The organism is Limosilactobacillus sp. WILCCON 0051 (genome assembly GCF_039955095.1).
GTDB lineage: Bacteria > Bacillota > Bacilli > Lactobacillales > Lactobacillaceae > Limosilactobacillus > Limosilactobacillus allomucosae.
This window is the reverse complement of sequence record NZ_CP154878.1, coordinates 2,129,163-2,356,337: the sequence shown is the minus strand read 5'-3', so window position 1 is coordinate 2,356,337 and position 227,175 is coordinate 2,129,163. Positions and strand designations below refer to the sequence as shown.

204 protein-coding genes and 3 riboswitches (1 of these 207 cut by a window edge) are annotated in these 227,175 nt (G+C 47.2%); of the genes, 119 read left to right on the top strand and 85 right to left on the bottom strand.

All coding sequences use genetic code 11. The features are described from left to right. Window positions 1-507: 507 nt before the first annotated feature. The 12 genes from rpmH to ABC765_RS10950 all read left to right on the top strand — a co-directional run bounded on the left by rpmH (window position 508) and on the right by ABC765_RS10950 (window position 14,952). Window positions 508-642 (top strand): 50S ribosomal protein L34, encoded by a 135-nt coding sequence (gene rpmH / locus ABC765_RS11005; protein ID WP_003665227.1) that lies wholly within the window; start codon window positions 508-510, stop codon window positions 640-642. A 116-nt stretch (window positions 643-758) separates the two neighbouring features. Then, window positions 759-1,103: a ribonuclease P protein component gene (rnpA, locus tag ABC765_RS11000; RefSeq protein WP_006500872.1), complete on the top strand. Its 345-nt coding sequence runs from the start codon at window positions 759-761 to the stop codon at window positions 1,101-1,103. A gap of 14 nt (window positions 1,104-1,117) precedes the next feature. Then, window positions 1,118-1,951 (top strand): YidC/Oxa1 family membrane protein insertase, encoded by an 834-nt coding sequence (locus tag ABC765_RS10995; protein ID WP_347980440.1) that lies wholly within the window; start codon window positions 1,118-1,120, stop codon window positions 1,949-1,951. A 57-nt stretch (window positions 1,952-2,008) separates the two neighbouring features. Further along, the gene (jag, locus tag ABC765_RS10990) at window positions 2,009-2,815 is read left to right on the top strand and encodes an RNA-binding cell elongation regulator Jag/EloR (RefSeq protein WP_347980439.1); all 807 of its coding nucleotides are present in this window, start codon (window positions 2,009-2,011) and stop codon (window positions 2,813-2,815) included. Window positions 2,816-2,968: 153 nt separating this feature from the next. Continuing rightward, complete coding sequence (gene mnmE / locus ABC765_RS10985) at window positions 2,969-4,360, top strand: tRNA uridine-5-carboxymethylaminomethyl(34) synthesis GTPase MnmE (RefSeq protein ID WP_347953958.1); 1,392 nt, start codon at window positions 2,969-2,971, stop codon at window positions 4,358-4,360. A gap of 11 nt (window positions 4,361-4,371) precedes the next feature. Then, complete coding sequence (gene mnmG, locus ABC765_RS10980; protein ID WP_347980438.1) at window positions 4,372-6,294, top strand: tRNA uridine-5-carboxymethylaminomethyl(34) synthesis enzyme MnmG; 1,923 nt, start codon at window positions 4,372-4,374, stop codon at window positions 6,292-6,294. Between the two features lie 109 nt (window positions 6,295-6,403). After that, window positions 6,404-7,630, top strand: coding sequence for a hypothetical protein (locus ABC765_RS10975; RefSeq protein ID WP_006500867.1), 1,227 nt, complete (start codon window positions 6,404-6,406; stop codon window positions 7,628-7,630). A 27-nt stretch (window positions 7,631-7,657) separates the two neighbouring features. Further along, on the top strand, window positions 7,658-9,574 hold the full coding sequence (gene asnB, locus ABC765_RS10970) for an asparagine synthase (glutamine-hydrolyzing) (protein ID WP_048345673.1): 1,917 nt from the start codon (window positions 7,658-7,660) through the stop codon (window positions 9,572-9,574). After that, entirely contained in the window at window positions 9,575-11,104 is a 1,530-nt protein-coding gene (gene murE, locus ABC765_RS10965) for a UDP-N-acetylmuramyl-tripeptide synthetase (RefSeq protein ID WP_347980437.1), read from the top strand. Between the two features lie 221 nt (window positions 11,105-11,325). Further along, window positions 11,326-12,855 (top strand): UDP-N-acetylmuramyl-tripeptide synthetase, encoded by a 1,530-nt coding sequence (gene murE / locus ABC765_RS10960; RefSeq protein ID WP_347980436.1) that lies wholly within the window; start codon window positions 11,326-11,328, stop codon window positions 12,853-12,855. A 64-nt stretch (window positions 12,856-12,919) separates the two neighbouring features. Continuing rightward, on the top strand, window positions 12,920-13,528 hold the full coding sequence (lepB, locus tag ABC765_RS10955; protein WP_006500863.1) for a signal peptidase I: 609 nt from the start codon (window positions 12,920-12,922) through the stop codon (window positions 13,526-13,528). 98 nt (window positions 13,529-13,626) lie between these two features. Further along, the gene (locus ABC765_RS10950; RefSeq protein WP_347980435.1) at window positions 13,627-14,952 is read left to right on the top strand and encodes a C1 family peptidase; all 1,326 of its coding nucleotides are present in this window, start codon (window positions 13,627-13,629) and stop codon (window positions 14,950-14,952) included. A gap of 51 nt (window positions 14,953-15,003) precedes the next feature. Here ABC765_RS10950 and ABC765_RS10945 read toward each other — a convergent pair whose 3' ends face one another. From ABC765_RS10945 to ABC765_RS10930, 4 genes are all read right to left on the bottom strand, one after another. Beyond that, window positions 15,004-16,443, bottom strand: coding sequence for a C69 family dipeptidase (locus ABC765_RS10945; RefSeq protein WP_347980434.1), 1,440 nt, complete (start codon window positions 16,441-16,443; stop codon window positions 15,004-15,006). Window positions 16,444-16,605: 162 nt separating this feature from the next. Then, on the bottom strand, window positions 16,606-18,411 hold the full coding sequence (gene thrS, locus ABC765_RS10940; protein WP_347953952.1) for a threonine--tRNA ligase: 1,806 nt from the start codon (window positions 18,409-18,411) through the stop codon (window positions 16,606-16,608). A gap of 338 nt (window positions 18,412-18,749) precedes the next feature. Further along, complete coding sequence (locus tag ABC765_RS10935) at window positions 18,750-19,613, bottom strand: hypothetical protein (RefSeq protein WP_347980433.1); 864 nt, start codon at window positions 19,611-19,613, stop codon at window positions 18,750-18,752. Window positions 19,614-19,762: 149 nt separating this feature from the next. After that, window positions 19,763-21,391, bottom strand: a complete 1,629-nt coding sequence (locus ABC765_RS10930) for an Nramp family divalent metal transporter (protein ID WP_347980432.1) — start codon at window positions 21,389-21,391, stop codon at window positions 19,763-19,765. Window positions 21,392-21,744: 353 nt separating this feature from the next. On the opposite strand from ABC765_RS10930, the gene ABC765_RS10925 reads away from it, so the two are divergent. The 6 genes from ABC765_RS10925 to ABC765_RS10900 all read left to right on the top strand — a co-directional run bounded on the left by ABC765_RS10925 (window position 21,745) and on the right by ABC765_RS10900 (window position 27,888). After that, window positions 21,745-22,755: a zinc-dependent alcohol dehydrogenase family protein gene (locus ABC765_RS10925; protein WP_006500856.1), complete on the top strand. Its 1,011-nt coding sequence runs from the start codon at window positions 21,745-21,747 to the stop codon at window positions 22,753-22,755. 138 nt (window positions 22,756-22,893) lie between these two features. Beyond that, the gene (locus tag ABC765_RS10920) at window positions 22,894-23,412 is read left to right on the top strand and encodes a TetR/AcrR family transcriptional regulator (RefSeq protein ID WP_347980431.1); all 519 of its coding nucleotides are present in this window, start codon (window positions 22,894-22,896) and stop codon (window positions 23,410-23,412) included. Between the two features lies 1 nt (window position 23,413). Then, window positions 23,414-24,472, top strand: coding sequence for an FtsX-like permease family protein (locus ABC765_RS10915; RefSeq protein WP_347980430.1), 1,059 nt, complete (start codon window positions 23,414-23,416; stop codon window positions 24,470-24,472). Window positions 24,473-24,483: 11 nt separating this feature from the next. Then, window positions 24,484-25,164 carry an ABC transporter ATP-binding protein gene (locus ABC765_RS10910; protein ID WP_006500853.1) on the top strand — a complete coding sequence of 227 codons (681 nt, stop codon included), beginning with the start codon at window positions 24,484-24,486 and terminating at the stop codon, window positions 25,162-25,164. Window positions 25,165-25,322: 158 nt separating this feature from the next. Beyond that, the gene (locus tag ABC765_RS10905) at window positions 25,323-27,305 is read left to right on the top strand and encodes an ATP-binding cassette domain-containing protein (protein ID WP_347964154.1); all 1,983 of its coding nucleotides are present in this window, start codon (window positions 25,323-25,325) and stop codon (window positions 27,303-27,305) included. 121 nt (window positions 27,306-27,426) lie between these two features. Beyond that, entirely contained in the window at window positions 27,427-27,888 is a 462-nt protein-coding gene (locus ABC765_RS10900) for an arginine repressor (RefSeq protein WP_006500851.1), read from the top strand. Between the two features lie 32 nt (window positions 27,889-27,920). On the opposite strand, the gene ABC765_RS10895 is transcribed toward ABC765_RS10900, so the two are convergent. Both ABC765_RS10895 and ABC765_RS10890 read right to left on the bottom strand, forming a co-directional pair. Then, window positions 27,921-28,217: a helix-turn-helix transcriptional regulator gene (locus tag ABC765_RS10895; RefSeq protein ID WP_045025473.1), complete on the bottom strand. Its 297-nt coding sequence runs from the start codon at window positions 28,215-28,217 to the stop codon at window positions 27,921-27,923. A 192-nt stretch (window positions 28,218-28,409) separates the two neighbouring features. Beyond that, a complete protein-coding gene (locus tag ABC765_RS10890) occupies window positions 28,410-30,410 on the bottom strand; it encodes a LysM peptidoglycan-binding domain-containing protein (RefSeq protein ID WP_347980429.1) in 2,001 nt (666 codons plus the stop codon). 412 nt (window positions 30,411-30,822) lie between these two features. Between ABC765_RS10890 and ABC765_RS10885 the strand changes: the two genes are divergently transcribed. The 3 genes from ABC765_RS10885 to ABC765_RS10875 all read left to right on the top strand — a co-directional run bounded on the left by ABC765_RS10885 (window position 30,823) and on the right by ABC765_RS10875 (window position 34,630). Continuing rightward, complete coding sequence (locus tag ABC765_RS10885) at window positions 30,823-32,052, top strand: MFS transporter (protein ID WP_347953945.1); 1,230 nt, start codon at window positions 30,823-30,825, stop codon at window positions 32,050-32,052. Window positions 32,053-32,075: 23 nt separating this feature from the next. After that, on the top strand, window positions 32,076-33,533 hold the full coding sequence (gene gtfA / locus ABC765_RS10880; protein WP_006500847.1) for a sucrose phosphorylase: 1,458 nt from the start codon (window positions 32,076-32,078) through the stop codon (window positions 33,531-33,533). A 146-nt stretch (window positions 33,534-33,679) separates the two neighbouring features. Next, window positions 33,680-34,630 (top strand): LacI family DNA-binding transcriptional regulator, encoded by a 951-nt coding sequence (locus tag ABC765_RS10875; protein WP_347964151.1) that lies wholly within the window; start codon window positions 33,680-33,682, stop codon window positions 34,628-34,630. Between the two features lie 113 nt (window positions 34,631-34,743). Here the strand turns inward: ABC765_RS10875 and ABC765_RS10870 are convergent, their stop codons facing one another. Then, on the bottom strand, window positions 34,744-34,935 hold the full coding sequence (locus tag ABC765_RS10870; protein ID WP_033934534.1) for an LBP_cg2779 family protein: 192 nt from the start codon (window positions 34,933-34,935) through the stop codon (window positions 34,744-34,746). A 96-nt stretch (window positions 34,936-35,031) separates the two neighbouring features. After that, window positions 35,032-35,565, bottom strand: a complete 534-nt coding sequence (locus tag ABC765_RS10865) for a DUF308 domain-containing protein (protein WP_347953943.1) — start codon at window positions 35,563-35,565, stop codon at window positions 35,032-35,034. Window positions 35,566-35,828: 263 nt separating this feature from the next. Between ABC765_RS10865 and ABC765_RS10860 the strand changes: the two genes are divergently transcribed. Beyond that, window positions 35,829-36,452 carry an LVIS_2131 family protein gene (locus tag ABC765_RS10860; RefSeq protein WP_347953942.1) on the top strand — a complete coding sequence of 208 codons (624 nt, stop codon included), beginning with the start codon at window positions 35,829-35,831 and terminating at the stop codon, window positions 36,450-36,452. 198 nt (window positions 36,453-36,650) lie between these two features. After that, a complete protein-coding gene (gene efp / locus ABC765_RS10855) occupies window positions 36,651-37,208 on the top strand; it encodes an elongation factor P (protein ID WP_006500841.1) in 558 nt (185 codons plus the stop codon). An 86-nt stretch (window positions 37,209-37,294) separates the two neighbouring features. On the opposite strand, the gene ABC765_RS10850 is transcribed toward efp, so the two are convergent. Next, window positions 37,295-37,960 carry an NAD(P)H-hydrate epimerase gene (locus ABC765_RS10850; RefSeq protein ID WP_347953941.1) on the bottom strand — a complete coding sequence of 222 codons (666 nt, stop codon included), beginning with the start codon at window positions 37,958-37,960 and terminating at the stop codon, window positions 37,295-37,297. A gap of 100 nt (window positions 37,961-38,060) precedes the next feature. Here ABC765_RS10850 and ABC765_RS10845 point away from each other — a divergent pair, with 100 nt between their 5' ends. Beyond that, window positions 38,061-38,465 (top strand): hypothetical protein, encoded by a 405-nt coding sequence (locus ABC765_RS10845; protein ID WP_347953940.1) that lies wholly within the window; start codon window positions 38,061-38,063, stop codon window positions 38,463-38,465. Window positions 38,466-38,475: 10 nt separating this feature from the next. Beyond that, the gene (locus ABC765_RS10840; protein ID WP_347953939.1) at window positions 38,476-38,802 is read left to right on the top strand and encodes a hypothetical protein; all 327 of its coding nucleotides are present in this window, start codon (window positions 38,476-38,478) and stop codon (window positions 38,800-38,802) included. A gap of 60 nt (window positions 38,803-38,862) precedes the next feature. Here ABC765_RS10840 and ABC765_RS10835 read toward each other — a convergent pair whose 3' ends face one another. Then, entirely contained in the window at window positions 38,863-39,228 is a 366-nt protein-coding gene (locus ABC765_RS10835; RefSeq protein ID WP_347980428.1) for a DUF488 family protein, read from the bottom strand. Between the two features lie 67 nt (window positions 39,229-39,295). Between ABC765_RS10835 and ABC765_RS10830 the strand changes: the two genes are divergently transcribed. The 6 genes from ABC765_RS10830 to ABC765_RS10805 all read left to right on the top strand — a co-directional run bounded on the left by ABC765_RS10830 (window position 39,296) and on the right by ABC765_RS10805 (window position 45,170). Beyond that, the gene (locus tag ABC765_RS10830) at window positions 39,296-39,928 is read left to right on the top strand and encodes a DNA-3-methyladenine glycosylase (RefSeq protein ID WP_347953937.1); all 633 of its coding nucleotides are present in this window, start codon (window positions 39,296-39,298) and stop codon (window positions 39,926-39,928) included. 5 nt (window positions 39,929-39,933) lie between these two features. Then, window positions 39,934-41,094 (top strand): AAA family ATPase, encoded by a 1,161-nt coding sequence (locus ABC765_RS10825; RefSeq protein ID WP_347953936.1) that lies wholly within the window; start codon window positions 39,934-39,936, stop codon window positions 41,092-41,094. Further along, a complete protein-coding gene (locus tag ABC765_RS10820) occupies window positions 41,095-42,357 on the top strand; it encodes a VWA-like domain-containing protein (RefSeq protein ID WP_347980427.1) in 1,263 nt (420 codons plus the stop codon). A 2-nt stretch (window positions 42,358-42,359) separates the two neighbouring features. Next, window positions 42,360-42,656 carry a hypothetical protein gene (locus tag ABC765_RS10815; RefSeq protein WP_347953934.1) on the top strand — a complete coding sequence of 99 codons (297 nt, stop codon included), beginning with the start codon at window positions 42,360-42,362 and terminating at the stop codon, window positions 42,654-42,656. An 87-nt stretch (window positions 42,657-42,743) separates the two neighbouring features. Then, window positions 42,744-44,645, top strand: coding sequence for a M13 family metallopeptidase (locus ABC765_RS10810; RefSeq protein WP_376751297.1), 1,902 nt, complete (start codon window positions 42,744-42,746; stop codon window positions 44,643-44,645). A 21-nt stretch (window positions 44,646-44,666) separates the two neighbouring features. Then, a complete protein-coding gene (locus ABC765_RS10805; RefSeq protein WP_347953932.1) occupies window positions 44,667-45,170 on the top strand; it encodes an O-acetyl-ADP-ribose deacetylase in 504 nt (167 codons plus the stop codon). 327 nt (window positions 45,171-45,497) lie between these two features. Here ABC765_RS10805 and greA read toward each other — a convergent pair whose 3' ends face one another. Beyond that, window positions 45,498-46,007: a transcription elongation factor GreA gene (gene greA / locus ABC765_RS10800; protein ID WP_347953931.1), complete on the bottom strand. Its 510-nt coding sequence runs from the start codon at window positions 46,005-46,007 to the stop codon at window positions 45,498-45,500. Window positions 46,008-46,112: 105 nt separating this feature from the next. Here greA and ABC765_RS10795 point away from each other — a divergent pair, with 105 nt between their 5' ends. Together ABC765_RS10795 and ABC765_RS10790 are read left to right on the top strand one after the other, a co-directional pair. Beyond that, entirely contained in the window at window positions 46,113-47,183 is a 1,071-nt protein-coding gene (locus tag ABC765_RS10795; RefSeq protein WP_347953930.1) for a hypothetical protein, read from the top strand. A gap of 17 nt (window positions 47,184-47,200) precedes the next feature. Beyond that, complete coding sequence (locus ABC765_RS10790) at window positions 47,201-47,527, top strand: hypothetical protein (RefSeq protein WP_347953929.1); 327 nt, start codon at window positions 47,201-47,203, stop codon at window positions 47,525-47,527. 142 nt (window positions 47,528-47,669) lie between these two features. Here the strand turns inward: ABC765_RS10790 and ABC765_RS10785 are convergent, their stop codons facing one another. From ABC765_RS10785 to ABC765_RS10775, 3 genes are read right to left on the bottom strand one after another with little or no spacing between them, the layout of a single operon-like run. Next, entirely contained in the window at window positions 47,670-47,894 is a 225-nt protein-coding gene (locus ABC765_RS10785; protein ID WP_006500827.1) for a hypothetical protein, read from the bottom strand. A 59-nt stretch (window positions 47,895-47,953) separates the two neighbouring features. Next, entirely contained in the window at window positions 47,954-48,745 is a 792-nt protein-coding gene (locus ABC765_RS10780; protein ID WP_347980425.1) for a tyrosine-protein phosphatase, read from the bottom strand. A gap of 52 nt (window positions 48,746-48,797) precedes the next feature. Further along, entirely contained in the window at window positions 48,798-49,766 is a 969-nt protein-coding gene (locus ABC765_RS10775; RefSeq protein ID WP_347980424.1) for an SGNH/GDSL hydrolase family protein, read from the bottom strand. Window positions 49,767-49,972: 206 nt separating this feature from the next. Here ABC765_RS10775 and ABC765_RS10770 point away from each other — a divergent pair, with 206 nt between their 5' ends. The 5 genes from ABC765_RS10770 (at window position 49,973) to msrB (ending at window position 54,998) form a co-directional block, all read left to right on the top strand. Further along, window positions 49,973-51,142: a galactokinase gene (locus ABC765_RS10770; protein WP_347980423.1), complete on the top strand. Its 1,170-nt coding sequence runs from the start codon at window positions 49,973-49,975 to the stop codon at window positions 51,140-51,142. Window positions 51,143-51,177: 35 nt separating this feature from the next. Then, on the top strand, window positions 51,178-52,632 hold the full coding sequence (locus ABC765_RS10765) for a UDP-glucose--hexose-1-phosphate uridylyltransferase (protein ID WP_347953925.1): 1,455 nt from the start codon (window positions 51,178-51,180) through the stop codon (window positions 52,630-52,632). A 31-nt stretch (window positions 52,633-52,663) separates the two neighbouring features. Then, complete coding sequence (locus tag ABC765_RS10760) at window positions 52,664-53,650, top strand: LacI family DNA-binding transcriptional regulator (protein ID WP_270635042.1); 987 nt, start codon at window positions 52,664-52,666, stop codon at window positions 53,648-53,650. Window positions 53,651-53,821: 171 nt separating this feature from the next. After that, the gene (locus tag ABC765_RS10755; RefSeq protein ID WP_347980422.1) at window positions 53,822-54,424 is read left to right on the top strand and encodes a nitroreductase family protein; all 603 of its coding nucleotides are present in this window, start codon (window positions 53,822-53,824) and stop codon (window positions 54,422-54,424) included. Between the two features lie 157 nt (window positions 54,425-54,581). Beyond that, window positions 54,582-54,998, top strand: coding sequence for a peptide-methionine (R)-S-oxide reductase MsrB (gene msrB, locus ABC765_RS10750; RefSeq protein ID WP_270631131.1), 417 nt, complete (start codon window positions 54,582-54,584; stop codon window positions 54,996-54,998). A gap of 70 nt (window positions 54,999-55,068) precedes the next feature. Here the strand turns inward: msrB and ABC765_RS10745 are convergent, their stop codons facing one another. Then, complete coding sequence (locus ABC765_RS10745) at window positions 55,069-57,282, bottom strand: alpha-galactosidase (protein WP_347980421.1); 2,214 nt, start codon at window positions 57,280-57,282, stop codon at window positions 55,069-55,071. Window positions 57,283-57,381: 99 nt separating this feature from the next. Beyond that, window positions 57,382-59,340, bottom strand: a complete 1,959-nt coding sequence (locus ABC765_RS10740; protein ID WP_347953920.1) for a glycoside-pentoside-hexuronide (GPH):cation symporter — start codon at window positions 59,338-59,340, stop codon at window positions 57,382-57,384. Window positions 59,341-59,929: 589 nt separating this feature from the next. Here ABC765_RS10740 and ABC765_RS10735 point away from each other — a divergent pair. After that, window positions 59,930-61,207 carry a cation:dicarboxylate symporter family transporter gene (locus ABC765_RS10735; protein WP_347953919.1) on the top strand — a complete coding sequence of 426 codons (1,278 nt, stop codon included), beginning with the start codon at window positions 59,930-59,932 and terminating at the stop codon, window positions 61,205-61,207. A 73-nt stretch (window positions 61,208-61,280) separates the two neighbouring features. Beyond that, entirely contained in the window at window positions 61,281-63,077 is a 1,797-nt protein-coding gene (gene pepF / locus ABC765_RS10730; RefSeq protein ID WP_347980420.1) for an oligoendopeptidase F, read from the top strand. Between the two features lie 56 nt (window positions 63,078-63,133). On the opposite strand, the gene ABC765_RS10725 is transcribed toward pepF, so the two are convergent. Next, on the bottom strand, window positions 63,134-63,592 hold the full coding sequence (locus ABC765_RS10725) for an Lrp/AsnC family transcriptional regulator (protein ID WP_006500815.1): 459 nt from the start codon (window positions 63,590-63,592) through the stop codon (window positions 63,134-63,136). 189 nt (window positions 63,593-63,781) lie between these two features. Between ABC765_RS10725 and ABC765_RS10720 the strand changes: the two genes are divergently transcribed. After that, window positions 63,782-64,276: a universal stress protein gene (locus ABC765_RS10720; RefSeq protein ID WP_347953917.1), complete on the top strand. Its 495-nt coding sequence runs from the start codon at window positions 63,782-63,784 to the stop codon at window positions 64,274-64,276. Between the two features lie 237 nt (window positions 64,277-64,513). After that, window positions 64,514-65,050 carry a GNAT family N-acetyltransferase gene (locus tag ABC765_RS10715; RefSeq protein ID WP_006500813.1) on the top strand — a complete coding sequence of 179 codons (537 nt, stop codon included), beginning with the start codon at window positions 64,514-64,516 and terminating at the stop codon, window positions 65,048-65,050. 117 nt (window positions 65,051-65,167) lie between these two features. On the opposite strand, the gene gndA is transcribed toward ABC765_RS10715, so the two are convergent. The 3 genes from gndA to ABC765_RS10700 form a co-directional block, all read right to left on the bottom strand. After that, the gene (gene gndA / locus ABC765_RS10710) at window positions 65,168-66,607 is read right to left on the bottom strand and encodes an NADP-dependent phosphogluconate dehydrogenase (protein ID WP_006500812.1); all 1,440 of its coding nucleotides are present in this window, start codon (window positions 66,605-66,607) and stop codon (window positions 65,168-65,170) included. Window positions 66,608-66,762: 155 nt separating this feature from the next. Then, window positions 66,763-67,440, bottom strand: coding sequence for a GntR family transcriptional regulator (locus ABC765_RS10705; RefSeq protein ID WP_347964138.1), 678 nt, complete (start codon window positions 67,438-67,440; stop codon window positions 66,763-66,765). Between the two features lie 237 nt (window positions 67,441-67,677). After that, window positions 67,678-67,821 (bottom strand): hypothetical protein, encoded by a 144-nt coding sequence (locus ABC765_RS10700; protein WP_347953914.1) that lies wholly within the window; start codon window positions 67,819-67,821, stop codon window positions 67,678-67,680. Between the two features lie 481 nt (window positions 67,822-68,302). On the opposite strand from ABC765_RS10700, the gene ABC765_RS10695 reads away from it, so the two are divergent. The 4 genes from ABC765_RS10695 (at window position 68,303) to ABC765_RS10680 (ending at window position 74,058) form a co-directional block, all read left to right on the top strand. Beyond that, window positions 68,303-69,760 (top strand): glycoside-pentoside-hexuronide (GPH):cation symporter, encoded by a 1,458-nt coding sequence (locus ABC765_RS10695; RefSeq protein WP_347953913.1) that lies wholly within the window; start codon window positions 68,303-68,305, stop codon window positions 69,758-69,760. 57 nt (window positions 69,761-69,817) lie between these two features. Next, complete coding sequence (locus ABC765_RS10690; protein WP_347953912.1) at window positions 69,818-71,416, top strand: tagaturonate epimerase family protein; 1,599 nt, start codon at window positions 69,818-69,820, stop codon at window positions 71,414-71,416. Between the two features lie 35 nt (window positions 71,417-71,451). After that, window positions 71,452-72,873 (top strand): glucuronate isomerase, encoded by a 1,422-nt coding sequence (uxaC, locus tag ABC765_RS10685; RefSeq protein ID WP_347953911.1) that lies wholly within the window; start codon window positions 71,452-71,454, stop codon window positions 72,871-72,873. Window positions 72,874-73,029: 156 nt separating this feature from the next. Next, window positions 73,030-74,058, top strand: a complete 1,029-nt coding sequence (locus ABC765_RS10680; RefSeq protein ID WP_347964135.1) for a LacI family DNA-binding transcriptional regulator — start codon at window positions 73,030-73,032, stop codon at window positions 74,056-74,058. Between the two features lie 55 nt (window positions 74,059-74,113). On the opposite strand, the gene ABC765_RS10675 is transcribed toward ABC765_RS10680, so the two are convergent. Continuing rightward, window positions 74,114-75,661 (bottom strand): gluconokinase, encoded by a 1,548-nt coding sequence (locus ABC765_RS10675; RefSeq protein ID WP_347980419.1) that lies wholly within the window; start codon window positions 75,659-75,661, stop codon window positions 74,114-74,116. Window positions 75,662-76,026: 365 nt separating this feature from the next. On the opposite strand from ABC765_RS10675, the gene ABC765_RS10670 reads away from it, so the two are divergent. The 3 genes from ABC765_RS10670 to ABC765_RS10660 are packed head-to-tail and all read left to right on the top strand — an operon-like array spanning window position 76,027 to window position 79,950. Beyond that, window positions 76,027-77,673 carry a mannitol dehydrogenase family protein gene (locus ABC765_RS10670; protein ID WP_347980418.1) on the top strand — a complete coding sequence of 549 codons (1,647 nt, stop codon included), beginning with the start codon at window positions 76,027-76,029 and terminating at the stop codon, window positions 77,671-77,673. Window positions 77,674-77,695: 22 nt separating this feature from the next. After that, window positions 77,696-78,697 carry a D-isomer specific 2-hydroxyacid dehydrogenase family protein gene (locus ABC765_RS10665; RefSeq protein ID WP_347980417.1) on the top strand — a complete coding sequence of 334 codons (1,002 nt, stop codon included), beginning with the start codon at window positions 77,696-77,698 and terminating at the stop codon, window positions 78,695-78,697. A gap of 53 nt (window positions 78,698-78,750) precedes the next feature. Further along, the gene (locus ABC765_RS10660; RefSeq protein ID WP_347980416.1) at window positions 78,751-79,950 is read left to right on the top strand and encodes a hypothetical protein; all 1,200 of its coding nucleotides are present in this window, start codon (window positions 78,751-78,753) and stop codon (window positions 79,948-79,950) included. 86 nt (window positions 79,951-80,036) lie between these two features. Here ABC765_RS10660 and zwf read toward each other — a convergent pair whose 3' ends face one another. Together zwf and ABC765_RS10650 are read right to left on the bottom strand one after the other, a co-directional pair. After that, window positions 80,037-81,515, bottom strand: coding sequence for a glucose-6-phosphate dehydrogenase (zwf, locus tag ABC765_RS10655; RefSeq protein ID WP_347953905.1), 1,479 nt, complete (start codon window positions 81,513-81,515; stop codon window positions 80,037-80,039). 302 nt (window positions 81,516-81,817) lie between these two features. Continuing rightward, the gene (locus ABC765_RS10650; protein WP_347980415.1) at window positions 81,818-82,984 is read right to left on the bottom strand and encodes an MFS transporter; all 1,167 of its coding nucleotides are present in this window, start codon (window positions 82,982-82,984) and stop codon (window positions 81,818-81,820) included. Between the two features lie 258 nt (window positions 82,985-83,242). On the opposite strand from ABC765_RS10650, the gene ABC765_RS10645 reads away from it, so the two are divergent. Further along, window positions 83,243-83,674, top strand: coding sequence for a VOC family protein (locus ABC765_RS10645; RefSeq protein WP_006500809.1), 432 nt, complete (start codon window positions 83,243-83,245; stop codon window positions 83,672-83,674). Window positions 83,675-83,727: 53 nt separating this feature from the next. On the opposite strand, the gene ABC765_RS10640 is transcribed toward ABC765_RS10645, so the two are convergent. Together ABC765_RS10640 and nrdI are read right to left on the bottom strand one after the other, a co-directional pair. After that, the gene (locus tag ABC765_RS10640) at window positions 83,728-84,630 is read right to left on the bottom strand and encodes an aldo/keto reductase (protein WP_347953903.1); all 903 of its coding nucleotides are present in this window, start codon (window positions 84,628-84,630) and stop codon (window positions 83,728-83,730) included. A gap of 119 nt (window positions 84,631-84,749) precedes the next feature. Beyond that, a complete protein-coding gene (nrdI, locus tag ABC765_RS10635; RefSeq protein ID WP_347953902.1) occupies window positions 84,750-85,208 on the bottom strand; it encodes a class Ib ribonucleoside-diphosphate reductase assembly flavoprotein NrdI in 459 nt (152 codons plus the stop codon). A 155-nt stretch (window positions 85,209-85,363) separates the two neighbouring features. Here nrdI and ABC765_RS10630 point away from each other — a divergent pair, with 155 nt between their 5' ends. From ABC765_RS10630 to ABC765_RS10620, 3 genes are all read left to right on the top strand, one after another. Further along, the gene (locus ABC765_RS10630) at window positions 85,364-86,227 is read left to right on the top strand and encodes an ATP-binding cassette domain-containing protein (protein ID WP_347953901.1); all 864 of its coding nucleotides are present in this window, start codon (window positions 85,364-85,366) and stop codon (window positions 86,225-86,227) included. A 17-nt stretch (window positions 86,228-86,244) separates the two neighbouring features. Beyond that, window positions 86,245-86,769: a saccharopine dehydrogenase related protein gene (locus ABC765_RS10625; RefSeq protein WP_347953900.1), complete on the top strand. Its 525-nt coding sequence runs from the start codon at window positions 86,245-86,247 to the stop codon at window positions 86,767-86,769. An 89-nt stretch (window positions 86,770-86,858) separates the two neighbouring features. After that, on the top strand, window positions 86,859-87,377 hold the full coding sequence (locus ABC765_RS10620; protein ID WP_006500804.1) for a DUF1836 domain-containing protein: 519 nt from the start codon (window positions 86,859-86,861) through the stop codon (window positions 87,375-87,377). On the opposite strand, the gene ABC765_RS10615 is transcribed toward ABC765_RS10620, so the two are convergent. Beyond that, window positions 87,374-88,195 carry a TIM barrel protein gene (locus tag ABC765_RS10615; protein ID WP_347953899.1) on the bottom strand — a complete coding sequence of 274 codons (822 nt, stop codon included), beginning with the start codon at window positions 88,193-88,195 and terminating at the stop codon, window positions 87,374-87,376. The two genes, ABC765_RS10620 and ABC765_RS10615, sit on opposite strands and share 4 nt — an antisense overlap. Before the next feature lie 401 nt (window positions 88,196-88,596). Here ABC765_RS10615 and ABC765_RS10610 point away from each other — a divergent pair, with 401 nt between their 5' ends. Continuing rightward, complete coding sequence (locus ABC765_RS10610) at window positions 88,597-89,970, top strand: Na+/H+ antiporter NhaC family protein (RefSeq protein ID WP_347953898.1); 1,374 nt, start codon at window positions 88,597-88,599, stop codon at window positions 89,968-89,970. Between the two features lie 59 nt (window positions 89,971-90,029). Here the strand turns inward: ABC765_RS10610 and ABC765_RS10605 are convergent, their stop codons facing one another. The 3 genes from ABC765_RS10605 to ybaK all read right to left on the bottom strand — a co-directional run bounded on the left by ABC765_RS10605 (window position 90,030) and on the right by ybaK (window position 92,791). Continuing rightward, window positions 90,030-91,463, bottom strand: coding sequence for a C69 family dipeptidase (locus tag ABC765_RS10605; RefSeq protein ID WP_347980414.1), 1,434 nt, complete (start codon window positions 91,461-91,463; stop codon window positions 90,030-90,032). 80 nt (window positions 91,464-91,543) lie between these two features. Beyond that, window positions 91,544-92,284: a hypothetical protein gene (locus ABC765_RS10600; protein ID WP_347980413.1), complete on the bottom strand. Its 741-nt coding sequence runs from the start codon at window positions 92,282-92,284 to the stop codon at window positions 91,544-91,546. A gap of 6 nt (window positions 92,285-92,290) precedes the next feature. Beyond that, a complete protein-coding gene (gene ybaK, locus ABC765_RS10595) occupies window positions 92,291-92,791 on the bottom strand; it encodes a Cys-tRNA(Pro) deacylase (protein WP_347953895.1) in 501 nt (166 codons plus the stop codon). A gap of 268 nt (window positions 92,792-93,059) precedes the next feature. On the opposite strand from ybaK, the gene ABC765_RS10590 reads away from it, so the two are divergent. From ABC765_RS10590 to ptsP, 5 genes are all read left to right on the top strand, one after another. Further along, window positions 93,060-93,788 carry a GntR family transcriptional regulator gene (locus tag ABC765_RS10590; RefSeq protein ID WP_033934983.1) on the top strand — a complete coding sequence of 243 codons (729 nt, stop codon included), beginning with the start codon at window positions 93,060-93,062 and terminating at the stop codon, window positions 93,786-93,788. A gap of 11 nt (window positions 93,789-93,799) precedes the next feature. Continuing rightward, window positions 93,800-94,603: a Cof-type HAD-IIB family hydrolase gene (locus ABC765_RS10585; protein WP_006500797.1), complete on the top strand. Its 804-nt coding sequence runs from the start codon at window positions 93,800-93,802 to the stop codon at window positions 94,601-94,603. 294 nt (window positions 94,604-94,897) lie between these two features. Continuing rightward, complete coding sequence (locus ABC765_RS10580; RefSeq protein ID WP_034541162.1) at window positions 94,898-97,297, top strand: phosphoketolase; 2,400 nt, start codon at window positions 94,898-94,900, stop codon at window positions 97,295-97,297. 180 nt (window positions 97,298-97,477) lie between these two features. Continuing rightward, window positions 97,478-98,140, top strand: a complete 663-nt coding sequence (locus tag ABC765_RS10575; RefSeq protein WP_347953893.1) for a Crp/Fnr family transcriptional regulator — start codon at window positions 97,478-97,480, stop codon at window positions 98,138-98,140. Window positions 98,141-98,274: 134 nt separating this feature from the next. After that, entirely contained in the window at window positions 98,275-100,002 is a 1,728-nt protein-coding gene (gene ptsP / locus ABC765_RS10570) for a phosphoenolpyruvate--protein phosphotransferase (protein ID WP_347980412.1), read from the top strand. Window positions 100,003-100,084: 82 nt separating this feature from the next. On the opposite strand, the gene ABC765_RS10565 is transcribed toward ptsP, so the two are convergent. Beyond that, window positions 100,085-100,543 carry a universal stress protein gene (locus ABC765_RS10565; RefSeq protein WP_347953891.1) on the bottom strand — a complete coding sequence of 153 codons (459 nt, stop codon included), beginning with the start codon at window positions 100,541-100,543 and terminating at the stop codon, window positions 100,085-100,087. 135 nt (window positions 100,544-100,678) lie between these two features. Here ABC765_RS10565 and ABC765_RS10560 point away from each other — a divergent pair, with 135 nt between their 5' ends. Further along, complete coding sequence (locus tag ABC765_RS10560) at window positions 100,679-101,086, top strand: hypothetical protein (RefSeq protein WP_278781547.1); 408 nt, start codon at window positions 100,679-100,681, stop codon at window positions 101,084-101,086. A 3-nt stretch (window positions 101,087-101,089) separates the two neighbouring features. Then, window positions 101,090-101,557: a hypothetical protein gene (locus ABC765_RS10555; RefSeq protein ID WP_347953890.1), complete on the top strand. Its 468-nt coding sequence runs from the start codon at window positions 101,090-101,092 to the stop codon at window positions 101,555-101,557. Window positions 101,558-101,793: 236 nt separating this feature from the next. Here the strand turns inward: ABC765_RS10555 and ABC765_RS10550 are convergent, their stop codons facing one another. Both ABC765_RS10550 and ABC765_RS10545 read right to left on the bottom strand, forming a co-directional pair. Further along, entirely contained in the window at window positions 101,794-102,651 is an 858-nt protein-coding gene (locus ABC765_RS10550; protein WP_006500790.1) for a hypothetical protein, read from the bottom strand. 3 nt (window positions 102,652-102,654) lie between these two features. Beyond that, the gene (locus ABC765_RS10545) at window positions 102,655-103,071 is read right to left on the bottom strand and encodes a helix-turn-helix domain-containing protein (protein WP_033934985.1); all 417 of its coding nucleotides are present in this window, start codon (window positions 103,069-103,071) and stop codon (window positions 102,655-102,657) included. Between the two features lie 139 nt (window positions 103,072-103,210). On the opposite strand from ABC765_RS10545, the gene ABC765_RS10540 reads away from it, so the two are divergent. Further along, window positions 103,211-104,170 carry an alpha/beta hydrolase gene (locus tag ABC765_RS10540; protein ID WP_347980411.1) on the top strand — a complete coding sequence of 320 codons (960 nt, stop codon included), beginning with the start codon at window positions 103,211-103,213 and terminating at the stop codon, window positions 104,168-104,170. Between the two features lie 170 nt (window positions 104,171-104,340). On the opposite strand, the gene ABC765_RS10535 is transcribed toward ABC765_RS10540, so the two are convergent. The 4 genes from ABC765_RS10535 to ABC765_RS10520 are packed head-to-tail and all read right to left on the bottom strand — an operon-like array spanning window position 104,341 to window position 107,362. Then, window positions 104,341-104,700 carry a hypothetical protein gene (locus tag ABC765_RS10535; RefSeq protein WP_347980410.1) on the bottom strand — a complete coding sequence of 120 codons (360 nt, stop codon included), beginning with the start codon at window positions 104,698-104,700 and terminating at the stop codon, window positions 104,341-104,343. Between the two features lie 44 nt (window positions 104,701-104,744). Then, a complete protein-coding gene (locus ABC765_RS10530; RefSeq protein WP_347980409.1) occupies window positions 104,745-105,398 on the bottom strand; it encodes an energy-coupling factor transporter transmembrane component T in 654 nt (217 codons plus the stop codon). Beyond that, a complete protein-coding gene (locus ABC765_RS10525; RefSeq protein WP_347980408.1) occupies window positions 105,399-106,784 on the bottom strand; it encodes an ABC transporter ATP-binding protein in 1,386 nt (461 codons plus the stop codon). Continuing rightward, entirely contained in the window at window positions 106,784-107,362 is a 579-nt protein-coding gene (locus tag ABC765_RS10520; protein ID WP_074503748.1) for an ECF transporter S component, read from the bottom strand. Before ABC765_RS10520 ends, ABC765_RS10525 begins: the two co-directional genes overlap by 1 nt. Before the next feature lie 89 nt (window positions 107,363-107,451). Then, window positions 107,452-107,541: riboswitch (TPP riboswitch) on the bottom strand. Window positions 107,542-107,801: 260 nt separating this feature from the next. Here ABC765_RS10520 and hemH point away from each other — a divergent pair. After that, window positions 107,802-108,818 carry a ferrochelatase gene (gene hemH, locus ABC765_RS10515; protein WP_347980407.1) on the top strand — a complete coding sequence of 339 codons (1,017 nt, stop codon included), beginning with the start codon at window positions 107,802-107,804 and terminating at the stop codon, window positions 108,816-108,818. Window positions 108,819-108,866: 48 nt separating this feature from the next. On the opposite strand, the gene ABC765_RS10510 is transcribed toward hemH, so the two are convergent. Further along, window positions 108,867-109,826, bottom strand: coding sequence for a nucleoside hydrolase (locus tag ABC765_RS10510; RefSeq protein ID WP_347964119.1), 960 nt, complete (start codon window positions 109,824-109,826; stop codon window positions 108,867-108,869). 180 nt (window positions 109,827-110,006) lie between these two features. Here ABC765_RS10510 and ABC765_RS10505 point away from each other — a divergent pair, with 180 nt between their 5' ends. Then, the gene (locus ABC765_RS10505; protein ID WP_347980406.1) at window positions 110,007-111,014 is read left to right on the top strand and encodes an NAD(P)/FAD-dependent oxidoreductase; all 1,008 of its coding nucleotides are present in this window, start codon (window positions 110,007-110,009) and stop codon (window positions 111,012-111,014) included. A gap of 41 nt (window positions 111,015-111,055) precedes the next feature. Here ABC765_RS10505 and ABC765_RS10500 read toward each other — a convergent pair whose 3' ends face one another. The 4 genes from ABC765_RS10500 to ABC765_RS10485 form a co-directional block, all read right to left on the bottom strand. After that, complete coding sequence (locus tag ABC765_RS10500) at window positions 111,056-111,382, bottom strand: heavy metal-binding domain-containing protein (RefSeq protein WP_347980405.1); 327 nt, start codon at window positions 111,380-111,382, stop codon at window positions 111,056-111,058. A 15-nt stretch (window positions 111,383-111,397) separates the two neighbouring features. Beyond that, the gene (locus tag ABC765_RS10495; protein ID WP_347953872.1) at window positions 111,398-112,066 is read right to left on the bottom strand and encodes an NAD(P)H-dependent oxidoreductase; all 669 of its coding nucleotides are present in this window, start codon (window positions 112,064-112,066) and stop codon (window positions 111,398-111,400) included. A 143-nt stretch (window positions 112,067-112,209) separates the two neighbouring features. Next, window positions 112,210-114,342 carry an LTA synthase family protein gene (locus ABC765_RS10490; RefSeq protein ID WP_347953871.1) on the bottom strand — a complete coding sequence of 711 codons (2,133 nt, stop codon included), beginning with the start codon at window positions 114,340-114,342 and terminating at the stop codon, window positions 112,210-112,212. 129 nt (window positions 114,343-114,471) lie between these two features. Continuing rightward, the gene (locus ABC765_RS10485; RefSeq protein WP_347980404.1) at window positions 114,472-114,732 is read right to left on the bottom strand and encodes a hypothetical protein; all 261 of its coding nucleotides are present in this window, start codon (window positions 114,730-114,732) and stop codon (window positions 114,472-114,474) included. A 129-nt stretch (window positions 114,733-114,861) separates the two neighbouring features. On the opposite strand from ABC765_RS10485, the gene ABC765_RS10480 reads away from it, so the two are divergent. Together ABC765_RS10480 and ABC765_RS10475 are read left to right on the top strand one after the other, a co-directional pair. Next, complete coding sequence (locus ABC765_RS10480; protein ID WP_347953869.1) at window positions 114,862-115,518, top strand: phosphoglycerate mutase family protein; 657 nt, start codon at window positions 114,862-114,864, stop codon at window positions 115,516-115,518. 119 nt (window positions 115,519-115,637) lie between these two features. Further along, window positions 115,638-116,429, top strand: a complete 792-nt coding sequence (locus ABC765_RS10475; RefSeq protein ID WP_347980403.1) for an SDR family oxidoreductase — start codon at window positions 115,638-115,640, stop codon at window positions 116,427-116,429. 111 nt (window positions 116,430-116,540) lie between these two features. On the opposite strand, the gene ABC765_RS10470 is transcribed toward ABC765_RS10475, so the two are convergent. From ABC765_RS10470 to ABC765_RS10460, 3 genes are all read right to left on the bottom strand, one after another. Continuing rightward, window positions 116,541-117,983 (bottom strand): C69 family dipeptidase, encoded by a 1,443-nt coding sequence (locus ABC765_RS10470; protein WP_347980402.1) that lies wholly within the window; start codon window positions 117,981-117,983, stop codon window positions 116,541-116,543. 85 nt (window positions 117,984-118,068) lie between these two features. After that, entirely contained in the window at window positions 118,069-119,424 is a 1,356-nt protein-coding gene (locus ABC765_RS10465; protein WP_347980401.1) for a nucleobase:cation symporter-2 family protein, read from the bottom strand. A gap of 61 nt (window positions 119,425-119,485) precedes the next feature. Further along, window positions 119,486-119,583, bottom strand: a riboswitch (purine riboswitch). A gap of 71 nt (window positions 119,584-119,654) precedes the next feature. Next, window positions 119,655-120,575 carry a magnesium transporter CorA family protein gene (locus tag ABC765_RS10460; protein ID WP_034541178.1) on the bottom strand — a complete coding sequence of 307 codons (921 nt, stop codon included), beginning with the start codon at window positions 120,573-120,575 and terminating at the stop codon, window positions 119,655-119,657. A gap of 124 nt (window positions 120,576-120,699) precedes the next feature. Here ABC765_RS10460 and ABC765_RS10455 point away from each other — a divergent pair, with 124 nt between their 5' ends. From ABC765_RS10455 to fucP, 6 genes are all read left to right on the top strand, one after another. After that, complete coding sequence (locus tag ABC765_RS10455) at window positions 120,700-121,602, top strand: RluA family pseudouridine synthase (RefSeq protein WP_347964115.1); 903 nt, start codon at window positions 120,700-120,702, stop codon at window positions 121,600-121,602. Window positions 121,603-121,632: 30 nt separating this feature from the next. Next, on the top strand, window positions 121,633-122,412 hold the full coding sequence (locus tag ABC765_RS10450; protein ID WP_347953864.1) for a TerC family protein: 780 nt from the start codon (window positions 121,633-121,635) through the stop codon (window positions 122,410-122,412). Between the two features lie 4 nt (window positions 122,413-122,416). Then, on the top strand, window positions 122,417-122,734 hold the full coding sequence (gene trxA / locus ABC765_RS10445; RefSeq protein WP_347953863.1) for a thioredoxin: 318 nt from the start codon (window positions 122,417-122,419) through the stop codon (window positions 122,732-122,734). A gap of 244 nt (window positions 122,735-122,978) precedes the next feature. Next, on the top strand, window positions 122,979-123,899 hold the full coding sequence (gene rbsK, locus ABC765_RS10440; protein ID WP_048345739.1) for a ribokinase: 921 nt from the start codon (window positions 122,979-122,981) through the stop codon (window positions 123,897-123,899). A 52-nt stretch (window positions 123,900-123,951) separates the two neighbouring features. Next, window positions 123,952-124,347, top strand: coding sequence for a D-ribose pyranase (gene rbsD / locus ABC765_RS10435; RefSeq protein ID WP_006500760.1), 396 nt, complete (start codon window positions 123,952-123,954; stop codon window positions 124,345-124,347). 13 nt (window positions 124,348-124,360) lie between these two features. Continuing rightward, entirely contained in the window at window positions 124,361-125,719 is a 1,359-nt protein-coding gene (fucP, locus tag ABC765_RS10430) for an L-fucose:H+ symporter permease (RefSeq protein WP_347980400.1), read from the top strand. Window positions 125,720-125,825: 106 nt separating this feature from the next. Here fucP and ABC765_RS10425 read toward each other — a convergent pair whose 3' ends face one another. After that, on the bottom strand, window positions 125,826-127,055 hold the full coding sequence (locus tag ABC765_RS10425; protein ID WP_347980399.1) for an ammonium transporter: 1,230 nt from the start codon (window positions 127,053-127,055) through the stop codon (window positions 125,826-125,828). Window positions 127,056-127,322: 267 nt separating this feature from the next. Here ABC765_RS10425 and ABC765_RS10420 point away from each other — a divergent pair, with 267 nt between their 5' ends. Then, entirely contained in the window at window positions 127,323-128,651 is a 1,329-nt protein-coding gene (locus tag ABC765_RS10420) for an MATE family efflux transporter (protein WP_347980398.1), read from the top strand. A gap of 59 nt (window positions 128,652-128,710) precedes the next feature. On the opposite strand, the gene ABC765_RS10415 is transcribed toward ABC765_RS10420, so the two are convergent. Beyond that, window positions 128,711-129,097, bottom strand: a complete 387-nt coding sequence (locus tag ABC765_RS10415) for a helix-turn-helix domain-containing protein (RefSeq protein ID WP_347953858.1) — start codon at window positions 129,095-129,097, stop codon at window positions 128,711-128,713. Window positions 129,098-129,206: 109 nt separating this feature from the next. Between ABC765_RS10415 and ABC765_RS10410 the strand changes: the two genes are divergently transcribed. Further along, window positions 129,207-130,076: an aldo/keto reductase gene (locus ABC765_RS10410; protein ID WP_347953857.1), complete on the top strand. Its 870-nt coding sequence runs from the start codon at window positions 129,207-129,209 to the stop codon at window positions 130,074-130,076. A 60-nt stretch (window positions 130,077-130,136) separates the two neighbouring features. On the opposite strand, the gene ABC765_RS10405 is transcribed toward ABC765_RS10410, so the two are convergent. From ABC765_RS10405 to trpX, 3 genes are read right to left on the bottom strand one after another with little or no spacing between them, the layout of a single operon-like run. Further along, a complete protein-coding gene (locus ABC765_RS10405; RefSeq protein WP_347954024.1) occupies window positions 130,137-130,901 on the bottom strand; it encodes an ATP-binding cassette domain-containing protein in 765 nt (254 codons plus the stop codon). Then, the gene (locus ABC765_RS10400; RefSeq protein WP_347953856.1) at window positions 130,894-131,793 is read right to left on the bottom strand and encodes an ABC transporter permease; all 900 of its coding nucleotides are present in this window, start codon (window positions 131,791-131,793) and stop codon (window positions 130,894-130,896) included. Before ABC765_RS10400 ends, ABC765_RS10405 begins: the two co-directional genes overlap by 8 nt. Continuing rightward, entirely contained in the window at window positions 131,790-132,782 is a 993-nt protein-coding gene (trpX, locus tag ABC765_RS10395) for a tryptophan ABC transporter substrate-binding protein (protein ID WP_347953855.1), read from the bottom strand. Before trpX ends, ABC765_RS10400 begins: the two co-directional genes overlap by 4 nt. 350 nt (window positions 132,783-133,132) lie before the next feature. Between trpX and ABC765_RS10390 the strand changes: the two genes are divergently transcribed. Continuing rightward, complete coding sequence (locus ABC765_RS10390) at window positions 133,133-134,362, top strand: cysteine desulfurase (RefSeq protein WP_347953854.1); 1,230 nt, start codon at window positions 133,133-133,135, stop codon at window positions 134,360-134,362. Next, window positions 134,343-134,780, top strand: coding sequence for a Fe-S cluster assembly sulfur transfer protein SufU (gene sufU / locus ABC765_RS10385; RefSeq protein WP_347953853.1), 438 nt, complete (start codon window positions 134,343-134,345; stop codon window positions 134,778-134,780). The genes ABC765_RS10390 and sufU overlap by 20 nt, the downstream gene beginning before the upstream one ends. A 94-nt stretch (window positions 134,781-134,874) precedes the next feature. Here the strand turns inward: sufU and ABC765_RS10380 are convergent, their stop codons facing one another. After that, on the bottom strand, window positions 134,875-135,963 hold the full coding sequence (locus tag ABC765_RS10380; protein WP_347953852.1) for an NlpC/P60 family protein: 1,089 nt from the start codon (window positions 135,961-135,963) through the stop codon (window positions 134,875-134,877). Window positions 135,964-136,157: 194 nt separating this feature from the next. After that, on the bottom strand, window positions 136,158-136,667 hold the full coding sequence (locus tag ABC765_RS10375; protein WP_347953851.1) for an NAD(P)H-dependent oxidoreductase: 510 nt from the start codon (window positions 136,665-136,667) through the stop codon (window positions 136,158-136,160). A gap of 168 nt (window positions 136,668-136,835) precedes the next feature. Between ABC765_RS10375 and ABC765_RS10370 the strand changes: the two genes are divergently transcribed. From ABC765_RS10370 to ABC765_RS10345, 6 genes are all read left to right on the top strand, one after another. Further along, on the top strand, window positions 136,836-138,383 hold the full coding sequence (locus tag ABC765_RS10370; protein ID WP_347953850.1) for an ABC-F family ATP-binding cassette domain-containing protein: 1,548 nt from the start codon (window positions 136,836-136,838) through the stop codon (window positions 138,381-138,383). Window positions 138,384-138,579: 196 nt separating this feature from the next. Then, window positions 138,580-139,524 carry an L-lactate dehydrogenase gene (locus ABC765_RS10365; RefSeq protein ID WP_347953849.1) on the top strand — a complete coding sequence of 315 codons (945 nt, stop codon included), beginning with the start codon at window positions 138,580-138,582 and terminating at the stop codon, window positions 139,522-139,524. A gap of 296 nt (window positions 139,525-139,820) precedes the next feature. Next, a complete protein-coding gene (locus ABC765_RS10360) occupies window positions 139,821-141,149 on the top strand; it encodes a DUF2325 domain-containing protein (protein WP_347980397.1) in 1,329 nt (442 codons plus the stop codon). Window positions 141,150-141,169: 20 nt separating this feature from the next. Beyond that, window positions 141,170-141,481, top strand: coding sequence for a helix-turn-helix transcriptional regulator (locus tag ABC765_RS10355; protein ID WP_143112830.1), 312 nt, complete (start codon window positions 141,170-141,172; stop codon window positions 141,479-141,481). A gap of 132 nt (window positions 141,482-141,613) precedes the next feature. Further along, entirely contained in the window at window positions 141,614-143,491 is a 1,878-nt protein-coding gene (locus ABC765_RS10350; protein ID WP_347980396.1) for a heavy metal translocating P-type ATPase, read from the top strand. Between the two features lie 103 nt (window positions 143,492-143,594). After that, window positions 143,595-144,680: a phosphoesterase gene (locus tag ABC765_RS10345; protein ID WP_347980395.1), complete on the top strand. Its 1,086-nt coding sequence runs from the start codon at window positions 143,595-143,597 to the stop codon at window positions 144,678-144,680. Window positions 144,681-144,712: 32 nt separating this feature from the next. On the opposite strand, the gene ABC765_RS10340 is transcribed toward ABC765_RS10345, so the two are convergent. The 3 genes from ABC765_RS10340 to ABC765_RS10330 all read right to left on the bottom strand — a co-directional run bounded on the left by ABC765_RS10340 (window position 144,713) and on the right by ABC765_RS10330 (window position 148,444). Then, on the bottom strand, window positions 144,713-145,705 hold the full coding sequence (locus ABC765_RS10340) for a LacI family DNA-binding transcriptional regulator (RefSeq protein ID WP_347980394.1): 993 nt from the start codon (window positions 145,703-145,705) through the stop codon (window positions 144,713-144,715). Window positions 145,706-145,884: 179 nt separating this feature from the next. Beyond that, complete coding sequence (locus tag ABC765_RS10335) at window positions 145,885-146,526, bottom strand: HAD family hydrolase (RefSeq protein ID WP_347964088.1); 642 nt, start codon at window positions 146,524-146,526, stop codon at window positions 145,885-145,887. 103 nt (window positions 146,527-146,629) lie between these two features. Next, window positions 146,630-148,444 (bottom strand): helix-turn-helix domain-containing protein, encoded by a 1,815-nt coding sequence (locus ABC765_RS10330; protein WP_347980393.1) that lies wholly within the window; start codon window positions 148,442-148,444, stop codon window positions 146,630-146,632. 130 nt (window positions 148,445-148,574) lie between these two features. On the opposite strand from ABC765_RS10330, the gene ABC765_RS10325 reads away from it, so the two are divergent. Continuing rightward, the gene (locus ABC765_RS10325; RefSeq protein WP_347980392.1) at window positions 148,575-149,966 is read left to right on the top strand and encodes a glycoside-pentoside-hexuronide (GPH):cation symporter; all 1,392 of its coding nucleotides are present in this window, start codon (window positions 148,575-148,577) and stop codon (window positions 149,964-149,966) included. 17 nt (window positions 149,967-149,983) lie between these two features. Then, entirely contained in the window at window positions 149,984-151,615 is a 1,632-nt protein-coding gene (locus ABC765_RS10320; RefSeq protein WP_347980391.1) for a glycoside hydrolase family 43 protein, read from the top strand. A gap of 138 nt (window positions 151,616-151,753) precedes the next feature. Here ABC765_RS10320 and ABC765_RS10315 read toward each other — a convergent pair whose 3' ends face one another. Beyond that, window positions 151,754-152,332, bottom strand: coding sequence for an NADPH-dependent F420 reductase (locus tag ABC765_RS10315; RefSeq protein WP_347980390.1), 579 nt, complete (start codon window positions 152,330-152,332; stop codon window positions 151,754-151,756). A 153-nt stretch (window positions 152,333-152,485) separates the two neighbouring features. Here ABC765_RS10315 and ABC765_RS10310 point away from each other — a divergent pair, with 153 nt between their 5' ends. After that, a complete protein-coding gene (locus tag ABC765_RS10310; protein ID WP_347980389.1) occupies window positions 152,486-152,872 on the top strand; it encodes a helix-turn-helix domain-containing protein in 387 nt (128 codons plus the stop codon). 139 nt (window positions 152,873-153,011) lie between these two features. Here ABC765_RS10310 and ABC765_RS10305 read toward each other — a convergent pair whose 3' ends face one another. Both ABC765_RS10305 and ABC765_RS10300 read right to left on the bottom strand, forming a co-directional pair. Further along, window positions 153,012-153,923, bottom strand: coding sequence for a proline-specific peptidase family protein (locus tag ABC765_RS10305; RefSeq protein ID WP_056967656.1), 912 nt, complete (start codon window positions 153,921-153,923; stop codon window positions 153,012-153,014). 231 nt (window positions 153,924-154,154) lie between these two features. Further along, window positions 154,155-155,411: a transposase gene (locus tag ABC765_RS10300; protein ID WP_347980388.1), complete on the bottom strand. Its 1,257-nt coding sequence runs from the start codon at window positions 155,409-155,411 to the stop codon at window positions 154,155-154,157. Window positions 155,412-155,485: 74 nt separating this feature from the next. Between ABC765_RS10300 and tnpA the strand changes: the two genes are divergently transcribed. After that, window positions 155,486-155,941 (top strand): IS200/IS605 family transposase, encoded by a 456-nt coding sequence (tnpA, locus tag ABC765_RS10295; protein ID WP_048345129.1) that lies wholly within the window; start codon window positions 155,486-155,488, stop codon window positions 155,939-155,941. A gap of 127 nt (window positions 155,942-156,068) precedes the next feature. Here the strand turns inward: tnpA and ABC765_RS10290 are convergent, their stop codons facing one another. Next, window positions 156,069-158,477, bottom strand: a complete 2,409-nt coding sequence (locus tag ABC765_RS10290) for a Xaa-Pro dipeptidyl-peptidase (RefSeq protein WP_347980387.1) — start codon at window positions 158,475-158,477, stop codon at window positions 156,069-156,071. Between the two features lie 274 nt (window positions 158,478-158,751). On the opposite strand from ABC765_RS10290, the gene ABC765_RS10285 reads away from it, so the two are divergent. Beyond that, window positions 158,752-159,546: an acetoin reductase gene (locus ABC765_RS10285; protein ID WP_347980386.1), complete on the top strand. Its 795-nt coding sequence runs from the start codon at window positions 158,752-158,754 to the stop codon at window positions 159,544-159,546. Between the two features lie 112 nt (window positions 159,547-159,658). Here the strand turns inward: ABC765_RS10285 and ABC765_RS10280 are convergent, their stop codons facing one another. After that, window positions 159,659-160,267 carry a hypothetical protein gene (locus tag ABC765_RS10280; protein ID WP_347980385.1) on the bottom strand — a complete coding sequence of 203 codons (609 nt, stop codon included), beginning with the start codon at window positions 160,265-160,267 and terminating at the stop codon, window positions 159,659-159,661. 390 nt (window positions 160,268-160,657) lie between these two features. Here ABC765_RS10280 and ABC765_RS10275 point away from each other — a divergent pair, with 390 nt between their 5' ends. The 4 genes from ABC765_RS10275 to ABC765_RS10260 are packed head-to-tail and all read left to right on the top strand — an operon-like array spanning window position 160,658 to window position 164,461. Further along, window positions 160,658-161,764 (top strand): ABC transporter ATP-binding protein, encoded by a 1,107-nt coding sequence (locus ABC765_RS10275; protein ID WP_006500558.1) that lies wholly within the window; start codon window positions 160,658-160,660, stop codon window positions 161,762-161,764. Further along, on the top strand, window positions 161,761-162,576 hold the full coding sequence (locus tag ABC765_RS10270) for an ABC transporter permease (RefSeq protein ID WP_006500557.1): 816 nt from the start codon (window positions 161,761-161,763) through the stop codon (window positions 162,574-162,576). The genes ABC765_RS10275 and ABC765_RS10270 overlap by 4 nt, the downstream gene beginning before the upstream one ends. Further along, window positions 162,573-163,391, top strand: coding sequence for an ABC transporter permease (locus tag ABC765_RS10265; RefSeq protein WP_347953834.1), 819 nt, complete (start codon window positions 162,573-162,575; stop codon window positions 163,389-163,391). The genes ABC765_RS10270 and ABC765_RS10265 overlap by 4 nt, the downstream gene beginning before the upstream one ends. After that, entirely contained in the window at window positions 163,388-164,461 is a 1,074-nt protein-coding gene (locus ABC765_RS10260) for an ABC transporter substrate-binding protein (protein ID WP_347980384.1), read from the top strand. The genes ABC765_RS10265 and ABC765_RS10260 overlap by 4 nt, the downstream gene beginning before the upstream one ends. 46 nt (window positions 164,462-164,507) lie before the next feature. Here ABC765_RS10260 and ABC765_RS10255 read toward each other — a convergent pair whose 3' ends face one another. After that, entirely contained in the window at window positions 164,508-165,899 is a 1,392-nt protein-coding gene (locus tag ABC765_RS10255; protein ID WP_347980383.1) for an amino acid permease, read from the bottom strand. 198 nt (window positions 165,900-166,097) lie between these two features. Between ABC765_RS10255 and ABC765_RS10250 the strand changes: the two genes are divergently transcribed. From ABC765_RS10250 to ABC765_RS10230, 5 genes are all read left to right on the top strand, one after another. After that, on the top strand, window positions 166,098-166,514 hold the full coding sequence (locus tag ABC765_RS10250) for an NUDIX domain-containing protein (RefSeq protein ID WP_347953832.1): 417 nt from the start codon (window positions 166,098-166,100) through the stop codon (window positions 166,512-166,514). Then, window positions 166,514-167,074, top strand: coding sequence for a guanylate kinase (locus ABC765_RS10245; protein WP_376751409.1), 561 nt, complete (start codon window positions 166,514-166,516; stop codon window positions 167,072-167,074). Before ABC765_RS10250 ends, ABC765_RS10245 begins: the two co-directional genes overlap by 1 nt. Window positions 167,075-167,120: 46 nt before the next feature. Further along, window positions 167,121-167,558 (top strand): Fur family transcriptional regulator, encoded by a 438-nt coding sequence (locus ABC765_RS10240; RefSeq protein WP_347964080.1) that lies wholly within the window; start codon window positions 167,121-167,123, stop codon window positions 167,556-167,558. A gap of 89 nt (window positions 167,559-167,647) precedes the next feature. Beyond that, window positions 167,648-168,091, top strand: a complete 444-nt coding sequence (locus ABC765_RS10235; RefSeq protein ID WP_347964079.1) for a hypothetical protein — start codon at window positions 167,648-167,650, stop codon at window positions 168,089-168,091. 15 nt (window positions 168,092-168,106) lie between these two features. Then, window positions 168,107-168,928, top strand: a complete 822-nt coding sequence (locus ABC765_RS10230; protein WP_347964078.1) for a DUF6681 family protein — start codon at window positions 168,107-168,109, stop codon at window positions 168,926-168,928. Window positions 168,929-169,006: 78 nt separating this feature from the next. Here ABC765_RS10230 and ABC765_RS10225 read toward each other — a convergent pair whose 3' ends face one another. Both ABC765_RS10225 and ABC765_RS10220 read right to left on the bottom strand, forming a co-directional pair. Next, entirely contained in the window at window positions 169,007-169,672 is a 666-nt protein-coding gene (locus tag ABC765_RS10225; RefSeq protein ID WP_347980382.1) for a type 1 glutamine amidotransferase, read from the bottom strand. 88 nt (window positions 169,673-169,760) lie between these two features. Then, entirely contained in the window at window positions 169,761-170,804 is a 1,044-nt protein-coding gene (locus tag ABC765_RS10220; RefSeq protein ID WP_347953826.1) for an aldose epimerase family protein, read from the bottom strand. 217 nt (window positions 170,805-171,021) lie between these two features. On the opposite strand from ABC765_RS10220, the gene ABC765_RS10215 reads away from it, so the two are divergent. Continuing rightward, the gene (locus tag ABC765_RS10215) at window positions 171,022-171,588 is read left to right on the top strand and encodes a TetR/AcrR family transcriptional regulator (RefSeq protein ID WP_347953825.1); all 567 of its coding nucleotides are present in this window, start codon (window positions 171,022-171,024) and stop codon (window positions 171,586-171,588) included. A 63-nt stretch (window positions 171,589-171,651) separates the two neighbouring features. Here the strand turns inward: ABC765_RS10215 and hflX are convergent, their stop codons facing one another. The 3 genes from hflX to ABC765_RS10200 all read right to left on the bottom strand — a co-directional run bounded on the left by hflX (window position 171,652) and on the right by ABC765_RS10200 (window position 174,337). After that, window positions 171,652-172,932, bottom strand: coding sequence for a GTPase HflX (hflX, locus tag ABC765_RS10210; RefSeq protein WP_033934724.1), 1,281 nt, complete (start codon window positions 172,930-172,932; stop codon window positions 171,652-171,654). Window positions 172,933-172,962: 30 nt separating this feature from the next. Then, window positions 172,963-173,610 (bottom strand): histidine phosphatase family protein, encoded by a 648-nt coding sequence (locus ABC765_RS10205; protein ID WP_347964077.1) that lies wholly within the window; start codon window positions 173,608-173,610, stop codon window positions 172,963-172,965. Window positions 173,611-173,689: 79 nt separating this feature from the next. After that, window positions 173,690-174,337: a VTT domain-containing protein gene (locus ABC765_RS10200; RefSeq protein WP_347980381.1), complete on the bottom strand. Its 648-nt coding sequence runs from the start codon at window positions 174,335-174,337 to the stop codon at window positions 173,690-173,692. Window positions 174,338-174,514: 177 nt separating this feature from the next. Between ABC765_RS10200 and helD the strand changes: the two genes are divergently transcribed. From helD to coaA, 3 genes are all read left to right on the top strand, one after another. Next, entirely contained in the window at window positions 174,515-176,818 is a 2,304-nt protein-coding gene (gene helD, locus ABC765_RS10195; protein WP_347980380.1) for an RNA polymerase recycling motor HelD, read from the top strand. A 186-nt stretch (window positions 176,819-177,004) separates the two neighbouring features. Further along, on the top strand, window positions 177,005-179,098 hold the full coding sequence (locus ABC765_RS10190; protein ID WP_347980379.1) for an LTA synthase family protein: 2,094 nt from the start codon (window positions 177,005-177,007) through the stop codon (window positions 179,096-179,098). Window positions 179,099-179,396: 298 nt separating this feature from the next. Next, a complete protein-coding gene (gene coaA / locus ABC765_RS10185; RefSeq protein ID WP_347953821.1) occupies window positions 179,397-180,320 on the top strand; it encodes a type I pantothenate kinase in 924 nt (307 codons plus the stop codon). A 768-nt stretch (window positions 180,321-181,088) separates the two neighbouring features. Here coaA and ABC765_RS10180 read toward each other — a convergent pair. The 3 genes from ABC765_RS10180 to ABC765_RS10170 are packed head-to-tail and all read right to left on the bottom strand — an operon-like array spanning window position 181,089 to window position 183,693. After that, on the bottom strand, window positions 181,089-182,384 hold the full coding sequence (locus ABC765_RS10180; protein WP_347964074.1) for a HAMP domain-containing sensor histidine kinase: 1,296 nt from the start codon (window positions 182,382-182,384) through the stop codon (window positions 181,089-181,091). A gap of 13 nt (window positions 182,385-182,397) precedes the next feature. Next, complete coding sequence (locus ABC765_RS10175; protein ID WP_347980378.1) at window positions 182,398-183,069, bottom strand: response regulator transcription factor; 672 nt, start codon at window positions 183,067-183,069, stop codon at window positions 182,398-182,400. 12 nt (window positions 183,070-183,081) lie between these two features. After that, on the bottom strand, window positions 183,082-183,693 hold the full coding sequence (locus ABC765_RS10170) for a GTP pyrophosphokinase family protein (RefSeq protein WP_347964072.1): 612 nt from the start codon (window positions 183,691-183,693) through the stop codon (window positions 183,082-183,084). 379 nt (window positions 183,694-184,072) lie between these two features. On the opposite strand from ABC765_RS10170, the gene guaA reads away from it, so the two are divergent. Then, the gene (guaA, locus tag ABC765_RS10165) at window positions 184,073-185,626 is read left to right on the top strand and encodes a glutamine-hydrolyzing GMP synthase (RefSeq protein ID WP_347980377.1); all 1,554 of its coding nucleotides are present in this window, start codon (window positions 184,073-184,075) and stop codon (window positions 185,624-185,626) included. Between the two features lie 158 nt (window positions 185,627-185,784). Here guaA and ABC765_RS10160 read toward each other — a convergent pair whose 3' ends face one another. Continuing rightward, complete coding sequence (locus ABC765_RS10160; RefSeq protein WP_347980376.1) at window positions 185,785-187,572, bottom strand: hypothetical protein; 1,788 nt, start codon at window positions 187,570-187,572, stop codon at window positions 185,785-185,787. 167 nt (window positions 187,573-187,739) lie between these two features. On the opposite strand from ABC765_RS10160, the gene ABC765_RS10155 reads away from it, so the two are divergent. Next, entirely contained in the window at window positions 187,740-188,606 is an 867-nt protein-coding gene (locus ABC765_RS10155; protein WP_347980375.1) for an RNA methyltransferase, read from the top strand. Window positions 188,607-188,659: 53 nt separating this feature from the next. Here the strand turns inward: ABC765_RS10155 and ABC765_RS10150 are convergent, their stop codons facing one another. Further along, window positions 188,660-189,163, bottom strand: coding sequence for a prolyl-tRNA synthetase associated domain-containing protein (locus ABC765_RS10150; protein WP_347980374.1), 504 nt, complete (start codon window positions 189,161-189,163; stop codon window positions 188,660-188,662). Between the two features lie 170 nt (window positions 189,164-189,333). Here ABC765_RS10150 and ABC765_RS10145 point away from each other — a divergent pair, with 170 nt between their 5' ends. Beyond that, a complete protein-coding gene (locus ABC765_RS10145; RefSeq protein WP_347980373.1) occupies window positions 189,334-190,119 on the top strand; it encodes a hypothetical protein in 786 nt (261 codons plus the stop codon). A gap of 86 nt (window positions 190,120-190,205) precedes the next feature. Here ABC765_RS10145 and ABC765_RS10140 read toward each other — a convergent pair whose 3' ends face one another. The 3 genes from ABC765_RS10140 to thiW form a co-directional block, all read right to left on the bottom strand. Beyond that, a complete protein-coding gene (locus ABC765_RS10140) occupies window positions 190,206-190,781 on the bottom strand; it encodes a TetR/AcrR family transcriptional regulator (RefSeq protein WP_347980372.1) in 576 nt (191 codons plus the stop codon). A gap of 135 nt (window positions 190,782-190,916) precedes the next feature. Then, on the bottom strand, window positions 190,917-191,150 hold the full coding sequence (locus ABC765_RS10135) for a cytochrome b5 domain-containing protein (protein WP_347980371.1): 234 nt from the start codon (window positions 191,148-191,150) through the stop codon (window positions 190,917-190,919). 98 nt (window positions 191,151-191,248) lie between these two features. Beyond that, the gene (gene thiW, locus ABC765_RS10130) at window positions 191,249-191,743 is read right to left on the bottom strand and encodes an energy coupling factor transporter S component ThiW (RefSeq protein WP_347964066.1); all 495 of its coding nucleotides are present in this window, start codon (window positions 191,741-191,743) and stop codon (window positions 191,249-191,251) included. 113 nt (window positions 191,744-191,856) lie between these two features. Continuing rightward, window positions 191,857-191,949: riboswitch (TPP riboswitch) on the bottom strand. A 236-nt stretch (window positions 191,950-192,185) separates the two neighbouring features. On the opposite strand from thiW, the gene ABC765_RS10125 reads away from it, so the two are divergent. Genes ABC765_RS10125 through ABC765_RS10115 form a run of 3 tightly spaced genes read left to right on the top strand, consistent with a single transcriptional unit; the run spans window position 192,186 to window position 195,131 of the window. Next, the gene (locus ABC765_RS10125; protein WP_347953812.1) at window positions 192,186-193,250 is read left to right on the top strand and encodes an efflux RND transporter periplasmic adaptor subunit; all 1,065 of its coding nucleotides are present in this window, start codon (window positions 192,186-192,188) and stop codon (window positions 193,248-193,250) included. Then, a complete protein-coding gene (locus tag ABC765_RS10120; RefSeq protein ID WP_347954023.1) occupies window positions 193,243-193,929 on the top strand; it encodes an ABC transporter ATP-binding protein in 687 nt (228 codons plus the stop codon). The genes ABC765_RS10125 and ABC765_RS10120 overlap by 8 nt, the downstream gene beginning before the upstream one ends. Continuing rightward, on the top strand, window positions 193,926-195,131 hold the full coding sequence (locus ABC765_RS10115) for an ABC transporter permease (protein WP_347964065.1): 1,206 nt from the start codon (window positions 193,926-193,928) through the stop codon (window positions 195,129-195,131). The genes ABC765_RS10120 and ABC765_RS10115 overlap by 4 nt, the downstream gene beginning before the upstream one ends. Before the next feature lie 99 nt (window positions 195,132-195,230). Here the strand turns inward: ABC765_RS10115 and ABC765_RS10110 are convergent, their stop codons facing one another. Then, window positions 195,231-196,070, bottom strand: a complete 840-nt coding sequence (locus ABC765_RS10110; protein ID WP_347980370.1) for a prephenate dehydratase — start codon at window positions 196,068-196,070, stop codon at window positions 195,231-195,233. 137 nt (window positions 196,071-196,207) lie between these two features. Here ABC765_RS10110 and yaaA point away from each other — a divergent pair, with 137 nt between their 5' ends. From yaaA to ABC765_RS10090, 4 genes are all read left to right on the top strand, one after another. Further along, entirely contained in the window at window positions 196,208-196,951 is a 744-nt protein-coding gene (gene yaaA / locus ABC765_RS10105) for a peroxide stress protein YaaA (RefSeq protein WP_347953809.1), read from the top strand. 69 nt (window positions 196,952-197,020) lie between these two features. Then, a complete protein-coding gene (locus tag ABC765_RS10100; protein ID WP_347954022.1) occupies window positions 197,021-198,223 on the top strand; it encodes a chloride channel protein in 1,203 nt (400 codons plus the stop codon). A gap of 19 nt (window positions 198,224-198,242) precedes the next feature. Then, complete coding sequence (locus ABC765_RS10095; RefSeq protein ID WP_347964063.1) at window positions 198,243-198,941, top strand: methyltransferase domain-containing protein; 699 nt, start codon at window positions 198,243-198,245, stop codon at window positions 198,939-198,941. A gap of 177 nt (window positions 198,942-199,118) precedes the next feature. Further along, window positions 199,119-200,030: an EamA family transporter gene (locus ABC765_RS10090; protein WP_347980369.1), complete on the top strand. Its 912-nt coding sequence runs from the start codon at window positions 199,119-199,121 to the stop codon at window positions 200,028-200,030. A 158-nt stretch (window positions 200,031-200,188) separates the two neighbouring features. On the opposite strand, the gene ABC765_RS10085 is transcribed toward ABC765_RS10090, so the two are convergent. The 3 genes from ABC765_RS10085 to ABC765_RS10075 form a co-directional block, all read right to left on the bottom strand. After that, entirely contained in the window at window positions 200,189-201,547 is a 1,359-nt protein-coding gene (locus ABC765_RS10085; RefSeq protein WP_347980368.1) for an MFS transporter, read from the bottom strand. A 384-nt stretch (window positions 201,548-201,931) separates the two neighbouring features. Further along, complete coding sequence (locus ABC765_RS10080; RefSeq protein WP_347964342.1) at window positions 201,932-203,299, bottom strand: IS3 family transposase; 1,368 nt, start codon at window positions 203,297-203,299, stop codon at window positions 201,932-201,934. A 64-nt stretch (window positions 203,300-203,363) separates the two neighbouring features. After that, the gene (locus ABC765_RS10075) at window positions 203,364-204,764 is read right to left on the bottom strand and encodes an amino acid permease (RefSeq protein ID WP_347980367.1); all 1,401 of its coding nucleotides are present in this window, start codon (window positions 204,762-204,764) and stop codon (window positions 203,364-203,366) included. Window positions 204,765-205,060: 296 nt separating this feature from the next. Here ABC765_RS10075 and ABC765_RS10070 point away from each other — a divergent pair, with 296 nt between their 5' ends. Further along, entirely contained in the window at window positions 205,061-207,598 is a 2,538-nt protein-coding gene (locus tag ABC765_RS10070) for a M1 family aminopeptidase (RefSeq protein WP_347980366.1), read from the top strand. A 382-nt stretch (window positions 207,599-207,980) separates the two neighbouring features. Here the strand turns inward: ABC765_RS10070 and ABC765_RS10065 are convergent, their stop codons facing one another. The 3 genes from ABC765_RS10065 to ABC765_RS10055 all read right to left on the bottom strand — a co-directional run bounded on the left by ABC765_RS10065 (window position 207,981) and on the right by ABC765_RS10055 (window position 210,176). Beyond that, on the bottom strand, window positions 207,981-208,877 hold the full coding sequence (locus ABC765_RS10065) for an IS3 family transposase (RefSeq protein WP_347953351.1): 897 nt from the start codon (window positions 208,875-208,877) through the stop codon (window positions 207,981-207,983). Further along, on the bottom strand, window positions 208,877-209,434 hold the full coding sequence (locus ABC765_RS10060) for a transposase (protein WP_347980000.1): 558 nt from the start codon (window positions 209,432-209,434) through the stop codon (window positions 208,877-208,879). Before ABC765_RS10060 ends, ABC765_RS10065 begins: the two co-directional genes overlap by 1 nt. Before the next feature lie 376 nt (window positions 209,435-209,810). After that, on the bottom strand, window positions 209,811-210,176 hold the full coding sequence (locus ABC765_RS10055; protein WP_347964060.1) for a Fe-S cluster assembly protein HesB: 366 nt from the start codon (window positions 210,174-210,176) through the stop codon (window positions 209,811-209,813). Window positions 210,177-210,585: 409 nt separating this feature from the next. On the opposite strand from ABC765_RS10055, the gene ABC765_RS10050 reads away from it, so the two are divergent. After that, window positions 210,586-211,704, top strand: a complete 1,119-nt coding sequence (locus tag ABC765_RS10050; protein WP_376752324.1) for a D-alanyl-D-alanine carboxypeptidase family protein — start codon at window positions 210,586-210,588, stop codon at window positions 211,702-211,704. Between the two features lie 90 nt (window positions 211,705-211,794). Here the strand turns inward: ABC765_RS10050 and ABC765_RS10045 are convergent, their stop codons facing one another. Beyond that, window positions 211,795-212,712, bottom strand: coding sequence for a serine hydrolase (locus ABC765_RS10045; protein WP_347964058.1), 918 nt, complete (start codon window positions 212,710-212,712; stop codon window positions 211,795-211,797). 197 nt (window positions 212,713-212,909) lie between these two features. Between ABC765_RS10045 and ABC765_RS10040 the strand changes: the two genes are divergently transcribed. Then, window positions 212,910-215,768: a DEAD/DEAH box helicase gene (locus ABC765_RS10040; protein ID WP_347980365.1), complete on the top strand. Its 2,859-nt coding sequence runs from the start codon at window positions 212,910-212,912 to the stop codon at window positions 215,766-215,768. Window positions 215,769-215,830: 62 nt separating this feature from the next. On the opposite strand, the gene ABC765_RS10035 is transcribed toward ABC765_RS10040, so the two are convergent. Beyond that, window positions 215,831-216,484, bottom strand: a complete 654-nt coding sequence (locus tag ABC765_RS10035) for a hypothetical protein (RefSeq protein WP_347980364.1) — start codon at window positions 216,482-216,484, stop codon at window positions 215,831-215,833. A 206-nt stretch (window positions 216,485-216,690) separates the two neighbouring features. On the opposite strand from ABC765_RS10035, the gene ABC765_RS10030 reads away from it, so the two are divergent. The 3 genes from ABC765_RS10030 (at window position 216,691) to ABC765_RS10020 (ending at window position 219,155) form a co-directional block, all read left to right on the top strand. Next, window positions 216,691-217,581 carry a PPK2 family polyphosphate kinase gene (locus ABC765_RS10030; protein WP_347953799.1) on the top strand — a complete coding sequence of 297 codons (891 nt, stop codon included), beginning with the start codon at window positions 216,691-216,693 and terminating at the stop codon, window positions 217,579-217,581. Window positions 217,582-217,596: 15 nt separating this feature from the next. Then, window positions 217,597-218,214 carry a hypothetical protein gene (locus ABC765_RS10025; RefSeq protein WP_347980363.1) on the top strand — a complete coding sequence of 206 codons (618 nt, stop codon included), beginning with the start codon at window positions 217,597-217,599 and terminating at the stop codon, window positions 218,212-218,214. Between the two features lie 266 nt (window positions 218,215-218,480). Further along, entirely contained in the window at window positions 218,481-219,155 is a 675-nt protein-coding gene (locus ABC765_RS10020; RefSeq protein WP_347980362.1) for a VTT domain-containing protein, read from the top strand. A 68-nt stretch (window positions 219,156-219,223) separates the two neighbouring features. Here ABC765_RS10020 and ABC765_RS10015 read toward each other — a convergent pair whose 3' ends face one another. From ABC765_RS10015 to ABC765_RS10005, 3 genes are all read right to left on the bottom strand, one after another. Beyond that, window positions 219,224-220,609 carry a DUF2252 domain-containing protein gene (locus tag ABC765_RS10015; RefSeq protein ID WP_347953796.1) on the bottom strand — a complete coding sequence of 462 codons (1,386 nt, stop codon included), beginning with the start codon at window positions 220,607-220,609 and terminating at the stop codon, window positions 219,224-219,226. A gap of 17 nt (window positions 220,610-220,626) precedes the next feature. Next, a complete protein-coding gene (locus tag ABC765_RS10010) occupies window positions 220,627-222,090 on the bottom strand; it encodes a sucrose-6-phosphate hydrolase (RefSeq protein WP_347980361.1) in 1,464 nt (487 codons plus the stop codon). An 81-nt stretch (window positions 222,091-222,171) separates the two neighbouring features. Then, entirely contained in the window at window positions 222,172-222,618 is a 447-nt protein-coding gene (locus tag ABC765_RS10005; RefSeq protein ID WP_347980360.1) for a GNAT family N-acetyltransferase, read from the bottom strand. Between the two features lie 87 nt (window positions 222,619-222,705). Here ABC765_RS10005 and ABC765_RS10000 point away from each other — a divergent pair, with 87 nt between their 5' ends. From ABC765_RS10000 to ABC765_RS09990, 3 genes are all read left to right on the top strand, one after another. Further along, window positions 222,706-223,752, top strand: coding sequence for a zinc-dependent alcohol dehydrogenase family protein (locus tag ABC765_RS10000; protein WP_347980359.1), 1,047 nt, complete (start codon window positions 222,706-222,708; stop codon window positions 223,750-223,752). A gap of 215 nt (window positions 223,753-223,967) precedes the next feature. Beyond that, window positions 223,968-225,902 (top strand): sucrose-specific PTS transporter subunit IIBC, encoded by a 1,935-nt coding sequence (locus tag ABC765_RS09995; RefSeq protein ID WP_347953792.1) that lies wholly within the window; start codon window positions 223,968-223,970, stop codon window positions 225,900-225,902. 983 nt (window positions 225,903-226,885) lie between these two features. Then, window positions 226,886-227,175, top strand: partial view of a peptidylprolyl isomerase gene (locus tag ABC765_RS09990; protein ID WP_034540716.1) — the 5' portion only. 301 nt of this gene lie beyond the right edge of the window; 290 of the gene's 591 nt are visible here — the first part of the coding sequence; the start codon lies at window positions 226,886-226,888; its stop codon lies off the right edge, out of view.

Sequence of the window (227,175 nt, the reverse complement as noted above, 5' to 3'; positions counted from 1 at the left end):
GTAAATTCCTCCTCAATAATAATTAAAAATCCAAGGAATATTTTAGCATTGTCTGATAGTTTTCCACAAGGCTGTGTAAAAACTATTAACAAAATCCACAGACATGTTGATAAGTTTTCCACAAGGCTGTGGATTTGTGGAAAAAAGAAAGACGAAATCAAGTTAATCACTGGCAATCTGTGGATAACTTTAGCGGACTAAAAGCTAAATAATCATGTTTTCATAATTATCCACAGAGCTGTTGATAACTTTTTCCACAACCTGTGGGGAACTCTTTTTGCTTTGGATAACTCTGTGGATAAATTAAAAAGTCCCCAGTTTTATTTAGGTACTTGTGGAAAAAACTGGGGATAACTAGCTGCTTTTGAACAGTAAAAAACGCTAAAATAACGCAAGATAATCATTTATTCTTGGCGTAGGATGTGTTATACTTCAAAAGTATGTTTGAAGAGATTGTCTTTTTGGACTGTAAATAAAATAATAAATACAAGCGAGGAGGTGCACTCAATGAAGCGCACATTTCAACCAAAGAAGCGTCACCGCGCACGCGTTCACGGCTTCCGCAAGCGTATGAGCACGAGCAACGGCCGTAAGGTATTGGCTCGTCGTCGTCAAAAGGGCCGCAAAGTATTATCTGCATAAAATCGGCCACTATTTAATTAGTGGCTTTTTTTCTAAAAGGGGCCGGGGCATTCATCCACTGCATTATGTGCGGTTGTGCCTCAGTCCTTTTTGTATTTTTAAAGGTTGGAGCGAACATGCGAAAGTCATACCGAGTAAAAAAGGAAAGTGAATTTCAGCGGGTCTTTGAAACTCATGATTCCGTAGCCAATCGAAAATTTATCATCTATCAAATGCAAAAACCGGGTCAGAAGCATTTTCGGGTCGGCATCTCAGTCGGCAAGAAAATCGGTAATGCCGTACACCGCAACTGGCTGAAGCGGCGGATCCGCCAAACGCTGCTGGAGGTTAAGCCGGCAATCAAGCCTGACGTTGACTTCCTGATTATTGCGCGACCAGCTGCTGATGGCTTGGAAATGGCAGAAGTTAAAAAGAATCTGGTTCATGCACTGAAATTGGCCCATCTGTTAAAAGAAGATTAAGAGAGGATCGCACTTTGAGAAAAGGACACAAGAAAATCCTAAGCCTGGCGGGGATTATGAGTCTGGCAGTCTTTTTGGCTGCTTGTTCCAATTCACCAATTACCAGCCACAGTACCGGCTTTTGGGATCATTACATCATCTATAACTGCTCACGGTTCATAATCTGGCTGTCCAACAATTTTGGCGGCTATGGAATGGGGATCATCATCTTTACGATTATCGTGCGGATTATCATTCTGCCATTGATGGTGTACCAGACCAAGATGTCGGTCAAGATGCAGGAATTAACGCCGCAGCTTAAGGAGATTCAAAAGAAGTATCCTGGACGCGATCGTGAATCACTGGAAAAGATGCAGGCAGCTCAACAAAAGCTGTATAGGGATGCTGGCGTGCACCCGTTTGCCTCGATGCTGCCGCTGCTGGTTCAACTGCCAGTTATGTGGGCATTGTATCAAGCCATCTGGCGGACGCACGTTTTGCGTAGTGGGAGCTTTCTATGGCTGCAGCTGGGCCACAATGACCCATATTACGTGCTGCCGATTTTGGCGGCCCTGTTTACGTTTATCAGTTCCTGGCTGTCAATGGCTTCAATGCCGGAACAAAATGCCATGACCAGATCAATGACCTGGTTTATGCCAATCATGGTCTTTTTCATGGCACTGGGCTTTAGTTCGGCAATTACGCTTTACTGGGTAGTATCCAACGCTTTCCAGGTTCTGCAGGTACTGATCTTCCAAAATCCGTTCAAGATTCGTCGCGAACGTGAAGAAAAACAGGCTGCTGAACGTCGTCACCGCAATAAGATTGCCAAGGCTAAGCGCAAGGCCTACCGCAGCAAGCGGAAATAATTGAGCAACGAGGGCGGCTTGACCGCTCTTTTTTGATAATGATTGAGGGGGAGCTTTATGGAAACTTTTGAGGCGCAGACAATTGATGAAGCAATCGCAGCCGCATCAGCTGCCTTTAAAGCCGATCGTGATCAATTAGACATTCAGGTTCTAGAGCAGCCGCGGCATGGCTTTCTTGGTTTTGGCCGACGGAATGCCAAAATTCAGGCTGAATTAAAACGGCCGGTGCAGCCGCAAAAGCCAATCGAAAAAAAGCCGGCCGCTAAGTCCCAGCCAGCTAAAAAAACGGTCGTGGTCAAAACTGCCAAGCCGACAGACAAAAAACAAAACGTCAAACCGGCAGCAAATGATTCAAATGAGCCAGATGCCTTAGAAATGGAGCGTCGTCATCAAGCCAACGTGCAGAAGATGAATCAAGCGGCCCAGGCACTTTGCGGCTATCTGAAAGACGTGCTGGCAGCGCTTGGAGTGATGGCCAAGCCTAAAATCGTCAAGCTGCGGACTCATGAATTGGTCGTTGATCTGCAGGCCGATAATTCAGGACGAGTCATCGGCTTTCATGGGCGACGAATCAATGCCTTGGAACAGTTGGGAACGGCCTTTTTAAGCTATCATGGCGTCGATGATCCGGGGCTGATCCTGGATACGTCGAATTACCGTCAGAAACGGCAGCAGTCATTGGAAAAACTGGCTGCTCGCTGCGTCACCGAGGTAATTGCTACCGGTCAGGCCGTCTTTTTGGACCCAATGCCGGCTCGCGAACGCAAATATCTGCACCACGTCTTGGAAGACAATCCGCGGGTCAAGACCTATTCGCATGGTCGCGATCCGTATCGCAGCGTTGTGGTAGCACCAAAGAATTAATTGATTGACAACCAAACGCTGAAAAACTAAAATAGCGATGTTAATTGAATTTACCGTTAGTTAGAGTAGTGAAAGTGCTTTGACCATGTTGATCCCAAAGCGGGGAGAGCGTGGACTCGGCACTTTTTTTATTGCGGCGGAAAGGAGCAGAAAATGGCAAATTCAGAATTTGATACAATTGCAGCCATCTCGACCCCAGTTGGCGAAGGGGGCATCTCAATCATTCGGATCAGCGGCGAGGAGGCCGTTGCCGTTGCCAAAAAGCTGTACCATGGCAGCAAGGATCTGGCAAAAGTGGCAACCAATACCATTAACTATGGGCATATCGTTGATCCTGACAATGGTGCGGAAGTTGATGAGGTCATGGTTTCAATCATGCGGGCACCTCATACCTACACCAGAGAAGACGTTGTCGAAATCAACTGTCATGGCGGACTGCTGGCCACCAATCGGATTCTGCAGCTGACGCTTAGTCATGGGGCGCGACTGGCTGAACCAGGCGAGTTTACCAAACGAGCCTTTTTAAACGGTCGGCTGGATCTTTCACAGTCAGAAGCCGTGATGGATCTGATTCGCGCCAAAACCGACAAATCAATGAAGGTGGCTCTAAATCAGCTGGACGGCGATCTGTCTCGCTTGATCAAGGCTTTGCGCAAGGATATTCTGGACGTCTTGGCGCAGGTTGAGGTCAACATTGACTACCCAGAATATGACGCGGTTGAAGAAATGACGACCAAGATGCTGAAAGAAAAAGCCCAAGAGGTTCAGCAGCGTATTCAGGCACTTTTAAAAACCGCCAAACAGGGCAAGGTATTAAGAGATGGTCTGGCAACGGCAATCATTGGGCGGCCAAACGTCGGCAAGTCCAGCCTGCTCAACACGCTTCTGCATGAGGACAAGGCAATCGTAACCAACGTGGCCGGAACCACGCGTGACGTGATTGAGGAATACGTCAACGTAGAAGGCGTGCCCTTAAAGCTGATTGACACGGCTGGGATTCGTCATACTGAGGATACGGTCGAGAAAATCGGCGTTGAGCGCAGTCGCCAGGCAATCGATACGGCTGACCTGGTGCTGCTCTTGATTGACAGCTCCAATGCATTGACTGATGAGGATCGAGAACTGATTAAGCTGACGGCTGGCAAGCCACGCATCGTCATCTTAAACAAAACCGACCTGCCGAACCGAATCGATCTAAACGAACTGCGTCAGCTGACGGCCGGCGATCGCGTCATCAAGACCTCGATCGTTGAGCATGAAGGAATGGAAGAATTAGGCCGTACAATCAGCCATATGTTCTTCGATGAAGGAATCGAAAGCTCGCAAAATACCGTTATGGTTACCAACGCCCGGCATATTGGACTGCTTCATCAAGCCAATGATGCCTTGAATGACGTTTTGAGCGGGATTGCAGCTGGAATGCCGGTCGACTTGGTCCAGATCGACATGACGCGGTGCTGGGAGCTGTTGGGCGAGATTACCGGCGACAGCTATCAAGATGAGCTGTTGGATCAATTGTTCAGCCAGTTCTGTCTAGGAAAGTAAAGGAGATAAAAATGCAGATTTCACAAGGTAAGCCGTTTGATGCCGGCAGCTTTGACGTAATCATCGTTGGAGCTGGTCATGCGGGATCAGAAGCGGCATTGGCGGCAGCACGCATGGGCAACAAGACACTGCTTTTGACGATCAGTCTGGAAATGGTTGCCTTTATGCCATGCAATCCATCAGTGGGGGGACCGGCTAAGGGAATCGTAGTTCGTGAGATTGATGCCTTAGGCGGTGAAATGGGCCGTAATATCGACAAGACCTATGTTCAGATGCGGATGCTCAACACGGGGAAAGGTCCAGCCGTCCGTGCGTTGCGGGCTCAGGCTGACAAGCACGCTTATCACCGAGCCATGAAGCAGACGATGGAAGAAACGCCTAATCTGACGCTGCGGCAGGCCACCGTTGATCAGCTGGTGGTCGAAGATGGCGTCTGCAAAGGAGTCATTACCAATACCGGGGCCCGCTATTTTGCCAAGGCCGTGGTATTGGCAACGGGAACCGCAGCCCGCGGCAAGATCATCATTGGCGAGCTGATGTATGAATCTGGTCCAAACAATACGCAGTCAGCCACTAAACTGTCTGAGAATCTGGAAGAGCTGGGCTTCGATCTGCAGCGGTTTAAAACCGGGACGCCGCCACGCATCAACGGCAATACGATCGACTATTCGGTTACCGAGGAGCAGCCGGGTGACGAAAAACCGCATCATTTCAGTTTTGATACGCCAGACAGTCAATACATCGCAGTCACTGATCAGATTTCCTGCTGGCTGACCTACACCAACCCAACCACGCATCAGATCATTCGTGACAACCTTGACCGAGCGCCAATGTTTACTGGGGTGATTGAAGGGGTTGGTCCGCGCTACTGTCCTTCAATTGAAGACAAGATCGTGCGGTTTGCCGATAAGGATCGCCACCAGGTCTTCTTGGAACCAGAAGGCCGCGATACTGACGAATGGTACGTGGACGGTATGTCGACTTCGATGCCTGAAGAAATTCAAGAAAAGATGCTGCATTCCGTAAAAGGACTGGAAAATGCCAAGCTGATGCGGCCAGGCTATGCAATCGAGTATGACGTGGTTGCGCCATATCAGCTGCATCCAACCCTGGAAACCAAGCTGGTCAAGAATCTGTTTACGGCTGGCCAGACCAACGGCACCTCGGGTTATGAAGAGGCAGCTGGTCAAGGGCTGATCGCGGGCATCAATGCCGGGCTGCGTGCTCAAGGCAAGGGGCCGTTCGTGTTGAAGCGCTCTGATGCTTACATTGGCGTAATGATCGATGACTTGGTAACTAAGGGAACCAAAGAACCATATCGGCTGTTGACCAGTCGTGCCGAATACCGGCTGATCCTGCGTCATGACAATGCCGACCTGCGCTTGATGGAAAAAGGCCACGCAATCGGTCTGGTTTCTGATGAGCGCCTGGCAAGAATGGAACATAAAAAGGCCCTGGTTGAAGCTGAGATTGCTCGACTCAAGAAGATTCGCATCAAGCCAACCAATGAGGCAGCCAACAACCTGATTGAGGCTCACGGCGACAATCCTTTGAAAGATGCCATCGCGGCCGCCGATTTCTTAAAACGGCCATATGTCGACTACCAGACGCTGATGAACCTGATTCCTGATCCAGATGAGCCGCTCAGTCGAGAAGTGATCGAACAGGTTGAGATTCAATTGAAGTACGAGGGCTACATTAAAAAAGAAGAGGTCAAGGTTGAACGGCTGAAGCGCATGGAAGCCAAGAAGATTCCGGCTGACCTGGACTATTCGGCAATTGATGGTCTGGCTACTGAAGGCCGTCAGAAGCTGGAGAAGATTCGGCCCGAAACTTTGGCGCAGGCATCGCGGATCAGTGGGGTCAATCCAGCCGACCTGGCAATTTTGAGCGTTTATCTGCGTCAAGGACGTTTAGCTAAGCTTAAGGATTAGAGAATATCTTGAAGGTGCCTTGGGTTTGGATTATCATTAAGGTTTCAGAGGGCGTTTTTTATAATCGCCGTTGACAGTATCACTAGAAAAATATGAGGATGATTTTAAAGTGAATGATCAAATTGATTTCCAGCCAATTCTGCTGGGAACGGACTTTAACTGCTATGGCATGGCGCGTTCTTTTTATGAAGCCTATGGAATCAAAAGCATTGCCTATGGGGTTACGCACATGGCGCCAACTCGCTACACCAAGCTGGCTGATGTGCATGTAATTGAAGGCTTTAACGAAGATCCAGGCTTTATCAAATCGATGCGTGAGATTGCCAAGAACTTAAAGCCGGATAAAAAATACCTGCTGCTGTCCTGTGGGGATGGCTACACGGAACTGATCGCCAAGCACTTAGACGAACTGAAGCAATGGTTTGTCTGCCCATATGTTGACTATGACATGTTCCAAAAACTGGGTACCAAAGAAACTTTTTACGCCGCTGCGGAAAAGTATGGCCTGCCTTATCCAAAGACCAAGCTGATCGAAGCGGCTGAATTTACGAAGCCAAAAGAAATTGAGCTGCCGTTTGATTTTCCGATTGCCTTGAAGCCTTCCGACAGTATCGCCTGGCTGGACATTCATTTTGCTGATCGTAAAAAGGCCTATGTCTTGGACACGCGGGCTCAGTTTGATAAGCTGCTGCCAGAGATTGCCCAAGCCGGCTATACCGGAAAGCTGATCGCCCAGGACTTCATTCCCGGCGATGATTCCAACATGCGCGTGGTAAATGCCTATGTTGGCCAGGATCACAAGGTACGCATGATCTGCCTTGGCCATCCCCTGCTGGAAGATCCATCGCCAGTGGCAGTCGGCAACTATATGGTGATCATTCCAGAAAAGAACATGGAAATCTACCAAACGATTCAAAAGTTCTTGGAAGAAATCAATTACGTCGGGTTTGCGGACTTTGACATGAAGTACGACCGGCGCGATGGCAAATTCAAGATTTTTGAGATCAATCTGCGTCAGGGCCGCAGCAGCTACTACTGCACTTTGAACGGCTACAATCTGGCTAAGTACGTGGTTGATGATGCCATCTATCATCGTCCATACGACCATACTGATTATGCAGACGGCAACAAGCTGTGGCTGAGCGTTCCTAAGAAAGTCTTCTACAAGTACGCTAAAGAAGGCCCAGACAAGGAGCGTGCCAAGCAGATGCTTGAATCAGGCAACTGGGGTACGACGGCCTTTGACAAGCATGATACGCTCAAGCAGCGGCTGCTGATGCACTACGCCTTTTCGTTAATGCCTAAGAAGTACAAGGAATACTTCGTGCAGCGCTAATTTAGTCAAGAACATAGGAGAGTCATTATGTGTGGAATTGTTGCATTTGTGGATAATGAAAAGCCACAAGTCAAAGAAAGCCTGATTCAAAAAATGATGGACCGGATCATCCACCGTGGTCCCGATGATGCCGGCCAATTCGTTGATGAACACGCGGCTTTGGGACATCGGCGCCTGAGTTTCGTTGACGTTAAGAGTGGTAAGCAGCCGATCTTTAATGAAAACGAAAACCTGGCTATTTTATTTAATGGTGAAATCTACAACTTCCAGCCGCTGCGCGAGGAATTGATTGCTGCCGGCCACCATTTCTCGACCAAGACGGACACGGAAGTCATTCTGCATGGCTATGAGCAATGGGGCGATGACGTCTGCAAGAAGCTGCGGGGGATGTTTGCCTTTGTCATCTGGAACCGGCAAACCCAAGAAATGTTTGGGGCCCGCGATCACTTCGGCATCAAGCCGCTGTATTACGCCAAGATGAATGGGACGTTCTTTGTCGGTTCGGAAATCAAGGCCTTCTTGGAACACCCTAACTTCGACAAGCAGCTGAACAAAGAGGCTCTCAAGCCATATCTGACGTTCCAGTATCCAATTACCCGGGAAACGTTCTTTAAGGGCGTCTACAAACTGCCAGAAGGTCATTCATTCCACTACACCAAGGATGGTCAGTTCTCGATGACCGAATACTGGGATGAAGACTTTGAACCAGCCGATGAAACCTTTGATCAAGCCGTTGATCGGATCGAGGCTGCCGTTACCGAATCAGTCAAGGCGCACTCTTTTGCTGACCAGGGTATTAAAGTCGGTTCGTTTCTTTCGGCTGGGGTTGACTCCAGCTACGTTACGGCCATGATGCGACCTGACAACACGTTCTCAATCGGCTTTGACAGTACCTATGATGAAACCAAGGAAGCACGGGAACTGGCGGCTAAGCTGAATCTTAAGAACACGGATGCCAAGCTGACCAACGAGGAAGCTTTCCATACCTTCCCATTGATCCAATACTACCTGGACGAGCCCGACTCCAACCCATCCGTCGTGCCATTGTACTTCTTGACCAAGCTGGCTAAGGACAATGGCTACAAGGCGATGCTTTCTGGTGAAGGTGCCGATGAGCTGTTTGCCGGCTACATTGATTATGGCTTCTACACCAAGTCCAAGCTGATTCGCTGGATTACCGATCAGCTGAAGAAAAAGCCGCGGCAAAAGCGCTATGAGATTGCCGAAAAGATCAAGAACAAGCATTTCCATGGTCAGGCGCACATGTATGCCAACCTGGCGCCAGCTCGCGATACCTTTATCGGTGAAGCCTACATCTTCAGTCCAGAACAGGCCCAAAGCATTCTGCAGCCTGAATTTGACTGTGGTCCAACGGTTAAGCAGATCGTTGACCCATACTACGACAAGGTTGAAGACAAAGATATTGATGAGGTTGCCAAAAAGCAGTACCTGGATCTGCACTGCTTTATGCCAGGTGATATTCTGCTGAAGGCCGATAAGATGAGTATGGCCAACTCGCTGGAACTGCGGGTGCCTTTGCTGGACCGTGAAATGATGAAGGTTGCTCAGACCACGCCAACCAAGTACCTGTTCAACGCTAAGGGTACCAAGTGGGCTTTCCGGATGGCGGCCAACCGTCATCTGCCAGAAGAATGGGCAACGCGGCCTAAGATGGGCTTCCCAACGCCAATTCGGGCCTGGCTGCGTGAAGACAAGTACTATCAAGAAGTTCGCGAATTATTCAGCCAGGATTTTGTCAAAGAATTCTTTGATCAAGACAAGATCTTGAAGATGGCCGAAGACAACTTCCAAGGCAAGACGGATGACCGGCGCAAGATCTGGACCGTCTACACGTTCTTGGTCTGGTACAAGCTGTACTTTATCGACAACTTCAAGCCGGATGAATCTGCAATTGATCAAACCAAGCAAAAGGCGGCGAACTAAATGCTGACGGTTAAACAGACGGTAGCCGCTCTCAAGGAACGGGGCCTGTTTAAGGAAATCATCGTTGACGGTCAGTGGCTGTATGACGTACCGGAAAAAATTGCCGATCTGGAGTTCAGACAGCTTTCGTATGACTCACGCGCAATTGAGCCGCAGACGCTTTTTATCTGCAAGGGTCAGCGCTTTAATCCGCAGTATCTGGTGGATGCAGTCAAAAAAGGCGCTACGGCTTGCCTGACTCAGCAGGTGTATGATGAGGAGCTGGCTGGTCAGGCCGTCTGGCAGCTTGTCGTTACTGATGTCCAAAAAGCCATGGCAACAGTCGCGCGGGCGTTTTATGGCGATCCGGAAAAAGAACTGACGCTGATCGGCTTTACTGGTACCAAGGGCAAGACGACCTCAGTCTACTTTACGCGGCATATTTTAGCGCATGTCTTTGACAATCAGGTAGCACAGCTGTCATCGATTGCCGAGTGCCTGGATGGTAAAAACTTTATCGAATCGCACCTGACTACGCCCGAGTCATTGGATCTGTACCGGATGATGCGTCAAGCCGTTGATAACGGTATGAAGTATCTGGTGATGGAAGTTTCCAGTCAGGCCTATAAGAAGTCGCGCGTTGATGGACTGCATTTTGACATCGGCGTCTTCTTGAATATTTCGCGTGATCATATCAGTCCCGTTGAGCATCCAAGCTTTGACGACTATCTTTGGTGCAAGAGCCAGCTGGTAAAAAATGCCGATAAAGTAATTATCAACCGCGAGATCCCTTACTTTGAGCTGCTGGCCCAAAAAACGCGCGCATTTGGCAACCAGCTGATTACCTATGGCAGCGATCAATCAGATGCCGATTATCGCTTTACCTTGGGCGAGCATGGTCATTTCCAGGTTGCTTCGTTTAATGACCAGCTGCCGGCAGTTACAGGCGATTTTCGGGTCATGCTGCCGGGATCATTTAACTGCAGCAATGCAACGGCCGCTTTGGCAGTTGCCGCGCAGCTAAGCGATAAAACCAGTGAGTTTGCGGCGGGACTTTTAGAAACCAAGGTACCGGGCCGCATGGAGATCTTGAAGAACGAAAAAGGCTATGTGGCCTGTGTTGACTACGCTCATAACTATCTGAGCATGAGTGAGAGCTTCAAGTTCTTAAAGCATGAGTATCCAGATGGTCGCTTAATCGTGGTTACCGGTTCGGTGGGCAGTAAGGCTGAGTCGCGGCGCCAGGATATCGGTCGTGCACTGTCAGAGTATGCCGATGTGGCAATTCTGACTGAAGATGACAACTACTTTGAGGATCCCAAAAAGATTATTCAGGCAATTCGCGATCATATCGTGGATCCCCACGTTGAGGTTCATGAGATTCTTAACCGTGAAGAGGCCATTAAAACTGCCTTTCAGATGGCGCGGCCTGGCGATGTCATGTTTATGGCTGCCAAGGGGCGGGAGCAGTTCCTGCGCGAAAATGGCCATGACAAGCCTTATGTCGGCGATTACCAGCTGACAGAGCAGTTGATGAAAGCGTATAATTAAATATGACTGTTAGGGAAGTCGATACTTTGACAGTTAATTGAAAATAAGGTCCAGTCTGTGGTGCGTTGGCAGACTGGACCTTATTGTCGTTTTTTTAAGACATCTTAAAAGCAAGTTCTTGATGCTTTCGTTGGGATTTCGCATTTTTTTCATAATCTTGTGTCAGAATACGAAACATGATCGGAAGACAATGAACGTTTAAATGAAAGGTGGGGGGAGAAATGCTGACGCTTAATCAAGCTGCCAACATTTTAAAACAGGATCAACTGCTGCGTGAAATCGTAATCGGTGATGATTGGCGCTTCGAGGTTCCAGCAAACCTCAAAGATCGCAGGCTCCAATTCTTATCTTATGATTCGCGTCACATTGCGCCTGATACGCTGTTTATGTGCAAAGGACTGCATTTTAACGAAAAATATCTGGAGGACGCAATTGATAAGGGAGCCGTTGCCTGTGTGACTGAAAACGTCTATATGGGTAAAGACCAGAATCGAGTCGTGCAGCTGGTGGTCAATGACGTTCAAAAGGCAATGGCTCTGTTGGCGCGCGAGTTCTACAACAACCCGCAGCGGGAACTGAAAGTGATTGGGTTTACTGGGACCAAGGGAAAAACAACTTCGGTATACTTTACCCGTCATTTGATGAATGAGGTTTTTGATCATAAGGTAGCCCAATTATCGTCAATTGCTGAATGTCTTGATGGCGAGCATTTTGAAGAGGCTCATTTAACGACGCCCGAGTCGCTGGACCTGTTCCGGATGATGCGTCAGGCTGCCAATAATGGCATGAAGTATCTGATTATGGAGGTTTCCAGTCAGGCCTATAAGAAATCAAGAGTCTATGGTCTGCATTTTGACATTGGCGTCTTTTTAAATATTGCTGCCGACCACATCAGCCCGGTAGAACACCCAAGCTTTGAAGACTATCTGTACTGTAAGAGTCAGCTGATGCTCAACTCATCCAAGGTGATCATCAACCGTGAGTGTCCTTATTATGATCTGCTGGCTCAAAAAGCGCTGGCTGCTGGCAATCAGGTAATTTCATTTGGCAGCAGTCAGTCCAATGCCGACTATCGCTATGTAGTTGATTCGCCGCATGAGTTTCATGTAGCTACGTTCAGCAGTCAGCAGCCGCAGTTGACTGGCCGCTTTAAAATCAATATTCCAGGTACGTTTAATGACAGCAATGCCTTGGCCGCGCTGGTCGTCGGGCGGCAGTTCAGTGATGATACGGCGGCTTTTGCCAAGGGACTGGAAAAAACCACCGTTCCCGGCCGCATGGAAATGCTGAGCAATCAGCGGGGACTATTGGCCTGCGTTGACTATGCTCATAACTATCTGAGCCTGAATGAAAGCTTCAAATACATGAAAAACACCTATCCCAATGGCCGTTTGATCGTAGTGATCGGCGCGGCTGGCGGCAAGGCTGAGTCGCGCCGTAAGGATATTGGCGAGGCACTGGCCAAATATGCTGACGTGGCGATTCTAACCAGCGAAGACAATTTCTTTGAGGATCCGCATAAGATCGATGAAGAAATCAAATCGCACATCGACAATCCTGACGTTGAGGTACATATCAACGTTGATCGCGCCAAAGCCATTCAAGACGCGTTTAACATGGCACGGCCTGGCGACGTCATGTTTATGGCTGCCAAGGGACGCGAGCAGTTTATGCATGAAAAAGGCCGCGATATTCCATATGTTGGTGATTATCAGCTGACCCAAAAATTGATGCGTGAATATGATGAATAAGTTGTTAGTTGCTGGTAAAGTGTATTAAAATTGCCGTTAGAAAACTAATCTGGGAGCAATTTTGATGAAAGCTTTTAAAGAATTAATGAGTTGGATCGTGCCGATTGCGATTGGTCTGCTGCTGGCATTGCTGATCAAGCAGTTTGCTTTTCAGTTTGTCCGAGTTGATGGTCCATCCATGCAGCCTAATCTGCAAAACAACGAGCGCGTGGTCTGCTTAAAGCAAGCCAAGATTCATCGAGGCAGCGTAGTGGTTTTTGATGCCAATGGCGTTGATCCGCAAGTTTCGGTAAAGACTGAGTACGTAAAGCGGGTTATTGGTCTGCCAGGCGATACGGTTGAGGCCAAAAACGGCAATCTTTACGTTAACGGCAAAAAGGTTGACCAAAGCTACATCAGCAAAAGCGAGCGTTCCAGCGGTACCGGAACCTGGACTTTGCACAGTATTTCCCAGGAAAACAGCTGGGTGCTGCATAATGGAGCCTACAAGGTGCCAAAAGGCGAGTACTTTGTCTTGGGTGATCACCGCAGCGTCTCTAACGACAGTCGCTACTGGGGATTCGTACCTAAGAGCAAGATCGTCGGCGTCGTCAAGGTGGGTTTCTGGAATCGTACGCAGCCGGCTAAAAACAATATCAATCAGCAATGGAAACATTTCTTTGCCGATAACTAATCATGAGCAGCGTTCTTTAGCGAGGGCGCTGCTTTTGAGTTGCCGATGATTTTGCTTTAGAATGATTGACAAAAGACTGTAAGTGAGGAAGATTCAACATGTCAGAGTTTGAAAAGTTAACGTTACAGCAGCTGCAGAGCTACGAAGCCGATTTTAAAGAACGGCCAGATGCTGCCGTAATCGCGCGGGCCGTGATGAAAAATGGCATCAAGGCAACCAGCGAGGACCAAAACGTCAGTCAGCGCAACCACCGCGTTTTTTCGTATGAAGTCAAGACGGGCAAGGTATCCAATCAGCGGCATAGCGGTCGCTGCTGGTCATTTGCCACGCTGAACACGCTGCGGCATCTTTTTGCCAGCCAGTACAACTTCAAGGATTTTGAATTATCGCAGAATTATTTATTTTTCTGGGATCGTGTTGAACGGGCCAATATGTTTTTGCAAAATATCATTGCTACGGCCGCACTGCCATTTCATGATCGGCTGGTCGATTTTTATGTGGCGTTTGCGGAAAATGATGGCGGGCAGTGGGCCAATGCTGCCTCAATCATTGAAAAATATGGCGTCGTACCGGAATATGTAATGCCTGACACCTACAATACCAAGAATACTGACGATATCGCCGGGGTAATGAAGGATCTGATGCATAAAGACGCGCTGGTACTGCGAAAGATGATCAATGAGCAGCATGCTGATCGGGCTGCGGTTCAGCAGGTCAAAGAAAAGATGGTCAGTGAGGTCTACCGGCTAGCCGTTTATGCTTTTGGGATGCCGCCTAAGCAGTTCGATCTGGAATATCAGGATGACGATCATCAGCTGCACCGGCAGGCCAACCTGTCGCCACTAGAGTTCTTCCATCAATATTGGAATCTGAATCTGCGTGACTATGTGGTTTTGACCAACGCGCCGGATCATAAGCTCAATCAGGTCTACTCAATGCCGCAGCAGGAAAATGTCGTTGGCGGAATCCCGCTGCAATTCGTCAACGTGCCGTTTGAAGAACTGCAAAACAGCGCGGTCAAGCAGCTGAAAGCAGGAGAAACCGTGTGGGTCGGCAATGACGTCTTACAGCAGATGGATCGCAAGCGAGGCATTATGGATGCTGAGCTGTACAAAGCAGAAGCGCTTTTGGGTATTGACTACGTTATGAACAAAAAAGAACGGCTGGAAACCAGACAGGCCTGCGTTTCTCATGCCATGACGCTGACTGGATTTAATGAGATTGACGGTCAGATCGATCGTTGGAAGATTGAGAATTCATGGGGTGAGGAAAATGGCGAAAAAGGCTATTTCGTCATGACGCAAAAATGGTTTGAAGACTATACCTATGAAGCCGTGATCAACAAGCGCTACCTTAGTTCCGAACTGCTGCAGCTGACTAAGCAGCAGCCGGTTCAACTGACGGCTTGGGATTCGCTGCAGTAAAAAACAGCCCTGATCAGAAGTTGATCAGGGCTGTTTGCTTTTAAAAAATGCCTAAAGATTAGGATCCATCTTGAAGGTCAGCTTAGACAGTTCAGCTCCCTTGGTCAGCAGGTCAAACAGGTGCTGCTGCGCGCGGGTGTTAAAATGCTTGGCGATATCATGATTCTGCGAGGTCAGATAGCTGGTCAGCCGTTGCCCGTCAAGCTGACTGATCTGGTCATCGACGGCTTTGATCTTGCGTCTTGCCCAGGCCTGCAGCTCATCTTGAAAGTCCAGATTGTCCTTGGCAAATTCAGCATAATGGCTTTCAACGACACTGGCCAGGGCCTCATTTAGCCAATAGGCATTATTCAGATCCATTTTTTCTGGAAACTCGCGGTATGAGGCATCGGTATCATCGGCGTTGGCGAAGAAGGGCACATAGGCGCAAAAAGTCGGGACACCGAATTCAACCCACTGAATGGCCTGTGCGGCACCATATGCATCATTGCGCACCTGCAGAATATGCGACTGTGCCGTGCGGGAAAGCGCGATGGAACGGTAGCGCCGCCGCTGCTCTAAAGTACCGCTGCCCAAGGGATCATAAGGTGTTTCATTGTAGTGTGATTTTAAAACGTATTGAATGTCTTCAACGCTGATTTTATGATCGGGCTTGCGAATAAAAGGCATATCAGCTGACTCGGGCGTTTGATCCTTGGTCAGACTGGGACTCAGATAGTGCTGGGCAAACCAGACGCGGGGCGTATTGTAGTGGTGGTCCTGTTTGGTATTGGTGCCGAAGATGTGCCGAAAGTTCCAGCGCTCATCATCGGGATTGAGATGGTTCTTTTCCACAAATGGTCGAATGCCATCTGCCCAGGCAAAGTTCCGGCTGTCGCCAAAGTCGATGTCTTCAATGGCAATTTGATTGGCCACCACGGCATAGCAGTCATCAGGAATACGCACGGCAACCCAGTAGTGGCCAGTAGCAATTTCCATGTACCAGACCTCATCTTGATCAATGAACTGAATGCCGTTGCCTTCTGCTGAACCGTATTTGGCAATCAATCGTCCCAAATAGTCAACTCCTTCGCGTGCCGAATGAATATAGGGCAAAACCAGGGTTGTCAGTGAATCTTCGGCCAGACCGTTTTTGACGTATGGATCATAGGCCAGCACCTTTGGATTGGCATAGACGGATTCCGTGGCACTCTGTCCAACGCCAGCCTCGTTAAAGCCATCTTCTTCGTTGGGCCCCTGCATCTGATCAACGCTTGGCGTGGCCGTATAGCGCATGCCGTCAGCTGGCAGCGGCACGGTCAATTGATTATAAGCTGAGACATAGGTTGCCTGGCGATTCTTGACGGCCGGCTGAACCAGGAAGCGTTTGGGCTCAATCGCCTTGACGCGGTCCTCATTGCGCGAGATAAAAGTAGAGCCATCGGTTGAAGCGTGCTTGCCGACCATCATTGACGTGCAGGCTGAATTTTTGAAACGATTCCATGGAGACATTTGATTCGCAACCTTTCTGATTTGAAATTTTCCCTATTATAACGCGTTTGATTTTAAAATGATGAAAGATCCATCTTATCATCTAAACAGCGAAAAAAAGCGCTTAATGAGGCTGAGAAGATAATAAAAAGCTGTCTGGCATCTGCCAAACAGCTTTTTTGATTAGTCTTCGCGTGAGTAGGTAGCAATATCGTGCAGAATTTCATCCATGAAGGCATCTACAGTCATGCCGTTTTGATCCTTTTCACCATACTTACGAACGGAAACTGAGTCGTTGGCCATTTCATCTTCACCGACAACCAGCGTGTATGGAACTTTTTGCGTTTGGGCTTCCCGAATCTTGTAGCCCATCTTTTCGTTGCGGTGATCAACCTTAGCCCGAATCTGAGCGGCCTTGAACTTCTTAGCCAGTTCGTCAGCGTAGGCACCGTGCTTTTCATCAGAAACTGGGATGATTACGACTTGTTCAGGTGACAGCCAGGTTGGGAAGGCACCCTTGTAGATTTCCGTCAGGTAGGCTACGAAACGTTCCATCGTACCAACAACCCCACGGTGAATCATAACTGGTCGGTGCTGCTTGCCATCTTCGCCAACGTAGTGCAGATCAAACTTTTCAGGCAGCATGAAGTCCAGTTGAATCGTGGACATCGTTTCTTCGTTGCCCAGGGCCGTCTTGGTTTGAATATCCAGCTTTGGACCGTAGAAGGCAGCCTCACCTTCAGCTTCGTAGTAGTCCAGACCCAGCGAGTCCATGGCAGCCTTCAGCATGGATTGCGAACGTTCCCACATTTCATCATTGGCAAAGTACTTTTCCGTGTTCTTAGGGTCACGGTATGACAGACGGAACGTGTAGTCGGTAATGTCAAAGTCTTTGTAGACGTCCATGATCAGTTTCAGAATCTTGGCAAATTCGTCTTGAATCTGTTCCAGAGCAACAAACGTGTGGCCATCATTCAGCGTCATTTCCCGTACCCGCTGCAGACCGGAAAGCGCGCCAGACTTTTCGTAACGGTGCATCATACCCAGTTCGGCAATCCGCAGTGGCAGTTCACGGTAGGAGCGAATGTGGTGCTTGTAGACTTGAATGTGGCTTGGGCAGTTCATTGGCCGCAGTTCAAGCATTTCACCATCACCCATATCCATTGGCGGGAACATGTCTTCGCGGTAGTGAGCCCAGTGACCAGAAGTTTTGTAGGCGTCCAGGTTCATCAAAACTGGCGTGTAGACGTGCTCATAGCCGTCAGCCAGTTCCTTGTCAATGATGTAGCGTTCAATCGTCCGGCGAATCGTTGCCCCTTTAGGCATCCAGTATGGCAGACCGGCACCAACCTTAGGATCAACGAAGAACAGATCAAGTTGGTTCCCAATGACACGGTGGTCGCGTTCCTTAGCTTCTTGACGAGCCTTCAGATCAGCTTCCAGATCGTCTTTTTTGTAGAAGGCCGTTCCGTAGATCCGCTGCAGCATTGGGTTGGATGACATACCCTTCCAGTAGGCGCCAGCCACGCTGAGCAGCTTGTAGTTCTTAACCAGGTTGGCATATACCAGAACCGGTGCATTGGCAATTGCCAACACGCCATCCAGATCGTACATGGCTACCTTGCCGTCCTTAGCGTTTTCATTGATCAGTTCGGTTGAGAATGGGTCGTCCTTGACGCTGGCCAGGGCTTCTTCAACGCTGAGCTCTTTAAACTCAACCTTGGCTTCGGACTTGGCAATTGCCTTGATGGCAGCTTCCAGCTGTGGCAGTTCGTCAGCGGAAACCTGCTGTTCGTCTTTGTCAGAGTCAACGTAAAAACCGTCTTCTTCAGCAACGTCGGCACCCAGACGAATGCCGGCAAATTCTTTTTGCAGAGCCGCTTTCAGCATCAGAGCGGACAGTTGACGCAGGGCGTCCAAACTTTCTTTTGAGTCGCGGTCAATCTTGTTGACTGAGCCATCGACGTTCATAACAGCAACTTGAGCCATGTAAAAATCTCTCCTTTGTGATAATAAAAAACGTCCCTTCGATTGCTAAAAAACAATCAAAGGGACGTTGGTTGATAACATAAACAGCGTGGTTCCACCCTAATTTACGGCGCACTAATGGCGTCGCCTCATAAGTGTGGTAACGGGCACGACCCGACTGACCTTATCTCGGCCAGTGACAATTCAAAAAGGTGGTACGCTGATGTGCTTGGTCAACGGTACTTCCAGCCAAGGTACCGACTCCCTGGATAACCAGCCGCATCAGGCATGTCCTTTGTCATTAGTTTGAATTATATGCACCTGACAAGAGCGTGTCAAGACCGTTTTATAAATCCTGGCTATTGTGCAGCTTGGGATTGAGTCGGGCCACCGGTATTACCGCTGACAGATTCTGAAGAATTATTGTTGTTGGCAGTAGTTGAACTGCTGCTGCCAGTATTGCCGGCGTTGCCAGAGTTGCCGCCTTGATAGCTGCTGTTGCCATTGCCAGCCGTCTGATTATTGTTGTTGGCAGTCGTCTGGCTGGATGAGCTGGCCGCCGGGGCAGATGATGAATTCGTCGTAGTGTTTGGCACGTAATAGGAATCCTGATCATTGGTGTCGTAGTTGGCTTCATAAGATGAGCTGGAAGAAGAATGCTTCTTTTTGTGACTGCTGGACTTCTTTGAGCTGCTGGATTTTTTCTTAGAAGACGTTGAGACGGTCGTATCACTGGAATTATCGGTCACGGGGTCCTGCTGCTTGACGGCAAAGACGATGACCATGACGACCAAGACTGCCAAAAGGATTCCTAAGGCAATTTTAAATGGGCGATGGCTGGGCTTTTTGTTTTTTGGCAGCTTGCTTTTGCCTGATTTAGCACCTAAGCCAGTTATTTTAGCGGTACTTGCCTGACCATTGCGAGCACTCAGTCGCTCCTGACTGCGGCTGGAACGTGTGTCATTGCTAATTGGCTGAGCGTTCATGCTGGAGCGCGTACCATTAGTGGTTGGCTGAGCTTTGATATTCAGATCGGCATTGCTCTGTGATGAGCGCTTGGCTTGCTTATCAAGCTTAAACGTTGGCGCAGCTTCTTTTTTAGCCGTGCGGTCAGTTTTTTTATCAAAGAAGAAATGCGTCTTTTTTTCTGGGCGCTTGTTTGGTTGATCGTATAGTTCAACTCGGGTTGGGCGCCGCTTTTCTTTATTATCGTGGTTGTCCAAAATATTCACCTCAAAATTATTTTGGCCGCGCAGTCAGCATAACGCGGCTGATGCCTAAACACAGGCTATTATACACCAAAAATATCAAAAACCGCTCGAACCAGGGCGTTCAAACGGTTTTTTATTGATAAATTAAAATATTTGTTTGATTAGTCTTGACTGGCAGGTTTTTGACCGTCCTTATGTTCCCAAGGATGATGGATGCCTTCTGCGACCAAGCGCTGATTGCCCTTGTACATGTCGTAGATTGTCCAGGCTAATAGCAGAACGATAACGATGATTACGATCCAGGCCAGCAGATCAGACGTGCTCTTTTGCCAGATGCCAAAGCCTTCAAAGGTATGAGGCAGGTTGTAGAGGTTTAAGAACGTCAGCGAAATAACTGACAGCCAACCACAGACCTTGACCCAGCCGGTATTTTTAAACTCGCCCATCTCGTCTTTGCTGTCAGTCATCAAAAGCAGCGGCAGCATTGAGAATGGCAAAGCGAAGGCCAAGAAGACCTGGGAGTTTTCCATCAGCATGTTTAGGGCTGCGTGTTGTTGAACGGCATTGTCCTTAGCAGTGAAGGCCACACACAGCAGCACGGGAACGACTGAGATCAAACGCGTAACCAGCCGCCGAGCCCACAATGGCATCTTCATGTGCACAAAGCCTTCCATGATAACTTGACCAGTCAAGGTACCGGTAATCGTAGAGTTTTGACCAGAAGCCAGCAGCGCAACCGCGAACAGCGTTGACAGCAGACCGGACTTGGCTACTGAGATCAGAATCGGGTTGCTCAGCATTGACGTGTTGCTCAATGCCTCGTAAAGGCCAAAGAAAGAAGTATCCTTAACCGTACCAGACTTAAATACGGCAACCCCCATGATCAAAAGCAGACAGTTGACCAAAAAGGCTGCTGACAGCTGAATGTTGGAGTCCCAAGCCGTAAAGCGAATCGTCTGCTTGATGTCTTCAGCGTTGGTGTGGTCGATCTTGCGCGTTTGTGAAATAGCCGAGTGCAGGTAGAGGTTGTGAGGCATTACAGTTGCCCCAATGATCCCCAAAGAACCTGATAAAGGAGTAATGCCCAAGCGTTCCGGACTGGTAGCAACGGCCTGAGATGAAGGAAGCAGGCCAGCAAAAGCAGCACCCCAGTTCGGATCAGACAAGGCAACCTCATAAACAAAGACGAACAGGATAACCAGAATCAAACAGACAACAATGGCCTCGATCTTGCGGAACCCGATCTTGGTTAAGAGCAGCAGCACCAGAACGTCCAGCACCGTGATGAAAACGGCAACGGTTAGTGAAATATGGAATAAAAGATTTAAGGCGATGGCCGCCCCAATAACTTCGGCAATATCGGTTGCCATAATTGCAAGCTCGGTCATAATCCATAAAACAATGCCGAGCGCCTTCCCTGTACGAGCTCGAATGGCTTGCGCCAAGTCCATTTCACTCACGATCCCAAGTTTGGCAGCCATGTATTGAAGCAGCATCGCAATCAAACTTGAAATCAGGATGGTCGTCATTAAAGTATAACCGAATGCCTGACCACCAGTGATCGAAGTAGACCAGTTGCCGGGATCCATATAGCCGACAGCCACTAATGCGCCAGGTCCAGAATAGGCTAAAAGAGTCTTCCAGAAACCTTTACCTTTTGGAACTTCAACGGTGCCGTTGATTTCTTCAAGTGATTTGCCGTTAGCATACTCAATCAGTTTGTGCTTGCGGCGTTGGTCATTCGTGTTGTTATCCACGGTAAACCCACCTTTCTTAATTAAACTTTGCATTACCCAATAAAAAACGTTTAATGCAATAAAACACCTTTGTTAGGCTAACATAAAAATTAAAGTCCCGCAATGTAAGAATGCCTATCTAACAGTATTTTACAGCATTTTTACATTGATAATCAAATGATAGCAGTCTTGATATGCTTAATATTGAAACGCTTACGATTATTTGTCGCGAAAACTTCAAAAAATTTTAACCACTGAAAATCAAGCGTTATCATACAGTTAAACGATTGCTTAATGTTAAGCGATTATCAAAAAAGATGATAACCGGTTGACATACGTTTGAGATCTGGATTATACTATTGGCAAAATTTAAATTAATGTTTTCACAAAGAAAGAGGTATAAATCGATGAAGGCACTTGTATTACAAGGTATTAAGGATCTTGCCGTTCAAGAATATGACGTTCCTGAAATCAAGCCAGATGAAGTTTTGATTCACACGGCCTACGCTGGTATCTGTGGTACTGACAAGGCACTGTACGCTGGTCTGCCAGGCTCTGCTTCAGCCGTTCCACCAATCGTACTGGGTCACGAAAACTCTGGTGTCGTAGCCAAGGTTGGGGATGCCGTTACCAATGTCAAGGTTGGCGACCGCGTGACCGTTGACCCTAACATCTACTGTGGTCAATGCAAGTACTGCCGCACCTCACGTCCAGAACTGTGTGAACACCTGGATGCCGTTGGGGTTACCCGTGACGGTGGTTTTGAGGAATACTTTACTGCTCCTGCCAAGGTTGTCTACCAAGTTCCTGACAACGTTTCTTTAAAGGCCGCTGCCGTTGTTGAACCAATTTCTTGTGCAATGCATGGTGTTGATCTGCTGACGACGCACCCATACCAAAAAGCACTGGTTCTGGGGGATGGCTTTGAAGGTCAGCTGTTTGCACAGATTCTGAAGGCGCGTGGTATTCATGAAGTAACGCTGGCTGGCCGCTCTGATGAAAAGCTGGCTAACAACCGTGAACACTTTGGCGTTAAGACGATCAACACGACTAAGGAAGAAATTCCAGCCGACGCGTTTGACATTGTCGTTGAAGCCGTTGGTCTGCCACAAACGCAGGAACAATGTCTGGCAGCTGCTGCTAAGGGTGCTCAAGTACTGATGTTTGGTGTTGGTAACCCTGACGCTAAGTTCTCTGTCAACACTTACGATGTCTTCAAGAAGCAACTGACGATTCAAGGTGCCTTCATCAACCCATACACGTTTGAAGATTCAATCGCACTGCTGGCTAGCGGCAAGGTTGATCCATTGCCACTGTTCTCTCACGAACTGGCATTTAATGAAGTTGAAGACTTTGTCAGCGGTAAGTTGGGCAAGGTTTCCAAAGCCGTTGTCAAGGTTGGCGGCGAAGAAGCCTAACTCCTTTAGATAAAATGTTCAAAACGGTCGTCAAAATGACGGCTGTTTTTTTATCTCCTAAAGTTGACACGGTGTCACTATCGCGGTATGATCACATGGTAGTTGACACGGTGTCACTTGACAGGGAGGGGAATTCAGATGCCAACCAGTACTTTTGAAAATCTAAATCATGAAAAACAGAAAAAAATCGAGCAGGCGCTGCTGCATGAGTTCAGCGAGCATTCACTGGCAACGGCACAGGTCGCACGGATCGTTAAAGAGGCTGAAATTGCCCGTGGCGCATTCTATAAGTATTTTGCCGACTTAAAAGATGCCTATCAGTATCTGTATGCCAAGGCAATGCGAGACATTCACCAAAACGTGGCAACTGCGCCACATCAGCTGATGAGTGCTCAGGACTATTTTGAACAGACGCGTGAATTCGTACAAAAAGTCCATGGCAGTCGCTATTATGATCTGATCAAGCTTCATCTGCGGTGCAATGAAGGAATGCTGCCGCTGCGCCCAGTCTCAAGGATTCCGGCCCTGCAGTGGACCATCATGACGATCAATCATGAGGCAATCAAGGAGTGTCTGAATTTTCCCGCTGAACAGGCAATGATTCTACAGCGCTTGTTGCAGGCTCTGCAGCGCTTATTAGAAAACGAAGGTGATTAAAATGTTTCTGGCCGTTAAGGAAATTCGTCATGAGAAGTTAAGATATGGTCTGATTATTGGCATGATCGTCTTGATCGGCTATTTAATGTTTATGCTGATGGGCATGATGCTGGGGCTGGCCAATGAAAATACGGCCGCAATCGATTCATGGGACGCCAAGAGCGTGGTTTTAAACAAGAATGCTAATATCAGCCTGAGCCAGTCGCTGATCGCCAAACAGGAGCTGCCTGAGCTGAACGATCACCAGGCATTAGTCGGCCAGACGCCGGCAGTGATTGAAAGAGCCAAGGGAGCGACTGACAAGCAGACGATTCAGTTTGTTGGTCTGGACAGCTCACAGTTTATCTACCAAAGGAAAATGAAGCTCAGCAGCGGTCACAAGCCGCATGGTAAAAATCAGGTCGTGCTCGATGAAGGGTTAAAGAGCAAAGGCTATCGGTTGGGCGATCAGATTACGCTTAACGGCAGCGCGCAAAAATATCGAGTCGTGGGTTTTGCCAAAGATGCCAAGCTGAATATCGCCTCAATCGTCTATGGCAGTCTGACAACCTGGCAAACGCTTAAAGGAACGGGTGATCAGTTCGCGGCCAGCGGAATTTTTTCTGATCAGAAGCAGACGGTCAAAAACAAAAATCTCAAGCAATACTCCATCCATACCTTTATTGACAAACTGCCCGGCTATGCAGCGCAGAATATGACCTTTGAGTTTATGATCGCCTTTTTGATGGTGATCTCGCTGATCGTTATCACCGTTTTCCTATATATTCTGACGATGCAAAAGATTCCCAACTATGCAGTCTTAAGAGCACAGGGAATTCCGGCAGCTTATCTGATCGGGGCAACGATTGGTCAGGCGGTGATCTTGATGGTCAGCGGTACGCTTGGCGCATTGCTGCTGATGATCGTCTCCAAGGCAGCAATGCCAAGCTCGGTGCCAATGCTGATCAATTGGCCGCTGACTGGGATCTTGAGCCTGGCATTGGTTGTTTTAGGCGTTGCCGGCTCATTGCTGCCGGTCCGCATGATCAGCCGAATTGACCCCTTAGATGCAATGAGATAGAGGTGAGCAGGATGACGGCAATTGAATTAAAAAACATTAACAAAGACTATGGGACGGGCATCAGCAAGGTTCAGGTGCTTTCAGACGTCAGCTTCAAGGCGCACAGTGGCGAACTAAGCTTGGTTTTAGGGCCCTCTGGATCAGGCAAGAGTACTTTTTTGACGATTGCCGGTGGTCTGCAGCGGCCAACCAGCGGGCAGGTGCTGATTGATGGTCAAGACATCAGTCGATTTTCCGAAAAGCAGCGAGACGAGATTCGCTTAAATCAAATCGGGTTTGTACTGCAGTCCTATAATCTGCTTTCCTATCTGAGCGTTGCGGATCAGTTTGCCCTGGTTGATCGTGTTCATAAAGGAAACCTTAGTCCAGATCGGCTTGAGAAACTGCTGCAGGAACTGGGGATCGATCAGCTGGTCAATAAATTTCCCGATGAGCTTTCAGGCGGACAAAATCAGCGGGTCGCCATTGCCCGTGCGCTGTATACCGATCCGGCAATTATCCTGGCTGATGAACCAACGGCTGCCTTGGACAGTGAACGGGTTAAAGTCGTAGGACGCTTGATGAAGGAAATGGCAAAGCAGTATGACAAGGCAGTGGTCGTTGTTACTCACGATTTGCGGTTAAAGGATTTTGCCGATCGCATCTATCAGATTATGGATGGCAAGATGACCGAGCAGCCGTTGAATGCTTAGATAACTGCTGATTTTATATTAAAGCGCATTATGCCGGTCAATGACTGGAGTAATGCGTTTTTGCTTTACAGGCCGACAAGAATAATTGCCCGAATAGACTGGATCTTTTACAATTTGAGAGACAGTTTTTGAAGACAGCAGAATGTAAGGAGTTTTTTATGGCATATTTGGAGCTTCATGATATCCATAAGTCATATTTCCTGGGAAAAGAAGAGTTTCCGGTTCTAAAAGGGATCAATCTTGAATTTGAACGGGGAGAATTTGTCTCAATCCTTGGAGAATCCGGGGGCGGCAAATCGACGCTGATGAACATCATTGGCGGACTGGATCGTGAATTTGATGGTGAAGTCATTGTTGATGGCCAAAAGCTGGATCATCGGCAGGAAAAACAGATGGATAACTACCGGCGGGCAACGATTGGCTATATCTACCAAGCCTATAACCTGATCGCGCATCTGACGGTTCTAGAAAACGTGCTGATTTCTTTGGATATGACGGATCTAACGGCAGAAGACCGCAAAAAGCGTGCAGTATCGCTGTTAGAAAAAGTTGGCCTGAAAGATCAGCTGCGTAAATACCCTCATCAGCTATCCGGCGGTCAAAAACAGCGCGTTGCCATTGCCCGAGCCTTGGCAAGCGATCCGCAAGTCATTATCGCTGATGAGCCGACTGGAGCCTTAGATCGGCAGAATACGCAGGAAGTATTGGAATTGCTGGACAGCATTGCTAAAGACGGCAAGCTCGTTATCGCGGTAACCCACTCTCAAGACGTTGCCAACCATGGGACACGGATCGTTCATTTGGCAGATGGCGTTATTGATGGCGATCAGCGCTTGCGGCCAGCCTATGATCTGCCGCAGGAACCCACGCAGCTTAATTCGCGTCCGTTACCGGCATTGGCCAGCTTTAAGACGGCTTTTAAGCATTTTAAATATAATTTTTGGCGCAACTCGCTGATTATGCTGGGAACGGCGATTGGTTTGTTTGCTGTGCTGCTGTTCAGTGGTCTGGGTAATGGCGTCAACGGCTACATTGAAAATCAGATCAATTCGCTGGCTAATCCACAGGTTATTACGGTTCTGCGCAATACCAACGGCAAAAAGATGAATCAGGATCAGCTGCAGGCTTCAATGCAGAACATGGCAGCCAATCCGCAGGCAATGTTTTTGAAAAATCAAGACTTGAACCGCTTGAAAAACATTGCCGACGTAGCAAAGGTTCAGCCGGGGTACTCAATTGCGGCCTATAAGATAAACTATCAAGACAAGGTGCAAAGCGGTACCAATCTTAACAGCTGGAGCAAGGCCTATACCACGAACTCAATCAAAAAAGGTCACATACCGCATGCCAATCAGATTGTTTTAAATAAGCAGCAGGCGATTCAGCTGGCAGGCGCAAAGCATTATCAGCGCTTGTTGAATCAAACCGTGACGATCACGTTTAACTGGGTCAATGCTGACGGCCAGCCAACGCAGTCAACGCGGAACGTGAAGGTAGTCGGCTTTACTTCGGGAGTTTCGGCAACCACGGCGATGAGCTATCAGACAATCAAGAGCATGCTCAATGAAAGCGGTGCGTCAACGCAGCCCAACTATGCTGCCGTCAGCGTAAAATCGCTGGACCAGGTTGATAAGACGGCGGCTAAGATCAATAATCTGCGAGATGCAAAGACCAACAAGCGAATTTTAGGCGCAATTACGGTTGGCTCGATGCTCAAGACGGTCAACACCTATGTTCAACTGGCAACAATCGTCTTGGCAGCAATTGCCGGGATCTCCTTATTGGTATCGGCTTTGATGATTATCGTAACCATGTACATGTCGGTTTCAGAACGAACCAAGGAGATCGGCGTGCTGCGGGCGTTAGGTGAACGCAAGGTGGACATCAGGCGTCTGTTTACCGCTGAATCATTGTTTATCGGCTTTTTCGCGGCAATTTTGGCTTTGGTCCTGGCGTATGGCGCGCAGCTGATCTTGAATCATGAACTGTATCATCTGATCAAGTACGATATCGTTCAGATTTCACTGGGCAACGTCTTGTTTGCTTTGGTTAGCGCCTTGCTGATTGCTTTTCTGGCGGCCTTATTGCCAGCCCGGCGCGCCGCTAGATTAAATCCGATCAAAGCTTTGGCGGCCGATTGATTGCATAATATTCAAGCACCAGCTGAAAAAAGCCGAATAAAAACGACAGACTGGCTTTTAAGTACTTTCATTTCATAGTATTATAAAACCAGTGAATTATTATGCATGTTGGAGGGGTACAATGGATCGTAAAGAAAGACGTCAATTGATTCAAGAACTGGTAACGCAGCAGCGGATCAACACGCAGCATGATTTGTTGGCAATGTTGGCTGAGCATGGCATTGATGCTACCCAAGCCACGATTTCTCGCGATATTCACGCTCTGAACATCGTCAAGGTTAGTGATCAGCATGGACATACCTACTATTCAATCCTGCATACTCATGCGGATGAATATCAGCGGCTGTTTGATGGCATCAGTCATAACGTTGAGAAGGTTACCAACGTTCAATTCATCAATGTTATTCAAACGACATTGAACTCCAATTATGCAACCGTGCTGGCTGGTCTGTTCGATAACGCGCAGCTTCCGGAAGTCGTTGGTACGCTTGCCGGCAATGATACGCTTTTGACCATCAGTAAAAATAATGAAGATGCTCAGGCAATCAATCGTTTGATTAAAGAACACATGACCGAAGACTAAAAAGCGCACTGGATTTTTTCCAGTGCGTTTTTTTATGATGATTTAACGATTTTTTCAGCATGACTGACGACATCGGCAATCAAAGTCATGACTTTAGGGTCCTGTAAATGATAAATGATGGTTTTGCCATGCCGAATCTGCTTAACCAGCCCATATTTGCGCAGCAGCTGCAGTTGATGAGAAACGGCTGACTGTTCCCAGTTTAAGGCTTTGCTGATTTCGGAAACGCTCATTGAATGCTGAATCAGCAGATACAGCAGCTGCAGTCGTTTGGGATGTCCTAAGAGCTTGAACAGACGGCTGATTTCATCCAGGTCTTCGATTTCCATTGAACGGTAATTGATCACAACACCACTTACTTTCTTGGTAACGATGTACTAAACGTTATGCTTTCAATAATAGGTCGCTGCCATTTAAATTTCAAGCAGCGCAAAACGGTGCGTCAAATGCTAAAAATGATTTTGGTAAAACAGCCAGACGGAAACTAATCCGACTGGCTGTTAAGCTTCAAATACGATGAATTACAGGCTCAGCTTCTGACCAACGAAAATGACGTTTGGATCGCTGATGCCGTTTTGCTTGGCCAGCGTCTGCCAGTTTAAGCCATTGGCCAAGGCGATGCCATAAAGCGTGTCGCCGGACTTGACCGTGTAGCTGCCGTTGCTGCTGGCTGAAGAAGCAGTCTGAGAACTGGTGGCAGTTGCCGTGGCGCTGACCTTGATTACCTGACCCACGTAAATGTCATTCGGGTTGCTGATGCTGTTGGCTGAAGCCAGTGCCTGATAGGTCGTCCCGTATTTGGCAGCGATGGCAGATAATGTGTCGCCAGCCTTGACCGTGTAGGAAGCGGCAGTCGTTACAGTACTGTTTGCTGAAGAACTGGTTGAGCTATTGGTCGAGGCATTTGAGCTGACTTTAAGAACTTGACCAACATAAATCAAGTTGGGATTGCTCAATGAATTCAGTGAAGCCAGCGTACTGCTGGAAGTACTGTAGCGAGATGCAATGGCAGACAGCGTATCGCCAGCCTTAACGGTATACGTACCGGCAGTCGTTGCAGCAGTCGACGATGATGATGATGACGAGTTGGTTGTCTGGCTGTTTTTAAGCTTCAAGACTTGACCAACATAGATCAGATTTGGATTGCTCAGCTGGTTAAGCGAAACGATCTGGTTAACCGTCGTATTATACTGGCTGGCAATGGTAGACAGCGTGTCGCCTGATTTAACGGTGTAGCTGGCAGCTGATGCTTCCGTGTTCGTCGTAGCAGAACTGGACTGGCTGGAGGAGCTGGAGTTTGAGCTGCTGCTCTGGTTGACCAGCAGGCGTTGGCCAACATAAATCAGGTTCGGATTAGAAATACTGTTCAATTGTGCCAGCGTACTGGAAGTCGTGGAGAACTTCAAGGCAATTCCAGACAGCGTGTCGCCGCTTTGAACGGTGTAGTAGCCGTTGGAGCTGTCGGCATTGCCACTGTTGGAGTAGTTGTAGTCATTCTTGTTGTTGATAACGGGCTGCTTGCCAGAAAAGGCGATGTTGTCAAGCTGAGTCAGATTGTACATCTCTACCAGCTTGATCAAAGATGAGGCATATGATGGATCGGTAGCATAGCCGTCTGCCTGCAGCTTGCGCGCTACGCTGGCATAGGACTGATCGCCCAGCAGGTTGGCGTAGCGGCTGTTGCTGTAAAGGAAGTTGCCGTGATCTTCAACGGATTCAGAGTTGTTGGCGTATTTACGGAAGTTGTCATAGATGTAGTAGCTTTGACCATTGTAGACCTCCCGCGTCTGCATCGTAACATACTGACCGTTGTAGCTGCCCTTGATCCCAAACAGGTTGTGAGCTTGCGTGGAAAGCGCTGATTGTCCCCAGCCGCTTTCCAAGATAGCCTGGGCAACGGTAACTGAAGGCAGAACGCCATACTTGGTCCAGCCATTGATGGCACCTTGCGCCACGCTTTCGATGAAGTTTTGCGACTTGGCATTGCTGCTGAAGTAAAGCGAGCTCAAGTCGACCTGATTGCTGGCAGTGTCGGTATTGGCAGCCGCTAAAGTCGTAGTTGCGGCGGCTGCTTGGCTGGAACTGGATGCAGCATCACTGGTCTGAGTGGCAGCCGCACTTTGAGCCGCATTGCTGGAACTGGCAGCGCTGACGCTGGATGCAGCAGCCGTAGCTGATTCAGCAGCGGAGCTGGCTTGAATGGCGGTGCTGGCAACGGCACTGGCAGCTGAAGCAGAACTTTCAGAAGTCGCTTGCGCACTAGTGGTACTTGCGGCACTGGCCTGGCTGGCGCTGGATGCGGCAGCGCTGGTCTGACTGGCAGAATCTTGACTGGCATCCGAGCCATTGGTACTGCCAGAGACCGTAATCTGATGAGTGGTTTGATCAGTCTGATCGGCGTGGGCAACTGAGCCGGCCGCCGTCAGCATGGTTAAAGCGGCGATGCTGGCAAAGACCCATTGCCGGCCGCTCTTGTACATCTTATAATGCTGATGCGTTTCGTCGATGATTGGATTTTTCATACGTGAGCATACTCCTTTAAAAAAACTAGCTGATCAGTGGTTAAGTCGGCTATATATTTAGAAATTATATTTTTTAATAATTCGTTAAGAATAGCAGCTAATTAAAAAGTAGCATTCACAACGGGTTACGTCAATTGATTTTTAAATGAAAACGACCAAAATCTACTATAAATTAATAGACTTTTATGCTTGAGAAATTTCTTCACTGATCGAACTATTAAACAAAGAATTACTTTTTGACTATTAAAAGTATGAAAATAAGATTTAAGAGCTGCGAAAGCGATTCAAATCTTTTTGATAAACGATTGACAAAAGAAACTAAAACAAGTTAAAATAATTCTCGATGAAATTGATAAACGTTTATCAAAATGTCTGTTGAGAACGTTAAATACAACTTTTAGGGGAAAACAACATGGACAACAAAAAGTCGATTGTGACGAAACTGGCTTTTCTGTCGGTTTCTTTCATGGTGACCAGTGCGTACGCGATTCAGGGATCGCTGCCACAGTTGAAGGCGGCTTTGCATATCACGCAAACGCAGTCTGAATACCTGGTTACCACACCATCTTTTGCCGTTATGATCTTTGTGGTACTTTCACCGCTGCTGCAGTCTTGGTTCCACATTTCTGACAAGAAGATCATCATGCTGGGGGTCTTCATCGTTGGCCTGGCTGGGCTGGTACCAATGTTTGTCAGCAACTATGGCATCGTCTTGGCATCGCGATTGGTCTTAGGGGCTGGTTATGGTCTCTATAACTCGCAGGCCATTTCAATGATCTCAGTTTGGTATGAAGGTAATGAAAGAGCTCAAATGCTGGGCTGGCGGGCAGCTGCCGAACAGATCGGTCAAGCCACGACCCTGTTTATTGCCGGCTTGCTGCTGAGCTCATTTGGCTGGCGGCAGTCATTTTTGGTCTACGCACTGGCCTTCTTGGTTCTACTTTTCTTTGCTGCCCGCGTTCCAGACGACAGCAAGGTAGAAGCAGCTGAGGAAAAGGAAGAAAAACAAGAAGCAGAATTGAAAGAAGCCGTTGAAGGCGAAGACAAGGGCAAGATCAGTCCAGTCGTCTATCTGCTCATCTTGTTTGCCTTCCTGCTGGTTGTTGACTATGTCGGCATGGAAAATCGTTTCTCTGGGGTAGCGGTCGCCATTAAGGGTGCCAGCTACACTGGATCTTCCAACTTCTTGTCGTTGATGCTGATTGGAGCAACGCTGGGTGGTTTGTTCTACGGCTCAATCAAGAAGGTCATGGGATTTGGGACGGTTTACTTTGGCCTGGTTCTGATGGCAATCTCGAACTTCCTGTTTGCCTATGGTGCCAGTCACCGCAGTTTCGTGATGCTGGTCATTGGTCTGCTTTTGATTGGGTTCCCATTACAGCTGGTCTCTCCTTTGATTTTTAACCTGCTGCCTGATCTTGCGCCTGCTAATCGGCAACCGCTGATTACCTCGATGATTCTGATCGGTTTTAACTTCGGGGCCTTCTTCTCACCAACGATTGCTGAATGGACCAACCACATTATGGGACAGCCGCAAGCTGGTTTGAGTCTGGCAGCACCATTCGTACCATACGGAATCGGCCTGCTGGTGATTGCCTTGATTATCTTTATTGCTACTCGTCGTCAAGCTAAGAAAAACTAATTTATATTTTTGGAGGATTAAACATGCCAATTAAGAACAAAGCCATGCTGATCACCTACTCTGACTCACTGGCTAAAAACATCAAGGAAACGCATGAAGTCTTGAACGAATACATCGGTTCTGCAATCGGTGGCGTTCACCTGCTGCCATTCTTCCCATCAACTGGTGACCGTGGCTTTGCACCTTATGACTACACGGTTGTTGATCCAGCTTTTGGTAACTGGGCTGACGTTGAGGCATTGGGTGAAGAATACTACCTGATGTTTGACTTCATGATCAACCACATTTCCAAGAAGTCGGTTATGTACCAAGACTTCAAGAAGAACCATGACGACTCCAAGTACAACGACTTCTTCATTCGTTGGGAAAAGTTCTGGGCAGCTGCTGGTCCAGATCGTCCTACCAAAGAAGACGTTGACTTGATCTACAAGCGTAAGGACAAGGCACCAATGCAGGAAATCAAGTTTGACGATGGTTCCGTTGAACACCTGTGGAACACGTTTGGTGAGGAACAAATCGACATCAACGTTAAAAGCAAGGTAGCCCAAGAATTCTTCAAGCAGACGCTGACTGACATGGTTAAGCACGGTGCCGACCTGATTCGTCTGGACGCCTTTGCCTACGCCGTTAAGAAGATCGGTACCAATGACTTCTTCGTTGAACCAGAAATCTGGGATCTGCTGAATGAAGTACGTGAGATCCTGGCTCCTTACAACGCAGAGATTCTGCCAGAAATTCACGAACACTACACGATTCCTGAAAAGATTTCCCAACACGGCTACTTTGTATATGACTTCGCTCTGCCAATGACGACGCTGTACACGCTGTACTCTGGCAAGACCAACCGCCTGGCTAAGTGGCTGAAGATGAGTCCAATGAAGCAGTTCACGACGCTGGACACTCATGATGGGATCGGGGTCGTTGACGCGCGTGATATCTTGACTGATGAAGAAATCGACTACGCTTCCAACGAGCTTTACAAGGTTGGTGCCAACGTTAAGCGCAAGTACTCTTCAGCTGCCTACAACAACCTGGACATCTACCAGATCAACTCAACGTACTACTCCGCATTGGGCGATGACGACCGTGCATACCTGCTGGCACGTGCCTTCCAAGTATTCGCCCCTGGTATCCCAATGGTTTACTACGTTGGTCTGCTGGCTGGCTCCAATGACCTGGAACTGTTGGAAAAGACTAAGGAAGGTCGGAACATCAACCGTCACTACTACACTAAAGAAGAAGTGGCCAAGGAAGTTCAGCGTCCAGTCGTTGCCAACCTGCTGAAGCTGCTGAGCTGGCGCAATGAATTTGCTGCCTTTGATCTGGATGGTTCAATTGACATTCAGACGCCAACCGAAACAACGATTACGATTACTCGTAAGGACAAGGAAGGCCAAAACGTAGCAGTTCTGGAAGCCGATGCAGCCAACAAGACGTTTACGATTACGGCTAATGGCGAAAAGGTCATGGAACAAAACTAATTAAAGGTCTGTTTCAGCTGATCTGCCGAATAGTTCACAAAAATCGCATGAGCTTAAAGCTGATGCGATTTTTTATTTTAAAAAATGACGAATTGTCGTAAATTGGTCTATAATAGTGTGACAATCATTTCAACGAGGTCAAGAATATGGTAGCTAAACTAAAAGATGTCGCCAAGCTGGCTGGCGTTTCAGTCACGACGGTTTCCCGCGTCATCAACAACTATGGATCGCTAAGCGAAAAAACCATTAACAAGGTGCATGAGGCAATGCGTGAGCTGAACTATCAGCCCAATGCTCTGGCGCGAGCGATGCAGGGGAAGCCATCCAAATTTATCGGCCTGATCTTCCCGAACATTATTAACCCATTCTATGCGGAATTAGTAAATGATCTGGAATATCGTCTGTTTGCTAAGGGCTATAAAACGATTATTGCCTCATCAGCCCAAAATCCAGATATTGAGCATGACTACCTGGCGATGCTGATGGCCAACCAGGTCGATGGCATTATTTCAGGCTCGCATAATCTTGGAATTGAGGAATATCAGCGAATCAAGGCCCCAATCGTATCGTTTGACCGCTATCTGGCCGACAATATTCCAATCGTGTCGGCTGACAGCTATCGTGGCGGACAGATGGCAGCTGAGTACCTGATTGCTAAAAACGTCAGTCATCCAGCAATTTTGATTGACGAGGATACCTCGGTCTCGCCAACGCTTAATCGAGTCCAGGGGGCAATTGACTGTTTTTCCGCCCACCAAATCGAGTATGTGCCGCTGGATGCCAAGAAAACGAATCTTGAAACGATATTTCCTGGGGAATATGATGGCGTGATGGCAACCAATGACGTTGATGCCTTAAAGATCATGCGTCTGGCGGTACGGGCCGGCAAACGAATCAATAAGGACTTCCACGTTACAGGGTATGATGGCTCCAAGATGATTTGCGAGCTGACGCCAGAATTGCCAACGGTTCTGCAGCCGACTGCCGAGTTGGCGGATCTGCTGATCGATACACTGATGAAACGCATCAAGAATCCAGAGGCCAAGCTGACACCTGCACCATTAGCGGTGGCTTTTCACTATCCAGAAGACAGATAAACGAAAATCGGGGCGTAATTGCTCGATTTTGGCGTTTTACGGCCGTTCAATGAAGAATTGGATGATTTATATGCAAATAAAAAACGCGCCTGCTAAGACGCGTTTTTTATTTATTAGTGCTTGGCCTGCATGAAGCGCCGCAAAAGACTGGCTTCCTCGTCAGTAGCGAGATCGCTTTGTGACTTGATATCATGCACGCGCTCAACCGACAATTGGCTGCCAAATGCGACTTGGTTGTCGGTCATTGCGTGGACCCGTTCGAATTCGATGATTTCTGCTGCAAGACTGTTGACTGGTTCGCTCATTAAAACTTTCTCCCTTCCTGGTCATCATTCATAATGACGATGGCTGCATACGTACGATATTACAATATTTATTGTAAACTTTTCTTTTCGTAGATGCTAGAAGGCTTGAACAATCTTTACGATCCCAATCACGATCAAGTAGAAAGAAATCAGCCAAACCATGGTGATTGCCGAAAGCATCGGCGAGAAGAGCAGAACTACGCCGATGATCAGTCCCAGAATGTCGAGGATGAACAAAAGCCAGTAGTAACCAACGTTTAGCTGACGGAAGAAACCGGCAATCGTTAATTCATTGGCTGAGCTGATAATGAACCAGAGCGCGAAGATGACGGCAATTACGGTCGTACCAAAGTTTTGATATACCAAAAAGACAATCCCTAAAATGATGTCTAGAATACCGGTACCGAGCAGCCAGCCGGAACGATAGCCGAGCCATTCCTGCATCTTGCTGCGGGCCCAAAGCTCATAGATCCCCAACAGCAGCAAGCCAACGCCAACTAAGATACAGAGCAGATGCAGCGATTTGTCTGGGTGCATGATTGAAACGCAGCCCAGTACTACCAGTACGATTCCCAAAATCAAACTGGCCCAGTCAAAACGCTTTTTGTATCCGTCCATTTCCATAATCATTACCCCCTTAGCGATCGGAATGCAAACACATCATGGATAATTGCAAAAATATAAAGAGACAATAACTAATCAAATGTTAACTACACTAGCCACATCACCACTTTTATGGGTGAAAGCGTTTTTATTTATACTTCTATTGTAACTTATTTTATTAATAACGGCATGAGAAATAAGGAACAATTGCCGCGATGTGTTACAATTTATGTATAGATTTTTATGTTGTCTGACGCACGAATACGGTCATTGATTTAGGAGCAAAAATTATGAATTGGAACTGGTTGGGATGGCTGCTTTGGATCGCGGCCATTGTTTTTATGATCTGGGTTACTCACTACATCCGCGTCAAGCAACTGATGCTGATTGCCAAGACGAAGCGCCGTTTTGACAAAAAATTGTTTGCACGTTATGTAGTGCTGGTTGTCTTGGCGCTTGGCTGGCTGGGCGGAATGGCATATCTGTCGTTTTTCCGGCGCGTTTCCTACGACGATACCCAAGCCGTTAAGATAACAACTGAATATGAAGCATTGCAGCTGAACAGTCAAGATAATGATTACTACTATGTGATTGCCAAACATGCTCAGGGCGGCACGCGGCCGATCGTTTCCTACACCTACTGGACGGATAATGCCAAAATGACGACTGACGCGCGGGGCACTACGATCGTTGACAGTGATCGCCTGGTTACTGGTCAGGCAGCCGGCTATCCTTGGAATATGAAAAAGCTGAAGGCCTATGACTCAAAAACGGGTCATGCTTTCGTTGCCGTAATGACGATCAAATATCGCAATACCGTCTTAAACGGGATGGGCGTTCGCTGCGGCAAGCTGGCTGATACGCATACGCTGATCAGAATTCCGGCTGCCAACATGGTTGATCAAAAAAAGTAAATAAATAAGTGGGTTTGTCAGGGCAAATCAACTGATTACATGATATAGTAAAAGGTGGATGCTAAAATTGCGACAGTGCAATGGCGAGCACACGATAAAAGGCGATGAACGACGCCTCGATCGCGAAGATTTGAACGATCAAAAGCTCACGGTAAGCGTGGCCACGTTCAGTAATTAATAAAAGGAGTACTTAGTACAATGATTCAAACGATTGATTTGAAAAAGGGCATGGTTTTTGAACGTGGCGGCAAGCTGCTGAAAGTTTTGCAAATCAACCACCACAAGCCAGGCAAGGGTAACACGTTGATGCAAATGGACATCCAAGACGTTCGGACTGGCTCCATTGTGCACACGACGATGCGTCCTTCCGAAAAGGTTGAACAAGTCAACGTGGACAAGAAGAATGCTCAATACCTGTACGATGAAGGCAACACGGCTGTCTTCATGGACATGGAAACCTACGAACAATACGAAATCAGTGATGAACAGCTGACTGAAGAAAAGAAGTACTTGGTTGAAAACATGCAAGTGCAAATGGACTTTGTTGGCAGCGAACTGGTTGGTATTGAACTGCCAACGACGGTCGTTCTGACGGTTGAACACACGGAACCAATGATCAAGGGTGCAACGATCGATGGCGGTGGCAAGCCTGCTACGATGAGCACGGGTCTGGTTGTCAACGTGCCAGCCTTCATCAAGAACGGTGACCAAATCATCGTCAACACGATGGATGGCAGCTACAAGTCACGGGCCTAACTAATAAAAAACGATTCGTCAAAACGGCGAATCGTTTTTTTTATTGGGCAAAGAAGCGCGGTTAATGATCTTGGTTGGGACTATAACTAATCCTGATTATCAGCCAGTTCATGCTCATCAATCCAATAAGTTCCCATATCATCGGCAATGACGACACGGCCGGCATGCTGAGGACCTTCGTTTTGGGTAAGCCCGATTTTGTTGAAAGCAAACGTAACGGTTAGATCGGCTTTGACCGCAATTCCCATGACCGCGCCAGTATCAGTATTGATTCCAGAAGGCATATCAACGGCGACGCAAAAAGCTTTTGCATCATTCATGGCTTTGATAACGTCGACGTAGTGTCCAGCAACCGGCCGATCAATGCCAATACCAAAGATTGCATCCACAATCAGTGAGGCCTCATCTAAAACGCTCAGGTCGCTGGTTTGCGGGATGCGATAGTATTGGCAGATATGGGCTTGAACCTGGTGCTCTTGGGAGGCATGGTCAGGATTGCCAACGTTGAGAATCGTTACGCGGGCACCGGCAATCTTCAGCAAGCGGGCGACTGCCAGACCATCGCCGCCGTTATTGCCGCTGCCGGCGACAACGACGACATGGCTTAAATAGATCGGCAGGGCATTGAGAATCTCATCGCGAACGGCCAACGCAGCTCGTTCCATCAAAACTAATGAAGGAATGCCGATGTGATTGATGGTGTAGCTGTCGCAGCGTTTCATCTGGGCTGCGGTAACGATTGGTTTTTCCATAAAAACTACCTCCAAAATTGGTTTTCTTTTAGCCTACCACTTTATTGAACCAACCTAAAAGCGGTACACTAAACATACTTAGACAAAAGAAGGTGAGCCTATGGATTTAAATGCATACCTGCCATATTTCAAAAGCATGATTGATCGTAAAATCGGCTGGACCATCAGTAATCCAGAAGATGGCATCGTACGTGTTGGCTATCCGCTGTATGACAAACCGATGCTTGAATTCACGCGCAAGTTCCGTGCCAGTGCGGAATATGATCCCCATTACCGCAAGACTTTAAAGGCTAATCGAATTAAGCCGCGCGTCGATGAAGAAACCGTTGCGCAAGTCTTGAAGTCGGATAATATTGGCTTGATTGGCGCGATGATCTCTTTAATCGTTGACTGGGAAGAAGTTGAGGAAGGAACCTGGGCTCAAGCGCTGCAGTCCGGTGAATTGTATCGTTTGACCAAGCGTTTGGCAGAACTGACCAGCCAACGTCCGCAGCCAGAAAAGTAGAGGAAATTTGATGAGCAAAAAAGATCAATATCCTGTCAGTCGCTATACGGGGCTGCCGGTTGAAGATGATGGCAATGGCGGTTATCAGCTGCATTATGATGCCAATGGTCAGATCAGGCTGCATACCTGGCGGACAGGGAAACATACCAAAGGAAGATTTCGGCGGATCGGTCAGTTGATGCTGACGGAAAACGGCTTGATGGTCATGATCGTTAAAAGCGAACCGATGGCATTCAAGGATCGTCACAGCGAGGTGCCGCTGGGACGATTCCTTTCAGCGGATGTTGATTCAGCAACGCTAGCCAAAGGACTGGCCATTTTGGATCAGCAGTCATAAGACAAGGCGCAATCGTAACGGCAACGATTGCGCCTTTTTTAGTAAACAGCGTTAAAATGGTTATAAATTCAGCTCTTGTTTGATAAGCTCGGCTAAGATGATTCCTTGGTTATGCTGCCGATCTTTTGCGCCATAAAGCAGAATCACGTTATCGGTCTGCAGATGCTTTTTGACGCTTGCCAATAAGTCTAAATAAGCAGGATTGCTGGCTAGTTCCTGCAAGTAGCGTTCCTTGAATTCGGCAAATCTAGTGGGATCATGATTGAACCATTTGCGCAGATCTTCGCTAGGGGCGGCTTCTTTAGCCCATTCATCCAAGTGGGCGTTAACTTTAGAGATGCCGCGAGGCCAGCGCCGATCGATCAGAATGCGCCAGCCATCCAGATCAGCGGGTTTATCATAGATGCGTTCCAGTTTTAATTTCAATTCCTGTCACCTCTTGGAAAAATAAATCATAAGACCATTAAAGCACTTTTAAAAAGGATGGTTTCGAATGCTTTCAGAATATCAAAAATTTTTCACGGACCGCCCCACCCCACAGATTGCCAAGGATCTTTTAGGACGGCTTTTGGTTTTCCATGGTCGCAAAGGCGATGTTGGCGGCTGGATCGTTGAAACCGAAGCCTATACCGGCGAGCAGGATTCAGCATCGCATGCTTTTGGGGGACGGCGAACTGACTATTCAGAGTCGCTTTATGGCATGCCTGGTAATCTTTATATTTATCAGATACGCTCGCATTACTGTGTCGATATTGTCGTTCAAGACCCAGAAGAGCCGCAGGGCATCTTGATTCGCGCCTTGGAGCCGGCGTTGGGCATTGAGCAGATGATTGAAAATCGCAGCCAGGATGGCTTTAACTTAACCAATGGACCGGGCAAGCTGATGCAGGCGCTTGGCGTGCAGTCGCGGTCAATGGATGGTCAGCCGATGGAGCATGCTGCGCTGCAGGTTGACTTAAGCACTGAGCGGCGGATTCCTGCAAAAATCATTGCCGGACCGCGAATAGGGGTTAATGCTCAGGGAAAGGACGCTCTAAAAAAATACCGCTTTATTGTAGCTGGTAATCCATATGTCTCAAAGATGAAGCGCCGTGATGCAGATGATTTAACGCATGGTTGGAGATGATTTGAATGTCGCTTAGTTATCAACAAATGAAGATTGCAGTACCATTGGTGATCAAGGCTGGCAATGTGCCTAGTATCGTTGGTGAGGCCGGGATCGGCAAATCGGCGCTGGTTGAAGAAATTGCCGCGTCAATGGGGGCGAAGCTTTATACGACGGTTGTCAGTCTATCGGAAAAAGGGGACCTGGCAATTCCGGTGCCACCGTTGACGGAGCGCTCGTTTGTAACCACTCAGCATTATGGCACGCTGGCTAATGTTCAGTTTGGCTATTCAGAAACGCTGGTGGCAATCGTCAAGCAGGCTGAAGCGCACCCTGACCAGCCGATTATCTGGTTTTTGGATGAGTTTAATCGTGGTACGCAGGCCGTGCAAAGCGAATTGATGAACCTGGTTCTGCAGCGACAGGTCAACTCGCTGAAATTACCGGATCAAGTACACATCGTCATTGCCGAAAATCCGGACAGTACGATGGAAAATTTTGCTGACAGCGACTATGGCGTGACGGCTGGAGATGCTGCCATTCGTGACCGGACCGTGCGCTTGGTCATGAAAGCTGCGGTTGATGACTGGCTTTTGTGGGCGCAACAGCCTCAATCAGATGGTCAGCCGCGGATTCATGAATTGGTTGCCAAATATATTCGGCTGCACCCTAATCTTTTGGCGCCAGTCGATCATGAAAAGGACCTTTATCCAACACCGCGAGCCTGGGCCCGGGTTTCTGGCAATCTGCGGCAGTTGGAACAATTGGATGAGAAAACACAGGAAACGCTGGCGGCTGATCTGTTCAGTGGTGATCTGGGATCGGAAGTCGGGGCTGCTTTTGCCAAATTTGTTGCGCAGCATGGTCAGCAGCTATCGGTTGCCGATTTGATCGACCATTCAACGCAGCTGCAGTTTGTTGCCGAAGTGGATCGATTAACAGCAGTAAGACAGTGGGTTAAGGAATTGACCAAGTATCCAATCACGCAGTACCCGGCTCAGTTTAAGAACTGTCTGTACGCGCTGAGTCCTGATGGCCGGTTTGCCGTAGTTCAGGATCTGGGGGAACAAGCAGCAGCTGCTGAACAGATTAAGGCACTTTATCAGGCTGCCAATGAAAATCCTGGCGGCGACCAAGAACAGCTGTATCGGCTCTTGGAACAGATTACAGTTGAAGCTGGTGATTAGATGACTGATTTGAATGAAACAGCAAGACAGCGCCTAACCAAGGCCGTCGTCAGTCTGTTGACAACGCAGCGGCTAAGTGGTGAGGTGCTGCTTGAGATGCCGCGGACCAGAAATCAGGATCTGGATGCGCCAATTGGCTTGGCATGGCAGCATAATCAGCTGGTCTTGGAATATAATGATCGCCAGTTGAACGAGCTGACGGCCGATCAATTAGACGTTAGACTGCAGCATGAGGTTCTGCATGCAATCTGGCAGCACCCATTACGATATGCCAGCAGTACGCATCCGCGCAGAGTGGCCTTAGCAACGGATATTGCCGTCAATCAATATTTAAAAACGCCACCCCAGGGAACCATGACGCTGGCTGACCTGGAAAAACTGCTGCAGCGGCCTTTAGCAGCGCATCGTGATTCCAGGTACTATCTGCGGATCTTGACGCATCTGACGCCGGCTGAGCAGGGACGAATCGAAAAAGCCTGGGGAAAGCTGGATGACAATGATCAAAGCGACTCGCAGCGCAGTGAAAAAAAGGCTGGCAAAGCTCAAAAAGCTGCTGCGAGTCATCAAGGCTGGCAGACGGATCAGTCGGTTGACAACCCAGACCTGCAAAAGGCACGATTAAAGGCGTTGCTGTCTAAAGCCTGGAAAAGCCTCAGTCAGAAGAATCGTGGCCTGTTACCGGGTGAGATTCAAGAAGAACTTGAGCGTTTGAGCAGCCCTGAGCCGTTAAACTGGCGTCAGCTTTTGATTCGGCTGCTGGGCAGGATCCCAAGCGGCAAACAGGATACACGCGCTAGGTTTAATCGTCGTCAGCCGCTAAGAATGGAGCTGCCGGGACAGATTGATCGCCTAAATGCTGATATCTATGCATTTGTTGATAATTCCGGTTCAATGAGCGATCAAGAAATTGCGGGTGTGTTAACCGAACTGCAGTATTTAACTGCTCAACTGAATTTGCAGGTTGAAATCATTCCTTTTGATGCCAGGGTACACAGTGAGCAGGCAACCCGTCTGCTGCCCGGAAAAAACGTGTCATACCGAAGAACTGGCGGTGGCGGGACTTGCTTTCAGGCAATTTTTGACTGGCTTCAAAAACAGCACGTCAGCCGACAGCAGGCAACGGTTGTGGTTCTAACGGATGGCTGGGGCGAAAGCGAGCTTGCAGTGCATGGCTATCGCAACGTCTTATGGCTGCTGAGTACGGAAAGCGAACTGTCGGTAAAGAGTCCGGCGATGCGCTCCGTTAAGATTGGAGGAATTTAAAGATGAACGAGTATCCGTTGCTTTCGCCAAGCTATCTAATGGCAGCGATGCGACATGATCAAACTTTCCAGCATGCAGCAGCAATGCTTCATGGTGACTGGGATCCCAATGAAGGCGGCCTGTTTCGAGAAATGCTGCAGGCAGCTGATATTGAAATGGCACGGGCACTGCAGCAGGCCGGCATGGTTAAGGGAAGATGGCAATTAGATGACTATGGACAGGTAAAAGATCTATTGGCGCTGCATGCTGAGTGGTTTTCGCCAACGGCCCGCAATGCACTGCTGGCCCCATTTGAGTAGCCAGAATCCTGCCTGGTGATTTTGTTTCACGTGGAACTTAAAAATTGTTATGATTGTTTTCATAAAAACGATGGATGGAGTGATATGATGACGATTGATTTGGCAAAGGCTAAAGATGACCTTTATGAAGCCGTTAATGGCGAATGGCTAAAAACGGCCAAGATTCCTGCAGATCGGCCGGCAACTGGCGGGTTTAACAGTTTGGTTGATGATATAGATAAAACGCTGATGAATGATTTCGATGTGTTTTTGAACAACCAAAAAAAGAGTTCGGATGCTCGCTTTAATGAGATGATCAAACTGTATGGCTTAGCCAAGGATTTTAAGCGCCGCGATCAAGAAGGTACGGCCCCATTAAAAAAGGCCCTGCAGCCAATTGAAAATCTGCAGAGCTATGCTGACTATCAAGCTCACTGGGCCGAATTGATGCTTAATGGCGTAACTTCTCCCGTAGCTTTTGATATTGATGCTGATATGAAAAACGCACAGGTCTATGCTTTGTTTGCCGGCGCCCCCAGCTTGATTCTGCCAGAAAAGAACTACTATGATCCTAAAAATCCACAAGGTCCACAATTAATGCAGCTTTGGACGGCGATGATGACCACGCTGCTGGATAAGCTGGGCTATGAAACGGCAGCAGCTCAAAAGCTGATTGAAGAGGCCAAGCGGTTTGATGCACTGCTGGTTCCTCATGTCAAGAGCGCGGAAGAATCAGCTGACTACAGCAAGATGTACAATCCACAAACACTGGCGGAATTTGCCGGTCACACTAGTCAATTGAACCTGGCCGCGGTAGTTGAAGAATTGATTGGCGCCAAGCCAAAACAGGTTATCGTAATGGAGCCGCGATATCTGGACGCGCTTGATGAGATCCTGGCTGGTCATTTTGAATGGTTCAAGAGCTGGCTTTTGGTCAATGAAATCAGTTCAATGGCTGGCCTTTTGACTGATGAGCTGCGTGAGATCAGCGGCCGCTTTAGCCGAGCACTTTCAGGAGCCAAGCAGCCTGCCGACCAGCGCAAATTTGCCTATCGCCTGGCACGTGGCACGTTTGATCAGGTAGTTGGCGACTATTACGGTAAAACTTATTTTGGACCTCAAGCCAAGGCTGACGTTCATCATATGGTTGAACAGATGGTGAAAATCTATCAGCAGCGGCTGGCCCAAAATGACTGGCTTGGCGAAAAAACGCGTGCCAAGGCAATTCTTAAGCTTGATCGGCTGGGAATTCAGGTCGGCTACCCTGATCAGATTCCAGCGCTTTATGATCAATTAAAGGTTGACGAGCAGGCTACGCTTTTGGAAAACATGATTCAATTGGGCAAAACGGCCGCCAAGGAAATGTTTAGCCGTTGGAATCAGCCGGTTGACCGCCTGCGTTGGGAAATGAGCGCCGCTACGGTTAACGCATACTATCATCCGTTTAAGAACATTATCGTTTTCCCAGCGGCGATTCTGCAGGCGCCATTCTACAGCTTAAAGCAGACCAGCAGCGAAAACTATGGCGGAATCGGCGCGGTAATCGCACACGAGATCTCGCATGCCTTTGACAATAACGGGGCTTTGTTTGATGAATATGGCAATCTGAATAATTGGTGGACGGAAGCCGATTTGGCGCACTTTAAACAACTGGCGCAAAAAATGATTGCTGAGTTTGATGGACTGCCGTTTGCTGGGCAAAAGGTAAACGGCAAGCTGACTGTTTCGGAAAATATTGCCGATGCGGGTGGCTTGAGCTGTGCTCTGGCCGCTGCCAAAGAAGAAGATGACTTTGATGCTCGGCAGTTCTTCATCAACTGGGCCCGAATCTGGCGAATGAAGGCAACCGATCAATACATGCAGCTGCTGCTTTCAATTGACGTTCACTCGCCAAACAAGCTGCGTGCCAACGTCCAGGCGCAAAACCAAGCTGAGTTCTACCAAGCCTTTAACGTTCAAGCAGGCGATGGCATGTACCTGGCTCCAGAAAAGCGGGTCAATATCTGGTAGCAGCTTTGAAAGGCGGATAAAATGGCTAAAACGATTAAAGTAGAGCGCGGTGATATTACCAAATATCAGGTTGATGCCATCGTTAATGCTGCCAACACGACACTGATGGGTGGCGGTGGTGTTGATGGTGCTATTCATCGGGCGGCTGGGCCAGCTCTCTATGCAGCCTGTGAAAAATTTCATGGCTGTCCAACGGGAGAGGCTCGGATAACGCCAGGCTTTCAGCTGCCGGCTAAGTATATCATCCATACGCCTGGGCCGATTTGGCATGGCGGTGAGCATGGTGAGGCTGATCTATTGAAAAACTCATACCGCAATAGTCTGCAGCTGGCTGAGCACTATCATTGCCAAACGGTCGCCTTTCCGTCAATCAGCACGGGCGTCTATGGATTTCCCGTTGAGCAGGCGGCAGTCATTGCGATTAAAACGATTCGTGAATTTCTGGCAGCCAGCCGCTGGGTTCAAGAAGTCATTATGGTGGCTTTTGATCCTAAAACTGAGGCTGCCTATCAAAAAGCACTTTAAAAAGACCCCTGGTTGGACAAGCCAGGGGTCTTTTTAAACAGAGTAGAAATCAGATGGTGTAAGTTAGGCAGACTGAATCTGAGCGGACAATTCAGACTCAGTTTGCCACTTATCCACAAGATATTGTGGATAAGTGGTGATATCTGTGGAAAACCCACAATATCTTGTGCTGCCAACCTGCAACGTCATTTAGTATAACGGTATCAAAATCAATTCGCAAGCAGCAAGAATTCAAATTGATCAAGCGACCAGCCCAATTCAAGCCATCGTTTAAACCTTTATGACGATTGAAGAATTTTTGGATTTGGTCAATCTGGCTGGTTTGACTTAACCGACTTCATCTTGATTTACCCTGACGGAAACGACTTTAACCTGATATTCTCCCTGTGGCGCGGCAACCAAGGCAGAATCTCCCGCACTGAGCCCGGTAATCGCTTTGCCCAGTGGCGAGTCAAATGCCAGTTTGCCTTGCAGAATATCGGCTTCCTGCCGACCAACCAGCGTATAGGTCTCAGTTTCATCGTCATCGTCATACTGCAGCTCAACCGTGGACCCCATGCCAACTTTACCGGTATCCTGCGGTGTGATGATTTTGGCATAGGTCAGCTGTTTGTTCAGATAGCGCAGTCGGCTTTCCAAATGTCTTAGATCCCGTTTGGCAGTACTGTATTCAGTATTTTCGGAAAGATCGCCTAAAGCCCGAGCAGCCTTGAGCCGTGCAATCTTTTCAGGCCGCTGTTTCTTGAGGGCCTCAATCTGGTCTTCGATTTGCCGGTAGCCGGCTGCCGTCATTTCTTGATAATAAAAGTTAGGGACTTTGATTTTTTTGGATGGCATTTAAATTCCTCCAATTTTATAGATCGTAAGCGAACGTGTGTACTAAGTAATTATGTTATGATAGTTATTGAAATTCAAGTTGAAGCAACAGGAGTGAAATATTTAATGGAGTATCAACAGAATCAAGCCCACGTACAAGCATTCTTAGTCGACGCGGCGTTTGATCGGTTGTCAAAAAATCAGCAGGAACATGCACAAAAAATCTTGCAGCAGGTCAATCAATTGATGGCAGATCGTCATCAGCTTGATGATTGTCACTGGACTGGCGCGGCATTGGCAGCCGTTTTGGATCACGAGCTCTATCAGGATGGGCAGGCACCATATCGTCAGGTGATTTCGACTATTCCAGTTTTAAAGGCCTATCAAAAGTTTTTAAAAGTTGAGCATGTCAAAGAGCTGGCTCAGGTAATGGATGAGCACCGCAAGACCATGCAGGCAAACTGGAAAGCAGCTGCCGACCAACCAGCTGCTGGAAAGGCACCGCGAGAATGGACGCCAGCAAGCTACCTGGCCTGGCAAAAAACAATGGTCGCTGTGGCCCCTAAAGCTGCCCTGCTTAAAAATATCGAGGGCCTTGATGAAACTGATGAGCAGTACCTGATCGATGAGTTTTTGACTCTGATGAACCAAGAAGCGCACCAGTGGCCTGATGGCTGGACTTTTGAGGCACTGCAGCAGGTGCTGGGGATGACGATGCCATTGGACCCGCACATCAAGCCATACCAAATCGTCAAGATCGTAGCTTTGTTTGATGCCTTTTTTGACTACCTGCATCAGCAAGGCGATCTTAACGATGATCAATATGCCATCGCCAAGCGGACGCTGTTGCACATGCAGCCAGCCCAAGAAGCACTGGCCTCGCTTGATCGCAAGGATCGTTTGACGCAGCTGGTATTGTCACTGGCTCAGGCAGAGGGCGTTGACATTAATGATCGTGAAACTGCGCAAAAATGGATGGCAACCCATCGGACGCTTTTGACCAGTTTTGTCGGGACGATCATGCATCCATGGCGTGACTATGATGCTCGTGAACAAAACAATGAGATGGCCAAGCGCGTTGCCGAAAAAAGAACGGCTTCCCAAACGCCAGCGGCTAAAACTGTTAAGGGCAAAAAGCACCCGCCAGTTGGCATTTCATTTCGGAATCGTCGGCAGAAAAGTCGTCGCAAACACTAGAAACCGAGGGGATTTTTATGAGTATTCAAATTCCAGAAAATATGGAAGAAGTTGCAATGAAGATCGCACAGTATCAAGTTCATGGCCAGCATTTGGAAATGGATGACGTCATTAAGGATGCCGTGCGTGATACCTTGCAGGAATTTATGGACGAAGCCTTGGAAGGTCATTATGACGACGTTGCCTGGGCAGGCGAAGATCTAGTGGTAACCGATATCATGGGTGAAAAAGTTGGCTCAGCCTCACCGGTTCATGCCAGCTTTATTGAAGATTTTAAGGCTGATGCCGATGAATTGGTGCTGCGCTTAGAACAACAGGCAGCGCAGATTGTCGGTGGTCGCTAAGCTGCTGCAGTCGTTCATATCTTGACAAGGCCTTAAATAGTGACGAGGGACCTCGCTAAGCAGCAGGGCGCTCATTATTAATCATGACTATTCAATAAAAAACGTCGAATCAGCTGCTTGCTGACTCGGCGTTTTTATTTGACTAAAGATGCTCTTTGACGTCATAAGGCTGGGCTTTGGCGTGATCGGCCGGCAAGGCGTCCTTGGCATAAAAGATGGCGTATTCTTCATCATCGGGACCTTTAGCGATGACCAGGTCGTCGATTTTGCGCTCTTTTTTAAAAATCTGTCCCTTGCGTACGGCTTCATTGTAGTCATGAATATTGGCAATCGAGTCGCCGGGATTAAAGAAGATTCTTGTCTCCATATTGACACCTCCATCAGCGTTAGCTTCCAGAAAACGCTTGCTTTTGGTTTATTATACCATTAGTCGCGGTATTTATGACGCAATGCCTGCAGATCAGAATCAGAAAGCTGCATGACTTCTTTAAGATACTGGTCAACAGTGCCGCTGATTTTTTGAATGGCATCCTGGGCCGTCTGCAGGTATTCCCGCTTAACGCTGGCCATATCAAGCGAATTTTGGATGTAGTTTGACGAAAAATGAGCAGCCGTCAGTTTCTGCTTGATGTCTTGCTGAACGTCTTTAACGAGCTCGTTGGTCAGCAGGTAGTCTTTGATGATGACATCAGGCTGCACCTTTAAGGCATTTAACAGCAGGTAGGCGCCAATACCGGTCCGATCCTTGCCGGCAGTACAGTGAAACAGAACGGGACGATCAGCCGGCGCGCTTAGCAGCTGCTGGAAAAAGTCGCGGTAGGCCTGTTGTGGACCAGGCTCAGCGACCATCTCATGATAGACGGTGCGCATATGCTGGCGGCCACGGGTCGGATCAGCATTCAATTCATCGCTAAAAGATGAGATTGACTGCGAGGCTCTGGTTTCGTCGGTTGAAAAGATAGGATTGGCGATGTATTCAGTGGCACCTGGGACTTGGTCTGGCTCTTTTTTGGTTTCGCGTGGTGAGCGCAGATCAATATCTTTAGCCAGCTTCATATCAGAAAAGTATTGCAGATCCTGACTGGTCAAGCGGTGCAGACTGCCAGAACGCAGCAGCCGGCGCCACTTGATGGTATGGCCGTCAAGCGTTGGATAGCCGCCAAGATCGCGATAGTTATAACCGCCGCTGATTGGCAGCCGACGAGTAGGAATTGGCATGAAAATCTCTCCTTTGTTTGGCTTGGCAGAAGCGTACTGAAGTGACCAGATATTATTGCTGGTCTTGGTTCAGCAGCTCTGCCAAAACCGGCGTTAAATGCTGGGCAATCTGTAAAGAGCCCTGCTGATCGGGGTGCAGGCCGTCAGTAAATGACTGACACCAGTTCTTGGTAGGAACGAATTCAGTATGACATTCCAAAGCGGTTTCTTCAATAATATCGGCATAGGTCTGAGCAAAAGGCACCATTAAGGCCAGTGGAACGTTTGGATAGACGGTCTTTACCTGTTTGACAAATGCCAAGTAGGCTTTTTGAAACTGCTGTCTGGCAAAACGTCGATCATTGACGCCCAGATTGATCAAAACCATATCGGGCATGACGCTGGGGTGCCATGGCGTTTGGGCGTCTAGATGGCTTAAGAACTGGGCTGCCGGGGGGACGTTGCCTACTGCGGATCTTAAAACGCCGCCTGCTGAATAGGCAATCCGATCGACATCGATTCCCAAGGCGTCGCTAACAAGACCGATATAGCAGCTTTCCGGGCGATAGTCGGTGCTGGGGCGCCTGCCATTTACCCAACAGCCAGCTGTAATTGAATCGCCAATGACGGTTACGCGTTTTTGTGGCTTAGGCGGGGTCATGACGGCTTGATCAGCAATCGAAATCGCGGCCACAGCCAGACCCTGGTTGCCAAGCCAGACATCATCAAGGTCGTTATTGCCAGCCGTGATGATCTCAACTTCAGCATCATCAGGCAGCGGCAGCTCAAAAGAAGCATTGCGGGTTGACCAGCGCTGCCAATTTCCATGATTGACTCGCACAGCCCAGTATTGTGGCGGCATTTGCGGATTGCCGTTATCTAAAGTCTCGATTCTCAGAACTGGACTGGCTTGCAGATGAAATTTGATCAGACTGCCAAGATTGGTCGTGTATAAGACGTTTTTTCCATGCAGCTGTTTAATGGTCCAGCGACCGAGCAGCAGAGTTTTTGTTTTTAACTGATCGGGGAGAATTTTTTTCATGAACGGCCATCCTTTCTCAGATTCTTTTGTTAAGTAAAATTTATTTTAGCATAAAAAATGGCGCAAACAGTTGCTAAATAAGGATTGTTAAAAAACCTACAAATCCCTTAAAAATAATAATGAAAGCGCTTATTGACAAATTGGCAAGGTGGGCGTAAGCTAATATTTAGTAAAAGTTTACTAACCGTTTATGGAGGTAGCTAGAGATGGATAAGCAAGAATTACTGAAAGAATATCAAGATGTTTTTAAGGGTGAAGCTAAGGATGTCTTCTTCTCACCTGGTCGAATCAATGTAATTGGCGAACACACTGATTACAATGGCGGTCATGTTTTCCCATGTGCCATCAGTCTGGGCACGTTTGGCGTCTATGGTCCGCGTGATGATGACAAGGTTCAGCTCTACTCAGCCAACATGGAAGGCAGTACGGTCGTTGAATTCAGCATCAATGACGAAAAGCCAGAAACGGATGCTGACAAGACCTGGACCAACTACTTCAAGGGGATGCTGGTCTACTTAAAGCAGGCTGGCTACCAGATCGACCATGGCTTCAATCTGCTGGTACACGGCAATCTGCCATATGGCGCGGGCCTTTCTTCATCAGCTTCCATTGAACTTTTGATGGGTAATCTGCTGAAGGATGAATTCAATCTGGACATTGACGAAATCTCGCTGGTTAAGCTTGGTCAAAAGACGGAAAATGATTTTGTCGGCCTGAACTCCGGAATTATGGACCAATTTGCCGTTGGGATGGGTAAAAAAGACAACGCCATCTTCTTGGACTGCAGTACTTTGGAATATCAATACCTGCCATTGAAGCTGGGCGACTACGAAATCGTGATCATGAGTACCAACAAGAAGCACTCGCTGGCTGGCTCCAAGTATAACGAACGCGTTGAACAATGTGAAGAAGCCGTTAAGCGTCTGAACCAAAAGCTGAATATCCAGAAGCTGGGCGAACTGGACGAAAACACGTTTGACGAATACTCCTATTTGATCAATGACGATGTTTTGATTCGCCGTGCTCGTCATGCGGTTGCCGAAAATCAACGGACGCTGCGGGCGATTGAAGCTATGAAGGCAGGCGACCTTGAAAAACTGGGCCGTCTGATCAACGCTTCTCACGTTTCGCTGCACTTTGACTACGAGGTAACTGGCAAGGAACTGGACACGCTGGCAGAAACGGCATGGGAACAACCAGGCTGCCTGGGTGCGCGGATGGTCGGCGGCGGTTTTGCCGGCAGCGCCATTGCAATCGTTAAAAAGGACCAAGCCGATGCATTTAAGGAAAACGTCGGCAAGGTCTATCGGGAAACGATTGGCTACGATGCCAGCTTCTATGATGCCGAAATCGTTGATGGTCCCCACAAGATCTAGTATTAAGGTCAGTTTTTGAGAAAGAGGTTTGCGACATGGAACTCATTGAAGGATTTGCAGAAAAGGCGATTGCCAGCGGTGCTTTTCAGCCAATGGACAAGATCTATGTGATGAACAAGATTCGGGCGCTGGTGGGTGATGAAGATGCTGAAGCCCAACCGGATACGCCACTGGCCAGTCAGTTGGTGGAATTGGCAGTTCAGCGCGGCAAGATTGAAGATGGCCAGACGGCACGCGAAATCTTGAACGATCAGCTGTATGACCTGCTGACGCCAACACCATCCAAGGTTAATGGAACGTTCTGGCAAAAGCATGAACAATCTCCCCAACAGGCTACAGATTGGTTTTATGATCTGTGTACCAGCAATGACTATGTAAAGGTATCCGCAATCAAGAAAAATATTGAGTTTACTAAAAAGGTCAATGATGGCAACGAGCTGGAGATTACGATCAACCTTTCCAAACCCGAAAAAGATCCTAAGGCGATTGCTGCCGCTGCCCATGATACTCAAAAGAAGTATCCGCAGTGCGCACTTTGTATGGAAAATGAAGGCTATCTGGGACGCTTGGGGCATGCTGCCCGCAGCAACCACCGCATCATCCGCATGACGATCGGCGGCAAGCAGTGGGGCTTCCAATACTCGCCATATGCCTACTTCCATGAACACTGCATTTTCTTGGATGCCAAGCACGAACCAATGGAGATCAATCAACAGACGCTGATCAACTTGATTGAGATCGAAAAGCAGCTGCCACACTACTTTGTTGGCAGCAATGCCGATCTGCCAATCGTTGGCGGCTCCATGCTGGCCCATGAGCATTATCAAGGCGGCCGGCACACTTTCCCAATGATGAAGGCACCAATCAAGCAGGAACTGAATTTTAAAGACTATCCAGACGTTAAGGCCGGCATCGTTGACTGGCCAATGAGCGATCTGCGCTTGATCAGCAAGAACGATCAGGCTTTGATTCAGCTGGGAACGCATATCATCAACGTTTGGGACCATTATGACGACCCAGAACTTTCATTAAAAGCCTTCGACGGCGATACCAGACACCACACCGTTACGCCAATCATGCATCGTAATGGCGATGAATTTGTTCTTGACTTGGTTTTGCGAGACAATAATACTAGTAAGGAGTACCCACTGGGCATCTTCCATCCTCATGAAAAGCTCTGGCACATTAAAAAGGAAAATATCGGCCTGATTGAAGTGATGGGCCGGGCCATTCTGCCAGCTCGTTTGAAGAGTGAATTGGAAGAAGTCAAGAAGTACTGGCTCAATGAACCAAACAAGATTGCCGACAGTCATCTGCCATGGGCTAAAGAGGTTCAGGCACGATATGATGACATTAATGCCGACAACGTTGAAGAGATTTTAGAACAAGAAGTTGCTCAAGTCTTCGGCGATGTTTTGGCGGATGCCGGCGTCTTTAAGCGCGATGCTCAGGGTCAAGCTGGCTGGCAGCGGTTCGTTGAACGACTGTAACCTATTTTGACCAAGGAAAGGATGGTTTTTGATGGCAGTAACGCTAAAGGACATTGCAGATCGTGCGGGGGTTTCACTGGCAACGGTATCGAGAGTTTTAAACAATGACCCTCAGCTGTCGGTTGGTGAAGAAACACGGCGCAAGATTTTAACGATTGCCGAAGAGCTGTCCTATACCAAAAAGCATCGACGCAGCGCAGCCACTGGTCACAAGATTGCCGTTATTCAGTGGTATTCACCAGCTCGCGAACTGGATGATCTTTACTACATGAACATTCGCCTGGGCGTTGAAAAAGAGGCCCAGCAGGTTGGCTACACGACGGCTACGGTTTTTGACACGCATTTGGAACAGATTCCTAATGATGTCAGCGGGATTGTTGCGATCGGCAAGTACAGTCAAAAACAGATCGATCAGCTGCAGCGCTTCAACAAGCCAATCGTGGTGATTGACTATGATGAATTGTCCAATGGCTGTGATTCGGTTTTGCCAGACTTTGATGGCGGCATTAAGCAGGCCGCTGATTTTCTGGCTGCCAGATATGCCAAGATCGGCATGATTGCTGGTCAGGAAAAAACGACTGACCAAAAACCAGTTAGCGATTCACGGCGCGATACTTTCGCCAAGACTTTAAAAGCTAAAAATCTTTACCATTCGGAATGGTTTATGATGGGCGATTACTCAGAAAAGAGCGGCTTTGACCAGATGCAGCGCCTTTTGCAGCTCGATGATCGTCCCCAAGCCGTTTTGGTTGCCAATGATGCAATGGCAGTCGGTGCTCTGCGTGCCCTGCACGAAAAGCAGATCGACGTGCCAAAGGAAATGGCGCTGATCAGTTTTGACGACACGTCAATTACTCACTACACCTATCCAACGCTGACCTCGATTCACGTTCCGACCGATCAAATGGCGGCAATGGGACTTGAATTGCTGGGACGCCGCCTGCAGAACCCGGATTTGGCTCCGCAGCGCGTAGTAGTCGGTACTAAGCTGGTTTTGCGGCAAAGTACCGAAAAATAATCAAAAAATCCTAAGTTACACATCAATAATTGCCGACTCCTGCCGTGCCGTTTTGGCCAGCAGGAGTTTTTGTTTTGCTGATGCTTACTTTTTATAAGATAAAATCATTTACAAAAAGTAAGTAACAAGTTATAATACAAATAACAAATCATCAGAAAAAGAGGAACGACTATGACAAACCAATTTACTCAACTTCAAGAAAAACGCCGCTCCATTTATGCATTAGGCAAAAACGTTAAGGAAGACAAGCAGACGCTGGTTGACCTGATTGAAAAGACGATTGAGCTGTCGCCATCTGCTTTTAACAGTCAGACGGTGCGCGCAGTAATTGCTTTTGGCCAAGATTCCGATCGAATTTGGGATATCGTATTGGCTGAGCTGCGCAAAGTCGTAAAAGACGATGAGGCATTTGCCAAGACGCAAGCCAAGGTCAACAGCTTCAAGGCGTACGGAACGATTCTGTACTTTACTGAAACGGCGACCGTAAAACAGTTGGAGGCCGATTTCCCAGCATACGCCGCCAACTTTGCTGGCTGGGCTGAACAGGCAATTGGCGGTGCTCAGCAGGCGGTCTGGGAAGCCTTGGCCGTTCAAGGACTGGGTGCATCGCTGCAGCACTACAACCCGCTGATCGATGAAGCAATTGCCAAGGCGTTTGACATTCCTGAAACTTGGCAGCTGCGGGCTGAAATGCCGTTTGGATCCGTTGAGGCACCGGCTGGCGAAAAAAACGTCCTGCCTGCTGAAAAGCGGTTTAAGGTGTTTGGCGCTTAATGAGCTTAATAATAAAGCGATCCGCGAAATGCGGGTCGCTTTTTGATATCGTAGGCATATTTTTACGTCAAAACGATGCCAGATGATACAATAGCCAAAATCAAAATGCTGAATGACCAGCAATCAATCGTTCAGCAGGTACGAAATGAGGGATAAGATGACTGATAAAAACGAGCTGACTGAAATGCAGTACCGCGTTACGCAAGAGGCTGCTACCGAACCGCCGTTTACTGGCAAATATGATCAGTTTTTCGAAAAAGGCATCTATGTCGATGTTGTGAGTGGCGAGCCGCTGTTTTCTTCGCTGGACAAGTTTGATTCGGGCTGCGGCTGGCCGGCATTTACCAAACCAATTACCAAGCTGAAAGAAAAGCGCGATCAGTCGTTTGGCATGGAAAGAACCGAGGTGCGCAGTTTGAAGGCTGATTCGCATCTAGGACATGTCTTTTGTGATGGGCCGCTGGATCGCGGCGGTCTGCGCTACTGCATCAATTCGGCTGCCCTGCGTTTTATTCCGTTTGATCAGTTGGCAGAAGCTGGTTATGGCGAGTACCGAAAGCTGTTTGTCGACTAGTTAAGGCTGAGACTAAATCAAAAACCGCATTGCCATTTAAGACAGTGCGGCTTATTTGTTTGATGCCGAATCAGTCAACGGCTTTAACGATAAACATGTCAGCGTGGAAATCGGATGGTACTTTTGGTGATTGCAGGCGGTTCATGACGCGTGGCACGAAATACCCAGCATTCATCAATTCAGCGCCCGAGAAGACTTCTGAGCCATCATTGACCGTATAGCGCCGTTCTGGATCCAGACCCTTGAAGTAGTAGCGGATGTAGGCAGGGTTGGCGCCGTTTAGAATCTGGTAGCGCATACCAATGGCCGTCTTCTTGTCAGGGCTGACGGTTTCCCAGCCATAGACGTTATCGCTGGTATCCGGAGTTTCCAGCCGGTAGAACGTTCCAAACTGGAAGAGCTTGCGGTATTGCTTATAGAAGGCCACTTGCTGCTTGATGGTAGCCTGTTCTTCAGCGCTGAGCTCAGTGACGTCCAGTTCATAGCCGAATGCACCGAAGTAGGCCACTTTAGCCCGCATGTCGATTGAGGTCAATCGGCCGACTTGATCGTTTGGCACGGCTGAAACGTGGGCGCCCCACATTGAAGGTGTGTAGCCATATGAGGTGCCGTCTTGAATCTTGATGCGTTCAACAGCGTCGGTATCATCGCTGCACCAGGCTTGTGGCGCATAGTACATCATTCCCAGGTCGAAGCGGCCGCCACCAGAGGCACATGATTCAAACAAGACGTCTGGGAAGGCTTTGGTCAAGCGGTCATAGAGATCGTATACGCCTAAGATATAGCGGTGCGAGAATTCCAGCTGCTGATCGGCAGGCAGGTCGGCGCCGTACATTTCGGTGATGTTACGATTCATATCCCATTTGATGTAGTCCAGCTTGGCATCTTGAATAATGTGGCTCATCAATCCAAACAGATAGTCAACGACTTCCTTACGGCTCATGTCCAAGACAAATTGGTGACGACCCGGCGTCTGCCCGCGACCTGGCGTCTTGATCATCCATTCTGGGTGGGTTTGATAGAGCTTGCTGTCAATTGAGATCATTTCTGGTTCAAACCAGAGCCCAAACTTCATGTCGAGATCATGAACGCGCTTGGCAAATCCAGCAATGCCATGGTTGAACTTCTTTTCGTCAACGAACCAATCGCCTAGACTGGAACGATCGTCGTCACGATGACCAAACCAGCCATCATCAAGTACGAACATTTCAATCCCCAGTTCCTTGGCACGCTCAACGATTGGCATTAATTTGTCTTCGGTAAAGTCCATGAACGTGGCTTCCCAGTTGTTGATCAGAATTGGCCGTTCCTGGTGGGCAAAATGAGGGTTGATCAGGTGCTGAGCATAAAAGGCGCCCAATTGCTGAGAAAGCGCGTTGAAGCCATTGTCGGTATAGCTGAAGATGACTTCTGGAGTTTGGAATGAATCGCCACTGTTAAGCTTCCAGCAAAATTCATCCGGGTTGATACCAATCAGGACGCGCGTGGTATCAAATTGATCGACCTCGACGGAATCCAAAAAGTTGCCAGAGTAGACAAAGTTAAAACCGAAAACTGCCCCTTGGTTATTGTCGGTGTGTGGCCGGGCCAGCATAAAGAATGGATTTTCCTGATGACTGGAGGCGGTCCGCAAACTGGAGATGCTTTGCGTGCCGGGACGCAGATGGCTGCGGTATAGGTGTCGTTCCCGCGCCCAGGAGCCGGCAAACTGAATGAAGTCGTAGTTGGCATCCGGCAGATCCAGCTGCGCGCTCAAGGCTCGGTTTAAAAAGACGGTTTTGCCATGATTGACAAACGTTGTGCTGCGGACAATCACGTCTTCATCAGCAAAAACAGTGTAGTGCAGCTGCAGCTCTAGATCGCCATCCGCCAGTTTAACGGTCAGCGTCTGAGAATCATTGCTGTTATCGGCAAATGTTGAAGGCAGGCCATTCAGTCGCTCTTTACCGTCCTTAAGCTCATAGTCGCGGTATTGGAATTCAGAGGTCCGTGAGCCGTTTGGATAAGTGATCTGGAAAGCTGGATAACGGTAGTCGCCCTTACCCAGTCCGGCGTATTCCTGTTTTAGCAGCTCAGCTTGAAACTCAACGTCTTCATCAGTGCGCGTGTTGGTACAGTCGTGTTCTTCACGCGTGTTGAGGTTGGCGTAGTCGTCTTTGAATGGAATTTTAGGACCATAGTAGAGCTGACCCAGCGAGCCATCCTCAATAACGTGGAAGACATAGCTGGTGTGCTTGGTCCGCAGGTGAAACAATCGATTGCTGGCATTAACTTGAATACTCATGTTCAAATTCCTCCATGATTAAATGACAAACAAAAAGCCCGACTGCTGCAGCCGAGCTTTTTTAGGCCAACAGACTTTTTGATCATTCAATTAGTCTAATTAGTCCTTCTTGACTTCGATTTGCATAATGGTGTCGCCAACCTTGACTTCACCATCCTGCTTGACATAGGTCAAAGTGTACTTAGGTGCCTTTTCAGACTTGGTAAAGGCAATCATGACCGTATCATCATGACCCGCCTTCTTGATGGCTGGGGCCCAGAATTCCATCAGCTTTTCGCCGGCCGCCACGTGCTGACCTTTGACGACATAGTTGATGAAACCAGTCCCACGCATCTGAACGGTATCAACACCGACGTGAATCAAGACCGGAACGCCATTGTCGGTTTCCAGACCAATTGCGTGACGAGTGGTTGGGAAGTCAGCAACAACGGTCCCGGAGAATGGTGCAAAGACTTGGCCGTCAGATGGCTTAATGGCGATACCTAAGCCCATGGTACCATCAGCAAATGGCTTGGAGCCTACTTGAGACAATGGCATCAAAGTACCACTGACTGGGGCCTTGAAGTCGATAACCAGATCCTTGGCCAGGCTGGCGTCTTCAGCCAGTTCTTCACGAACGCTGTCATTGCCTTCCAGGTGCTCATGCCAGGATTGTTCCAGTTCATCAACGATCTGAGCGTGCATCTTTTCGTCCAGCTTAACCTTGTTCTTGAAGACCAGAGTACCTAACAGAATCAAGACAGCTGGCACGACAAACATCATCATCTTGAAGATGCCAGCGCCGTGAGCGGTAATGTCGGCTGCCGTAGCACCAGAGATCATGCCGGCAGCAGCGGCCGTCATCCCAACGACACCACCAGCAACGGCACCACCGAACTTGTCCAGCAGGGGACGAACGGAAAGCGTAACGGCTTCGTCACGGTGACCAAGCTTCAGCTGACCATATTCAACCGAGTCGGTGATGATCATCAAAACAACCAGGAAGATCAGTGGCTGTGGCAGCATGAACAGAGCACCACCAAGAATAACCATTGGCAGTGAGTGACCGGCAAAGGCAAAGATTGCCAAACCAATCAGCAGAACCAGAATTGAGTAGTAGAAAACCTTGTTACGACTAAACTTCTTAGCCAGGGCAGGGAACAGGGAAACCGTAACGACTCCAATGATCCCGTTAATCAAAGCATACAGCGTGTAGGTGCTTGCGTGTCCCAGAATGTAGGTGAAGTAGTAGAGCTGGAATGAGCCGGTGATTTGGATACCGGTCGTGTACAGCAGGTAGGTCAAAGCAATTGCCATCAATTGGTCGTTGTGGATCAGAACCCCAAAGACCTTTTTGAAAGTAGTGTTTTCCTTGTTTTCACGCAGTTCGTTCTTCTTTTCATGAGTGAAGAGACCAACCCCGCAGGCCGTGATTGCCGAAATGGCAGCTACGATAGCGGCAAATGCGAACCAGCCGCGGCTGTCACCAGAACCACCATTCGAGTTCAAAGAGAAGAACAGAACGACTGGCATTACGATCACGCCGACCAGCTGACCGCCAAGCGTTGAACCAACCCGGGCGAAGGTAGCCGTCTTTTCACGTTCTGCCGAATCGAATGAGATTGCAGGAATCATTGACCAGAAAGCCACGTCGTTAAAGGAATAGAAAATATCCATCGTAATATATAAAATTGCAAATACGACGAGGTACAAAACTGGATTCTTGTAGGTCAGACCCCACAGATTAGTGAACAACAGGGAAATTGCAACGGCAGAAACGATCCCACCAGCAACGACCCATGGCTTGAAGTGGCCCCATTTGGTATCGGTCTTGTCGATAACGTTACCAATAAATGGGTCAATTACCAATTCAACGATCCGCAGCACCATGATGGTAATCGTAATGAAAGAAACCATGTGGGCTGCTTGGCCACCACTGTTGCTGTTAAACAGGTGACCGGTAACAAACATCATAAAGTAAGTCGACAGCATCCCATAGAACATATCGTGCCCGAAAGCACCAAATGAATATGCAATGCGGGAAGCCATCGTTTGGGATTTAGAACTCGCCTCATTCATAATCTAGCCTTCCTCCTTGAAAAGACATTTACTTAAAACTCTCTGAAATCATATTAAGCGCTTTCAAAAATTAAATCAATAAAAAATAGTAAAAAATTTAGTTAAAAACACTTGTTAAAAATTGATCAAAACGTTTCCAAGGCGTCCTATCGGCTTTTATGCCTTGGACAAAAATAGCAAAAAAATTTAGCGAACCTTATTAATTTAAAACTAAATAATTTTCGGAAATTCTTAAGAAACGGTTTTTAGAAATCGTTTACAATAAACGCAAAATCCGGACTCTATACAAGTTGTTACCGAACAAACCAGCTTAATCTAAAATTAATTGTTCACTTTTTATAAATAACAGTGTAAAATAAACTTTCGGATACAGATGAACTTAATTTGTGAGTGAAATAACGATACGAAAACCAATACTTTTGCGACCGCATGCTTTTAATAATTCGTACAAGATAGAATGGGCTTTGCCGGAATTGATTCTGGTACAGCCCATTAATTGGAAATAATTTAAACGCGGTCGGTTATTCAACCATAAACTTATGAATGCATCGTTATGACAATCCAAATAAGCGGAAGGATGGAACATCATATGAAACGTTATCGCTTTGGCCGGCTGTCGCTAGGCTGGCAGATTATGATCGGACTGATTTTAGGGATTATCGTTGGGGCCATGACCTATCAAAATACTGGCGCCATCAAGGTAATGCAAAGCCTCGGTACGATCTTTCTGCGGCTGATCCAGATGATTGTAATGCCGATCGTAATCTCATGCTTGACGGTAGGGATTGCCAATATCGGCGACATTAAGAAGCTTGGCCGAATCGGGGTTAAGACCTTGATCTACTTTGAGGTTTTGACGACGATTGCGCTGTTGTTGGGGATGATCGTGGGCAATATTTTGCATCCTGGTACCTACATCAATATTCATGATCTGCATGCCTCAGACATCTCTCAATATCTGACCACGGCAAAATCAGCTTCAAAGCACAGCGGTATCTGGGACCTGCTGATCTCAATCGTACCTACCAACATCTTTAAGTCGATTGCAGACGGCGACATGCTGCCAGTAATCTTCTTCTCAGTCTTCTTTGGCCTGGGAGTTGCCTCGCTGGGCGAAAGCGGCAAGATCATCATCGACTTTATGAATGCCGTTTCAGAAACCATGTTCAAGGTAACCAACTGGGTAATGAAGTTCTCGCCAATTGGGGTCTTTGGTCTGATTGGGATGACGATTGCCGAAATGGGTCTGAAAGCATTGCTGCCATTGGGACTGTTTGTGGTGATCGCCTATGCAACGATGATTGTTTTCGTAGTGGTCGTCTTGGGGATTGTCGCCAAGATTTTCCATCTGCGCTATTGGAAGACGATGCACGTAGTAATGGAAGAAATTGCAATTGCCTTTTCAACGGCCAGCTCTGAAGCAACCTTGCCGCGTCTGATGGCTAAAACACAGAAGATGGGGGTCGACAAAGGGATTGCCTCATTCGTTATTCCAACCGGCTACACGTTCAACCTGGATGGCTCGGCAATCTACCAAGCACTGGCTGCCTTGTTCTTGGCGCAGGCTTATGGCATTCATCTGACGATTGCTCACCAGATTACGCTGCTGGTGGTCTTGATGATTACTTCCAAAGGGATGGCCGGGGTGCCAGGGGCTTCGTTTGTCGTGCTGCTGGCTTCGGTATCAACGATTGGCGTACCGGTTGCCGGGCTGACGTTTATTGCCGGAATTGACCGGTTTGTCGACATGGGCCGGACAGCGGTCAACGTGGTCGGCAACACGATTGCAACTTTGGTAATCGGTCAATCCGAAAAATCATTGGATCACGAAAAATACAACCAATACTTGGATAGCTACCAAGGCTAAAAATAAAGCATCGCTGAGAAATCTAGCGATGCTTTTTGTATAATTAAGTTAAATAAAGAAAGGACGGAAAACAATGGAAAAACAGCTTAAACGCAGTGAAGTGCCTGAAGCGCTCAAATGGGATCTGACGCTGCTGTATGAATCGGATGAGGCAATGGAACAAGCACTTGCCAAAACACAGCAGAAAGCTTCTGAACTTGCCAAGACGGCAGGTCGTTTTGCCAGTGATGGTCAGACCTTTTTAAGAAATCTCAACGAAAATAAGGCGATTGATGAAGAGCTGGAACGCGAATTTGTCTATGGCATGCTGCGCCGCGACAGTGATACGACGGATTCAACGGCCGTCACGCTCTATGGTCAAGTCGTCAATGCCGCGACGACGATTGAAGCTGAGCTGGCCTTTATTCAACCTGAATTGACGGCCATTGACGATTCTGACTTTACCAAGCTGATGCAAAGCGAGCCTGGCCTGGCCGAGTATCAATATGAGATGACCAAGCTGCGGCGGCAGAAAAAGCACGTGCTCTCCAAGGCCGAAGAAACGCTGCTGGGCTATTTGAACAAGTCGCTGGACAGTGCTGAAGAAATCTACAATACGCTTAACGATGCGGATCTGAAATTCGGCAAGGTTCATGATGAAAAAGGACAGCTGGTTGAACTGACACATGGCAATCGCAGCCAGTTCAATGAATCGCAAAATCGTTCCGTGCGCAAGGAAGCCGTTTTGGCATATGAAAAACCGTACCATGAACTGCGCAATACCTTTGCTCAAACGCTGAACAGCTTTATCAGCACGGAAAATGCACTGGCTATGATTCGTCACTATCCAAGTGCGCGCGCGGCCGCTTTAGGAGCCAATAATATTCCGGAAAGCGTCTATGATACGCTGGTGGCAACCGTCAATCAGCATCTTGACCTGGTTTATCGCTGGTATGAGCTGAAAAAGAGAGTTCTGGGTCTGGATAAGATGTACAAATATGACGTTAATGTCCCATTGGCTGGCGAGGATATGCTGAAGACGACTTTTGAACAAGGCAAGCAGCTGACGTGGGATGCATTGCAGGTGATGGGTCCAGAGTATCTGAAAGGCCTGAAAAGCGAATTTGAGCATCGCTGGATCGACGCGGCTGAAAATCTAGGCAAACGCTCTGGTGGCTATCAAGTAGGCGTCTATACGGCAAATCCATTCATTTTACTTAACTGGACTGATAAACTTTACAGTACGTTTGTTTTGGCCCATGAATCTGGTCATGCCATGCACAGTTGGTTTGCTCAACAAGCCCAGCCATCGGAATATGCTGATGCACCGATCTTTTTGGCAGAAGTGGCATCAACGTTTAATGAAAACATCTTAACCGACTATCTGCTGGAAAAATACCAGGATGATCCTAAAAAGCTGATCTTTATCCTGGAACAATATATTACCGGCTTCATTGGCACGATCTATCGGCAGACGCAATTTGCTGAATTTGAAGATGCGGCCTACAAAGCAGAGCAAAAGGGACAGACGCTGACGGCCGACTATCTGGATCAATTAAGCGGTGAGCTGGTTAATAAATACTATGGTCCTGCAGTTGAGGAAACCGGCACGCGAACGCAGAGCTGGGCCTATGTACCGCATTTTTACATGAACTACTATGTCTATCAGTATGCAACGTCTTGGGCGGTCTCGACGGCGCTTTCTGAGGCAGTCTGGCAGCATGAGCCGGGTGCTCTGGAACGTTACCTAGACTTATTGCGGGCAGGGGGCAGTGATGATCCTGTAACACTGTTAAAGCATGCGGGAGTTGACGTTACCGACAGCCAATATCTGGAACGTGCCTTTGCGCTGTTTGAAAAGCGTCTGGATCAGATCGAAAAGCTGCTTTAATTGTCATTATCGGTTTTGAAAAACGCCTGCGATCGTTCATGACCGCAGGCGTTTTCTTAGTCTTTAACTTCTTCTGGCTGTGGCAGTTTGACGCCTCGGTGATCGACACTGGTTGAAAAGACGATCTGAGTGCTGGTTTTGCCAAAGCGCTGCTGAATTTCATTGATAAAATCATCGAGATCTGAAGTGGAAGGAAAAACAACTTCCATGACCTCGGAAAAATCGCCGGTGACGCAATTGCATTCAATGACGTTGGGAACCTGGGCAATGTAAGGATAAAATTCCTTCTTTTGGCGTGGTTCCAGTTGCAGCTGAACGAAGGCCTTAACGTGATAATCCAGTTTTTCTAGATTTACGCTGGTATGAAAGCCGGTGATGATGCCAGACTTTTCCAGTTTGTTGATCCGAGCGGCAATAGCTGGTGAAGAGATGTAGCAGGCTGCCGAAAGTTCTTTTAATGATACGCGGGCGTTTTCCTGCAGCATGTTGATAATTTGACGATCGATCTTGTCCAATGAAATCCACTCCTTTTAACTAATCACAAAATAATGTCTTTAAATTGTGAAAAAATACAATGTAAATGGTTTATTGTCAAAATAATTTAACTAATTATTGCTTTTTCACTCATAAAAATCAAATGATTCCGCTGTCATTATGGTACAATAGGGATAACAATTAAGTCGTGTGAATTGGAGGTCATAACTATGAATCAAGAATATCAAAACATTCTCGTCCCTGTTGATGGTTCCAAGCAGGCAGAACGGGCACTGAACAAGGCAATTGCAGTTGCTAAGCGTAACGATGCACATATTGACATCCTTAATGTTATCGACACGCGAGCAATGGCTTACAACTTTGCCGGTATGTCAGACAGCAGTATTGCTTACCAGTTGGTCGACAAGTCAAAGGACTATCTGGATGAACTGTACGACAACGCTAAGCAAAAGCAGGGCTTTGACAACATTGACATTCACATTCGGCTGGGGAACCCGAAGACGGTTATTTCCTTTGATTTCCCACGCGATCACCAAAATGACCTGATCATGATGGGGGCTTGCGGGCTGACTCGTCTGCAGCGGGCAATGGTAGGTTCGGTTACGTCTTTTGTTAAGCGGAATGCTCCCGTTGACGTCCTGGTAGTGCGGACCGATCTGAACAACGAAGTACCGGTTGACGAAAAGGACGCTAAAAAGAAATAAGGTTAATTAAATAAACCATTTAAAGGTCGTAATCCAAGCAATTGGGTTACGGCTTTTTGCTATTTTAACACTCATTTGAAAAACTGACGATTAAGTTTATAATAAATTTCTCATTTTTTATTGCCAATGAGTTGGCTTTTCCCATATAATGAGCTTGCATCAAACAATTTTGGAGGGATATTTATTTATACGATTCGCAAGGCCGAGCCAGAAGACGCCGGCCAGATAGTACCGTTAATGTCTTTGATTTATGATGAAATGGAACTGGAGGAATTTGAGTCGGTTCCCGACGAAGACCCCCAGAGGATGATTTATAATGCTTACCGCGACCGGGCCTTACTTGGCTATGTGGCAACCACGTTTGTTGCTGAAGCTGACGGCCAGGTCGTGGGGGTAGCGTTTGGCTATCCAGACAACAACGAAAATGCGGTCAACCGAGTATATCAAGAAGCTGCAGCGCCAATTCCGTCGATTCGCGATGTCGATTTCTTCGCGGATCCCGAATCATTTGCCAACGAGTTTTACCTAGACTCATTGGCGGTTGATGCTGATTATCGCGGGATGGGGATTGCAACGGCTCTGATTGATGCGATTATAAAACATGCTGCTTCCTTGGAATACGAGACGATCGGCTTAAACGTCGATGTCGCCAACCCCAAGGCAGAACGGCTGTATCGTCGCTTAGGATTTGATGACGCGGGTCAGATTATGATAGGTGATCACTGGTATCGTCACCTCCAGCGTTCAACTTCCCAAGCACTGTTAACTGAATAATAAATAAAGCGTCCTGCAGCTAGCAGGACGCTTTTTGAGTTCTTAGATTATGATAATAGTATAAAAAAAGCGCCGAACACCAAGGATCGACGCTTTGAAATCAAGTCTAATCGATTTTTATTGTTCAACGTACCAGCTGTAGTGGAAGTTGCCTGGGCGGTCAACACGTTCGTACGTGTGAGCACCGAAGTAGTCACGTTGTGCTTGCAGCAGGTTGGCAGGCAGAACTTCAGCACGGTAGGAGTCGTAGTAGTTGATGGCAGCAGCCAGGGATGGTACAGGAATACCAGCGTTGATGGCCATGGATACGACTTCACGCGTAGCCTTTTGGTACTTCTTGGCAATGTCCTTGAAGTAGTCGTCCAGCAGCAGGTTCTTCAGTTCAGGATCCTTTTCAAAGGCATCCGTGATCTTTTGCAGGAATTGAGCACGAATAATGCATCCTTCACGCCAGATTTGAGCCAGTTCACCGAACTTCAGGTTCCAGTCGTAGCGTTCGGAGTCGATCCGCATTTGTTCGAAGCCTTGTGCGTAGCTCATAACCTTACCGAAGTAGAGGGCTTCACGAACCTTTTCAACCAGTTCCTTCTTTTGGTCTTCAGAAACAGTTGGCTTTTCAACGTCTTCTGGCAGAACCTTGCTTGCAGCAACACGTTCGTCCTTCAGCATGGAGATGTAACGAGCGTAAACGGCTTCCGTAATAACGGATTGGGGAGCACCACCGTCAAGGGCAGTTTCAGAACTCCACTTACCAGTACCCTTGTTGGCACCACGGTCAAGGATCATGTCAACGATTGGCTTGGACTTGTCTTCGCCCAGGTCGTCCTTACGAGTCAGAATGTCGGCAGTAATTTCAACCAGGTAGCTGTCCAGTTCACCCTTGTTCCATTCAGCAAAGATGTCAGCCATTTCATCAACGGAAAGACCCAGAACATTACGCATAATGTTGTAGCTTTCGTCGATCAGTTCTTCATCACCGTATTCGATACCGTTGTGAACCATCTTTACGTAGTGGCCGGCACCGTTAGGACCGATGTAGGAAACACATGGCTTGCCGTCTTCAGCCTTGGCAGCGATTTGCGTCAGGATAGGTTCAACCAGGTCGTAAGCTTCCTTTTGGCCACCAGGCATCAGGGAAGGACCTTGCAGGGCACCCAGTTCACCACCGGAAACACCCATGCCGATGAAGTTGATGCCGGATTCGTCCAGCTTAGCGTTCCGTGCCATCGTGTCGTGGAAGTTGGTGTTACCACCGTCGATCAGCACGTCACCCTTGTCCAGCAATGGCAGGAGTTCTTCAATAACAGCGTCAGTTGGCTTGCCGGCTTTAACCATCATCAGGATCCGACGAGGCTTTTCCAGAGAGTTGACGAATTCTTCAACCGTGTAGCTAGGAATCAGCTTCTTGTCGCTGTGGTCACGCATCATTTCATCGGTACGTGAACGACTACGGTTGTATACACCAACAGTAAAGCCGCGGCTTTCAATGTTCAGTGCCAGGTTCTTGCCCATAACGGCCAAACCAACAACACCAATTTGCGCTTTTTGATCTGACATTGTGTTGTCACACTCCTTAAAAACTTAATTACATCATTTACAGAAACTATTATACCAGAAAGCGCTAAAAGTTGAAGAAATATTTGCTAAACTTTGCACAATCCAATCAGTTACTGAGATTTATCGAAAATGGTTCGACAATTCACTTAAAACAATTAAGCAAATTGAGAGTTTGACGAAAAATAATTAGGAAAACGTTCGATTACTTTTTGCTGTTCATCTAAAACCAAATGCAAATGTGAACGTATCAAATAATTAAGATCATCAATGTTGCAATCGTTAAAAGCAGCAATGATCTGCTCATGCTGTGCCAGCAGGGTCTGCCAATCAAGACCAGGAACTTTTAAGCGCAAGCGTCGAAAACGATTTAGCTGAAGGTTGTTAAGCTGCAGCCATTCCCAAATCTGACTGCGATCGGCAATCTGGTAAAAAGTTTGGTGAAATTCTTGATCCAAATCGAAGAAAAGGTCGGTTTGATCGACTTTGGCAGCCTTTTTCTGGGCATTAAGATTCTGCTGCAAACTTTTAAATTGAGCAGGCGAATGTTTAGCTAAGGCTTCCATCATTACTTGCGGTTCAATACATTCCCTGACAAAACGGCCTTCCTTGGCGATGTTCATATCGATAGTTGCGATATAGGTACCACTTTGCGGAACAACATCGATTAGCCCTTCGCGTTCAATCCGAATCAAGGCCTCTCTAACCGGTGTCCGTCCCAGGTTGAGAGAGGCAGCAATTGACTTCTCCGAGACCTTTTGGCGAGGAAGATAGTGGAAGTGAACGATGTTATATTTGATTTGATCATAGGCATCTTGCCGAATATTGGTATCCATAGTTAATCAGTCTTTCTAAACTAAAATATTAGTTATCAAAGATTCTATGGAAAAAAGCTTTTGAAAGCAAATCAATAAAAACAGTGCTGATCGGCTTGGAGCTTTTATTGGTAAGTTTCGATCACGTTAACATACTGCTTGATCAAGTTAAGCAAGCAGTAGATGGCAATTTTTTGTAGATCATGAATCACGGAACAAAATAAAACCAGCAGTTGTTTGTTGCTGCTGGTAAAAGAACTAATGATTCAAAGCCTCATTGTTTTTATTGATCACGTTAACATATTGCTGCGAAATTTGATGGGTTAGGTTTTGTGAGGTATTAGCAGCTGCTAGATTACCACTTAGCATGGCTACAACGATTAAACCGCGAAATAGTTGCATGATGGTCACTCCTTCAATCAATCCTCTTGTGAAATTTATTTTTTCTCTTACTTACAATTACTATTATAGTGGGCATTAATCGAAATACAAGTATGTGAAAACCCTTTATTTAGGTGTAAGCGGATTAATTTTATCGACCATGATATTAGTCTGAATCAGCTAAGTTTTAAGAAATATGTAAGGAAAAGATTTAATCGATTCAACTCGATATAATTAGCAGTTTAAAATATTTTTTTCACGTTAACATAAAGCCGTATGAAGACAGTGGTGATAAGGGCTGGTGCAATTTTTCAATAATCAGCAAACATAAAAATAACAAAAAAGCGCTTTACAACTTTACTAAAATGCAATATGATAAAAGCGTTTTCAAGGATAGCTAGCAATTGTGGAATTCCAAGATCCAATGAAAACTCTATTTTTTACCGCCTTTATGTTCACGTGAACATAAAGGCGGGGGGTGCAGTAAAAACGGAGGCATGAAATGGATAGTACAAATGTTAAAGCAAGTGGGCCAGGCCAAGCGTCACGCACTGACACTCAAGATGACGTGAAGCTGAATGACTCTACCAAACGAATCCCTAAACGTCAGCAGATTGCCTATGGTTTTGGGGACTTTGGGAATGGGTTCATGTTTGACTTAGGCCAGTCGTATCTAACTAAATTTTGGATTGACGGTGTTGGCATTGGTTCTGGAGTTGTGGCTGGGATCTTTGCATTTACCAAGATTTTTGATGCATTCATGGACCCGATTGCTGGTTCAGTAATTGATAATCGCAAACATATCGGCAAACAAGGTAAATTCCGGCCGGTAATGATGATTTCTGCCATTATTTTAGGCATTATGACGGTGATTACGTTTACGATGCCGGATGGACTATCGATGACCCAAAAGATCATTTATGCCTATGCTGCCTACATGATCTGGGGTTTGGTTTATTCATTTACCAATGACCCATATGGATCGCTGGCTTCGGTGATGTCAAGAAATCCGCAAGACCGCAGTTTTATGGCGACATGTCGTCAGGTTGGTTCAGTCGGTGCTCAGTTTATTGCTGGGGTGGCCTTCATTCCGCTGACGGTCATGATTGGTGGCAAGGATCAGCGCTTGGGCTACTTCTGGGCTTCGGTAATCTTTGCGGTAATCGGGGTCTGCATGTTCTTAGTCTGCTTCTTGGGGACTAAAGAAAATGTACATGTTGATCGTCAGGTTCATGAAAAGGAAGGTTTTAAGGACTATATTCGAGTTATTTTCCATAATGGGCCTTTAGGTGCTTTGATTCTGATGACGCTGTTTACGATTTCGGCAATGAATACCAACAACCAGATGATGGTCTTCTACGCTGAATACAATCTTGGCAATATTGGTCTGCAGCCAATCATCAACGCCATCATGATGGGCTGTTCAATCGTTGGGGTCTTCATGATTCCTACGCTGACGCGGCGCTTTGGTCAAAAGAAGACGGCGATGTGGAGCTTTGTGATCGGTGCGGTTGCCAATCTGTTGAACTTCTTCATTCCCGATAACGTGGTAACGTTTATTGCTTTGGTTACGATTGGCTACACGGCTTTGGCGATTCCAAACGGGATTACCTGGGCAATGGTTTCCAACGCGATCGACTACGGGGAATGGCACTCAGGTATTCGGAAAGAAGCTATTACCTACGCGGCCTTCAACTTCTCGCGCAAGATTGCACAGTCACTGGCTGCCTTGGTTAGTGCCGGTGTCTTGGCGCTGACTGGCTATGTTGCCAATGCTAAGCAGACGCCAGGAGCCTTGCGGGGTATTAAGGCTGCCATGACATTGTATCCAGGGATTTGCCTGATTATGGCTGCCATTATCATTGGCTTCTTGTACAAGCTTGATGATCGTCGCTTCGCAAAGATTGCTGATGATTTGGATCATGGCCGTTGGGAACATGGCAAGATTGGTGAAAAATAGTCGTTTTTGATGATAGGAAAAAAATATTAAATGTTGCAGGCATTGGAGGATTTAAAAATGGATTTAAAGTCACTTTTATCAGATGTTCATGAAATCTTAGCTGATGTTGATGCTGGAAAAGGCTTTGACAGCTTAAGCAATCAAGAAATCTATGCACCATCAATTCAAGTTGATCGGCGCAACGTTTACTTCATTCTTCACCATAAGAATGAAAAAGGCTATGTTGAAAAGAGCCTGGTCGTTTATGAAAATCGGCTGACGGCAGGCGATTTTGAAGCGCGTGAATCAATGGAAGACGTTGATTCAACGCTTTTGGTCGGTGACCTGAACGAAAAGAACAATGTCGCTTTGGCTAAACGCTTTGCTTGGATTCGGCCAGTTTCGCGGCGCAACTACAAGTACAGTTTTGGCCTTGGCGACCGGCTTGGCAATGCTTCCAATGCTCACCTGCGCTTGTTTAAGAACCGTGGCATTCTGCCAGTTTTGGCGCAACAGTCGATTCGGGAACTGATGCTGATGCACCGGACGAATACGGATGTGTTCCTGTCTGCTTCCTGGGCCGTATTTGAAGAAGGCTTTGACTATGGCTGGGGTGCAGATGGTGACCACGTTAAGACGGAATATGAAGTTGACTACGCCGTTAAGGTTGGCTGCTCAATGATTACTTTGGACTGCACGGAAGTTATCAATAATGAAGCCGTAAACCTGAGCGATGAAGAACTTGACCAACGTTTCAACGAATTGGATGAGGATCAAAAGAAGTACTTTAACGACACTTATCTGAACAAGACGTTTAAGGTTGGCGACTCTGAGGTACACTTTACCAAGCACGATCTGGAAGAATCCGTTTTGACGTTCTACGATGCAATTCTCTTTGCAGCTCAGATCTATCGTGACTATGTCGTACCATACAACCTGGACTTTGAAATCTCGATGGATGAAACGCCATATCAAACGACGAATCCAAACCACTACTTCTTTGCCAACGAACTGCATCGTCGCGGCATTACGCCAGTTACGATGGCACCACGTTTCTATGGTGAATTCCAAAAGGCCATTGACTACATTGGCGACAAGGACCGCTTTGAACGTGAATTGGTCGTTCATGAAGCCATTGCGGAACACTTTGGCTACCGTTTGAGCATTCACTCTGGTTCCGACAAGCTTTCGGTTTATGAAATTATCGGTCGGGTTGCCAAGAATGGCTGGCACGTAAAGACAGCAGGTACCAACTGGCTGGAAGCATGCCGCGTGATTGCTCACAAGGATCCTAAGCTGATGGTTGAAATGTACACCTACGCCTATGAACACCTGGATGACGTTAAGAACTTCTACGTCTTTAATGCGCAAACTGATGGCAAGGCACCTAAGCCAGAAACTATTAATGAAGAAAACGTTTTGAGCGTACTCAGCGATGATGATGGTCGTCAAGTAATGCACACGATGTACGGATCATTGATGAACCTGAAGCATAACTATCACTATGTCTTCCGTGACAAGTTCTGGGATGTTTTGAAGAAGAACCAAGATCTGTATGACCGTTTCCTGAACATTCATATCGCTGAACACATTGACCTGCTGCAAGGCAAGTACAAGAGCAAGGAAGAAGCCTTGGATGCCTTGGAACCAAAGACTGACATTTCAAAAGAATACTAATAACGTTTTGACACCCTCAAAGGAGCAGACGTACGATGACGCTTTTAAATGATGATTTTTTGCTGAGCAATGAAACGGCTAAGAAACTGTTTCATGAACATGCGGCTAAAATGCCGATTATTGACTATCACTGTCACCTTAATCCGGTTGAAATTTATGAAAACAAAAACTATCCTAATCTGACCCGGATCTGGATCAATGAAGACCACTATGGCGATCATTACAAGTGGCGCTTGATGCGGGCTAACGGCACTGATGAAAAGTACATTACCGGGGATGGCGATGAATACCAAAAGTTCCTGGAATGGACCAAAGCAATTCAGAATGCTTACGGCAATCCGCTGTATGAATGGACGCACCTTGAATTGAAGCGTTTCTTCCATATTGATGATGAACTGACGCTGGAAAACGCGCCTAAGATCTGGGAAAAGGCCAATGCATTGCTGCAGACGGATGACTTTAAGCCGCGCAATCTGATCAAGAACATGAATGTCAAGGCAGTCTGCACCACTGATGATCCAGCCTCTGATTTGAAGTACCACAAACTGTTGAAAGAAGACGAAGCGGCAAATGGCTTTAAGACTTTGCCAGCCATGCGTCCTGATAAGCTGATTCAAATTGATCGTGATGGATTTGGCGCCTACCTGAAAGAGTTGGGCACGGCAGCAGGCGTTGAGATTCATAGCTTCAATGACATTATCAAGGCAATGCGGCAACGCTTTGAATTCTTCAGCTCCATGGGCGGCCGCCTGTCTGATCACTCACTGTTGACTTATCACTTTAAAGAAGCAACGCCAGCTGAACTGGATGCAATCGTGGCTAAGGGGATCAGCAATGAGCCTTTGACGCAGTCTGAAATTGACCAGTATCTGACAATGCTTTTGGAAGCCTTGATGCATCTGAATACTGAATTTAACTGGACGATGCAGTTCCACATTAACTCAATTCGTGATCTGAACCACCCAATGTTTAAACAGCTCGGTCCTGATACCGGCTATGATGCGGTCGGCACGCAGCCTGATATCGTTGCCAACATCGCCAAGCTTTACAGTAAGGCTCAAGACAGCAATGATGTACCAAAGACGATCTTCTACTCATTGAATGATAACGACTGGATGCAACTGGCAACGCTGATGGGATGCTTCCAAGGCGATGGCGGCGTTGAACGGCTGCAGCTGGGTGCCGGCTGGTGGTTCAACGACACGGCAGAAGGCATGGATCGTCAATTACGGATCTTTGCTCAACAAAGCCTGTTGCCACACTTTGTCGGGATGCTGACTGATTCGCGCAGCTTCCTTTCCTACCCGCGTCATGAATATTTCCGGCGCGTACTGTGCAACTTCTATGGCAAGCTGGTTGAACAAGGCCGAGTTCCAGATGATCTGGACAAATTAGGCAAGATCGTTGAAGATATTTCATTTAACAATGCCAAGAATTACTTTGGGTTCTTTGACTAATCCCTAACCACCTTGACAGATACGACTTCTCTTATCCTCTAACCAAAACCTCTCGCACTGTGGGAGGTTTTTTCTTGTTTTAGGCAGGATTGGTTCAGATTTTGGATATAGATGTTAGAATAGTGAATGTAATAATAGTGAAAGAGGATAAGGCAGATGGCAGATTCAAAAAGCAAAGAGGCAGTGACGATTCAGACGATTGCCAAACTGGCTAATGTATCACATACAACGGTTTCGCGGGCCTTAAATGGCAGCAGTTCCGTTAAGCCAGAAACGCGGCGCAAGATTGAACGAATTGCTAAAGAAGCGGGATATGTACCCAATTTTAATGCACGGCGCTTAGTTACTCATCGTTCCTATAATATTGGCGTGTTTTTCTCGAATTTAAATGGCGGCACTTCAGCCAGCTTTTTGTCAACAACAATTGAAACCATGGAAAAACTGCTTTCGGCAAGCTACACGTTTTCAGTGGGCAGTATTGAAAAAGAACATGCTGCAGACAAGCTTTCTAAGCAAAACTACGATGGCATTCTGGTTATGAGTCAGTCTGATGCCGACGATGAGTTTATTGAAAGAGCCCGGCAGCAAAAGATCCCCACGGTTGTCTTAAACCGGTTTGTGGACAATCCAGAAATCGACAACTTTGCCATTGATGAAAAGCTGGGACTGCGTTTAGCGACTGAGTATGCCATTCGAATGGGACATCGCCAGTTTGCCTTGATTGAAGGGGTAGAAAAGTTTGCCTCAACCCAATTGCGAACGGCTGGCTTTAAAGAAGCGCTTGAAACTCATGCTATTGATTCTGAATCCGTGATTTATAAACACGGTGGCGACTACCGTCCAGCTGGAGGGAATGTCGAGATGCGGCAGATTCTTTCTTCTGGAAAGGTACCGACCTGTGTAATCTGTGAAAATGATGATATGGCAATTGGGGCTATCAATGCTTGCAGCGAGTTTGGCTACCGAGTTCCTGAGGATATCTCGGTAATTGGTTTTGACGACATGCCTTATTCTCAATATTTGACGCCTGAACTCACCACGGTCCGCAAGCCAACGGAAACCATGATTCAAAAAGGAATTAAGCGCCTGCTTGAAATGATTGAAAAACCTGCTGACGTTGAACCTGTTAGAAGAATAATTGATCCAGAAATCATCGTCCGTTCATCAGTGAAAAAAATAAATTAGGCTAATCAAAAGGCGTTGCGCAGTTATCTGCGTAACGCCTTTTATTTAATGAAACTTATTTTTCATAAAGCTGAGGGAACTGACGCTGAAAATCAGCAATGCTTTCATACTCTTTTGAAAGTTCGCGACTAAGCCGAATAAAAATTGGAATGAGCTTGCGATAAGCAGCAAAATTAGCTTCATTTGGCTGATAATGACGTTCTTTGCCGATGTACTTATGAATCCCATCCAGATCGCTTTCCAGTCCTAAACTCATCTTGGCTAGGTACATTGCTGCCAGACAGCCGCTTTCATAAGAATCGGGAATCGTTACCTCATGTTCATAGACGTCAGCCATAATCTGCCGTCCTAATGAAGATTGAACGAAACCGCCCGCAGCCAGAATCGCTTTTGGATCACCAGTAACCTCGGTCAAGGCCAGGGTAGTCATATAAAGATTAAAGACGATTCCTTCTAAAACGGCACGAATCATGTGCGCTCGCGTATGATTGCGATTCAGTCCAAAAAAGCTGCCGCGTGCATTAGCGTCCCACAAAGGAGCACGCTCGCCGCCTAGATAAGGATGGAACAACAATCCGGCTGATCCGGCGGGTACGGTTTGCGCAATTTCGGTTAAGACGTTGTAAGAGTCGCGTTTCAACAGTTTTGCGGTTTCGTGTTCAGCACCAAAAAGAGCATCATGAGCCCAGTTGAAAACAATGCCGCCACTGTTGATTGGACCACCAACCAGATACTTTCCCTGCATAACCGGGTAGCAGTAAAGACGAGCTTTGGGATCAATCAAGGGATGCTCGACAAATGAGCGGACGGCTGCCGAAGTCCCAATGTTGATGGCTAAAACACCCGTCTCTAAGGCGCCAACGCCAATCGTGGACAATGCACCGTCAGTAGCTCCCATAACCATTCGAACATTATCAGAAATGCCGATGACTTTAGCATACTCAGAACGAATACCAACTATGCTATGAGTAGGTTCAACCAGTTCAGGCAGCTGTGATCGTTTGATGCCTAAAAGTTTTAGGATTTCTGGATCCCAGTCAACGCTGTGCATGTTTAAGAGGCCAGTCGCGGCGGCCATGGACGTTTCTTCAGCCAAAACGTTGGTATAGCGCCAGATAACGTACTCTTTGATCCCTACCCAAAAAGCAGCTTTTTCAAAAACTTCAGGGTGATCATTTTTCAGCCAGAGCAGTTTATAGAAAGGTCCCATTGGATGAATTGGCAGCCCAGTTCTTTGGTAAACCTTCATCCCCATGCCATTTTCACGATAACGGCGCACATATTTTTCGGCGCGGTTGTCAGCCCAAGTGATGGAATTGGTGAGCGGATGGTAGTCACTATCGAGGGCGATTAAACTGTGCTGCTGGGCTGACCAGGAAATAGCGATTACCTGCTGACCATCAACGTTGGAACAGGAAACGACTTCTTGGATGGCTGAAAGAGTAGCATTAAAAATATCATTGGGATTTTCTTCGGCCATATCAGGCTGGTCTTGATGCAGTCGATAGCCTTTGTTGGCTTTAGCGTAGATCTTGCCATCCAGGTCGTATAACAATGCTTTGGTGCTGGTCGTGCCAATATCAATGCCAATAATGTATTTCATTTTTAATCAAGCTTCCTTGTGCGAATATTTGAATTCAGGAATCATACTGCACTAAGAAGTGATATATCAGCTTAACAACTGACAGTATTCTAAAACGGTTTCACATCTTAGTCAAGTCACTGAATGTTGGTTTGATCCGAATCTAGGCTGCTAAGCACAGGCTGGACGGGCAAGTTGATCGTTTCGAATTTTTAAAATAAAAATGTTCACGATAATACTACTATTAATGCAATGTTATTTGGTTGATTCAATGCCCAAATAGTCTAATTTTTTATCTTGACTTGTTCACGTGAACATTTATAATGAAACCGTGTTCAGGAATTACTAATATATCAGCTTGCTAAGAAAGCTTGGAGGTTTTCCTAATGGTTAATATCACGGATGATTATTTGAAAAACAAAGATGAATTTACTGCAGTCGGCATTAAAGTGCCAAACTACGATGATAAAAAAGTCGCTCAAAATACGTTAGCCAATCCGCACTGGGTTCACTTCGGCGGTGGCAATCTGTTCCGGGCCTTTCATGCAGCCATTGCCAGTCATTTGATTGACCAGGGCAAAATGGATTCCGGCATTATCGTTTCGGATGCTTATGATGATGGCACGATTAATGGCGTCTATCGTCCATACAACAATCGAATTCTGCGGGTAGTTACCAAAGCAGACGGGACCAAGGATCTAGAATTGTTTGCCTCAGTAGCAAAAGCGGTCTTTTCAGGACGGGCAGCTGAGGATCCGAGCGGTCTCAATGAAATGAAGCAGCTCTTTACCAAAGCCAGTCTGCAGGTCGTTTCGTTTTCAATTACCGAAAAAGGCTATGTGATCAAACAGCCTGATGGTCAATATCTGCCAGCCGTTGCTCGTGATCTGGAAAACGGCCCAGCCAAGCCAGAAAATACGATGTCGATGATTGCCAGCATGCTGCTGAGTCGTTATCAAAACGGTGCCAAGCCAATTGCCATGCTGAGTACCGATAACTTCTCGCAAAACGGCGATCGGCTAAAAGAAAGTATTTTAACGATTGCCAATGGCTGGCTGAAAAATGGCTTTGCCGATCAAGGTTTCATCGATTGGCTCTCAGATGATGCCAAGGTTTCTTTCCCATTATCGATGATTGACCGCATCACGCCTAATCCATCCGAAACGGTTGAAAAAGATTTGAAGGCGTTAGGAATTGAGGGCGTTGATATCGTTCATACCAAGAAGCATACCAACATCGCAGCTTTTGCCAATACTGAAGAAGCACACTATCTGGTGGTCGAAGACAAGTTCCCGAATGGCCGGCCTGAATTTGAGGCAGCCGGTGTAATCATGACGGATCGGGACACGGTCAATCTGGCTGATGAAATGAAGGTAACGGTCTGCTTAAACCCATTGCATACCGCTTTGGCAATCTATGGCTCGGTGCTGGGCTTTAATTCAATTGCGGCTGAAGTCAAGGACCCTGATTTGAACAGTTTGATCAAACAGATTGGCTATGTTGAAGGCCTGCCGGTAGTTAGAGATCCAAAGGTTATTAATCCAAAGGCGTTTATCGATGAACTGGTCCAAAAGCGCCTGCCAAATCCATACATCCCCGACACGCCGCAGCGAATCGCTACTGATACGTCACAAAAGCTGGGCATTCGCTATGGGGTTACGATTCAACACTACCTTGACGATCCAGATCGTGAGCCGAGTCAGCTGAACTTTATTCCGCTGGTAATTGCTACCTGGCTGCGTTATCTGATGGCCATTGATGATCATGGCGAACCATTTACGCCAAGTCCTGATCCGCTTTGGGATTCACTGCACAGCCAAGTTGCTGATCTAAAGCTGGGTAGTGCAGATCAAAATGTTCACGATAACATTAAAGGCATTTTGAGCAATCAGGCAATCTTTGGCAACGATCTCTATGCAGTCGGCCTGGGTGACAAGATTGAGGCTGACTTTAAAGAGATGCTGGCTGGGAAAGGTGCTATTCGCCAGACCTTGGAAGAAAAACTCGCTAAGTACGGTAAAAACGTTGATTAACTAAAGAAAGGATTCATTAATTATGTCAGAATACAAGATCGCAGTCGTTAACTCCAGCAGTTTTGGTCAGATTTTTAAGGAACACTGGGCAGAATTGGAAAAGATTGGTCAAGTTGATCGCTTCATGTTTGCGCCAGACATTGCTGGCAAGGAACTGGCTGAAAAACTGCAAGGATACAACATCATCATTGCCAGTGTGACGCCAAACTTTACTAAGGAATTCTTTGACAACATTACCGGACTGGAACTGATCTCACGGCATGGGATTGGCTTTAACAGCGTCGACATTGCAGCGGCTAAAGAACACGGCGTTAAGGTAACCATCGTGCCGCCGCTGGTTGAACGGGATGCCGTTGCCGAGAACGCGGTTGCTAATTTATTTGCGATTGCGCGGCAGACCTGTGCGGCAGCCAACCGTGAAGCAGCCGGTCATTATGAAGATCGGGCGCACTTTATGGGTCACCAATTTAATGGCAAGCAATATGGGGTGATTGGCTGTGGCAACATCGGCAGCCGAGTTGCGGAAATCTTCCATTTGATTAGCGGTGGCAAGGAGGTTTTGATTGCTGACCCTCATTCACGGGCTCGTGAAGGCTGGTGGGAACAAAACCCATGGGCTAAGCTGGTATCGCTTGATGAACTGCTGGCCAACAGTGATTACATCTCACTGAATGCCTCACTGGATGAAAAAGATTACCATATGCTGAATGCAGAAGCCCTTAAGAAGACGAAGCAGGGCGTTTACTTTACCAACTGTGCACGCGGAGCTTTGATCGATGAAAAGGCAATGATGGATGCCGTTAAGAGCGGTCAGGTAGCCGGCTATGCCTCTGATACGATGGAGGTTGAACCGGTTCCTGGCGATCATCCATTCCTGCATGATGAACACTTCTTGATCACGCCGCATACTTCTGCCTACACTTATGAATGTCTGCACGGCATGGGCGAAAAGTGTGTTTCCGACGTTAAGAATCTGGTAGCTGGCAAGCCACTGGTACGTGAACTGACCAGCGAATTAGACTAGCGACAAAATAAAGCCGTAGCGAGTTTTCGCTGCGGCTTTTTAGGAGGATGAATATGGCAGATCCCTTAAATATTTTGCATACGGTTGGCTTTGACGTTTTATATCCAATCGTGCGCTGTGAAATCAAATTCAATCAGCCACTGGATACCAAGCGACTGGAAAAGGCTGTTGTTTCTGTAACCAAAATCGTTCCAGAATTGATGGCAACATATAACATCAGCAAGAATGAATTTCAAAAATTGTCAGAGCCAGCCGACAGCGTGATTCATTATGTCAAAAGGATTAATGATCAAGCTGCTGCGGAACTGGATTTTGAAACGCAGCCCCAATGGCAGATCTATTGGTCAGTCGATGAGAACAAGCTGGTAATCTATGGCAGTCACATTTTGACAGATGGGGCGGGTTTCAAAGAACTCTTGTATTTATTGGCAGACTGTTACACCAAAGAGCAGTCAGTAGCGATTCAAAATCATACGGATATCGATGGCATCAAGAAATTATTAGAGCAGATCAAGCCATCTCAGCTGAATAACGACCATCCGCGAACGCCACTGTCTTTGCCGCGACTTTGCAATTCCGCAAATCAGCAGCGTCACTATCAGGTCATTTATGATGAGCTGGATCTTAGGCAATCGCATCATCTGCACTATCAATGTCGAAGACTGGGAATTCATTTAAATGATGCGTTTATGGCAGCATATGGCAAAGCAGTTCAGCAGTATTGTGGAGTCGAAACGATCAGTCTGGCTTGCCCCACTGATATGCGCAAGTTTTTGTCAGCAGACGATCAAAAGCAGCTGCGAATTCAAAACATGACCGGGCGCTACAACATGCAGATTGAGGCCCCTTTGAGCGAATCAATGGCGGATACGGCATGGCATGTTCATCGGGCAATGAATGAGCAAAAAGAGCAGTATGCGTTTTTAGAGTCGTTTCGTTCAATGATTACCAGTCTGGCTAATGGCGCTTCGGTTGCCAAACTGCAGCAAGACGTGCAGGATCATTACCATGTCCGTGGAATCTCCTACACCAATCTTGCCATTATCGATGCTGAAAAACTGAATTTTGGCGATGCAGTTCCCGTTTCTTGTTTAATGAGCGGTGGTTTTCGTGAAATGCCTAAATATCAGATTGCCGTCAGCACGTTTCGCAAGCGGATCAATCTGGTTGCCAACGTTATCGGCACGTCCCAAGAAATTTGGTTGGCCAGAGCGGTAATGAATCAAATGAAACTTTTTTTGCTGACAATTTAAAGAAAATTAAAACCCCCCTCGCTTCAGGATTCTGAAACGAGGGGGCTATTTTACCAGATTGGCAATAGTTTTAAATTGGCCGTATTTTAGTGGTTCAGACGGTAAACCCATTGACGGCCATCGCGAGCCAGCAGTTCATCAGAAGCAGCTGGGCCCATTGAACCAGGCGTGTAGTTAGGGAATTGAGGTTCTTCAATGTCCCAAAGCTTGCGAATAACGTCAACAAACTTCCATGCGTAGGCAATTTCAGCCCATGATGCAAAGTTGGTGTGGTTGCCTTCCAGTGCATCGTGGAAGAGACGTTCGTATGGTTCTGGTGATTCGTTCTTGGCTTCGTCGCTTTGCAGGTACTTCAAGTCAACTGGTTCAGTCGTGAAGCCTTGGCCGGCGCGCTTAGCGTTCAGACGCAGTGAGAAGCCGGAGTTTGGTTCAACGAAGATCGTCAGAACGTTGGAGTTCAATGACTGTTCACTCTTCATCCGTGGGTTGGCAAAGATGTCGATCAGCGGCTTCTTGAAGACAACGTCGATACGGGTAAACTTGTCAGCCAGCTTCTTACCAGTCCGGACGTAGAATGGCACGCCAGACCAGCGATAGTTGTCAAACATCAGCTTGGCAGCGACAAAAGTTTCCGTAATGGAGTTTGGATCAACGCCGTCTTCATTGCGGTAGGCGTGCGTGTCATCGCCAGCACCGTATTGGCCACGAACAAAGTTGGCAGCTGCTTCGGATGGGGTGTAGACCCGCAGTGAACGCAGTGCTTTGATCTTTTCAACCCGAACGTCGGTGTCGGTAAAGGCAACTGGTTGTTCCATTGCCAGTTGAGCAACGATCTGCATGATGTGGTTTTGCAGCATGTCACGCAGCGCACCGGATTGGTCGTAGTAGCCGGCACGTTCTTCAACACCCAGTTTTTCACTCAGCGTTACTTGGATGTTGTCGATGTAGCGGTTGTTCCACAGAGATTCGATGATCGTGTTGCCAAAACGCAGGGCTTGAATGTTTTGAACCATTTCCTTACCCAGGTAGTGGTCGATCCGGAAGATTTGGTTTTCGTTGAACGTTTGTGACAGTTCGTCGTTCAGCTTCTTAGCGGATTCGTAGTCACGACCAAATGGCTTTTCGATCACCAGACGGTTGAAGCCATCCTTGGTCAGCAGGTCCTGCTTCTTCAAGTTCAAGGCAATCGTGCCAAAGAATTGAGGAGCCATGGACATGTAGAACAGGCGATTGCCTTCAGCACCAAATTGCTTGTCCAGTTCTTCCAGGCGTTGCTTAAGCACAGTGTAGTGTTCAGGCTTGGTAACGTCATGGGATTGGAAGAAGAAGTGCTTGGCAAATGCCTGAGCTTGACCTTCTTCGTTTTCCATACCGTTGACGGACTTCAAAACCATTTGTTGGAAGTCCTCATCGCTCAGCGGACGCCGAGAAGTACCGAGCAGAGCAAAGTGTTCTGCCAGGTAGCCTTTCTTGTAAAGGTTGAATAATGATGGGTACAGCTTGCGTTGTGCAAGGTCGCCGGCTGCCCCGAACAGCGTAATTAAAGCTTTATTTTCCTTAGCCAAAATGTTCACTCCTTCTGAAAATATCAGAAAATCACTCTAACGCTTAAATTATATACTTTTATGTTCAAAACTGCACTAGAAAGCGTCCCCACTTTTTGCGGAATTCTCAAATGGACCACGCCTAAAAAAAGCGCGTTCTGGGGTTTTGTCAAACGCTTATCAGACAATGGTATAGGCCGAAAATAAAATTTTATTTTAGCGTTTAGCGTTGATCTAACGTTAAAGCAATCGCTTGCACATATCAGTTTTTTTAGTAAAAAAACACGCCTGCTTCAAGCACGCGCGTTTTTGATGATCAGTAATTAGTCGACGTAAGGCTTGCGTTCGCTCAAAACACCAAAAATGGTGAAGACAACGGCAACCAGCATGGTAGTCAGCTCACCGGCAAACCATGAACCGCTGGCGGCCTTAAGATTGCCGACGAGCATTGGACCAAATGCGGCCAGTAGATAGCCTAATGATTGAGCCATGCCGGACAGTTTTCCCGTGTTAACCGGAGTCTTGGTCTTTAAACTGAACAGCGTCATGATCAGGGCAAACGTTGCCGAGGTTCCGATTGCCAAGATCAAGCTGACAAAGACAAACCAGCCAAAGTTATGGAATGGCATCATCAAGCCAAGATAGCCCAGAATCGTAAAGATACCGGCACCAAGAATCAGCGGCGTCCGGTTGCTCATCTTAGTTGCCCATAATGGTGCTAAAAAGGCTCCCGGCATGGAGAACAGCTGGAACAGTCCTGCGATCAGACTGGACTGATTGTGGCTTAAACCGGCACTGATTGCGATTGATGGCAGCCAGGCAACCGTTGTATAGAAGACGAATGATGACAAACCAAAGTAGACCAGAATCAGCCAAGCCGTCTTATTTTTCCACATATTGATGCCAGTATTGGTGGATTCGCTGGTTCCACGCTGGTTAAAACGCAGATTTGGCAGCCATAATACCAACGTTGCCAGCACCAGCATACTGAGAAGCATTACTGAGAACTGCCAGCTGCTGCTTTGCGCAACTGGGGTAATGGCATAGGCGCCAATTGCTGAGAAGAGCGCTAATGAAACATTATAAAGACTGGTCATTGAACCGATCTTATCAGGCAGGTTTTCAGTGATGATGGCAGGCAGGAGCACATTCAAAAAAGTGATTCCAATGCCGACCAGCAGCGTACCGATCATTAATGAAGCATAGTTGAGAACCCGCAGCCAGGAACCGGCAAATAAGATCAGCAGGGCAATGGCAATCGTCAATTCATTGCCAAGCTTTTGCCCGATCATTGGTACCACGACCGCGACCAAGCCAAAACAGATCAAAGGAATCGTAGTTAAAATCCCCAGACTGGTAGTGGCAACGTGAAATGAGGCAGCAATCTCGCCAACGATTGAAGGGATCGAGGTTACCGGCGTCCGCATGCAGGCGCCCAGCAGGAAAATGCCTAAAACCAGAAAGGCGCTGTGTTTGCGCGTGTTGTTCAAAATATCATTCCTTTCTTGATTAATGAATAGTTGGTTATTTGTTTCCGCTTTTTTCTAAGACCACGTCATTGTAACATGAATCTGCACAAAGTTTAACGATTTACATGCAACAAAATCTATATGAAAGTCAAAATACAGTATTCGTCGCAATAAACGACCATTAGCGCTTACCTAGCTCTTTTTTGAATCGAAGTCGAGATTTGACGAATGACTCGTGGCTCCCTATAATTTAAAGGAACACTTTATCGGAGGAAAATTATGACGGCAAAAATCTATCCGTATTTGACTTTTGAAAATGCGCGCGAAGCCATGCATTATTACGTGGAACAATTTGGCGCCGAGATCATCTACCGTCAGCCGCTTTCAGCAGAGCAAGCTGAAAATCTTGGCTTGGCATTGGATGATCTGGATGCTACGACTGCGCACGGTGAATTTTCAATTGTCGGACAGAAAATCGTCTGTGCCGATGCAACGATGGGCAATCCCCAGACTTCTTCGCTGATTTCCCTGCTTTTGGATTTTGGCGGTGATGAAGCAGGTGCCAAGGAATTATTTGATCGTTTGGCTGCCAGCGACGCACAGCGCGTAACCCTGCCTTTTGGACCGCATGAACTGGGCGGTAATCTGGGACAAATCGTTGATCAGTACGGTATTACCTGGCTGATCAGTGCAGGAATTCCACAAGAATAGATTGACGAAGCAAAAAAGCGAATCTGGTCATTTGCGACTGGATTCGCTTTTTACTATTCAAAACTGGCGGGATCGGCAATCACGTTATCGATGCCATTAGGATTGCCGGACCATTTGAATTTATCGTACCAGATAGCATGTTCTTCGGTATCCAAAGTATCGATCTGCATGCATTCGGCTGGGGACAGTTCGAAATCAAAAAGGTCGGCATTTTCTCGCATGCGTTGTGGGTGCGTAGTTTTGGGGATTACGATCAGATCATGCTGCAAAGCCCAGCGCAGTTCAACTTGAGCTGGTGTTTTTTGATGACTTTGAGCAATCTTTTCAATAATCGGTTCGTGCAGGAGCGTACCATTCCCCAGTGGCGACCAGGCTTCCATTTGAATGCCATGCTGCTGGCAGAAATTGACGATGGCTGGCTGATGAATCTTGGGATTGAACTCAATTTGATTGATTGCGGGCGTGATCTGGGCATGATCCAATAAATCACGCATGCGCTCAACATCGAAATTGCAGACACCGATTGCCTTGGCCTGACCATCGGCATAGATTCGTTCCATTGCCTGCCAGGTCTGGTTGTATAAGTCGTTGACCGGCCAGTGCATCAGTAACAGATCAACGTAATCGGTCTGCAGAGCCTGCAGCTGGCCTTCAAATCCTTTGCGTACGCGGTCGTAGTCGCCTTGATCGCCATTATAGATCTTGGTAGTCAGAAATACGCTGGTCCGGGTGCGTCCAGTAGTTTGAAAGGCATCCTGCATTCCTTGACCGACCGCGCTTTCATTGCCATACTGCTTGGCCGTGTCCAACAGCACATAGTCGTTTGCCAAGGCATCAAAAACCATCTGCTGGGTCGTTTCAAGCGGGGTCTTCCAAACGCCCAGGCCAATCTGAGGCATTAAAAGACCATTGTTTAGCTGAATCTTTGGCTGCAAATTCTGATTCAAAAAAATCATCTCCATTACTGCATGAAATCGATGCCATTACTAATGCTATTATAAAACTATTTGTTCACGTGAAACATTAAGAATTAAAAAAGCATGGCCAAAGACAGCCATGCAAAAAATACCCTTGCTTAGGCGTTAGCCTGTTGCCAGCGCTTGGTCAGAATAGCGTAGATCTGCTCAACATCCTGACTGGTACCACGCAGCTCGTAGTCAGCCAAGAATGGCACCTTAAATTCGTAGGCATACTTGCGGGCGGTCAGACAGTACTGTTCGTTAAAGTTACGATTGCCGCTGCCAACTACGCCTAAGCACTTTTTAGCATTATCATTTTCTGCGATGTATTCACCCAAAGCATTGGTCATCAGCTCTTTAACGCCGGAGTCAAAGCCATTGCCACCGTCCAGATAGGTTGGCACAAAAGCAAAAAATGGTTCGCTTTCGGCTGCCGGCAGTGTTTGATCGGTGATTTCCTTTAGATTGATGGTGGGCAGCTGCGGGTTGAAACTGTGCTGCTGCTGGGCGTATGCCTGCAAACGGGTCAGAAATGAGCGGGTGTTGCCCTCGATAGAGATAAAAAGGATGTTCATGTCGTTTGATTTCCTCTTTCTTATTAATTAATAGTCGATAACTTATATTTTAGCCGATTTTTAAAGCAGTTGACACTGTCTTTTTAGTTTAAAAATGGTTTGGTGCTGCAACCACGTTATAATAAAAGCAAATGACTTAGAGAGGATGATTTTCCATGGTCGAAATAGTCACGCATAATTTGACGATTGAAGCCGATAATGGCAGTCGATTGTCAAATATCGACCTGACGCTGCAGTCACCTAACGTAGTGGCTTTTTGCAGCGATGATCCGCTGTTTGGCGAGACGCTGTTTTCATTGCTGCGCAAACGTGGGCAGCCAACCAGCGGTACGATTCAGATCAACGACCAGCCTTTAAAGACTTTTCGTCATCCAGAAAAGACGCTGGTGATGCTGGATGATCTCAGATTCAAGGATCGCTGGACAATTCAGCGCGCGATTCGCCAAGCACAAAAAGGCAGTGCCAATTCGATTGACGATGAACAGGCTCGTCAGATTCTAAGCCAGTTTGACCTGGACTGGCAGCTTGCGATCAGCGACCTCAATCGAAACCAAAAAATTGAGCTGAGGATAATTCTCCTGCTGGTCAAACAGCCGTCCATTCTTTTGCTTGACCACGCAACGGATCGACTGACACCGCGGGAAGCAAAGGCAGTTTGGCAGCTGTTGCGCAGTTATGCTCAAAAGACTGATGCATTGATCTTGATGACCAGCAGCAATATGACGACCATGATGAGCTGCGCTGATGATATTTATTATTTCAGTCGCGGCTATTTGACCTCAACGCGCCACTTGCATTCTCAAAGCGGCGTTGACTGCGTGGTTACGGTTTTTGGCACTGGATTTCCGATTGAGACGGCCCAGAAGCTGGGAGCCAGAATCCTGGAAGAAGCACCGCAAGAAACCCGTTTTTTATACGCAGGCAATATTCAAGCAATTCTGCCGCTGCTGGAGCAAAGCACGATTACTGACGTTCGGATTGAGGATGCCACGGTAGCAGACGAACTGATGACCTACTAGTAAAATGAGGTGAGACTATGAATCGAATCATATTGATTGGGCAGCGTAATGATGGCTTACGCGAGCGCCTGCTGTCATTGCTGCCGGATGCTATGGTAGAGCCAAGCTTTCATTTTAAGCTGCAAAGCCAAGACGTCTTGTGCTGGCTGCCCAAGCCTGGCGATCCGGTTGACCAGGATGTCTATGACCTGGTTGATCTGATTGATGACAGCAACGTAACGCCAGCAAAGATCGTAATGCTCTCGATTGCCGGGACAGCCGATGATGCCACTGATGAGCAGCTGCAGAAATGGTATGGCAAACCGGCTTTGGATATGGTATTAGCTCATCAATATGCGATTAAGATGATTGACGAGCTGGAGTTTCCGTATGTGATCGTGCGGGCGTTGCCAATTGTTCCACGCGAAACGGCCTTAAAGATTATTAGCGAGGGCCAGCCGCTGACGGGACAGGCAGTTGGGTTAACTCAGGCTGCCGATGTATTGAAGATGGCATTGACGACTGATCAATACCGTAATCAATCTGTGGGCATCGAAGACTAAATTATGAATGCTTTAACGACCAATCAAATGTAGTAATGCTGTATACTGGTTTTGAAAACTATCTAACTACTCGGAATGGAGGAACCAAAATGACGAGTTTTGAACGCTGGCAGGCTAACTTGGGTAAGATTCAGCTGCCGCACTGGGATGAGCTGCCAGACCTGGATCTTTATGTCGACCAGGTTGTTGCCTTGGTTAATGATCGCGCTATGGGAATGGGGATCGCGCCGATTACCAAGTCGATGATCAACAACTATGTTAAAAAAGGCATCATCATGGCTCCAGTAAAAAAGAAGTACTCGCGCTACCAGCTGGCGGCGGTGATTATGATTGCCATGCTCAAGGGCAGCTTTTCGATTCCTTCAATTCATGAGGGCATCAAACAGGTTACGATCAATAATTATCCGCAGCAGGCCTATGATCGCTTCGTCGACTTGATGAATGCCCGGCTGCATAATGAATCAGCAGCGGTCGACAATCAGCTTGACCCGGTGAATGACCAGCTGATCAATTACGTAGTGGAAACGCTGTTCAACCGCATGCAGGCTGCCGAGCTGCTAAAGACCATGCAGGAAACTCAACAGCCGCGCGATGTCAAAAAGGGTTAATCAAGTTCTTGAGCCAGCCTGGTCAGATAGGCATGACTCTGCAGCTGTTCTTGGCAGTCTTCCTGGTTTGAGAGATTGATCTCGTAAATGCTGGTAGCATCAGGATTCAAGCACGGCAAGACATCACGCCAGTCAATCTTGCCGGTTCCTAGTGGCAGACTGTCATGGGTTAGCCCCATTGAATCGACCAAATGATAATGAACGATCTGGTCCTTTAAGTGCCGCAGCGATTTTTGCAGGCCTTGATTATTGCCGTGCAGCCAGATGAAGCAATGCGAGGTATCAAAGGCCAGCCGATAATGATGACTTAAAATCTCGTCTTCCATTGCTGGATCGCCATAGGCAAATACCGGCGCGATGGAGTTTTCAAACATGATGTGACTGCCGCCTGCTTTGGCAAAACGATCCAGGCGGTCAAATGCAGCTTGCTGAGCGGCCGTCAGATTAGGATAGCAGTCGATGTATTTGGTGGTTTCCTGAGCATAGGCGCCGTGAATCAGACATTGAACGTCGAGATCCTTGGCCAAACCGATCAGCTGCATCGTGGTTTCTTCAACAAAACGATACAGTTCGGGAAACTGTTTTTCAGGGGCCACGATCTCAGCGTGGGTGGCGCCAAACTTCATCGGATGGTGCAGAACGATCCTATTGACGCCACGGCTCTGCACGTATTGGACGGCCTCATATAGATGATGATAGCCATTGGGCGTGAAGTCGCTTGCGTCGGTGTAGAATTCATAGACGTCAGGATGATGCTGCAGCCGGTCGTCGATCTGTGTGCGACTGCTGCTGCCCTTTAGTCCAAGCAGTATTTTCATTTTTTTATCGCCATCCTCTAAAACAGATTATCTTAATTATTATAGGGCAATCAGCGTGGAGTGCGCGAGCTGATTGTTTTGCCAAGCCAAAGATTCATCGCTAAAATTAAAAAAGTCTAATTTTATATTGAATTTCTAATTTAATGGTTTTATAATGATGCTAATAATTTGGAAAACGGAGATGAAATCATGGTTCAAGCATTTGCTAAGGCAACGTCTTATCAACGCTATCTGTAAATGATAGTGGTTGTGTTCGTTATGGATGCAGGCACGCAACAGCTTGTATCCGCGGAAGCTTGACATGATGCCGCCGCGGGCCGTCCCGTGGCGATTGATGATTCATCAAAATTGCCGTCACGGAGCAGCGTGGCGGTTTTTATTTTGGAAAGGATGAATGGTCAATGGAACAACGACACTTGAAAATGACAGAGAGTCTCGGCGTAATCATCGTCATGTTTTTGATCTTGGGAACCTTAATCATTAAATACAAAATGAGCCCGCAGATCCCGATTCTTTGCGTCTTTACGCTGCTGCTGTTTTACGGCAGACTGCGCGGCTTTGAATGGGAACAGATTATCGATGGAATTGCTGAAGGGATCAAACCAGGAATTATTCCGATGATGATCTTTATGATGATTGGGCTTTTGATCAGTACCTGGCTGGCCTCAGGAACGATTGCGACGATCATGGTCATTGGCTTTGATCTGATCTCGGTTAAGTTTTTTATCCCCACTGTCTTTTTAGCTTGTGGGATCGTTGGCATCATCGTTGGCAATGCATTTACGACAATTTCAACGCTGGGACTGGCTTTTATGGGGATTGGCCACGTTCTGGGCTTTAGTGATGCGATGACGGCAGGAGCCATTGTTGCAGGCGGCTTTTTGGGCAATAATCTTTCGCCGCTGTCTGACACTTCAAATCTGACCACCAGTCTGATTGGCAATCGAGTTCCAGAACATTTGAAAAACACTGCTAAATCCGCAGTTCCTGCAGCAATTGCGGCCGCTGTGATCTATGCGGTAATCGGCTTTAAAAACACCAGTGCGGATCTTTCGCGTGTCGACGTTATCAGCAGCGCGCTCAGATCCAGTTTTCATGTTGGCGCTTGGTCGCTGCTGCCGATTCTGGTGCTTTTGGTTATGTCGTTAAGACAGGTGCCGGCAATTCCTACTTTATTGGCTGGCTCGTTTACGGCACTGGTCTTGACCAAGATCTGGACGCCATCGCTCTCGTTTGCTCAGATCAGCAATCTGTTGATGAATGGCTTTCAGATGCATGGCAGTAAGCTGCTTGACTCGTTGATGTCCGGTGGCGGCATTGCCCATATGCTGAACTCGATTGCGCTGATCCTTTGTGCCTTGTCGATGGGCGGGCTTTTGATGAAGTACGGAGTCGTCGATCAATTGCTGATTGCCCTGCAGAAACTGGTCAATACGCCATTTAAGCTGGTTTTGGCAACGATCGTCAGTGGGGTCGCCGTCAACGTGATGATTGGCGAGGAATACCTTTCTGAAATCCTGCCAGGCACGGCTTTCAAATCAGCTTACGAAGAACAGCAGCTTTCCAAAAACATGCTGACGCGCTCATTGGTAGCTGGCGGGGCCGACATCAATCCACTGGTACCCTGGAGCGTCAGCGGAATCTTCATTGCCGGAACCTTAAGCCTGCATGACTACGGCTACGTTGCCTTTACGCTCTACCCACTGCTTAATCCATTGGTGACTTTAATTCTGGCGGCGTTGCCACAATCGAAAAAACAGCAGGCGACGGCTTGATCATAAACTAAATATTCAAAACCCCCGCATCTCGGCTGAAATGCGGGGGTTTAATGATGTTAGAGGTTCTTGTCCATAATAAAGGTCAGTTTTGAAAGCTCCAGACCGTGCATGATCAGCTGGCTCATCAGCTCTTTGGTGCGTTTAGCCATTTCGGCAACCATTTCATGCGTCTTCTCGCTCAAAACGTCACTGGCTTCATTGTTGTCCATTCCTTCAGCAAGTGGGGCAGTTTCATCGATCCACTTGTAGAAGTATTGGCGAGCGTCCTTGAGGTAGTCGAGATCGGCCTGCAAAAACTCTGCATGATGGCTTTCAACGATCATGGAAAGTGCCCGGTACATCCAGTAGGCGCTCTTCAGATTCATGTTGAGCTCTTTAGGCGTGTTCTTGTAGCTGGCATCGACATCCGCGGCGTTGCCGAAGAATGGGACGTATGGCGTGAACGTTGGAATCCCAAAGCTCATCCACATGATCGTTGAGGCCGCTTCTGGCAGATCAGGCCGAACCTGCAGGATGTGCGAGTTTTGGGTTCGATTCAAAGAAATTGGCCGGAACATGTGCTTTTCTTCATCCGTACCGTGGCCCAGCGGATCATAAGGCGTGTTTTGGTAGTGACTGCTCAAAACTTCTTCAACGTCTTCCAGAGTAATCTTGTGGTCGGCCTTCATAATAAATGGCAGATCAAAGTCCAGGGGATCCATCTCAACGTCTGGGCTTAGAACTTTGTGACCATACCATTGCCGAGGCGTGTTGTAGTGCTGGTCAAAAACGGTAGCCGTGCCAAAAATGTGGCGAAAGTTCCAGCCGTCGCGATCCGGATTCAGATGATGTTCTGCCACGAACTCGCGAATCGTGTCATCCCACATAAAGTTATCAGGATCATTGAAATCAACTTCTTGAATGGCGATGCGGTTGCCGGTTACCGCGTAGCAGTCATCAGGAATTCGCTGGGCAACCCAGTGATGACCAGTAATGATTTCCATATACCAGACATCGTTTTTATCACTGAAGATTACGCCATTGCCTTCTGCAGAGCCGTATTTTTTGATCAATTGTCCCAGGTACTGAACCCCTTCGCGCGCGCTGTTGATAAACGGCAGAGTAGCAGCAACGATCAGATCTTCGTTGATGCCGGTATCTTCAACCAAAGGATCAAAGGCCAGCACCCGTTCATTGGAATAGGTGCTTTCCGTGGCGCTCATGCCAACGTTCTTTTCGTTAAAGCCGCTCTCATCAAAGACGCCTTCCGTTTTGTAGTTGACGTTGGGCGTTCCTTGGTAGCGGTAGCCGTCAGCGGGACGATCAACCACGCATTTGTTAAGGTAGGCCTTAACCTGGTTGGGCTGGTTATGGTATGCCGGATAGGTAACGAAGCGCTGTGGAGTCAGGGGGCCAAACGTATCATCGTTACGGGCAGCCATGGTTGAGCCATCAATGGTAGCATTTTTGCCGACCAAAACCGTGGTGCAGGCAGACAGATTTTTCTTCATTCTTTTAGACCTTCTTTTTCTACAAAGATTCCTAATTGCATTATAAAAATAATTCTAAGCGTATCTGAATAACAGGTCAATTATCCCAAACGGCTCAGCAGACTCAAAATCCCCATCATCAGCAGATTGATCAACAGGGCAAATGCCAATGACCAATAAAAAGGAGCCAGCCAGGTTCGCAAGGTCTGTGCAACGATTGGTCCCGTCGTAAACTGACAAAGAATCAAAGCCGCTGCCAAAAAGACAATAAGCAAAGTCATCAGACCAGTGGCGGAGTTTTCCAGATCGGCACTGCTAAGATCAAAGCCGCCAATGGCAATGTTGCCGATCAAAATCAGCCATAGAATCGTGCGACCGGCCGCCAGATGAATCTGCGGCGCCTCGGTCTGAGTAATCAAGGCATGCCAAAGCGTAAAGATTCCCGGAACCAGCCATTGAGTCAGACCAACGATTGCCAGCGTACAGCCAACAACTGGCGCAATCCCGATAAAGACATTGCCAACGCGCTGATAAAAACTGTGCTCGTTCCAGGCATGGTTGACATAGCCCAGGGCGTTGTCGGCTGGATTATGCGGATCAGGAACGTGCAGCAGCCGAAAACTGACGATCTGATGGCCGAAAAACAATGCCGTCAGCAGATGACTCAGCTCATGAATGACAACGCCAATGCCGCCAAGAATAATCTGAGCATAAAAGCCGCCGATGACAACGGACAGGGCCTTGTTGCGGCGACTGATCATAACGGTTAATGTCCCTAAGAGTACTGGGATCATTACCAAAAAGAGCCCCAGCGCGCCCAAGACTTTAAAATAGCCGTTCATGATCTTTTAATGCTGCTGCAGGTCGGCAAACTGGGCATGAACCAATTCAGCCAGTGCTTCTGCATTGACGGCAACGGAACGACCAATCTGACCAGATGAGACATAGATCTGCTCGCTGGCTTTGGCATCATTGTCGATAAAGATCGGGTACTTGTGCTTTTCCCAGATGCCAACGGGGGTATTGGCACCGTGAACGTAGCCGGTCGTCTTAAGCAGATTTTTCAGCGGCACCATGTCGACTTTTTTGTTGCCGGAAACCCGTGCTAAGGCTTTTTCATCAAGGTGGCTGTCAATTGGCACTACGCCGACTAATGGTCCGGTGGTTGGGCCTTCCAGTACCAGCGTCTTATAGATCAGATGCTCATCGATGCCCAGGTGATCGACTTTCAATGACCGGACATCGCCATCTTCAAACGTTGGAAAGACTATTTGCTGATAGGGAATGTGGTGCTTATCAAGAATCTGTTCGACTTGAGTTTTTTTAATGCGTTGTTTTTTCTTACTCATAAAGGGTCTCCTTAAATAAATTGAAATATCAGCCAGGTAATTAATCAAAACCGCAAGCCCATTATGACATGAGTTGCCAGAATTGATAAGGCGATGATTAGGTGTCCAATTAAAGATTGGGTATCAAATTTCAAGTTTTTGTCAAATCTGGGACGGACCAATTAACGTAAAAATGGTAACCAATTATCATGAGATTTGATATACTATGAACTGATTTAGATACTACAAGTTAAGACAGGGGTCGATGGACCGACCGAGGGGTAATTACATGGCAGACTTAGTATACCGCTCAGTAATGCGCGATATAAAACATAAGATACTCAATGGCGACTATGCGAATATGAAGCTTCCCGATGAACGCAGCCTTAGCAGCGACTACGGGGTCAGCCGCAGTTCCATCAAGCGGGCATTGGGAATCTTGGCGCAGCAGGGCATCATTTTTAAGAAACGTGGTTCGGGGACCTTTATCAACCCGCTCTATTTAAAAAATCAAGCGATGTTTCGCTATGAGGGCAGCAATCTGGGGATTACCGACAGTTTCAAGCTTGATGGCAAGAAACAGGGCATCAAGCTTTTGAACTATCAAGTCGTGCCGGCCAGCCAAGAAATTCAACAGGATCTTTTTTTAAACGACAATGATTTTGTCTATCAAATCAAACGGCTGCGCTTGATTGACGATCAGCCGTTCATGATTGAAACGGGTTATATTCCAATTAAAATCATGCCGACGCTTTCGCCAGCCATTGTCGAAGGATCGATCTTCAACTACTTGGAAGAATCGCAGAATAAAACCGTTACGCGCTCATTTATGACGATTTCGGTTTCGCCTTCCAATGATGAGGACCAAAAAGAGCTGCATCTAAAACCTACCGAGCCAGTCGGTATTATGGAAGGCGTCTTTTTCCTGGATGATGGAACGCCATTTGAAGTCTCAAACATGCGCGTGCATTATCAATACATGAAATACAATACGTTTGTCAATCTAAACCAGGATTAGGGGGGATCAATTTGATTAAGGCAATTGCCGTTGATATGGACGGTACTTTTTTAAATTCACAAAGCACGTTTGATCGACCGCTGTTTGAAAAAGTCTATGCTCAGCTGCAGGCAAAAGACGTTGAATTTGTCGTCGCCAGCGGCAATCCAATCTATCAGCTGGTTGAAAAACGCTTTCCCAAAGAAGCAGATGGCATGGCTTTCGTTGCCGAAAACGGGGTTGAGCTGATTGATCGTGGTCAAGAGATCTACTGTGGTCAGTTTACTAAAGAACAGGTTGAGACGCTGGTTGCGTTCTTCCGCTCGATCCCAGGCGGCCATTTGATTATTTCGGGACGGCATCATGCTTTTGCGTTTGCCGATGAAGACCCATTGTTTGTAAAACGCGTTCAGCCGCATTATATCCACATGCAGCAAATCAATTCATTGGCTGATATTGATGATCCGGTAGTTAAGTTTATGATGGATGTTCCGCCAAAAGAAACCAGATTTTGGATGGATGAGGTCATCAAGCGGTTTGGCAGCATCGTGCACCCTGTATCAAGCGGCTATGGCAACATGGACTTGATCATTCCCGGGATGGATAAGGCAACCGGCTTGAAGCGGCTTTTGGCAGCTCGTGGTTGGCAGCCCAGTCAGCTGATGGCGTTTGGGGATGGACAAAACGATGCCACCATGCTGAAATTAGCCGGCGAGAGCTATGCCATGGCGCAAAGTGCTCCCGAAGCCATTGCGGCCGCTAAATTCCGCTGCGGCAGCAATGATGAGAACGGCGTGTTAAATAAGATCATTGAACGTTTTGATCTGAATGTTTGAAAGCCGGCCCGATTTGAGGCGGGCTTTTTTGATTTCTTAGCAAAAATTTAGAGTGAAAAACACGCCTTTTTCGCAGAAATTCTGCTAAAATTTGGGTGTTCAATCAATCGGAGCAGCTTTGGTAAAGCCTTTTATAATAAAGGCTGAAGCGGATTTTTGATAATTGGACCGTATCAATTTTCAAAAAGGTTGACTTTTAGAAAAAATCCTATATCATAGATAGCGTAAATTGATTGAGGTTTACGAGACGTTATAGTCAGAACGTAGTTATTTTATTTAAGGAGTGTAATATCGATGGCAGTAAATTACGATTCCAAGGAATACTTGGAAACTGTTGACGCTTACTGGCGGGCAGCCAACTACCTTTCTGTTGGTACGCTGTTCCTGATGCACAACCCACTGCTGCGTCGCGAACTGAAGCCTTCCGACGTTAAGCCAAAGCCAATTGGTCACTGGGGTACGATTGTTCCTCAAAACTTCATTTATGCACACTTGAACCGTGTTATCAAGAAGTACAATGTAAACATGTTCTACATTGAAGGTTCAGGTCACGGTGGCCAAGTTATGGTCAACAACTCTTACCTGGACGGTTCCTACACGGAAATCTACCCAGAAATCACCCAAGACGAAGCTGGTATGGCTAAGCTGTTCAAGCACTTCTCCTTCCCAGGTGGTACTGCTTCACACGCTGCTCCTGAAACGCCAGGTTCACTGCACGAAGGTGGGGAACTGGGTTACTCCCTGTCCCACGGTGTAGGTGCAATTCTGGACAACCCAGACCAAATCGCAGCTGTTGAAATCGGTGACGGTGAAGCCGAAACTGGTCCTCTGGCTGCTTCCTGGTTCTCTGACAAGTTCATCAACCCAATCAAGGATGGTGCCGTTCTGCCTATCCTGCAAATCAACGGTTTCAAGATCTCCAACCCAACGATCCTGGCTCGGATGAGCGATGAAGAACTTACTAAGTACTTCGAAGGTATGGGCTGGAAGCCATACTTCGTTTCCGCTTACAACGGCGAAGGCTTTGATGGCTACAAGGACACCATGGAAGTTCACGAAGAAATGGCTAAGACGATGGATGCTGCTATTGAAGACATCCTGGCTATCCAAAAGCACGCTCGTGAAACTGGTGACGACTCCATGCCACAATGGCCAATGGTAATCCTGCGCGCACCTAAGGGTTGGACTGGTCCTAAGAAGGACTTGGATGGCAACCCAATCGAAAACTCATTCCGTGCTCACCAAATTCCAATTCCAGTCGCACAAGACGACATGGAACACAAGGACATGCTGATCAACTGGCTGAAGTCCTACAAGCCAGAAGAACTGTTCGACGAAAACGGTGCTCCAGTTGCCAAGGTTACGGCTAACACGCCAGAAGGCAATAAGCGGATGGCTATGAACCCAATCACTAACGGTGGTTTGGATCCTAAGCCACTGGTTATGCCAGACTACCGCAAGTACGCTGTTGACGTACAAGGCCATGGTGTTGTTAAGAAGCAAGACATGATCGAATGGGGCAAGTACCTGGACGAAATGTTCAAGCTGAACCCAGACAACTTCCGCGGCTTTGGTCCTGACGAATCTAAGTCCAACCGTCTGTACGCTGTTCTGGACAATGACAAGCGTCAATGGATGGAAGACATTCACGAACCAAACGATGAAGACCTGGCACGTCAAGGTCGGATGATCGACTCACAACTTTCTGAACACCAAGCAGAAGGTTGGCTGGAAGGTTACACGCTGACTGGTCGTCACGGTTTCTTTGCTACTTACGAATCATTCGGTCGTGTCGTTGACTCCATGCTGACTCAACACCTGAAGTGGATGCGTAAGGCTAAGGAACAATACTGGCGTCATGACTACCCAGCATTGAACTTTGTTGACACTTCTACGGTATTCCAACAAGACCACAACGGTTACACTCACCAAGATCCAGGTCTGTTGACTCACCTGTACGAAAAGGAACGTGCTGACCTGGTTAAGGAATACCTGCCAGCCGACACTAACGAACTGCTGGCTGTATCCGACAAGGCCTTCAACGACCGCGAATGCATCAACGTCTTCGTTACGTCCAAGCACCCACGTCTGCAATGGTTCTCCATCGACGAAGCCACTAACATCGTTAACCACGGTCTGGGCTACGTTGACTGGGCATCTACTGACCAAGGCGCAGAACCAGATGTTGTCTTCGTATCTGCTGGTACGGAACCAACTGAAGAAGCTCTGGCAGCTATCGACATTCTGCACGACAACTTCCCAGAACTGAAGATTCGTTACATCAACGTTGTTGAAATCATGAAGCTGATGACGCCTGACAAGAACGCTGAAGGTCTGACTGACGAAGAATTCGACCGTTACTTCACGGCTGACAAGCCAGTTATCTTCGCATGGCACGGCTTCCGTGACATGATCCAAAGTCTGTTCTTTGACCGTCACAACCACAACGTTCACATCCACAGCTACCAAGAAAATGGTGACATCACGACGCCATTTGACATGCGTGTGCTGAACGAACTTGACCGGTTCCACCTGGCTAAGGACGCTATCCTGAGCGTACCTGGCTACGAACAAAAGGCTGCTGCCTTCGTAAACGAAATGGACAACATGGTTGACAAGCACAACCACTACATCCGTACTGAAGGTAAGGACCTGCCAGAAGTTGAAGACTGGACTTGGAAGGGTCTGAAGTAATTTAACTTCGCTCGACTAAAACCTTAATATGAAAGCCGCTCGATTCATTTGAATCGGGCGGCTTTTGTTTTGCGATTTTTTAGGCCGATATCAACGTAAAGAATGTTTATTGATCTAAATCAATTTTTATCGAATCAGCTTCGTTTATACTTGGGATACCAACTTTAAGGGGCGACAATTATGGCAAATCACATTCATCATCATCAACAGCATCTTTGTGTTGCGACCGTACCGTTGTTTAATCAGCTGGCTTTATCTGATCAGCAGAAAGTCGAAAGTCTGGTGCGTCATCATCGGTTTAGTCGTGGCGACCAGATTTTAACGCCGGCTCAAGCAGGGAAAATGATTATTGTGGAAAGCGGCGCGGTCAAGATCTATCAACTTTCGCCATCTGGACAGGAACAGATGCAAAGAATGCTGGCAGCCGGTGAACACGACGGCGAGGCCTGGCTGTTTGGAATTGAGAATACCGATACCTTTGCCCAGGCAGAGCAAACTTCTGAGATCTGTACAATATCCTATGAAGATTTTGCTAAGTTACTGAACCAGTATCCTTCGATTGCCATGCGGCTGCTGCAGCTAACCTTAAAAAGAAATCGGCAGCTGGCGATGCAAAATCATCTGTTGGGGATGGATTCGGTTGAAGAACGGCTTAAGGATTATTTGAAAGAACAGATGCAGGCAAAACATTCACGCGAGTTTATGCTGTCAATGAAGCTAAAAGACCTGGCGACCTATCTTGGTACGACGCCAGAAACGATTTCGCGCAAGTTTAAGGTTCTTGAGCGTCAAGGATTGATCAGGCATTCAGCCCGTAAGATTGAAATCTTGACCGAGTTTTAAGGTTTGGTGCTGCAGTAACCCCTATGCAAACGCTTAAATAATGGTGGAAATGAAAATGATAACGGTTTATAATATACAAAGTTGATATATGACAAACGGTTGACATTAGAGAATTGATGAGGGGGACAAATATTATGTCGCAAATCATTAAAGGAATTGCCGCCAGTGACGGTATTGGAATTGCTAAAGCATATCTTTTGATCGATCCGGATCTGAGCTTTGAAAAGAAAACGATTGATGATCCAGCTGCGGAATATGAGCGAGTTGAAAAAGCCTTCAGCGCCTCGATTGCCGATCTGGCCACCATCAAGCAGAACGCCAAGAGCCGCTTGAGCGATGAAGAACTGGAAGTCTTTGACGCGCACATCGCCATTTTGTCCGACCCGGAAATGAAGAGTCAGATCAAAGATGAAATTGAAAGCCAGCACGTTTCCGCCGAAGAAGCCATGACGGACGTAACGACCAATTTTGCCAACGTCCTGGCCGCCATGACCGACAACAAGTACATGCAGGAGCGGGCCGCTGACGTTAAAGACGTTGCCAAGCGGGCGCTGAGCCATCTGCTGGGCAAGCAGCTGCCAGATATCGCCTCCATCAGCGAGCCAGTCGTAATCATTGCTAAGGAGATCACGCCATCCGATACCTCACAGATGGATGCCAAGTTCGTCAAGGGGCTGGCAACCGATCTGGGCGGCCGGACCAGCCACGCGGCAATCATGGCGCGGACATTGCGGATCCCAGCCGTGGTTGGTGCCGAAGACGTTACGAGCACGATCAAGAGCGGTGATATGGTCATCGTAGATGGGTTGCACGGCGACATCATCGTTGATCCAAGCCAGGCTCAGATCGATGAATATCAAGCCAAGGCGGACTCATTTGAAAAAGAGCGGGCTGAATGGGCCAAGCTGGTGGACGCGCCATCCGTTTCCAAGGACGGTCAGCACTTTGAGATTGCGGCCAATATCGGTACGCCCGATGACGTGGCTGATGCCGTCAAGCAGGGGGCCGATGGCGTCGGGCTGTTTAGGTCTGAGTTCCTGTACATGAGCAGCGATCACCTGCCAACCGAAGACGAGCAGTTTGAAGCCTACAAAAAAGCAGTCGTGGGCATGCAGGGCAAGCCGGTCGTCGTGCGGACGCTGGACATTGGTGGCGACAAGCCGCTGAACTACCTGCCGCTGCCTGAAGAGATGAACCCGTTCTTGGGCTACCGGGCGATTCGGATCTGCCTGCACCGGCCTGACATCTTCAAGACGCAGCTGCGCGCCTTGATTCGGGCCTCAGAATTTGGTCCCGTTGAGATCATGTTCCCAATGATCGCGACCCTGGCTGAGCTGCGTCAGGCCAAGGCAATCTATCAAGAATGCAAGGATGAGCTGCAAAAAGATCATCCAGGCCTGGGCGACAACGTTAAGATCGGGATGATGATCGAAGTACCGCTGGCGGCGCTGTATGCCGATCAATTGGCTAAGGAGGTCGACTTCTTCAGTATTGGGACCAATGACCTGATTCAGTACTGCTTTGCGGCCGACCGGGGCAATGACGCGGTTTCCTACCTGTATCAGCCGCTCAACCCAGCCTTTTTGCGGCTGATCAAGCACGTGATTGACTCCGCTCATGCCAACAACACCAAAGCGGCCATGTGTGGTGAAATGGCCGGTGATCAGCTGGCTATGCCATTATTGCTGGGCATGGGACTGGATGAGTATTCCATGAGTGCCAGCTCGATTCTGCGGACGCGGAGCATGATGAAGGATCTGGATACCAAGGAATGCGCCAAGTGGGCCAACGATGCCATCAACCTGTGCTACACGGCTGATGAAGTGGAAAAGATGGTTAAGACGCGGCTGGGCTTAGATTAAGCGCCTGTCTTACGCTAAAACGCAAAAAATGAAGGACATGCATCCAAATGGGGCATGTCCTTTTATGATTATTGAATAATTGCTATTTTTGTGTTCGGGCAACCATGACGTCGGGCTTGGCCACACGAATTACATAGCCGGTTACTGAGCCTAAGACGATGCGTTCAAAAGCTGATAAGCCCGTTGAGCCGATTACGATCAAATCGTTGTTGTGGTCTTTTGGAAAGTCGCGTCCGATAACCTGCTTAGGATTGCCAAACCGCACGTGAATGTCGACTTTAGCAACGCCAGCATTGATTGCCTTTTGCTTAAGGTCTTCCAGGCGTTCTTGAGTCGTCTTAACCAAGTCATAGGTCTGATCGGGTGAAAGCGAGCTGGCCGGCGCGTAACCATCGGAAAGCTGCGTAACCTGAACGACATTTAAAATATCCAGGTGAGCATCGCAGGCCTTAGCCATCGCAATGCCTTTTTCCAAAACCTGAGCCGTGACCTTTGAGCCGTCGACTGGTACTAAAATGTTGTGATATTGTCCATCTGCCATTATTTATCCCTCCTGATTTCTATAATTTTAGTATACAGTATTTTTGGCCAACAATCGGCAGAGTAATTGAGGTTTACAGCGCTTTCTAGTAGAATGGTGATGTTGCCAAGCAAATTATGAGGAGATTTTTTTAAAATGAAGAAAGTATCGAACAACGTCATCAAAGTGATTGCCATTTCCACGGTTACGATGCTGATTGCACTGACCTTGGAACTGCTGATGTATCATCAACACGGCACGTCACTGGTCAGCAGCACGGTTTTATGGCGTGCCGGACTGATCGTTGCGCTTTCAGTAGTCGTTGATTTTTTGGCGGCACTGGACTGGCGTTTTGATGGTTATGTAACGGTATTGGTAATGCTGTATTATGCCGCCGCGGATTGGGGAGCTTTTGAGGTGGTGCGGCCTAAAGCTTCCGTCTACGGGATGTTCGTACAGGTGTTGGCAATCCTGGGCATCATTCTTTGTATTGCCGGAATCTGGTACGGCATGAAGCAGCGTCACTATTACTCAATCCAAGAAATCAACAAAATGGGGCGATAAGCGATGGAATTAACGGTTAATGATTATCTGACCCAGCTTGATAAGGTCAAAACGCAGACAGATACTACCGACGCGGCGCAGATTCAGCAGGCTGCGACCTTGGCAAAAGGGCTGCAGTTCGTAATCGATCAGCTGGATGCCGGCTACCTGGCTCGTTATGTGTGGCAGGTTGCCATGCCAAGCGGTGATTCGCTTGAAGTAGCTCTGGAAACCAACTTGATCAATATTCCGATGCAGGAGGCCGCGCGTCTTGACCCCAAGCTGCTTGAAGGTGCTGATGCCAAACCGGTTAATCTGTATCTGGTGGCTGCGGGAACTGATTTGAATGCTTCGGGACTGCGCATTGACCAGTTGGCAGCTGCTGATGAACTAAACGGCTCAACTAAGGCACTGACTGAAAAAATGCAGGCCTGGGTAACGAAGCAGCTGGCACAGACTAATGAGAATCGCGCGGCCAAATCAGCTGAATAGTTTGCACGAAAGCTTTAAGTGTGCTATTCTAGCCATTGCGATGAGTCGAGAGGTCAGGCAGCCGACCCTTGTTTGGCTGCCCCGCGCGAGCGGAAATGACATTTCGAGCGGGGCCCGTTAACTTGCCGGATTGCAAGGGGCCTGGCAATGGCGAAAGTGGACGTTCGTCATTAGCCTGAGATAGTATCAATACGCAGAAAGACCACCGAAGGAAAAATCCTTCGGTGGTCTTTTGCTTACTGGGCCAAATAGATCTGTTCATCAATCAAGTCAAATGAGTGGAGCTGTTCATTGACCTTTTTCAGCTCGTCATCCTGGGTTAGATGAGCATTTTGCCAGAATTTAGCTGAATCAGTGGCGCCATTTTTCTCGCCGATGACCAATAATTTAACTTCTGGATAGTCTTTACGCAGCAGCTGCAAGACTTCCCAATCAATCTCCAGTTTGTCAGGCGACCATGACATGATGACGTAATCGACCTGACTGCCATACTTTTTAATTGCGGCCAAGGCATCCAGAGGCTCAATCGTGGTGACGGGATGCTTGCCGGTCTCATTTTCTTTGGTCCAGTCGGTGCTGTCGGTAGCAAAGATCGTCTGTGCTGGCCGTAGATTTCGTAAGCCGCTAGAGATATAGCCATTACCGGCCATGATTTCAAGCGTTGGTCGTCCATGCAGGTATTCTGAAAGGGCCTTGATGTAAGGAGCGTTGACGTAGGACCACATGCCATAGGTCGCTTCCAGATAGTCGCGATAATTACGCAGCAGCCGGTCCAGTTTTGGCAAGGCATCCACGTAGCGATTCCAGAGCCGGTCGCCTTCTGGATTGCCTTGTGGGTACTGCTCGTTGACTTTTTTAAAGATGATGTCTTGAATATTGTCGGGCAGCAGCAGTTTAGGCAATGGCTGCGGTAAAAGACCATTTTTGATCAGCCGATCGCTTTCCAAGACATTGTTGATCAAAAATTTAATCTGCGGAAAATCATCGAACAGGTCACGATAGGTCATCAATTGCTCGATGTATGGCTGCTTTTTAACGACTTGATGGGCTTTTTTAACTTGTTTTTTGAGTTTTTTTAACTGCTTGGGGTTCATCATTTACTCCTTAAAATCAAGGTTCAGTTCTTCCTGCTTGCCATAAAAGGTGTCAGTTTCACTGCGCTGGCTGCGTCCCTTTAAGTAGCCATTGATTAATTGAAAAATTTCATAGCGATCCTGGCTGGTTAGGACGGTACCTTCAAACAGCAGGTCTTGATTTGAGAAGAAAAGTTTTGCCAAGTCGTGACCATCACGTTCGGTTCGGCCGCATAGATAATCCATGCTGACGTCAAAAAATTCGGCTACTTTACGAACCTCAACGAATGAGGGATTGCGGATGCCACGTTCCCAGTTGCCGATCTGAGTTGGCGTGTTGGGTCTTTCGCCAGGTCCCAGATGCTCGTTCAACGCTTGGGCAAGTTCATTTAGGGTGAGGTTTTGGCCTTTTCTCAAGGCACGCAGACGTTCTGGAAACATACGCTCACTTCCTTAATTAGTTTGTTATGATTATTTTATCATTATTTGAGCAACAGAGCGTGTAAAAAGAATTTCGACAATCAAAATAAAATCTGCTAAACTGGTAGTCATTGTGAATTTGAGAAAAAGAGGGATAATTTTGCATAATCAATCCAGGAAGCATCGGTGGCTGCGCTGGCTGATCGGTGTGGCAACAACGCTTTTGATCATGATTTTTGCTGCTGGCGGCTACTTTTTTCACGTGGCAATGGTACCGGGGCACAAAGACTTTATCAATAACAATACGAAAATCGTTAAGAGCGATCCCTTGTATCAGCAGAAAAAGTGGTATCAAGACGTTCATAAAACGCGTTGGACGATCAAATCCGCAACCGGCAACTATCGGTTGGATGCCTGGTACGTCCCAGCGGCAAAAAAGACCAGTAAGAGCGTTTTGATCGCGCATGGCTTTATGGGCAATAAGGATCAGATGGGAGCCTATGCCGCGCTGTTTCATCAGCTGGGCTATAACGTTCTAGTTCCCGATGCCCGCGCGCAAGGACAAAGTGAGGGTAAATATATTGGCTACGGCTGGCCGGAACGCTATGATGAGCGCAAATGGATCAACAAGCTGATCAAGCGTAATGGTCAAGACAGCCAGATCGTGATGTTTGGCGTCAGCATGGGTGGAGCAACGACCATGATGACCAGCGGCATTCAGCTTCCGCGCCAGGTTAAGGCTTTTGTTGAAGACTGCGGCTATTCCAGTCTGGCTGCTGAGATCGACTATGAGGCACAGAACCTTTATCATCTGCCATGGTTGGTCCGCAAGCCGCTGGAAGGATCATTGAGCATCATCAATCGCATCGCTAATGGTTTTTATCTGCATGATGCCAGCTCAACGGCAATGCTGAAGCAGAATCATCGACCAATGCTGTTTATTCATGGAGCTGATGATGATTTCGTGCCAACGCGGATGGTATATCAAAACTATCAAGCAACTCGTGGTCCCAAGCAGCTTTGGATCGTTCCAGGCGCGGCACATGCCAAGTCGTTTGCCACGCATCCTAAAGCCTATCAAAAACACGTCCAGAAATTTTTGGATCAATACGTAAAATAATAAATAAAGTGGCTGTAACAAAATTTGAAAATAAATTGCCAGTCGGTTCACAGTGCGCAAATCACTCTAAAGACCTTACTGAGATCAGATCGATTTTGGTAAGGTCTTTTAATCTGCCTAAATAAAAAATCCCTGCCTCAGTGCTGAGACAAGGATTATTGACTTGCAAACTAGAATTCCTGGTGATGATCTTGTGGATTGCGTCCCAACAAAACTGCGATTCCCATAGCAACGTTGTAGATCAAAAGTACTAAGGCCAGCAGCAATGCAAAAGCTGCCAGAATGCTGAACAAGCCGCCTAAATGAGCCAGATTCTGCATGTTGGCCGCTCCAATGATTACAAAAATCGCAATCATGTACAGCAAGGGGAAAATCTGACTCCAAAAGGCCTTAACAGCATTTTTACGCACCTCGTTGAAGCCTTGGTATTTTGCAATAATCCAGACGATCAATGGAAAGATGACTGGTAAAAAGAAAATGCTGAAGTAGGCTAGCGCGCTGACGATTCGCTGACCGAATTTGTTATCCATGAATTGGAATCCTCCAAATATTTTCTTTAATTATATCGAATCAGCTATGGTAGGGCAAATGTGATAATCTGTATTAAAATAACACTTATTAATAATATCGCCCAATCGCGAGCCGTTAATGCAATCTGATGAACGCTGGTCCGCGCGCGATCCTCAACGTAGCCGTGTGATTCCATAGCCTGTGCCAATTGGTCCGACCAGGTGATGGCATGCAGGATTGCCTTGAAATAAAGCGTTGGTGACCACCAAGACAGGTTGATGCCCCGCATTTGACCAGCCGCGCGAATCGTTTTAACCGCCATTTTAATCCGCGGAATCAGATTGACGGCCGCCAGCGTTCCATAGGCAAACTTGCTGGGCAGATGCAGATTTTGTTCCAAAGAGCGGGTGAGCTCCAGTGGACTGGTGGTCTGCGTGATAGCCGCGCCGGTAAAAACGTAGACATAGATTCGTGAAAACAGCACCCAGGCATAAAAATAGTCATGACCGGGACTGAACCAGGCAATCGTGATAAATACCGCGACTGCTGGAAATAGCGGCATTAAAAACAGCCAGCCAAACAAGCGGGGCCGGATGCGCTTAGTCAAAAGATAGATTATGGCAACGGCAATTAAGACCAGATTGATCGTTAAATGGCGTGTAAACGAGACTTCTAGGGCAATGATCAGCACCAACAACAGTTTAAAACTTGGATTCATTTAAAATTCCTCCCGATAGCTGAGCTGACAGTCTGCCAGTTTTACGTGCCGATCAATCAGCTTTTCCAGGCCCTCCAGCTGGTGGCTGATAATGATCATTGTTTGCGGGTAGACTTTTTGGCTGGCCTTGATCAGATCAACGACATTATGCAGCGAATGAAGATCAAGGCCGCTAAAAGGCTCATCCAACAGCAGAACCGGCTGCCCCATCATCAGCATTAAAAGCAGCTGCAGCTTTTTTTGCTGACCGCCAGAAAGCGAGTAGACTACGCGCTCCTGCAATTCACTCAAACCAAGCAGCTTAAGTGCCGCGGTCAGGTGTTCCTCGTCAAAGTAGGGATTACGGCCTTTTTTAAGACTCAGCGCCAGCTCCTCTTTAACCGTTACGCTAAGAAACTGGTCGACGGCATGCTGGAAGACGTAGCCGACCTGTTGAGCGTAACGGCGCGGCTTGATTTTTTGACTGTCCTGACCGTTATAGACGATCGTTCCCTGATAAGCCGCCAAGTGCGTAATAGCCTTAAACAATGAGGACTTCCCGGTTCCTGTAGCACCAGTCAACAGTGTCGTCTGATTTTTAAAAAACGAAAAGTCATTTGCCAAGATCAGCTTTTGATCCCCGTGTTCAATCGTCAAGTTTTTGAGTGTTAAAATCGGCTGATCGCTGGCAGTCGGCAGTTTGACATGATGCACCGTGGCGGCCAGCTGATCGGCAGACTTAAGCAGCGCATCACTGGCAGCGGCGTCAAGCAACTCGGCTCGCTGATTTTCAAAGCGAATCACCTGTTTAGCCAAGCCGCGATAGCCATGCAGGTCATGATCAGCAACGATAATCGTTTTGTGATACTTTTGCTGCAATAAGGTCAGCTGCTGAATCAATAAAGTCCGATTATGGTTGTCGATGCTGGCAAATGGCTCGTCCAACAGCAGAATATCGGTATCCATCGCGACTAAAACGGCCAAGGCGGCCCGCTGCTGCTCGCCGCCTGACATCGTGGCCAGCTGACGATCGCGCAGGTGTTCAATGCCGCAGAATTTTAAGGCATGCTCAATGCGGGCAGGCATCTCGTTGGCAGGCAGCTGCAGGTTTTCCAAGGCAAATTCCAATTCATGCTGCGGCGTATCAAGCGCGAACTGCATACCGGGATCCTGAAACATCATCGCAACGGTTAAACCATTCGGCAGCTCGATGTTTTCTTGCAGAATCCGGCCGCCGTATTTAGGCAGCAGACCGGCTAAGAGGCGCATCAGCGTGGATTTGCCGCTGCCGGAAGCACCATAAAGAAGCGTCCAGGAATCAACCGGAATTTTCAGCGTAACGTCTTTTAACGTTGGGCGCTTTGGCGTATATGCAAAAGTCAGATTGTCAATTGCCAAATGATTCATTAGTCGTTAAATTCCTCGCGTTTCATGACGTGCGAGCGTTCCAGAAGCCGTTCGATCAGCATTACCAAAACGCCGCAGAAGAAGAACATTGAAAGCAGCCGGCCGCTAAAGTAGTAAACGTTTTTGAAGCCAAACTTGTTGTAGCCATTGCGGAACCAATCCCAAGCAAACGTTACGATTGTCGTGGTAATGGTTGTTGAAACGGCCCCCAGCCAGTCGTAGTGCTTGTAGCCGGTAAACGTAAAGCCCAGTTCGCTGGCAATCCCTTGAACGGCACCAGAAATCAGATTGGCTGCGCCCCATTGATCACCAATCAAGGCTTCACCAGCGGCGCCTAAAAACTCGCCAAGGAAAGGTGCACCAGGTTTTTTCAGCATAAATCCCGCCATCGGACCGGCCATGCACCAAAGTCCCATGGTTAGATCGTTACCCATCATTGGCAGCTTGAGCGGCGTAAAGACAATGGTCAGCGCGTTGTACATAAAAGCAGCTGCCCAGTAGATCACCCCAAAGATAATGCCGACCAGTGCCAGCAGGATGATGTCGCGCAGATGAAACTTGTTATTTTTTTTGGCCATGAAAGACCCTCCTAATGATTGAAATTTTCAATCACCTGTCCAAAAGAAAACCCACTATGGAAAAGATCCACAGTGGGGCTGATTACAACAGATTATTTACCGTATCTCCCTTCGCTGGAATTATCCAGAGCAGGTTCAATGGGTATTATCTCAGCCGTATGGCACCCCAGACATGAATGATTGATCGTTTTCATCTTACAAAATAACTTGGCATAGTGCAAGCCGGCAGAAATTTTATCGAAGTTTAATTTGAAATAAAAAAGGGGTTTAAGCAGATAAATTGATTTGAATCAAGCAGGGTTTTTAAATTCATTGAAATTCACTGATAATCATTTGATCAGCTTGAATACAATATATGGCGTTTGATCATAAAAATAGCTACTAGATGTCGTGCTAGAATGGTCTTATTGAATTACAAATAAGAGTAAGAGGCAAGATTATGAAGAAAAATCAAAAAGGCATCCTGCTGGTTAATCTTGGAACGCCAAGTGATCCCAGCGTTCCAGCAGTTACCAGATTTCTACGGCGGTTCTTAAGCGATCGGCGGGTCATTCATATGCCGCCATTGATCTGGCAGCCAATTCTAAACATGATGGTGCTGCCCAAACATGCTCCCAAGTCGGCCGCCAATTATGAGCAGCTGTGGTCATCAGAGATTGGTTCGCCTTTGCTGCATTATACCCAGCGCCAAGCCCAGCTGCTGCAAAAGCGACTGCCGGATTATACGGTTCGCTATGCCATGAGCTACAGTCAGCCGCTGATTGGTGCGGTCTTAAAAGAATTTGAGTTTCAAGGAATCACTGATTTAACGATTATTCCAATGTATCCGCAGTATTCAACTACGACCACGGCTTCGGTTCAAGATGATGTCGCTCGGTTTTACCAGGATCGCAAAATAGTTCCGGAAATTAGATTCGTCAGTGACTACAGCAGTTTTTGGCCTTATGTCAAAGCATTATCGAATAAACTGCAAAAAGCGGTTGCTAAAATGAATCCAGATGCAATCGTCTTTTCATATCATGGTATTCCGCTCAGTTATCAAAAGGCTGGGGATCCATACGCCCAACGCTGCCGGCAAACGACCATGGCGGTAATTGAACGTTTGGGGCTGCAGGTTCCCTGTTTTCAAGCCTATCAGTCGCGCTTTGGACCGGCAAAGTGGCTGACGCCGGCCACCAAAGATCTTTTGACTGCACTGCCTAAGCAAGGCTATCGCAAGGTACTGGTTATCGCGCCTAGTTTTACCGCTGACTGTCTGGAGACGATTCAAGAATTGGGTGAGGAGAACCGCAATGCCTTTTTGGCTGCTGGTGGAAGCGAATATCAATTGCTGCCAGCTTTAAATGATGATGCCGAGTGGATTGAGGCCTTAGCTCAATTAACGCTTCTAAACGCCGTTATGCCAGCTCAAAATGCGGCTATGAATCTGCCATCAGCTGATCTGCAGACTGAATAGGATTAAAAAACCTCATCGGCAAGCACCGATGAGGTTTTTGATTGGTAATTAGTGTTCTTTCAAGACGCTGTTCAAACGTTCCATGAATACCTTCAAGTAACGTTCTTTGTCAACGTTAACGGCAACCTTAACGTTTGGATTAGGATCGTTCAGGCGTGAGTTATCGCCAATCGTCCGGCCGTAGTTGTGTTCGTCGTAGTTAACCTTCATGAACAGGCTGATCGTTTGAACAAAGGTAGGGTCGATGGAGACACCGACTGCCAGTGGGTCATGCAGGGCACAGCCGTTCTTGTCGATGTCCAGGTTGTAGTAGGCATCGATGTAGAAGTCGGTAATGTCAGCGTAGGCCTTGCCAGCTTTCGTACCCAGGTCGCGCCATTGCTGCGTTTCCTTCTTAGTCAAAAGCGTGCGCAGCGTAACGTCCAGGCCAACCATCGTCAATGGCAGGTCGCTTTGCAGAACCGTGTTGGCAGCTTTGGCGTCTTGGTTGATGTTGGCTTCAGCAACGTCAGTAACGTTACCTTCAACCGTCAATGCACCACCCATGAACGTAACGTTGCCAATCAGGTGAGCAATTTCAGGATCCTTTTCCAGGGCAGCGGCCAGGTTGGTCATTGGGCCAGTAGGAATGATGATCAGATCCTTGCCGTACTTGTGGGCTGCTTCGATGTAGAAGTCGACGCCGGATTCGGCTTCTACGGCACGCTTAGGGGTTGGCAGCTCAACATCGCCAATCCCGTTGTTACCGTGAATGTCTTTAGAAACCTGCATAACTTCAAAGCTGTCGGTCGTGCTGGAGTGTGGCAGACCTTTGTAGACAGGCACATCGGTTTGGCCGAGCAGTTCCAAAAGCTTCAGACTGTTTTCAGCACAAACGTCCAGCAGGTTGTTGCCGTATGAAGCTACGATCCCGATCAGATCAACTTCTGGATCAGCAACTGCGTAAGCCAGAGCCAAAGCGTCGTCAACACCAGTGTCCAAGTCTAGAATCATTTTCTTTTTAGCCATTGATTGATTTCCTCCGAATGAATATTGTTAGATAACGTTTACAATTACATAATAACCAAAAATCAATCAAAACTCAAACATTGTTTTAACAACAATTAAACCGTTTTATCAAAATCGAGGCGCTAAGCCGTGGTACAATGGCTTTTGTCGTAGAAAAGATTTTTTTAAAACGAGGTAAAGATGATGGAACAGACATATGACGTAACGATTGTTGGTGGCGGTCCCGCCGGAATGTTTGCTGCTTTTTACGCTGGTCTGCATGAATTAAAGGCGCAGCTGATTGAAAGCCTGCCCCAGCTGGGAGGACAGGTTGCCGCGCTTTATCCAGAAAAACAAATCTGGGACGTAGCTGGTGAAGCTGGCGTGCAGGGGCGCGAGTTGATTGCTGATCTCAAAAAACAGATGACTATTGCGCCAGTTGATCAGTTTTTAGGCGAGCAGGTTACCAACGTCGTCAAGCTGGCTGACGGGACTTTTAAGATTGAATCAGCACAGCGAACGTCCTATTCCAAAGCCGTGGTGATTGCATTGGGCAACGGCGCCTTCTCACCACGCAGACTGGCATTGGATGGCGCAGACCAGCTGGAGGGACGACAGGTGCGCTATTTTGTCAGTGATCAGTCTGATTTTGCCGATCAGCGCGTGGCAGTGCTGGGCGGCGGCGATTCGGCGATTGATATGGCGCTGATGCTGGAGCCGATTGCCAAAGAGGTTCATCTGATTCACCGTCGGGATGCCTTTCGTGCTTTGGAGCATACCGTCTCCCAGCTGAAAAAATCTCAGGTTCAGGTTGAAACGCCGTACCTGCCTAAGGAACTGCGATTGAATGAAGATGATTCGGTTGGTTTGACGCTTAAAAAGATGCGCTCAGATGAAGAAAAACATCTGGAGGTAGACAAAATCTTGGTTAACTATGGCTTTACCTCCAACAACGCTGCGCTTAATGATTGGGAACTGCCATTGGCAAGCGAGCGGGGGCTGATCAAGGTTGACTCCAAAATGGAAACCAGCGTCCCTGGCGTCTATGCAATTGGCGATGGCGTTACCTACCCCGGAAAGGCAGCGTTGATTGCAGTTGGCTTTGGAGAGGCACCGATTGCGATTACGGCTTTGGCCAAGGCGCTTTACCCTAAGAAGCGAATGGCTACGCACAGCTCATCGATGCACATCGATTCGCAGCATAAGTAAAAACGAAAGATCCAGGCGAAGGATTCAGCCTGGATCTTTTATTAATCAGTAAATTTTACAGCCGTGCCATAAGCAACCACTGACTGCATGTCGGTTCCGATTGAGCCAGAGTCAAAGCGCATCATGACTACGGCATCAGCACCTTTGGCCTCGGCATCCTCGCGCAGTCTGGCAATTGCGACCTCACGTGATTCATGCAGCATTTTGGTATAGGCTTTGATCTCGCCGCCAACCACGTTTTTCAGTCCGGCGCCGATATTGGAAAAAACGTTTTTGGATTGGGTAGTAACGCCAAAGACCTCGCCTAAAACCTCATAGTTATGGCCCGGAATCTTTTCAGTCGTCGCAACCAGCATTTCTTTAGCCATATTCTTGCTCCTTGTCTATTTGATCGTGCGGTAGATGTCAGAAATAGCCTGCCGCGATTTGGGCTTGATCGGCTCATCGCGATAGCCGAAACTTACCATCACGGCTAATCCCCAGTGCTGACGGTCTAAAATGCCTTTTTCAGCCAGGTAGGATTCGACTTTTTCGCGATTAAAGCCTTCGATTGGACAGGAATCAATCTTTAGCGCAGCCGCCGCCGTCATCATATTAGCCATGGCAATATAGCACTGCTTGGCTGCCCAGTCGAATCGGGTGCGCTCGTCGTTGATGTCCATGTCGGTTTCCTGAAAATGCTTAAAGGCCTGTGATGATTTGGAATTGGGATCATATTCGTGGCGCTTGACGTCTTGGACCATGTATTTTACGTAGTCGCTGTCGTAGGTGACGTCTTTTCTGGCAAAGATCAAGAGCAGCTTGTCGGCGCCATTGATGCTGTTGACGGCTCCCCAGGCGATTGGCTTAAGGTCTTGACGCATCTGCGGATTATCAAGCTCAACGAACTGCCACGGCTCATAGCCAAACGAGCTGGGCGACAGGCGGCCGACTTCTAGAATCGTGCGCCAGTCATCATCGTCGACTTTGCGGTCAGGATCAAACTTTTTGGTAGCGTAGCGGCGGTTGGCAACTTCAATCAGTTTTTCTTGAATTTCTTCATGTTCTCGCATAATGCAGCTCACGCCTTTCTAAATCAATTTTCTTTAATTTTATCACGAATTTTAAGACCGATTAAGCAAGGCACTGAGCAAAATAGTAAAAGCCCCAGAACTGACTTAACAGCCCTGGGACTTTAAATTAGATTAACAAAACATCAATTGCCATTGCCATCAGGATTGGTGATCTTGATTCGGTTGGAACTCGTAGCAGAATGTCCCTGTTCAGGGGCGTTGGTGCTATAGCTGTCGGTAGTGGTCTTGTCGTTGTTCTTGGAGAAGATGCTGGTTGATTGAATGCCCTTGGACTTTTCAATCTTCTTTTCTTTCTGTAATCCGTTGGCGTAGTTGTAGTCTTTTGGATTGACGGTCTTAAAGCCTTTTGGATGATAGAAGCGCAGCAGATTCTTTTCGTTAAGCGAATCTGACAGGGCCAGTTCTTCAGAGACCTTCTTTTGATCGGCCCGCAGCTGCTTTTTCTCCTGCTTGGTCAGCTTGGCCAGCTTGCCAGTCGAGTTGAGGTAGATCTTGCCGCTGATACTGGTGTACTTCGGCGTCACAAAGTCTTGATTGCGCAGGGCAACGACTTGATCATGCTGTGAACTGAACAGATCAGTTCCAAACTGGATATAGCGTTTGGTGCTGATTCCTAGTAGATGCAGCAGCGTTGGCAGAACGTCGATCTCGCCGCCATAGGTACTGTAGATGCCGCCGTGACCACCAGATCCTGGAATAACGAACATCAGCGGCACCCGCTGCATCTGAACGTTGTCAAAGTCGGACCAGTCGTCAGCATTCTTGCCTAAGACGCTGGCCAGGTTCTTGTTTTCCGAATTAGAGATCCCATAATGGTCACCATAGATCATGATGATTGATTTCTTGGCCAGACCGGTCTTATCAAGATAGCTAAAGAACTCCTGCAGCGACTGATCAAGATAGTGCGCGGTAACGAAGTAGTTGTCGACGGTTGATGATCCAGTATTCGTTGTCGTGAAATTGGAGTCTTTATCCTCATCGTCAAGATCAAATGGGAAATGGTTGGTAACCGTTAAGTACTTAACATAGAATGGCTGCTGCAGGTGCTGCAGATACTTGATTGAATCAGCAAACAGCAGCTTGTCCTTTAAGCCATAGCCGGTTGCCTTGTCGCCGGACGTGTCGAAATAGCTGGCATCAAAGAAGTATTGATAGCCGAGGTTCTTGTAGACATTGTTGCGGTTCCAGAAGCTGGCGACGTTGCCATGGAAAACAGCTGAGGTATAGCCAGCCCGCTGCTTCAAAATAGCGGGAGCAGCCTGGAAGGTGTTGTCATTGCCCAGCGTTGCAAACAGTGAACCCTGCGAAAGTCCATACGTGCTGGTTTCCAACATGTTTTCCGCGTCCGAGGTCTTGCCTTGGCCAACCTGATTGAAGAAATTGGAGAAGGCATAGGTGTCTTGACCGTGATACAGCGAATTTAAAAATGGCGTAACTTCTTGACCATTGATTTTTTTATCGATCAAGAACTGTTGGAAGCTTTCCAGGTGAATAACGATTACGTTGCGGCCCTTGGCAATTCCAAACAGTTTCTTGTTCGGCGCGGCATAATGCTCCTTGGTAAATTTCTCAACGGTCTTGAGCTGAGATTTGGTGGCACTCTTACGCATTTGACTGACGTGCTCTGATTTAACCAGGTCATAACCGGTAAAGGCATCCAGCCCCAGGTACTTAACGATGTAGACGCGATCAAACGTCCGTCCTAGAAGCTGTGGCCGATCCATTTCCGCCACCATCAGATTCAAGCCGCAGACGACCAATGAAACTGAGGTGAAGGCAAATGCCAGCCGATGCGAAAAAGCGCGGGGATCAAACTTAATCTTTCTAAAGAGCATCAAGAGCAGGATGACGACAATATCGAGCCAATAAAAAACGTCATGCAGATTGGTCAATGCCAAAGAACTGCCGCTAAGCCCCTGGTTGACTTTTGAATAGCCGGTCATGGTGGCAATCGTCATAAAGTCCGTAAACTCACGGTAGTAGATAACGTTTAAATATAATAGCAGCGTATTGGCAATGTCGATTCCCATTAAAACGGGATAGAAAAAGCGCGATCGCTTAAAGTAAAATGCCAGACCAAACAATAGCAGGGTGGTTCCCAGTGGATTGATCAGGACGATTAGATATTGAACCAAGCCTTGAGCGCCTAATTTAAAGTCAGTGAAGTAGGCAATCAAGGTTTTAATCCAAAAAAGGAACACCAAGAGTGCAAAAAAGCCAATCCTGGTGTTCACGAGTTTGCTTAATCGTTTCATGTCGAAAAATATCCTCGCAGTTATATGATTCTTAACGTACTCATAAAAGAGCTTAACGTCAATCATTCTAGCACAAATTCAGCCTGTGCAAGTGTATTGTGGCAAAACGTTGAGGAAACTTAACTAGATTTATGCTTTGACTGGAGCTGGATCGAGCAGCCAGTCATAATGGAACAGTTTTTTGAGCTGGCGGTTGACAGGGATCCAGATTTGCGCGTGCCAGATGTCTTTTAATGATGCCAAAAAGATCTGGTCATGCTGATGCTTAGCAGTTAATGGCAGCCGCAGAATCTGGCCGGTTTCGGTTTTGACGGTAACGGTCTTGCCATTCATCCCAACGATCTGGGCAGCAACGACATCTTGTTCAGAATGTGGATTACGTAGTTTCATGCAACATCCCTTCTTTCGATGCTTTTAATGTTACGGGAAATGTTTGAAGAATCTATGATGGGCGCCTTATGTTATCCTTAAGTTCAAGAAAGCGTTACAATCGTTTTAGATTTAAAGGGGGCACCGAAATTGAAAAAATTGAATGTCTATCTGGTACGGCATGGTCAGACGTACTACAACATCTATAACAAGCTGCAGGGCTGGAGCAATTCGCCGTTGACGCAAAAAGGGATGCAGGATGCGCGCAATGCCGGAGAAAAGCTGGCCAAGATTCATTTTGATGCAGCTTTTTGCAGCGACACTACCCGCGCTGAAGTAACGATCCAGACAATTCTGGATATGAATCAGGCTGACTCGGTCAAGCAGCCAATAACGGCACCATTCTTTAGAGAAGAATTCTATGGCTATTTTGAAGGAGCCAATATGGATGAGGCCTGGTATCTGGCAGGAGCGCCGCATGGTTTACCAACTTTTAAGGCAATCGTTGAAAAATACAGTATTGGTCAGGCCAAAGACTGGCTAAAGGATGCTGATCCATTCCATCATGCCGAAAACAATACTGAATACTGGGCCCGCGTTGATCAGGGAATTGATCTGATTCGGCACTCAGAGGTACCAGATGACGCCAATATTCTCTGGGTCAGTCATGGCAATACGCTGCTTAGCCTGATGGAGCGTTTTGGCCAGGGCAAGTACGATCTGACGGTTCGACCGGAAAACGGCAGTCTGACTAAGCTGATTCTGACTGATGATGACGTTGAGGTTGAATACTATAACCAAAAATAGCATTGATTTTTTTGGCATGAATTGATATTTTGTTGGCATTAAATGATGTTCTAATCTCTTTGCCAAGCGGATAAAATAAAGACATCAAATCAAGCAAGGACAAAAAAGGAGATAACATTATGAAAAAAGCAGCATTGATTACTGGTTCATACGGTGGCTTAGGAACGCGTTTTGCCAACATTCACGCTAGCAATGGCGGAGATCTGGTTTTAGTTGGTCGTAATCAGAAAAAACTTGATCAGCAGGCAGCGGAACTGAAACATCAGTATCAAATCGAAGTTCACACGATCGCCGTTGACCTTTCTCAAAGCGATGCTGCTCAGAATATCTTTGACACGTGCCAAGAAAATCACTGGGAGATTGAATATCTGATCAACAATGCCGGCTTTGGCGGGCAGGGCGAGTTCATCAAGCGGACGATGGAACAAGACATGTCCATGATTGCCGTTAACATTGAAACGCCGACGCGGCTCTGCAAGCTTTTCCTCCCCGAAATGGTTAAGCGCGGCCATGGCAAGGTATTGAACGTCTCCTCAACAGCAGCTGTGATGCCAGGACCGCTGCAGGCTGTCTACTACGCTACCAAGGCCTACATGACCAGCTTTACGGAAGCTTTGTGGCGTGAGCTTAAAGACACTGGGGTTACGGCAACCGTTCTGATGCCGGGTGCCATGAGTACTGGATTTGCCAGTGCCGGCAGTCTTGGCGACACGGCGCTGTTTGCCAAGGCGGTTGACCCGACACCGGTTGCCCAGGCCGGCTATAATGGCATGATGAACGGCAAAATGGCGGTAACGGCTGGCTTGGTTGGCTCACAAAAGATCTTTTTGCCAATGTCGCCACTGATGCCAAAGAAGATGCTGATGAACAGCGTCTACAACATGCAGCTGCCGGGCAGTGCCAAAAAATAAATCAGAATGCAGAATTCCAATTAATTTTGGAGTTTTACGGACGAAAAAATCGCGTGTAATCAGCTTTGCGGCTGACGGCACGCGATTATTTGCTTCAATGACTTTTTATTTTTATAGATTGTCGCCAAGTTCAAACTGATACTTGGAGTCAAGCAGCGATTGTTTGATCAGACTGCTGAGCAGCGCGTGAGTTCGCTTGGTAACCTCAGCGGCCGTTTGCAGATTGGCTTTGGTAAGGAAGTTGTTCAGCTCATCTACTTCAAGTTCAGCCGCCTGCTGGTCGATCTGGTCAATTCGCTGCAGGCCAAAGCTTTGACAGCTATCGCGATACTCGTTGACCTCATTGATAAATTTGTGATAGCGCGGTTCAACGACAACGGCCAGTGTTTTATACATCCAATAGGCACTGTTGGTATCGACCTCGGCACCAGCTTTTTGGTAGTTGGCTGGCGTGTCGGAAATGTTGGTATAAAACGGTACGTATGGACTGTAGCAGTAGAAGCCAAAATTGATCCATTGGATAGCGGCAAATTCTTTTGGTACGTGATTGCGAATCTGCAGAATGCAGGAGCTTTGATTACGGTCAAGTGAGATTGAGCGGAATTTGCGCTGCTCTTCCCTGGTTCCCGAAGCAAAAGTTCCCATCGGATCGTATGGCGTGCCATTGTAATGGGAAGAAAGAAAGGCCTCCACGTCTTCAATCGCGATCTTTTTTTCTGGCCGCCGCAGGAATGGCATGTTTTGACTGGTTGGATCCTGTTCAATGGATGGATTGAACAGCTTTTGTCCATACCAGGTTCGAGGCGTGTTATAGTAGCTGTCGGCCTCGCTTTGCGTCCCGAAGATGTTGCGATAGTTAAAGGTCGTTGGGTCAGGATTCAGGTGATTTTTTTCGACGAATGACTTTAAAGTTGATGCAAACATGAAATTGTCGGAATCGTTAAAGTCGATTTCCTCAATTACCATAATGTTGGGACAGATGGCATAACAGTCATCTGGAATGCGTTGAGCGGCCCATTGATGACCAGCACCGGTTTCAAAGTACCAGACCTCATCTTGATCGGCAAAGGCAATACCGTTGCACTCGCCGGTTCCATATTGTTCGATCAGCTTACCAAGCCGGGCCACGCCTTCTCGAGCAGTTTTGATAAACGGCAGCACCAGATACAGCATTGAATCCTCGTCGATGCCGTTTTTGACCAATGGATCGTGGCCTAGGCAGCGGGCGTTGGTACCTTCAGTTTCGGTAGCACTCATTGCCACGTTGTATTCATTGATGCCCTGTTCGTCCCAGCGCCCTTTGATCTCATTTTCCTGAGCGTTTGGTGTAGCGGTAAAGCGACAGCCATGACCGTGGAGCGGGATTTTAACGCCTGAGTATTCAGAAACGAACTCTTCATCATAGTCGCGAGCCGGAAAGACTTTGAAAGTTTTTTGGTTAATGCCGCTTTCGCCGTCTTCATCACGAGCAATTATGGTTGAACCATCAATTGTTGCCTTTTTTCCAACCAGCATTGCCGTGCATGAAGAATGAAATGAACCAAAATGTTCCATATGAAACAAAACCCCTTTCAAGTTAGATCTGGCTTTATTTTACAACTAAAAAGGCACCGGTGAAGCGATCACCGATGCCTTAATTTTAATTTTCATTCATAATAGGATCAGCAGTTCTTGGACTGGTCTTAATTTTGCTTTGCACCGGCTTTTTGAAGTCCTGCCAGTTAAAGATCAGATTTAAGATTACGGCCGCCAGACTGCCAACGACCACCCCGTTGCCCAGAATGATCTGTGCTTCGGTTGCCAGATGCTGGAAAATCTGTGGATAAACGGTTACGCCAAGCCCCAGTCCAATTGACATCGAGGCAACCAGCAGATTGCTGTTCTTGTTCAGATCCGCTTTTTGCAGAATCTGAATTCCCTGCACGCCGACCATGCCAAACATTACGATCATGGCCCCGCCAAGAACCGGCGTTGGAATTACGGTTGCCAGCGCGCCGGCTTTAGGTAGCAGTCCCAGTGCCAAAAGCAGGAAGGCAGCATAGTAGACTGGTTTGCGGGTCTTAACGCCAGACATGCGCAGAACGCCGACATTTTGCGAGAACGTTGAGTAGGGGAAAGTATTGAAGATCCCGCCTAAAATGGCCGCAATCCCTTCAGCACGATAGCCACGCTTCATGTCGTCTTCAGTAATCTTCTGACCAGTAACGTCGCTTAAGGCAAAGTAGACCCCAGTTGATTCGATCATCGTCGTTAAAGCGACCAGCATCATGGTAACGATTGCGCTGCCGTTGTACTTAGGAACCCCAAAGTAGAAGATCTGCGGCAGATGGAACCAGGAAGCTTGGGCAACTGGCGTTAATGAGACCATGCCAAATGCGCCGGCAATAAAGGACGCGATTAAAATCCCCAGCAAAATTGCGATTGACTTAACAAAGCCCTTGGCAAATGCATTGATTGCCAAAATGATGACAATCGTTAAAAAGCCGATTGCTAAGTTGGCTGGCGCGCCGAATGACTTGGCAGCTGCTGAGCCACCGCCGAGATTTTGAAAACCGACTGGAACCAGGGTAAAACCGATAATGGTAATCAAGGATCCAGTTACGACTGGTGGAAACAGTTTTTTCATCTTGGCAAACAGGCCGGCAATCAAAAAGACAAAGATTCCGGCACAGATGATGGCACCATACATGTAGGCAATGCCCAGTTTGCCGCCAATCGATTCCAAAGGGGCAACTGATTGTACCGCACAGCCCAGAACAACCGGCAGACCGATCCCAGTCAGCGGAGTCTTGCGTAGCTGCAGCAGTGTGGCGATCCCGCACATGAAGATGTCGATTGAAACCAGATAGGTCATCTGTGCCGCGTTGAAATGCAGAAAGTTTCCAATCAAAAGCGGGACCAAGACATCGCCTGAATACATAGCCAGCAGATGCTGAAAGCCAAGCACCAGATTTTTTCCAAAGTCGTTTAATTTTCCCTGTGATGCACTATTCAAGATCTTTCCTCCTGAGTCAGCCCATACAGGCAAGCAAAAAGTCGCCATGGCAGGCAACCATGACGACTTTTTGGCTGCTTATAGTCCTGAATTTACGGTTCAGGGTAGAGACTCTCGCCCGTATTGCGAGAATATATAGGCTTAACTTTAATTTAACAAGATTCATCTTAACATAATCCGAACTTTTTGACAATTAAAAGCTCAATCAATCATAAAATTACGAACTTATTTTAATGCCACCAGTGTCGATTGAATAAAAACCAGATTGAGAGCAGAATCATGATTAAAGTAATCGCAATCGTGATCTGCCAGGCCCATTCGCTTTGGGCAAACGGCAGCGATCTGACGTTTTCGCCATAAAAGCCGGAAACGATTGGCGGAATTGCCAAGACGATTGAATAGATGGTCAAAAATTTCATGGTCTGGTTCAGATTACTGTCCAGAACCTTGCTATAGGCGTCAGAAACGCGAGCCGAGACGTCAGATGTCATCTGGGCCATTTCTAAACCTTGCTGAGCTTCGATGATAATATCGTCCAGATCATTAAGCTGGCGATGCGACATCCGGCTGCCAAAGCGTCGTTTGAATTCTTCAAGCAAAGAAACGTTGCCTTTTAGTGAAGTCAGAATATAGACCAGCCCTGTTTCGATTTCCATGAATTCGGTAATCGCCTTGCGTTCCGTATGGTTCTGCAGGTTGCGCTGAATCTGCTGGCGCTGTTGATCGGCACGCCGAATTGGTCCAAAATAGCTGGTTGAGAGTTTGTAAAGGGTTGGTAGAATGAAATCAAAGCGATCATTGACCGGGCCGCGTTTTTTCATGGTTTTGAGCTGCTTGGCCAGGATTCCGTTAACAAAATTGGTCTGAGCGTTGGTGAAGGTCAAAACGTTGTTGGCCGTCAGCATAATGCCGATTGGCGCGGTTTGGGGTGCTGAGACCTCATGCGTGGGTACGTAGACGTCAAAGATCAGCAAAGTGACACCGGCATCACGATCAACCTCAACCCGGGCCTTTTCATAAGGGTCGATGGCGTAATCCAAAAGCTCTTTGGTAACCTCGTACTTGTTGATCAAATCTTCGCGTTCATGAGGCAGGGGCTCAAACACGCTGATCCAATAGCTTTGTTCATTGATTAGTTCGGCACTCAACATGATTTTATCCTCCGCGAAAATTGGTCTTTAAGTATAATTCAACTATTTAATGCGCTAAAATTCAACCCAGGCAACCATAAGAAATGAAAAAAGTATCAAATAATCATCAATTAAGGGGGTCATGATGGAAAAAAACTGGAAAATCATTGAGACGCTGTCAAAAGATCAGCCGTCCCAAACGCTGCGTGATCTGCTGCAAAAGCAATGGCTGCTGCCGCGGCGCTTTGTATATTATCTCAGAACGCGTCATAACGTCTTGGTCAATGGTCAATATTATCCCGTCAATCATCAAGTGCAGCCGGCAGATATAATTGAGCTGAATTTTAACGGCGATGAGTTTCGGACGCCGCAAACGCACTATCAACCAACTCCACAGCCCAAGCTGAACGTGCTGTTTGAAAATCGCGACGTCTTGGTAGTCAATAAACCAGCAGGCCAAAAAACGCATCCCAATCAGCCGCTTGAAACTGGGACGCTGCTCAACGATGCAGCCGGCTATTTAAAGACTTCATCAGCTGATGCCTTTATGGTTCATCGTTTGGATCAAGCAACCAGCGGCGCCGTGGCAATCGCCAAGAATCCGATTGTCGTACCGATTTTGGATCGCCGCATCAGTCAAGGGCAGATGCATCGCCAATATCTTGCGCTGGTGGTCGGGACCATCACTCAAGATGCCGGAAAATTTGATTGGCCAATTGGCAGAGATCTGCTTGATCAGCGCAAGCGACGAGTCAACGGCTTTGCCAGCCAGCCAGCACTGACCTACTATCAGGTTGCCTGGCGCGGTAAAAACGCCACGTTGGTCAGACTGCAATTGGCAACCGGTCGGACTCACCAGTTAAGAGTTCACCTGGCTCACAGCGGCCATCCAATCATCGGAGATCCGCTGTATGGCACGATTGAAGCTTCACGAATGATGCTGCATGGCATTAAGCAGCAGTTGATTTTACCATTTACTGAAAAAATTCAAACAATTCAGGCACCAATAGATGACGAATTCAAACAAATTTTGTTAAAATACAAATAAAGAGACAACAAATAGATAAGGAGGAGTTCATTGTCACTTTTAACTAAGCTTTACGGACCGTTCTTCGACTTGCACAACTGGGAAGCTGTGATAACTTCAAGTCAGGATTGGCTGATCATCCTTTCACTGGTATTGATCGAATGTCTGTTATCCGTGGACAACGCGGTGGTCTTAGCAGCTCAGACACGGGTTTTGCCAACGCTTAAAGAACAAGAGGAATCTCTGTTTTACGGGATTTGGGGATCTTATATCTTCCGCTTCTTGATTATTGGGCTTGGCGTCTACTTGATCCATTTCTGGGAAATCAAGGTCATCGGGGCTGCCTACCTGGTATATCTGGTTTACCGCTTCTTCCGCTATAAGTTTCAGGGCAACCCGAAACGGCGCAGCAAGCAGGCCAGTCCTAAGGCTAACCGTAAAGGCCTGACTGGTCGGAAGCGATTCTGGTGGGTCGTTGCTCAAATCGAGTTCATGGACATCATATTTTCCGTTGATTCTGTGTTGGCTTCACTTGCAATTTCAAGCAATCCAGTGATCGTTTTGATCGGTGGCTTGATTGGTATCCTCTGTATGCGGGGAATTGCTGAAGTGATTATGCGCTTGATGAACAAGATTCCAGAATTGGAGCCAATGGCGTATATCTTGATTCTGTTTGTTGCCATTAAGCTGTTCTTATCGATTCCTGCAATTGATATTGAGATTCCTTCAAGTGCTTTTGGGATCTTTGTCCTGGCCGTTTTCGTTATTACGATTATCGTGCACTTGGTACGGCGCAAAAACCATGCGCAGGCAACCGATAAAAAGGAGTAGTCTGATGGCACAAGAAGCAACCATTGAAAACTTTGACGAAATGATTCAAGGCCCGCTGACGGTAGTCGATTTCTGGGCGCCATGGTGTGGACCATGCAAAATGATGGAACCGATCATGGCAGAGCTGGAAAAGGAATTTGCCGGGCAGATCAAATTCGTCAAGTTTAACGTTGATCATCAACAAGCAATCGCGGAACGCTATAAAGTGATGAGTGTTCCTAGCCTGGTGCTTTTTCGCGATGGCGTGGCCAAGGAAAAAGTAACGGGTATCTACCCAAAAGATCGGCTGGCACATTATTTTGCGCGTAAAGCAGCTGAATAAGACCAGCGATTATAAAAAAAGATCCGATTCGTTTAAGCGAGTCGGATCTTTTTTTACTAAAAAGTTAATTTGGGAAATCGTTTGCCATGGCGCTATTTTCATCGCTTACATTAGTAAAATTTCTGAATTAAATTTTTAAAGAGGGGTTGCAAACGATTTCAAATCATGTTAAATTAACAACGTTGAAATTTTCGTAAAACGATTTACAAAAACGTTTTACAGTAGAGACCATAGGAGGAAGCAAATGGCTAAGAAAATTGCGGTTTTAGGGAGCATCAACGTTGATACGACCTACCACGTACAGCGTTTCCCAATGCCTGGTGAGACGATCTCGGCAGGTTCCAAGAGTTCTGCTCCTGGCGGTAAGGGTGCCAACCAAGCAGTTGCCGCTGCTCGGTCTGGTGCCAAGACCTGGTTTATCGGGATGGTTGGTGCTGACAATGAGGGTAAGTTCATGCGTGAGGCGCTTCAAGAAGATCATGTCGACACCAAGCTGATTGGGATTGATGAGCTGCATGGTACGGGAACGGCCTTGATTACGCTTGATGCCGAGGGCCAAAACGACATCATGGTTTATGGTGGTGCCAACCAAGCAATGACGACTGAGGTTTTGAAAAACGCCGATGCCGTCTTTGAAGAGATCGACTTTTTGATCAGTCAGTTTGAAACGCCACAGGCAGTCACTGCCGAAGCTTTCAAACAAGCTAAGGAACATGGCGTAACGACGATCCTGAATCCGGCACCAGCTCATGAAATCTTGCCAGAGCTGCTGCAATACACGGACGTCGTGATCCCTAACGACAGCGAAAGCTTTGTTTTGACGGGAATCAAGATTACTGATGAAGATTCCATGCTTAAGTCCGCGGAATGGTTCAAACAGCAGGGCGCCAAAAACCTGCTGATCACGTTGGGCTCAAAAGGGGTCTTCTACTGCACGCCGCACGGTCATGGAATGGTGCCTGCATTTAAGGTCAAGGCCGTTGATACGACGGCTGCCGGTGACACGTTCATCGGTGCGCTGGCCTCGCAGCTGGACAACGACCTGAGCAATGTTGCCGATGCTCTGGTCTACGCGCAGCGTGCATCCAGTCTGACCGTTCAAAAGATGGGTGCCATGCCATCGATTCCAACGGGTGAAGAAGTCAAAGCCGCACTTGCCGAGTAATCGCGGCTGAACGTTCGCAGAAATAAGAATTAGGAATTAGGAGATTTTGATCATGAAGAAAACTGGAATTATCAACTCTGAAGTGTCCGCCGTCGTTGCCAACATGGGCCACATGGACTGGCTGTCGATTGGCGATGCCGGCATGCCGGTGCCAATGGGAACCAAGAAGATCGATCTGGCGCTCGACAAGCAGCTGCCAAGCTTTATGGACGTCTTGAACAACGTCTTAAAGGAAATGAAGGTTCAAAAGATCTACCTTGCCGATGAGATCAAGGACCAAAACCCAGAACAGCTGGAAAACATCAAAAAGGCGCTGCCTGATGTTGAGATCGAATTCATGCCTCACAGCGATTTGAAGAAGAACCTGGCCAAGACGCACGCCTTCATCCGCACGGGTGAGATGACGCCTTACTCCAACATTATTCTTGAATCCGGCGTTACGTTCTAGCGAGGTATGAGACATGCAAAACGGTAAGAATTCTGACAAGGGCCAAAGCTGGCTGCAGCTGCCAGACGGCTACCTTGACAAGACGCCAATGTTTCAGTTCCTGCTGGTCTGCCTGATCTTCCCGCTCTGGGGTGCCGCAGCCAGTCTGAACGACATTCTGATCACGCAGTTCAAGACGGTCTTTACCTTGAACGACACGGCTACGGCCTTCGTTCAGTCAGCCTTCTACGGCGGCTACTTCCTGATGGCCATCCCCGCCTCGCGGATCGTTAAGAAGGCCAGCTACAAGGTGGCCATTCTGGTCGGTCTGATGTTCTACATCATCGGCTGCTCGCTGTTCTTCCCAGCATCCCGAATTGCCACCTACAGCGTGTTTTTGGTAGCCATCTTTGCCATTGCCGTTGGGCTGAGCTTTTTGGAAACGTCCTGTGACACCTACGCCTCAATGATGGGTCCCCGCAACACGGCCAATCAGCGTCTGAACTTCGCGCAAACGCTGACGCCGCTGGGTGACATCTTAGGGATCGTCTTAGGCAAGTATCTGATCTTTGGTGAGGGCGGCAACCTGGCTGACAAGGTCGCTCACATGAGCAAGGCCGAAGCCCACGCCTACAACCTGCACATGCTTCAACTGACGCTGCGTCCATACAAATTCATCCTTGCAATTTTAATCGTTATCTTCATCGTCCTGCTGCTGACCAAGATGCCACGTGCCAAGGCCACGGCAGGAACGGGCGCAGAAGGCAAGGAAGCACAGCCATCTCTGGGCGAGACGATTCACTACCTGACGCACAACAAGCGCTTTATGATGGGTGTCGGCGCACAGTTTGTCTACGCCGGCATGCAGACGACGGTTTGGTCATTTACCATCCGGCTGGCGCTGAAGGTTATGCACGGCATTTCCGACTCTGAAGCCTCAACGTTTATGATCTACAGCTACATTGCCTGGTTCATCGGCAAGCTGGTTGCCAACTGGTTCATGAACCGCTACTCGATTACCAAGGTGCTGACCTGGTTCTCCGCTCTTGGGATGGTCTGCCTGGTAATTGCCTTTACGGTTCCAAATGCAGCGGCCGTTTACGCAGCCATTGCCACGAGCTTCTTCTTTGGTCCTGAATGGCCAACGATCTACGCTCACACGCTGGACCAGATTCACGAAAAGAAGTACACCGAAACTGGTGGTGCCTTCATCGTTATGTCCCTGATCGGTGGTGCCATCGTGCCAGCCATTCAAGGACGGGTATCCGACCTTTCCGGCTCCATGCAGTTCTCCTTCATCGTGCCAGCCATCTGCTTTGCGATCATCACGATCTACTTCTGGAATGAACATCGCTACGAAAAGGCACACCCTGAAGAAGTTCAAGAACACTAGAATTGAATTTTCAGTTAATGCATAACGTAAAAGGACAACCTCGCTAACACGAGATTGTCCTTTTTATATTGCTGAGTGCAGCAGATTTAATTATTCAGATAAGTGGTTAGAGCTGAGGATTCGCCAATGAGCCGATCAATTCATGGTGTTCGCTGATGTCCAAGCCACGCCCTTCATCGCGAGCAGAAACCCGAATCGTCATAAAGTGACCCAAGACCTTAACGATTACCCAAACCATAACAGCAGTAGCGACAATCGTAACCATGGTTGCCAGCATTTGAATGCCAAACTGCGTGAAGCCGCCGCCCATCAGCAGTCCATCGTGAGTAACGGCAGGGTTGATCGTATGAGTGGCAAAAAGACCAGTTGCGATGCTTCCCCAGATACCGCTGACCCCGTGACACCCAAAAGCATCCAGCGTGTCATCAACTTTTAAGCGCGGCTTGATCTTGGTGATGAACCAGCCACTGATTAAGCTCGAGCCGACTCCAATAATCAAGGCTCCGGTCAAGGTAACGTAGCCACAGGCAGGCGTGATGCCGACGAGCCCACATAATACGCCGGTACAGGTGCCAACCAAAGTCGTGTGTCCTTCAGTATAGATTTCCAGTAATTGCCAAGTAACCATGGCCGCGGCGGCAGCAACCGTCGTCGTTAAGAAAGCCTGCATGGCAATGCTGTTGACGGCCAGTGCAGAACCCGCGTTGAAGCCATCCCAGCCAATCCAAAGCAGAGTCGTGCCCAACAGAACCCAGGACCGGTCAGCTGGGCCATCTGACTCTTTAGTGTGCAGACGCGGCCCAATCATTGCAGAAAGTACCAAGGCCGTGACCCCAGCGTTGATATGAACGACAGTCCCACCAGCAAAGTCAAGCGTACCCAGCTTAGACAGCAGACCGCCGCCCCAGACCAGGTGTACCAATGGGTAGTAGATCAGAATCGACCAGCAGATGATAAAGAAGGTTAAAAACTTAAAGCGCACCCGGCCAACGATCGCGCCTACAAACAGAGCCGGCGTGATCAATGCAAACATCATTTCAAAGATTGAGAAGATGCCGACCGGAATCTTGCCAGTCGTCAGCTGCTTTAGGTTGGTACCATGCATCATCAATTGGTGCAGGTTGCCGACAATGGCGCCATTGCCGCTGAATGAAAGTGACCAGCCAACTGCTACCCAAAGCAGAACGGATAGACCACAAACGAAAAAGACCGACATAAACGTGTTGACGATGTTGCGCCGACTTACCAAGCCGCCATAGAAAAACGCCAGTCCTGGTGTCATTAAGAACACCAGAATGCTGGCAATCATTACGAATAAAGTGTTTGCTGTACTCATTATTGCCATCTCCAATTCTCAAAACTCTAATCATTTTCTTAATGGCAATTAATTTAGACCAATTCTTTTTCAAAAACAATAGCTTGAGTTTGATTCCGAAAAATTAAACAAATTTATTAGACCATACAAAATTGAAAAATAATGAAAACGCTTCATTCTTATGATTTGAAACTAAAATATGGAATAGACCAATAATTAAATGATTGTTGATCAAGTGATGATCATCTAAAATAATCAAGATTGTTTTACAAAGAAGGGAGCAGAAAAATGGATCAGCTTTTCGAGCGTTCTTCCATTAAAAAGGCTTATTTTACGCTGGCAATGCCGGTGGTTTTAAGTTCAGCCGTTATTATTATCTATAATCTGGTGGATACGTTCTTTGTTTCTAAGACCCAAAATCCCGATCTGGTAGCGGGCGTATCGCAAGGCGCGCCAGTTTTCAGTCTGCTGATTGCCATTGGCGATATCTTTGGCTTGGGGGGCAGCTCATTGATTTCGCGGCTGTTTGGTGAAAAGCGCAATCATGAGGCACGCCTGGCTTCAGGTTATTGTTTTTACGTATCGATTATCGTGGGAATCTTGATGACGATCATCATGGTTGCTTTTCAGACGCCGATTCTTCACCTATTGGGAGCGACCACGGCAACTTGGCAGTACGCGCGTGAGTACTACCTGGTGATTGCGTTTGGCGCGCCGTTTATTGTTTTTGGCCTGACACCAACCAATATTTTAAGAACTGAGGGATTGGCCGTTCAGTCGATGACGGCCAGCATGGTGGGAACGATTTTTAACATCATTTTGAATCCAATCTTCATCTTCCCTTGTGGATTAGGAGCTGCGGGTTCGGCATTGGCCACTGTCGTCAGCAATATCATTGGCGATGCCTTGATGATTTATTATTTGAATACCAAAAGCCAAAAACTGACGACCTCGATTCATGAAACCAGGTTAAGTCCGGCACTGCAAAAAGAAATCTACTCAATTGGGATTCCGGCCTCGATTACCAATATCATGGTTATGTTCTCCATGGCACTGACGAATCGCTATCTGATTGCGTATGGCTCAACCAGCGTGGCGGCGATGGGAATTGCCAACAAGATCAATACCATTATCTTTATGGTGATGGTCGGCTTTGCGTTTGGTGCCCAGCCGCTGATTGGCTATACTTACGGTGCCAAAAATCAAAAGCGGTTTAATGAAGCCGTGCGTTTTGATATTTTGGTCGTTGTCGTTTTTGGGGTCGTGGCAACGCTTTTGATGATGCTGGCGGCTCCTTTGATCATTCGTTTGTTTATGAAGGATCAGACCGTGATCAGTGAAGGTACGACCATGATTCGCTGGCTGGCCAGTTCGACAACGCTGGGCGGCTGTATTTTGGTGTTTACGACGATGTTTCAGTCAATGGGCAAGGCAGTCCCGGCATTTTGGCTGTCAGTATCACGGCAAGGCTTGATTTTTTTAGTCTGCATCGTAGTTCTGCATCATCTGTTTGGTTATTGGGGAATCGTTTCAGCTCAGGCCGCGTCTGATGTTTTGACGTTGATGCTGGCTGTTTTGATGTGGCAAAAGAATCGACCGCATTTTAAAAAACAGTAAAAATTAATACTTTATTAGTTTAACAGCCGCTGCTCAATGTCTGAGCTGCGGCTGTTAGATTAGTCTGAACAAAAATCAATATCTAATTTTAAATCCTGAAGACGCTTTTCACCCCATTGGCACATGGCATCAATAATTGGCATCAGGCTTTCGCCAGTATTCGTAAGCTGGTAAAAGACTGCTTTGCGATGGCTGATCAGCTGTTCATGACGTGAGATCAGCCCATCCTTGATCATCTCTTTTAGCTGTTGCGTCATCATCTTGTGCGTGGCATGCTCAGAAAGCCGCTGCAGTTCATTGAAACGCATTGCGCCATTATGATAAAGACTACAGATGATCAACAGCTTGTATTTGCCAGAAAACATGGCCAAAGTGTATTCTTTGGCGCAGTCAAAATCCTTTTGGCGCAATTTTTCAAGGGTATATTCTCTGATTGTATCAGTCATTTAAAATCTCCTGTTTGAGGTCACAAAAAGGTGCGTTATTGTGTATTGCCCAGTTCTGATTTTATAATATGCTTACAAATTGTTAGATGCAAAAGAAAGAAGGATCATAATGGACAATCATTTCACAAGCGTTACTTCAATGCGGTGCTTAAACAATGGCGTTGAAATTCCATGTGTCGGTTATGGTACGTTTAGAACGCCGGAATCAGTAGCCAAACAGTCAGTTATGGATGCAATTGAATTGGGCTATCGGCACATTGATACGGCCGCGGTCTATGAAAATGAAATTGGCGTAGGCCAAGGGATCGCTGCTTCAGGAGTTGCACGTGAAGAGCTTTTCGTTACCAGCAAGCTTTGGAATACCGAGCGTGGCTATGAAAAAACGAAAGCCGCCTTTCAAGCCACCTTGGATCGGTTAAAACTTGATTATCTGGATCTTTATTTGATTCATTGGCCAGCCAACGAAAAACAGTTTGGTCAGGATGCCGAAAAACTGAATGCTGAAACCTGGCGGGCGATGGAAGATCTTTACAATGAAGGCAGAATTCGGGCAATTGGTGTTTCGAATTTTTTGCCACATCACATTAAGGCTTTGATGAAAACGGCTAAAATCAAGCCAATGGTCGACCAGATTGAGGTTCATCCTGGCTGGCCGCAGACAGAAGCAGTTCAGTGGCTGCAGGAACGGGATATTCTGGTTGAAGGCTGGGGTCCATTAGGCGGTCAGGGAGCTAAAGTCTTAAGTAACGCTACGATGAGAGAAATTGCCAAAGCTCATGGCAAGTCAACGGCTCAGGTTGCGTTGCGCTGGGAATTGCAGCAGGGCGTTTTGCCACTGCCAAAGTCGGTTCATCGTGAACGCTCGGCACAAAATATGGAAATCTTTGACTTTGAGCTTTCAGAGTCTGAAATGCAGATGATTCAGGCGTTGCCAAATCTGGGTGGGCAATGTGCCAAACCTGATGAGGTAGATTTTTAATAATGCTGACTAAAAAGACATTCCGTAATGGTGCGGAATGTCTTTTTGAATGTCGTTATTTTACATTTCAAAGTAGGCATACAGATCATCAACCGTTAATTTGGCTTTTTCAGCTGCGTTATAATCGGCTTTGATCTGGCCATCTTTTAAAACAATCAGCCGGTTGCCGTATTTGAGAGCATCTTCCATATGATGGGTAATCATCAATGCCGTCAGATGATCTTCGGTGATGCGCTGATTGGTAGCGTGCAGCAGATTGCGTGCCGTGTGTGGATCCAAGGCGGCAGTGTGCTCATCAAGCAGCAGAATGTCTGGTCGCTTGAGCGTGGCCATCAAAAAGCTCAGGGCCTGCCTTTGCCCGCCAGAAAGTGCTCCGGTTGGCGTAGTCATACGATTTTCCAAGCCATTGTTCATTTGAGCAGCCAGCTTGGTAAATTCTGACATTCGCTGCTTCAAACGGCGCGGTATCAGGTGTCGTTTTTCACCGCGCTTGGAAGCCAGCAGCATATTTTCAGCAACCGTCATCCGGGGTGCCGTTCCCAGCTTAGGATCTTGAAAAACGCGGGCTAAAAAAGTAGTGCGCTGTTCTTCGGTTGTTTTGGTAATATCAGCGCCGGCATGAAAAATCTGCCCGGCATCGGCTTTAAGATTGCCGCCGATAACATTGAAAAGGGTTGATTTACCAGCACCGTTCGTCCCAACGATGGTAATGAAGTCGCCGTCGTTGATGGTTAGATTGATGCCCTTTAAAATCGTGGTTTCGTTGGCAGTTCCTGGATTGACGATTGTTTTGACGTTTTTTAGCTCAAGCATTGGTTCAGTCATTGGTTTGGACCCCCTTAAAGAACGGCTTGCGAATGTGGAATAGCTTGTCCAGCTGCGGCAGCATCATGCAAAGTGCTAGGACAATTGAAGAGATCAAGTTGAGATCGTTGGCGCTGAACCCCAGCTGCAGGACTGCCAGCAGAATCAGACGGTAGATGATGCTTCCCAAGGTTACGGCAACCAGTCGCTGCGACAGTGTCAGCTCGCCAAAGGCAACTTCGCCGATGATGATTGAAGCCAGGGCGATTACGATGGTTCCAATCCCCATGTTGACATCGGCATAGCCATTGCTTTGAGCAACCAGCGCGCCGCAAAGTCCAACCAGTCCATTAGAAATCATAAGACCAACGTTGATCGTGGCATCGGTATGGATCCCCAGTGATTTAGCCATTACGGGATTGTCGCCGGTTGCAATAAATGACTGGCCATAGTCGGTATCCAAGAAAAAGATCAGCAGGAGCGTGATAATGGCAATTACGATCATGCCCAAGACGACGCTGTCAAAATACTGCGGCAGCGAGGTCATAAACGATCCAGAAAAAAGCGTCTTTTGGCCCAGCAGTGAGATGTTCGATTTACCCATAATGCGCAGGTTAACAGAATAGGTAGCCGTCATCGTCAGAATCCCGGCCAGCAGGAATGGAATCTTTCCTTTAGTGTACAGCAGCCCGGTTACCAGCCCAGCCAGCATACCAGCGCCAAATGCCAAAAGGGTTGCGGCCAATGGTGAAAATCCATGCGTAATTGCAGTAACGGCTACGGCAGCCCCTAATGGAAACGTGCCTTCAACAGTCATATCGGCGAGATTCAAGATACGGAAGGTCAGGTAAAGTCCCAACCCCAGCAGTGCCCATAACAGACCCTGGCCAATTGCGGATACGATCAGATTCATTTGATTACCTCCCCATATTTTTCGGCTTCACGCTGGAAACTGGCTGGAACGTGCAAGCCCAACTTGCGTGCCTGCTTTAGGTTCAAGACCGGTTCGCCATGACGGATGTACTTGATGGCGGTTGTAGATGGCTTCTTCTTGCCCTTTAGAATGTCGGCCGTCAGCTTACCGCCTTCAACGCCCAGCTTGTATTGATTGATGCTGTAGGTGGCGACCCCGCCTTGCTTAACCATCGTGTCGACGGCTGGGAAAACGGGCTTGTTGACGGCATTGGCATTTTTGACCAGTGTCTGCATCGCGCCGGCAATCGTGTTGTCAGTTGGTACGATTACGGCGTCAACCTCGCTCAGCATTTGTTGTGAGACCTGGTTCAAGTCATTGCTGTTGGAAATCGAGTAAGCCTTCAGATTCAAATGCATCTGCTTGGCATATTTCATGAATTCCTTATATTCAGTAACGGCGGAACTATCGCTGGAAGTGTAGATGATCCCTAACGTTTTGGCGTGCGGCATAAATTTGTGGACTAGCTGCAGTTGTTCCTTGACCGGTGCCTGATCGGAAATCCCGGTGATATTGCCGCCAGGACGCTTGTTGTTCTTAACAAGACCGGCTCCTTGAGGATTGGTGACAGCACCTAGGACGATTGGAATCTTTTTGGTTGAGTTGGCCAGTGCTTGAGAAGCTGGCGTGGTAATCCCAAAAAGAACGGTTGAGTTTTCATTAACCAGCTTGTTGGCCATGGTCTTTAAGTTGCTTTGATCACCATTGGCATTTTGATAGTCGATCGTAATGTTTTTGCCATTGTGATAGCCTTCTTTTGCCAGACCATGGACAAAGCCTTTGTAGATCTGATCCAAAGCGGGATGATGCATTAAGGTTAAGACCCCGACTTTGGGCTTTGCCTGTTTGACGATGCCGCCATTTTCCTTGAAGTAGGCGACTCCAAGAAACGCAAGTAAAATGGCGATTACGGTATACATTCTTTTCATGGCTTTTTGCCACCTTTCCGAAACCTTTTGAATAATTGCTGCTTGATAAAATAAAAAGAGGAAGCCAGTCTGCAGGCCTCCTCTTGGGAAATTAAAAAGCCTGCATGTGGTTCCATGCAGGCTTGCATTATGAAATAAGCCGGCACAGAATGGATCTGACTTCCCAGACCGCATTCCGTGCGATCTGAGCTACCGGCTTTGCCAACGAATATTAAGTTGGATGCGGTTGTAACTCATTTGCTTATCTCCTTTCGCGTGTTTGATTGTTTTAAAGTATAATCAGTATCACTATCTTTTGTCAACTAAAAGTTAGATTTTTATGAGTTTTTTCTTAGAAGAAGGCGAGCCAAGTGGATATTGAAAGCATTAAACAAGATTTTCCCATTCTTAAGCAGCGAGTTAACGATGAGCCATTGACCTATCTGGACAGCGCGGCGACGGCTCAGATGCCGACACCGGTTTTAAAGGCGATTGAGCACTACTACCAGCATGATCACGCCAACGTTCATCGGGGCACGCATACGCTGGCGCAGCGGGCAACTGCAGCCTATGAGACGGCTCGGCAAAAAACCGCCGCCTTTATCAATGCCAGTCAAGCTGAAGAAATCGTCTTTACGCGGTCAACAACGGAAAGCATTAATTGGATCGCGCAAGGACTGAGTGAGCTGATTAAGCCAAATGACGCGATCGTAGTGACGATAATGGAGCATCACAGCAATCTGGTTCCCTGGCAGCAGCTGGCTAAACGAACCGGGGCTGAACTGAGGCTGGTCGGCTTAAATGATCGTCAAGAGTTGGATCTTAACGATGCCGCGCGCAAAATCGATTCACGGACCAAAGTAGTGGCCATAGCCCATGTTTCAAACGTTTTGGGCGTAGTAAATCCTATTTTAAAAATCGGTGCCATGGCGCATCAGGTCGGGGCCTGCCTGGTCGTTGACGGAGCCCAGGCCGCGCCGCATCTGCCAGTTGACGTTCAAGCATTGGACGCGGATTTTTATGCTTTTTCCGGTCATAAAATGATGGCGCCAACCGGAATCGGCGTTTTGTATGGGAAAATGGCCTGGCTGAATCGGCTCTGCCCCAGTCAGTTTGGCGGCGAGATGATTGATCAGGTTGCTCAGCAGACGGCCACCTTTAAACCGGTTCCCTGGCGTTTTGAGGCTGGTACACCCAACATCAGTGGTGCGATTGCCTTAGGCGCGGCGATTGATTATTTAAGTCAGTTTGGCATGCGAGCGATTGCGGAACATGAACAAGAACTGGCTGCTTACGCGATTCCTAAACTATTGGCAATTGATGGCTTGACGCTTTATGGCCCGCAAGATCGGCATACTGGCGTTTTGGCATTTAATCTGGCTGGCATTCACCCGCATGACGCGGCGACGGCTCTTGATCTGGAAGGAGTAGCCGTTCGTGCCGGTCATCACTGCGCGCAGCCTTTGATGGATTATCTGGGGGTCAATGCGACTCTGCGGGCCAGCCTTTATCTGTATAATGATCAAAAAGACGTTGACCGCTTGATTGATGCAATTAAGGCCACAAAGGAGTTTTTTGAAAATGGGTTTGAGCAAGCTTAATTATTTATATCGCACTTTGGTTTTAGAACATGCCAGCCACCCGCATCACCAAGGAAAGCTGCTGGACGCAACCGCGCAGATCACGCTGCACAATCCAACCTGCGGCGATACCATCAATCTGGCAGTCAGGATCGATGATGACAAGATCAGCGACCTTAAGTTTACCGGCAGCGGGTGTACGATCTCGCAAGCCTCAGCCAGTATGATGGGCGATGTTTTGATTGGCAAATCGGTGTCAGACGCCCAACAGCTGATTCAGGCTTTTTCAAATCTGGTTATCGGTCAAAAAATCAGTGCACAGGCGCAAGAGCAGCTCCAGGATGCCGCAATTCTGGGCAGCGTGGCGCAGTTTCCGGCTCGAATCAAATGTGCGGCACTGGCCTGGCACGCGGCCCAAGCAATTCTAGAAGAAAACTAAAAGACGCCCGTTCGCAGATGATGCGATCGAGCGCCTTTTGCTTAAGAGGTTGTCTTAAGCGTTAAGTTGATAGGAATGTTGATAAGTTTTAAAGCTACTGCATAACGATGTAGTAGTTAGGACGGTAATATTGAATATTGCCTTCTTGCACGTTTTGACCAGGAGTTGGCGCTTGAATGTAGTTGCCGTTTCCTTCTGCGATTGCAACGTGGTATGGTGCCGAATCGGTTCCCCAGAAGTAAAGGGCTCCCGCTGGTGCGTTTTCAACATCATAGTAGTGAGTTCCCAGCGTTGCCTGTTGGGTCGTCGTGCGATAGCTGCTGGACAGACCATAGGAGTACTGAACCAGTCCGGAACAGTCAAAACCGCTTGGCGTATTGCCGCCCCAGACGTAAGGAACGCCAATCATTGACTGCGCTGTTGCCAGTCCCTGACCTGCTGCCACGTGGCTGGTTGATGCCGTTGAAGTGGTGCTTGCGCTGGCACTGGCGGCGTCCGTTAAGCCATAGGTAATCGTGTAGTTGGCCATTGCGGCATTGGCAGCGGCTGAGTTGGACTCATAGGTGGCTGAAGATGCCGTGCTGGCCGCTGATTCAGTCGTTGCGGCTGCCGTCGTCGCAGTAGTTGTTGCAGCAGTCGTTGCTTCAGTTGAGTCGGTTGCTGCAGTGGCGGTCTCACTAGCTGACGAAGCCGATTGAACAGATTCTGAATCAGCAGACTGAGCTGACACTGTGCTGGTCGTTTCGGTGTCAGTTGAAGCGTCACTTACCGTCGTTGAGGCAGCGGCTTGACTGGCAGTATCTAAAGCACTGGAAGCAATTGCCGCTGAACTTGAGCTGGTGCTTGAATCAGCAAAAACGCTGGCGCTGACGGAACCAGCCGTGGAACTGGCCGTCGTAGTCTTAGTCGTCTGACGCTGGCTGTTCTTTTGTCGATTGATGGTCGTTTCTGGAATCGTAATCCGCTGACCAGGGAAGATCAGATCTGGATTGGAAAGTGAGTTTGCCGAAACGATTGAAGAAACCGTGGTCTTGTATTGCTGTGCATAGGCCCAGATCGTGTCGCCCGAAGCTACGGTAACCGTAGTATCGGCATGGGCAGTCGTCTGCGCGGCGGTCATGGCTCCGGCAGCACCCACGGCAGCAATTAAGGCCTTAGCTGCTTTTTTCTTGATAGTAATCACTCCATGTTTTTGTTTTTTGCTCAGTTGTGCGAAATTCCGCACGGTTTTTAATTTAACAAGACAAAGTGATGGGGCAGTGAAGACTATTTGAAAAAAATATGAAGTCATTTTGAACCTGGCAGAGGCAAAAGGCCGTCATCAATTGACTTAGCGGCCGGAATGACTGGCAGAACTGCTACAGGCCTACTTGCGATTTAGTTAAGACTTTTGCCCAGCTCGTAGGCCAGGTCAGGATAAAATCTTAGATGATGTGGTGTGGTTTCTTTGCCGGCTAAGACCTGTCCAGCAAACTTCCAGCCCAGGTGGTCAAAAATTGCCTTAAATTCAGACTTTAACGGGTCAAAATCGTTATGCGGCGCGCTGGCAATCAAAATAGCCTGCTTGGCGCTATGCAGCTGTTCATCACGCTCGCCCATATGATCAATGACGGCCTTCATCTGCGAGGACATACCATAATAAAACATTGGCGTGGCAAAAACGATCAGATCGGCGGCTACCATTTGATCAAGCAGTCGTTCAGTTACAGCATCACCCGGCAATAAGTGATTGTCGGCATCCATTTTAACAGGAGCCAAGGGATGATGGCCGGCGTCAAAAATCATAACGTGGTTGGCTGCTGCCTGGGCTCCTTTGATCAATTGATGTGCTAAGATCGTTGAAACGGCAGGATCGTGGGGACTGCCTAAGATTGTCAAAATTTCCATGAAATGCCTTCTTTTTAAATTCTGTAACAATACAACAACTCTATCTTAGCACTGATAAATACTTTCAAGGTCTCAGAAGCCCGTCACTGCTGATTGAACGGCAAGCTTAGTCTGTGCTAACATGAAAAGCACGTTGTTTATTTTTTAAATTAGATGAGGAGAGAGAAAATGGCGGTTTTGGATGTTAGAAACCTGACGATGAGCTTTGCCGACAAGAAGCTTTATGAAGATGCCAGCTTTCAATTGGAAAAACATGAGCATATGGGGATCGTTGGTCAAAACGGGGCCGGCAAGTCAACTTTGATTAAAATCCTGATTGGCAAGGAGCTGCCGGTCGCGGGCGACATCAAATGGCAGAAAAACACCAAGATTGGCTATTTGGATCAATATGTTGATATTCCGCAGGGGATGACGCTGATCCAGTTTCTGCATACGGCTTTCCAGGAACTTTATGATGTCAACGAGCAGATGAATGAGCTTTATGCAAGATATGCCACGGAAATGGATGATCGTCTTTTGGAACGAGCTGGCCGGCTGCAGGAACGTTTGGACGCGGCTGACTTTTACGAGGTCGAAACCAAAATTGAGCGCGTTATGAATGGGCTGGGGCTAAATGATATTGGCAAGGACCATGTCGTTTCCGAAATGAGCGGCGGCCAACGCTCAAAAATTATTTTGGCCAAAATGCTGCTGGAAAATCCAGACGTGATCCTGCTTGACGAACCAACCAACTATCTGGATACCGCGCACATCGAATGGCTGATTGAATATCTGAATGATTTTGACGGCGCGGCCATGATTATTTCACATGACTACGACTTTTTGGAACGCGTAACCAACACGATCTGTGACGTAGCATTTGGCAAGATCACCAAGTACCGCGGCAGCTTTAAGCAGGCAATGCGGCAAAAGGCTGAGCGCAAGGAGACCCAGGAGCGCGAATACGAAAAGCAGCAGGAAGTCATTGAAAAGGCAGAACGGTTTATTCGCAAAAACAAAGCAGGCTCCAAATCAACCATGGCCAAATCCCGTGAAAAGATGCTGGCTCGGATGAAGCGCATTGACCCGCCAACTGATAATCTAAAGGCGACGTTTCACTTTCCTTATGAAAATACCGGATCTGCCAACGCCTTAAAGGTCAATCAGCTGTCAGTCGGCTATGGTCATCCGCTGCTCGCACCCGTGACGTTTTCGATGACGATGGGTGAAAAGCTGCTGTTTACCGGGTTTAACGGTGTCGGCAAGTCAACTTTGATCAAGTCGATTCTGGGCAAGATCCCAGTACTACAGGGGACGGCAGCTTTTTCGCCTTCAGCACGGATTAACTACTTTGATCAGGATCTGGTGTGGGATGAGCCTGATCTGACGCCACTGGAGACGATTCAAAATCTTTTTCCAACCATGCAGCCAAAGACGATTCGACAAAAGCTGGCCAAAGCAGGGATCAATGCCGCTAATACACAAAAGCCGCTGTCGTTGTTATCTGGTGGTGAACAGACCAAGGTTAAGCTGGCTATTTTGGAACTGACGCCATCAAACTTTTTAATCATGGACGAGCCAACCAATCACTTGGATGATGAAACCAAGGAAGGACTTAAAAAAGCCCTGCAGGAATATCCCGGCAACCTGATCCTGGTCAGCCACGAGCAAAGCTTTTATCAAGGCTGGCTGGATAAGGTCTTAAACGTCGAGAAACTGAGCTTGCGCAAATCATAGACAAATAAGCAGTCAGCTATAATTAAGCCGGCTGCTTATTTTTATTAAATAAATTAATTGAAAGGCGGCTGTTTAAAAGAATCAATCTTATTTTAATTTAGTTTTTTTAAAATGAGTTGACTTTGAATCTAAAAATGTTAAATTCTTAGTCATAAATTAAAAGATTAAAAAAAGATTAGAAAGGTCGTGCGTAATTATGACGCGAAAAGTTGGTGTTATTGGTTCAGGGAATGTTGGTTCAACGCTGGCTAACAATATGCTGGTAGCAGGGACGGCGGATACGCTGGTATTGATTGATACCAACGAGCTAAAGCTGAATTCGGATGCAACCGATTTTGAAGACGCGGCGGCCAATCTGCCAACTCATACCACAGTGGTGCGCAACGACTATGAAGCCTTAGCCGATGCCGATGTCGTCGTGATCGCGGTCGGCAGTATCGGCGTACAGAACGACGATGCCAAGCATGATCGATTTGTTGAATTAAAGGTTACCAGCAAGGCCGCTAAAGAAGTCGGTACTAAATTAAAAGAAGTCGGGTTCCATGGCGTGCTGGTCTCAATCAGTAATCCTTGCGACGTGATTGCCGCGCTGTTCCAAAAGTACACTGGTCTGCCAAAGACGCAGGTAATCGGTACGGGGACGCTGCTTGATACTTCACGTATGAAAAAAGTCGTTGGTCAAAAGTTTGACGTTGATCCGCGCTCGGTATCTGGCTATAACCTGGGTGAACACGGCAACTCGCAATTCTCTGCTTGGTCACAGGTACGGGTCATGGGCCATCCTGTAACCGAATTGGCTAAGGATCGTGACGATGTTGATCTGGATCAATTGGCCGAAGACGTGCGAGCAGGCGGATACGTCGTCTTCCATGGCAAGAAGCACACCAACTTTGGGATTGCGGCAGCGGCTCTGCGTCTGGTTACGGCCGTTTTGAATGATGCGCACGCTGAGCTGCCAGTTTCCAACTTCCGCGAAGAATACGGCACCTATGTCGGCTACCCTGCCATCATTGGTCGTCAAGGCCTGGTTCGGCAGCTGCAGCTTGATCTGACTGATGAAGAAAAAGACAAGCTGGCTGCTTCGGCTAAATACATCAAGGATCGCTTTGATGATGTGGCTGCCAAGTTAGACAATGAATAATGCTTTTAAACAGACTAAGAAGATAATGGCGCTATTTCCGAGTGAATTCGGAATAGCGCCATTATTATATTAAGAATACTAAACGATGAGACGTGAGCTAAGATTTATTCATTGAGAGCAACCGGGCACGCTGCACTATGGAACGTTTTGATGATTTTAATCAACAGTTCGTTTGGCTGATTAAACATTCGCTGCTTAAAAGCACAAATTCAAACCAATCCACGCTTGGCAACTGACATGTTCGCTTGGCTTTGCTAAGATGGAATCAGTCAACTTTTAGAAAAGAGGTACTTGTAATGGTCTATGATTATCGTCACGAACTAATCGAACTTTTGAACCATACTACCAGCGACCCGGAAAGTCTGCTGCAGACCCAGCGCAGTCTTACGATCATCGTCGACCTGCTTAATCAGCTGCAGCCAGTTAAAGAGCCGACGTCTACTGAAAAACAAGCTGTCAAACCAAGCTATCAGATTCGGCGTAACGTCACTGCCCCAAAGATCTCGCTAGGTCAGCTGATCAATCAGACCGCGGCACCAACGCCCAAGCCGCATGAAACATCCAAAAAACCGCAAATCAATAAGCAGCCAGAACGCTCAACGGCTAAAGCAGCTGCCAACCAGGCTTATTTAAGAGACATCCCCGTCACTGCTAAAGACGAAGCGCCGACTGAACCAGCAGCTGCACCCGAGCTTTCGGAAGTCGAACTGCTGGCACGCGACAACTGCTATCCAGTCCACCGCCTGTTAAGCGGCGCGGAAATCAATCACCGTTTCTATTCGGAAAGCATTCTGCACAAGCTGCCGTTTCCAATCAATGATGGCGATGTCGTGCAGCTGGACCGTCAGCGCTTGATCCATGGCAAACTGCCCGTTATCAATCGTGTTACCAATGACCATCTGGCAATCAGCACAACGCCAACCAAAGTCATTGAATATGCCACTTTGGAACCAGTTGCCGGCTCAGACGTCCTGCAGATCAAAAAGACGCTCAAGGGCAATTCGATCCTAGATGAGTCACACGCCAACACCATCGTGATTGATCCTTACAAATATGCCAGCCGCAATCTCAAGCCCGGTATGATTATCGACTTTGCCTACTATGATCACGGCAATGGAATGCGCGATGCCAAGGCTGGCGAGATTCGCTGGATCCACAGCGAGCACGAGTTTGATACGACCAAATCGCCTCGCAAGCTGCAGCAGCCTAAAAAAGTTAAAAAGACGCGCCACGAATACAGCGACAAGCTTGACTACGACCTTAATCAAAAACGCGTCTTAGTGGTAACTGGAGCCCGTGACCGCGTGCAGGATCTTAAAGCCGTCGTTGCCAAGCACCACGGCGTCTTCTACAGTCTGGATGCCTCAATGGAAGAAAACGTCTCCAGCAGCAAGATCAAACGGGCCGTTAAGGATGCCGATCTGATTGTCGTCTGCATCGACCGCATTCATCATCGCATCAGTCAGCTGACCACGCACCATGCCAAGCGCAACGACCGGCCATTTGCGATTGCCGCTACGACCAGCAATACCGCTGTCGAACGCGCCATTTTCCGGGCTCTCAATGGCAACAATGCCTACGAAAGCAGCGGTCAGGACATGGCAAAATACGTCAGCGCCGATTAAAATTATTCCAAGGTGATAATATGACTGAAAAAAACAGTTACTTCAATCTCCCCAGTGATGAAGAAGTCGATAAAATGGTGGAGCTTTTTAAGGCCTTTGGGGATAAAACCCGCTACCGGATAATCTCAATGCTGGCCGGACGAAAACTAACAGTTAATGAAATTGCCGATCAACTAGAAGTCTCTCAACCTGCCATTTCCCACCAGTTAGCCGTCCTTAAAAATGCCGGCTTGGTCATTGGCAATCGGCAAGGTCAATATGTTGTCTATCAATTAGCCGATCAGCATATCATTACAATTTTAGAGCAGGCCCGTGCCCACCGTTTAAATTAGGATTAGGGATTCTGCTATCAATTGCTTTTAACATCATCATTGCCAAACCAGCATGATGATGTTAAAATTTAGCTATAATATAAATAAGTGATTATATGTTTATATATTTATGAGGAAGTGAGGGAGATCACGATGATCAATGCATGGAAAACACTAACTGCTGAACAGCACCAAATCATCAAACGAATTTTTGGCAGCAGTCTGCTGCTATTAATTGGCTTTAGCTGGCCACAAGCCAACCTGTTTAACATCTGCTGCTTTCTATTAGCTTACCTAATTGCCGGTCTTCCGGTTCTTAAAACAGCTGGTCGAAATTTGATGCACGGTAAGCTGTTTGATGAAAATTTTTTAATGTCTCTGGCAACTTTAGGAGCACTAGCAATCCAACAGTGGCCAGAAGCTGTTGCGGTAATGCTTTTCTATACGATCGGCGACTTTTTTGAAGACCTTGCCGTTAATCGTTCACGTCGTTCAATTACCGACTTGCTGGATCTGCGTCCTGAAACGGCCCACATCCTAGGTGATGATCAAAAGGTGCAAACTGTCGATCCTGCTACGATATCAGTTGGTGACACGCTGCTGGTCAAACCAGGTGAAAAGGTTCCTTTGGATGGCATCGTAGTGGATGGTTCTTCTTATCTCAATACTGCAGCATTGACTGGCGAAACCAAACCCGTTCTGGCTGAAAAAGGAACCTCGATTTTAAGCGGTACGATTGCAGTTAATGGTACGCTAAAAGTTAAGGTTCAAAAAACGTTTAACGACTCTACGGTTTCTAAAATTCTTGAGCTGGTTGAAAATGCCAGTGAACAAAAAACCAATGTCGAAAACTTTATTACTAGATTCAGTCGAGTATATACTCCCGTAGTCGTCTTAAGCGCAATTATTTTGGCAATTCTCCCACCATTAGTCTTCAATCAGTCTTGGCTGGTATGGATCTACCGTGCCTTGGACTTTCTGGTGATTTCTTGCCCTTGCGCTTTGGTAATCTCAGTACCTCTTAGCTATTTCAGCGGCATTGGTGCAGCCTCCAAAATTGGCGTCCTGGTTAAGGGCAGTAATTTCTTGGAAGAACTTCAAAAGGTCAACACCATTGTTTTTGATAAAACCGGTACCCTGACCAAGGGCGAGTTTTCCGTCATCGCCACAGCACCAATTAACATTGATTCCCAACAGCTGATCCATCTGGCCGCATTAGCCGAACAGTCTTCTCCACACCCAATTGCACAGGCATTAGTTAAAAGTGATCCACTCCCTAAATCATCCGAACAGCTGACAAATATTCAAGAAATCGTTGGCTATGGCGTACAAGCCAACTATCAAGGAAAACAGCTATTGGTTGGCAATGCAAGACTAATGGAAAAAAACTCTGTTGTGGGATTTCAAGCCGTTACGCCAACCACGGGAACGCTTGTCTATGTTGCTTATGATGGCCATTATGCTGGTTGCCTGACCGTCGCGGACACACTAAAGAATGACGCCGCCGCAGCAATTAAATCACTTAAGCAGCTAGGCATCAAAGACATTGTTATGTTAACCGGCGACAATTACGCAACAGCCAAAAATACTGCCAACCGTTTAGGAATCAACAGTTTCAAAGCAGAACTGCTTCCCCAAGACAAATTACGAATTGTCAGAGAATACCAGCAGCAATCCATTGGCAAGGTAGCATTTGTAGGCGATGGTCTTAATGATACGCCGGTATTGGCGGGCAGTGATATCGGCATTGCTATGGGTGCGCTTGGCTCAGATGCAGCAATTGAAGCTGCCGATATCGTCTTGATGCATGATAATCCTGGCGCAATTCCGCAAGTTTTCTCAATTTCGCAAAAAACCAGCCGCATTGCAATTGAAAATATTATTTTCGCGCTCAGCATCAAGGGGATCTTCCTGGTACTGGCTGCTGTAGGAATTGCTACCATGTGGGAGGCCGTCTTTGCTGATGTTGGCGTCACGATCATTGCTGTTCTCAACTCACTGCGTCTCTTAAAATCAGATGCTGTTGGCTAGATCCTGCTGACGAAATCAAAAAGCAGATCGGTTTTGTTGGCGAAGCGCTTGTTTAGCTGTTGAATCGGTTATAATAAAGACAAAATCACAAAGGAAGTTAGTTATGGCTAAGCGCAATATTAAAATTTTTTCGCATAACGATCTGGATGGCTTTGGGGCCCCGGTATTGGTCAAAACGGTCCAAGACGTTATGTTTCCCGATGCTGAGTTTGATCTGACCAGTATCGGTGCCGGCAGAATCGACAGTGAGCTGGACTACTGGTTCAAAAGTCCCGAAGCAGCCACGGCAACGGATGTCTGGATTATGGATATGACGCCAGACAGCGAGCATACGATGCAGGAGCTCAATCAGCAGTTTGCCAATCACTGGCTGGTTTTTGACCATCATGAAACTGAAGCGGCATTACGACAAAAGTTTGCGGCCAATACGGTTAAGCCCGCTGATGCAAAAATCAGTCCCAGCGCGACCAGTCTGGTATGGGATTGGCTTAAGAAACTGCCTGGCTTTGTTAAGCTGAATCAAGATCGGCAGCAGCAGTTGGCGGAACTGGTGGAGCTGATTCGTGCCTATGATACGTGGGATTGGCAAAATGATCCCGACATGAGCGAAAAAGAGCGTCAGGCAGCTGATGACTTCAATCAGTTGTTCTGGTTTTATCCGCTTGATTATTCTGAAGCCTTTGTGCAAAGCGTTTTTGACAAAGGCTGGACGGCATATCGTCAAGACAATGATCTGCTGATTCAAACCTTGAACGAACGACGGGCCAAGTACTTAAAGTCGCACTTAAAAGACGTGGTCGAGGCAACGGCAGATGGGCACCGCTTTGGAATCGTCTATGCCAGCGACTATAAATCAGAGATCGCGCATGAGCTGTTGGTGCAGCAGCCGGATCTGGATGCTGCGCTGGTAATCAGTCCCAAGAGCGTTTCTTTGCGCAGTAATGGCAAAGTCGACGTGGCAAAGTTTGCGGAAACCTATTATCAAGGCGGCGGTCATGCCGATGCAGCCGGCGGACGATTGGACATTAACCCAATTCGCTTAGGTGAGCAGGCGGTTGCTGATGAGCTTGAACAGATGACAAGCGTCAAAAAAGAAGAAAAAGCAGAGACCGAAAGCACGTTGGCAGATAATCTTGATCCGGATATGGCAGCTAAGCTAGCAGCCTTGTTTGGCAAAAAAGAAAACTAAAAAATCGGGTTCGTCAATTGGCGAATCCGATTTTATTTTGGTTGTTCTGCTACGCTGCCACGCTCAACCAGCTTGAACGGTACCAGTTCGGAAGGAGCATTGCCGAGCAGGTCTAAGACGCTATTAACGCCGATTTGATAAAAGTCCTGGGTAACGCTGGTCAGTTGTGGATCTGTAACCTCGCAAAGAAAAGTGCCATCAATGCTGACGATGGAAAGATCTTGCGGCACCTTGATCCCCATCTGCGCAGCCTGACGCATGATGCCCATTGCAACCAGATCACTGGCAGCAACGACCGCGCTCAGTTTGAGATCAGCCCAGTGCTGCATGATGGTCTGGCCAGCCTCATAGCTGTAGTCGCCATATTGAATCCAATCCTGTTCAATTGGCAGGTGGTGTTCATACATGGCCTTTTGATAGCCGGCGCGACGCTGGAGACCAGTATGTGAATGATCAATGCCGAAAAGGCCAATGCGGCGGTGGCCTTTTTTAATTAAGTATTCAACGCTTTGAGCAGCTAATTCAGTATTATCAGAACTGATAAACTGTAGCGGCAATTCATAAGAGTAGTTGGAAACCAATCTAACCGGCAGCTGTGAATCCTGCAGCATTTTAAGACTTTGCGGATCAATCTCGCTGCCAATCAGCAGAATACCGGCGCGCGGACCGGCCGTAGCATCTTTAATTGCTTGATGGAGCAGTTGGGGACTGTGATTGCCGGCGTAAAGGATAATAATATGACGATTATGAGCCAGGGCTGTCTGCTGCATGCCATCCAAGATCCCAGTTGAAAAATTGGTTGGCGGATTGCTGACGATTACGGCAATCTTGTCACTGGAGCGCGTCGCCAGTTCTGCGGCCGCGCTGTTTTTCTGATAGCCCAGTTTGGCAGCTGCATCCCAGACGCGTTGGGCAGTCTGAGGAGTATAGGTATTGGCTTTTTTGGCCATTACTCGTGAAACCGTCGCGATTGAAACCCCGGCTTGACGAGCAACGTCTTTGATAGTGGGTTTATTGGCGACCATTTTAATCAGCCTTCTTTCATAGCGCGATTTATATATACATTATATCATGCAAGTGCTTTCTGTAAACGCTTACTCGGTGACTGTACTTTGATAGCTAATACAAAGACTGGCTGCCTATTTTATTGTTAAAAGAAAAAGCACCGTTTTGGCATGTGCCGAAAACAGTGCGGTTATTTTGATTAGATGTTCAACAAATCAGTAGGCTGATGAAGCAAGAAGTCACCATCCATAATCTTCTCGGGATTGGCGGCACCGTATAATGCAGCGGCAAACTTAACTCCGGCAGCATGGGCGGCTTTTTCGTCGTTTACCGTGTCGCCGACATAAACGGCAGTTTCAGGTGCGGCGTGCATTTGACTCAAAGCTGCCAAAACCGGTTCTGGATCAGGCTTATGACGGTCGGTATCATTGGAGGTGATTACAACGTCAAACAGCTTGGCAAAGGCAAATAGATTGGCAAAATGATGATCGTACTCATCGCGCAGCTTGGAAGTAGCGATTGCCAACTGGACATCAGGCCGCTTGGATAGTTGCGTCAAAGTTTCAGGAATACCGTCAAAAACCGTCACGCGATCCTCTCTTTGGTAGGCCAGCTTGATCCATTCCTGCTGCATCTGCCAGCGCAATTTGTCATCGGCTACGCCAGCAATCTTTAAGGCATCCATCCCGGTAATGCCAAACAAATCATGCTTTTTTTGCTCAACATCGGCCGGATCAGTATGGTAGCCGTGCTTCTCCAAGATTTCGATCATTGCCGGCATGTACATGTCAATCGTATTGATCAAGGTGCCATCAATGTCGAAAATATAGTTCTTAATCATAAAATCCTCCTGTGTACGATCATACCCTCAACGTTTCAATTGTACCGCAAAACTGAAATGAAGCTATTAGCCAAAATCATGCGTATTGCAGTTAAGTATTAGGCTAAAGCTCAGTAAAAGGCTTGATTTCAATCAAACCGAATGAGTGAGGCTGTGCGGTAAATTTGAATTCCAGCATGCCACTATTGTTTGTCAGTAATTCGCGTTTTCTTTGTGGATGATTGACTGCATTGATCCAAGCCGCGTCTTCATTGCTCATGATATCGTGAACGATTAAATCATTCAGCAATGATAGTGGATTTCCGTGATGCTCATCAACGTAATAGGAGGTTGCCGTCATAGTTTGAGAAGATTCAATGGTAACCTGCAGCTTTAAAATATTGGCTGATTGATATAGGTTTTGAAGATTAAAAGATGAGACCAGCGATTCAGCTTGGTTGAAATATTTGGTTACCAGATCGGTAGGATTAAAAAAGAGAATACAATAATGATCTTTTTCAATTTGGTAGGCAACGTAATGCGATCCAGAAGCGATAATCGATGTAGAAGCGAATTGCTGAAAATAAAGAGCAAAGCAGCTAGGTTTAAAAAAGCCATCACGAGAAACGATGGCATTGCCACCCCACAGAGGTCCATGCGTGTCAATAAATGCGGATGAATAGTCAGAAAAGGCATAGATATAAAGCTCATCACAATATAGCGTGGTTTGGAGCAGAAATTGAAGCAGCAGCGCGCCTTTTTCCAACGAATCATTAAAAATATTGCGGTCAGATGCGCTTAGTGAAAAAGATGAGATTAAAAAAGGAAGGTGTTTTTGACCACTGGCACTCCTAGTTTGCTGAACTAATACGTTACATTCTTGGATTATCTGTGCAAATGAGGAAAATGATTCTTTAAAACTGCCAATCCTGCTGTTGGAAAAGTCAGGAATGAAATCGCACGTAATAAAATCTAAAGGGAGTTTTGGCAAATATTTTTGACAAAAGATGCGAAAATTATTCAGATCATGTGGAACGATAAAACTGCCAGCGCCGACGTTTACTTTTGGTAGAATCTGCTTGATCAATTGGTATACCTTTTGATAAAACAGTGAGAATTGTTTAGGCGAGTTAGTATCAACTGGGTCATACCAAAATAAAAATCGCCATTTGCTGATAGTAGAGGTGGGGTACAGATTCTTAATAAAGGTCAGCAGCTGGACCAACCGACGATGGACAAAATCGTCAGAGGATATTTGAGGAATTTCGTTGATGACCACGGTTTGATTGTTGCTCTTAATATAGCGTGGCTTGATGGACAGCTGAATAATCGGTTCTAGCTGATGACTGGTGATGAAATCAAAGGCAGCCTTAATAAAGGTTAAATCATCAAAACTCTGCAATGAGCTGCCAATGACGTTATCGGGGAAAAAGAAGCCATTAACGACGATGCGTTTGGTATTAAGCTTTCTAAGCGTATGCAAAAGCTGCTGCTGAAAGTTGTAATTGGCTAACTGGCTAATGCTGCCAACCACGATGCCAATCGGAAACTTGCGATGATATTTAAGATTAGTAAAACCAGTAATTTGGACTGTTTCATCCAGACTGCCGGTTTTTTTGATTTCAAGATGCTGACGAAAAGAACTGGGGGACATCTGGTATCGTTTGTGAAAAATCTGACTGAAGACGCTGTTGGAAGAAAAGCCAGATCGCAAAGCTACTTCAGCAATTGGCAGCTCTGTATTACGCAAAAGGTTGACGGCCTCTTCTAAACGTACGTCGATCAAGTATTGAGAAAATGACCGACCAGTCGCATTTCGAATCATATCCGAAATGCGTTTTTTAGAAATATAAAACGTTGCTGCCAGGTCATTTAAGGTAAGACTGTCGGTAAAGTTTGACTGAATATAGTGCAGAAGATTACTTTCCGAAATAATCATAAAAAGTTCTCCTTGAATTTTAGTTTTTGCTTTTGTTTTGATATCTATTGCTAAAAAAATAAAACCTCTCAATAAAGAAAGCGGATTCTTTTTATCTTAACATAATAAACATCAAAGGAGGAAGATATCTATGGACACGAGCTTAACTAAAAATAAGACTGATGTTTCCTATCCAATGCTGCGTAAGATCGGTTATGGGATGGGTGAAGCAGGCAGCCAGCTGTTATGGACGCTGATGAGCTCATATTTAACTGTTTATTACTCAGATGTTGTTGGCTTGACACCAATTATTATTTCGACTGTCATGTTGGTTGCGCGAATTTTGACCGCTTTTTGGAATCCAGTCTTTGGATCAATTGCTGAAAATACGCATACCAAATGGGGGCGCTATCGACCTTATATTTTGTTTGGCACGCCTTTTTTGGCTCTCTTTAGCTGTTTGATGTTTTTAAATATTAACGGCTCAACTACGCTAAAGGCAATCTGGTGTACGGTAACCTACCTGGTTTGCAGTATTTTATATGCGATGGTTAATGGTGCGGAAATGTACATTCCAATGTCAATGACCACTGTGAATACGGAACGGGTATCGTTGAATGCTGTCAAAGGTATTGTTTCCAATGTTGCGAGCGTAATTATGAGTGCGGTAACGATGCCAATGCTGATTTTCTTTGGTGGTGGCAATTCTTCAACTTCCAAGGGCTATTTCATGGTAGCACTGATTTTTGCACTTTTATCGGTACCATGTTTCTACATCTGCTATTTTTCATCTAAAGAGGTTGTCAGTGGTGGATCACTGGCACAAAACGAAAAACACAATGTAATTGCTGAAATTTTAAAATCATTTTGGAAAACGATTAAAGATCGCGATTCAGGTATGCTCATTCTGGCGATGATTCTCTTTTTGACAGGAGTTTTTGGCCGCTTAGGAGTAATGCTGTACTACTTTATCTACATCGTTCATAAGCCGATGCTGATGGCCAGCTTCTCAACGGCAATGATGCTGGGGATGTTGGTAGTAAATTTCTATACCCCATATTTGCTGAATCATTTTGATAAAAAGTATGTTGGCGTCTTGTCTTGTGTTCTAGAGCTTGTGTGCTGTGTTATCTTCTTTTTCTCAAAGAATTCTTTGGTTATTGTTGTAACTGGCTTCTTTTACGGGGCATTTAACATGGTTACGCTGGTATCGCAAGGCCTGGTTGGTGAAATCATTGATGATCGCTGGTTAAGAACCGGTGTCCGTGCAGATGGCGTAATTGGTTCTTCAATTGGTTTTGCGGCTCAGATTGGCAACACGATTGGGGGAGCGATCGGGATTGCAATTCTGGGTGCTGTCGGGTATGTGGCTCATGCCGATCTTTCTCAGGCAGTACTTACGCGTATGAATATCGTTATCAATCTTGGCCCAGCACTCTGCTTTGCCTTGGCGATTATTCCTTTCATGATGATTCGAATGACCAATAAAAAAGGCCGTGAAAATGAGGCCAAAATCAAGGCAATGACTGAAAATAAGCAATAGTTTAGGAGGAAAAAACAATGCGTACTGTAAAGAATCCTATTATTCCAGGCTTTTATCCTGACCCATCAATTTGTAAGGCAGACGATGGCTATTATCTGGCCTGTTCCAGTTTTGAAACGTATCCTGGGATCCCGATCTTTTTTAGCAAGAACTTGGTGGATTGGGAACAAATCGGCTATGCAATGACGAAAGAAAATGGATTCCATGTTCGAGCCAATACCATGACTGGGGGTGTGATGGCGCCAACGATTCGCTATCATAATGGCACTTTTTATATCATTAATGCGAACTTCCAAGATAAGGGCAACTTTATCGTGAAAACGAATGATCCGCGGCAAGGCTGGTCAGATCCAATTTGGCTCGATGATATTCCTGGCATTGACGCGTCACTGTTTTTTGATGATGATGATCAAGCCTACATTGTAGGAACTGGGAATGTCGTACCAAATGGCGATCAAATGGAACCAGGGATCTATGTCTGCAAGTATGATATTGAAAAGATGAAGGTTATCGGCGAGGCAGTACCAATCTGGGATTCAGCTCTGCGGCATGCCTGGTCGCCAGAAGCACCTCATATGTATAAAATCGGCGACTATTATTACCTCATGATCTCAGAAGGTGGAACGGAACAGAATCATGCGGTAACGATAGCTCGCAGCAAAGATATTTTTTCATGGTTTGACGGCAACCCAGCCAATCCAGTATTGACGAATCGTAATCTTGGCTATAATGACGTTAAGCTGGCCAACATTGGGCACGCGGACTTGATACAAGGCGAACATGACGAATGGTATGCTGTCTTTCTTGGTTCACGAACCGTGGATGGCTTTTACAAAAATCTAGGTCGAGAAACGTTTATTTGCCCAGTAGAATGGCAGCGCGGATGGCCGTTCTTCACTCCCAAGACTGGTCGCGTTGAGAAGGAATACCAGATCCCAACGGACAAGTTCTCACTGAGTACTCTGCATCTGACGACCAATCAAGTTTTTGATGGTACGACTTTGCCATTGGAATTTATTACCTGGGGAACGCCATATGGACGCGTGTACCAAAATGAAGCAGACGGTCTAAAGCTATTCTGCAATAAAGCCATGATCACGCCTAAGCTTTACTGGGCCTTGGATCACGAACAGAACAGCAGTCGGGAAACAGGGATCAGTTTTGTCGGACGGCGCCAAACCTCAATTGATTTTCAAGCAGAAGCCAAATTCAGCTTTACTCCACGGCTTGAAAATGAAAGTGCCGGCTTTGTAATCATGCAGGCAAGCAACCATCAGTATCGGGTTGAGAAACGCCTGCTTGATGGAGAAATGGTCTTACGATTGATTCTTACTACGTCTTCAATGAACACGCTGCCACATATGCCAGGATTTAAGGCGGTTTCTAATGACAAGGTTTTATATCAGACTAAGGTCAGCGATGAAGAACTTGTCTTAGGGCTTAAGGCAATTGGCCAGCATTACCAGTTCTATGTCAAGGATGATGCTGGAATACACGAACTGGGGGATGCCCAGGATGGTCGTTTGATCAATCCAGAAGAAGTTGGCTGCATGTCCGGGACCATTATGGGGATGTTTGCAACTGGTAATGGTCAAGATACTGATAATACCGCAATCTTCAAACAGTTTGAATATCTGCCGCTAAGCTAGCTGCCTGACTCAGCACCCCAAAACACTCCATAAAAGATTTTAGAAGAAAACCGATTTGAGTTGGATTCATCTAAATACAAAAATGACGTTATCTTAAGCTTTTGCAGAGCTTAGATAGCGTCATTTTTTTAATATGTTTTATTTATTAGTACCAACAACACCGAACCCGCCGTCCCAGCCAATCTGTTCGCTGGTAGCCAGGGTCATCTGCAGAAAACCGGTTGCTTCCATTTCACGGGCCCGCTTGAGCTTGCCGGTATTCAATACCCGCAGCGCGCTGGATGCCAATGCCAATTTAAAAGCTGCCTTGGCCTCTTCATCATCGCCGGCAACCAGGACCGTTGTCGGCAGCTCGCCGATTTTGCCGCTTTGCAAAGTAGCCGCGAAATTAGTGTTAAAGGCCTTTAAAACCTTGCTTTCAGGCAGTAGCTCCTGCAATTGCTGGGCAGCTGAGCTATCAGCGGGGACGACTAATTCATCCCAGGTTTCAAAATTCAATGGATTGGTGATATCAACAATGATTTTACCAACCAGTTCAGCTTGGTACTGCTTGGCAAGGGCCGCCAGTGCTGGATATGGTACGGCCATAACTACGATATCGCCGAGTTGCTGAGCGGTATCTTTTGAGCCATAGTATTGAACGTTGTTGCCAGCTTCAGTGAAGTTCTTGCCGATTGCCTGACCCATGTTGCCTTTGCCAAAGATTGTGATTTCCATATTCTTCATCCTCCTGGTTTTAAAGTCTGTTTTCTTGTATCGTTGTAGTTTATAATAAGGCTAAATCTTACTTTTAGTAAGTACCGACTTTTCAGTTCGCTACGCACTGAACGGTAAGAATAGTGAGATATCAAAGGAAAAGGAGGAATTATTTTGGCGAAAAAATTGGTTCAGGATGGCAGCTGTCCAGTTGCAACCACGATTTCGCTGCTGAACAGTCAATGGAAGATTCTGATCATGCGCGAACTGCTGTTGCATCCAAGTGAAAGATACAGCGAGCTGCAGCATAGCGTTGCCGGCATCAGCCAAAAGATGCTAACCCAAAGCCTGCATGAGATGACGGCTGATGGAATCGTGCAGCGCCAGGTTTTTCCAGAAGTACCGCCGCATGTTGAGTATCGTCTGACCGAGCTGGGCCAAAGCATGGATCCAATCCTAAAAGCCATGCATAACTGGGGCAATCAGTATCTGGCCAGTCATCCTGAAAAACGCCGGACGAATAAACAGCCGGAAACTGATTTTGCGCAAAAACGATCATAGTCAAAAAAGGCTGGGAAAAAACTATATTTTCAGATGAATTTTAGAGAATAGTAATATTAAAAATCGCTAGAAATCAACGTTTTCAGCAACGTGGGTCCTAGCGATTCTTTAGTTTTGAGACTTTTTTCCAGCCTCTTGATTATTTATTGAAAGTGTCAGATTCGACTTCACGGATAAAGTCAGCCAAGTGCTTGTAGTAGACGTCAGGGTTGTCGATCATATGGTGATGACCCCCATTTGGCGTGGTAACCAGTTTAGCATTTGGAATTTCTTTTTCCATGGTCTTGGCAGTATCCAAAGGCATGGTTTCGTGTTCCCCAAACGTCAGCAGGGTTGGCACCTTGATGTTCTTTAATTGATCGCGGAAGTGCCAATCTTTGAGCTTGCCGGTAATCACGAACTCGTTATCGCCTTGGAAGACGTTGTAGACAGCCGTGCCGCCAAGATCCTTGACGTGGTAGAGCTTGGATGGCTGCTTACGGTCGACGAAGTTTTCGTTAAGAACCTGGACGTCGGCTTGGTAGCGATCGTTGTCGTAGTCGTTGTTCTTTTCGCATTCCTTCATAAAGGCAACTTCTTCAGCTGGCAGGACGTCTTCGCGAACCTTGTTGACATGAGCAACGTATTCATCGATTTCATCAACCATTGAGGAGATGATGGCGCCTTTCAAGTGTTGACCGTATTTAACGGCGTATTCTTGAACCAGCAGTCCGCCCCAGCTTTGGCCAATCAAGTAGAAATTATCAATCCCCAACTTTTGACGTACTTCTTCGACCTCATCCAAGAAGTATTCGTAAGTCAGGTACTTGTCGGCAATCTTAGGATCAGAATAGTCTGGCTGGTCAGAATACAAAGAGCCTAATTGGTCATACATGTGAACCTGAACGTTAAGTCCCTGCTTTTTTAATTGATCGGCGGCATCTTCCCAGTATTCATGATTGCCGCCAGGACCACCATGCAGTGCAAGCAGATGAATGTCACCTTCGCCTTGTGTGTTGGTCCATAAATGATAACCGTTATCAAGGGTTAAAATCGTTGTACCTTGTTTCAAAATCGTCAACTCCCATTCTCTCAAATATAAACGCTAAATAAATGGTATCAACCACCATCGGCTAAAGTCGATGGCTTGTGGGCAAACACCCCAGTATTGAGTATCCGAACCACAATTTGCATAGATACGGACGATTTACTCAAACAGCCACAGTTGCTTGAGCAGTGATCATCTAATTACCAATGCCTTTTACATTCCCAGGTTGCCATAGGAATGAGCCTAGCTTTTTGACTAGGCTTTTTGTTGTTTCTGGAGTCCTTTTTCTAAAATATTCAGTGCTGCATTGTAATCGCGGATATGATGAACATGGCACTTTGGACATATCCATTCACGATCTGCCAGGGTCAGCTTTTCGGTTCCGTCACTCCCCATTACAAAACCACAGTCATGACAGGTTTGGGTCGTGTTTTTAGGGCTGACCGTGATAAATCGACGGTCATAAAGGTCGGCTTTGTATGACAACATCCCCAAGAAAGACCGCCAGCCAACATCACTGATGCTCATTGCCAAGGCATGATTTTTTAGCAGATTCTTACTCCTCAATTCTTCGGCTACAACGAGATCTTGGTTCTTGATCAGTGCTGTAGACGTGCGTTGGAGAAAATCATGGCGGCGGTCAAATACTCGTGCATGTATCTTAGCGACTAACAAACGCTGCTTCTGGTAGTTTTTGCTTTCTCGCAAAGAACGCTGCTCTTTTTTAGCCCGGCGCTGGCGGCGTGAAAGAGTGCGCTGTGCTTTAGCTAATTTTCCCTTGATTGTTCGATAGTAGCGTGGGTTAGCGATGGTTCGACCATCACTGGCAGTCAGAAAGTTTTCTGTGTTTAGGTCAATGCCAATTTGCCGATTAGTGCGGCTAAGCTTAGGAACAAACGGTGTATCGGAACCTAATTGCAGCGACAAAAAGAATCGATCGGCAGCATCTTTGGAAATGGTCACCGTACCAATGCGTGTTTCGCCTTGACGATCCAATAGTCGCTGCTGAGCGCCTTTGATCCGCAAACGTCCTAGTTTAGGCACCACAATATGTTTGCGGTCTTCAAAGCAGACGGTACCGTTGTCTAGCCGGGCCGTCTTTTGTTTTGGATATTGACAGTTGGTCTGGTATCGCCAGGCATAGCTTTTACGATGAAATTTTGGCACACCGGCTTCATGAACCTTGCGAAAAGCGTTCCAAGCCTTGTGATAGTTTTGAATTGCATTAGCCTTAGCAAGACTGTCAATACGCTTATCTTCTAAAAACTGGAAATGATTTGACATCTGCTTAGCGTTTTGACGAAGCTTTAGCTGTTGGATCCGATCTTGAACCGTATCAATCGACAGTTTTACTCGTTTTAATTGCCAGAGCTCTTTACCGATCGCAACCATCTCATTATAGACGAAACGACTGGCATCGCTGTTAACCTTGATTATTTGTTTCTGGTAATCACTCGGATAGATGCGAACCCTCAATCCATAATGGTATTCCAATTGTGCCATTGACTTCATTTTATTTCACCTCCTTTATTGGTATAATTATATTATATCATCAGCCAATGACTATAACAATTGAGGTGTTCTTAATGGCAAAAGAAAAGATTCAAGACGCTATTTATACTCGCCGTTATATCTATAATTTCCATTACCATTTAATCTGGGTAACTAAGTATCGCCACCAGACTTTTTCAACTAAGGAACTGGTAGACGAAATGAAAGACATATTGCGAATGGTTGCAAAAGATAACGAAATTGTAATCGAAAAGATGGAAGTAATGCCAGATCATGTTCATGTACTGATCAGTTTTCCACCTAGCAAGGCTCCAACCAGCGCTATCAAAGCACTAAAGGGACGTAGTGCATTCATCTTTCTCAAACGACATCCAGAAATTCGACAATCACAATATTGGGGTGGTCATTTATGGTCTCCTAGCTACTATATGAGTACGCTTGGTAATATGAGTAAAGATGTAGTAGAAAACTATATCAACAATCAAAAATATAATGCACTCCAAAAGAAAAAGTGTCCAAATGGACGTTGAGTGAGCCTATCCATCCCATGACTAAAGTCACGGGATGGATAGGCATAATTAAAGACTATTTTACGTTTTTTATTAGATAACGTAAACCAAAAACACTGCCGCTTTGGCAAATCTGACAGAAAAACCATCATAATTTTTCAAAATCAGGTAAAAATAGGGCTGAATTTTCGGTCATGATCTGATAATTGATCTTTTCATTACCGCGCAGAGTCATTTCATAGTCGGTACCACAGATTACCAGCCGCAATTGATGGCCCCTTAACAGTCGATGGAAAACGGGCTGCAGCGGTAAGGTAAGGTCCACGAACTCATTTGGATAGAGCGGTTCAGTGATGGCTGGATCATGGGGGTTCTGCAGATTGATATGACCATAGGAGATCACTTTGTAAGGCGTGGGCTCTTTTTGCAGCTTGAACTCGCGCAGATCATCATATTTCCAATGATAGCCCAGCGAAAGACCATTACGACTCAATAAAACGGGATCCTCGGTTAGGCGCTTGGCCGATCCCTGGTCGATCAGAAATACAGAAAGCAGACCATGATCATGATCACTAGCAGCTCGCAGTTTTACGGTTGGCGTGCCGCGCAGCAGATAGTCGTCAGTCAGCGGTGCGGTCTGATAGCTGAGACTAAAGCGATTCTGCTCGCCTAACAGGGCCTTTTTCCAATGAGCGGGATGAGCACACCAATCCTGGTAGATCTCAGTCTGCCACTGATAGTCGGTAAAATCGTGAGTTGGCGTTACCAATGGCTCTTTTTCACTCAGTTTTTGGTGAGCGTTAAGGTAGAATTTGGCACTATGATCCTCATGCCAGTTTTGATAGGCAGTCCAGGTTTCAGGCATGGCATTGTCTTGAACCAGTACGGCCGGCAGCAGGTCATCGGCATGATTGTTGATTTCCCAAAGCTGATTGGAAAGCCACAGATTCACCATGTCAGTAAAGTCCAGCGAGCGAAAGGCGTTGATATAGATATGCTTGCCTTGATGCAGGATCAGCTTGCTGTGGGCTGCATTTTTTTGCAGACCGTCATAAAGAGCCTTGACGTTGCTTGGCTTAACGTTGTCATCGTTGAGCCCATGGACCATCATGACGCTGGCTTTGATTTGATCGATCTGTCGGCGATAATTGCGTCGTTCCCAGAAATCGTTGTAGTTGCCGGTTTGACGATCCATTGCCAGATTCATCTGGGCTAGGTAGCGGTTATTGATCTTTTCGATTCGCCGATAGTCGCCAGGCCGCTCGGTACGACTAAAGCATTCAGCAGCCAGCGTATCGGCATCCTCACCTTGAAAACCACCTGCTGCTCTGATTAAGCCATTTTCACGATAATAGTCATACCAGCTGGAAATGGCGGCTTCACTGATGATGGCTTTAAGTCCCTTTACGCCAGTCGTGGCAACGGCCGTCGAAAGTGTCCCCAGATAAGAGCGTCCCGTCATTGCCACGTTGCCATTGCACCAATCGGCTTTGACAGCCAGGCCACTGGTACGATCGGAAAAAGCCGTTCGGTCGCCGTGCAGCCATTCAACCACGGCCTGCATTGATTCAACCTGTTCTGGCGAGCCGCATGTCTGCAGACCATCAGAATCTCTGGTCCCAATGCCGGCACAGTAGACGGAGGCAAAGCCGCGGGGAGCCAGATAGTCGTTTAGCGTATAGGCCGGCGTTTGACTAAAGGTTTCAGTGGCTTTTGATGATCCTTTAATCGACTGATGACGCGGATGGTTATTAAAAGCTGGTTCAGCAGGGGATGCTTGGCCTGGTTCCTTATGACTCAATGTTTGGTTGACATTATGCGTTAGTTTTACGCCCCATTCATCATTGGTTCCCTGGTTGTAAGGGCTGGCGGTAAAGACGGCAGGGACTTTTAAGCCTTGATTGGATTCGGCGGGCCGCATGATCTCGACTTTTACCAAATCGGCGCGATTGTCAAAATCGGTATCGACGTCGGTTTCAACATAAACGACCTCATAGATGAAATCGTGCGGATCAAAAACGGCGAGCGACTTGCCATTAAAAAAGATTGGCTTTTGATCAGCAGGCAGTTCGTGAGCCCATTTCAGCAAGCCTTGAGCCGTTAATGCGTCCAGCAGGGTTTGACCATTTTTGGTATGAGTGTTCAAAAGGTCATAGAACGCCGCAATCACGTCTGCGGTCGTCCATTGTTCAAAATGATGGTGCAAAAGCTGCATCCGATCCATCGCCGCCAATGGATCAGTAATTGAAAAGTCAATTGCCGGTTCAAATTCTAGCAGCTGCAGGCCGACAAGATAGAAAACCTGGTCATTAAGCGGCTGATTGCTTGCCAGCCAGTCAGCCAGGCTCAGCTCAGGCGTTGCCAAAATATCTTGGCGCCAACGCTTCAATGCTGGTTCAGAAGTGCAGCTGCAGTTGATTCTGTCCAGCAGTGTCTGCCACATTTGATTGGGCGTAAGCATGCTGTTCTCGCTTGCTTTTAGAAGATGAATGGTCTGGAGCTCATGGCATTGCTGTTCAAAAGGCAGACTCATCATGGCAAATTGATTATTTTTCATTGGCAGAACCTCCGCATTTGCTTATAAACTTTTGAATTCAACCAAATTATATCTTATTTCATTGGGAGAAGTTGGCAGAATTATGTGCAAATGTTCATTAATAATATCTGTGAACGTCTCATTTGTTGTTTTGCAAGTTGAAAAATCAAGAAAATGCATGGCATCTACAAAGGTAATTGCTTGTGACTTTATATACAAATTAATCAGTCAAGCGCTTTCTTTGGTGATAAGATGAACTTGTTACATATTTGGTTTGTATATTGGAGGTAATGATATGACTGAAGAAAAGCGCGTTGCTGTCGTTACTGGTGGGGATCGTGGGATTGGCCGCGGTATTACGGACCAACTGCTTAAAGACGGCTACTATGTCGTAATTGCCAACCGCAATGAAGAAGCCGGCAAGAAAGCTGTTGAAGAATTGAACGCTCAAGGATACGAAGGCAAGGTCGTATCCGTAGCCGGCGATGCATCTAAAAAGGAAAGCCACGAACGCTTTGTTAAGGCTGCCGTTGACAACTTCGGCCGCTTGGACACGTACGTAAACAATGCAGGGATTGCCCAGATCAAGCTGCTCAAGGATGAAACCGAAGCTGACATGGATGAGATCTTCCACGTCAATGTTTACTCAGTACTGTTCGGGATGCAGGCCGCTGCTGCTCAATTCCGCAAGCAGGACGATGGCGACAAGATCCGCAAGATTATCAATGCCTCCAGTATCGCTGGTCACATTGCCTTTGACATGCTGGGTGCCTACTCTGCATCCAAGTTTGCCATTCGTGGCTTGACACAGGCGGCTGCCAAGGAACTGGGTCGTGAGTACATTACGGTCAACGCCTACTGCCCAGGCATCGTTGGCACTGACATGTGGGACTACATCGATGAAAAGATGGTTGAAGCATGGGGCGGCAACAAGGGCGACTACCTTAAGAAGTACTCTGGCTCTATCACGCTGGGCCGAGTAGAAACGCCTGCTGACGTGGCCAACTATGTATCCTGGCTGGCATCAACCAAGTCCGACTACATGACTGGTCAAGCCGTTCAAATCGATGGTGGGATTCAATTCATCTAATCCCTGTTATTTCAAACTAGAATGTCTAGAGCAAAAGTCGCGATTCTCACTGGGTCACGGCTTTTTGCGTACTCAAAAAGCGCGCCATGTAAGCTGACGCGCTGACTGAAGACTATTGATTCTGATTCAAGTAGTCGGATTCGCTTCTCAACTGGCTGACATAGCTGTTGACCTCATTTTTTTGACTCTGGGTGACATAGTAGTCTTTTTCCAGATTTGAGAGGGAAACGGTCTTGGTTTCAAAATGGCCGTCCGCTACGCTTTTTGAATCACTGACTTCCCACATCTTGTAGGTAACGGTATCTCCATCAACCTTGTAGTAAAGAAAACTGGTTGGGTCACCGTTCGCGGTAAGATAACTATAGTCGGCAACCGCGTCACTGATTGGATTCTCGCCGGCTGGACTGTAGCAGAAGAAATCATTGCCAATATATTCTTTAAACCAGTCAGGCTCAACCAAGAGTGCCAGCATGACACCGGTCGTTTTATCATCTACTTTGGCTGTTTTGGCAGTACTGGAAGTCGTGGCGGAACTGTCTGAGCTGCTACTCGCTTTTTGGATCTGGATGTCAGACTGACTGGACTTTTTGGATGATGACTTGGCAGTGCTGCTTTGGGCTGCCGTACTGCTTGATTCTTTACTGGATGACGATTGACTGCCGCACGCGGTCAGCAGGAAGCATGACATTAAGACGGCTGTTATGGTGATTGACTTTTTCATTTTGCTCTCCCTAAAATAAAATTTATACCGAAAAATTATTCATTTATGATCAGCTTTTATAGGATAACTCATCCCAGATGAAAAGTTATAAAAATCATGAAAATTTTTAATTTAATTTCTAAACGCAATCGCTCATTAAAAAGCACACGCCAGCGTTCCTTGATATAAGCTGAAAGCTTACTGACTCATGGCCGATAAAGCATTGAAACCTGAAAGATAAATACTAAAATAATTGGTCAGCGGATGATTTGCCAAACCAATATGTTCCACGTGAAACCTAATCGAATTAATTTGCTCTGAAAGGCGACAGATAAGTAGCTTTCGGCGTATAATTGAATTTGCTGTAATCGTGAAAAATTCGCGGAATTAAAAAACGAAAAGGAGAACATCGTGACCAATCAAGTAATTGAATTTCGGCATGTCAGTAAGCAGTATGATGATAATCTCGTGCTGCGCGACATCAACTTTACGATTGAAGCCGGCAAGTTCTACACGCTGTTAGGCCCTTCTGGATCGGGGAAAACCACGATCCTGCGAATTATTGCTGGTTTCGACGATGCTACCAGTGGCGACGTTATTTTTGATGGCCAGCGAATCAATGACATTCCAGCCAATCAACGACAAGTAAACACGGTCTTCCAAGACTATGCGCTCTTTCCGCATATGAATGTTGCTGAAAACGTAGCGTTTGGATTAAAAATCAAACGGATCCCCAAAGAAGAGATTGCCAAGCGGGTGCAGGATGCTTTGCATATGGTGCAGCTGGATGGCTATGGCGAGCGTGAGATTACAGAAATGTCTGGTGGTCAGCGGCAGCGGGTTGCAATTGCTCGCGCGATCGTCAATCGTCCTAAAGTGCTGCTTTTGGATGAGGCGCTCTCTGCCCTTGACCATAAGCTGCGTGTGGAGATGCAGGCTGAACTGCGGGCTTTGCAGCGTCGCTTGGGAATTACTTTTATCTTTGTCACGCATGATCAAGGCGAGGCATTGGCAATGAGCGACCAGATCTTCATTATCAATGATGGGATGATTCAGCAGAGCGGCACGCCGGTTGATATCTACGATGAGCCGTTGAATCATTTTGTGGCTGATTTTATTGGCGAGAGCAACATTGTCCCTGGGATTATGAAAAAAGACTTTCTGGTCAATATCAATGGTCATGATTTCGAATGCGTTGATGCCGGCATGAAGCCAAATGAAAAGGTCGAAGCCGTCTTGCGCCCCGAGGATCTGGATATTACGACCGTTGATCAGGGAAAACTGGTTGCAACGGTTGATACGCAGCTGTTCCGGGGTGTCGACTATCAAATCATGGTTCATGACGAGGAAGGACACGAATGGAAGATCAATTCGATTCATAAAACGAAAGTGGGTGAAAAAGTCGGCATCACGTTTGATCCCGAAGACATCCACATCATGCGCTATCATGAAACTGAAGCGGCCTTTGATGCACGGTTGGACAGTTACGAAGGTGATGATGAGGAGGATGAGCGTTGAAACAGCAAAAAATCTGGTTTGTCGTTCCCTATGCATTGTGGATCGTACTGTTTGTCGTGGCGCCGTTGGTCTTGATTCTTTATCAATCCTTTTTTAACATCAACGGCCAGTTCACGTTTGGCAACTATCAGAGCTACCTGACTTCCAATGTTTATTTAAGAATGACGTTCAATTCAGTCTGGTATGCGTTTTTGATCACGCTGATCACGCTTTTAATCAGCTATCCGGCAGCGTATGTGATCAACCGGTTGCCGAATCGTCAGTTTTGGCTGCTGCTGGTCATTTTGCCAACCTGGATCAACCTGCTTTTGAAAACTTATGCTTTTATCGGGCTGTTTAGTCAAAATGGTTCGATCAATCAGTTTTTGCGGTTTGTCGGTCTTGGCAGCCACCAGATTCTGTTTACTGATGCCAGCTTTATTTTTGTCGCGGCCTACATTGAGATTCCATTTATGATTCTGCCAATCTTTAACTCGCTGGCCGAGATCGATTCTTCGTTGATCAATGCCAGTCGTGACTTGGGCGCCAGCTCTTGGCAGACGTTTATGCACGTTGAGCTGCCATTGACGATGCCTGGGGTTAAGGCTGGGGTGCAGGCGGTCTTTATTCCATCGCTTTCCTTGTTCATGATTACGCGTCTGATTGGCGGCAACCGCGTAATTACTCTAGGGACGGCAATTGAGGAGCATTTCTTGACGACGCAGAACTGGGGCATGGGTTCAACGATCGGTGTGGTATTGATCATTGCCATGTTCATCGTAATGTTTGCAACTGGTGATCGGCAAAAGAAAAAGGGAGGTCGTGCTAAATGAAGCATAAAATCAACTGGGGCGCGATCTATTTAGTAATCGTTTTTATTGTTTTATATTTGCCGATTCTTTATCTGGTTGGTTTTTCATTCAGTTCTGGCAAAACAATGGAAAAATATCAGGGCTTTTCATGGACGCACTATCAGACGCTGTTTCAAGATACGCGAATGATTACCATTGTGATCAATACGCTGATCGTTGCCTTGCTGTCAGCGCTTTTGGCAACGATTATCGGAACGATGGGGGCGCTGGCCATTAAGCGAACCAAGAATGCCATGCGGAACACGCTGCTTTCGTTTAATAATGTTTTGATGGTTTCACCAGACGTTATTATCGGGGCCAGTTTCTTGATATTGTTTACGGTGATTGGCATGAAGCTTGGTTTTTGGTCCGTTTTGCTCAGCCACATTGCCTTTTCGATTCCGATTGTGGTTTTGATGGTTCTGCCCAAAATCGATGAACTTTCGCCCACTCTGCTGGATGCGGCCGCGGATCTCGGTGCCAGTCCATGGCAGTCATTGACACGAGTAATGCTGCCGGCGATTGCTCCTGGGATCATGTCGGGATACTTTATGGCCTTTACCTACTCACTGGATGATTTTGCGGTAACTTTTTTCGTAACTGGCAATGGTTTTTCGACGCTGTCAGTTGAAATCTATTCAAGAGCGCGACAAGGCATTGACTTAGAGATCAACGCGCTTTCGACTTTGATGTTCTTGGTATCATTGGCGCTGGTAATCGGCTACTACTTTATCAGCAAGCATGGCGGCAGCCGCAAAAACCAAATCGTAACGGTTAAAGAAGGTGATGTCCAATGAAAAAACTGCTTAGCTTTGCCATTGGCATCCTGCTGCTGTGCGGTGCGCTGTTTGGGTGCAATAAGCTGCTGAACCCAAAAGCAAACGATGGCGGCAACAAAACCTTGACGATCTATAACTGGGGCGACTATATTGATCCACAGCTGATTACCAAGTTTGAGCATGAGACTGGCTATCATGTCGATTATGAGACTTTTGACAGCAATGAGGCGATGCTGACCAAGATTCGCCAGGGCGGTACGCATTATGATATTGCCGTTCCAAGTGAATATACCATTCAACGGATGAAAAAAGAGCATCTGTTAGAGCCAATCGATCATCGCAAGCTGCCGAATCTTAAATATATCGATCCGCAGTTTTTAAACCTTTCATTCGACCGTCATAATCGCTACTCAATTCCATATTTCTGGGGGACGCTGGGGATTGTCTATAATGATCAAAAGGTGAGCCGTAAAGATGTCTTGCATTGGCGTCAGCTTTGGTCACCCAAGCTCAAAAACAATATCATGATGATTGACAGTGCCCGTGATGCGATGGCAGTGGCACTGATTACTCAGCATCATTCCGTCAACACGACCAACGCCAAGGAATTGCGGGAAGCCGCTGATAAGCTTGATCAGCTGACGCCCAACATCAAGGCCGTGATTGCCGATGAAATGAAGATGTACATGGAACAAAACGAAGCGGCGGTTGGCATTACCTATTCTGGAGAAGCCAGTGAGATGATTGATGCCAATTCACATCTGCATTACATTGTGCCCAGTGAAGGCAGCAACATCTGGTTTGACAACATGGTGATTCCCAAAACGGCTAAAAACAAAAAAGCAGCCTATGCATTCTTGAATTTCATGCTGGATCCCAAGAATGCCGCGCAAAACGCTGAATATATCGGCTATGCAACGCCGAATAAGGCTGCCAAAAAGTATCTGCCAAAGAGCGTTACCAGCAACCAGGCTTTCTATCCGCCAAAACAAACAATGAAGCATCTACAGGTTTATCATGACTTGCCATTGAAAGACATTGGCACCTATAATGACTTGTTCTTGGAATTTAAGATGTTTAAAAAGTAACTAAAAAGCTGACCGAAAAATTTCGATCAGCTTTTTTGATTGATGTTTATTCTTCAGTGGCCAGCTTGCTGTGGCGATAGCCGTAGCCAAAGTAAAGTGCCAGACCAATCAAGAACCAGATGCCGGCTCCAATCCAAGTATCAAGGGAAAGGAATGACATCATGAACAGGCAGGCACAGCCGGAAATGATTGGCAAGACAGGGAACCAAGGAACGCGGAAGCCGCCTTGATTACCGATGTCCTTGCGCTTACGCAATGGAATGATCCCAAATGAAACCAGCGTAAATGCCAGCAATGTACCGATGTTAACCAGATCAGTCAGCCGATCCAGGGAAACCAGCCCACCCATGACGGCAATAATCGCTGCGACGATCCAAAGCGAGATCTTCGGCGTGCTGGTCTTGGCATCCAGCTTGTTCAAAAATGATGGCAAGAGACCGTCACGACTGATAGAGTAGATCAAACGGGATGAAGAGTAGATCATGGTAAACATCATGGTTGCCATCCCAATCAGCGCCCCGATTGAAAGCAGGGCAGCCAGCCAGTCTTGATGAACGGCCTGCAGTGCAAAGGCAACCGGATTGGCAACGTCCAGCTTGGTATACTTAACCATACCCGTCAAGACGATTGAAACGCCCATGTAAAGCACGGCAGCGACCAAAAGCGTACCGATGATTCCAATTGGCATGTTCTTTTGCGGATTCTTGACTTCGGCAGCTGAACTTGAGATACAGTCAAATCCCAAAAAGGCAAAGAAGACGGTTGTTGCTCCCTTGAAGACCCCATGCATACCATATGGAAGGAATGGCTGGTAGTTGGCTTTCTTGATGAAGAAGGCCCCAACAACGATGAAGGCAACGATGATTGCAATCTTGATCGCAATGGCAATGTTGTTGACCCGAACTGATGATGTCATCCCAAATGAAAGCATCCAGGTAATCAATAAAACGATGATGACTGCCACAATGTTGACGTAGGTGCCATGTGCAGGATCAAAAGGACCGGACAGTGCTTTGGGGATGTTGATTCCACAACTGGCCAGCAGAGAATTGAAGTAGGCTGCCCAGCCAGTTGAAACCGAAGCAACCGCCAGCATGTATTCCAGCACCAGTGCCCAGCCCATGATCCAACCGATAAATTCGCCGTAAACCACGTTACCGTAAGAATAGGCGCTACCGGCAACCGGCATGGCAGAAGAAAATTCAGCGTAGCACATCCCCGCTAAAGCACAGACAACCGCTGCCGCCAGAAACGACAGTGAGACGCCAGGCCCTGCATCATTGGCTGCTACGGTCCCAGGTAAAATAAAGATCCCCGTCCCAATGACCGCACCGATCCCCATGGCCATCAAATCGCCAGCCGACAGCGACTTGACGAATTTGTTATCGGCTTTGAGGTAGCGTGAGAGGCTTTCTTTACGAAAAAGATTTAAACTCATCCGACCTTAACCACCTTTGTTATAATATCCAATAGCTTAATAAATTTAAGTGATAGCTTATCATAGGCAAAGATAATGAGCAATAATTGCGAAATATTCATTGGATTTACCGAACAAAATAAGCCATAATGACAGTAATAATCATAATGTCATAATCATTAAAAGTCAATTAGAAAAACATTAAGGAGGAGCTTGAAAATGGCGATTGAAAAGACTGCAGGTGCCGTAGTTTATCGAAATAACAATCAAGAAATTGAATACCTGCTGCTGCAAAGCACAAACGAAGGTAACTTTTGGGGCTTTCCCAAAGGTCACGTTGAGGGCGATGAATCCCTTTTAGAAACGGCGCAGCGTGAAATTAAAGAAGAAACCAGTCTGGTCCTGCCAATTGATACCAGCTTTTCTGTCTATACTGAATATGATCTGCCCAATGGCAACCGGAAGCAGATGACGCTTTACACGGCTGAACTGCCTAAGGATGAGGATCTGCATCTGCAGGCTGAAGAAATCAAGAATGCTGGCTGGTTCAACTATCAAGATGCTCGCCAACGCTTAACCTATGACAACCTGAAAGAATTGCTGGATCAGGTTAATGCTCATTTAACGCAGGCATGATGGATCAGCAGCATAAGGTTTTTGTAATTACTGGCGCGGCGGGAACCGGTAAAACGACGGTGGCCGACTATCTAAGGAAAAAATACGACATGGCCAAGGTAATTACGCATACGACACGCTTGCCGCGGGCCAATGAAAAAGATGGCGTCGACTATTATTTTGAAACGCGCTCCTCAATGCAAAAGCGGCATTTGTTAGAACAGGTTGAATATGATCATCATCTGTATGGCTCTTCAATTGAGGGTCTGAAAAACGGCTGGCGGCATCATCAATTTGACGTGATCGTTTTGGATACCAAAGGAGCGCTGACGTACCGAGCTAAGCTGGGCGATCAAGCCGTCGTAATTTTTTTGACGGTCAGTCATCCGCAGCAGCTTTTTGAGCGTCTGCATATTAGAGGCGATCATCCAGCCGCAATTGAGTCGCGGATCAACAGCTGCGAATATCAGCGTGATCTGTCGCTGCCACAAGAATTAAAAGGTCAGGCAATTGAGCTTGTTAACGATGACTGGTCAATGACAAAGCAAAAACTGGATCAGTTGCTTAGCCGATACATTTGAGAATAAATGTGCTAAAATCATAATTTCAAAAAGGACGGATGAAAAAATGACGGATCCTAAAGCACAAGCCATGGCAGTCTTGCAGAAAAATCATCTGCGCGTCACTAAGCAGCGAAAAACGCTGATTGATTGGTTGGTTGCCAATCCGGATCGCTATGTCAGTGTTACTGAGGTTGACAGGCATATGCGCCAGGCATTTCCTGGGGCCAGCCATAACACGGTCTATCGCAATCTGGAAGAGTTTCAAGAGATCGGCCTGGTTGAATTGAGTTCGCAGTCTGGCGGCATGGTGGTTAAGTATCGCTGTGACGAATCGCATCACCACCATTTTATCTGCCAGCGCTGCGGTCGGGTGCAGGAGATTCAGCTGCCAACGATTGACTGGGACTTTTTGACTCAGCAGCTGCCCGGCGCCGAGATTACGGGACATAACTTTGAGCTGTATGGATTATGTGCTCAGTGTCGTCAGCGGTCTTCGCATTAAATTCATCAATTCTTATTTTTTTCGCAAACTCTCACTAGCAATTTTTGCGCTAAGATAGAGAGCAGACGACAAAAGGAGAGAGAAAAGTAATGAAAACACCACCGTTTGTGACGCCATTTGCGCTGGTTTCATTGGTTTTAGCGTTAGGTGCTACCAACGTGGTGGTCAACAAAACCACCAATACCAGTGAAGGGGCTAAAATCGTCAGCACCTCATCGACTAGTCAGAGCACCAGTCAAAAAGATGACCAAGACAGCAGTCATAGCAGTGATCGCAAAAAGCCAAGCAGTGAAAGCGATTCGGATGTGCAAAACAGTCATCAGACCAGCAGTGTTGATGAGGAGTCAACGACTAAGACCTCATCAGCTAAAACGACCGACAATAATACGGATAATGGTACGACTGCTGGTACCGGCACTACCAGCTCGTCGACCAATACCACCAGTCAGACTACCGGCACGACGACTAATAACTCGACTGGTACCAACTCGACGACTGGCACGACGACTACCACGACTGACACCAATCAATAAGGGGGATTCGCGACAGTGCTTAGTTTTCTAGACATGATCAATCATTGGCTGGGATATTTTAATATCAATGCCAAGCTGAAAAATCGAATCTACATTATCATTGCCTTTTTGGGTGATCTGTACCTGATCTACGTTACCACGCGCCTTTTGATCAACCATGCATGGGTGCGGGGGCTGCTATACTGCCTCGCCGTGATTCTGATCACCTATTGTCTGTATATCAACGCGGTCTACTACTATCTGGACCGCAACTCACGGTTTGACTTTTTGTCGCCTTGGCTTTCAAAGATTACTGGGGTCGTTCCCACTGCTGATGATGCCAAGCCAAAGCGCAATGCTCGCGTCATCAACAATGCGCCAAATGGCTACTTTACTCATCAAGATATCATTCCAGCTCAAGTGGAGGTCGATGAGCACGAGCAGCATAATCTGCAGCGCATCGTTCAAGAATTGTTGGATGACGGGATCTTTACCGCGGATTATGATGGTTTAAGCGACAGTCAGATCGTAGCTGAAACTGCAACGGGCGAGCCGGTCTATGCGCTTGACTCGCAACAGACGCCGCCTTATTTTGAGCTTTACCATGACAAGCATCTGCGACGAATTGAGATATACATGGGCTTGAATCAAATGGAAAAACTGGCAGTCGGTCACATTGCCAAGGTCGGCTTGACGGACATTCATACTGCCCACGAGCAATACGAGCTCTATTTAGCCAATCTGTTTGTGACGGGTGGACCGCATAAGATTGCCGGTCGCAATGGCTCAACGATCTTAATGGATGGTCAGTATGGCTTGGTTGCCAACGTTGCCTATCGCGATCGAGAAAAACGCTAAAAGCAAAAGCTGTTGATTAGTTCATGCTAACCAACAGCTTTTTGATGTATTGATGATTTTGATCGGACGAGCAGTGGGCTATTCGTTGATCCAGTCCAAGATCTTAAACATTGTCGCGGCATTTTCTTTAGGCACGGGATGAGCAATGATTTCAGCCGGGGTCTGATTAAGAATTGATCCTGCCGCATAGTCGCCATCATTGACTACGATCTCGCGGACGTTATCGGCCAGCGGCTCAAAGTGAAACTGCAGACCAACGACGCGATGACCATAGACAAAGCCCTGTTCTTTTAAGCTGTCTGACGAATAAAGCAGCTGAGCGCCATTGGGAATGGTAAACATCTGCTGATGCCAGTGCAGAACGGTTGATGTCTTGGGCAGATCAGGAATCACATCGCTCTTTAAGAAGACGGGAGCCCAGCCGACTTCTTTAACGGGCGCGTCTTTAACCGTGGCACCCAAAGTCATCGCCAGCTGCTGTCCGCCAAAGCAGGCCCCAAACATTGGCTTGTCCTGGGTCAGCAGTTCTTTGATCAATTGCCGCTCCTTTGCAATCCAGGGCAGATCATCGTTAGGACTCATCGGACCGCCTAAGATGACCAGCATGTCGGTTTCATCAGCCATGGGCAGCTTATTGAACTGGGCAGGGTGATAAACGTAGATCTCGTGGCCGCGCTGGTGTGCCCATTCACTGATTACGCCAGGACCTTCGTTGGGGGTGTGCTGTAAAACGTTGATTCTCATTAATCGATAACTCCTTGTTTTAGACCCTATTCTATAGCAAAACCGACAGCCTGTCTTGCTGGCTGCCGGTTTTTAATATCAGTTTTGATTAGAATTCAATTGCGTAAACGATGCGGTGGTGAGCTGGCTTGCCAGGACGCAGGGTAATATCGCCGAATTCAGGATGGTGAGGCGTGTCAGAAAGCGTTTGGGCTTCCATTGCCAGTGCACACCATGAGGCACTTGGCCGGTTGAATTGGAGCGACTTGTCCATTCCATTGGCAGTGTACATTACCAGGCCGTTGCGATCTGAGTACAGCTTCATCTTACGGCCGCTGGCAGGGTCAGACAGCGTGGCAACTGGTTCGTGGTTGACGTTCGTGCTTGGCTCAACCTGCCAGATGTCATCAAAGCCGCCTTCTTTAGTGCTCTTCATTTCGTTAAGTGCATCGCCCAAACGACGAGGAGTCTGGAAATCAAATGGCGTGCCGGCATTTACGAGCTTTTTGCCAGTTGGGATCTTTTCATCATCAACGTCTAAGTGGAACTTGGAGTTAACCTGTAGTACCTGATCTTCAACGGTTGCTACGTCAGAATCACCAAGGTTGAAGTAGGTGTGAACGGTTGGGTTGAACAATGTGTTGGCATCCGTTTCGCCATCCAGATCGATTACGACGCGGTTGTCATTGCTCAGTGAATAGGTAACCGTAAACTTCTCGTTGCCTGGGAAAGAGTCGATTTCAGGCGTCATGGTCTTGGTTAAGACGACTTTAACGGTGTTTGGCGTCGTAACGGTTTCGGCTTCAAAGAACTGGTTGCCCAAACCATTTGGGCCGCCATGAAGCGTATTGCCGTTTTCATTAGTGTCGACGTGATATTCCTGACCGTCAATCGCAAACTCGCCCTTGGCCAGGCGACCGGCAACGCGACCAATTACTCGGTTGTTGCACATGCCGTTGTCAGTAAAGTGCTCAATGTCGGCTGCGCTCAAAACCAGGTTGACGCGCTTGCCGTCCTTGCCTGGAACGGAGATTTCCTGTAGCAGACCGGCATAGTTTAAAACGCTGACCTGCATGTCTTGATCATTGATAAGCGTGTATTTTTTGACTTCTTGTCCTTCAAAAGTACCGAAACTGCTTTCTTTAATTTCCATAATTAAATCCACCTCTTCAAAAAGCAAACGTTTTCATAAAAAGATTGTACCATATTCCACTAGTTTGTGATTAAAAATACCAAAAATAAGACAAACTAAGAAAACATATTAATTGAACTGTCTTTTAAAAGAACTATAATACTAAGAAAGATGTTTTGTGTCATAAAGCAACGTTTTATAATCTAAGTATAATCTCAAAATAGAAAGGCCGATTTTAATGAAAATGAATCGAACAGTTCGAGATTTCCAAAATGCTCTGGAAAGCTTATTAAAGACCCACCAGTTTGGACATTTGACAATCGATCAAATCTGTAATGAGGCACTGTTGCACCGCAGCAGCTTTTATCGTTATTTTCATGATAAGTATGATCTGCTGGAACAGACGATCAGTACCCGCTTGAATATCTTGATTGATCAGTCAGATCGCAACGAGGATGAATTTGTTGAGATCTTGATTAAGTATGTCAGCGACAATCGTGACATCTTCCGCAATCTGACCGACAGCAGCTCACAAAGCTCTTTATACGGCGAGATTATGAAGATCGTCAGTGAGATTCTGCTACGGCAGCGTCACGTTACTGAAAATCAAGATACGATCAGTATGGCTTTGCGAAATTCCAAGAATCCAGAAATGCTGGCCTACATTTTGAGCGGTTCGATTCTGGGGGCCTTTTACTGGTGGCGGCAAAACAACTATGAGGTTCCGCAGCAAGATGTTATTGATTTTGTTAAGCAGTCAATTCACAATCTTTCGGATCAATTGGAACGCGATGGTTTAAACTAAATGTCTCAATAAAAAATCTGACATCGATGCAGTGGCTATAATGCCAGTCGATGCCAGATTTTTTTAATTTTTAATGACGTAGCGTTCAAAGCGGGCAAAATCTTGCGGTGACATCTCGACTTTGAGCCGTGTGCCGTTGTTGAGATATTCAGTCTCTAAAATATTGCAGTTTTCATTGATGTAGGAAACCGTTCGTCCATCGGCAAATGGAATCAGCAGCTCCGTCTGAACGTAGTCTTTAAAGAGATGGCGGCGCAAAGCCTGGACTAAGAGCTGAATGGATTCATCATCCTTAGCCGAGATGATGATCCGGTTATCGCCCTCCATTACCGGATATTCAAACTCGGTCTGGTCAGCTTTATTAAAGACGTACAGCATTGGGATGTTTTCAATGCCAATCTGTTTAAGCGTCTTTTCGGTCGTGCGCATCATGGCTTCATAATTAGGGTCGGAATAGTCGATTACCTGGATGAGCAGATCAGCACTGGCAGCTTCCGCCAAGGTTGATTTAAAGGCTTCGATCAGATGAGTAGGCAGTTTGCTGACAAAACCAACCGTATCACTGAGTAAAAAGCGTTTTTGATCGGGCAGCGTTAATTGACGCACGCTGGTATCCAGAGTCGCGAAAAGCATGTTCTTTTCAAAAACCTGCTTTTCTTCCGAAACCCCGAAACGACTGACCAGCTGATTCATAATGGTCGATTTGCCGGCATTGGTATAGCCAACCAAGGCAGCCGTTGGCGTGTCGCTTTTTTCGCGCTTGGCCCGTTTAACGTCCTCAGATTTGGCGATTTCTTTGAGTTCAGCCCGCAAATGACTGATTTTATGGTTGATGGTCCGCCGATTCATTTCCAGCTTGGTTTCACCGGCACCACGGTTGGTAAAGCCGGATCCGCCACCGGTCTGCTGGTCAAGCCGCTGATTGGCAGCCGTCTGCAGGCGCGGCAATTGGTACTGAAGCTGGGCAATCTCGACTTGAATCTTGGCTTCACGGCTTTGCGCGCGCTTGGCAAAGATTTCCAGAATCAAGGCAGTTCGGTCCAAAATACGGACACCGGTTTGATCAGCCAGGTTCTGCAGTTGACTTGGCGTCAGCTCGTCATTGGCGATTACCGTGGCGACTTCTTCTGCTTCGGCCAGGTGACGCAGCTCTTCCACCTTGCCGGAGCCAAAGTAGGTCGCTGGGTTAGGCCGATCCAAGGCTTGGTCCAAACGATCAATGACTTCCATTTGGTTGGCTTCGGCCAGGGCTGCCAATTCTTCCATGGAATATTCATAATCTTCCTGGTCCATGTTAAGGCCAATGATAATTACTGGTTCAGCACTTTGTATATTAGTGTCCATTAACAGAAAGTTCCCCCTTTTAGCAAGGTTTTATTCAGGCAAGCTCAGTTGGTTGTAAAAGACGATCTCGGTTTGATCTGGGGTCAAGGAAAGTTTTGTGATACTGCCATTGACGGGTGCATCGTTGGCCAGGGTCTTGTCTTTGGCATAGCGGCTGACGATTGAGCGAATGGCTGCACCATGAGAAACAACGACTGCGGTACTGCCATCAGGAAGATTGCGCAGCCGGTCCAAACCTTTGTCCATGCGCTGCCAGAATTCGGCATCATTTTCAGCCAGATGGAATGGGTCGGCAGCTTTGGTAATATCGCGCGCCTTTTCAACAGAATACTTGCTGACCAGCTCGTCATAGGAACGGCAAAGACCAATGTTCATGGAAGCCGTAGCCGTGTCCTCGCCTTCAAAAAAGCCGAAAAAGACTTCCCGAAAGGCTGGATCTGGCTCTGGATGAACGATTTCGGTAGGATGACTGGCCGCCAGCAGTTCTGCGGTTTTAACGGTCCGCCGCATATCGCTGCAGAAAAGATAGTCAAAGTCAATCTTGGCTAAAGCCTTACCCACGCGCTTGCCGTCTTCAATACCTTTTTCGGTCAGTGGTGCATCTGACCAGCCTTGATATTTGTGGAACAGGTTCAAGTAGGTCTGACCGTGTCGAACGAAATAAACATTTACTGCCAAGGGAAAAAACCTCCATTATTCTGTACGTTGTTTAGTATTCAGTTTACCATTATTCCACGGTAAATTGTACGAAATTGCGCTAGAGGTTGCGTTCAATAATATGCCGGCGGATTCGTTTGATGAGATTGAAAAAGACGGCTGGCAAAGATCCGCAGATGACCATGCCCAGCAGCAGCGTTGAAAAATGGGCCTGTACGAATGGAATGCTGCCAAGATAGTATCCTGCCAGCGCGCCGGAGACTACCCAGATGGCTACGCCTAAGACATTGCCAAGCATGAAACGGTTAAAGCGGTATTTGGCGATGCCGGAAATCAGCGGGACAAAGGTGCGGATCAGCGGGACGAAACGCCCAAAGATGACCGCCCGCAAACCATATCTGCTGAAAAACAGCTGGGCTTTCTCCATGGTCGGACCAGCCAGCCGCCGCTTGAGCCAGGGCCATTTGATCAAGCGGGTACCAATCAGATAGTTAAGCGTGTCGCCCAGCACGGCCGCGATAAAAAAGCCGGGTATTAAAATGCTCATCTTGACCTCAGCGCCATGCAAAGCGGCAAACGAAGACGTGACAAAAATCAGCGACTGTCCCGGCAGCCAAGGAAAAACAACCAGACCAGTCTCCATAAAGATCAGGCTAAATAATATGACGTAGGTCCAGTTTCCCAGTGAATTAAACAAAGGGAGGACCACTTGAGGAATATGCGTCAAAGCATACAAGAGCTTAGCCATTATTTCCACCTTCAAATCAGCTTTTGAGATCATTCTAGTATTTTATGATCATCTAAACCAGACTGCTGGCGATAAGTTAAGCAAACCTTATGCGGACAAGTCTTAATAACGGAATCGCGGCGCAAAAAATGTTATAATTCTAAGATTAGATTTTCAAGACAGGAAGGATGTTCAAGTTTGACAGAATCAATCCAACAATACGAACAGCATCATTTGGAGCAGGTCGTTAAAGAAGTTCGCAAGGCTGAGGAAAAAGCCAGCGGCACGATTGAAAACGCCAAACGGGATGTGAAGGGCCTAAGCAAGCAGTTCAATGATATCCACATGAATACCACGACTTATTCGGGGATGATGGATACGGCCATGTCGGTTCGCGCCCAGCAGCAGATGCTTGACGAGCGGGAAAACAGCTGGCAGCATGCCGCCGATCGTTTGAGTACGCTGAAGCGCTTGGAAGCCAAACCGTATTTTGCCCGCATCGACTTTTTGGAAAAAGGTGCGCAAAAACCTGAAACCATTTATATTGGCCTGGCTTCGTTCTCTGATCGTCCGGACCACTTTCTGGTATATGACTGGCGGGCGCCGATCTCCTCAATCTATTATGACGGCAAGCTGGGACCGGTCACTTATGAAACCCCTGTCGGCAAGCAGGAGGTCGATGTCAGACTCAAGCGCCAGTTCCAGATTGAGGATGGCACGATCGTCACGCTTTATGATACCGATGAGGCTGTAACCGATCAGATGCTGCTGAGCGCCTTGGGAACACACTCCAGCACCAAGATGAAGAGCATCGTAACGACGATTCAAAAAACGCAAAACGAAATCATTCGGGATGCCAAAGACGAATTGCTGTTTGTTCAAGGAGCGGCTGGTTCTGGCAAGACGGCTGCCGTTTTACAGCGCGTGGCTTGGCTGCTGTATCGCTATCGTGGCAATCTGACGGCCAGCCAGGTAGTTTTGTTCAGCCCCAACCAATTGTTCAACGACTATATTGATCAGGTGCTGCCAGAACTGGGCGAGCACAATATGGTTCAAATGACCTACTTCCAATACGTTAATCGGCGGGTGCCAAGACTGCACGTTCAGACGCTGCAGCAGCGCTTTGAAACCAGTCAGGCGGCAGTTGATCAAAATATCAATCGCTTATTGACGAGCTTAAGCAGCTTTAAAGCAGTTGGTGTCTATGCCAGAGCGCTTGGTCAGCGGGGCCTGCGCTTTCGGAATCTGATGTTTCATGGCAAACCGTTTTTTACCAAGGAACAAATCAAGACGATCTATTATTCATTCAATCGCAACTATAACCTGGGCAATCGTCTGGATGCGACCAAAGATGCGCTGGATCATCAGCTGAGAAGCCGAGTTGGCGGGGCAATGCGTTCAAAATGGGCGGAAGCAGCCGTCCAAAGCCTCAGCAAAGAGCAGATGGACGCGATGATGAACAATCGGCCGCGCGAGTTTGAATCAGAAAAGCAGGAATACAACTTCTATGCCAAGCAGATCGTTTTAAAGGAATTCGCGCCGATTCATCGAGCAATTCGTCATAACATGTGGATCAACATTAATGCGCAGTATCTGCTGTTTTTAAAGGCTCTGCCAAAGATGGTTGATCTGCAGAAGTTTGATTTGACCGAGCAGCAGTGGGCGGCATTTATCGAAAAAACCACGCAGAATCTGAAAGAGCGGCAGATCAGTGCTGCCGGCATCTCAATCTATCTCTATTTGTATGATCTGCTGACGGGGAAGCGCGGCGAACGTGATATTCGCTATGTCTTTGTTGATGAGGTTCAAGACTATGATGCGTTCCAGCTGGCCTATCTCAAGTTTAGTTTCCCTAATGCCCGCTTTACGCTGCTGGGCGACCTTAACCAGGCAATCTTTACGGGCGCTAACAGTCGGCAATTGCTGCGGCAGCTGGGTACGATGTTTGATCCCGAAAAAACGAAAGTAGTACAGCTGACCAAGTCATATCGCTCAACTAAACAGATTACTGATTTTACCAAGCATATTCTCAAAGATGGCGAAAAAATTGAGGCCTTTGATCGTCAAGGCAAGCTGCCAAGCATCTACCAGCTGGCGGACTTAAACGATGCCGTCGCACAGGTCATTGCGGTTCTAAAAGACTATCAAGAACAGCATGATGCAGTTGCCATTATCGGCAAGACCTTGGCTGACAGCGAGCAGATCTATCAGCTGCTGGCTGAGCAGGGCGTTAAGGCAACCTTGATCCGCACTGAAAATCAGCGGCTGGTTGATGGCGTGCTGGTCGTACCTTCATATTTGGCAAAAGGGCTTGAGTTTGACGCGGTGATCGTCTGGGATGCCAACGACCAGAAGTATCATGGCGACAGTGAGCGGCAGCTGCTCTACACGATCTGTTCGCGGGCGATGCATGATTTGACGATCGTCAGCGTGGGGCAGGCCAGTCAATTGTTTGCCGACGTGCCGAGTCAAGAGTATGAGCTGACGGATCGGTTATCATAGAATCTTCAAATTTAATTATGATCAGGCAGGCTTGTAAACACCAATCAGTTAAGTCGGCTGCAGTCAATCAAGCTGAGATGCAAAAAAATTCCAAACATTTGTTAAAAAACGTTGAATAATCGTAACGACTAGGGATCTTTTATTGTATGATACCTAATGTTGATATTTTTTGATGGAGGAAAGATTATGAAAACAGCGTTGCAGAAGGTAAGACGTGGCTTGAACACCAAGCTGGGCTTCTTTCTTCTCACGGTGCTCTTGTTTGCAATTAAGAGTTACTGGGCTTATAAAACCAAGTTCAACTTGGGGATTTCCGACAGTATGCAGCAGTTTTTGCTGGCGTTTAACACTTTGCCTGGGGCTCTGGTCTTTTTAGGCATCGCGCTTTATTTCCGCGGTCGGCTTTCATACTGGCTGATGATCTTAATTAATTTTCTGCTTTCGACCTGGCTGTTTGCCAATATTCTCTATTACCGAGAATTTTCCGACTTTATTACCTTTAACATCATCAAAGGTTCTGGAGCGGCATCAAATAACCTGGGCAAGAGTCTGATGGGCATCATCAAGCCAACCGACTTTTTGGTTTACGCTGATGTGATCATCTTGATCGTTCTGCTGGCTGCGCATTTTATTCGGATTGATATACGCTACTTTAAGGTTCGCTATGCAATGACGATTACGATGATTGGCTTTGTGCTGTTTGGTGCGAACCTGGCCATGGCAGAAAAGGATCGTCCTCAGCTTTTGACGCGGACCTTTGACAACAACTACATCGTCAAATATTTGGGACTACAGGCTTATACGATCTATGATGGCGTCAAGACCACCCATAACAGTGCGGTTAAGGCTAAGGCTGACAGCAATGACATCAAGCCAGTCTTGAAGTTCTTAAAGAAAAACTATGCTTCGCCAAATATTGAATATTATGGTCAGGCAAAAGGCAAAAACATCATCATCATCCACTTGGAAAGCTTCCAGCAGTTTATGATCGATTACAAGTGGAAAGGCGAAGAAGTTACGCCAAACTTAAACAAGCTTTACCATGCCAGCGATACGATTTCGTTTGACAACTTCTTCAACCAGGTTGGTCAAGGGAAGACGGCCGATGCGGAATTGATGCTGGAAAACTCGCTGTATGGTCTGCCAGAAGGTTCGGCTATGGTTACTGACGGGACGACCAACACGTTCCAGTCAGCGCCAGCTTTGTTGGAACAAAAGCTGGGCTACACCACGGCCTCATTCCATGGCGACGTGCCTAGCTTCTGGAACCGTGACAATGCCTACAAGAGCTTTGGCTACCAGTACTTCTTTAGTAAGGACTATCTGCCAAAGGTTAAGGATGAAGACATGGGTTATGGGGTCAAAGACAAGCTGTTCTTAAAGGAATCCGCATACTACCTGGAACAGCTGCCACAGCCATTCTATGCTAAGCTGATTACGGTCTCGAACCACTATCCTTACATCATTGACAAGAAGAATACTTCAATCAAGTCATGGAATACCGGTGACAGTACGGTTGATCATTATGTCCAGACTGCCCGCTACCTGGATGAATCAGTTGGCGAACTGCTTAACTACCTGGATTCAACCGGCCTGCGCAAGAATACGATGCTGGTTCTGTATGGTGACCATTATGGAATCTCCAACAACCACAAGGCCGCTATTGCTCAGATCTTGGGCAAGAAGTCAGTTGACAACTATGATCTGGCAATGTTCCAGAAAGTACCGTTCATGATCAACATGGAAGGCTTAAAGGGTGGCGTCAACCATACTTATGGTGGTGAAATCGACGTTCTGCCAACCATTGAGGATCTTTTGGGCATCAGTTCCAATAAATACGTTCAGTTTGGTCAGGACCTGCTTTCCAAGAACCGCAATCAGATCGTGCCGTTCAGGAATGGCGACTGGGTAACCAACAAGTACACCAAGTACAATGGGGATTACTACTACACCAGCAGCGGCAAGGAGATCAAGTCGCCAACCAAGGCCCAGAAAGCCGAGTTTGCCAAGATTCAAAAGTACGTCACGACGGATCTTGGTCTGTCTGATAAAGTCGTCAATGGCGACCTGCTGCGTTTCTACAAACTGAAAGGCTTTAAGACGGTCAACAAGAAGAGCTACTCGTACACGCTGAAGAATGGCTTGAAACAGCTTAAACAGGCGCAAAAGAAGAGCAAGACCAGCTTGAAGAGTCAAAACAACAACCAATCAACGCTGGATCAATACACGACCGATGCACCTGAACTAAAGGGTGTCACGCTGAAGTTCCCGACTAAATAATCCAAAAGCTCAGTCGCTTAAACGGCTGAGCTTTTTTAATGAGGCACGGCTGATATGCTGGTCTGGACGCAAAACGATGGCTGCAGCAGAACAGGTTATTGCGATAGGTGCCAATCGCCATTGTCCTGCTGTATTTACCAAAAGATTGCTGCTGGAACAGGTCGGTACTGTAATATTAGTTACACCGCGCCAGATGCAAAAAGATTACGATTTATTTTGCATTTGCGAACGTTTTCACTCATGGCAATTGATTGTGATAAAATTAGAAAAGAAATTTGACAAAAAGGATTTAAAGAACATGGATGAATGGCTGAATTATGATCGTTTTGATCGTGAAACCTGGCATAGTTTTTTCCCCTATGGCAAAACTTTCTTAACCCAGGAAAATCTTGAGGATATTAAGTCGCTCAATGACCAGATCTCGCTGGCAGATGTACGTGAGGTCTACCTGCCTTTGATTAAGCTGATTCAGCTGCAGTATCAAAATTATTTGCAGATGCAGCTGCAGAAGATGACCTTTTTGCGGAAGCCGATGCGGCGAATTCCCTATATTATCGGCATTGCTGGTTCAGTTGCGGTGGGCAAGAGTACTTCCGCGCGCCTGCTGCAGATTCTGCTAAAGCGTCTGATGCCGGATAAGCGGGTTGAGCTGATCACGACTGATGGTTTTATCTATCCCAATCGTGAGCTGGAAAAACGAGGCATCATGGCTCGCAAAGGATTTCCGGAAAGCTATGATATGGAAAAGCTGCTGACGTTTTTAAATGATGTCAATGCTGGTGAAGACTGCGTCAAAGCACCGGTTTATTCACATAGCGTCTACGATATTATTCCTGATGAGTATCAGAAGATTGAAAAACCGGACGTGCTGATCGTTGAAGGAATCAATGTCTTGCAGCTGCCCACTACGCAGCGAATCTACGTCAGCGACTTTTTTGACTTCTCGATTTACATTGATGCTGAGCCTGAGCTGATTGAACAGTGGTATCTGGAACGATTCGGCATGCTTTTGGACACAGCCTTTCAAGATCCAAGCAACTACTACTATCCTTACACCAAGGGCAGCCGCAGTCAGGCCTTTGCAGATGCACGCAAGGTTTGGAATACGGTCAATCTGCCTAATCTGCGCGATTACATTCTGCCAACGCGCAATCGGGCCGATGTAATTCTGCATAAGGCCGAAAATCACCATATTGATCGAATTTATCTGCGGGAAGACTAAAGAGCGTTATCCAAGTCATGATGGCAAGTGTCAGCAGTATTGGGACTTGCCGACAAAGACTTCTGGCGGGGAATGGCGATGGCTTTTGAGAGTTTGGCAATGTGAGATGGTTAAGATAGGCCGTGCCAGTTTACCTCAAACTGTTAATCTTACAATTGATCAGGCAGCAAATCTACTGGTCACCATAGATAGTCGGTACAATACGGCAATCGAATCGGATAAAGGCGGAAGTGCAATCAGCAATGGTTTTGCCAGCGTTGGTCAGCCAGCTTTGTGAAGAAAATGGCCCCCTAAGCTGCTATGGGGCTTGAAATTACCTACTATTCCTTGATTTTTTGCGAGAAGTAGGTAGCTGCATACTCGATTCACCTGACTTTACCTACTTATGACGTCTTTTGTCGAAATAGTAGGTAATGATGCATATTTAAGGTGGGATTGGGCCAGACCGACTTTGTGAATTACCTACTGTTGAGCGATTTTTATCAAATATTAGGTAATGTTAGGGTACCCTAAGTCGATATGCATTGATTTTTACCTACTATACAGTCGTTTTTCGAAAAAAGTAGGTAATGATATTTTTGTTATATATATTATGCAGAACTTTTTGCATAATTGGGTTCAATCAATGCTTAGCAACGATTTTTACACCAGGCGTCAGCTGAAGCTACAAGAAAAAGCGCTCCAACAAGCTTGCATGCTGGGGCGCTTTGTTTTGGTTAAGTACTTTGCGATGCCGTAACTGGTTATCAAGGTTGCGGCCGTAGTAGTCTACTGTGTTTTGGTCAATGCTTTTGCGTTGCCACGACTGGATTGCTTAAGACTTTTAAAGCTGGCGGTAAAATAGATGGTGCCGTCTTTCCAATCAACGCTTAGGCTGCCCTTGAAGTTTTTAACCAGGTTTTGGGCAATTGAAAGACCAATCCCAAAACCAGATTTTTTTTCATTGTTATGCGAGGTGTCATTGCGGTAGAATCGCTCAAAGAACTTGTTGTAGTCAACGTTTTTACCCTCTGCATAACTGTTGCCGACTTTGAGCAGCACGTTTTTGCCATGTTTGTCGGCATTGACGTCAACGAAGATCGTACCATTAGGATCACAGTATTTATTGGCATTATCCAATAGAATGCTGATCAGCTCATAGTAATAATTTGGATCAGCTTTAATCTTGAGACCAGGCTGCAGTTGATATTTAAGCTGATGATTGGACTGAGCGATAACGGCCTTGAAGTTGTCGATGGCTTTTTGCACTTCAGTCGCTGGATCGATTTCCTGCAGCTGCAGTTCGGGGCGCTCATCCAGCTTGGCTAATGAAATCATCAGATTGATCAGGTGCGTCAGTCGCTGAACCTGCTGCTTGTTGCTTTGAGTCCATTCGCTTTCGCCATTCATCATTTCTTCCAGTTCGGTGTTGGCTGAGATAATTGAAAGTGGCGTCTTTAATTCATGACCAGCATTGGTGATGAATTCTTTTTGTCGCTGCTCAGCTTCGATAACCGGCTTGATGGCTCGCTTGGATGACATGATCAGCACGAATTCAAAGAGAATCAGACTGATGATGCCTAAAACGATTCCAGAAAGCATCAAGTCATGCGTATTCTTGAAAATCATCGACTGATCCAAAAAAACGATGCCAATCTGACCATTTTTCTTTTTGACCATCTTATAGGCATAGCTGGTACCCTGATAGCGAATAATACCGCGCGTCCGCCCACGCTGCTGAACGGTTTTTGCCAGATCGACAATTGCATCTGGCGAGACCGTTAAGATATGAGAGTTGTCAATCTTGATGCTCTTGCCGTCCTTGCTGATATTGGCGCTAAAATAGCGGTATTGAAACAGCTCTTCACGATTAAAACGAGAGCCCAGCCGCTTTTTGGCCGCTGCATTTGCATTTTTAGTGGAAAGCTGGCCGTTGTGCTGAGAAAGCAGGGTCAAAATGTCATTGGTTTCACGATGGGCATGAATGCTGGAGACCGAAACCATGCTGCCAATAATCGTAATCAAGACGATTACCAAGGCTGCCGTTGAAATAGCAATGAATTTGTTGCGGAGTCTTTGAATCATTGGCGTACCCCCTTTAAGCTGGCTGACTTAACTGATAAGGACCTCCTTTTTGACCATCGATAATGGTGCTTGATCCTACTGCCTGCAGTTTTTGTCTAAGATATGAGATATAGATCCACACGTCTTCGGCATCGGCATTTTCATCACGGTCCCATGCCTGGTTCAACAGCTGCTGCGTGGAGAGCTCTTTGTCGGCATTTAGAATGAAATAGGTAAGCAGACGCGTTTCCTTGCCTGAAAGACTCATTGAGTTGTGACTTGCCAAGCGTTGTTCTGCCTGATCGACTTTAAGATCGCCAAATGACAGTACGTCGCTGTCATATTCTTCGGTCCGGCGTTCCAGTGAGCGCAGCCGGGCCAGCAGTTCTTTGAGTGAGAATGGCTTGGTCAGATAGTCGTCGGCTCCGGCATCAAGACCGGTTACCTTGTCATCGATTTCAGCCATGGCGGTCAGCATAATGATGTAGGTGCGATCACCGGTTGCGCGGATTTCTTTAAGGGCCTCCAAACCGGTTTTAACGGGCATCATAATATCAAAAATCATGACGTCATAGGCATTGGCCTGGGCATGCTCAACTGCTTCTTGACCATTGAAAACCGGATCGACATCATAGCCGACGCTCTTCATAGCCATAATCAATACACGGGAAAGCTGTTTTTCATCTTCAGCAAGCAGAATTTTCATGGAAAAATCCTCCTAATCGTTTTCGTGGATAAGTTGACGGATCGTCTGCATCTGGACATCGCAGGCAGCCAGCTGATCAGCGCAGCGGCGCAGTTCCTTGCCGATACGTTCTGGATTTTCAATGTCGTGCTTATATTTCATCTCGTGTTCCAGGCTGGCCCAGGAATCCATTGCAATCGTACGCAGCTGGATTTCGACAAAATAATGACCGGGTGTCTGGCCATCAATGTCCTGATATGGCGTCACAGCGTCTAAAATCAAGTGATAGCTGCGGTAGCCGTTTGGTTTGGCATTGGCGATGTAGTCTTTTTCCTTGACGATGGTGCACCAGTCGGCATCACGCAAAAGATCGATGCAGCGGTAGACGTCATCGATGAAGTTGCAGACCACACGAATGCCAACCGCGTCGCGACATTTGCGCAAGGCTGACTCGGGTGTTGCTGGGTAGCCTTTGCGCTGGCATTTTTCAGTCATGCTGTCGTTGGCCTTAACCCGACCAATCAAGTGCTCATACAGCTTGGGATGACCGCTGGCAACCTGGGCGCTGCTTAACTGTTTGATCCGATCGAGCACGTCGTTTAAAATCAGTGGCAGATTGTCGGCGCACGGACCGTAGATTTCCATTTCCATCATTCCTCAATTCTATAAAACGTATTGCTGATAATAATTAATGTTAACGCAAAATCGGTCTTAACTTAAGAAATAAGACTGAAGAATAATTAAAATAAAGCTTAAGAAATTATTCGCTTAGCCTCAGTCAGTTTGCATCGACTGAGGCTTGATTAACGATTGCCAGTTCGGATATTAAGCGTTTGCTGGGTTGATAGCCGGCTGATTTTAAATATATTGTCCGTAAATATGGTATAAGAATTCTAATTTAATGAAATATGTTAGGCAAACCAGGGCATAAAATCATCTTGAGGATTGACCTTGTTCGGTTTTACCCGTAAAATAGCCTTTAGATTTAAAAACAATGATCTTTTACAAAAGGAGTGGAAACTAAGTGGCTAACGTCAATCTTGATGCATTCGACAAGATCCTCGTGCTCGACTTCGGTAGTCAGTACAACCAGCTGATTACGCGCCGGATTCGTGACTTTGGCATCTATTCCGAATTGCTCTCCCACAAGCTGAGCGCTGAAGAAATCAAAGAAATGCATCCCAAAGGCATCATTTTCTCTGGGGGTCCCAACAGTGTCTACGCAAAGGACGCCTTTAAGGTCGATCCAGAAATCTACAAGCTGGGGATTCCAATTTTGGGGATCTGCTACGGCATGCAGCTGATGTCTTATGACCTGGGCGGCAAAGTCGAACCAGCCGACGATTCTGAATATGGCCGAGCTGATATTGAAGTTACCGATGACAACGCGGTAATGTTTAAAGGCCTGCCAAAGAAGCAGTACGTCTGGATGAGCCATGGCGATCGCGTCGTTGAGGCACCAGAAGGCTTTAAGGTCGTTGCTACCAGCAAGAACTGCCCAATCTCAGCCATTGCCAACGACGAAAAGAAGCTTTACGGCATTCAGTTCCATGCCGAGGTCCGCAACAGTCAGTATGGTCTGGATATTCTGAAGAAGTTTGCCTTTGACGTTTGCGGGGCAAAAGCGAACTGGTCAATGGACGACTTTATCGACATGCAGGTTGAAAGCATCCGTAAAGAAGTCGGCGACAAAAAGGTTATCCTGGGTCTTTCCGGCGGGGTTGACTCCAGCGTTACGGCCGTTTTGATCCACAAGGCAATTGGCGATCAATTAACCTGCATCTTTGTTGATCACGGCCTGCTGCGCAAGAACGAGGCTGATGAGGTAATGAACGCCTTGAGCCGCGACCTGGGCGTTAAGATCGTCAAGGTTGATGCAGCTGATCGTTTCTTGGGCAAGCTGAAAGGCGTTTCCGATCCAGAACAAAAGCGGAAGATCATTGGCAAGGAATTCGTGGAAGTCTTTAACGAAGAAGCCAAGAAGATGAAGGATGCCGAATACCTGGCTCAAGGTACGCTCTACACCGACGTTATCGAATCTGGGACCGACACGGCACAAACCATCAAGTCGCACCATAATGTCGGCGGCCTGCCAAAGAAGCTCGGTTTTAAGCTGATCGAACCATTGCGCAGCCTGTTTAAGGATGAGACTCGTGAACTGGGTGAAAAGCTTGGTATTCCGCATGATCTGGTTTGGCGTCAGCCATTCCCAGGTCCTGGTCTGGGGATTCGGGTCTTGGGCGAGATCACGCCTGAAAAGCTGGAAATCGTGCGGGAAAGTGACGCGATCCTGCGTGAAGAAATCAAGAAGGCCGGTCTGGATGAAGAAATCTGGCAATACTTTACGGTGCTGCCTGGCATTCGTTCCGTCGGCGTAATGGGTGACGGTCGGACCTACGACTACGCGGTTGGTATCCGAGCCGTAACCAGTATCGATGGGATGACGGCTGACTTTGCCAAGATTCCATGGGATGTCTTGCAAAAGATTTCGGTGCGCATCGTAAATGAGGTTGATCACGTTAACCGGATTCTTTACGATGTCACGAGTAAGCCGCCTTCGACAATTGAATGGGAATAGGGATTGATTAAAGAGAAAGGCTGATATAACGGTATTTCTGGTAACCAATCCCAACCAAAATCAAAGCCCCGTGATTCACTAAAACGTGGATCATGGGGCTTTTTCTGTTGATGTTTTCTGTTGACTTTTTAGGCGGGGCAGAAAGAACGATTCCAAAATTATGGATAAGATCTTATAGCCAGCTCGTCTTTTGAAACGAAATGATCATTAGTTTGGTGATGGCGATGATTAAAAACCATCCTGAGCGCCCAAGCCAGCCAGCTCAACAGTGAAATTACGATTATGAAATTGAGCCATAATGGAGCAGCATAGCTTAAATAGGCAGTGTTTTGCCCCGGCTGCTGAATGACTGTCGGTGAGCCAACCAAAGAACGCTTAAAACGGGTCAGCTTTTTACCGTTGACGATCAGCCGCGATTGACGATAGGTAACGATTGGCAGCTGAATTCTGCAGCTTTTATCAGCCTGCCAAGTCAGTTTTAAGCGCCCGTGACTGACGGCTTGGATCTTGATACTTGATTTTTGGTCGACGACTGAAGCGCCATAGCTGTAAGCGGCCTGCATAGCGTCAACGTTGGCTTTGGCAGTGGCCAGATAGTCGGGAACGCGTTTTTGCAGCTGTTTCAAAAATGTTTGGTAGTTGCTGGTATGCATGGCTTTTAAGACGTTTTGCCGGTCCTTTTGACTGTTGTTTTTACCGATCGATGTGGTTTTGCTGGTTAAAACGCGCGGCATAAAACCAATCTGTGCTTTCTGATTGATGGACAGGCCGACTTGAGCCAGGCAGACCAGCCAGATGACGCTTACAACACCAATCCCCAGCCAATGTGGGTTAAAGAAGCGTTTTTTAATCGGCCGGCTGCTGAGCGACTTAAAAGATCTTGCCAAGCCGACGATGAGCAACGGATAGGCCAGCATCATCAAGCGAACTGGAAACTGCAGCAGGCGGCTGACCATGGGAAAATGGCTGACGATGATTGACCAGCAAAAGAAACGCGAGCTGATCCAAAAAAAGATGGCACCCAGCAAGGTAGCGGTCAGATTTAAGCGGTCATGACGCCAGTTCAAGATTGCCAATAGCACCTGCATAATCAGCACACCTAATAAAAAGACGGTAATCGTAGTATGAGTATTGTTTAATGGATCAAGACGCAGCGTGTTCTTTACGATGTCAAAGTCAGCCGGCATGGCCAGATGGTTGGTGAGACTCAGATAGATCAGCGGAATCAGCGTATTGGCCGTTAAAACGCTGGTTGTCAAGACTGCCTTAACGGTATCGAGCAGCATTTGTGTTTTGCTGTTGGCGATTTTTAAAGCGTACAGCCAGGCAGGAATCAGAATTAACATGAACAAAAGCGCACTCAGCAAATGGATCTCAATAGTCAGACTCATCAATAGAGCCAGTTTTTTCCAGTGAATTGGACGTCTGGCATCAGTGATCATTTCAAACGTGAGCATCAGCAGATAAGGCATCAGCATTGCTCCTAAGGCAGTGGTATTGTTTCCAATCTGCCAGCGTGGCATCCAGCCCACCGTCAGATAAAAGCTGGCCATCATTGCCGCGATGATGGGCCGGATTTTGAGGCGTTTCAGCAGCTGGTACATGCCTAAACCGCCAATTAGATAGACGATGGTGCTAGAGATAATCTGGTATTGATACCAGCTGTGTGCCAACAGCAGCAGGACACCGTTTAGATAGGCAAACAGCGGACCGTAAACGACATTGACGATTCGACCGCTCTGGTTAAAGCCATAGATCGACTGAAACCAGCTGAAGTTTAGATGTTTCAGCTGTGAATAGGTCTCATAAAAACGGTTATAGTGAAAAACGCTGTCGGCACCGATAATTCCATGCCCAGTAATCATTTGGCCAGTCAGCAGCAGGCCGATTGTCAGGATGATCAAGCCGGCTGCACGATTGTTTTTTAAGATGGTTTTAAAATTCATATTGTTTCTCGTTCCAATTGATTTAATCAGCAATTATAGCTGGAAATTTTGAAACAAATGCGAACGTTGTCGGGCTTTTCGATTAACTTTGACTTAAACTGCCTAACCAAAGACGTTGGCTGGTTATGCTAAAATGGTTTTAGATTTTTAAGGACAGGTAGATAAAAATGCATAACTTAATTTTTCTGGATGACCTAAATGGCGCGGATTTGGATCCATACGTACGGTTGAATGAAGCCCAGCTGTTTCACGCGCTGGAGCCTGACCCGGGACTTTTTATCGCAGAAAGTCCTAAGGTAATCGAACGGGCCCTGCGCGCTGGCTATCAACCGGTTTCGCTTTTAGTAGAAGAAAAGGCCTTGACGCGTGATTTAGCAGATCTGGATCATGAAATGGCGGCTAATCAGACCAGCGGCTTAGGGCAGACGCCAATTTACGTTGCCAATAGCGAACTGCTTCGTCAGCTGCCGGGCTATAATCTTTTGCGGGGCGCACTGGCAGCGATGCATCGCGTCAAGCGTCTGGAGCTGGCTGATTTTTTAGCGACCATGCCGGCTGAGCATCCCCGTATTGCCGTCCTTGAGAGCGTAGTCAATCCAGCCAATATTGGTGCGATTTTCCGGTCAGCAGCGGCTTTGGGCATTGATGGCGTCATCGTGACCAGCGACTCGGCAGATCCTTTTTATCGCCGGTCTTCGCGCGTGGCAATGGGAACCGTTTTTCAAGTGCCTTGGACCTATGTTGATGCCAAAACCTGGCAGCATGCTGGTATTGATCTGCTTCATCAGGCCGGATATCAGACGGCGGCCATGGCATTGCGGCATAATACCATCAGCATTGACGATCCTAAGCTGACTGCCGTGGATCGTCTGGCGATTATCATGGGTTCGGAAGGTCCGGGGCTAAAGGAGACAACGATCGAGCAAAGCGATTTTACGATCAAGATTCCAATGGCTCCAGGAGTCGATTCTTTAAACGTTGCGGCCGCCTCAGCCCTGGCATTTTGGGAACTGGGCAATCGGATTGCCGAATAGCGACAGTATTCAAAAAAACGTCCATTCATGTTTTGAGAATGGGCGTTTTGAGTTTACAGGTCAATAATTTGATAGTCGAATCCTTGAGCTTTGATGAATTTCATCAGATCGGCCGCTGAAAGAAAGATCGTATGCGTATTGATGTTGGGATGGAACGTTAATGGAATGTTTTCATCCAGCATGTCTTGATCAAAGTAGATCTGAATGTTGTGAGCCGTGTTGTTCATAATGCCAAATGGCGAAACGATGCCGGCCTCAAGTCCCAGCTGCTCTTCGATGTCACTGTCATGAGCCATTGAGATGCGCTTAGTGCCGGTAAGCTCTTGAAACTCTTTAAAGTCCATGCGCTTGGCATCGTCCATGATCACCAGGTAGAAGTTTTTCTTTTTATCCTTTAGAAACATCGATTTGGTGCGGACGCCGATTTTACCAGCGATATAGGCATCGGCTTCTTCAGTGGTCTTAGCGGCGGGATGGTCCACCATTTCGTATTTGATGTCCAGTTTTTGCAGCTCGTCAAGCAGTTCTTGGTAGGCAATTGCAGAACCTTTAGTCATTGTTAACAATCCTTTCAGTAATCGCTTTCTTTATTATGCTATATGTTACATCAATTTTGACAGAATTTGAATTGTGTCAGATTATTTGAACGGTTCCGCGATTCTGTCAATCTTCGTTGGGAAAATTTCGTTAGGATATAGTCAATAAATAAATTAGGAAGTGAGTTTGAATGACTGAATTTTCAATTACGACAACGATCAACGGCCAGATCTATACTGAAGAACAGCTGGAACGCTTGAAGTACGAACGGGCACTGCACGTTTTGCATGAGTTCAAACGATTAGGCGTTGACTTGAAAGATGAGGATGGAAAAGTATATTCTGATACGGATCTAAACTGGCTGGAACCGCAAAAGGCAATGCGTCTGCTTGAAAAAACGCATTATGCAATAGGAAGCGAGCAGACGATGAAGATCATGAAGCCGGTATTTGAAGATTCTGCCAAACGCTGGCATGAATTTAATCAGCGGCCGATTGAAGAACAGGGCTGCTGGCTGGGAGTGACACATTTTGACATTAAGGGCTTAACCATGCCGCAGGTTCAAAAGGCTATGGCAACAATGCAGAATGGAATGACGCCGTTTAAGATTATGCCTGAACATTATGGCGTGGCAGGCGAGATTGCTACTGGCCAGACGATTATGGAGACTTTTGGCTGTTTTGGCGAACCGGTCTGCACGCACGGGATAGGTTCACAAACGATTCCTGCTTATACTCGAGCAAAGCGGCACGAAGACTATCCGCTGGTACTGGCTGGAGAGGTCCATCTGGCTGATAATAATGAAAATATTCATGTGGGTGCTATTCACGAGTTTAAACCAAATTCAGAGGGCCTAGAGATGATCTCAACGTTCTTCTGCCCCAAGGATGCTCCGCAGGCAATTGCCAAGGGACATACGATTCACTTTGCATTAGAGGTTGGCGGCATGATGAAACTGGCAGCCGGTGTAAAGTAGCATCAGTATCAAAAGCAGTTAAATAAACGGATTTTACAAGGAATGCAGATAAGCGAAAAGCTGAAATCAGTCCGGCAAGGCTGACTTCAGCTTTTTTTGACATCTTCTTTTTGTGAAAGAACCATTATCTGTTGGATAAAGCGGCGCAGAAAATCGGCCAGTTCGTCGATTGAGATTGCGTCGGGATGATAGATCCACCAGTGAATGATACTCATCCGAGCGCCGTTAGTAGCCTCGTTAAGCAGTGCGAGCTCGATTGAATTATTAGGGTGTGTCAGTGCATGCTCGTATTCCTGTGCCATTGGCAGAAAAAAGCGTCCCAGCTGATATTGAAAATAAGGATCGCCATTTGGTCCCATCAGTAGCTTAAGGGTAGGAAAATGCTGCTGAATATGAGTTAGTTTCACTATAAGCAGATCGTGGATTTTCTGTGAATCGGCCAGATTGCCAATTGGAACAGTCATCTGCGGAAGTTCGTTGAATAAGCTGTTTTCAACGTCTGAAAGTAAATCGTATATCGAATCATAATAGGTGTAGAAAGTTCCGCGACTGATGCCGGCAGCTTTAGCTAATTGGCTGACTTTTATCTGATCGTAGCGCGTTGATTTCAACATTTGCAAAAAGGCTGTCTGAATTTTTTGTTCAGTAGTAACTTTAGCCATGGCTTACTCCCTTCTAATCATTTCATCTTGATGTCATATTAATTCAGCTGGCGTTCTCGGTGCAATAAAAAACGCTGTCAATATTGGATTGACAGCTGTTTTTTAGTTTAGATGATTATAGATGAATCTCAGCGACTAGTCAGCCAGCTTACCGACTACTTGCAGCTTGCCTAAGACGCTTTCGCCATGAGGAGCATGAGCAATGGCCGCGGTGGCATCAGTGCCGGCCGTAACGCCATGGTGCTTGCCGCCTTGCCATGCTGACACTTCAGTTACGTCATAGACCGTGCCCTTAACGGCAACATAGGCTGGCTGACCGTTTTGACCATTGAACTGCTTTAATTCGGCTAAGGTAAATGTTTTTTCCATTTGCTGATTCCTCCTTAATGAGAAAACGATTGTAGCTTGATAACTGAATTGTACAAGAGAACATGGAAAAAAGCCAAATAACTGCCCCTAAATAAATATTAAATTTTGGCAAAGCGACTGATTGGCTGCCAGGCGGCTTTTAAGATCACCCAGGCCAACAGGCCGCCAACGATGGCACTGACTGCAAAGCTGGGGACGAATAAGAAAAGCGATCCTTTAGCACCCATCAGCAAAGCAGCGATTGGATAGGAAACCAGCGCGCCAATCAAACCCGTGCCGATCAATTCGCCCAAAGCTGCCAGCCATATCTTGCCAAACCGCTTAAACATCCAGCCGCTCAGCCAGGCGCCAAAGATGCTGCCAGGATAGGCCAAAAGCGTCCCCGTGCCTAAAAGATTGCGCACGGTTGAGGTCAAAAGCGCCTGCACGACTGCCCATTCCGGTCCCAAGACCACGCCAGCAACAATATTGATCAGACTTTGCGTTGGTGCGCATTTGGCCACGCCGATGGGAAATGAGAACATGCTGCCGCCACAAACGGCCAGTGCCGATAACACAGCGGTCAGCACCAGCTGATAGGTCCGTTTTTTCATAAGGTTCCTCCTAAAAAACTTTTTAAAATCGTCTCAAACCAATAAAAAAACTCTTTCCCAGTGCCGAGAAAGAGTGCTTAATCATTAATCAAAAGAACGTGACGATGCGGCCACGCCAAATTAAGCTGTCTCCCTCCGCTAGTACTAACTAGATCAGGTTATGTGGGTATTTCTCAGCCAAATCAATGGCACCCCAGACAGAGTCATTTTATTTCAACTACTATTTAACCACTGCAGCACCAGGGTTGACAAGTGGCGATGGCACTGCATTCATTGGTCGATAGATAAAGTATTTAAGTAATTTTTGAAATAAGGATTGCCTTTTAAGAAAAATTTGGTATTATCTAGTTAATCACTTAAGTAACTAACTAAAACATCTGTTGCTTTTGGTACTTTTGTCGCATTGAAATGGATTTTTGAGAAGTAGAAATTGGGGAAGATTATGCAAAAAATAAAACATTGGGTAAAAAATCACCGCAAGACAACGATCGGCACGGCAATCGTTTTGGTTTTGCTGATTGGGATGGGGATCATCAATAAAATCAAGCAGAATAAGGCCGCGCAGTCTTCACGCTATGTCGTTGCCAAGGTTGCCAAAACAACGCCTTTGACGCTGACCGGGACCGTTGCCGCCCAACAGCAGCAGGTCTTGAGTCTGCCATCTGGCAAGGTGCAGTCGATCGGGGTTGCCAACGGACAAAAGGTCAGTGAGGGTGATCCTTTGGTAACGACCTACAGCGAGAGTGCCAATGAAGAACTGACCGATGCCAAGCAGGAACTGGCCAAGGCACAGCGCAACGTAACGGCACAGCAAAACAATGTCAGTGCGGCGCAAAAGGATGCGGCTGCGCAAAGCGAGGATGGCACGGCTTCTGGATCGGCCAGCAGCGTTGCCCAGGCCCAAGCCAGTCTGGCCGATGCGCAAAGCGACGTTACGGCAGCTCAAAACAAGGTCAACACGCTGAGTCAAAAGGTCACCCAGACTTTAACGGCACCATTTGACGGTACGGTTACGGTTGACGATACCAAGCAGGATGCACCGGTAATCACGATCTACTCCAACGATCTGAAGTTTAAGAGCAAGGTATCAGAATATAACTACAGTAAGCTTAAAACCGGTCAGGAGATTCACGTGCGGGCACTGGCAACGGGCAAACAGGCCGATACGACGATCAGCTACCTGGCCACGGTGCCGACCACGAACTCGCAAAGCAATGGTGCCAGCTACGAGGTTGACGCCGACTTGAGCAGTGAAGACTTTATGGATGGGCAGACGGTCAAGGCTTCAGTTGCGCAAAACCAGCTGCGGATTCCAAAGTCCAGCGTTAAAAATGGGCAGGTCTACGTCGTTAAAAACGGTAAGGCCAAGGCAGTTGCCGTTAGCGGTAAGCGGGTCAACGAATACTTTGAAGTCAAAAGCGGCGTCAAGGCTGGTCAGCAGATCGTCACCAACCCAGACAGCAAGCTGCATAACGGGACCAAGGTGAGCGCTGATGACAATGATTAGACTGGAACACGTCAACAAGTACTATGGTCAGGGTGCGACTCGATTTCACGTGCTGCATGATATCAATCTGCAGGTTGATGCCGGTGAACTGATGGCGATTATCGGGGAATCAGGGTCTGGCAAGTCGACCTTGATCAATATCATCGGTTTTTTGGATGATGATTTTGAAGGAAACTATTTTTACAATGACCAGGCGATCCATGATTATACGCGGGCGGATTTTGCCAAGCTGCGCAACCAGCACGTGGGGTTTGTCTTTCAAAACTTTAAGCTGATTCGCGACATCAGTATTGCCGAAAACGTTATTCTGCCCTTGCTGTACGCGGGAGTAGGTCGGCGGCAGGCCAAAAAGACAGCGGCCCGGGTTTTGAGTCGCGTTGGTCTAGGGGGGTATGATGACAAACTGCCCACTGAGCTTTCGGGTGGACAGCAGCAGCGGGTCTCAATCGCGCGCGCCATCATTGCCAATCCTGATTTCTTGATTGCCGATGAGCCAACGGGGGCTTTGGACACGAAAACCAGTCAGGAAATCATGGACCTGTTTAAGCAGCTCAATCAGACTCAGCATACGACCATCATCATGGTGACGCATGATCCACGGGTTGCCGAGCAGTGCGAGCGCGTTGTCAAGATCATTGATGGCCGAATTGTCGACGATCGAAAGGTGGGAGCAAATTGAGAAATGCCGAACTCTTGCGCAGTGCTCTGCAATCGCTAAGAGCCAACCCCAAGCGCAGTTTTCTGACGACGATTGGGATTACGATTGGGATCGCGGCGGTAATTACGATTTTGGCACTGGGAAATGGGGTCAAAAAAAGGCTCAGCGACGAGTTTAATACGACTCAAAACGGTGAGCAGTATACCTATCTTTACTTTACGCCCAACGATTCGCAGTCGGCTGCTTCCGGATTTACCGAAACGGACTTAAACGCGATTGAGGAACGATTTGGCGCCAAGGTGAAAAAAGCCGCGATCTCGCATGAAACCAACAATGCTTCCGTCTCGCCGCTGGTTGGCAATGAGCGGGTCAACAACGCCACGATCTCACTGCTTAAGCGGCCGACCAGCAAAATTTCCATTATAGCGGGCCGCAATCTTACGACCAATGAGCTTTTGACTGAAGAACCGGTTATTCTGATGAAAGAGTCGCTGGCCAAAAAGCAGTATCAGACGGTTCAAAATGCAGTCGGCACTTCAGTTTCGATTGGAGATCACGACTATCGCGTGGTCGGGGTGTATCGCTCACAGACCAATACCTATAATGACAACAAGTACGGCGCAGATCTGATTGGCGGCACCAAGCTGTTTTATTCGGGAACCACGGCGACAACCGGCTATGGCATTAAGCTGACGTTTTATCAAGGCGCCAATGCCGGTAAGGTTACCAAAAAGATCAAGAAGTACATGGAAAAGAAGGGAACCAGCGCGCATGATGGTACCTACATGGCAGTCGATGCCGGTGCGGAACTGACCAAAGTCAACAACATGATCACCGGTTTGACGGCCTTTATCAGTGCCATTGCGGGGATCTCGCTGTTTATTGCCGGGATTGGGGTCATGAACATGATGTACATCTCGGTTTCTGAGCGAACGCAGGAAATCGGGATTCGGCTGGCAGTTGGGGCCGCGCCTAAAAACGTGATGGCCCAGTTCTTGTTAGAAGCCATCGTCTTAACGGTCGGCGGCGGGTTGCTGGGCTTTGTCATCGGCTGGCTGCTGGCGGGCATAATCAGTAATTTCATGCCTTACCACATTCATGCCGTCGTAACCTTGAATTCGTTCCTGCTGGCATTTGGGGTCTCAGCTTCAGTCGGGATCATCTTTGGGATCTTGCCGGCTAAACAGGCTGCCAACAAGAACCTGATCGAAATCCTGCGCTAGTCAATCTTTATTGAAAAGCGGCAGTTTAAAGAAACCATTAAAGGCACGTTGTCAAGCTTGGACTTGAACAGCGTGCCTTTTTGGTTTGTGCCTGTAAAATTAATTTTCCTGACGATGGTAGTTGCCAAGCAGCCGCAGTGAGGTCGTGTAGTTTTTCAGTTCGGCCAAAGCTTCGGTAATCCGCGGGTCAGCCAGATTGCCATCCAGGTCAACATAGAAATAGTATTCCCATGGGTTGCCCAGCAAAGGCCGCGATTCGATCCGAACCATGTTGATAGCATGCTCTTTAATGACGCGCATGACTTCATAGAGCGTGCCGACCTCATTTTTCAAGGTAAAGATCAATGAAATCCGATCAGCATCCGGCAAGATTTCAGGTGCACGGCCAAAAATGATAAAACGCGTGTGATTAGACTTATCGTTTTCGATGCTGGGTGCTAAGACGTCCAGATTATATAATTTGGCTGCTTCAGTCGAGGCAATCGCGCCAACTGCCGGATCCTGTCTTTCAGCGGCCATTTTAGCTGCCAGTGCCGTATTGAGGCATTCTTTACCTTGAATCTGGTGCGTGGCTAAAAACTGGCTGGTCTGCAAAAGGCCCTGGGGATGCGAATAGACTTCCTTGATGTCATTAAGCTTGGCGCCTTTAACGCCCAATAGGTTTTGGGCAATGTAGATGGACTGCTCGCCAACGATGAAGAAATGATACTTGTTGATCAAATCGTAGTTGTCATTGATGGCGCCGGTTGAGGAATTTTCCATTGGGACGACGCCATAGTCGATTGCGCCGTTTTGCAGTGCCAAAAAAACGTCTTCAAACTTAGGATAGTTGCGACTTTCAACCTGGCCAAACCATTGATGCATGGCCTGAGAAGAGAATGATCCCGGGACGCCTTGATAGCCAACGGTAACCCCGGTTCGCTGCGGTTGTGCAATCATAGATAATTCCTCCGTAATCTAAAAAATTTCTTCTAATCTTAGCTGATTGTCTAAATTATGACAACCATTACCGGATTAGTTAGTGGTGCTTGTTTGGGAACATGCTAAAATAGACGGGTCGATAAAAGGAGATTTTTATGAAGATTATCATTGCTCCGGCTCGGAATATGAAAGCTGATCCGGATTCATTGCCGATTCAAGGCTTACCGCAGTTTTTGCCGCAAACGGAAACGATTTTAGATTATCTGCGCAGTTTAAGCTATGACCAGCTCCATCATCTTTGGTGGGACTGCAGCGAAAAAATTGCCATTCCCAACTATCAATGGGTGCAGCAGATGGATCTTTACCATCAGCTGACCCCGGCGCTGCTGGCATTTACCGGCCTGCAGTACCAGCGGATGGCTCCGGGAGTTTTTGATGAGGCAGCACTTGGCTACGTTCAAGACCACTTGCGCATCTTGTCAGGCTTTTATGGCTTATTGAGGCCGTTTGACGGGATCGTTTCCTATCGCTTGGGTATGGGTGATCGAGCCAAGGTTGCCGGGACCAGGAATCTATATGAGTTTTGGGGCAGCAGACTGGCCGATGAGCTTTATGCACAAGACGAGCTGGTTTTGAATCTGGCGTCCAAGGAATATGCCAAAGCAGTCATTCCGTATGTCAAGGGCAAGCGTCAACTGGTCAGCTGCACGTTTGTCAAAGCAGAGCATGGCCGCTTCAAGACTCAAGCCACTCGGGCCAAGATCGCGCGGGGCAACCTGGTACGCTATCTGGCTGAGCGGCAGGCTGATGATCTGGCAGTCGTAAAGCAGTTTGATCTTGGCTATCATTATGATGAGCAGGCATCGACGAATGATAATTTGGTTTTTGTAGCAGATTAGGATGGGAAGAGAGAATTGAGAACAGAGAAGTCAAGTGACAGTCGCGCGCTGGCAATTGCAACGATTGTCATGGGAATTATTGCCGGAGCCAGTTCCGGTTTGTTAAGCATTGTTTTGGACGCAACGGAAAGAGTATTTTTTCATTTTACCGAAACCAACGCGATTCCGGTCGCATTTTCAGCCACGCCCTTAAACCGGCTGCTGGCACCGATTATTGGGGCTTTGATCGTATCAGTCGTCTGGTACTTTATGCAGCTGCACTACCGACCAGTTAAATTGGGCAAGGCCGTTGATGGCGAAAAAATGCCAATGGGGGCCACGATCATGCACGTTACGGCCCAGGTGTTCTATGTCGGGACTGGGGGATCCATCGGTCGGGAACTGGCCCCAAGAGAAGCCGGCGCAATGTGGGCCCAGTCATGGATCCAATTGGGTGATCAGATTGGCTGGCTTAAGCTGGCTCCAGAAGACCGCCGCCTGCTGATTGCCGCGGCAGCCGGGGCCGGTTTTGCCGGTGTCTACATTGCACCGATTACAGGAGCGATGTTTTGCCTGGAGATTCTCTATAAAAAGATTGATAAAAAAGCCGTGATCGTCAGTCTGACCATGGCTGCGATTGCAACGATGGTCGGTGCAATCGTCAAAGGCTGGCAGCCGTATTATCTGGTGGCGTCACGTCAGTTTTCGTTGCGCTTGATTCCCTTTGTAGTGATCGTGGCACCGCTGATGGGCTTTTTGGGTACCTGGTATAAACGGTTGATTGGCCGCGCCAGTGCACTGCGCGTGAAGGATCGGCGAATTTTTGTCACGATGCCGCTGGCTGGGGCGCTGACGGGTGCCGTTGCCTGGTTTTTCCCAGAAATCATGGGTAATGGCCGGGGCGTGGCCCAGATGGCAATCAACGTGACCAGTGTTTCTCATTCGGCAGTTGCTTTACTGCTGTTCGGCTTTTTTGCCAAAGGGCTGGTTACTTTGGCAACGATCAGCGGTGGCGGCTATGGCGGGACACTGACGCCATCGATTGCCATGGGTTCGTCTTTAGGCGTGCTGTTAGGGATGATTTTTATTCAGGCAATTCCTGGCGAACCGTTGATGCAGTTTGCCGTCTTAGGGGCAGCCTTTTTCTTGGCAGCTACTCAGCAGGCACCTTTAATGGCAATGTTTATGCTGTTTGAAGTCTGCCATTTGAATTTTTCGGCGCTTTTGCCATTGGGGATGGGCGTGGCACTAAGCATGGCGATCTCCAGCTGGATGCAGGCTAAAAAAGCATAAAAAAGAAAGGACAGTGCTGATGAAGTTTAAGCGAGTGGATGCGCCGCTGATCCTTGTGGTAATCGCGCTGGCAGCGATTTTATCGATTGTTTTGGCCGTTGTCTGGCATCAATGGCTGTTTTGGCTGGTGACGGTTTTATTATTGATCTGTTTGGGGCTGTATTTGAATGCATCATGGCGCGGCAAGGAGCAGATTATTGATGAAGCAATCAAGTATCTGCATCTGTCTTCTGATGCACAGGTACTCGATCTCGGCACTGATCAAGGGAATGTGCTGGTAAAGCTGGCCAAGCACTTGGCGATTCCAGGACATGCAACTGGCGTCGAAATTGGGATCAAATCAGATCAGTCAAATAAGTCACTTGCTCATGCCAAAGCCTGTCTTCAGACCGCTGCGATGGCAGATCGCGCTTCAGTGCAGGCAGCGGATATATTGAATCTGCCATTTAATGATCACCAGTTTGATGGGGTTTTGATTTGGATGACGCTGCACAAGGTCAAACCGACAATCAATCGCGCTCGTGCCGTTCAAGAAGCAGCTCGGACCTTAAAAAGCAACGGTACGCTGGCAATTATTGATTTTAAGCATTTTGATGAGTACCAAAAGATTTTAACGGGGCTGGGCTTTCATGATATTACGGTTCACCAGTGCGGCGTCAACGGCTGGTGGGGTGGTCCATGGCTAAGTACTAAAATCTTATTGGCCAAGCGTTTCTAGCCGCAAGCTGGCAGTTGCGCTGATGATTAAAAATATTGAAAATAAAGCGTTCAGCGGGTTTGAGGAACGATTGTCGCCTGTTGAGCGTTTTTTATGATCTTTTTTAAAATGCCGGTTGTTCTTTGGGAATGAAAAGCTTATCCTTATTCAGTATGCACTCGACAGGGAGGAAAGATTTTGAACAAGAGAACGAAAGGCATTCTGCTGGCCGTTATGGGAGCTTCTTTTTGGGGAACTTCAGGCGTTGCCGTGCAATATCTGTTTGGCGAAACGACGGTCAGTGAGTTTTGGCTGGTGGGGCTGCGGCTTTTAGGAGCTGGAACGCTGCTGCTGATCTTGGCCAGGCTGACGGGAAGATCGTCGACCAAGGCATTGTTTAGCAATCGTCATGACGTGCTGCAGCTGGTTTTATTTGCCTTTTTTGGGATGGGCATGTCGCAGCTGACTTATTTTGCGGCCGTCAAATACAGCAATGCCCCCACGGCTACGGTGATTCAATACTTGGCGCCAGTCATCATTATTGGTTATACGGCGGCGGCCCAGAAAATGCTGCCGCGCCGAATCGATGTAGTGTCGATCATTGTAGCCTTGGTTGGAACGTTTTTATTGGTGACTAATGGCAATCTCAATCATCTGGCATTGTCGCCGCAAGCATGCTTTTGGGCGCTTTTGGCTGCGCTGGCCAACGCAATCAGCACGATGGCACCTGGGCGACTGTTTGCCCGCTACGGCACGCTTAATGTCACGGCCTGGTCGATGCTGATCTGTGGCGTTTGTTTTATTCCGCTGTACTTTATCATGCCAATGCCGGCGTTAAAACCGTTAGACGTGGCCTTGATCGGCTGGATCATTATTGGCGGTACGCTTTTGGCCTATACGCTCTACCTGGCCAGCGTGCAGTATATCGATCCTAGTACGACAGGAATGCTGGGAGCTTTTGAGCCATTGGTGGCAACGATTCTGGCGGTGGCGCTTTTGCACACTCAATTTGGTCCGGTCAATATCTTGGCCAGCTGCCTGATTATTTTGGCAACTTTCCTGCAGATGATGCCGCTGCAGATCTTTTCGCATCGCCAGTCATTAAACTAGGCCAGATTAACGTATAAAACAGCAATCAGCGTTCAGACTGGCTGTGATCGATTTTGATCGCTAACTGCCGATACGGAATTTTAAAACTGACGATTGGATAATCAAAACAGAAAAGACGATGCCAGAACCGGCACCGTCTTTTTTATCTTAATGATGAACTATCGCTGTTTGGCGTTGGCTTTAGCTTCCATCCGCAGAATACTGCGTTCCTTAAACAGCAGGTAGATCAGCAGACATACAGCTAAGCCTGAAGCGGCGTAGATCGTAACAGCACTGGCTCCCCAGCCGTATTGTCCGACCAGATGACCGATCAGAGCCGTAGCCGCCGTTTCGCCAAAGACATATTGGAAAAAGCCCATAAAGCCGGTGGAAAGACCGACTGCATATTTTGGCACGGCTTCGTTGACCATCAATCCAACCAGCGTCAGCGGAGCATAGATCAGACTGCCCATGATAAAGAGCACGGCAACGATGACGGCGTGACTGCTGCTGGTAAAGTAGGCAATCAGGCACATGATCATGCCAATCACGCAGGCAAAGCAGACCAATGCCCGGCGTCCCTTCAGCATGTCGGAGATCGAACCCATGATGATAACGCCTGGGACGGCTGACAGTTCAAAGATCCCAACCAGCCATTTAGCCCAGTCAACGCTAAAGCCCTTGGTTGGCAGGTAGCTAGGAATCCAACTCATGATCCCGTAACGAACCAGGTAGATGGACATCGAGGTTAGAGTAACGGCCCAGACCACTTTATTCATCAAAATATCATGAACGAAAATCTGCCACAGCGACTGGTTGGAAAGTTCTTGAGCCGTAGACTGGCCACTTTCCGTCAGTTCGATCTGGCCGGTGTATTCGGCAATGTTTGGCAGGCCTTCAGTTTCTGGACGCTCGGAATTGATTAATAACATTAAGGTAGCGATAATAGCAGAGATTACCGATGCAGTCAGAAATACGGCCGTCAAAGAGCCAGAAAAGACGAAGGTTGCCAATTGAATGCAGGCAACGCAGGCAAACGCTCCGGCATTATGTGCTGATGACCAGATGGCATACATTACGCCCCGGTGCGTTTTTGAGAACCAAAGACTGATCTCACGCTGACAGGCAGGAGCTCCCATCGCCTGGGTTACGGCAATCAGCAGCATTAAGAACAAAATTACGTAAAAATTATGCGTAAAAGCAAGCAGCGCGTTGAACAGACATGACATATACAGTCCAAAAGCCAAGAAACGCTTAGTGTTGGACTTGTCTGACAAAGCCCCCATGAAAAGCTTGGCAATCCCGTAGCCAATCCCAAAGGTAGACAGGATCAAACCAATTTGACCAATCGTAAACCCATATTCTTTCATGATCGGCTTCTGCTCAGTCGTAAAGATCAAGCGAATGATGTAGTAAGAAAGGTAGGTAAAACAAGTCGCCAGCAATACGCCCAGCTGTTTGCGCCGGTAGACCCCCTCAATTTTGTCTTTGGGCACTTTTTGGGCAGCATCGGGTGACGGTTTTAAGAAATTAAACATATTATGACAATCCTTCCCAAATCATCAGGCCATCCGGAAGACCTGCTTTGATAAATCGAATTGAAACCGGTTTCAACAAAAGTAGTATAAAACAAAAACAAAATTTTGTGGCTAATAAAGACAAACCCGTAAAAATGTTAAGTTAAAGGTCATAGATAAGCTAATTGTTAGCGCAATCGCTTGCAATAATTAAGAAAAAGGTGCTAAATGATTATTTAATTTATGAAATTGGACTAAAAATAAAAAGTTGTATAAATAATCGTAAAATATAGAAAGGTAAAACGTTGGGAATAAAAAAGCCGTGCTGTGAACTAATCACCATGGTGTGTACCCAAAAAGTTGGAATTGAATATTAATTACTTGTAAACTGAATAAAAATTTTTCTTAGGCAACTAGCCGTGCTTCATATTGAAGTGGGGTCAGGTTGCCTAATTTTGTTTGTATCCGGCGGTGGTTGTAGTAGTCAATCCACTCTTCAATGGCTTGAGTTAAGTCTTCTTGATTGGCATAATCAGTGTCCGGCTTGATCTCTGCTTTAAGTTTGCTAAAGACGGTCTCGCAGGCGGCGTTATCCAGACACGTTGCTCGATGGGACATGCTTTGACGAATCCGACCATGCTTTAATAAGACTCGCCAGGCACGATGCTGATACTGCCAGCCTTGATCTGTATGCAGAGTTAATTGATACCCAGTGTGCGGTAAAAGATCGATTAGCTTGCGCAAAGGCTTAAGGCTGAATTCCAGGGTTGGATGCGTCCCGATTTCCCAAGTCAGAATCTGGTTGGTTGCCAGATCCTTGACAATTTCCAGATAAACCTTACTGCCGTCCTTAGCCTTCAATTCAGTAATGTCGCAGACCATCTTTTGATATTTGCGATTGCTCATAAAGCGACGACGGATTACGTTTTTAGCCTTCTTACCCGACGGACCTTTGGAAGAATCGTACTTGCGGCGGCGTTTGCTGTATTTCGTACATTGAAGGCCCATCTCACGCATCAAGCGGTAAATTCGCTTGTGATTGGGCAGTGGACGATTAATAATTCGGTAGTAGTCACGCACCTGCGCGCTCAGTCGACGAACGCCATAGTCGCCTTCAAAATATTCAAACAGGCCCTTGATGACGGATTTAAGCTCTTCTTCGGCTTCATTAGGGTGTTCAAATTTGGCCTGCCAATACTGGTAAGTTGACATAGAGATTGGCAGTGCTTCAATCAGGTCTTTCAAACGATATTTTGCCTTGAGGTCATAAATTACTTGGGCAAGTTCTTTTTTGGATGCTTTCTCAAGGCTGCCAATTTTTTTGAGGCATCGAGTTGAATCTTTAAGGATAAGTTCTCTTTTTGGAGAAGCTGATTCTGTTTTTTTAAACGTTGAATCTCTTTCTCGTGATTTGAGCTCATGTTTTGATTTCCTTCCTGGTCGTAGTTTTAAGAGGGCCGGTGCTCCATGTTCGTTGTACTGACGCTCCCATTGATAGACAGAGCCTGATGAACGAAAGCCAAAGTGGATACAGGTCTCTGGAATGGAAGCTCGGTTTTGTTGTTTCCACTTTACCAGATTTAAGCGGAAATCCCCAGTTACGGTTGGTGGATTCAATAGTTTTTCCTTGCCGAAACGTGCATAAATACCCACGCAGATTTGAAAGTCAAGCTTTGCAATCCCGTATTTGCGAGCGATCCCCCGCAGTGAACTTGCCGTTGTACAGTACTCTTCAATTGCCTTGATCTTAGTCTCTATGCTGATTTTGGTCATAAAAATACCCCCAAAGTTGTGTTTCCAACTTTGGGGGTACGGGTCACCAGCGCGGCTTTGAAGATTATTCAGTTGGCTGCTTTTTGCCATTCAGACCATTGCGGCAGAGGTAAACGATGGCGGCCAGAACTAAGACGCCCGCGCCAACGATTACTGAGATGCGCGTATCAGGGTTGATAAACATGAAGACAACGATCATGATCAGCATTGCAAACGCAAAGTAGTTTGAAAATGGATAAAGCGGCAGTTTAAATGGATGATCCTGCATCAGTTCAGGGTTATGCTGCCGGAATCGCAGTTCAGCCAGCAGAATCACAAACCAAGGAATCATCCCCGGTAAAACGGATGAACTGAAGACAACGACGAAAAGATCGGCGGTTGACTTGCTGAAGTATTCGGCGAAGATGTCTAAGACAAAGCCGATCAGAATCCCGCCAGAAATTCCCAGAATTGCCGCATCGGGAACCACGTGTTTGGAAAGTCTGCCAAACAGGCGTGGAGCATTACCTTCGTGCGCTAAGCGGAAAAGCATCCGGCTAGAACTGTAGATTCCTGAGTTGGCACCGGATAAAGCGGCCGTCAAAACTACAAAGTTAATGATTGAAGCCGCTGCGGTAATGCCGACTTTGGCAAACGTCTCAACGAATGGCGAGCCGACGCTGTCCAATTGATTCCATGGGTAGATCGTAACAATGACGAAAATCGCGCCGACATAAAAGATCAGAATTCTAAACAAAACGGATTTAACCGATTTGACCACGGCTTTTTGCGGATTGGCAACCTCGCCAGCTGAGATTCCCAATAGCTCGATTCCTTCATATGATCCAACGATGATCGACATTGAGAACATAAAGCCCTTAAAGCCGCCGGCGAAAAAGCCGCCATGAGCCCAAAGATTGCTAAAGCCAATGGGGTGACCGCCATTGCCAAATCCCAGCAGAATCACCAAAAAGCCTAGAATGATCATTAAAATAATCGTTACGACCTTGATCATGGCAAACCAGAACTCCAAGGTGCCATATGCTTTGGCGCTGGCCAGGTTGGCAAGTGCTAAAAAGAAGATGATGATCAGACCCGCAGCCCACGTTTGAGTATGCGGCCACCAGTATTTAAGATATTCGGTTGAAGCAATGACCTCTGACATGCCGACCACGATATATTCAAAAACGTTGGCCCATTCCGCCATATAGCCAGCCATTGGGTGCACGTAATGCGTGGCATAGTCAGCAAACGATCCCGTGCTGGGATTGACGTAGATCATCTCACCCAAAGCCCGCATTACGATATACAGAATCAAACCGACAAAGGCATAGGCCAAAAGTACGGAAGGCCCGGTCCATTTGATGGTTGATTTTGATCCCATAAACAGTCCAACGCCAATCGCGCCGCCCAAAGAGATCATTTCCATTTGTCCAGCCGTCATCGTGCGCTTTAGTTTTGGCGCGACGTGGTTTTTCTCACTCATGCTGTGTCCTCCAAAAATAAAAGAGCGATTCAAATTATGAACCGCTCATCATTAACGTTAAGCTAATCGGACGTTTGAGCAGCTGACCATAATTCAGATGAATATTTAATTAGTCATGAAAAAACTGCATAAAAACTCCTTAAAAATAACTAGCTACCATTATACCGGTTCTGGCGAAGAATACCATTTAAAATTAGAAAATTCTTAGAGCTGGTTATTTATCAGACAGTCTGTTTCAATCCTTTTAGCAATTAGCGTTATAATGTTCAATAAATTTAACGAAATGAGGAAAGAAAATGGCAGACTCAACGCGTTTTTATGAAAAATTTCAACCAGTCCACTACGACATCTACCTGGATATCGATCGCGCCACCAAGCATTTTAAAGGCATTACGATGATCAAAGGTAATGCCGTGGACACTAAGATTGCGCTGCATCAAAAGTTTCTAAACGTTACCAGCGTCCAGGCTGATGGACAGGACGTGCCATTCAGTTTCAGCGACCTTCAAGAAGCCATTCAGCTTGAACTGCCGCATTCTGGCGACGTGGAGTTAAAAGTAGTCTATGACGCCAAGCTGACTGATACGATGATGGGAATCTATCCGTCATACTACACGGTTGCCGGTCAAAAAAAGCAGCTGGTTGGCACGCAGTTTGAAACCACGGCGGCGCGGCAGGCTTTCCCTGGGATTGATGAGCCAGAAGCCAAGGCGACGTTTTCATTAGCCATCAAGTATGATGAACAGCCAGGCGAAACCATCATTGCCAATATGCCAGAAGATCATGTTGAAAATGGCGTGCACTACTTCCAAGAAACCGTCAAAATGTCCACTTACCTGGTAGCATTTGCGTTCGGCGAGCTGCAGAGCAAGTTTGCCAAAACCAAAAGCGGTGTTGAGATCGGTGTCTTTTCTACTAAGGCCCACCAGCCAAAAGAGCTTGATTTCTCATTGGATATTGCCAAACGCGCGATTGAGTTTTATGAAGACTTTTACCAGACGCCATATCCGCTGCCGCAGTCATATCAATTGGCCCTGCCAGACTTTTCAGCCGGCGCGATGGAGAACTGGGGTCTGGTTACTTATCGTGAGGCCTATATGCTTTTAGATCCGGACAATACGACGCTCAATCAAAAACGGCTGATTGCCACGGTCATCACGCATGAGCTGGCACATCAATGGTTTGGTGATCTGGTTACGATGAAGTGGTGGGATGATCTTTGGCTGAACGAGTCATTTGCCAACATGATGGAATACGTGGCCGTCGATGCTTTGGAGCCGGAATGGAACGTTTGGGAGATGTTTCAGACTTCTGAGGTTCCAATGGCGCTGCAGCGGGATGCTACGGATGGCGTGCAGTCGGTTCACGTTGCCGTTGATGACCCTGCAGAGATCGATACGCTGTTTGATGGAGCGATCGTTTATGCCAAAGGTGCGCGGATGCTGGTGATGGTGCGGGCGCTGCTGGGTGATGATGCGATGCGCAGGGGCTTGAAGAACTACTTTGCTGCCCATCAATATGGCAATGCCACGGGAGCTGATCTTTGGCAGGCATTGGGTGAGGCTTCAGGAATGAACGTTGGCCAGATCATGGAGTCATGGCTGGAGCATCCAGGCTATCCGGTAGTCGAGGTTAAGGTTGAAGATGGCAAGCTTATGCTCAGTCAGCGGCAGTTCTTTATTGGTGATGGTGAGGAAAAGGACCGTCTCTGGCAGATTCCATTAAATGCCAATTATGATCAGGCACCGGCGATCTTTAGTGAACAAAGCATGGTTTTAGGCGACTATGCCCAGCTGCGAAAACAAAATGGTCGGCCGTTCCGCATTAATGTGGGCGACAATTCGCATGTCATCGTTAAATATGACGAGACGCTGCTAAATGATATTTTGGATCACCTTGATGAATTGGGAGCCATCGATCAGTTGCAGCTGCTGCAGGATCTGCGTCTGTTAGCAGAAGGACGGCAGCTTTCCTATGCCCAGATCGTCCCGTTGCTGAGTCGTTTTAAAGACAGTCGCTCTGGAATCGTTAATGAAATGCTGTACCATGTGGCCAACAGCCTGAAAAACTTTGTCGAGCCGGCTGCCAAGACTGAACGTCAACTGCAGCAGCTGTTTGATCAACTCAGCGTCAAGCAGGTGCAGCGGCTTGGCTGGCTTTCACAAAAAGGCGAGCGCAATGATGATCAACTAACGCGGCCAATCGTATTGAGCGCGGCCTTGTATGCGCAAAACTCTGATGCAGTCAAGCAGGCGCATACATTGTTTGATCAGTATCAGGATCATCTGGCGGATCTGCCGGCTGACGTACGGGGACTGGTGCTGGCCAACGAGGTTAAAAACTATGGCAGCCAGGAACTGTTTAATACGCTGCTGGCGGACTATCAAAAGACTGCCGATGCTGGCTTTAAACAGGATATCTGTGCAGCTTTGACTAAGACGCAGGATGATCAATTGATTGCCCAGCTGATTGATCGTTTTGAAGATGCCGATACCATCAAGCCACAGGATCTGCGGGCTTGGTTTAGAGGCGTTTTGGCTAATGATCATGGTCAACAGGCAGCCTGGGACTGGATTCAGCAGGAATGGTCATGGCTGGAAAAGACGGTTGGCGGTGATATGGAATTCCCAACCTATATAACTGTAATCTCTCGTATCTTTAAGACTTCGCAGCGATTGATCGAGTTCAAGCGTTTCTTTACGCCTAAGGAAAACGACCCAATGCTGAAACGCGAAATTCAAATGGATGAAAAGGTGATTGCCAGTCGCGTGGAATTGATTGAAAGCGAGCAGGCTGCGGTCAATGCTGCAATTGCCGAGACGGTTGCCGAATAACGAAACAGAAACTAAAAAACTGGTAGTGGCGGATGTCATTACCAGTTTTTCAATAGAAATGAAGTATTTTTGATTAGCGGTTGGAAAAGACGTTTACGATATCAAAATCATCGCACAGCCAATGTTTACGGCAGAATCATGGTGGCGCTTAACGGGACTTGATTGGCTTAAAACTGGCATCTTTTGGCGGATGGTTGATAATCCTGGCAGTATGTAAGAACAAGCCTTTTATAATCTCGTGACCACATGCCTTGTGAAGAAAGTCCGGCTTTAGGCGGTTGAGCAGCAAGAAATTACCTACTATTGGCAGTTTTTTGACCAAAAGTAGGTACGTGCATAGCCGATTTGAAGTGCAAGAGAAAATCCGGACAAACTTTTAAAATTAAGCGGCCAACTGTTGATTGCGATATTCAACTGGACTCAGACCGTCTGTTTTTAAAGAGATACGAATATTGTTGAAGAACATAATATAGCCGTTTACCAGGCGCTTGAATTCCTCGATGTCACGAACAAGGGGACGGCCATTGAGCAGTTCAGTCTTTAGAAGATGGAAGAAGCTTTCTACTGGCGCGTTATCGAGGCAGTTAGCCTTCCGCGACATGCTTTGGGTAAAGTGATGATCGGCTAGTTTTTGGGTATAGTAAGGCAGCTGGTAATGCCACCCTTGGTCAGAATGAATGATCGGCCGGGCATTATCAGGCAGGTTTTGCAATAATTCATCAAGCGTATCAGTGATTAGTTTACGATTTGGATGGTCGCTGATCTGACAGGCCAGTACTTCTTTGGTGCCCTCATCAACCATTACTGAAATATAAACTTTTTGTTGATTAGCCAGTTGGGTCTGCGTGATATCGGTGTGAATGACTTTATAAGGCTGGGTTTCATCAAACTTTTGCTTAAGCAGGTTCTTGGCGGTTTTTCCAACGGTTCCGCGATATGAGGAATACTTGCCGTTGCGATTCTGATTATAGATTGCGACTTGAACCTTCAACTGAGCCATTAGTTTACGGATGGTTTCGCCAGCTAAATGAGCGTTACGCTGATCCAGTTTCTTCTGAATGCGCCGATAGCCAGCGGTATAGCGATCGCGGACAACGTAGCTTTGGGCGATTTCCATTATTAGTTTTTTGACGTTGACGTATTTATCATATGGATTTTTCATACGTTCGCATTCATCGTAATAAGATGAGCGCTTCAGATCGATTCGTGCTAACAGATCGCCAATCTTATAACGCCGCTCTTTGGGAAGTGTTTTTTGATATGCTCTGATCTCGGTCACTATTTTCGTTTTGGCTTTGACGCTGAGGCCTTGACCAGAGCTTGGACTTTTTTTGCGATGTCACGATCCATTCTGGCGTAGTAGAGCTCCTTCTTGGTTTTATCAAGTTCGGCTCTTAAGCGGGCGATTTCAGCCGCCATTTCATGCTTATTACGATCTTCCTTCGTCAGTTGTTGTGTTTCTTTTTGCTTATGCTCCATGGTTTTCGCTGCCTTCTCTTTCTGAGATGCCAAGGCTTCGTTGCCGTATCTTTGAGCCGTGTTTTTCCAGGAGCTGACCTGAGTAGGACGTACATCAAATCTTGCGGCAACTTGTTCCAAGGTTTCCTCATGAGTTTGATAGTAGTCTACCACATCTTCTTTGAACTTCTGACTGAATTTTCGTTTGTTGGGTTGGGTAATGATCTTTCCTCGAAGCCGATAGTTGCGGATCCACTCGCCAACCCGACGAGGATCAATGTCATATTGCCTGCTTAATTCGCTAATACTGATATCATTTTTGCGTTCAAGGTATTCATGAACGATTTTGCTTTTTAACTCTGGACTGTATATATTCATAAAATATCACCTGCAATTACTAAACTCTTTGTCCGGTAATTGTAGTCCACTTCAATTCGTTTCGCTTTACCTACTTTAGACATCTTTTCTGCGAATCGTAGGTAAACTTGTATATTCTAATGCTGATTGGGTTAGACCAACTTTGTGAATTACCTACTATTGGGCGATTTTTATCAAATAGTAGGTAATGTTAGGGTTCCCTAACTCGATATACATTAGTTTTTACCTACTTATACATTGATTTTTGCGAAAAGTAGGTAATGATGGTTTTGTCATATGTTTTATACAAAAATTTCTGCATAAGAGCCGCTATTTAAGCTGTTAATGACGGACCTAAACTGATCTGGATTGCAGCAGCGTCATAACTATGGCGAAATCAGTCCCACAGCCCCTCAAAGCGGGTATTGCCTTTAGAAGCCGCGGTGTTGGCATCGACCGGCTCGCCATTGCCATTAATGAAATGAAACGTCAGGCCATTTTGCGTATCATAGTCGATCAGCGTGGTCTTGCCTGAAAAGAACCAGCTGTCTTGATCATCGATATGATAGTTGATCTCATCGATAATAACCTGCAAAACCGGCTGCTTGGGCTCATCTTCTCTTTGATAGGACTGCTTGGGACCATAATTAACGTGTCCATTGCGGCCGCCAGTTGGAGTAAAGAAGCGCACGCCGCTACCAGGCTGCAGATCCAGCTGCTTGATCAGCCATTGTTGAGCGGTCTTTGAAATTTTTAGCTGCATTAAATCACCTGCTTTTGTTTGCTAGAAAATAATTGTTTTAAGATATTTGAGCAAGCTCTATTCGATTCGCTGGCGTCATTAAAGTCCAAGCTTAACCGATGACCTTAGAATATCGAGGTTTGGGCCGTTATGCAAATAATCAGTGCCTAAAGCAAGCTTTGAATTGAAACGCTGACTTTGCCAATAATTAACTGGCAATCAAACCAGCAGCTAAAAATCGATCAGGGGATTTTTGATTTTTGCTGATAGACAGAAAGAATTTTGCGTTAAGATAGAAAAGACAGTGTAAAGAAAGAATTATTAATAAGGATTGATATTTAAAATGAATAGACATAGCTGGAATAAACGCCTGCAGAGCCTGATTTTGGTGCTGCTCAGCCTTAATCTCAGCCTGCTGGGTCTCTCCTCGATTGTTTCGGCTGATGGCGAGGCGACTGAAGAATCAACGGTCGTCGCGCAAGACAGCTCGTCAGACAGCAACGGCCACCAATCAGGACAAAACGTGGGCACGAGCCAAGATGTTGATGCCAAGGCTGCGATTGCCATGGATGCTAAGACTGGACAGATTCTGTATCAAAAAAACGCGCAAAAACGGTATCCAGTTGCCTCTACCATTAAAATTCTCACGCTGGCCGTCATTGAAAAAGACATTCAGGCTCATAAGCTAAGCTGGGATCAAAAGGTAACGATCTCACATCCTGTGGCGGTAATGGCCAACGACTGGCGCTTTTCCAACGTGCCGCTGAATGAGGGCGAGAGCTATACGATTAAGTCATTGGTTGATTCAATGATGCTGGTTTCAGCTGATGGCAGTGCCGAAGCGCTAGCCTTAGCTGATGCCGGCAGTGTGGCCAAGTTCAATGCCAAGATGCAGCAGGTGGCTAAAGAAGCTGGCGTAACCGATGCCAAGATCTATAACATGATCGGGCTCTCAAATGGGGATCTGGGGACTTTGCGCTTAAAAAATGTCTCCAAAAACGCCGAAAATCAGATTTCTGCCGTTGATCTGGCTAAGATTGCCAGTTGGCTTTTGAACCATTATCCAGATGTCGTCAATATTACCAAGACGGCCCAAGAAGACTTCCCAGTCAGTGATTCACAGACATATCACATGCAAAACATCAATCTGATGATTAAGGGAGCGGCTCTGGATCGAGCAGATGGCGAAATCGATGGCTTAAAGACCGGGACGACTGATTCAGCCGGCAACTGCTTTGTCAGCACCGGAACGTTTAGCAACCGCCGTCTGGTTACGGTAGTCTTAAACGTTCCTGGCGACTTCAATAATCAGTTCCAACAGACCAATAACCTCTATAATCGCGTGCTGGGTCGCTTTGCACCACAGACGATCAAAAAAGGTGCGCTGATCAGAGTCGGCCAAAAGAAGGCACGAGCAGCTAAAACAACGACGCTGTGGCTGCCTAAAGATACCAAGCTTGAAAAAAAGACGATTAAGATAAAGGGAACGCTGAAAGGCAGCAAGCTAACGCCTAACGACATGCCACAGGTTTCCCTGAAGCTAAAGTAAAAGCAAAAGCGCTGATTCAGACTGTTCCAAGCCTGCATCAGCGTTTTTATGCTAAATCGGTAAAGCAGTGTCGATCCTAAACTGCTGGATCTATTTGTTTAAGATCTTGCTGGTTGATTTAGCCAGCTTTTCGATTGTATTTTCGCCATTTTGCATTGAAGAATTGTCATCAGTGTAGACGGCAATCGTATAGCTGTCGCTGGCGCCATTGTTACCTGGGATGTAGCCGATACTGTTAATGATCCAGCCATCGTCTTCGTCCAGCCAGCCGTTTTTTAGGTAGAAATTGGTGCTGCCGGCTGAAATTCCCCATTGCTGATCGCTTTCAACGTTTTGCATCAGATTGCGGATATACGACTGCTGGCTGGTGCTCAAGAGATTGGATGAATAGAAGATGGCGTTCAGCAGTTTAAGCTGGTCGCTGGGGGTAGTAGTTGAAAGTCCCCATTCTTCATGGGCCTTAGATTCAGTCATTCCCAGTTTGTCAAAAGTCTCCTGCAGGCCGCTTTTTTCGCCCAGCTCAACAAACAGTGCCGAAGCGGCGGTATTGCTGCTGTTTTCAATCATGGCCTGGGCATTGGCCTGCTCGCTGCTGTTTAATGTACCCTGTTTCATCAAGAGACCGACCAAAATTGAGACCTTGACTGTGCTGGCCATGCGATATGAATGATTTGCAGCATTGGATGCCGTGTAGGTCTTTTTGGTTTGATTTGAATAGACGGCAATGGCCACGTGCCCGTCAGCCTGCTGCAGGGTTGGTTTCCAGGCGTCCTGCAGCTGGGTGTTGCTGTCGGCAGTCGATGAGGAGCTGTTAGAGACTACCTTTTGGACGATTTTTAAGGGCGATGACAGTTTAACGCTGGCGTTGCGGGAACCATTCAGACCAGGAATCAGCAAACCGGCCGTACATCCTAAGGCAACCAATATTAAGATGATCGTCAGCCATTTAAAAAGACGATGCCTTTGATTGGGTTTAAACTGAGTTTTTCGTGCTGGTCGCTGGTTCATTACAATTTCCTTCCATGATTTTTTTATTTAGAATATAAAAACTTTTGTAAAGACTAAAATAGTTTAACACCTCAAATTGAAGAATTCATGAATTTTGAAGCAGTTATGCCATGGGTGTAGGCAAAAGCTTTGTCACAGATTTTGAATTAACCTAAAGTAGATATCGTGATCAACATTGTTAGCTTAAGGAGTAATTTATGACATGGATGGATGATCAGCTGCGAGCTGACTTGCAAAATGGCTTTATCGACAGCAGTCGTCCGGCTGGCGCACTGGGACCAGAAATCTTAACCAATCGGCAGGGCAATACGATCTTTAACGAAATAAAAAATGAGCTGCGCACCTGTACGCACTTTAAGATGGCAGTTGCCTTCATTACGCCGGCTGTTTTAGTGCCAATCAAGTCGATCATGATGGACCTGGCGCAAAAAGGAGTTGGCGGTGAGCTTTTGACGGGAACCTATCTGCAGTTCAATTCTCCTAAGGTCTTTGCTGAATTGATGAAGATTCCTAATTTGAAGGTGCGCTTGACTGAAGAGGTTGGCTTTCACCAAAAAGGCTACTGGTTTGACCATCAAGACTATGAGACGTTGATCATCGGCAGTGCCAACCTGACGATGGACGCGCTTTTAAAAAATGCCGAATGGTGTCTTAAAGTCAGCTCTAAGCATCAAGGAGCCGTTGTGCAGCAATTTGCAGCTGAGTTTGGCGATCAATGGCAGGCGGCGGTTCAATTAAACGCGGCATGGCTGACGGCATATCAAAAAGGCTGGCAGGCACCAGTCTTAAACTCAGCATCGCAAACGAGCCATTCTGATCAGGTTATGCCCAATGCCATGCAAAAAGCCGCCTGCAAACGAATTGAGGCGCTGCGCCAGGCTGGTGAAAAGCGGGCCTTGGTGATTTCAGCAACGGGGACAGGGAAAACGTATTTGGCCGCGTTTGCCGTTCAAAGCGCCAAACCTAACCGCGTCTTGGTAGTTGCCCATCGTGAGCAGCTGCTCTTAAAGGCACGGGCCAGTTTTCAAAAGATCATTGGCGGTCAAGATCAAGACTATGGCTTTTTTACCAGTCAGCAGACGCCTGGTACCGCGCGATACGTATTTGCCACGGTTCAGACGCTGGCAAGGCACTTGGATCAGATTGGGCCTGCTGATTTTGATTATGTGATTATTGATGAGGTCCATCATGCCGGTGCAGCCAGCTATCAAAAAATCATCAACTGGCTGCAGCCGCGCTTTTTATTGGGACTGACGGCTACTCCGGATCGAACCGATGATTTCAACGTCTATGCTTTGTTCAACTACCAGCTGGCCTATGAGATTCGGCTTCAAGAGGCGTTAAGCGAGCGGATGCTGTGCCCATTTCAGTTTGTCGGCGTCAGTGACTATGTCTGGCAGGGGCAGACCGTTAGCGAAAAAACGCCGCTCAAACATTTGATTCAGCCTGAACGGGTGGACTGGATAATCAAAGTGGCTGACTATTATGGACATGACGGGGATGTCTTGCATGGCTTGATTTTTTGCTCGCGAACCAAAGAAGCTCAAGAACTGGCTATGCTTTTGACGCAGAAGGGGTATCCGGCGCAGGCGCTAACGGGACAGGATTCGGCAGCCAAAAGAGAGCAGGCGGTTGCCAGACTGCAAGCCGGTGAGCTGGTCTATCTGATCACGGTTGATGTTTTTAATGAAGGGATCGACATTCCCTGCGTCAATCAAGTGATCATGCTGCGCGATACGCAATCGGCAATCATTTTTCTGCAGCAGCTGGGACGTGGCCTGCGTAAAGCACCAGGTAAGCAGTTTTTGACAGTGATTGATTTTATCGGCAACTATCAGCACAACTATTTGATTCCCCAGGCACTGACTGATGATCATTCCCACCAGCGCAGTCGGGCGCTACAGACGCTGCGTGCCGAGCCAACCCTGGGAATTTCAACGATCTCGTTTACTCGCCTGGCCTATGAGCGGATCCTGGCGTCGGTTGAAAAGGCTCAGCTGACCGGGATGAGTCTGCTCAAAAGCGAGTTTAGCCAGCTTAAGCAGCGTCTGGGAAGAACACCATTGATGGCTGATTTTCAAAGAGCGGGAATCCTTGATGAAAGCATCTTTGCAGAAAAGTTTAAGACCTATCCGCGCTTCCTTCAAAAAATGGAAGCAACGGTCAATCTCAATCCTCAAACGGAGCCGGTTTTACAGTTTTTGACTGAAGAATTGGCCAATGGCAAGCGCCAGCATGAACTGATTTTATTGGCAATGCTGACCAAGCAGTCAACGATTACAGTCGCTGATTATCAAACGCAACTGCATCAGAATGGCTGTTGGGTTGATGACGCGACTTTGGCATCGGTTAAACGAGTATTGACGCTGGAATATTATCTGACTAAAGGCAAGATCGGCAGTCGGATCCGCTATGGCAATCAGCCTTTGATTATCATGGCTGGTCAGCAGATTCAGCTGCACCCCCAGATTCAAAACTATCTGAGAGACGCTGAGTTCAGGCTGTTTTGGAATGATGCCATTGAAACCGGCAGACTGCAGGCCCAAAAATATGATCAGAAACAGCCGCTGACGCTCAACCAGCGCTATACCCGCATGGATGCCGTCAAGCTCTTGAACAACGCGCAATACATGGTGCCTAATGGAATCGGCGGCTATTATTTCATGGGTGAGACGGGGATTTTGTTTGTGACCTACCACCACTCAAATACGCGGGCCGCGATTGACTTTGACAATCAGTTTCGCAGCCGGACGCAGCTTTCTTTTTATTCCAAGACCAACCGCACGCTGAACAGCCGCGATGCCGAGAAGCTGCTGAATCCCAACGCCAGCCTGCATCTATTCGTTAAAAACTCGGATGAGCAGGACCAGTCGCAGTTTGTCTACCTTGGTCTTTGCCAGGTTATGCCGGGATCTGCTCATGAGTTTTTGCAAAAAGGCACCAACAAGCCGATTTTTGGCGTGGAGCTGTTGTTAAAGCATCCTGTTGATCAAGCACTTTATCTGGCCTGGCAAAATGAAGGAGCGGCTCATCAGTTCTATCAAGAGAATTCATAAATAAAATAAAAAAAACGCGACTCAGGCCTCAGCAGGGCTTAAGTTGCGCGTTTATATGGTATTTAACGGCGTTTGGCATGGCGGACAGGGGGGGTGATGTTGTTGAGCTGCCAAGTCAGTTCATCAATCGTCATGATCCGCGGATTATCGTCCCACTGGCGGCTGTCAGAAAAGTCGGCAACATCCCAGTAATGATTGAGCAGGTTGAGACCGTCTTTGCTGATGGCAAGGTAGGCGTCTTCATGAACCGCGATTGCCAAGCCGAAGTTGATCAATGCCCGCAAGCGATGCAGAGCCGCCGGATTGCTGAGCAGCTGATGATTGATTAAAACGGCGTCGTCATTAAAGCGCAGCGGCTCATTGCCAGTCTGGCCCAGCTTTTCCAGCATGGCCAGCCAGACGAAATGCCAATAGCCAAGCTTGATGCTGCCAAATTGCGGCTGCTGGAAATTTTTTCTGAGACTTGCAACCAGCTCACGATGACTGCCATAACGGCGCAGATCAAAAGAAGCATCGGCAAAGCGGCGCGAGCGTTCATTTTCATGCCAGGAAAAACGCAGATAAAACAGCCGCTGACCATGCAAAACGTTGGCGTAGATGCTTTCGGTCGACTTGGCCTGATTAAAGGCAATCAGTTCGTAGTCGCGGTTGGGCAATGCGGCAATAATGGCATGGTGAATCTCATGCTGCCAATCGAGGGTTGCTTGCGCGGTCATTTAAAACTCCTCCTCTAGTGATGCTGACCTAATTATAAGCCAGGTTTTTATTCATTCTCAAACCTAAACTGCTGCAATGGTATGTTTTAGAGGCTGTCTTTTGCACAATTGGCTAAGAATGCCTGCTGACTCGATTGATTGGCGGAATTGTTGCCGTCCAATGCGGTATAATAGTTTTTAATGATGTTTTGAAGGGAGTTTTTGCAATGGATACCAAACAGTATAAATTTGTTGGCAAGGACTTTGATATTGAAGCGGCCCCAACCAAAATCGACGGCTATAACGATGAAGACATGGCCATGGTTGAAAACGTGAAGGGCCAGATCGAAGCCAATCTAAAAAAACTGAAGAAATTTCAAAAGAAGATGTATTCAAGATCGCGCTATGGCGTCGTCTTGGTCTTTCAAGCGCTGGATGCTGCCGGCAAGGACAGTATGATTGCCCACATCTTTTCTGGAATTGATCCGGTTGGGTTTACGGTCAATAACTTCAAGCAGCCCAGCAAGACTGATCTGAGTCACGACTATTTGTGGCGAATCCACCAGAAACTTCCTGAACGCGGGGCAATTGGTGTTTTGAATCGTTCCTACTATGAAGACGTTTTGGTTTCGCGGGTGCATCCTGAGCTGATTCTTAATGCCAACCTGCCAAACGTCTTAACGATTGATGATGTCAACGATGCCTTTTGGGATGGCCGCTACGAAGACATCCGCCAGTTTGAGAAATACTTGACGCGCAACGGTTATGTCGTTTTGAAGTTCTTCTTGCACGTTTCAAAAGGCGAGCAGAAGAAACGGTTTGAACGGCGCATCACCATGCCGGAAAAGAACTGGAAATTCTCGGCTTCAGACATCAAGGAGCGTCAATACTGGGATGAATACCAGCTGGCCTATGAAAAAGCCATCAACGAAACGGCTACCAAAAAGAATCCTTGGTACGTAATTCCCAGCGACAGCAAGTGGTACTCACGGCTGGTCGTCTCGGATATCTTGACCAATCGGCTGGGCAAGCTGGATCTTGCTTTCCCCGAAGTTACCGCTGAGCAAAAGGCGGCCATGGATGATGCGCTGCAACGCTTGGAAAACGAAAAAGATTAATCAGTGAGGAAAAATATGGGCCTGGTAAATTCATTTGATCAATGGCAGAAAATAACCGTGCCGCTTGACAGCTACCTTAGTCTCAAACAGCTTAACGATGGTCAGTGTCAGTGGGAGCTGATTGAAAAAAGCCATGCGGCACCAGTGATTGCAGACTGGCAGCACCGGCCGGCAAACGAGTTCAGCCATTTGCAGACCAAGCGACTGTACCAGAGCCTGGCACCGTTGATTCAAGATCAAACGGAGCGCCGCTGGTTTGTGGGCGAGCATCCTTGGTGGGACTGGTCATTTAATCTAAAATTTCTAGAAGATCTGACGCCAGATGATCCGCTGAATCAATGGATTGAAGAAATGGCCGACAAGCTGGATGGCTATTTGGAAAAGCAGCGCTATCAGCAGGCGGCTGCAATGATGGCCGGAGTGTTAGTCAAGAAGCTGCAGATATCGCCAACCCTGATCGAACCATACGCGGTCTATCTAAAAGCCAGCGCGCATCAATTTGCCAAGCACGGTTTGACGAGCGATCGCCATGTCACGGCAGCTCAGTTAAAAACAGCTGCTCATCATCTCTTAAATCGGCAGTGGGATCAGCTGCAGCTGGATCTCCAAAATATCAATGCCTGGTGGGACTGAGCCTTGTATAGCGGCTGGTGAAAGGAAATGCTTAGGCGTGAAATTGATGGGTTATTGGCCAGACAAGTGATCTTGATTAGAAAGCTTTGCTGGAGGATAAAAAACAGCGTTGGCGGAATGCTGACTATCAATGAATTGATGAATTTAGTTGCACTTGGCAGCAAAGTTTCATACAATAAATCCGTATACTATATACACACCTATTGCGCGACCCCTGCCTGGCTGACTAGTTGGACAGGGGTCGTCTTAGTCTAGGGGAGATTGCAATGAAAAAACGCAGAATTGTTTTGACTGTTGGGGGCATTTTGGCGCTGATCGGGCTGATTTTATTGGTCTGGGATTTTCGGCGCGAACTGATGCTGGTGGTTGACCCAACCGTGGCGCACCGGCATCAATTGATGAAGCTGATTCGTTCGCATGGGGCAGCTGATATCGTGCTGCTAACCATTGTGATTGGCCTTTTGAATGCGATCCCGGGGATGTCCAATTCGCTGCTGTGCATCCTGGCTGGTCTATGCTATGGACCATGGATCGGTTTTGCAATGAACTGGGTCGGCAACGTCTTGGGCAGCTGTCTGGTCGTTGAGCTGATCAGGCACGTCGACGTTTCGAAAAAAATCAAGACCAGTCGCCTGCTGACGGCACTGACCGATCAGCGGCATCCTTTGATTGGTTTGACGATTGGCTACATGATCCCCGTAATTCCCAGCGTTTTGGTAGATTATGCCGGGGTTAGGATGAAGCTTGATCGTGGGCATTTTCTGCTGATGATTGCCGGTGGAATGCTGCCAACCTCTTTTTTGTATGCGTTTGGCGGTGATGCACTGTTTAATGCTGATTTCAAGCGCTGCAGCGGGGCATTGGTCGCTCTGCTGATTCTGATCGCCATGTATTTCTTGGTTCGACGCCGGATGAAGAAGCCGGCCCGTCCAGCTGCTTAACGATTTATAAATTATAAAGCTAAAAACACCCCGCTTGGCAGTTGCCAGACGAGGTGTTTTTATAATGACTATTGATTCAGGTAAGCTAAAAAGCGTTGATAGTCTTGATCGACCTGTTTGGAATATTGAACCGCCCAGTTGGCCAAGCCTTCATCCAGCTGTTTTTGCTTGCGCAGATAGCCGGCAATGCGAGGAGCGGTAGGACTTTGGAAATGCGCCATGGCCAATAGGAAACTGCAGATCTCGGCATAAACGCTTAGACTTTCAAAATCCAAGCGGGTCGCGTCAATTGATTCCTTCATATCTCGGAATTGGCGCAAGTAGTAGCCGCGACCATCAAAATGCGTACTGCCGAGGAAAGGATCGGAAGCTGACTGCAGAACCTTTTGTGCCGTAACGATTCGCCGCCCAGCATTCAGACTGCTTTTGATGGATTCAGCAACCGGCATGGCCAACAGATTATAGCGCAGCGGCAAAGCTTCTTTCATCTGCAGGACCAGATGACTGCCATCAATCCCAGTCAGCAGCAATAAAAAGCAGCGTGTGCCAAAGCTGCCAACGCCGACGCTGTAGCGAATCACGTCAGAAAGATGGTAGCTGGCCAGCAAAACGCGGATGTCTTCTCTGACGTAGTTGCGATAGCTGTTGTAGGCTGCTTGAATCTGTCTGAACGTGTGGTCGCTGACGTGGCGGGCGCGAGGTGGATTCTCACGGAAGATCAGATGGCCACGCAGATCAAGCGTTGTAAATTTTTTAATGACCGTTTCTGAGTTGTTCTTATGGCTCTTTTTGAGAATTCGATCGACGATGCGGCTCATTTCGGCACGATCGTTATCCTCCAGCGAGTTCAGCGTTTGAATCATATCATGAATCTCGTATGAAAAATAAAAGCGCTGCAGCAGGGTGAGCGTCTCGGCATGCTTGACGCCGCGCCGATAAACCTTGCACATGCTGCTTAAGAGCGTCTGCAGCCGATCTGGCTCAAAATCGTTCTGCAGGCCAACCAGGTAGGTGCTGACCAAAAGACGCTTTAAGTCGCTTTCCCAATTGCCGATCCGAGATTCATCAAAATCATTGAGATCAAACAGCAATTTGCGTTCTGGCGAGGCATAGAAGCCATAGTTTCCTAAATGGGCATCACCATTGATAATGATTGAGATACCGCTTTGATACTGCTGCTTAAGGTCTTGTTCCATTAATTCCGCGGTGCCGCGAAAAAAGGCGAAGCGGCTGGCGGCCATGCGTTGATGACGCAATGGCAGCAGCTCAGGGATCATCTTGGCTTCGGTCAGCTTGATCAAATTGATCGGATCGCGCTGAACGGGGACGTATTCACCGAGCTTTTCGACTGGAACTTGGCGGCGCTGCAGCTTGCCATCGGTTTCCAGTTCGGCTTTTGTGGCGTTAACCTGGATTTTTTTTAGGTCAAAAACATCCAGAGGCTGATTGAGCATCACTGACAAAACTTCCTTCACATGTTTTTCAGCTGCCATACCGTTCCGTGAGCATTGATCCGCTCATCAAAGCCTGCCCAGACCTGACAAGGATCATTGAAGAAGCGCAGAGTCAAGACGTGTTCGCCGTCGTTGACGAAGATCTCGGCTAGCGAATGATCGATAAAGACGTCAAGCTTTAAAGGCTGATCGGCTGGCAGCTTTACGCTTCTTACCGTGCCAAAGTCAGGAGCGACAGGTTGGCCGGCATGACTGCGATCTACGCTTAGTTTACCAGTCCGCGTGTCAAAACGCACCTGTAAACCGGCAGAAAGATCCTGGGCAGCTGCTAAAAAGATCGTGCCAGCTTGGTCGGCAGCGATATCGACGCTCATCTCAAACTGACGGCCAGTCTTGATGTGGCTGACGTTGCCATTAAACGATTCAGCCTGGCCGCGCAGTTCTTTCATTGCCGCAACTGGTTTTTGAAGCAGGCGGCCGTTTTGATAGTGCAGTTCTTTAACCTGGCTCAGACAGTTGGCCCAGTTTTCCGTGTCAGTAGGATAGGAAAGATCTGGCAAGCCTACCCAACTGATGGCATAAGCCTTGCCATCTGGCGCGTTGAAGGCCTGCGTTGCATAGACGTCAAAACCATCATCCAGGTTGACGGGAATCTGCGAGCTGTTGATCAGTTTAGCCTTTTCATAGTCGAAATCGTCACCAATCAGATACATGTTCGGGTAGATGTTTTCATAATCCGCTACCTTTTTATCCAAGCCTTGCGGACAAAAAATCAAAACGGGATGACCGTCAACGTCGATCAGATTGGGACATTCGCACATATAGCCCATTGAATCGGCCATACAATCAACATAGCCGACTTCTTGCCAGCCAGTCGTAAGCTCATCGCTGACCCATAGATCGATGTGTCCTTCCTGAGTGTCTTTTTCCTGTGCACCAATGATGGCATAGTATTTTCCATCATGTTTCAATAACTGTGGGTCTCTAAAATGCTCGCTGATGTGATCGGGATTGACGAACAGCGGCTGGTCCAGCTTGACTACCTGATTCTGTTTGTCCAGCCAGGCTCCCAGCTGATAAGGCGTTCTTTGCCAGTCAGCGTCACGATGATTACCGGTATACATTAAGAACAGCCGATCATCAATTACACGGGCCGATCCTGAATAAGCGCCATGACTGTCATATTCAGTGTCCGGTGCCAGGGCCAGGCCATGATTCTGCCAATGTACCAGGTCCGGTGACGTCATATGCATCCACGACTTCAGACCATGAGCGGCACCAAATGGGAACGATTGGTAAAAAACGTGCCATTCATTATTGTAATAAGAAAAGCCGTTTGGATCGTTCAGCAAGCCAGAGCTCGGCCGCACGTGATAATGCATCTGATAAGACGAATTGGCGGCCTGTGCCTGCAGTTTCAGCAGTTCTAAGGCGCTGTGCTTTTCATAAGGTAAGTAGCGTTGCTCGCGAGTCCATTCCATAATCTCAACCCCTCTGTCAATTTGAAAGCGCTGTTTTACATTCTAATTTTAAGGAGTTGGCGGCTTGATGTCAAACGTTTATCAATCAATGCTTGCGGCCAGTTTCATCTGACAATGAGGAATATTATCCAATAGGTAGATCTCGGATGTCTGCTTAAAGCCAAAGCTGCCATAAAACTTGGTTAGATATGCCTGCGCTTCAATCTCAACGTCAAGACCTGGAAAATGCGTTGAGATATAGTCTAAGACGGCTTTGAGCAGCTGATTGCCCAGCCCCTGCCTGCGGAATTTTTCAACGACCAGCACGCGACCAAACGTTACGTAGTCTTTTTTGGGCATGATGCGCGCGTAGGCCATCAGTTCATTGGTCTGATCATCTAGCATCCGCACGTGAAAGCATTGATAGTCTTCGTCATCGACTTCTTGATAATAGCAGGTCTGTTCAACGACAAAAACGCGGGTCCGTTCCTTAAAGATCGTAACCAGTTCTGGCGGCGTCAGTTCATTGGTCTGTTTTACGTCAATCATGATAAAACCTCCTGTAATGTCAGCTTGAATTAGCGTTATTATTTACTTGTAGTCTAAGTATAGGTTTTTAGCAAGCGAGGTGGCAATATGGAGAAAGAAGAATCAATTCCAGCAATGATGCATGCCTGGGCGGTTGTCAAGCCGGGTCCGATTGATGGCGAACGATCACCGCTTCAGTTTGTCTTAAAGCCAGTGCCGAAGCCAAAGCGGGGCGAGGTTCTGGTTAAGGTGCTGGCCTGTGGCGTCTGTCATACTGATCTGCACGTCAGCGAAGGCGATCTGCCGGTTCATCAGCCCAACGTCACGCCTGGTCATGAAATCGTGGGGCAGGTTGTGGCGTTTGGCGAAGATACGCAGCGCTTTAAACTTGGTGAGCGCATCGGGATTCCCTGGTTTCGGCATGCCTGCGGGGTCTGCCGCTTCTGTCGCTCGGGCCGTGAAAATCTTTGCCCACATTCATGCTACACGGGCTGGGATCACGATGGCGGCTATGCAGAGTACGTTACGGTACCAGAAGGATTTGCCTATCGAATTCCTGCACGTTTCGATGATCTGACGGCGGCCCCGCTGCTCTGTGCCGGGATCATCGGCTATCGGGCCTATCTGCGTGCCAACGTTCCGGCAGGCGGTCGCTTGGGTTTGTACGGATTCGGCGGTTCAGCGCATATCACGGCGCAGATTGCGATTAAGCAGGGAATTGAGGTTCACGTCTTTACAAGGGGGAAAGACGCGCAGCAGTTTGCTCGTCAGCTGGGCTGTGCCTCCGCGCAGGGTGCCTATGATCAAGCGCCGGTACTGCTTGATTCGGCAATCATGTTTGCACCAGCCGGCCAGATGATTCCTAAGGCTTTGGAGAGTCTGGTGCCAGGGGGAACGCTGGCTTTAGCAGGTATTCATATGAGCGACATGCCGCAAATGGCCTACCAGGATCATCTCTTTCATGAAAAAGTGCTGACCAGCGTTGAGAGCAATACGCGGCGTGACGGTGAAGAGTTTTTGACGCTGGCTGATCGTCTGGATATTCATCCCAGAGTTGCCGAATATCCGCTGGCTAAAGCTGATGAAGCATTGCGGCGGGTTAAGCAGGGCGATATTGATGGTGCCTGCGTCTTAAGAGTCGGGACAAGCGAATAAATTAAAAAAATTTTAAATTCCAACAGGCGGTTAAAATGCCTTTAAAACGGGATTATATGTCAACCCATTGTCATTTTACCGGTAAAAATAATTGTTAAACGATTGACATTTTGCGAAAAGCAGGTATGATAAATAACAGTAAAAGCGCTTACAGATGTTTTTAACATTTATTTTATTTGGTTAGCAATGCAATTATTTATCTGGGGAGAGCAATTATGGATCATAAACGAGTCGCCCAAACCGTTGTCAAAGCGGTGGGCAAAGATAACATCGTGGCTGCTGCGCACTGTGCCACGCGGCTTCGTTTGGTGGTCAAGGATGATTCCAAGATCAATCAAAAAATGTTGGATAGCGACGCCGACATCAAAGGGACGTTTGAAACGAATGGTCAATACCAGATCATCATTGGCCCTGGTGATGTCAACAATGTCTACGATGAAATGGTTAAGATTACCGGCTTAAAGGAAATGTCAACCCAAGAGCTGAAGCAGGTTGCCGCCAAGAACCAAAAGACGAATCCGGTGATGGCGTTCATCAAGCTGCTGTCTGATATCTTCGTACCGTTGATTCCAGCCTTGGTTGCCGGCGGTCTTTTGATGGCTTTGGACAACGTGCTGGCTTCACCTGGTCTGTTTGGGCCAAAGTCAGTCATTCAGATGTACCCTTCGCTCAAGGGAATCGAATCAATGGTCAACGTAATGTCGGCAGCGCCATTTACGTTCCTGCCAATTCTGGTTGGGATCTCTGGTGCCAAGCGGTTTGGTGCCAACCCATTTTTGGGCGCGGTTGTCGGTATGATGATGACCTCGCCGCTGCTGCAGGCGGGCCACTTCTGGAACGTCTTTGGCCTGCACGTTTCAATGCAGCCTTACACGGGCCAGGTTATTCCGGCGCTGGCTGCAGTTTGGCTGCTGTCGATCTTTGAAAAATGGTTCCACAAGAAGCTGCCAAGTGCGGTTGACTTCACGTTTACGCCGCTGCTGTCGATTCTGTTGACCGGTTTTCTGACGTTTACCATTGTGGGTCCGGTTATGCGGGATCTTTCCGACTGGATCACGGCTGCGATTGTTTGGATCTACAACACGCTTGGCTGGGTCGGAACTGGTATCTTTGGTGCCTTCTACTCCCCAATCGTTTTGACGGGTCTGCACCAAAGCTTCCCAGCCATCGAAACGCAATTGATCTCGGCCTTTAAGTCGGGAACTGGCTATGGCGACTTCATCTTTGTCGTTGCTTCCATGGCTAACGTTGCGCAAGGGGCTGCGACGACAGCGGTTTACTTCCTGACCAAGAACAAGAAGATGAAGGGCCTTTCCAGCTCAGCCGCTGTTTCGGCACTGCTGGGGATTACTGAACCGGCAATCTTCGGGGTTAACCTGAAATTGAAGTTCCCATTCTTCTGTGCTTTGATTGGCTCGTGTGTTGCCAGTGCATTGGCTGGTATGTTCCACGTGATTGCCGTATCACTTGGTTCGGCTGGTTTCATTGGCTTCCTTTCGATCAATGCCAAGTCGATTCCGCTTTACATTCTTTGTGAGCTGATCAGCTTTGCCATTGCATTCTGTGTCACGTTCTTCTATGGCAAGGCCCACCGCAACCTGATTGATCCAGTTACTGAAGCTGAGGCTGACGCTGAAGCCAAGGCAGTTGAGGTTCAGGCTGAGGCAACGGCTGCTGAGCCTGCTGGTGCCGTTAAGAGTGAAGAAGTTCTGAGCCCAATTGACGGAAAGGTAGAAGATCTGTCCAAGGTTAAAGATGAGGTCTTCTCCCAAAAGATGATGGGTGATGGCGCGGCTGTCGTACCAAGCGATGGCACCATCTACTCACCAGTTGATGGTAAGATTACCGTTGCTTATGCTACTAAGCATGCATACGGCATTACGTCTGATGATGGGGCTGAAATTCTGATCCACGTTGGTTTGGATACGGTTAACCTGAAAGGCGAACACTTCACCAGCGCAGTTGAGCAAGGCCAAACGGTTAAGCGCGGCGACAAGCTGGGGACGGTTGATCTCAAGGCTGTTGAAGCGGCTGGCTACGATACTACGGTAATGATCGTCGTAACGAATACGGCCAGCTACGCCAAGGTTGAACACGTTGCAGAAGGCGCGATCAAGCATGGCGAAAAGCTGATTGAAGTTGCCAAATAACGAGTAAACATCTTTGCATTAATGCTAAAACCGCTCGATGACTGGGAATCGGGCGGTTTTTGATTTATTTGGCAACTGCAGCAATTGGAATCAGCATTGCAGCGGTCGAGAATGTCTGGGTCGGCATGATCCTGATCATGGCTAAGAATCTAAGCAAGGCGGATAATTCGGAGTCTTGTAGTCAGTCAAGCATCTGATCTTCATCAAGAAGCGATTATCTGTCAGTTGTAAAAGTCGTCATCAAACGATAGTGGCGGTGTTATGCAAAAAATTCTGCATAATTTTAGATAACCAAAGACGACTACCTACTATTGGTGAAAAAACGATGCATAGTAGGTAAAAATTAATGTATATCAAGTTAGGTGAGCCTAATATTACCTACTATTAACTAAAAATCCCTTAATCGTAGGTAATTCACAAAGTTGGTCTGACCCAATCAACCCTAGAATATGCATTGTTACCTACGATTTGAAGAAAAGCTGTCAAAAGTAGGTAAAGTTGGATTGGCCGAATATACAGCTGCCTACTATGGATGAAAAAACAAGGTAAAGTAGGTAAATTCAGTATTATCAGCGGTTAAAGATCCAATTCTTTCACAAGGTTGGTCGTCTGACAGTCGTAATGACCTAATAAGATGTCATTTTGAGCCTAACGATTAAATATCGGCGGTTTTAATTATGTTTAGCGGATGGTGGTTGACTACTGCTGCGTCATTGTACTTGAGCTTCTAGTTTGCAAAATGGTTTTGGCAAGCCAAATGCTGCTGAAATTATTGTTGAGGTTAATGGTGCTTGACTGCCGGAGTCATTTTTAGTTTCCAATTTCTGTAGAGCATATAGTATATCAATAGATGCCAAGCCGGCCAGCGGTTGTCTCAAAATTTTTCATTGCAGTAAAAACGTTGATCAATATCAGATCGTGTTAGTCCAAAATAATGATAGAATTAGGTATAAATTGATTTTCTATATTAGCAGGAGGAAAACATGACCTATCCACAATTGAACCTGGCAGATGCCAAGGGACCTAAAGCAACCATCAAGACCAACCATGGTGACGTAACCATTCAGCTGTTCCCAGATCAGGCGCCCAAGACGGTTGAAAACTTCATTACGCTGGCCAAGCAGGGCTACTATGATGGGGTAACGTTCCACCGGGTGATTCCCGAATTTATGATTCAAGGCGGTGATCCAACCGGGACTGGAGCTGGCGGGCAAAGCAGCTTTGGCGCACCATTTGAAGATGAATTCAGCCGTGAGCTTTTTAACTTCAATGG

Bases quoted from the DNA above. Each gene is read 5' to 3' on its own strand.
- ABC765_RS10155 (WP_347980375.1), top strand. From the start codon at position 187,740: ATGCATAACTTAATTTTTCTGGATGACCTAAATGGCGCGGATTTGGAT.
- ABC765_RS10220 (WP_347953826.1), bottom strand. From the start codon at position 170,804: ATGGAAATTAAAGAAAGCAGTTTCGGTACTTTTGAAGGACAAGAAGTC.
- ABC765_RS10085 (WP_347980368.1), bottom strand. From the start codon at position 201,547: ATGTTTAATTTCTTAAAACCGTCACCCGATGCTGCCCAAAAAGTGCCC.
- tnpA (WP_048345129.1), top strand. From the start codon at position 155,486: ATGGCAAAAGAAAAGATTCAAGACGCTATTTATACTCGCCGTTATATC.
- coaA (WP_347953821.1), top strand. From the start codon at position 179,397: ATGGATGAATGGCTGAATTATGATCGTTTTGATCGTGAAACCTGGCAT.
- efp (WP_006500841.1), top strand. From the start codon at position 36,651: ATGATTCAAACGATTGATTTGAAAAAGGGCATGGTTTTTGAACGTGGC.
- ABC765_RS10640 (WP_347953903.1), bottom strand. From the start codon at position 84,630: ATGATTTTTTTGAATCAGAATTTGCAGCCAAAGATTCAGCTAAACAAT.
- murE (WP_347980436.1), top strand. From the start codon at position 11,326: ATGCTGACGCTTAATCAAGCTGCCAACATTTTAAAACAGGATCAACTG.
- ABC765_RS10610 (WP_347953898.1), top strand. From the start codon at position 88,597: ATGGAACAACGACACTTGAAAATGACAGAGAGTCTCGGCGTAATCATC.
- ABC765_RS10840 (WP_347953939.1), top strand. From the start codon at position 38,476: ATGAGCAAAAAAGATCAATATCCTGTCAGTCGCTATACGGGGCTGCCG.
- mnmE (WP_347953958.1), top strand. From the start codon at position 2,969: ATGGCAAATTCAGAATTTGATACAATTGCAGCCATCTCGACCCCAGTT.
- ybaK (WP_347953895.1), bottom strand. From the start codon at position 92,791: ATGAGTAAGAAAAAACAACGCATTAAAAAAACTCAAGTCGAACAGATT.
- ABC765_RS10225 (WP_347980382.1), bottom strand. From the start codon at position 169,672: ATGAGAATCAACGTTTTACAGCACACCCCCAACGAAGGTCCTGGCGTA.
- ABC765_RS10300 (WP_347980388.1), bottom strand. From the start codon at position 155,411: ATGAAGTCAATGGCACAATTGGAATACCATTATGGATTGAGGGTTCGC.
- ABC765_RS10345 (WP_347980395.1), top strand. From the start codon at position 143,595: ATGGCTAAGCGCAATATTAAAATTTTTTCGCATAACGATCTGGATGGC.
- ABC765_RS10625 (WP_347953900.1), top strand. From the start codon at position 86,245: ATGAATCGAATCATATTGATTGGGCAGCGTAATGATGGCTTACGCGAG.
- ABC765_RS10600 (WP_347980413.1), bottom strand. From the start codon at position 92,284: ATGAACGGCTATTTTAAAGTCTTGGGCGCGCTGGGGCTCTTTTTGGTA.
- asnB (WP_048345673.1), top strand. From the start codon at position 7,658: ATGTGTGGAATTGTTGCATTTGTGGATAATGAAAAGCCACAAGTCAAA.
- ABC765_RS10760 (WP_270635042.1), top strand. From the start codon at position 52,664: ATGGCAGTAACGCTAAAGGACATTGCAGATCGTGCGGGGGTTTCACTG.
- ABC765_RS10145 (WP_347980373.1), top strand. From the start codon at position 189,334: ATGACTGAATTTTCAATTACGACAACGATCAACGGCCAGATCTATACT.
- msrB (WP_270631131.1), top strand. From the start codon at position 54,582: ATGACTGATAAAAACGAGCTGACTGAAATGCAGTACCGCGTTACGCAA.
- ABC765_RS10945 (WP_347980434.1), bottom strand. From the start codon at position 16,443: ATGTCTCCATGGAATCGTTTCAAAAATTCAGCCTGCACGTCAATGATG.
- ABC765_RS10885 (WP_347953945.1), top strand. From the start codon at position 30,823: ATGGACAACAAAAAGTCGATTGTGACGAAACTGGCTTTTCTGTCGGTT.
- ABC765_RS10475 (WP_347980403.1), top strand. From the start codon at position 115,638: ATGAAAAAAGCAGCATTGATTACTGGTTCATACGGTGGCTTAGGAACG.
- ABC765_RS10905 (WP_347964154.1), top strand. From the start codon at position 25,323: ATGGCATATTTGGAGCTTCATGATATCCATAAGTCATATTTCCTGGGA.
- hflX (WP_033934724.1), bottom strand. From the start codon at position 172,932: ATGGACACTAATATACAAAGTGCTGAACCAGTAATTATCATTGGCCTT.
- ABC765_RS10005 (WP_347980360.1), bottom strand. From the start codon at position 222,618: ATGATTGACGTAAAACAGACCAATGAACTGACGCCGCCAGAACTGGTT.
- ABC765_RS10920 (WP_347980431.1), top strand. From the start codon at position 22,894: ATGCCAACCAGTACTTTTGAAAATCTAAATCATGAAAAACAGAAAAAA.
- ABC765_RS10740 (WP_347953920.1), bottom strand. From the start codon at position 59,340: ATGAATGAGGCGAGTTCTAAATCCCAAACGATGGCTTCCCGCATTGCA.
- ABC765_RS10815 (WP_347953934.1), top strand. From the start codon at position 42,360: ATGAACGAGTATCCGTTGCTTTCGCCAAGCTATCTAATGGCAGCGATG.
- ABC765_RS10550 (WP_006500790.1), bottom strand. From the start codon at position 102,651: ATGAACCCCAAGCAGTTAAAAAAACTCAAAAAACAAGTTAAAAAAGCC.
- ABC765_RS10895 (WP_045025473.1), bottom strand. From the start codon at position 28,217: ATGGAAATCGAAGACCTGGATGAAATCAGCCGTCTGTTCAAGCTCTTA.
- ABC765_RS10260 (WP_347980384.1), top strand. From the start codon at position 163,388: ATGAAAAAACTGCTTAGCTTTGCCATTGGCATCCTGCTGCTGTGCGGT.
- ABC765_RS10580 (WP_034541162.1), top strand. From the start codon at position 94,898: ATGGCAGTAAATTACGATTCCAAGGAATACTTGGAAACTGTTGACGCT.
- thrS (WP_347953952.1), bottom strand. From the start codon at position 18,411: ATGGCTCAAGTTGCTGTTATGAACGTCGATGGCTCAGTCAACAAGATT.
- ABC765_RS10555 (WP_347953890.1), top strand. From the start codon at position 101,090: ATGGAATTAACGGTTAATGATTATCTGACCCAGCTTGATAAGGTCAAA.
- ABC765_RS10120 (WP_347954023.1), top strand. From the start codon at position 193,243: ATGATTAGACTGGAACACGTCAACAAGTACTATGGTCAGGGTGCGACT.
- gtfA (WP_006500847.1), top strand. From the start codon at position 32,076: ATGCCAATTAAGAACAAAGCCATGCTGATCACCTACTCTGACTCACTG.
- ABC765_RS10175 (WP_347980378.1), bottom strand. From the start codon at position 183,069: ATGAAAATTCTGCTTGCTGAAGATGAAAAACAGCTTTCCCGTGTATTG.
- ABC765_RS10125 (WP_347953812.1), top strand. From the start codon at position 192,186: ATGCAAAAAATAAAACATTGGGTAAAAAATCACCGCAAGACAACGATC.
- ABC765_RS10060 (WP_347980000.1), bottom strand. From the start codon at position 209,434: ATGAATATATACAGTCCAGAGTTAAAAAGCAAAATCGTTCATGAATAC.
- ABC765_RS10495 (WP_347953872.1), bottom strand. From the start codon at position 112,066: ATGCGAGAACATGAAGAAATTCAAGAAAAACTGATTGAAGTTGCCAAC.
- ABC765_RS10240 (WP_347964080.1), top strand. From the start codon at position 167,121: ATGACGGATCCTAAAGCACAAGCCATGGCAGTCTTGCAGAAAAATCAT.
- ABC765_RS10825 (WP_347953936.1), top strand. From the start codon at position 39,934: ATGTCGCTTAGTTATCAACAAATGAAGATTGCAGTACCATTGGTGATC.
- ABC765_RS10470 (WP_347980402.1), bottom strand. From the start codon at position 117,983: ATGGAACATTTTGGTTCATTTCATTCTTCATGCACGGCAATGCTGGTT.
- ABC765_RS10830 (WP_347953937.1), top strand. From the start codon at position 39,296: ATGCTTTCAGAATATCAAAAATTTTTCACGGACCGCCCCACCCCACAG.
- ABC765_RS10795 (WP_347953930.1), top strand. From the start codon at position 46,113: ATGGAGTATCAACAGAATCAAGCCCACGTACAAGCATTCTTAGTCGAC.
- ABC765_RS10930 (WP_347980432.1), bottom strand. From the start codon at position 21,391: ATGCAAAGTTTAATTAAGAAAGGTGGGTTTACCGTGGATAACAACACG.
- ABC765_RS10410 (WP_347953857.1), top strand. From the start codon at position 129,207: ATGGACAATCATTTCACAAGCGTTACTTCAATGCGGTGCTTAAACAAT.
- murE (WP_347980437.1), top strand. From the start codon at position 9,575: ATGCTGACGGTTAAACAGACGGTAGCCGCTCTCAAGGAACGGGGCCTG.
- ABC765_RS10690 (WP_347953912.1), top strand. From the start codon at position 69,818: ATGGATTTAAAGTCACTTTTATCAGATGTTCATGAAATCTTAGCTGAT.
- ABC765_RS10770 (WP_347980423.1), top strand. From the start codon at position 49,973: ATGGATAAGCAAGAATTACTGAAAGAATATCAAGATGTTTTTAAGGGT.
- ABC765_RS10530 (WP_347980409.1), bottom strand. From the start codon at position 105,398: ATGAATCCAAGTTTTAAACTGTTGTTGGTGCTGATCATTGCCCTAGAA.
- ABC765_RS10335 (WP_347964088.1), bottom strand. From the start codon at position 146,526: ATGATTAAGAACTATATTTTCGACATTGATGGCACCTTGATCAATACG.
- ABC765_RS10340 (WP_347980394.1), bottom strand. From the start codon at position 145,705: ATGGTCGCCAATAAACCCACTATCAAAGACGTTGCTCGTCAAGCCGGG.
- ABC765_RS10200 (WP_347980381.1), bottom strand. From the start codon at position 174,337: ATGGCTAAGCTCTTGTATGCTTTGACGCATATTCCTCAAGTGGTCCTC.
- ABC765_RS10180 (WP_347964074.1), bottom strand. From the start codon at position 182,384: ATGATTCAAAGACTCCGCAACAAATTCATTGCTATTTCAACGGCAGCC.
- trxA (WP_347953863.1), top strand. From the start codon at position 122,417: ATGGCACAAGAAGCAACCATTGAAAACTTTGACGAAATGATTCAAGGC.
- ABC765_RS10020 (WP_347980362.1), top strand. From the start codon at position 218,481: ATGAAAAAACGCAGAATTGTTTTGACTGTTGGGGGCATTTTGGCGCTG.
- gndA (WP_006500812.1), bottom strand. From the start codon at position 66,607: ATGTCAGATCAAAAAGCGCAAATTGGTGTTGTTGGTTTGGCCGTTATG.
- lepB (WP_006500863.1), top strand. From the start codon at position 12,920: ATGAAAGCTTTTAAAGAATTAATGAGTTGGATCGTGCCGATTGCGATT.
- ABC765_RS10170 (WP_347964072.1), bottom strand. From the start codon at position 183,693: ATGGAAATCTACGGTCCGTGCGCCGACAATCTGCCACTGATTTTAAAC.
- ABC765_RS10775 (WP_347980424.1), bottom strand. From the start codon at position 49,766: ATGAAAAAAATTCTCCCCGATCAGTTAAAAACAAAAACTCTGCTGCTC.
- ABC765_RS10695 (WP_347953913.1), top strand. From the start codon at position 68,303: ATGGATAGTACAAATGTTAAAGCAAGTGGGCCAGGCCAAGCGTCACGC.
- ABC765_RS10865 (WP_347953943.1), bottom strand. From the start codon at position 35,565: ATGATTATGGAAATGGACGGATACAAAAAGCGTTTTGACTGGGCCAGT.
- ABC765_RS10680 (WP_347964135.1), top strand. From the start codon at position 73,030: ATGGCAGATTCAAAAAGCAAAGAGGCAGTGACGATTCAGACGATTGCC.
- yaaA (WP_347953809.1), top strand. From the start codon at position 196,208: ATGAAGATTATCATTGCTCCGGCTCGGAATATGAAAGCTGATCCGGAT.
- greA (WP_347953931.1), bottom strand. From the start codon at position 46,007: ATGCCATCCAAAAAAATCAAAGTCCCTAACTTTTATTATCAAGAAATG.
- rbsD (WP_006500760.1), top strand. From the start codon at position 123,952: ATGAAGAAAACTGGAATTATCAACTCTGAAGTGTCCGCCGTCGTTGCC.
- ABC765_RS10030 (WP_347953799.1), top strand. From the start codon at position 216,691: ATGGATACCAAACAGTATAAATTTGTTGGCAAGGACTTTGATATTGAA.
- ABC765_RS10400 (WP_347953856.1), bottom strand. From the start codon at position 131,793: ATGAATCTGATCGTATCCGCAATTGGCCAGGGTCTGTTATGGGCACTG.
- ABC765_RS10545 (WP_033934985.1), bottom strand. From the start codon at position 103,071: ATGTTTCCAGAACGTCTGCGTGCCTTGAGAAAAGGCCAAAACCTCACC.
- ABC765_RS10080 (WP_347964342.1), bottom strand. From the start codon at position 203,299: ATGACCAAAATCAGCATAGAGACTAAGATCAAGGCAATTGAAGAGTAC.
- ABC765_RS10645 (WP_006500809.1), top strand. From the start codon at position 83,243: ATGACGGCAAAAATCTATCCGTATTTGACTTTTGAAAATGCGCGCGAA.
- ABC765_RS10575 (WP_347953893.1), top strand. From the start codon at position 97,478: ATGGCAAATCACATTCATCATCATCAACAGCATCTTTGTGTTGCGACC.
- ABC765_RS10490 (WP_347953871.1), bottom strand. From the start codon at position 114,342: ATGAAACGATTAAGCAAACTCGTGAACACCAGGATTGGCTTTTTTGCA.
- ABC765_RS10510 (WP_347964119.1), bottom strand. From the start codon at position 109,826: ATGGCTAAAAAGAAAATGATTCTAGACTTGGACACTGGTGTTGACGAC.
- ABC765_RS10505 (WP_347980406.1), top strand. From the start codon at position 110,007: ATGATGGAACAGACATATGACGTAACGATTGTTGGTGGCGGTCCCGCC.
- ABC765_RS10455 (WP_347964115.1), top strand. From the start codon at position 120,700: ATGGAAAAAAACTGGAAAATCATTGAGACGCTGTCAAAAGATCAGCCG.
- ABC765_RS10285 (WP_347980386.1), top strand. From the start codon at position 158,752: ATGACTGAAGAAAAGCGCGTTGCTGTCGTTACTGGTGGGGATCGTGGG.
- ABC765_RS10845 (WP_347953940.1), top strand. From the start codon at position 38,061: ATGGATTTAAATGCATACCTGCCATATTTCAAAAGCATGATTGATCGT.
- ABC765_RS10365 (WP_347953849.1), top strand. From the start codon at position 138,580: ATGACGCGAAAAGTTGGTGTTATTGGTTCAGGGAATGTTGGTTCAACG.
- ABC765_RS10325 (WP_347980392.1), top strand. From the start codon at position 148,575: ATGGACACGAGCTTAACTAAAAATAAGACTGATGTTTCCTATCCAATG.
- ABC765_RS10705 (WP_347964138.1), bottom strand. From the start codon at position 67,440: ATGGATACCAATATTCGGCAAGATGCCTATGATCAAATCAAATATAAC.
- trpX (WP_347953855.1), bottom strand. From the start codon at position 132,782: ATGAAAAGAATGTATACCGTAATCGCCATTTTACTTGCGTTTCTTGGA.
- ABC765_RS10360 (WP_347980397.1), top strand. From the start codon at position 139,821: ATGGTCTATGATTATCGTCACGAACTAATCGAACTTTTGAACCATACT.
- ABC765_RS10755 (WP_347980422.1), top strand. From the start codon at position 53,822: ATGACAAACCAATTTACTCAACTTCAAGAAAAACGCCGCTCCATTTAT.
- ABC765_RS10500 (WP_347980405.1), bottom strand. From the start codon at position 111,382: ATGGCTAAAGAAATGCTGGTTGCGACGACTGAAAAGATTCCGGGCCAT.
- rpmH (WP_003665227.1), top strand. From the start codon at position 508: ATGAAGCGCACATTTCAACCAAAGAAGCGTCACCGCGCACGCGTTCAC.
- ABC765_RS10615 (WP_347953899.1), bottom strand. From the start codon at position 88,195: ATGAAAATACTGCTTGGACTAAAGGGCAGCAGCAGTCGCACACAGATC.
- ABC765_RS10250 (WP_347953832.1), top strand. From the start codon at position 166,098: ATGGCGATTGAAAAGACTGCAGGTGCCGTAGTTTATCGAAATAACAAT.
- ABC765_RS10460 (WP_034541178.1), bottom strand. From the start codon at position 120,575: ATGTTGAGTGCCGAACTAATCAATGAACAAAGCTATTGGATCAGCGTG.
- ABC765_RS10735 (WP_347953919.1), top strand. From the start codon at position 59,930: ATGAAACGTTATCGCTTTGGCCGGCTGTCGCTAGGCTGGCAGATTATG.
- ABC765_RS10000 (WP_347980359.1), top strand. From the start codon at position 222,706: ATGGAGAAAGAAGAATCAATTCCAGCAATGATGCATGCCTGGGCGGTT.
- ABC765_RS10375 (WP_347953851.1), bottom strand. From the start codon at position 136,667: ATGGAAATTTTGACAATCTTAGGCAGTCCCCACGATCCTGCCGTTTCA.
- ABC765_RS10040 (WP_347980365.1), top strand. From the start codon at position 212,910: ATGACATGGATGGATGATCAGCTGCGAGCTGACTTGCAAAATGGCTTT.
- ABC765_RS10370 (WP_347953850.1), top strand. From the start codon at position 136,836: ATGGCGGTTTTGGATGTTAGAAACCTGACGATGAGCTTTGCCGACAAG.
- ABC765_RS10355 (WP_143112830.1), top strand. From the start codon at position 141,170: ATGACTGAAAAAAACAGTTACTTCAATCTCCCCAGTGATGAAGAAGTC.
- ABC765_RS10780 (WP_347980425.1), bottom strand. From the start codon at position 48,745: ATGCCAATTCCTACTCGTCGGCTGCCAATCAGCGGCGGTTATAACTAT.
- ABC765_RS10565 (WP_347953891.1), bottom strand. From the start codon at position 100,543: ATGGCAGATGGACAATATCACAACATTTTAGTACCAGTCGACGGCTCA.
- ABC765_RS10745 (WP_347980421.1), bottom strand. From the start codon at position 57,282: ATGAGTATTCAAGTTAATGCCAGCAATCGATTGTTTCACCTGCGGACC.
- ABC765_RS10290 (WP_347980387.1), bottom strand. From the start codon at position 158,477: ATGAAAAATAATCAATTTGCCATGATGAGTCTGCCTTTTGAACAGCAA.
- ABC765_RS10320 (WP_347980391.1), top strand. From the start codon at position 149,984: ATGCGTACTGTAAAGAATCCTATTATTCCAGGCTTTTATCCTGACCCA.
- ABC765_RS10015 (WP_347953796.1), bottom strand. From the start codon at position 220,609: ATGCTCAATCAGCCTCTGGATGTTTTTGACCTAAAAAAAATCCAGGTT.
- ABC765_RS10850 (WP_347953941.1), bottom strand. From the start codon at position 37,960: ATGGAAAAACCAATCGTTACCGCAGCCCAGATGAAACGCTGCGACAGC.
- ABC765_RS10820 (WP_347980427.1), top strand. From the start codon at position 41,095: ATGACTGATTTGAATGAAACAGCAAGACAGCGCCTAACCAAGGCCGTC.
- ABC765_RS10810 (WP_376751297.1), top strand. From the start codon at position 42,744: ATGACGATTGATTTGGCAAAGGCTAAAGATGACCTTTATGAAGCCGTT.
- ABC765_RS10110 (WP_347980370.1), bottom strand. From the start codon at position 196,070: ATGATTGCACAACCGCAGCGAACCGGGGTTACCGTTGGCTATCAAGGC.
- ABC765_RS10330 (WP_347980393.1), bottom strand. From the start codon at position 148,444: ATGATTATTTCGGAAAGTAATCTTCTGCACTATATTCAGTCAAACTTT.
- ABC765_RS10805 (WP_347953932.1), top strand. From the start codon at position 44,667: ATGGCTAAAACGATTAAAGTAGAGCGCGGTGATATTACCAAATATCAG.
- ABC765_RS10910 (WP_006500853.1), top strand. From the start codon at position 24,484: ATGACGGCAATTGAATTAAAAAACATTAACAAAGACTATGGGACGGGC.
- ABC765_RS10700 (WP_347953914.1), bottom strand. From the start codon at position 67,821: ATGCAACTATTTCGCGGTTTAATCGTTGTAGCCATGCTAAGTGGTAAT.
- ABC765_RS10915 (WP_347980430.1), top strand. From the start codon at position 23,414: ATGTTTCTGGCCGTTAAGGAAATTCGTCATGAGAAGTTAAGATATGGT.
- hemH (WP_347980407.1), top strand. From the start codon at position 107,802: ATGAAGAAAAATCAAAAAGGCATCCTGCTGGTTAATCTTGGAACGCCA.
- ABC765_RS10415 (WP_347953858.1), bottom strand. From the start codon at position 129,097: ATGACTGATACAATCAGAGAATATACCCTTGAAAAATTGCGCCAAAAG.
- ABC765_RS10620 (WP_006500804.1), top strand. From the start codon at position 86,859: ATGACGAGTTTTGAACGCTGGCAGGCTAACTTGGGTAAGATTCAGCTG.
- ABC765_RS10785 (WP_006500827.1), bottom strand. From the start codon at position 47,894: ATGGAGACAAGAATCTTCTTTAATCCCGGCGACTCGATTGCCAATATT.
- ABC765_RS10350 (WP_347980396.1), top strand. From the start codon at position 141,614: ATGATCAATGCATGGAAAACACTAACTGCTGAACAGCACCAAATCATC.
- ABC765_RS09995 (WP_347953792.1), top strand. From the start codon at position 223,968: ATGGATCATAAACGAGTCGCCCAAACCGTTGTCAAAGCGGTGGGCAAA.
- jag (WP_347980439.1), top strand. From the start codon at position 2,009: ATGGAAACTTTTGAGGCGCAGACAATTGATGAAGCAATCGCAGCCGCA.
- ABC765_RS10535 (WP_347980410.1), bottom strand. From the start codon at position 104,700: ATGGATAACAAATTCGGTCAGCGAATCGTCAGCGCGCTAGCCTACTTC.
- ABC765_RS10280 (WP_347980385.1), bottom strand. From the start codon at position 160,267: ATGAAAAAGTCAATCACCATAACAGCCGTCTTAATGTCATGCTTCCTG.
- ABC765_RS10255 (WP_347980383.1), bottom strand. From the start codon at position 165,899: ATGAGTTTAAATCTTTTTCGTAAAGAAAGCCTCTCACGCTACCTCAAA.
- ABC765_RS10590 (WP_033934983.1), top strand. From the start codon at position 93,060: ATGGCAGACTTAGTATACCGCTCAGTAATGCGCGATATAAAACATAAG.
- ABC765_RS10890 (WP_347980429.1), bottom strand. From the start codon at position 30,410: ATGAAAAATCCAATCATCGACGAAACGCATCAGCATTATAAGATGTAC.
- ABC765_RS10425 (WP_347980399.1), bottom strand. From the start codon at position 127,055: ATGAGTACAGCAAACACTTTATTCGTAATGATTGCCAGCATTCTGGTG.
- ABC765_RS10675 (WP_347980419.1), bottom strand. From the start codon at position 75,661: ATGAAATACATTATTGGCATTGATATTGGCACGACCAGCACCAAAGCA.
- ABC765_RS10075 (WP_347980367.1), bottom strand. From the start codon at position 204,764: ATGAGTGAGAAAAACCACGTCGCGCCAAAACTAAAGCGCACGATGACG.
- ABC765_RS10190 (WP_347980379.1), top strand. From the start codon at position 177,005: ATGAAAACAGCGTTGCAGAAGGTAAGACGTGGCTTGAACACCAAGCTG.
- ABC765_RS10055 (WP_347964060.1), bottom strand. From the start codon at position 210,176: ATGCAGCTAAAAATTTCAAAGACCGCTCAACAATGGCTGATCAAGCAG.
- ABC765_RS10525 (WP_347980408.1), bottom strand. From the start codon at position 106,784: ATGAATCATTTGGCAATTGACAATCTGACTTTTGCATATACGCCAAAG.
- ABC765_RS10315 (WP_347980390.1), bottom strand. From the start codon at position 152,332: ATGGAAATCACAATCTTTGGCAAAGGCAACATGGGTCAGGCAATCGGC.
- ABC765_RS10045 (WP_347964058.1), bottom strand. From the start codon at position 212,712: ATGAACCAGCGACCAGCACGAAAAACTCAGTTTAAACCCAATCAAAGG.
- ABC765_RS10925 (WP_006500856.1), top strand. From the start codon at position 21,745: ATGAAGGCACTTGTATTACAAGGTATTAAGGATCTTGCCGTTCAAGAA.
- ABC765_RS10790 (WP_347953929.1), top strand. From the start codon at position 47,201: ATGAGTATTCAAATTCCAGAAAATATGGAAGAAGTTGCAATGAAGATC.
- ABC765_RS10245 (WP_376751409.1), top strand. From the start codon at position 166,514: ATGGATCAGCAGCATAAGGTTTTTGTAATTACTGGCGCGGCGGGAACC.
- ABC765_RS10215 (WP_347953825.1), top strand. From the start codon at position 171,022: ATGAAAATGAATCGAACAGTTCGAGATTTCCAAAATGCTCTGGAAAGC.
- ABC765_RS10660 (WP_347980416.1), top strand. From the start codon at position 78,751: ATGGCAGATCCCTTAAATATTTTGCATACGGTTGGCTTTGACGTTTTA.
- ABC765_RS10900 (WP_006500851.1), top strand. From the start codon at position 27,427: ATGGATCGTAAAGAAAGACGTCAATTGATTCAAGAACTGGTAACGCAG.
- ABC765_RS10035 (WP_347980364.1), bottom strand. From the start codon at position 216,484: ATGACCGCGCAAGCAACCCTCGATTGGCAGCATGAGATTCACCATGCC.
- ABC765_RS10070 (WP_347980366.1), top strand. From the start codon at position 205,061: ATGGCAGACTCAACGCGTTTTTATGAAAAATTTCAACCAGTCCACTAC.
- ABC765_RS10235 (WP_347964079.1), top strand. From the start codon at position 167,648: ATGAAAACACCACCGTTTGTGACGCCATTTGCGCTGGTTTCATTGGTT.
- ABC765_RS10560 (WP_278781547.1), top strand. From the start codon at position 100,679: ATGAAGAAAGTATCGAACAACGTCATCAAAGTGATTGCCATTTCCACG.
- ptsP (WP_347980412.1), top strand. From the start codon at position 98,275: ATGTCGCAAATCATTAAAGGAATTGCCGCCAGTGACGGTATTGGAATT.
- ABC765_RS10950 (WP_347980435.1), top strand. From the start codon at position 13,627: ATGTCAGAGTTTGAAAAGTTAACGTTACAGCAGCTGCAGAGCTACGAA.
- fucP (WP_347980400.1), top strand. From the start codon at position 124,361: ATGCAAAACGGTAAGAATTCTGACAAGGGCCAAAGCTGGCTGCAGCTG.
- ABC765_RS10265 (WP_347953834.1), top strand. From the start codon at position 162,573: ATGAAGCATAAAATCAACTGGGGCGCGATCTATTTAGTAATCGTTTTT.
- ABC765_RS10485 (WP_347980404.1), bottom strand. From the start codon at position 114,732: ATGAAACTACGTAATCCACATTCTGAACAAGATGTCGTTGCTGCCCAG.
- rbsK (WP_048345739.1), top strand. From the start codon at position 122,979: ATGGCTAAGAAAATTGCGGTTTTAGGGAGCATCAACGTTGATACGACC.
- ABC765_RS10630 (WP_347953901.1), top strand. From the start codon at position 85,364: ATGGTCGAAATAGTCACGCATAATTTGACGATTGAAGCCGATAATGGC.
- ABC765_RS10140 (WP_347980372.1), bottom strand. From the start codon at position 190,781: ATGGCTAAAGTTACTACTGAACAAAAAATTCAGACAGCCTTTTTGCAA.
- ABC765_RS10720 (WP_347953917.1), top strand. From the start codon at position 63,782: ATGAATCAAGAATATCAAAACATTCTCGTCCCTGTTGATGGTTCCAAG.
- thiW (WP_347964066.1), bottom strand. From the start codon at position 191,743: ATGAAAAAACGGACCTATCAGCTGGTGCTGACCGCTGTGTTATCGGCA.
- ABC765_RS10520 (WP_074503748.1), bottom strand. From the start codon at position 107,362: ATGGCCAAAAAAAATAACAAGTTTCATCTGCGCGACATCATCCTGCTG.
- ABC765_RS10765 (WP_347953925.1), top strand. From the start codon at position 51,178: ATGGAACTCATTGAAGGATTTGCAGAAAAGGCGATTGCCAGCGGTGCT.
- uxaC (WP_347953911.1), top strand. From the start codon at position 71,452: ATGACGCTTTTAAATGATGATTTTTTGCTGAGCAATGAAACGGCTAAG.
- ABC765_RS10150 (WP_347980374.1), bottom strand. From the start codon at position 189,163: ATGACTAAAGGTTCTGCAATTGCCTACCAAGAACTGCTTGACGAGCTG.
- pepF (WP_347980420.1), top strand. From the start codon at position 61,281: ATGGAAAAACAGCTTAAACGCAGTGAAGTGCCTGAAGCGCTCAAATGG.
- ABC765_RS10715 (WP_006500813.1), top strand. From the start codon at position 64,514: ATGTCTTTGATTTATGATGAAATGGAACTGGAGGAATTTGAGTCGGTT.
- ABC765_RS10665 (WP_347980417.1), top strand. From the start codon at position 77,696: ATGTCAGAATACAAGATCGCAGTCGTTAACTCCAGCAGTTTTGGTCAG.
- ABC765_RS10420 (WP_347980398.1), top strand. From the start codon at position 127,323: ATGGATCAGCTTTTCGAGCGTTCTTCCATTAAAAAGGCTTATTTTACG.
- ABC765_RS10860 (WP_347953942.1), top strand. From the start codon at position 35,829: ATGAATTGGAACTGGTTGGGATGGCTGCTTTGGATCGCGGCCATTGTT.
- ABC765_RS10095 (WP_347964063.1), top strand. From the start codon at position 198,243: ATGAAGTTTAAGCGAGTGGATGCGCCGCTGATCCTTGTGGTAATCGCG.
- ABC765_RS10670 (WP_347980418.1), top strand. From the start codon at position 76,027: ATGGTTAATATCACGGATGATTATTTGAAAAACAAAGATGAATTTACT.
- ABC765_RS10135 (WP_347980371.1), bottom strand. From the start codon at position 191,150: ATGGAAAAAACATTTACCTTAGCCGAATTAAAGCAGTTCAATGGTCAA.
- mnmG (WP_347980438.1), top strand. From the start codon at position 4,372: ATGCAGATTTCACAAGGTAAGCCGTTTGATGCCGGCAGCTTTGACGTA.
- ABC765_RS10100 (WP_347954022.1), top strand. From the start codon at position 197,021: ATGGGAATTATTGCCGGAGCCAGTTCCGGTTTGTTAAGCATTGTTTTG.
- sufU (WP_347953853.1), top strand. From the start codon at position 134,343: ATGGGTTTGAGCAAGCTTAATTATTTATATCGCACTTTGGTTTTAGAA.
- ABC765_RS10605 (WP_347980414.1), bottom strand. From the start codon at position 91,463: ATGAAGAAAAATCTGTCTGCCTGCACCACGGTTTTGGTCGGCAAAAAT.
- rnpA (WP_006500872.1), top strand. From the start codon at position 759: ATGCGAAAGTCATACCGAGTAAAAAAGGAAAGTGAATTTCAGCGGGTC.
- ABC765_RS10025 (WP_347980363.1), top strand. From the start codon at position 217,597: ATGGGCCTGGTAAATTCATTTGATCAATGGCAGAAAATAACCGTGCCG.
- ABC765_RS10010 (WP_347980361.1), bottom strand. From the start codon at position 222,090: ATGGAATGGACTCGCGAGCAACGCTACTTACCTTATGAAAAGCACAGC.
- ABC765_RS10405 (WP_347954024.1), bottom strand. From the start codon at position 130,901: ATGACTGAACCAATGCTTGAGCTAAAAAACGTCAAAACAATCGTCAAT.
- ABC765_RS10875 (WP_347964151.1), top strand. From the start codon at position 33,680: ATGGTAGCTAAACTAAAAGATGTCGCCAAGCTGGCTGGCGTTTCAGTC.
- ABC765_RS10870 (WP_033934534.1), bottom strand. From the start codon at position 34,935: ATGAGCGAACCAGTCAACAGTCTTGCAGCAGAAATCATCGAATTCGAA.
- nrdI (WP_347953902.1), bottom strand. From the start codon at position 85,208: ATGAACATCCTTTTTATCTCTATCGAGGGCAACACCCGCTCATTTCTG.
- ABC765_RS10160 (WP_347980376.1), bottom strand. From the start codon at position 187,572: ATGAATTTTAAAACCATCTTAAAAAACAATCGTGCAGCCGGCTTGATC.